The 230,686-nt window shown below is 71.7% G+C and carries 148 protein-coding genes, 1 tRNA gene and 3 pseudogenes (2 of these 152 cut by a window edge); 65 read left to right on the top strand and 87 right to left on the bottom strand.

The features are described from left to right. From WMF42_RS40510 to WMF42_RS40535, 6 genes are all read right to left on the bottom strand, one after another. Positions 1–1,012: the 5' portion of an isocitrate/isopropylmalate dehydrogenase family protein gene (locus WMF42_RS40510; RefSeq protein WP_233562544.1), read on the bottom strand. Its footprint begins 86 nt before the window's first position; the window shows 1,012 of its 1,098 coding nt (coding positions 1–1,012); it begins with the start codon at positions 1,010–1,012; its stop codon lies off the left edge, out of view. Between the two features lie 17 nt (positions 1,013–1,029). Then, complete coding sequence (gene ald, locus WMF42_RS40515) at positions 1,030–2,142, bottom strand: alanine dehydrogenase (RefSeq protein ID WP_061612459.1); 1,113 nt, start codon at positions 2,140–2,142, stop codon at positions 1,030–1,032. 156 nt (positions 2,143–2,298) lie between these two features. After that, positions 2,299–3,909: a DUF4388 domain-containing protein gene (locus WMF42_RS40520; RefSeq protein ID WP_061612458.1), complete on the bottom strand. Its 1,611-nt coding sequence runs from the start codon at positions 3,907–3,909 to the stop codon at positions 2,299–2,301. Positions 3,910–3,939: 30 nt separating this feature from the next. Next, positions 3,940–5,781 carry a diguanylate cyclase domain-containing protein gene (locus tag WMF42_RS40525; protein WP_233562543.1) on the bottom strand — a complete coding sequence of 614 codons (1,842 nt, stop codon included), beginning with the start codon at positions 5,779–5,781 and terminating at the stop codon, positions 3,940–3,942. Positions 5,782–5,822: 41 nt separating this feature from the next. Continuing rightward, positions 5,823–6,620, bottom strand: a complete 798-nt coding sequence (gene dapF / locus WMF42_RS40530; protein WP_061612456.1) for a diaminopimelate epimerase — start codon at positions 6,618–6,620, stop codon at positions 5,823–5,825. Further along, the gene (locus WMF42_RS40535; RefSeq protein WP_233562542.1) at positions 6,617–6,991 is read right to left on the bottom strand and encodes a DUF167 domain-containing protein; all 375 of its coding nucleotides are present in this window, start codon (positions 6,989–6,991) and stop codon (positions 6,617–6,619) included. The genes dapF and WMF42_RS40535 overlap by 4 nt, the downstream gene beginning before the upstream one ends. 217 nt (positions 6,992–7,208) lie before the next feature. On the opposite strand from WMF42_RS40535, the gene WMF42_RS40540 reads away from it, so the two are divergent. Then, positions 7,209–7,970: a hypothetical protein gene (locus WMF42_RS40540; protein ID WP_233562541.1), complete on the top strand. Its 762-nt coding sequence runs from the start codon at positions 7,209–7,211 to the stop codon at positions 7,968–7,970. Positions 7,971–7,999: 29 nt separating this feature from the next. Here the strand turns inward: WMF42_RS40540 and WMF42_RS40545 are convergent, their stop codons facing one another. Then, entirely contained in the window at positions 8,000–8,614 is a 615-nt protein-coding gene (locus WMF42_RS40545) for a hypothetical protein (RefSeq protein ID WP_061612455.1), read from the bottom strand. 173 nt (positions 8,615–8,787) lie between these two features. On the opposite strand from WMF42_RS40545, the gene zapA reads away from it, so the two are divergent. The 3 genes from zapA (at position 8,788) to bioD (ending at position 11,039) form a co-directional block, all read left to right on the top strand. Continuing rightward, the gene (gene zapA / locus WMF42_RS40550; protein ID WP_061612454.1) at positions 8,788–9,117 is read left to right on the top strand and encodes a cell division protein ZapA; all 330 of its coding nucleotides are present in this window, start codon (positions 8,788–8,790) and stop codon (positions 9,115–9,117) included. A 63-nt stretch (positions 9,118–9,180) separates the two neighbouring features. After that, positions 9,181–10,347 carry an aminotransferase class I/II-fold pyridoxal phosphate-dependent enzyme gene (locus WMF42_RS40555; protein ID WP_437688379.1) on the top strand — a complete coding sequence of 389 codons (1,167 nt, stop codon included), beginning with the start codon at positions 9,181–9,183 and terminating at the stop codon, positions 10,345–10,347. 44 nt (positions 10,348–10,391) lie between these two features. Next, the gene (bioD, locus tag WMF42_RS40560) at positions 10,392–11,039 is read left to right on the top strand and encodes an ATP-dependent dethiobiotin synthetase BioD (protein ID WP_437688380.1); all 648 of its coding nucleotides are present in this window, start codon (positions 10,392–10,394) and stop codon (positions 11,037–11,039) included. 1,262 nt (positions 11,040–12,301) lie between these two features. Here bioD and WMF42_RS40565 read toward each other — a convergent pair. Both WMF42_RS40565 and WMF42_RS40570 read right to left on the bottom strand, forming a co-directional pair. Beyond that, the gene (locus WMF42_RS40565) at positions 12,302–12,958 is read right to left on the bottom strand and encodes an ATP-binding cassette domain-containing protein (RefSeq protein WP_437688381.1); all 657 of its coding nucleotides are present in this window, start codon (positions 12,956–12,958) and stop codon (positions 12,302–12,304) included. A gap of 24 nt (positions 12,959–12,982) precedes the next feature. Continuing rightward, positions 12,983–14,368 carry a serine/threonine-protein kinase gene (locus tag WMF42_RS40570; RefSeq protein WP_061612449.1) on the bottom strand — a complete coding sequence of 462 codons (1,386 nt, stop codon included), beginning with the start codon at positions 14,366–14,368 and terminating at the stop codon, positions 12,983–12,985. A gap of 715 nt (positions 14,369–15,083) precedes the next feature. Here WMF42_RS40570 and dnaN point away from each other — a divergent pair. The 4 genes from dnaN to clpB all read left to right on the top strand — a co-directional run bounded on the left by dnaN (position 15,084) and on the right by clpB (position 23,096). Beyond that, on the top strand, positions 15,084–16,214 hold the full coding sequence (gene dnaN / locus WMF42_RS40575) for a DNA polymerase III subunit beta (RefSeq protein ID WP_061612448.1): 1,131 nt from the start codon (positions 15,084–15,086) through the stop codon (positions 16,212–16,214). Then, positions 16,211–17,359, top strand: coding sequence for a DNA replication/repair protein RecF (gene recF / locus WMF42_RS40580; protein WP_437688382.1), 1,149 nt, complete (start codon positions 16,211–16,213; stop codon positions 17,357–17,359). Before dnaN ends, recF begins: the two co-directional genes overlap by 4 nt. Positions 17,360–17,779: 420 nt before the next feature. Further along, a complete protein-coding gene (gyrB, locus tag WMF42_RS40585; protein ID WP_437688383.1) occupies positions 17,780–20,275 on the top strand; it encodes a DNA topoisomerase (ATP-hydrolyzing) subunit B in 2,496 nt (831 codons plus the stop codon). 211 nt (positions 20,276–20,486) lie between these two features. Then, complete coding sequence (clpB, locus tag WMF42_RS40590) at positions 20,487–23,096, top strand: ATP-dependent chaperone ClpB (protein ID WP_437688384.1); 2,610 nt, start codon at positions 20,487–20,489, stop codon at positions 23,094–23,096. A 22-nt stretch (positions 23,097–23,118) separates the two neighbouring features. On the opposite strand, the gene WMF42_RS40595 is transcribed toward clpB, so the two are convergent. The 6 genes from WMF42_RS40595 to WMF42_RS40620 form a co-directional block, all read right to left on the bottom strand. Beyond that, positions 23,119–24,360 carry a CinA family nicotinamide mononucleotide deamidase-related protein gene (locus WMF42_RS40595; RefSeq protein WP_061612445.1) on the bottom strand — a complete coding sequence of 414 codons (1,242 nt, stop codon included), beginning with the start codon at positions 24,358–24,360 and terminating at the stop codon, positions 23,119–23,121. A 99-nt stretch (positions 24,361–24,459) separates the two neighbouring features. Next, complete coding sequence (locus WMF42_RS40600) at positions 24,460–25,344, bottom strand: formylglycine-generating enzyme family protein (RefSeq protein WP_061612462.1); 885 nt, start codon at positions 25,342–25,344, stop codon at positions 24,460–24,462. A 28-nt stretch (positions 25,345–25,372) separates the two neighbouring features. Further along, complete coding sequence (locus WMF42_RS40605) at positions 25,373–27,049, bottom strand: carboxypeptidase-like regulatory domain-containing protein (protein WP_437688385.1); 1,677 nt, start codon at positions 27,047–27,049, stop codon at positions 25,373–25,375. After that, positions 27,046–27,927, bottom strand: coding sequence for a zinc ribbon domain-containing protein (locus WMF42_RS40610; protein ID WP_061613155.1), 882 nt, complete (start codon positions 27,925–27,927; stop codon positions 27,046–27,048). Before WMF42_RS40610 ends, WMF42_RS40605 begins: the two co-directional genes overlap by 4 nt. Then, positions 27,924–28,487 (bottom strand): cytochrome c-type biogenesis protein, encoded by a 564-nt coding sequence (locus WMF42_RS40615; RefSeq protein WP_437688386.1) that lies wholly within the window; start codon positions 28,485–28,487, stop codon positions 27,924–27,926. Before WMF42_RS40615 ends, WMF42_RS40610 begins: the two co-directional genes overlap by 4 nt. After that, the gene (locus WMF42_RS40620; RefSeq protein WP_437688387.1) at positions 28,484–31,015 is read right to left on the bottom strand and encodes a heme lyase CcmF/NrfE family subunit; all 2,532 of its coding nucleotides are present in this window, start codon (positions 31,013–31,015) and stop codon (positions 28,484–28,486) included. The genes WMF42_RS40615 and WMF42_RS40620 overlap by 4 nt, the downstream gene beginning before the upstream one ends. A gap of 316 nt (positions 31,016–31,331) precedes the next feature. On the opposite strand from WMF42_RS40620, the gene WMF42_RS40625 reads away from it, so the two are divergent. Both WMF42_RS40625 and WMF42_RS40630 read left to right on the top strand, forming a co-directional pair. Next, a complete protein-coding gene (locus WMF42_RS40625; protein WP_081427107.1) occupies positions 31,332–32,594 on the top strand; it encodes a LeuA family protein in 1,263 nt (420 codons plus the stop codon). A 91-nt stretch (positions 32,595–32,685) separates the two neighbouring features. Then, a complete protein-coding gene (locus WMF42_RS40630; protein WP_437688388.1) occupies positions 32,686–35,661 on the top strand; it encodes a carboxypeptidase regulatory-like domain-containing protein in 2,976 nt (991 codons plus the stop codon). 63 nt (positions 35,662–35,724) lie between these two features. Here the strand turns inward: WMF42_RS40630 and WMF42_RS40635 are convergent, their stop codons facing one another. Further along, positions 35,725–36,117, bottom strand: a complete 393-nt coding sequence (locus WMF42_RS40635) for a hypothetical protein (RefSeq protein WP_437688390.1) — start codon at positions 36,115–36,117, stop codon at positions 35,725–35,727. Positions 36,118–36,334: 217 nt separating this feature from the next. Here WMF42_RS40635 and WMF42_RS40640 point away from each other — a divergent pair, with 217 nt between their 5' ends. Together WMF42_RS40640 and WMF42_RS40645 are read left to right on the top strand one after the other, a co-directional pair. Beyond that, a complete protein-coding gene (locus WMF42_RS40640) occupies positions 36,335–37,090 on the top strand; it encodes an HAD family hydrolase (RefSeq protein ID WP_061613151.1) in 756 nt (251 codons plus the stop codon). Beyond that, positions 37,087–38,394 (top strand): hypothetical protein, encoded by a 1,308-nt coding sequence (locus WMF42_RS40645; protein WP_437688392.1) that lies wholly within the window; start codon positions 37,087–37,089, stop codon positions 38,392–38,394. Before WMF42_RS40640 ends, WMF42_RS40645 begins: the two co-directional genes overlap by 4 nt. Positions 38,395–38,436: 42 nt before the next feature. Here the strand turns inward: WMF42_RS40645 and WMF42_RS40650 are convergent, their stop codons facing one another. Next, on the bottom strand, positions 38,437–38,880 hold the full coding sequence (locus tag WMF42_RS40650) for an acyl-CoA thioesterase (protein ID WP_061613149.1): 444 nt from the start codon (positions 38,878–38,880) through the stop codon (positions 38,437–38,439). A gap of 152 nt (positions 38,881–39,032) precedes the next feature. Here WMF42_RS40650 and hpt point away from each other — a divergent pair, with 152 nt between their 5' ends. Next, a complete protein-coding gene (gene hpt / locus WMF42_RS40655) occupies positions 39,033–39,554 on the top strand; it encodes a hypoxanthine phosphoribosyltransferase (protein WP_061613148.1) in 522 nt (173 codons plus the stop codon). Further along, positions 39,551–39,874 carry a tetratricopeptide repeat protein gene (locus WMF42_RS40660; RefSeq protein ID WP_437688394.1) on the top strand — a complete coding sequence of 108 codons (324 nt, stop codon included), beginning with the start codon at positions 39,551–39,553 and terminating at the stop codon, positions 39,872–39,874. Before hpt ends, WMF42_RS40660 begins: the two co-directional genes overlap by 4 nt. Before the next feature lie 42 nt (positions 39,875–39,916). On the opposite strand, the gene WMF42_RS40665 is transcribed toward WMF42_RS40660, so the two are convergent. The 3 genes from WMF42_RS40665 to WMF42_RS40675 are packed head-to-tail and all read right to left on the bottom strand — an operon-like array spanning position 39,917 to position 42,572. Continuing rightward, complete coding sequence (locus WMF42_RS40665; RefSeq protein WP_437688396.1) at positions 39,917–41,296, bottom strand: replication-associated recombination protein A; 1,380 nt, start codon at positions 41,294–41,296, stop codon at positions 39,917–39,919. Next, positions 41,293–41,880 (bottom strand): TlpA family protein disulfide reductase, encoded by a 588-nt coding sequence (locus WMF42_RS40670; RefSeq protein WP_061613145.1) that lies wholly within the window; start codon positions 41,878–41,880, stop codon positions 41,293–41,295. The genes WMF42_RS40665 and WMF42_RS40670 overlap by 4 nt, the downstream gene beginning before the upstream one ends. Next, the gene (locus WMF42_RS40675) at positions 41,877–42,572 is read right to left on the bottom strand and encodes a YggS family pyridoxal phosphate-dependent enzyme (protein ID WP_061613144.1); all 696 of its coding nucleotides are present in this window, start codon (positions 42,570–42,572) and stop codon (positions 41,877–41,879) included. Before WMF42_RS40675 ends, WMF42_RS40670 begins: the two co-directional genes overlap by 4 nt. Before the next feature lie 231 nt (positions 42,573–42,803). Here WMF42_RS40675 and WMF42_RS40680 point away from each other — a divergent pair, with 231 nt between their 5' ends. Beyond that, complete coding sequence (locus WMF42_RS40680) at positions 42,804–43,262, top strand: hypothetical protein (RefSeq protein ID WP_437688399.1); 459 nt, start codon at positions 42,804–42,806, stop codon at positions 43,260–43,262. A gap of 157 nt (positions 43,263–43,419) precedes the next feature. Further along, positions 43,420–43,857 (top strand): hypothetical protein, encoded by a 438-nt coding sequence (locus WMF42_RS40685; protein ID WP_437688401.1) that lies wholly within the window; start codon positions 43,420–43,422, stop codon positions 43,855–43,857. A gap of 39 nt (positions 43,858–43,896) precedes the next feature. On the opposite strand, the gene WMF42_RS40690 is transcribed toward WMF42_RS40685, so the two are convergent. Then, positions 43,897–44,400, bottom strand: coding sequence for a cyclic nucleotide-binding domain-containing protein (locus WMF42_RS40690; protein WP_061612664.1), 504 nt, complete (start codon positions 44,398–44,400; stop codon positions 43,897–43,899). Positions 44,401–44,755: 355 nt separating this feature from the next. Further along, a complete protein-coding gene (locus tag WMF42_RS40695) occupies positions 44,756–45,190 on the bottom strand; it encodes a GNAT family N-acetyltransferase (protein ID WP_061612665.1) in 435 nt (144 codons plus the stop codon). Positions 45,191–45,362: 172 nt separating this feature from the next. On the opposite strand from WMF42_RS40695, the gene rpe reads away from it, so the two are divergent. The 3 genes from rpe (at position 45,363) to WMF42_RS40710 (ending at position 47,768) form a co-directional block, all read left to right on the top strand. Next, a complete protein-coding gene (gene rpe, locus WMF42_RS40700) occupies positions 45,363–46,076 on the top strand; it encodes a ribulose-phosphate 3-epimerase (protein WP_437688403.1) in 714 nt (237 codons plus the stop codon). Continuing rightward, positions 46,073–47,527, top strand: a complete 1,455-nt coding sequence (locus tag WMF42_RS40705; protein ID WP_437688405.1) for a hypothetical protein — start codon at positions 46,073–46,075, stop codon at positions 47,525–47,527. The genes rpe and WMF42_RS40705 overlap by 4 nt, the downstream gene beginning before the upstream one ends. Positions 47,528–47,681: 154 nt before the next feature. After that, a tRNA-Ser gene (locus WMF42_RS40710) sits at positions 47,682–47,768 on the top strand. Here the strand turns inward: WMF42_RS40710 and WMF42_RS40715 are convergent. From WMF42_RS40715 to fabD, 3 genes are read right to left on the bottom strand one after another with little or no spacing between them, the layout of a single operon-like run. Beyond that, entirely contained in the window at positions 47,738–48,016 is a 279-nt protein-coding gene (locus WMF42_RS40715; RefSeq protein WP_437688407.1) for a hypothetical protein, read from the bottom strand. The two genes, WMF42_RS40710 and WMF42_RS40715, sit on opposite strands and share 31 nt — an antisense overlap. A 60-nt stretch (positions 48,017–48,076) precedes the next feature. Then, positions 48,077–62,119, bottom strand: a complete 14,043-nt coding sequence (locus WMF42_RS40720; RefSeq protein ID WP_437688409.1) for an SDR family NAD(P)-dependent oxidoreductase — start codon at positions 62,117–62,119, stop codon at positions 48,077–48,079. Positions 62,120–62,126: 7 nt separating this feature from the next. Beyond that, positions 62,127–65,441 (bottom strand): ACP S-malonyltransferase, encoded by a 3,315-nt coding sequence (gene fabD, locus WMF42_RS40725; protein WP_437688410.1) that lies wholly within the window; start codon positions 65,439–65,441, stop codon positions 62,127–62,129. Between the two features lie 469 nt (positions 65,442–65,910). Here fabD and WMF42_RS40730 point away from each other — a divergent pair, with 469 nt between their 5' ends. Continuing rightward, a complete protein-coding gene (locus WMF42_RS40730) occupies positions 65,911–66,483 on the top strand; it encodes a carboxymuconolactone decarboxylase family protein (protein ID WP_437688412.1) in 573 nt (190 codons plus the stop codon). 51 nt (positions 66,484–66,534) lie between these two features. Here WMF42_RS40730 and WMF42_RS40735 read toward each other — a convergent pair whose 3' ends face one another. Then, positions 66,535–66,780, bottom strand: a complete 246-nt coding sequence (locus tag WMF42_RS40735; RefSeq protein WP_437688414.1) for a hypothetical protein — start codon at positions 66,778–66,780, stop codon at positions 66,535–66,537. 324 nt (positions 66,781–67,104) lie between these two features. Between WMF42_RS40735 and WMF42_RS40740 the strand changes: the two genes are divergently transcribed. The 4 genes from WMF42_RS40740 (at position 67,105) to WMF42_RS40755 (ending at position 73,161) form a co-directional block, all read left to right on the top strand. Next, positions 67,105–68,553: a phospholipase D-like domain-containing protein gene (locus WMF42_RS40740; protein WP_437688416.1), complete on the top strand. Its 1,449-nt coding sequence runs from the start codon at positions 67,105–67,107 to the stop codon at positions 68,551–68,553. Between the two features lie 208 nt (positions 68,554–68,761). Continuing rightward, entirely contained in the window at positions 68,762–69,322 is a 561-nt protein-coding gene (locus tag WMF42_RS40745; RefSeq protein ID WP_437688418.1) for an NADPH-dependent FMN reductase, read from the top strand. Positions 69,323–69,491: 169 nt separating this feature from the next. Then, entirely contained in the window at positions 69,492–71,228 is a 1,737-nt protein-coding gene (locus tag WMF42_RS40750; protein WP_437688419.1) for a serine/threonine protein kinase, read from the top strand. Between the two features lie 34 nt (positions 71,229–71,262). Next, positions 71,263–73,161, top strand: a complete 1,899-nt coding sequence (locus WMF42_RS40755; protein ID WP_437688421.1) for a PEGA domain-containing protein — start codon at positions 71,263–71,265, stop codon at positions 73,159–73,161. 3 nt (positions 73,162–73,164) lie between these two features. Here WMF42_RS40755 and WMF42_RS40760 read toward each other — a convergent pair whose 3' ends face one another. Further along, complete coding sequence (locus WMF42_RS40760) at positions 73,165–75,018, bottom strand: OmpA family protein (RefSeq protein ID WP_437688423.1); 1,854 nt, start codon at positions 75,016–75,018, stop codon at positions 73,165–73,167. 93 nt (positions 75,019–75,111) lie between these two features. Then, complete coding sequence (locus WMF42_RS40765; RefSeq protein WP_437688425.1) at positions 75,112–78,618, bottom strand: kelch repeat-containing protein; 3,507 nt, start codon at positions 78,616–78,618, stop codon at positions 75,112–75,114. A 291-nt stretch (positions 78,619–78,909) separates the two neighbouring features. Here WMF42_RS40765 and WMF42_RS40770 point away from each other — a divergent pair, with 291 nt between their 5' ends. Together WMF42_RS40770 and WMF42_RS40775 are read left to right on the top strand one after the other, a co-directional pair. After that, positions 78,910–79,653 (top strand): hypothetical protein, encoded by a 744-nt coding sequence (locus WMF42_RS40770; protein ID WP_437688427.1) that lies wholly within the window; start codon positions 78,910–78,912, stop codon positions 79,651–79,653. Positions 79,654–79,800: 147 nt separating this feature from the next. Beyond that, the gene (locus WMF42_RS40775) at positions 79,801–83,058 is read left to right on the top strand and encodes a thrombospondin type 3 repeat-containing protein (RefSeq protein WP_437688429.1); all 3,258 of its coding nucleotides are present in this window, start codon (positions 79,801–79,803) and stop codon (positions 83,056–83,058) included. Between the two features lie 217 nt (positions 83,059–83,275). On the opposite strand, the gene WMF42_RS40780 is transcribed toward WMF42_RS40775, so the two are convergent. After that, entirely contained in the window at positions 83,276–83,908 is a 633-nt protein-coding gene (locus WMF42_RS40780; protein WP_061607142.1) for a TetR/AcrR family transcriptional regulator, read from the bottom strand. Positions 83,909–84,123: 215 nt separating this feature from the next. Between WMF42_RS40780 and WMF42_RS40785 the strand changes: the two genes are divergently transcribed. Together WMF42_RS40785 and WMF42_RS40790 are read left to right on the top strand one after the other, a co-directional pair. Continuing rightward, positions 84,124–85,221, top strand: a complete 1,098-nt coding sequence (locus tag WMF42_RS40785) for an efflux RND transporter periplasmic adaptor subunit (protein ID WP_437688431.1) — start codon at positions 84,124–84,126, stop codon at positions 85,219–85,221. A gap of 7 nt (positions 85,222–85,228) precedes the next feature. Further along, positions 85,229–88,396 (top strand): efflux RND transporter permease subunit, encoded by a 3,168-nt coding sequence (locus WMF42_RS40790; protein ID WP_437688433.1) that lies wholly within the window; start codon positions 85,229–85,231, stop codon positions 88,394–88,396. A gap of 96 nt (positions 88,397–88,492) precedes the next feature. Here WMF42_RS40790 and WMF42_RS40795 read toward each other — a convergent pair whose 3' ends face one another. The 9 genes and pseudogenes from WMF42_RS40795 to WMF42_RS40835 form a co-directional block, all read right to left on the bottom strand. Beyond that, on the bottom strand, positions 88,493–88,963 hold the full coding sequence (locus tag WMF42_RS40795) for a DoxX family protein (RefSeq protein WP_155798211.1): 471 nt from the start codon (positions 88,961–88,963) through the stop codon (positions 88,493–88,495). Positions 88,964–89,100: 137 nt separating this feature from the next. Then, positions 89,101–90,480, bottom strand: coding sequence for a DUF5050 domain-containing protein (locus WMF42_RS40800; RefSeq protein ID WP_437688435.1), 1,380 nt, complete (start codon positions 90,478–90,480; stop codon positions 89,101–89,103). A gap of 116 nt (positions 90,481–90,596) precedes the next feature. Continuing rightward, positions 90,597–90,713: pseudogene (locus WMF42_RS40805) on the bottom strand (hypothetical protein); the annotation flags it as partial. A gap of 133 nt (positions 90,714–90,846) precedes the next feature. Next, a complete protein-coding gene (locus WMF42_RS40810) occupies positions 90,847–91,338 on the bottom strand; it encodes a UPF0262 family protein (protein ID WP_061607122.1) in 492 nt (163 codons plus the stop codon). Positions 91,339–91,538: 200 nt separating this feature from the next. Continuing rightward, entirely contained in the window at positions 91,539–91,757 is a 219-nt protein-coding gene (locus WMF42_RS40815) for a heavy-metal-associated domain-containing protein (RefSeq protein ID WP_061607123.1), read from the bottom strand. 372 nt (positions 91,758–92,129) lie between these two features. After that, entirely contained in the window at positions 92,130–92,792 is a 663-nt protein-coding gene (locus WMF42_RS40820; RefSeq protein ID WP_437688438.1) for an efflux RND transporter permease subunit, read from the bottom strand. Positions 92,793–92,846: 54 nt separating this feature from the next. Continuing rightward, positions 92,847–93,692 (bottom strand): hypothetical protein, encoded by an 846-nt coding sequence (locus WMF42_RS40825; protein WP_061607127.1) that lies wholly within the window; start codon positions 93,690–93,692, stop codon positions 92,847–92,849. A 260-nt stretch (positions 93,693–93,952) separates the two neighbouring features. Next, positions 93,953–94,789 carry a prolipoprotein diacylglyceryl transferase gene (locus WMF42_RS40830; protein WP_199693585.1) on the bottom strand — a complete coding sequence of 279 codons (837 nt, stop codon included), beginning with the start codon at positions 94,787–94,789 and terminating at the stop codon, positions 93,953–93,955. Between the two features lie 270 nt (positions 94,790–95,059). Further along, on the bottom strand, positions 95,060–95,773 hold the full coding sequence (locus tag WMF42_RS40835; protein WP_233561283.1) for a TetR/AcrR family transcriptional regulator: 714 nt from the start codon (positions 95,771–95,773) through the stop codon (positions 95,060–95,062). 63 nt (positions 95,774–95,836) lie between these two features. On the opposite strand from WMF42_RS40835, the gene WMF42_RS40840 reads away from it, so the two are divergent. Both WMF42_RS40840 and WMF42_RS40845 read left to right on the top strand, forming a co-directional pair. Beyond that, entirely contained in the window at positions 95,837–96,706 is an 870-nt protein-coding gene (locus WMF42_RS40840) for a sterol desaturase family protein (RefSeq protein ID WP_437688441.1), read from the top strand. A 78-nt stretch (positions 96,707–96,784) separates the two neighbouring features. Further along, positions 96,785–96,994 carry a hypothetical protein gene (locus WMF42_RS40845; protein WP_437688443.1) on the top strand — a complete coding sequence of 70 codons (210 nt, stop codon included), beginning with the start codon at positions 96,785–96,787 and terminating at the stop codon, positions 96,992–96,994. On the opposite strand, the gene WMF42_RS40850 is transcribed toward WMF42_RS40845, so the two are convergent. Next, positions 96,927–97,766 carry a class I SAM-dependent methyltransferase gene (locus WMF42_RS40850; RefSeq protein WP_437688445.1) on the bottom strand — a complete coding sequence of 280 codons (840 nt, stop codon included), beginning with the start codon at positions 97,764–97,766 and terminating at the stop codon, positions 96,927–96,929. The two genes, WMF42_RS40845 and WMF42_RS40850, sit on opposite strands and share 68 nt — an antisense overlap. Before the next feature lie 309 nt (positions 97,767–98,075). Here WMF42_RS40850 and WMF42_RS40855 point away from each other — a divergent pair, with 309 nt between their 5' ends. Beyond that, the gene (locus tag WMF42_RS40855; protein WP_437688447.1) at positions 98,076–100,400 is read left to right on the top strand and encodes a heavy metal translocating P-type ATPase; all 2,325 of its coding nucleotides are present in this window, start codon (positions 98,076–98,078) and stop codon (positions 100,398–100,400) included. Between the two features lie 523 nt (positions 100,401–100,923). Continuing rightward, positions 100,924–101,559: a hypothetical protein gene (locus WMF42_RS40860; RefSeq protein WP_437688449.1), complete on the top strand. Its 636-nt coding sequence runs from the start codon at positions 100,924–100,926 to the stop codon at positions 101,557–101,559. Positions 101,560–101,938: 379 nt separating this feature from the next. On the opposite strand, the gene WMF42_RS40865 is transcribed toward WMF42_RS40860, so the two are convergent. The 5 genes from WMF42_RS40865 to WMF42_RS40885 form a co-directional block, all read right to left on the bottom strand. Continuing rightward, on the bottom strand, positions 101,939–102,481 hold the full coding sequence (locus WMF42_RS40865; RefSeq protein ID WP_437688450.1) for a hypothetical protein: 543 nt from the start codon (positions 102,479–102,481) through the stop codon (positions 101,939–101,941). Further along, entirely contained in the window at positions 102,478–103,257 is a 780-nt protein-coding gene (locus WMF42_RS40870; protein WP_437688452.1) for a hypothetical protein, read from the bottom strand. The genes WMF42_RS40865 and WMF42_RS40870 overlap by 4 nt, the downstream gene beginning before the upstream one ends. Next, the gene (locus tag WMF42_RS40875) at positions 103,254–103,598 is read right to left on the bottom strand and encodes a hypothetical protein (protein ID WP_437688454.1); all 345 of its coding nucleotides are present in this window, start codon (positions 103,596–103,598) and stop codon (positions 103,254–103,256) included. The genes WMF42_RS40870 and WMF42_RS40875 overlap by 4 nt, the downstream gene beginning before the upstream one ends. A gap of 281 nt (positions 103,599–103,879) precedes the next feature. Then, positions 103,880–104,221: a hypothetical protein gene (locus WMF42_RS40880; RefSeq protein ID WP_437688456.1), complete on the bottom strand. Its 342-nt coding sequence runs from the start codon at positions 104,219–104,221 to the stop codon at positions 103,880–103,882. Positions 104,222–104,239: 18 nt separating this feature from the next. After that, positions 104,240–105,193 carry a LysR family transcriptional regulator gene (locus WMF42_RS40885; RefSeq protein WP_437688458.1) on the bottom strand — a complete coding sequence of 318 codons (954 nt, stop codon included), beginning with the start codon at positions 105,191–105,193 and terminating at the stop codon, positions 104,240–104,242. Positions 105,194–105,253: 60 nt separating this feature from the next. On the opposite strand from WMF42_RS40885, the gene WMF42_RS40890 reads away from it, so the two are divergent. Further along, a complete protein-coding gene (locus WMF42_RS40890) occupies positions 105,254–105,964 on the top strand; it encodes an SDR family oxidoreductase (protein ID WP_437688460.1) in 711 nt (236 codons plus the stop codon). 180 nt (positions 105,965–106,144) lie between these two features. On the opposite strand, the gene WMF42_RS40895 is transcribed toward WMF42_RS40890, so the two are convergent. Together WMF42_RS40895 and WMF42_RS40900 are read right to left on the bottom strand one after the other, a co-directional pair. Next, entirely contained in the window at positions 106,145–107,836 is a 1,692-nt protein-coding gene (locus WMF42_RS40895) for a right-handed parallel beta-helix repeat-containing protein (RefSeq protein ID WP_437688462.1), read from the bottom strand. Between the two features lie 199 nt (positions 107,837–108,035). Then, positions 108,036–108,794, bottom strand: a complete 759-nt coding sequence (locus tag WMF42_RS40900) for a helix-turn-helix domain-containing protein (protein WP_437688464.1) — start codon at positions 108,792–108,794, stop codon at positions 108,036–108,038. A 109-nt stretch (positions 108,795–108,903) separates the two neighbouring features. Here WMF42_RS40900 and WMF42_RS40905 point away from each other — a divergent pair, with 109 nt between their 5' ends. Continuing rightward, positions 108,904–109,659 carry an SDR family oxidoreductase gene (locus WMF42_RS40905; RefSeq protein ID WP_437688465.1) on the top strand — a complete coding sequence of 252 codons (756 nt, stop codon included), beginning with the start codon at positions 108,904–108,906 and terminating at the stop codon, positions 109,657–109,659. Between the two features lie 61 nt (positions 109,660–109,720). Here WMF42_RS40905 and WMF42_RS40910 read toward each other — a convergent pair whose 3' ends face one another. The 4 genes from WMF42_RS40910 to WMF42_RS40925 form a co-directional block, all read right to left on the bottom strand. Beyond that, entirely contained in the window at positions 109,721–110,998 is a 1,278-nt protein-coding gene (locus WMF42_RS40910; protein ID WP_437688467.1) for an AAA family ATPase, read from the bottom strand. After that, entirely contained in the window at positions 110,995–111,861 is an 867-nt protein-coding gene (locus tag WMF42_RS40915) for a tetratricopeptide repeat protein (protein ID WP_437688469.1), read from the bottom strand. Before WMF42_RS40915 ends, WMF42_RS40910 begins: the two co-directional genes overlap by 4 nt. After that, positions 111,858–112,382, bottom strand: coding sequence for a hypothetical protein (locus tag WMF42_RS40920; RefSeq protein ID WP_437688471.1), 525 nt, complete (start codon positions 112,380–112,382; stop codon positions 111,858–111,860). Before WMF42_RS40920 ends, WMF42_RS40915 begins: the two co-directional genes overlap by 4 nt. Before the next feature lie 181 nt (positions 112,383–112,563). After that, positions 112,564–113,448 carry an NAD(P)-dependent oxidoreductase gene (locus WMF42_RS40925; protein WP_437688473.1) on the bottom strand — a complete coding sequence of 295 codons (885 nt, stop codon included), beginning with the start codon at positions 113,446–113,448 and terminating at the stop codon, positions 112,564–112,566. A 239-nt stretch (positions 113,449–113,687) separates the two neighbouring features. Here WMF42_RS40925 and WMF42_RS40930 point away from each other — a divergent pair, with 239 nt between their 5' ends. Further along, entirely contained in the window at positions 113,688–114,941 is a 1,254-nt protein-coding gene (locus WMF42_RS40930) for a glycoside hydrolase family 5 protein (RefSeq protein ID WP_437688475.1), read from the top strand. A 122-nt stretch (positions 114,942–115,063) separates the two neighbouring features. Here WMF42_RS40930 and WMF42_RS40935 read toward each other — a convergent pair whose 3' ends face one another. Both WMF42_RS40935 and WMF42_RS40940 read right to left on the bottom strand, forming a co-directional pair. Then, the gene (locus WMF42_RS40935) at positions 115,064–117,118 is read right to left on the bottom strand and encodes a sodium-translocating pyrophosphatase (protein WP_437688477.1); all 2,055 of its coding nucleotides are present in this window, start codon (positions 117,116–117,118) and stop codon (positions 115,064–115,066) included. A 333-nt stretch (positions 117,119–117,451) separates the two neighbouring features. Further along, positions 117,452–118,615 (bottom strand): pyridoxal phosphate-dependent aminotransferase, encoded by a 1,164-nt coding sequence (locus WMF42_RS40940; protein WP_061608073.1) that lies wholly within the window; start codon positions 118,613–118,615, stop codon positions 117,452–117,454. A gap of 86 nt (positions 118,616–118,701) precedes the next feature. Here WMF42_RS40940 and WMF42_RS40945 point away from each other — a divergent pair, with 86 nt between their 5' ends. Then, positions 118,702–118,914 (top strand): hypothetical protein, encoded by a 213-nt coding sequence (locus tag WMF42_RS40945; RefSeq protein ID WP_437287249.1) that lies wholly within the window; start codon positions 118,702–118,704, stop codon positions 118,912–118,914. 223 nt (positions 118,915–119,137) lie between these two features. Here WMF42_RS40945 and WMF42_RS40950 read toward each other — a convergent pair whose 3' ends face one another. Beyond that, entirely contained in the window at positions 119,138–124,882 is a 5,745-nt protein-coding gene (locus WMF42_RS40950) for an nSTAND1 domain-containing NTPase (RefSeq protein ID WP_437688479.1), read from the bottom strand. A gap of 1,073 nt (positions 124,883–125,955) precedes the next feature. Here WMF42_RS40950 and WMF42_RS40955 point away from each other — a divergent pair. From WMF42_RS40955 to WMF42_RS40985, 7 genes are all read left to right on the top strand, one after another. Continuing rightward, positions 125,956–127,305 carry a glycoside hydrolase family 30 protein gene (locus WMF42_RS40955; protein WP_437688481.1) on the top strand — a complete coding sequence of 450 codons (1,350 nt, stop codon included), beginning with the start codon at positions 125,956–125,958 and terminating at the stop codon, positions 127,303–127,305. 174 nt (positions 127,306–127,479) lie between these two features. Further along, positions 127,480–128,073: a lipase family alpha/beta hydrolase gene (locus tag WMF42_RS40960; RefSeq protein ID WP_437688483.1), complete on the top strand. Its 594-nt coding sequence runs from the start codon at positions 127,480–127,482 to the stop codon at positions 128,071–128,073. A 795-nt stretch (positions 128,074–128,868) separates the two neighbouring features. Continuing rightward, positions 128,869–130,614 carry an AIPR family protein gene (locus tag WMF42_RS40965; protein WP_437688485.1) on the top strand — a complete coding sequence of 582 codons (1,746 nt, stop codon included), beginning with the start codon at positions 128,869–128,871 and terminating at the stop codon, positions 130,612–130,614. Between the two features lie 247 nt (positions 130,615–130,861). Beyond that, positions 130,862–131,122: an AbrB/MazE/SpoVT family DNA-binding domain-containing protein gene (locus WMF42_RS40970; protein ID WP_061616985.1), complete on the top strand. Its 261-nt coding sequence runs from the start codon at positions 130,862–130,864 to the stop codon at positions 131,120–131,122. Further along, the gene (locus tag WMF42_RS40975) at positions 131,109–131,489 is read left to right on the top strand and encodes a PIN domain-containing protein (RefSeq protein ID WP_061608070.1); all 381 of its coding nucleotides are present in this window, start codon (positions 131,109–131,111) and stop codon (positions 131,487–131,489) included. Before WMF42_RS40970 ends, WMF42_RS40975 begins: the two co-directional genes overlap by 14 nt. Positions 131,490–131,721: 232 nt before the next feature. Further along, positions 131,722–132,006 (top strand): hypothetical protein, encoded by a 285-nt coding sequence (locus WMF42_RS40980; RefSeq protein ID WP_437688488.1) that lies wholly within the window; start codon positions 131,722–131,724, stop codon positions 132,004–132,006. A 276-nt stretch (positions 132,007–132,282) separates the two neighbouring features. After that, positions 132,283–132,831, top strand: a complete 549-nt coding sequence (locus WMF42_RS40985; protein WP_437688490.1) for a GNAT family N-acetyltransferase — start codon at positions 132,283–132,285, stop codon at positions 132,829–132,831. Positions 132,832–132,973: 142 nt separating this feature from the next. On the opposite strand, the gene WMF42_RS40990 is transcribed toward WMF42_RS40985, so the two are convergent. The 3 genes from WMF42_RS40990 to WMF42_RS41000 all read right to left on the bottom strand — a co-directional run bounded on the left by WMF42_RS40990 (position 132,974) and on the right by WMF42_RS41000 (position 134,107). Next, positions 132,974–133,192, bottom strand: a complete 219-nt coding sequence (locus WMF42_RS40990; protein ID WP_061608067.1) for a hypothetical protein — start codon at positions 133,190–133,192, stop codon at positions 132,974–132,976. Between the two features lie 85 nt (positions 133,193–133,277). Beyond that, entirely contained in the window at positions 133,278–133,685 is a 408-nt protein-coding gene (locus WMF42_RS40995; protein ID WP_061608066.1) for a VOC family protein, read from the bottom strand. Next, the gene (locus WMF42_RS41000) at positions 133,682–134,107 is read right to left on the bottom strand and encodes a helix-turn-helix transcriptional regulator (RefSeq protein WP_081426453.1); all 426 of its coding nucleotides are present in this window, start codon (positions 134,105–134,107) and stop codon (positions 133,682–133,684) included. The genes WMF42_RS40995 and WMF42_RS41000 overlap by 4 nt, the downstream gene beginning before the upstream one ends. A 511-nt stretch (positions 134,108–134,618) precedes the next feature. Here WMF42_RS41000 and WMF42_RS41005 point away from each other — a divergent pair. After that, positions 134,619–135,092 (top strand): cupin domain-containing protein, encoded by a 474-nt coding sequence (locus WMF42_RS41005; RefSeq protein WP_437688492.1) that lies wholly within the window; start codon positions 134,619–134,621, stop codon positions 135,090–135,092. Between the two features lie 272 nt (positions 135,093–135,364). On the opposite strand, the gene WMF42_RS41010 is transcribed toward WMF42_RS41005, so the two are convergent. After that, entirely contained in the window at positions 135,365–136,093 is a 729-nt protein-coding gene (locus WMF42_RS41010) for a TetR/AcrR family transcriptional regulator (protein ID WP_437688494.1), read from the bottom strand. Between the two features lie 134 nt (positions 136,094–136,227). On the opposite strand from WMF42_RS41010, the gene WMF42_RS41015 reads away from it, so the two are divergent. Beyond that, entirely contained in the window at positions 136,228–137,097 is an 870-nt protein-coding gene (locus WMF42_RS41015) for an NmrA family NAD(P)-binding protein (RefSeq protein ID WP_437688496.1), read from the top strand. 12 nt (positions 137,098–137,109) lie between these two features. Here WMF42_RS41015 and WMF42_RS41020 read toward each other — a convergent pair whose 3' ends face one another. The 4 genes from WMF42_RS41020 to WMF42_RS41035 all read right to left on the bottom strand — a co-directional run bounded on the left by WMF42_RS41020 (position 137,110) and on the right by WMF42_RS41035 (position 140,527). Further along, positions 137,110–139,011 (bottom strand): hypothetical protein, encoded by a 1,902-nt coding sequence (locus tag WMF42_RS41020; RefSeq protein ID WP_437688498.1) that lies wholly within the window; start codon positions 139,009–139,011, stop codon positions 137,110–137,112. Positions 139,012–139,069: 58 nt separating this feature from the next. Then, a complete protein-coding gene (locus tag WMF42_RS41025) occupies positions 139,070–139,735 on the bottom strand; it encodes a hypothetical protein (protein ID WP_437688500.1) in 666 nt (221 codons plus the stop codon). A gap of 22 nt (positions 139,736–139,757) precedes the next feature. After that, entirely contained in the window at positions 139,758–140,000 is a 243-nt protein-coding gene (locus tag WMF42_RS41030; RefSeq protein ID WP_437688502.1) for a hypothetical protein, read from the bottom strand. A gap of 122 nt (positions 140,001–140,122) precedes the next feature. Beyond that, entirely contained in the window at positions 140,123–140,527 is a 405-nt protein-coding gene (locus tag WMF42_RS41035) for a RidA family protein (RefSeq protein WP_437688504.1), read from the bottom strand. 266 nt (positions 140,528–140,793) lie between these two features. Between WMF42_RS41035 and WMF42_RS41040 the strand changes: the two genes are divergently transcribed. The 3 genes and pseudogenes from WMF42_RS41040 to WMF42_RS41050 form a co-directional block, all read left to right on the top strand. Next, positions 140,794–141,009 carry a hypothetical protein gene (locus WMF42_RS41040; RefSeq protein ID WP_437688506.1) on the top strand — a complete coding sequence of 72 codons (216 nt, stop codon included), beginning with the start codon at positions 140,794–140,796 and terminating at the stop codon, positions 141,007–141,009. A 93-nt stretch (positions 141,010–141,102) separates the two neighbouring features. Then, complete coding sequence (locus WMF42_RS41045; protein ID WP_437688508.1) at positions 141,103–142,365, top strand: cytochrome P450; 1,263 nt, start codon at positions 141,103–141,105, stop codon at positions 142,363–142,365. A gap of 173 nt (positions 142,366–142,538) precedes the next feature. Further along, a pseudogene (locus tag WMF42_RS41050) lies at positions 142,539–143,087 on the top strand (DUF3160 domain-containing protein); the annotation flags it as partial. Positions 143,088–143,278: 191 nt separating this feature from the next. Here WMF42_RS41050 and WMF42_RS41055 read toward each other — a convergent pair. Genes WMF42_RS41055 through WMF42_RS41070 form a run of 4 tightly spaced genes read right to left on the bottom strand, consistent with a single transcriptional unit; the run spans position 143,279 to position 148,342 of the window. After that, positions 143,279–144,439 carry an XdhC family protein gene (locus WMF42_RS41055; RefSeq protein ID WP_437688509.1) on the bottom strand — a complete coding sequence of 387 codons (1,161 nt, stop codon included), beginning with the start codon at positions 144,437–144,439 and terminating at the stop codon, positions 143,279–143,281. A gap of 16 nt (positions 144,440–144,455) precedes the next feature. Beyond that, entirely contained in the window at positions 144,456–146,648 is a 2,193-nt protein-coding gene (locus tag WMF42_RS41060; RefSeq protein ID WP_437688511.1) for a xanthine dehydrogenase family protein molybdopterin-binding subunit, read from the bottom strand. Next, complete coding sequence (locus WMF42_RS41065) at positions 146,645–147,649, bottom strand: FAD binding domain-containing protein (RefSeq protein ID WP_437688512.1); 1,005 nt, start codon at positions 147,647–147,649, stop codon at positions 146,645–146,647. Before WMF42_RS41065 ends, WMF42_RS41060 begins: the two co-directional genes overlap by 4 nt. Positions 147,650–147,652: 3 nt before the next feature. Further along, on the bottom strand, positions 147,653–148,342 hold the full coding sequence (locus WMF42_RS41070; protein WP_437688514.1) for a (2Fe-2S)-binding protein: 690 nt from the start codon (positions 148,340–148,342) through the stop codon (positions 147,653–147,655). Positions 148,343–148,412: 70 nt separating this feature from the next. Between WMF42_RS41070 and WMF42_RS41075 the strand changes: the two genes are divergently transcribed. Next, a complete protein-coding gene (locus WMF42_RS41075) occupies positions 148,413–149,330 on the top strand; it encodes a LysR family transcriptional regulator (RefSeq protein ID WP_061608051.1) in 918 nt (305 codons plus the stop codon). Between the two features lie 4 nt (positions 149,331–149,334). On the opposite strand, the gene WMF42_RS41080 is transcribed toward WMF42_RS41075, so the two are convergent. Then, on the bottom strand, positions 149,335–150,171 hold the full coding sequence (locus WMF42_RS41080; protein ID WP_437688516.1) for a helix-turn-helix transcriptional regulator: 837 nt from the start codon (positions 150,169–150,171) through the stop codon (positions 149,335–149,337). Positions 150,172–150,306: 135 nt separating this feature from the next. Here WMF42_RS41080 and WMF42_RS41085 point away from each other — a divergent pair, with 135 nt between their 5' ends. The 4 genes and pseudogenes from WMF42_RS41085 to WMF42_RS41100 form a co-directional block, all read left to right on the top strand. Then, on the top strand, positions 150,307–151,020 hold the full coding sequence (locus WMF42_RS41085) for an MBL fold metallo-hydrolase (RefSeq protein WP_199693659.1): 714 nt from the start codon (positions 150,307–150,309) through the stop codon (positions 151,018–151,020). Between the two features lie 714 nt (positions 151,021–151,734). Then, a complete protein-coding gene (locus tag WMF42_RS41090; RefSeq protein ID WP_437688518.1) occupies positions 151,735–152,244 on the top strand; it encodes a sigma-70 family RNA polymerase sigma factor in 510 nt (169 codons plus the stop codon). Between the two features lie 245 nt (positions 152,245–152,489). Beyond that, a complete protein-coding gene (locus WMF42_RS41095; protein WP_437688520.1) occupies positions 152,490–153,989 on the top strand; it encodes an ATP-binding protein in 1,500 nt (499 codons plus the stop codon). Positions 153,990–154,447: 458 nt separating this feature from the next. After that, a pseudogene (locus tag WMF42_RS41100) lies at positions 154,448–154,555 on the top strand (transposase); the annotation flags it as partial. 90 nt (positions 154,556–154,645) lie between these two features. Here WMF42_RS41100 and WMF42_RS41105 read toward each other — a convergent pair. Beyond that, on the bottom strand, positions 154,646–154,981 hold the full coding sequence (locus WMF42_RS41105; RefSeq protein WP_437688522.1) for a cupin domain-containing protein: 336 nt from the start codon (positions 154,979–154,981) through the stop codon (positions 154,646–154,648). A gap of 69 nt (positions 154,982–155,050) precedes the next feature. On the opposite strand from WMF42_RS41105, the gene WMF42_RS41110 reads away from it, so the two are divergent. Further along, positions 155,051–155,986: a LysR family transcriptional regulator gene (locus WMF42_RS41110; protein ID WP_437688524.1), complete on the top strand. Its 936-nt coding sequence runs from the start codon at positions 155,051–155,053 to the stop codon at positions 155,984–155,986. Here the strand turns inward: WMF42_RS41110 and WMF42_RS41115 are convergent. The 4 genes from WMF42_RS41115 to WMF42_RS41130 all read right to left on the bottom strand — a co-directional run bounded on the left by WMF42_RS41115 (position 155,946) and on the right by WMF42_RS41130 (position 165,795). After that, entirely contained in the window at positions 155,946–161,969 is a 6,024-nt protein-coding gene (locus tag WMF42_RS41115; protein WP_437688526.1) for an AAA family ATPase, read from the bottom strand. The genes WMF42_RS41110 and WMF42_RS41115 overlap by 41 nt on opposite strands. Positions 161,970–162,046: 77 nt before the next feature. Next, complete coding sequence (locus tag WMF42_RS41120; RefSeq protein ID WP_437688528.1) at positions 162,047–163,021, bottom strand: response regulator; 975 nt, start codon at positions 163,019–163,021, stop codon at positions 162,047–162,049. Between the two features lie 406 nt (positions 163,022–163,427). Next, complete coding sequence (locus WMF42_RS41125) at positions 163,428–164,345, bottom strand: hypothetical protein (RefSeq protein ID WP_437688530.1); 918 nt, start codon at positions 164,343–164,345, stop codon at positions 163,428–163,430. A 523-nt stretch (positions 164,346–164,868) separates the two neighbouring features. Further along, the gene (locus WMF42_RS41130; protein ID WP_437688531.1) at positions 164,869–165,795 is read right to left on the bottom strand and encodes a hypothetical protein; all 927 of its coding nucleotides are present in this window, start codon (positions 165,793–165,795) and stop codon (positions 164,869–164,871) included. 360 nt (positions 165,796–166,155) lie between these two features. Between WMF42_RS41130 and WMF42_RS41135 the strand changes: the two genes are divergently transcribed. The 4 genes from WMF42_RS41135 (at position 166,156) to WMF42_RS41150 (ending at position 168,398) form a co-directional block, all read left to right on the top strand. Beyond that, a complete protein-coding gene (locus WMF42_RS41135; protein ID WP_437688533.1) occupies positions 166,156–167,052 on the top strand; it encodes a hypothetical protein in 897 nt (298 codons plus the stop codon). Positions 167,053–167,218: 166 nt separating this feature from the next. Then, a complete protein-coding gene (locus WMF42_RS41140; protein WP_199693658.1) occupies positions 167,219–167,425 on the top strand; it encodes a hypothetical protein in 207 nt (68 codons plus the stop codon). Further along, entirely contained in the window at positions 167,409–167,915 is a 507-nt protein-coding gene (locus WMF42_RS41145) for an HAD family hydrolase (protein WP_437688534.1), read from the top strand. Before WMF42_RS41140 ends, WMF42_RS41145 begins: the two co-directional genes overlap by 17 nt. Positions 167,916–168,029: 114 nt before the next feature. Further along, complete coding sequence (locus tag WMF42_RS41150) at positions 168,030–168,398, top strand: VOC family protein (RefSeq protein ID WP_437688536.1); 369 nt, start codon at positions 168,030–168,032, stop codon at positions 168,396–168,398. Between the two features lie 37 nt (positions 168,399–168,435). On the opposite strand, the gene WMF42_RS41155 is transcribed toward WMF42_RS41150, so the two are convergent. Further along, positions 168,436–169,668, bottom strand: a complete 1,233-nt coding sequence (locus tag WMF42_RS41155; RefSeq protein ID WP_437688537.1) for a winged helix-turn-helix domain-containing protein — start codon at positions 169,666–169,668, stop codon at positions 168,436–168,438. Between the two features lie 49 nt (positions 169,669–169,717). Beyond that, on the bottom strand, positions 169,718–171,085 hold the full coding sequence (locus WMF42_RS41160; RefSeq protein ID WP_437688538.1) for a glycoside hydrolase family 16 protein: 1,368 nt from the start codon (positions 171,083–171,085) through the stop codon (positions 169,718–169,720). Positions 171,086–171,471: 386 nt separating this feature from the next. Here WMF42_RS41160 and WMF42_RS41165 point away from each other — a divergent pair, with 386 nt between their 5' ends. Both WMF42_RS41165 and WMF42_RS41170 read left to right on the top strand, forming a co-directional pair. Continuing rightward, positions 171,472–171,975, top strand: coding sequence for a hypothetical protein (locus WMF42_RS41165; RefSeq protein ID WP_437688540.1), 504 nt, complete (start codon positions 171,472–171,474; stop codon positions 171,973–171,975). Beyond that, positions 171,972–172,259 (top strand): hypothetical protein, encoded by a 288-nt coding sequence (locus WMF42_RS41170; RefSeq protein ID WP_155798353.1) that lies wholly within the window; start codon positions 171,972–171,974, stop codon positions 172,257–172,259. Before WMF42_RS41165 ends, WMF42_RS41170 begins: the two co-directional genes overlap by 4 nt. A 202-nt stretch (positions 172,260–172,461) precedes the next feature. On the opposite strand, the gene WMF42_RS41175 is transcribed toward WMF42_RS41170, so the two are convergent. Both WMF42_RS41175 and WMF42_RS41180 read right to left on the bottom strand, forming a co-directional pair. Then, positions 172,462–172,932, bottom strand: a complete 471-nt coding sequence (locus WMF42_RS41175; protein ID WP_437688542.1) for an SRPBCC family protein — start codon at positions 172,930–172,932, stop codon at positions 172,462–172,464. After that, a complete protein-coding gene (locus tag WMF42_RS41180) occupies positions 172,929–173,549 on the bottom strand; it encodes a TetR/AcrR family transcriptional regulator (protein WP_061608033.1) in 621 nt (206 codons plus the stop codon). The genes WMF42_RS41175 and WMF42_RS41180 overlap by 4 nt, the downstream gene beginning before the upstream one ends. Positions 173,550–174,573: 1,024 nt before the next feature. Here WMF42_RS41180 and WMF42_RS41185 point away from each other — a divergent pair. From WMF42_RS41185 to WMF42_RS41195, 3 genes are read left to right on the top strand one after another with little or no spacing between them, the layout of a single operon-like run. After that, complete coding sequence (locus WMF42_RS41185) at positions 174,574–175,503, top strand: hypothetical protein (RefSeq protein WP_437688544.1); 930 nt, start codon at positions 174,574–174,576, stop codon at positions 175,501–175,503. After that, positions 175,500–177,725, top strand: coding sequence for an ATP-binding protein (locus tag WMF42_RS41190; protein ID WP_437688546.1), 2,226 nt, complete (start codon positions 175,500–175,502; stop codon positions 177,723–177,725). The genes WMF42_RS41185 and WMF42_RS41190 overlap by 4 nt, the downstream gene beginning before the upstream one ends. Then, positions 177,722–180,259 carry a helicase HerA-like domain-containing protein gene (locus WMF42_RS41195; protein WP_437688548.1) on the top strand — a complete coding sequence of 846 codons (2,538 nt, stop codon included), beginning with the start codon at positions 177,722–177,724 and terminating at the stop codon, positions 180,257–180,259. Before WMF42_RS41190 ends, WMF42_RS41195 begins: the two co-directional genes overlap by 4 nt. A gap of 16 nt (positions 180,260–180,275) precedes the next feature. On the opposite strand, the gene WMF42_RS41200 is transcribed toward WMF42_RS41195, so the two are convergent. The 12 genes from WMF42_RS41200 to WMF42_RS41255 form a co-directional block, all read right to left on the bottom strand. Beyond that, positions 180,276–181,778: an FG-GAP-like repeat-containing protein gene (locus WMF42_RS41200; RefSeq protein ID WP_437688550.1), complete on the bottom strand. Its 1,503-nt coding sequence runs from the start codon at positions 181,776–181,778 to the stop codon at positions 180,276–180,278. Between the two features lie 505 nt (positions 181,779–182,283). Continuing rightward, positions 182,284–183,714, bottom strand: coding sequence for a diaminobutyrate--2-oxoglutarate transaminase (locus WMF42_RS41205; RefSeq protein ID WP_437688551.1), 1,431 nt, complete (start codon positions 183,712–183,714; stop codon positions 182,284–182,286). A 20-nt stretch (positions 183,715–183,734) separates the two neighbouring features. Continuing rightward, complete coding sequence (locus tag WMF42_RS41210) at positions 183,735–187,748, bottom strand: non-ribosomal peptide synthetase (protein ID WP_437688553.1); 4,014 nt, start codon at positions 187,746–187,748, stop codon at positions 183,735–183,737. Continuing rightward, the gene (locus tag WMF42_RS41215) at positions 187,745–196,777 is read right to left on the bottom strand and encodes an amino acid adenylation domain-containing protein (RefSeq protein ID WP_437688555.1); all 9,033 of its coding nucleotides are present in this window, start codon (positions 196,775–196,777) and stop codon (positions 187,745–187,747) included. Before WMF42_RS41215 ends, WMF42_RS41210 begins: the two co-directional genes overlap by 4 nt. A gap of 4 nt (positions 196,778–196,781) precedes the next feature. After that, positions 196,782–203,114, bottom strand: coding sequence for an amino acid adenylation domain-containing protein (locus WMF42_RS41220; RefSeq protein WP_437688557.1), 6,333 nt, complete (start codon positions 203,112–203,114; stop codon positions 196,782–196,784). Positions 203,115–203,117: 3 nt separating this feature from the next. Beyond that, on the bottom strand, positions 203,118–210,962 hold the full coding sequence (locus tag WMF42_RS41225) for an amino acid adenylation domain-containing protein (protein ID WP_437688559.1): 7,845 nt from the start codon (positions 210,960–210,962) through the stop codon (positions 203,118–203,120). Positions 210,963–210,971: 9 nt separating this feature from the next. Further along, on the bottom strand, positions 210,972–212,039 hold the full coding sequence (locus WMF42_RS41230; RefSeq protein WP_437688561.1) for a TauD/TfdA family dioxygenase: 1,068 nt from the start codon (positions 212,037–212,039) through the stop codon (positions 210,972–210,974). After that, entirely contained in the window at positions 212,036–212,257 is a 222-nt protein-coding gene (locus WMF42_RS41235; RefSeq protein WP_437688563.1) for an MbtH family protein, read from the bottom strand. Before WMF42_RS41235 ends, WMF42_RS41230 begins: the two co-directional genes overlap by 4 nt. A gap of 32 nt (positions 212,258–212,289) precedes the next feature. Then, a complete protein-coding gene (locus WMF42_RS41240) occupies positions 212,290–214,713 on the bottom strand; it encodes a penicillin acylase family protein (RefSeq protein ID WP_437688565.1) in 2,424 nt (807 codons plus the stop codon). Beyond that, positions 214,710–216,530 (bottom strand): cyclic peptide export ABC transporter, encoded by a 1,821-nt coding sequence (locus WMF42_RS41245; RefSeq protein ID WP_437688566.1) that lies wholly within the window; start codon positions 216,528–216,530, stop codon positions 214,710–214,712. Before WMF42_RS41245 ends, WMF42_RS41240 begins: the two co-directional genes overlap by 4 nt. Then, complete coding sequence (locus WMF42_RS41250) at positions 216,527–221,308, bottom strand: type I polyketide synthase (RefSeq protein ID WP_437688568.1); 4,782 nt, start codon at positions 221,306–221,308, stop codon at positions 216,527–216,529. Before WMF42_RS41250 ends, WMF42_RS41245 begins: the two co-directional genes overlap by 4 nt. Next, the gene (locus tag WMF42_RS41255; protein ID WP_437688570.1) at positions 221,305–227,559 is read right to left on the bottom strand and encodes an amino acid adenylation domain-containing protein; all 6,255 of its coding nucleotides are present in this window, start codon (positions 227,557–227,559) and stop codon (positions 221,305–221,307) included. Before WMF42_RS41255 ends, WMF42_RS41250 begins: the two co-directional genes overlap by 4 nt. A 365-nt stretch (positions 227,560–227,924) precedes the next feature. Between WMF42_RS41255 and mxcH the strand changes: the two genes are divergently transcribed. Continuing rightward, positions 227,925–230,555: a TonB-dependent siderophore myxochelin receptor MxcH gene (mxcH, locus tag WMF42_RS41260; protein ID WP_437688572.1), complete on the top strand. Its 2,631-nt coding sequence runs from the start codon at positions 227,925–227,927 to the stop codon at positions 230,553–230,555. A 55-nt stretch (positions 230,556–230,610) separates the two neighbouring features. After that, a protein-coding gene (locus WMF42_RS41265) for a hypothetical protein (RefSeq protein ID WP_437688573.1) crosses the window boundary here: on the top strand, positions 230,611–230,686 show its beginning. Its footprint extends 1,196 nt past the window's final position; the window shows 76 of its 1,272 coding nt (coding positions 1–76); it begins with the start codon at positions 230,611–230,613; the stop codon falls past the right edge of the window.

The raw sequence follows: 230,686 nt of genomic DNA on the forward strand, positions 1-230,686 counted from the left end.
CGACCGTGCACATCCCATGATCGAGCGCCTGCGAGACCCAGCGCTCGATGCGCCGCTCTTCCTCGGGCCACCCGAGGTGGGCGAGCAGCAGCCCCGCCGTGAGCATCGCCGCGAACGGGTTCGCCACGTCCTTGCCGGTGAGCGGCGGCGCCGACCCGTGCACCGGCTCGAACAGCGCCACCCGCGCCGGATCGGACGCGTGCACGTTCGCGCTCGCGGCCATGCCGAGGCCGCCCTGCAGCGCCGCCCCGAGGTCGGTCACGATGTCGCCGAACAGGTTGTTCGTCACGATCACCTGGAACTGCGACGGATCCTGGATCACGTACAGGCACAGCGCGTCCACGTAGACGTGGTTCGACTGGATTTCCGGGTACTGCGCCCGCACCTCGTGGAAGACGCGCAGCCACAGCTCGTGCGCGTGCCGCATCGCGTTCGACTTGTCGGCCATCGTGACCCGCGTCCGGCCGTTCGCGCGCGCGTAGTCGAACGCCGCGCGGATGATCCGCTCGACGCCCTTCCTCGTGTTGATGTCCTCGTTGATCGCGACCTCGTCCGCGGTGCCCCGCTTGAACTGCCCGCCGACCCCGACGTAGATGCCCTCGGTGTTCTCCCGGAAGACAACGAAGTCGATGTCCTTCGCCGTCCGGCCCTTGAGCGGGACGAGCCGGTCCGACAGCGCCCGGACCGGCCTCACGTTCGCGTAGAGGTCGTAGCCGAAGCGCATCCCGAACAGGATGTCGCGCGCGTGCTCGAGGTTCGGCACCCGCGGATCGCCCAGCGCGCCGAGGAGCACCGCCGAGCACTCGCGCTGGATCGCCACCTGGATCTGGTTCGGGAACGTCGTCCCGTCGCGCAGGTACCGGTCCGCGCCGAGGTCGAGCTCCCAGAGATCGATCGGCAGCCCCGCTCGAGCCTGATAGAGCTCGAGCAGGAGCTTCGCCTCCGCGGTGACGGACGGACCGATGCCGTCGCCGCCGATGATCGCGATCTTCTTCCTCTTTCCGGCTGCCACGTCGTCGCGCTCCGGGCTCAGCCGAGCGCGCGTTCGACCGGCACGTACTCCAGCCGGTGAGCCGCCGCGACGGGGCCGTAGGTCACGTGCCCGCCGTGGGTGTTGATGCCAAGGGCCACCGCCCGATCGGCCTTCGCCGCGGCGACGATGCCCTGGTTGGCGATCGCCACCGCGTAGCCGATCGTCGTGTTCGTGAGCGCCCACGTGCTCGTGTGCGAGACAGCGCCGGGCATGTTGGCGACGCAGTAGTGCACGACCCCGTGCACCTCGTAGGTCGGGTGGTCATGGGTCGTCGGGCGGCACGTCGCGATGCAGCCCCCCTGGTCCACGGCGACATCGACAACGACCGTCCCCTTCTCCATGTGGCGGATCAGCTCCTCGGTCACGAGCAGCGGCGCCTTGGCGCCCGGCACGAGCACCGCGCCGATCACGAGATCCGCGCGCTCGCACATCGTCTCGATGTTCTCCGCGTTGGAGTAGAGCGTCTCGATCGCGCCCCCGAACACGTCCTCGAGGTAGCTCATCGTCTCGGCGCGGACGTCGAGCACGGTGACCTGCGCGCCCATCCCGACAGCGATGGTCGCCGCGTTGCGCCCGACCACGCCGCCGCCGAGGATCGCCACGCGGCCGCGCCGCGTCCCGGGCACGCCGCCGAGGAGCACGCCCTTGCCGCCGCGCTCCTTCTCGAGGCACGACGCCCCGACCTGGACCGCCATCCTGCCGGCCACCTCGCTCATCGGCCGGAGCAGCGGCAGCGAGCCGTCCTCGTGCTGGATCGTCTCGTACGCGATGCCTGTCACGCCGCGCCTGGCGAGCTCCTTGGTGAGATCGGGCTCGGCGGCCAGGTGCAGGTAGGTATAGAGGAGGAGCCCCTGGCGGAAGTGGCCGTACTCGGAGGGGAGCGGCTCCTTCACCTTCACGACCATGTCGGCGCTCCACGCTTCCGCGGCCGACCTCGCGATGAGGGCGCCCGCGCGCCCGTAGGCCTCGTCGGAGATCCCGCTGCCTTCGCCGGCGCCGGACTCCACGAGGACCTTGTGCCCGTGCCCGACAAGGGCCCGGACGCCCGCCGGCGTCATGCCGACGCGGTACTCACGTGTCTTGATCTCCTTGGGGACTCCGATCAGCACGACGTGCGCTCCTCTCCCCGCCGGACTGCTCGAGGCGTGGCGTGGCGACGATAGCAGAAAGCTGCCGCTGCAACGCTGCAAGCGGCGGTCAAGAACGCCGGTTTTCGTGCGAGAAACCCGGAAAATTCGCTCCAATCTGGCGCAAGCGACAGCGGGTCACACGCCCGCGGCGGCCTCGAGCGCGGCGCGCACCAGCAGCGCGATCTGTCCGGGAGACGCGAGATCGAGCGGACCCATCATCGCCTCCGCGTCGATCAGCAGGAGCTCCAGCGCCTCGCAGTGGGCTGCCAGCGCTTCCTTCCCGGCGTCGCCGAGCCGGACGACAGCGGCCGCGCCGTGCAGGGCGAGCGGCCATGTGGGGGCGAAGCCCTCGTCCGTCGGGAGGCCGACCAGGGCGAGCTCGACGCCGTCGCCGAGCCGGATCACCCCGAGCGGCCTCGGCAGCGGCGCGCGCGGCGGCGGCTCGGCCGGGACGACGGCGTCCGCGATGCGGCGGACCGCGTGGGAGAGCGTCGTCATGCGGCGCGCGCTGGCGGCCACGACGAGGTGGGGCGGCGGCGTGAAGCCCGGCCGGGCCAGGCGGGTCACCAGCGACCGGAGCACCGGGAAGTGCTCCGGCGGCGCGAACGGCGTCGTCAGGTCGGCGAGCGAGATGCGGCGGATCTTCCCGGCCGCCGTGAGCTCCATCAGGACCTCGAGGATCAGGAGATCCGGCGCGGCGATCTCGTCGAGCAGCTCATCGAGGTTGTGCGGCATCTGGAGCAGCGCCGTGATCTTCTCGGCCACGACCGCGCGCTCCGCCGGCTCCCCGAGGGACGCCGGGGGCGACGTCGTCGGGTAGCGCGTCACCTCGAGCATGCTCGCGGCCGGCTCCGCCGCCCGGAGCGTCGGCGGCGGCGGCATCGATCCCCTGGCCGCGCCGGGGGGCAGCAGCGCGGCGGTCACGTCGGGCACCGAGGTCGGGGCGCCGGCATCGTCCGCCGCGGCGAGGTCGCCGGCCGCCGGGCCGGCGCCGAAGGCCTCGTGGCCCTGGAGCGGGGACAGGTCGAGCTCGTCGCTCGACGGCTCGGTCACCAGGTAGGCCTCGCCGGCCGGCGCGAGCTCGCTCCGCCGGCGCTGGACCTCGTCGACCTGGCGGAGCGCCTCCATGAGGAGGCGCGACGTCGGCGCGATGATGCGGCGCACGCTCGTCGGCTCGCCGGGCGAGAACGCGAACTGCCCGTCGCGCTCGCCGAGCAGCCGGTACAGCGCCTTCTCCCCTTCGAGGCGGCGGTAGACGGCGTCGATCACCTCCCCTGCCGAGAGCCGCAGCTCGCCTGCGCCGGCCGGCGTGGTGATCCCGAGGACGCCGCTCCGCCGGTTCATCGCGAGGAGCTGGAGCAGATCGACGAGCGGCACCTGCTCGAGATCGCCGCGGGTCTCCTGGAGCACCGTCGGCTTGGAGCCGCGCGGCGAGGCCTCGGTGATGCGCGAGACGATGTGATCGACGTCCCCGCGCAGGACGTCGTCGGGGCCGAGGTCGCCCTCCGCGCCGTCGACAAGGAACAGGATCGGCGTGTCGGCGAGGTCGGGGACGGCGGCGAACGCGTCCGCGAGCGCGCTGTCCTCGTCGATCGCCCTGGCGGCGAGCACGACGTCCGGTCGCCGCTTGAACGCCTGCTCCACGGCCTCGAAGGCGCCGTTCGCGTTCGCCACCGTGAGGCCGCGCGCCCGCAGCGCCGACGCGAGCGCGCCGAGCGCGTCCACGTCCGAGTCAACCAGCAGCACCCTGCGAGACACTTGGGTTCACGCCTCCGATCAGCCGAAGACCCGCAGCCCGACGGCGCGACCGAGCCGCTCGGCGAGAAAATCCGCCAGCAGCGGATCAGCTGCGTGAATACCCCGCACGAACCCGCCCTGGTTTCGACCGACCAGGGCATACGCGCCGTGCTCTGCCAGGACGCAGAGCGCCTCGATGTCGTCGCAACCTGGCGACGATCGGAGATCGAGGGCGTGCACCACAACGTCCTCGCGCGGCGTGCCGAGGAGCGTCCGCACCTGCGCTCCCAGGCTGAGCCCGTCGTGGTGAGCGACAAGGATGAACACGGCGCCGCCGCGGAGCGCGTTCCTGACCACCGACGTCGCGAGCAGCGCCGCGTCGGACGCCGACAGGTCGAGCGCGCGGGGCGCCGAGATCGCGAACGGCCCCTCGGCGGTCGGGGCTTCGCGCACGAGCAGGCTGAAGATCTCGCCGATGCTGCGCCGGTCCTGCGAGATGCGGTGGACGATCGACGACCTGGTGGCGTCGGCGCGCTGGCGGGCGATGCGGAGGAGCTGCGCGAGGCTCTGGCCGTCGTGCGGGAAGGTGGCGAGGCCGACGAGCAGCCCCTTCGGCAGGTACCCCGCGCGCTTCTCGCTGCCGGCCACGCGGGAGAGCATCCGGCGGTGGCAGGCGTGAGCCTCGAGCCCGGCCGTCTCGGGCATGAGGAGGTGGAACTCGTTCTCGTCGACGCGGGCCAGGATGTCGGTGTCGCGCACGGCGCGGAGCAGGTGCTCGGCGACCTGACCGGGGTTGAGCGTGCTCGGCGGGGGCGGCGGCGTGGTCCTCCAGAACGCGAGATCGCCGGGGCGCTCCTGGGCGGCGGCCGCGTCGGGCTCGATGACGATCGTCGCGATGGTGAACCGACGGCCGTGCCGCCGCGCCTTGTCGATCTCGCGGCCGGCGACGTCGACGTAGTAGGCGAACGAGTAGGCGCTCGTCGCCGGGTCCTTCATCGCGGTGCCGCCGGTGGAGCGCTCGCGCTCGCCGAGCAGGGCGAGCGCCGTCGTCGCCTGCGTGGCGAGCAGCTTGACGAGGCCATCGAGGAGCGGGGCGCGCCGCGACGTCGAGACGCTGCTGTCCGGGCGCCTGACCGACGGGAACGCGGAGCTGCGGCCAGGCTCCTTCTGGAGCAGCAGGTGGCCTGCGGTCATCTTGCGGAGGGCGAGCGGGACGACAACGAGCTGCTCGCGCCGGGCGAAGTCGAGGATGTCGGCCTCGGTCCCGTAGGCGGGCGCGCGATCGAGAGGCCCCGTCATCGCCGCGCGGGTCAGCTCGCTGGACCGCTCCCCCACGGTCAGGTACACGGCCGCCGCCGCCGCGCCGGTCGCCTCGACGAACACCTCGGCGACCTGCTGAGCCGCTGCGTTGCGGTCGCGCGCGTCGGCGAGCTCCGCGACGCGGGCGATCCACCCGGCCGCCCGCGCGCTGCGCGCCGACTCCTGCTCGAGCTGGATCCGGAGCGCCCGCTCCGCGAAGCGCAGGCGCACCGAGCCGACAGCGTTCAGCACCTCGTCGCCGCCGAGCGGCAGCAGGAAGAGCCCGGCACCGCCGAGCGCGACGGCGTGCGCCCCCGCCTCGAGCTCGGCCTTGGTCGCCAGCGCAAACACCGTCGCCTCGGGCGCGAGCGCCTTCAGGTGGTGAACCATGGCGAGCCCGGCCCCGTCCCCGAGCCCGACATCGATGAACGCGACGTCCGGCGCGGCGGCCTCGGCCAGCGCGATCCCCTCTGCGAGGTCGCCGGCGAGCATCAGCTCGTCCGACGTGATGACCCGCGAGAACAGCGTGTGCGTCGGCCCGTCGGCGATGACGGCCAGCACCTTGAGCGAGGGTTCGTGCACCGGCGCTCGGCTTGGACTCCAGACCCCCTCGAGCGAGGTGGTCACGCGATCACCACCTCGCCCGAGAACGCCCGGCGCGCCGGGCCCTGCATGAGCAGCTCCAGCGACCCGGCGGCGACGGTGATGCGCAGCGCGCCGCCGGGCAGCACCACGCGGACGGGCGCTCCGTAAGACGCTCGACCCTGCGCGCACGCCGCCGCGGCCACGGCGCAGGCGCCCGTGCCGCACGCCAGCGTGCGGCCGACCCCGCGCTCCCAGACGGTGACGTCGATGCACGCCGCCTCGCCCTGCTCGGCCGGCCGAACGCGGCAGAACTCGACGTTGATGCCCCCTGCAGGCGTCGTCGCGACGATCGGCCCGAGCTCGTCGATCGCGTCCTCCGTTGTCGGTTCGAACGTCACCGCGTGCGGGTTGCCGACGTCCACGGTTGCGAACCGGTGCTCGGCGCCGAGCGCTGCGACAACGAGCGGCTCGCCCATGCGGGCGCGGCCCATGCCGACGAGCACGTCGAAGCGGTCGCCGGCCCGCGTGACCTCGCAGCGCTTGTCGCCGGCGTCGGTCGCGATGGAGAGCGCCCTCTGGGGGGTCCCCCGGGAGACGAGGTAGGCCGCGACGCAGCGGATGCCGTTGCCGCACATCTCGGGGCGGCTCCCGTCGGCGTTCCATACCTGCATGCGCGGCCGCTCGCGATCGATGACCAGCACGCCGTCGGCGCCGATACCGAACCGCCGATCGCAGAGGCGCCGCGCCGCCTCGGCGGTCATCGGGGCCGCCTCGACGAGGATGAAGTCGTTGCCAAGACCTTCCCACTTCTCGAAACGGACAACGTTTTCCTTCATCGCTTCGCCCCGGCGAGCCGCTCTCGCGCCTCGGTCTCCTTGAGCCCGCGGACGGCGACGACCTTGCTCCTGCCGCTCGCGCCGAGGGCGATCTGGACATCGCTCTGGCGCACGTCGAGCGCGCGCGCGAGCAGCTTGACGAGCTCCGCGTTGGCGGCGCCGTCGACGGGCGGCGCGGCCAGCGCCACGTCGAGCGCGCCCTCGCGCACCCCGACGATGGCCGAGCGCGACGACCTCGGGCGCACCTGGACCGAGATGCGGACCTCTTCGCCCCGCGCGCGGATCGCGAGGCGACTCCAGTCGTGGGGGGCGCCGCTCTCCTCGGGTTTGCTCATCTCGCCGCCGGCATCGTAGCGTATCTGGGAGCTCACGCGTGATTCCGCGAGGCGCGGTGACGCCGCTCGCCGGTCGGACACCCGCGAATTTGCCGCCCGGCGGGCGGACCCGCTACTCTTTTCACCGGGTCGTGGGTTGGCTCGCGCGTCCACGACGGGCGGGGCGACTCGCGCCAGCGGTTTTCAATGTTCGCCGCTGATGCTCATTTCCGCGGTGGAGGCGTTTGCCATGACTGATGATGGAGAAGGGTCCGTGAACGCATCGCCCGGCCTCTTGACGAGGTTGTGTGCGCTCGCGCTGCTCACGGCGTCGGGTGGCCTGCTCGCGTCCGCCTGCGCCGACAACGAGAGCAGCCTGTTCATCCGCCAGCGCCTGGCCATGGAGAGGACGGGGGAATGCACCGTGAGCTGCAGCCCGACCGAGCCGGCCTGGTTCCAGGACGCGATCGACTCCGCCTACGTGGGCAGCCACAGCGCGATGCTCCTCGTCGGCAACCAGATCGTGCAGCGCGGCGACTCGGATGTGCTCCGCACCGAGACCTCGCGCGTCGAGCTCTACGAGGCCGAGGTCCGTCTCTCCGACATGGAGGGGAACCCGGTGAACGACGGCTACGTGGTCCCGATCAACGGCGTGGTCGACCCCGGCACGTCCAGCAACGCCGGCTACAGCTGCACCGAGGTCCTCCTCATCGACGGCGCCACGATGGACGACCTGCGCGTCCAGGCGGCGGAGCTCCGGCGCGACGTCGAGGTGCTGGCGACGATCGTCGTCCGGGGCAGGACGCTGGGCGGCCAGGAGGTCGAGACCGCCGAGTGGTCCTACCCCGTCCGGGTGTGCTTCAACTGCAGCCGGTGTGTCGACACGATCCCCCCGGACTGCTGCGAGGGCGCCTCGATCGAGGAGTGTGAGGACCTCGAGGAGATCGAGGGGACCTGCGGCGGCAGCCGGGGCGTCGAGGACTGCCGCAACCTGGGCCGGACCTGCGCCAATCACATCGCGAGCTTCGGGCTCTGAGACGTCAGGGGGAGCTGGATCGGGCGCCGTCACGGCGCCGCTTCAGCTCGGCGCACCGGGGCCGCTTCGGGTGACGGTCCCTTGATGGCGTTGATCGCATAGACGAACGGGAGGCCCAGCAGCGCGACGTCGAGCTGGGCCGCGAGGACGATCGAGGTCTCCTTCGAGGCGCCGAGCCCGATCCGCATCTGGGCGAGCAGCCCTGTGCTCATCGAGTAGCTGGAGTGGAAGTTGTAGCTGCGTCCGCCCCAGAAGAGCGCGGCGGCGACCCCGGGCTCCGGGCCCTCGGCGTCCTCGCTCCATCGGCCGTACAGCCCGGTCGAGACGACCAGCGGAAACACGTCGAGAATCGGAGCGAGCGCGGAGATGCCGGCGCCGAGCTGGATCTCGTCGAAGGCGTGGGTGAGCAGCTCGACATAGGGCCCCACGCCGAGCTCGTCGTTGGCGGCGCGGCCGAACAGGACGTCTCCTCTCATGCCGGCGTGGAAGAGGGTGGTGTCCCAGAGGTGCCGATCGAGGCCGGCGCCGGCGACTCCCAGGGTGACACCGACGCTCGCCTGGGGTTCGGCGCGGGCTGTGCCGTGCGCGAGGACGATCCCCAGGAGCGCGGCAACCGGGAGTGCTGGGCGAACCGCCGTGGCCATGGTGGTGCGATGCTACAGGGCGCTGCTGGAGAGCGCGCTTCAAACCGCCGTTGAAGCGCGCTGGAGACGAGTTTTCCGGGCCCGCGGTCCAGGTGCATCATGGCGAGTCGCTCCGTTCGTGCGATGCAGCCGCCCTGCGCGCCGGGTGGGGTTCATGGTAGCGTCCGGGGGCCATGGCGCGCCGCACAGTACAACTACGGGTAGGTGGTCAAACCTACCGCGTGGTGACGTCCGCGAGCGATGACGAGCTCCAGCGGCTCGCTGCTGTCGTCGACCAGAAGCTCGCCACCGTCGTGCCCGCCGGCCGCTCTGTCACGCCGCAAGCCATGTTGCTGGCCGCCATCGCGCTCGCGCACGATCTGGAGCAGGAGCGAACCCGGGCGTCCGCTATCGCCGGACGGGCGCGGGACGCGTTTGGACGTATCCTCCAGCGGGTGGACGCGGTGCTAGGCGCCGGCGCCGAGACGCCATCGTCCGGCGAAGCGAACGACAGCACGCCCTGAGCTGGAGTCCCCGCCGCTCCCGGGCGACCGTGCTGACCCGCCTTGCTGCCGACTGGAGATGCCATGCCTGCACCCGTGGACGACGTTGTTCGTATCCCCAGCCCCACCCCCGAGGGCATGAGCGCCCTGCGCCACCTCCAGGACGAGCTCTCGGAGCTGAACCGCGCCGGGCTGCTGCGCACCCCACCCTTGGTCGCGGCTCCCGCCGGGATGCTGGTGCTGTGCTCCAACGATTACCTCGGGTACGCCCGTCTCCCCTGGCTTCCAGCGGACGACGCTGCGAGCGGCGCCGGGGCGTCGCGGCTGGTGAGCGGGACGCATGAGACCCACCTGATCGCCGAGCGCGCGCTGGCCGCCTGGCTCGGGACGGAGGCGGCACTCCTGTTCTCATCAGGGTATGCGGCCAACGTCGGTACCCTGGCCGCGCTGGCCCGGCCCGGGGATGTCATCGTTTCGGACGCGCTGAACCACGCGTCGATCATCGACGGATGCCGTCTGTCGAGGGCGACCGTCGAGGTGGTGCCCCACGGTGATCTGGCGGCGGTCGAGGGCGCCCTCGCCCGCGCCGGGAGCGCTCGCCGCCGATGGGTCGTCACCGAGTCGCTCTTCAGCATGGATGGCGATACGCCTGATCTCCGCGGCCTTCGTGAGCTCTGCGACCGTCACGACGCTGCGCTGATCGTGGACGAGGCGCACGCCCTTGGCGTCTCCGGACCGAGCGGCGCGGGACTGTGCGCCGAGGCGGGTGTGCGCCCGGACGTCCTCGTTGGCACCCTCGGGAAGTCCCTTGGCCTTCACGGCGCGTTCGTGGCGGGCTCCTCGACACTGCGGACCTACCTGTGGAATCGCGCCAGGAGCTTCGTGTTCTCGACCGGCATCAGCCCCATGGTGGCGCTCGCCACCGTCGATCGCGTACGCCGCGCCGCGGCGGACGATGCAGGCCGGGCGCGCCTGGCGAGGGTCACCGATCGGCTCCGCTCTGGCCTGCGGGAGCTGGGAGCCCGGCTGCTCCCGGGGTCCTCGGGTCCCATCCTCCCCTGGGTTCTGGAGTCGCCTGGCGTTGCTGTGGAGATGTCGCAGCGGCTCGCGCGGCAGGGCGTCATGGTCCAGGCGATCCGGCCGCCGACGGTTCCGGCGGGCACGTCGCGCCTCCGCATCACGTCGAGCGCTTCCCTCTCCGAAACGGACGTCGAGCGCGCGCTCGTAGGGTTCCGCGAGGCGATGCGGTGAGGGGTCGTCCTGTTTCACGTGAAACAGGGCAGGTCCGGGTCGCCGTGGTCGGCACCGGGACGGGCGTGGGCAAGACGCATGCGTCTGTCGCCCTGGTCGCGGCGCTGGCAGCGCGCGGTGCCCAGGTCTGCGGCCTGAAGCCCATCGAGTCGGGCGTGGACGGCACATCGACGACCGACGCGGAGCAGCTCGCCCTCGTCAGCTCGATCCGACCGGAAGCCGCGCCCTACCGCTTTGCCGAGCCCGTCTCCCCTCACCTGGCCGCGCGCCTGTGTGGGCTCGCGATCTCGCTGGACGTCGCGACCGCCTGGGTCGCCAGGCAACCGGCTCCCGTGGCGATCGTCGAGAGCGCCGGGGCGCTCGTCTCCCCGCTTGGACCGAACCTCACAAACGCCGATCTCGTGCGCGCGCTTGACCCGGATGCCCTGGTGCTGGTCGGCCTCGACCGGCTCGGCATCCTCCACGAGGTCGCCTGCTGCCTGCTGGCCCTGCGCGCGCTCGCCCCCGGCCTGCCGCCGGCCCTGGTGCTGCTGAATCCGCCGGCGGCGTCCGATGCATCGACCGGCACCAACGCTCGCGAGCTCGAGTCGCTCGGCATCGCGTCGAACGTCGTCGTGATGCCGCGCGCCGCTCCCACGGCACCGGCCTCGCTCGCCTCAGCGCAGCTCGCCCTGGCGCGCCTCGGACTCTGAGAGTTCGTCTCGCGAGGAGAGCGACCGCAGCCACGGCGCGCGATTCTGGATTCCGTTCGCCGGCGCGCCAACGACGGCGGCAGAGAGGCTGACCCTCCCTGTTTCACGTGAAACTATCCAGGCCTCCCCGGTGGGCTCACCGGTTCGTGCGCCGCGACGACGAAGCGGCGCCTCGTGGCATCTGCGGCGGTGTGCGCGGGCCCGGATGCGGCGTGGAGGGTCTTCGGCGCGATGGCGCGCGTGATCCTCCCGGACAACAGAAGGCCATCGTGCCACGCGCCGACGAGCTCGCCCCCGTGCTCGTGCCGGCGTTCCTCGACTACGCGCGGACGCGCGGGCTGTTGGTGGATGCCGCGCGTGTCAGGTCGCCAAAAGACAAGCCGCGTGTCGAGAATCATGTCGCGTACGTGCGAGAGAGCTGGTTCGACGGCGAGTCGTTCATCAGCCTCGACGAGGCGCGCGCGTCCGCTGAGCGGTGGTGTCGCGACGTCGCCGGTGCGCGCGTCCACGGCACGACGCGCGAAGTGCCGCGCGAGGTGTTCGAGGCGCGCGAGAGGAGCGCCATGAAGCCGGCGCCGAAAGCGCCCCGTTCGACATGCCGCGCTGGACTGACGCGATGTGCCGCTCCCTGGAGTCGCAGCGGCTGGTCAATGCGCTCTTGCGGCTGTGCAGCAAGTTCGGCAACGGGCGCGTCGACGCGATCTGCCAGAGCGCGCTCGCGTTCGATGTCGTCGACGTCCAGCGCGTGGCGCGCATGCTCGAGACGGCGAAGGCGCCCGCGTCACCGCCCTCGGATGAACGGTGGTTGCGCTCCCCACGCCGTGGTTCGCGCGCAGCACCGAGCACTTCGCGACGCGCACGCTGGCGGCTGCCGCCACGAAGGAGGAGGCGTGATGAGCTCGAGCGAAGTCGACCCTGCGCTCGTCACGGCGCTCAAGCGCCTGCGCCTCGGCCGCATCGCAGCGACGTTGCGTGAGCGGCTCCTGCTCGCCGAGAAGCAGTCGATGGGGCACGAGGAGATGCTGCTCATGCTGCTCACCGACGAAGTCGCGCGCCGTGACGCGAGCGCGACCGATAACCGCGTACGTGAGGCCGGGCTCGATCCCACCAGCCCCCTGTGGGCGCGCTGGCCGGATCGCCGTCGTGATTGCGGATCTCGACCGACCAGAATGGCGCTCGGCGACGCGACGACCGGCGAGGAGGTGCCCCGCTTTCCTCATCCACCCCTGGAGCCCTACCCGAGTCTCCCCCCAGGCCGGGGTTCAGGAAGCCGCGGCGACGACGCGGCCCCGCTCGAGCATGAGACGGGCAGCGGCTCGACCCCGGAACACTTCCGGCTCATGCGAGACGACAACCACGGCAGCGCCTCGTGCCACCTCCGCGTCGACCACGGCGAGGAGCCGCGTCACCCCGGAGCGGTCCAGACCGGTGGTGGGCTCGTCCAGCAGTACAAGCGACGGATGGTGCACGAGCGCTCGCGCCAGCGCGATGCGCTGTCGCTGGCCCCGCGAGCACGTGCGGAGCGGCCTCGTCGCGAAGCTGCCCAGCTCGAAGCGCTCCTCCGCGTAGCGCCACGCCTCGTGAGCATCGAGACCATGGAAACGGGCCGCCAGCTCCACATTCTGCCGACCGGAGAGATCCGGGTACGCCAGCGATTCGTGCGAGAGCCAGCCGATGCTGCCGCGGGCCAGCCCAGCGTCCTCGCCGAACGGCTCGTAAACGATCGTGCCCGAGGTGGGACGAACCACCGTGCCCAGGATCCCGAGCAGCGTCGACTTGCCAGACCCGTTCGCGCCCTCGATGAGCGTCAACTGCCCCGCCTCGATCGTCGCGTTCACCCCGCGCAGCGCCGCCGTCGTCCCGTACGTCTTCACGATGCCGCGCGCCACGACGCGCTCGACCGTACCCACAGCGCTCACCTCGCTCCTCTGCTCACGCCCGCTTCAGCCCTGGTCGCCGTCCCGCGCGCAACCTTCATCCCAGATGAGCGTGCTCATGTCCTCCGGGAACGGCGTCGGATCAACGAGCGTCGCCTCGGCGTCGTCAGACAGATCGTCGCCCCGCACGAACGGATGCAGCGACGGGATCGTCGGCCGGTCCTCCGCCTCATCCTCCCGGGTCTGGCCGCCCACAAGCTCCGGCGCGGGCTCGCTCCGCCGGCGACCAGGGGCCCCGCCTGTCGCCACCTCGAGAGCTCGCGACGACCACACGCTGTGGCGTAGCTGGATCCCCTTTCCCGCCGACGTCCGGGGTCCGTGCCTCGCCGGCTCCGGCGGCACGCGACCGCTCGCGACGAGGATCTGCCCAGGATCACCCGCGCCGCTGTCGCCCACGACCCGAGCAAACATCATCGTCCCATCGTCGTTCCGATCCTCGACGATGCTCTTCAGGGCGAGGCGTTCCGGCCGGCGCCGCTGCGGCACCGGCACCTGGCTCCTGAACCGCCGCAGCGCCTCCTGGAACTCGCGGGCGCTCTGGAACCGGTCCTCCCGCGCCTTCGCCAGGGCACGATCCACGAGCCTCGACAACGCGGGCGGAATCGACGGGTCGAGCTCCATCACAGGGAGGTGCCAGAGCGTGAGGATCTGGATGAGCAGCGCATTGTAGTTGCGCGCCACGAATGGACGTTGACCGGTCAGCGCCTCGTAGAGGATCACGCCGACAGCCCACAGGTCGAGCCGGTGGTCAAGCTCCACGTCCCCACGAGCCTGCTCGGGCGCCATGTAGTACGGCGTGCCCATCACCATGCCGGTGCGGGTCAGATCCATCGCCGCCCCGTCCACGCCAGAAGCCTGGGATATGCCGAAATCCAGCAGCTTGGCGACCGGCAGCATCCCGGTGCGCTCCGAGAGAAAGATGTTGTCCGGCTTCAGGTCGCGGTGAACGATCCCCCGCTCGTGCGCTGTCACCAGGGCCGAGAGGACCTGAAGCATGATGTCGATGAGCTCGCCCGGCGGCACCACGCCGCAGCGCTCGATCCTCTGCGCCAGCGTCTCCCCGTGCAGGCGCTCCATCACGAGGTAGGGGCTGCCGTCAGGAAGTCGCCCGATGTCGTACACTTCACAGATGTTCGGGTGACCGATGCGCCCCGCGACGCGCGCCTCGTGCTCCAGCCTCGAGATGGCCTCGCGCTGCTGCGTCTCCCGCGCATGCATCACCTTGACAGCGACCAGCCGCCCGATCTGGAGGTGCTCCGCCTCGTAGACGGCGCCCATACCCCCCTCCCCGATGATCGCGGTGACCCCGTACTTGTCGCCGATCACGTGGCCGAGGAGCGAGCGGCCGAGCGACGTCGCGCCCTCGCCGTCGCCCCTGGACCACGCGGCCATCCGCAAGTCCGCCCCGGAGGGGGACGGCGATCGCGAGGCCCCGGCGCCTGGCTCAGGGCGCGTGGCACCGCGGGGCGCCAGGCGGGGGGCCGCGGCGGGAGCGCCCCTCCAGGAGGGAGACGCCGACCTGGCCGACGGCGCGGCGGGTCGCAGCACGGAATCCACAACCGCGGCGCCTGCCCGCCCTCCCCCACGCGACGATGGAGCTCCGCTCGGCTCAACGAGGAGCCCGGTCGCTGGACACACGACCCCCCCCACGTCGTGGTGGTCACCGCAGTGGATGCACCGCACCGAACTCAAGTCCGTACATTCTGCACTACTCCATCCAGGTGCCGGTCGGAACCGCGCAGCGCACGAGGTCGAGGGCGCGATCGCTGTGCTCGCTCTACATTCCCGCATTCGTCGAGGGGGATCTTGGGGATAACCCCTTCGACAACCCTGGGGACAAAGCGGGGGAGACGAGCCGCCCTCCGGCTGTCCCCTTTCCTCCTACCCCTGAGGACGGTCCATTTACCCCAGGGCGTTCGCTTCTAACCCATCGAAATTATTAATCATTCCGAGTTATCCCCGCCCTCCACAGCGCCTACGACGAAGACGTTGTCTTTATCTATCTATTTCATGGAAAGAAGAGGCGTCGCGCAAGGTTATCGGAGCGCTCATTTCCGACCCACGCCCGGACGATAACCCTGCTAAAGGGTGCGCTCCGGAGTCGGCCATGGACCTTGTGATCCCCAAGAAAGATCTGCTTCGCCTCGTCGCGCGCTGCCAAGGCGTGGCGGACAAGAAGAGCGCCATGCCTGCGCTCGCCAACGTCCTGCTCGCCGCGGACGGCAACGCCGTCCGCGTCGCCGCGACCGACCTGTACCTCGGGGTCACTGGCCAGACGCAGGCGGACATCAAGACCGGCGGCTCTGTCGCGATCCCGGCCAGGGACCTGCTCGAGCGCGTGAAAGCGATGCCCGACGGCCCCATCCAGATCACCACCACCGAGGGCGCTCACACGTCGCTCAAGGCGGTCGGATCGCCCCGGCGCTACACGCTCCCCGGGCTCCCCGGCTCGGAGTTCCCGCAGCTCCCCGTCCCGGCCCACGACGCGCCCTCGCTGGAGCTGCCCGTCGAGCAGCTCGCGCTCCTGATCTCCCGGACGCATTTCTCGATCTCCACCGACGAGACGCGCGCCCACGTCAACAGCGCCCTGTTCGAGTGGGCCGGCGATCGCGTCCGGATGGTGACCACCGACGGCCACCGCCTGTCCAAGATGGAGGCGACCGTCTCCGGCAGCTCCGCCACCGCGACGATGCTCATCCCGCTCAAGGCGATCACGGAGCTCCGCCGGCTCGCCGAGGAGGCGCGCGCCGAGAAGGAGACGCCGATGGTCGCCATCACCCAGAGCGGGCCGAACGCCTTCTTCAGCATCGCCGGGATGCAGTTCTCGGTGAAGCTCGTCGACGCGCAGTTCCCGCCCTACCAGCAGGTCATCCCGTCCGTCACCGAGCGCTCCGTCCGCGCGCCGCGCGTCCAGTTCGCCGAGGCGCTCAAGGCCATCGCGCTCGCCGCGAACGACCGCACCGGCGGCGTGAAGCTGTCGATCGCGCCGGGGACGCTCCGCATCACCAGCGAGAGCCCGGACACCGGCGCGGGCTTCGACGAGCTGTCGGTCGACTACAGCGGGCCCGAGGTCACGATCGGCTTCAACGCCAAGTACTTCCTCGACGTGCTCGCGGCCATCGACGACGAGGAGATCATCCTCGGCATCTCCGGCGAGCTCGATCCTGCCGTGCTCCGGCCCGGCAGCGAGTCGAACCAGCAGAGCTACGTCGCCGTCGTCATGCCGATGCGGATTTGAGCGCGCCCGACGAGCTCCTGGGACGTACCCCGAGCCTGCTCCTCGAGCGGCTCCACATCCGCGAGTTCCGCAACCTCGGGCGCGTGGACGTCGAGCCGGCGCCGCGCCTCAACGTGATCGCCGGCAACAACGGGCAGGGCAAGACGAGCCTGCTCGAGGCGATCTACTTCGCCGCCACCTCCAGGAGCTTTCGCACGCACCGGGCCGCGGAGCTCGTGCGCCACGGCGCCTCGGTCGCGAGCGCGCGGGCGCGGTTCGTCGAGCGCCGGGACGCGCTGATGCCGCTCGCGCGCGAGCAGACCGCCGCCGTGGAGAACAAGCGGTGCGTCGTGAAGATCGACGGGAACCGGCCGCCGAGCCTCGCGAGCTTCGCGACGCGATCGCCGGTCGTCGCCTTCCACGCGGAGGAGCTCGCGCTGTCGACAGGGCCCGCGAGCGCGCGGCGCACGCTGCTCGATCGGCTGGCGCTGTTCATGGACCCGCAGAGCGCCGACCACCGGGCCCGCTACGCGCAGGCGCTCCGCGCGCGGCACGAGCTGCTCCACCGCGGCGTCGGCGCGGCGGCGCAGGCGAGCTCGGAGCTCGACGCCTTCGAGGAGCTCTGCGCCGTCCACGGGGCGGCGCTCACCCGCGCCCGCGAGGCCGCCGTCCAGGCGCTCGCGCCGGAGCTCACGCACGCCTTCGCGCGCATCGCGGCGCCGGACCTGAGGCTGGCCGCGCGGTACGCGCCGGGCGGCTCCGGGGACGCCGAGCAGGCGCGCGAGGCGCTGCGCGAGCAGCGGCGCCGCGACGCCCACCGGCCGACCGCCGGGTTCGGTCCGCACCGCGACGACCTGCTGCTCGAGCTCGACGGGCACCCTGCCCGCGTTGTCGCCTCCCAGGGACAGCACAGGGCCCTCACGCTGTCCCTCAAAGCCGCCGAGACCGCCGCGATCGCGTCCGTCCGGGGCGTAGAGCCGATTCTGCTGCTCGACGATGTATCGAGCGAGCTCGACCCCGATCGCACGGCCGCGCTGTTCCTGTTCCTCGGGATGGCGCGCGGCCAGGTGTTTCTGACGACCACGCGGCGCGACCTCATCGTCACGCCGGGCGTCCTTTCCTCGGAGCGCCGTGATTTCCACGTCGAGGGCGGCGCGCTCAGCTAGCGCGCGCGGCGGGCACGCCGGGGGATGCGCCTCGGCGGAGCCCGCCGTGACACGGCCGCCGCGACCCCGCCAGAGGCGTTGATCCACCCCGCTCAGGGCGCGAGTTGGAATGCTCCGGACGCGCCCGCGCGAGGCGCTGAAAATACGATGTTACAAGGCCTCCGGACCCGGCGAAACGCTTGCCCGAGCCCCTGATTTCAGCTACATTTCCGCAGTCTTTACGGGGGCTCGACGAGCGGTCCGCGCATGATCGCTCGGGGCCTCTGACGCGATCCGGCGCCGCGGCCGCGGCCCCGGGGTCCCACCCGACGAGCTGCCATCGAGCCGGCCCCTCCCACTGCAAGAACTCCGGCAATCCGAGCGGCCTCCGCCGCTCTGCGCCCCCCGGTGAGAGGCGGCGGGCGCGCCACCAGGACCGAGATGACGGAACCCACCCTGAGCCAGCCGACCGACCTTACCAAGCCCTCGTACGACGCGCACAGCATCACGGCGCTCGAGGGCCTTGAAGCGGTGCGAAAGCGCCCCGGCATGTACATCGGCGATGTGCACGACGGATCGGGGCTGCATCACCTCGTCTGGGAAGCCGTGGACAACGCCGTCGACGAGCACCTCGCCGGCGCCTGCACGGAGATCAGGATCACCGTCCACTTCGACGGCTCGGTCTCCATCGAGGACAACGGCCGCGGGATCCCGGTCGGGATGCACGCGAAGGGCATGAGCGCCGCGGAGGTCGTCATGACCGTCCTCCACGCCGGCGGCAAGTTCGACAACTCCAGCTACAAGGTCTCTGCGGGCCTGCACGGCGTCGGCGTGAGCGCCGTGAACGCCGTCTCCGAGTGGCTGAAGCTCGAGATCAAGCGCGAGGGGAAGCTCTGGTTCCAGGAGTACGCCCGAGGCGTGCCCAAGGCGCCGCTCAAGGCGATCGGGGTGACGGACAAGACGGGGACGAAGCTCACGTTCAAGCCCGATCCGGTCATCTTCAGCGCGGTCGAGTTCAGCTTCGACATCCTCGCGAGCCGCCTGCGCGAGCTCGCCTTCCTGAACGCCGGGCTCGTCATCCACCTCCACGACCAGCGCCCGGACGGGAGGGCGGAAGCCTACGAGTACAAGGGGGGCATCGCGGAGTTCGTTGCGCTCCTCAACAAGACCAAGGAGCCGATTCACGACGACGTGATCAGCTTCGTCACGCAGCACGAGATCGCCGGCTCGGGCGAGGGCGCGAACGGCCGCGGCAGCGCGGCGCCGCCTGTCGGCGTGGAGGTCGCGCTGCAGTGGAACGGCTCGTACACCGAGGCGATCTTCTGTTACACGAACAACGTCCACAACAGGGACGGCGGCACGCACCTCACCGGGCTCCGCGCCGCGCTCACGAAGACGATCAACAACTACGGGAGCGCGCACAACCTCTTCAAGGAGCTGAAGCAGGGCCTCCAGGGCGAGGACGCGCGCGAGGGCCTGACGTGCGTGCTCAGCATCAAGCACCCGGACCCGTCGTTCGACTCCCAGACGAAATCGAAGCTCGTCTCCAGCGAGGTCAAGGGCATCGTCGAGGCGGTCGTCAGCGACAAGCTCGGGCAGTACTTCGAGGAGAACCCGCAGAGCGCGAAGAAGATCATCGAGAAGGCGGTCGTCGCGGCCAAGGCGCGCGAGGCGGCCCGCAAGGCGCGCGAGGTGATCCGCAAGGGCTCGCTCGACGTGACGTCGCTCTCGGGCAAGCTCGCCGACTGCCAGTCCAAGGACCCGGAGAAGAGCGAGATCTACATCGTCGAGGGCGAGAGCGCCGGCGGCAGCGCCAAGATGGGGCGCGACCGGCACTTCCAGGCGATCCTGCCGCTCAAGGGGAAGATCCTGAACGTCGAGCGGGCCCGGCTCGACAGGATGCTGAGCTCCGCCGAGGTCGGCACGCTGATCACCGCCCTCGGGTGCGGGATCAACGACGCGGGCGGGTTCGAGATCGACAAGCTCCGCTACCACAAGATCATCCTGATGACGGACGCCGACGTCGACGGGTCCCACATCCGGACGCTGCTCCTGACCTTCTTCTTCCGGCAGATGCCGGAGATCATGGAGAAGGGGTATCTGTTCATCGCGCAGCCGCCGCTCTACCGCGTGCGCAAGGGCAAGCGGGACCTGTACCTCAAGGACCAGGCCGCGCTGGACGAGTTCCTCGTGGGCAACGCCGTGGACGGGCTCGAGATCCTCGCCAGCGGCGGGCAGACGGGCATCCTGGGGCAGCCGCTCTACCGGCTCGCGCAGCGGCTGAAGCGCTTCCGCGCGGTGCTGTCCAACATCGACAAGCGCTGTGACGCGCGGATCGTGGCGGCGGTGCTGCGGTCGAGCGGGCTCGGGCGCGACGATCTGCGCGAGACGAAGAAGGTCGCGGCGGCCGCCGACGAGCTCCGGGCGTACCTGAAGCAGCGGTATCCGGACCTGTTCCCGCTGACGCTGGCGACGCCCCGGGACACCGAGCACGGGACGAGCCGCATCGAGGTCGTGCCGCGGCCCGGCGCGAGCGCGCGCAGGAGCGTCATCGACTGGGATCTCGTGAACTCGCCGGAGTACCAGGAGGCCTGGTCGATCGAGCAGGATCTCCGGTCCATCGGCGCGCCGCCGTACCGGGCGCGCTCGTCGAGCGGCGAGGAGACGATCGAGAACGGCGAGGCGCTCGTCGAGTACATCGAAGAGCGGGGCAAGAAGGGTATCGCGATCAGCCGTTACAAGGGCCTCGGCGAGATGAACGCCGACGAGCTCTGGGAAACGACGATGAACCCGGACGCGCGGACCCTCCTCCAGGTCCGCATCGACGATGCGGTGAAGACGGACGAGCTCTTCACGATCCTCATGGGGGATCAGGTCGAGCCGAGGCGGAACTTCATCGAGCAGAACGCGCTCAACGTGAAGAACCTCGATATCTGATCTGCGCTCGCGGCGCGCAGCGCCGCGGTGCATGGCGCGCCGCGCTCGCGGGTCGGTCCGCCGGACCCTCGGGCGCGCGAGGCGCGGTGGGGGGTTGACGCGGCGTCGAGGCTGCATCGATCAGCCGTCGAGCTCGTTTGGCATCTCTGGCAAGTCGCTTGCTTGGTCGGGCCCTTGCTGGCGCGGGCACGCGCCTTAGCTTCGGGGTGCCATGAGAATCGAGCGAATGACGACGAAGGCCCAAGAGGCCCTGCGAGAGGCTGTCGACTTCGGCAGCCGCCGGGGCAACCCCGAACTCTATCCCGAGCACCTCGTGCGGGCGATCGTCGGCCAGGACGGCGGCGTCGGCGCTCCCCTGGTGCAGAAGACGGGCGCCGATCCGGCGGGGTTGGTGCGCCTCCTCGAGGCGAAGATCGACACCTATCCTCGCGTGAGCGGCGGCGCCGAGCCGAACCTGTCGCGGCGCTCGCTCGCGGTCCTGCAAAAGGCCGAAGACGAGGCGAAGTCGCTCAAGGACGACTACATCTCGACAGAGCACGTCCTGCTCGCCGCGACGAAGGTAGACAAGGAGATCCAGTCGATCTTCGAGCGAGCGGGGCTCTCGTACGACAAGCTCCTCGCCTCGCTCGCGGCCGTGCGCGGGAACCAGCGCGTGACCGATCGGGACCCGGAGGGGAAGTTCCAGGCGCTCGAGAAGTACACGCGCGATCTCACGAAGCTCGCTCGACAGGGCAAGATCGATCCGGTGATCGGCCGAGACGAGGAGATCCGGCGCGTGATCCAGGTGCTCTCGCGCCGCACCAAGAACAACCCGGTGCTCATCGGTGAGCCCGGCGTCGGCAAGACAGCCATCGTCGAGGGCATCGCCCACCGGATCGTCGCGGGCGATGTGCCCGAGTCGCTCAAGGACAAGACGATCGCGGCGCTCGACCTCGCCGCCATGGTCGCAGGCTCGAAGTTCCGCGGCGAGTTCGAGGACCGGCTCAAGGCCGTGCTCAAGGAGATCGAGGGCTCGAACGGGCGCATCATCCTGTTCATCGACGAGCTCCACACCCTCGTGGGCGCGGGCGCGGCCGAGGGCGCGATGGACGCGGCCAACATGCTGAAGCCGGCGCTGGCGCGCGGCGAGCTGCGGTGCATCGGCGCGACCACGCTCGACGAGTACCGCAAGCGGATCGAGAAGGACGCGGCGCTGGAGCGGCGGTTCCAGCAGGTGCTCGTGTCGCAGCCGAGCGTCGACGACACCATCGCCATCCTCCGGGGCCTTAAGGAGAAGTACGAGGTCCACCACGGGATCCGCATCCAGGACGCGGCGCTCGTGGCGTCAGCGGTGCTGTCGAACCGGTACATCACCGAGCGGTTCCTGCCCGACAAGGCGATCGATCTCGTCGACGAGGCGGCGTCGAAGATCCGCATGGAGATCGACAGCCTGCCCACGCCGATCGACCAGGTCGAGCGCGACCTGCTCAAGCTGCAGATGGAGGAGCAGGCGCTCAAGCGCGAGAGCGACAAGGCGAGCAAGGCGCGCCTCGACGAGGTGCGGCGCGAGATCGCCGAGCTGCAGGGGAAGCGCGACGCGATGCGGGCGCAGTGGATGCGCGAGAAGGAGCTCATCTCGGAGCTGCGGCAGCTCAAGCCGCAGATCGAGGAGCTCAAGCTCGAGGAAGAGCGCCTGAAGCGCGCCGGCGATCTCGGGCGCGCGGCGGAGATCCATTACGGCAGGATCCCGGAGATCGAGAAGAAGCTCGAGTCGATCCACGCCACCCTCGCGCAGGTGCAGACGAAGCAGAGCTATCTGAAGGAGGAGGTCACCGACGAGGACATCGCGGCGGTCGTGTCGAAGTGGACCGGGATCCCCGTGTCCAAGATGCTCGAGAGCGAGATGCAGAAGCTCCTGCGCCTCGAGGAGGAGCTGCGACGGCGCGTCGTCGGGCAGGAGGACGCGCTCCGCGCGGTGTCGAACGCCATCCGGCGCTCGCGCGCAGGCCTCGGCGACGAGCGGCGGCCGATCGGATCGTTCCTGTTCCTCGGGCCGACCGGCGTCGGCAAGACCGAGCTCGCGCGCGCGCTGGCCGAGATCCTCTTCGACGACGAGCGGGCCATGGTGCGGCTCGATATGAGCGAGTACGGGGAGCGCCACGCGGTGGCCCGCCTGATCGGCGCGCCGCCCGGGTACGTCGGCTACGAGGAGGGCGGCCAGCTCACGGAGCCGGTGCGGCGGCGGCCGTACAGCGTGGTGCTGTTCGATGAGATCGAGAAGGCCCACCCGGACATCTGGAATACGCTGCTCCAGGTGCTCGACGATGGACGCCTGACCGACGGGCAGGGGCACACGGTCGATTTCAAGAACACGATCATCATCCTGACATCGAACCTCGGGACGCCGGCGGCGGCGGCGATCGAGGAGCGCGCCAACCTGCCGGCGGAAGAGAAGGCCGAGCTCGTGAGGAGGGCCGTCGTCGACGAGGTGCGGAAGCACTTCCGACCGGAGTTCTTGAATCGGCTCGACGATCTCATCGTGTTCCGGCGGCTCGGGCGCGAGCAGATGGAGAAGATCGTCGATATCCAGCTCGATCTCCTGCGAAAGCGCCTGGATCGGCGCGGGCTGCTGTTCACCATCTCGCCCGAGGCGAAGGGCTACCTCATCGAGCAGGGGTGGGATCCGCAGTACGGCGCCAGGCCGCTGAAGCGCGCCATCCAGCGGAGCATCGAGGACGAGCTCGCGAAGCGGATCCTCGGCGGCGAGTTCAAGCAGGGAGACACGGTGCGGATCGACCGCGGGGGAGAGGGGCTGACGTTCTCGCGCTCAGCGCCGAACTGACGCGGGTGAGCCCGCGCCCGCGTCAGCGCTCGGGGAGGTTGCCGGCGATGCGGCGGAGGAGGTCCAGGACGGCGTAGGCAGCGCCGAGCTGGACCTCCTCGCGATCCCCCGAGAAGATGCGATCGCGCACGACGAGGCCGCCGGGGTGCGAGACGGCCCAGTAGCAAAGGCCGACCGGCTTGGCCGCCGTGCCGCCCGTCGGGCCGGCGATCCCCGTGACGGAGATGGCGACGTCGACCTCGCAGAGGCGGCGGACCCCTTGAGCCATCTCGGCGGCGACCTCGGCGGACACCGCGCCGTGGCCGCGCAGGGTGTCCTCGGCGACGCCGAGGAGCCGGGTCTTGGCGCTGTTCGCGTAGGTGACCGCGGCGCCGACCAGGTAGTCGCTCGCCGGGTAGCTGGTGAGCAGGTGAGAGATCAACCCCCCCGTGCACGACTCGGATACGGCGAGCCGCCAGCCACGAGCGCGCACGGAGCGCCCGACCATCTCGGGGAAGGCGTCGCCCCCTTCCCCGTACACGGCCGTGCCGAGCCGCTCGCGGACGTCGGCCGTCGCCCTCAAGGCCAGCTCGTGCGCCATCGACTGCGTGGCGGCGCGGGCGTGGACCTTCACGTCGACCTCGGGGTAGTGCACGCGGTACCCGAGCGTGATGCCGGGATAGGCGCCCTCGACGTCCTTCAGGAGCTCGCCCAGCGCAGACTCGGGGAGACCGTAGGTGCGGAGACGCACCTGGAAGGTGTTGTTCGGCGCGGCCGGCCGCACGCGCGGCAGGACCTGATCCGCGAACATGCTCTTCATCTCCCGCGGGACGCCCGGGAGGAAGAAGACCGTGGACTCGCCGAGCTGAACGCCGAAGCCGGGCGCGGTGCCGGACGAGTTCGGAAGGATCTCCGACCCGGCCGGGACCTCGGCCTGCTTCTCGTGGCCCGCGTTCATCGTCTTGCCGCGGCTCTCGACGCGGCGGCGGACGGCGAGGAGCGTGCTCTCGTCCCGCACGAGGTCGGTGCCCATGGCGCGCGCGGCGGCCAGCGCCGTGAGGTCATCCGTCGTGGGGCCAAGGCCGCCGGTGGCGATCACCAGCCGGTGAGCGCTCGCGAGCTGGCGGACCGCGGCGGCGATGCGGTCGACGTCATCGTCGACCGTGACGGACTCGCTGACCGTGAAGCCCGCTGCGGTGAGCTCGGCAGCGAGCCAGGTCGCGTTGGTGTTGATGATCTCGCCGCGGGTGAGCTCGGTCCCGATCGAGAGAAGCGCGACAGTCATTGGGAAGGGCGACTGTAACCCAATCCGGAGCAGACGGAGCGCGTTTCCGGAGTGTTTTGCGGTCAGGTCCGGTCCCCTCCCCCGCCGCGCGCCGCCAGGTCAACGGTCGTAGGCGCACCGGAAGCCGATATCCGGCGCTCGGGTCGACACAGGGAGAAGCCGACGGTTCCAGGTGCGGAGCGCCGCCGCGGCGCCGTCAGCCCACGATCCGCCGTGAGTTCCCGACATCTCCGACCCTGGCCGGTCGGGGGCCGCCCACTCGGCGACGTTGCCCGCCAGGTCGAACAGGCGCCCGGCCGCGTGGACGGCGGCGCCGTCGGGGCGCGCGCCGGCGAGCTCCGGGCCCGTCGCGTTCCATCCGCACGGGCCCGCCCGCAAGCCGAAGGCGACGCGCCGGCAGACCGCGCCTGTGTCTCCCCATGGGTACCGCCGGCCAGAGGGCCCCGCGGCGGCGAAGGAGAGCTGATCCCGCGAGGGGAGCGCCCCGCCCGCGAAGGCGCAGAAACGGGCGGCTTCTTCCACGATGATCCCGGTCACGGGCAGGCCCGGCTCGCCGCGCAGCGGCAGCGGGACGCACGCGCCGGCGTCCACGCAGGTGGCGTAACGCTGCTCGGTGACCTCGAACGCGTCGAGCGAGAACGCCGGGACGAACACCTCGCGCGTGCGCGCGTGCGCGTCGACGATGCCCTGCGCCTCCCAGTCGCTCGGCCCGAGGCGCAGCGTCCCGGCGGCGATGCGCACGCTCGCGCCCGGCGCGACGCACCCGCCGGGAGTGAGCGTGAGGCCGGCGCCGCAGCGGCTCGGCGCGCCGGCGCAGCGGCCGGCCTCGAGGCGCTGGCCGTCGCCGCAACAGCGCGGGCCGAGCGCGACCATCCCCGGAGCGCAGCGCGCCGGCGGACCGCCGCGCTGGAGGGCGAGCACGGCGACGCCGGCGATCATCAGGAGGGCTGCGGCCGCCGGGAGAGCGACGTTCCAGCCAGGCATCGATCCGAGGATCGGCGCTGAGCCCACCTCAGGGGGGCGGCGGCGGGTCGGCGTTCGCCTTGAGCGGCGCGCCGGCTGCCTTGCGCGAGCCAGCGGCCTTCCCGCGCGCCGGCCTCGCCTCGATCATGGCGACGATGCGCGCGAGCGCGTCGAGGAGCGCCCCCCGGACGCGCTCGTAGGTCTTCGGGCCGACGTCGCCCCGCTTCCGGGCGCGCTCGAGCTCGACGAACTCGTCGAGCAGCGCGTCCCGCGCCTCGAGCAGCTCCCGCCGCTCCTCGTCGTCGGCCCCGCGTTCGTCGTCGCGCCGCCGGACCAGGTTCACCGCGGCCCCGCCGATCACGGTGGCGCCGGCCAGGAACAGCGCGATCCACCGGCCCCAGCCCGGCGTCGGCAGCCCGGCGAGCGTGATCTCGACGGTCCTCAACCCGCCTTCGACGCGGGAGCTCTGCTTCTCGGTGATCAGGATCTTCTTGCCGTCCCGGTTCTGGGTGCGCTGCGCCGCCGGGAAGCCAGCGACGTTCAGCGTCATGGACTTCGACGCCTCGGCCATGATCCGGAGCTGGGCCATGCGCGGCGGCAGCTCGATGCGGATCGTCTGGCGCTCCTCCCGGTTGAACGGGACCTGCCAGCGGAACTGCCCTTCGTGCCGGCCAGGGCTCACCGTGCCGCGCAGCGCCACGCCGGTGCCCTTGGCCTCCTCGAGGCGCATGTCGTCCATGGTGTCCGTCTTGCTGAACGCCTTGTAGTCGGGCGGCAGGGCGAACGTCTCGTTGGGCAGCCAGGCGACGCGGCCGAGGTTGTAGACCTGGAATAGCTGCTCGACCGAGATCGAGTCCTGCCGTAGCTGGAGGTAGATGATGCCCTGCGTCCCGACGAGCAGGTTGCTCACGTCCGGCGTGGCCTCGTAGACGTGGAGCACGGCGCGCTTTCCGGCCTCGGCGCCGAGCCCGAAATGCGGCAGCGAGAACGTGGCGCCCTCGCGCGCGACCGAGATGCCGTAGCTCGTGCCGGCGCCGATCGTGAGGTTCTCGAGCCGGACAACGCCCGCGTCGTCCGTCTCCCTCGTGACGCGCTCGCGTGAGTCGCCCTTCGTCACCGAGCTCTGGAGGACGTCGATGTCGACAGGGACGCGAGGGACAGGCTTGCCGTCCGCGTCCTGCACCGCGAGCACAAGGACGCCGGGCGGGAGCCCCGTGTCGTCCTGGACCGCGTCTTCGGGCGCGTCGAACAGGCCTGTGAGCTCCTCCGCGGCGCGCCGCGACGCGGCCCCTCCCGCGGCAGAGCCGCCTACCGGCGGATGGCCGGACGGCAGCTCCTGCGCGACCTCAGGGTGGCCCGGCGGCAGCGCGCCGGCGGCGTCGAGCGCGCCCGCGTCCGCCGGCGTGGCCGCAGCGGGGCTCGCGGCGCCGGCAGCGGCCCCGCCGGCCGGCGGGGTCGCGCTCGGCTTCGCCGCCTTCGTGTCGTGGCCGGCGGCTGCGGGCTGCGCCGGGGCGGCTGTCGCCGCTCGGGGCTGCGCCGGAGCCGCAGCCGCCCTGGGGGCGGCGGGTTGCGCCGGAGCGGCCGTCGCCGCTGCGGGTTGCGCCGGAGCGGCCGTCGCCGCTGCGGGCTGCGCCGGAGCGGCCGGCTGCGCCTTCGCGGCCTGCGTAGCGGTCACGCCCAGCGAGGCGATCGCCGCCAGCGCGGTGCACCTGGTCCAGCGCATCACGGCGCCCTCCTGCTCTCGTTTTCGTTACCGCCGACCGCGGCCTCGTCGGTCGCGGCCTGCTCCGAGAGAGGCGCGTCGAGCGCGCACCTCGTCCCGCACTTCTTGCAAAACACGGCGTCTTCGTCGTTCAGCGTGCCGCAGGCAGCGCACGCGGTCGTGCGCGTCGCCCCGCGGTCGTCCGTCGCCACGGCGTCGTCGCGCTCCGCGTCGAGCGCCGTCTCCTGATCGCGCTCCTGCTGCTCCGGCCGCGTGGCCTTGACGCGCTTCCGCTTCGCCGGCCTCGGCTCGGCGGCGGCGTCCGTCTCGCTCGCGGCGGCGTCCTCGTCCTGCTCCGGCGCCTCGGGCGCGCCGTCGTCGTCCTGGAGCCCGGCGCGCCGGAGGTGCCTCGCGACGAGCGCGGCGACGTGCTCGCGCCGCGGCTGCGCGTCGGCGTCCAGCAGGCGGAGCAGCCGCTTCGCCTCGGCGCGGTACTTCGCGACCAGCTCGGCGTAGTCCTCCTCGCTGATCTTCCCGACGCTGCGCTCGAACTCCAGGTCCTTGAGCGCCCGCAGCACGGCCTGCTTCTGCTCCTCTTCCGTGCGCGGCGCGCCGATCGCGTACGCGTCGGCGCCGCTCAGCGGCGTCTCCCCGAGCAGCACGCGGAGGCTCGCCCAGAAGATGGCGATGACCGCGACGAGGGCGCCGCCCGCGAGCACGAGGATCGCCGCGGGCGGCCCCGCGACGAGCCCCGCGACGCCGGCGCCCACGAGCGCCGCGAGCGGCACCCCGAAGCGGGCGTAGTGCACGATCTGCCGCTCCAGCGGCGAGTCAGAGCCGCGGCTCACGGTCTCGTGGACCGCGGCCGGGGCGGCGCTCTTGGCAAGGTTTTCGGCGCTCATTCGCGGTCGAGGCTCTTGAGCTCGTCGTCGAGCTTGTCGTCGTAATCGTCGCGCGCGCCGGGGCCAGCGCCCTTCGGGGATCGCTGCGCCGCGGCGGCGCCCACCTCGTCGCTGCGCCGCTTCCAGCGGCGGAGCGTCACGATGACGAGGCCGGCGCCGAGCACGATGGCGCCCAGCGGGAAGAGGTAGAGCAGGCGCTGGCTGCCCTTGTTCGGCGGCACCGCCAGCGCCTCCGCGCCGAAGCGCTCGGCGTAGGCGGCCTGGATCTGCTCGAGCGTGCGCCCCGCCGCGAGCTCGACGCGGAGCGCGTCCCGGCGCTCGTGCGCGGTGCCGCAGGTGCACGTCCCGAGGGTCTCGCGCGGGCAGCCGCACGTGCAGATCAGGCTCCAGAAGAGCTGGCGCTCGGTGTCGTTCTGGATGCCGACGGTGCCCGTGCGCACCATCCCCTCGCCGAGCTGCTGGCCGTGGGCGAACTCCGGCGAGCGCAGCATGACGACGAGGGCGATGATGCCCGCGACGAGGAGGGTGACGCCGTGGATGAGTTTTCGGGTGCGGCTCATTCGAAGGCTGGCTGCATCGGCTGGGCAGCGGTCGGGAGGATGGCATCGATCGCGGGCGCCTGCCCGGCATGAACGGTCCCGCCGGCCGCCGGGGCGTGGCCCTCGACGCCGGCGCCACCAGGCGCGACAAGGGTCGGTCGACCGAACCCTTCCTGGATCGGGTGTCCGTAGGCCTGCGACGGACCGCCGGCGAGCAGGAAGGCGAACACGACGGAGGCCGTGACCGACCCTGCCGCTCGTACATAGCCGAACGCCCCGGCCTCCTCGAGCGCGATGTCGGGCCACATCGCGATGAGCGCCCCGAGGACGAGGATCCCGGCGCCGAACCACATGAACGAGATCAGGTTGTTCACGTGCAGCTGGAACGAGGCGACCTTCGTCTGCGGGTTCGCCATCCCGATGATCACGTAGAGGTCGTTCTTGAGCGTGATGTGCCGGGCGACCTCGGTCGACGGCGCCTCCGGGGTCGCCTTGTAGATGTACTTCGCCGGGCTGATCCGGCCGACCGGCGCGCCGTGCCGCTCGACGTCGAGGTCGGCGAAGACCATCCGCTTCTCGCTGTCGACCTCCATGCGCGGGCCGACGTAGACGAGGCGATACTCCTCGATCTCCACGGCCTCGCCCGGGTGGAGGCTGATCTCCTTATCGACGCCCCACGCGCGGCCGGCGAACCCGAGGAACATCACCGCGATGCCGACGTGCACGATGTAGCCGCCGTAGCGGCGCCGCGACCTCGCGACCAGGTTGTAGAACGAGGTGAAGAACGACTCGCTCCCGCGCTTCTGCCGCGCCGCGATGCCGCGGGCGAACTCCTGGACGACCACGGCGACGTTGAAGGCGGCGAACGCCACCGTGATGAACGGGTAGGTCGACGCGAGCTTGGCGAGCGCGTCGCCGAGCTGGCCGGGGTAGATCGGGTCCACGGGGACGAACGGGGCGAAGCCCACCTTCTTCCCGAGCGTGAGGTGGAGCGCCACCGCGATCACGGTGACCAGCACCGGCCAGCGGAAGCTCTTCCGGAAGAGCTCCGGCGACGTCTTCCGCCACCCGAGCAGCGGCGCGACGCCCATGAGCAGGAAGACCACCAGCGCGACCGGCGGGAGCCACATGTTGTAGAACGTCGGTCCGAGCGTCGACTTCTGGTCGAGCAGCCACTCGCTGATGCGCGGCCACACCGTCGCGACAGCGATGAAGATCATGATGCTGAAGAGGCCCCAGTTGTTGAAGAGGAACGCGGCCTCGCGCGACAGCAGCGACTCGAAGTTCCCGTCGCTGCGGAGACCCCTCAGGCGGTAGATGAGGAGCGCCGTCACCGCGACAGCGGCGGGGAGCCCGAGCCACGTGACGAACCACAGCGCGGCCCCGTCCGGGTCCTGGCTCAGGAAGCTCGCCGTGATGTGGACGGCCGGGACCGAGATGATCACCAGGAACACGAGGAAGCTGATGAAGCCCCAGCTGTTGAACGGCGGCTTCGCCTCGCGGGCGAGCGCGGGCTCGAACTGGTCGTCGCCGCGCAGGCGCGGCAGGCGGTAGATGATGAGCGACGCGCACGTCGCGAAGATCACCCCCATGAAGTAGACGAAGAAGATGCCGATGCCCGACCGCGCGAAGGAGTGGACGCTCGCGATGAGGCCGGAGCGCGTGAGGAACGTGCCGAAGATCGTCAGGAAGAACGTCATGCAGATCAGCGAGACGTTCCACACCTTCAGCATGCCGCGCCGCTCCTGGATCATCGTCGAGTGCACGTACGCGCTCGCCGTGAGCCACGGCAGGAACGCCGCGTTCTCGACCGGGTCCCACGCCCACGGACCGCCCCAGCCGAGCTCCTCGTAAGCCCAGAGCATCCCGAGCACGTTGCCGATCGACAGGAACAGCCAGGAGAAGAGCATCCACTTGCGCGTGGCGATGATCCACTCGCTGTCGAGGCGGCCCGTGGCCAGCGCGGCGATCGCGAAGGCGAACGGCACCGCCGAGCTCGTGAACCCGACGTACAGGCTCGGCGGGTGGATGATCATGTAGAAGTTGCGGAGCTGGTAATTCAGCCCGTTGCCGTCGAGGGGCGCGCCGGCGACGCTCGTCTGGAACGGGTTCGTCGAGAACACCATCAGGATCGCGAAGAACATCATGATGCTCATCAGCGTCGCGATGACGTAGGGCTGGAGCTCCAGGTACTTGCGCCGGAGCCAGTAGACGCAGCCTCCCGAGAACAGCGCGGTCAGGAACATCCACCAGAGCAGCGAGCCGTCCTGCCCGCCCCAGAGCGCCGCGATGAGGTACGGCGTGGTCATGGACCTGTCGCTGTACTGGGCCACGTAGGCGATGCGGAAATCGTGGCTGACGAAGGCGTACGCCAGCACGAGCACGGCGAGACCGACGAGCGCGATGGTGCCGTACGCGCCGAGCCGCGCCGCCTGGAGCAGCCGCGGCCGCCCGCGCGCCGACGCGAGCCCCACCGCGAACGTGTACGCCGCGGTGACCAGAATGGCGTAGAGGACGCCGGTCCCGAACTCAGGAAGGGATTGCCACATCGTTGTGGGGCCAAGCTTAGGCTTGCCAGGCGCGCAGGGCCAGCGCACCGCAGCGCGTAGACGAGCGTTCGCCGCGGTCGCGGGCGGCGCGCCGGCGCCCGCGCGTCCCCTCCGTCCTGGCCCCGGCGCATTTTCTGGCTGAGCTGCACGCGCCGCGCCCCGCGCGCCACGCCTGCCTGCGTGGTGACGGAGAGCGCATCACGACGTCGTCGCCGTTACGATTCGCCCTCCTCGCCAGCGCCGTGCGTCATGTCGAGCTTCCCGGAGAGGCTTCGTTTCAGGCTCGGCGTTGCGCGCGGCGCACTATACTCGGAGCATGGCGATCGATCCCGCCGGCACCCGCCCGACCGATCTCATCTACGACTGGAACGAGGTCGGCCGCGTCGGGCGGGTCATTCCGAAGGACATCGGTTTCTTTGACGAGACCCTGCGCGACGGTCTGCAGAACCCGTCCGTCGCCGACCCGAACATCGAGAGCAAGCTCAAGCTGCTCCACCTGATGGCCAAGATCGGTATCCACGTCGCCGACGTCGGCCTGCCCGGCAGCTCGCAGCGGGCGTTCGAGGACGTGCTCCGGATGTGCAAGGAGGTCGCGGACAACAACCTGCCGCTCCGGATCGCCTGCGCAGGCCGTACGGTCGTCTCGGACATCACCCCCATGATCGAGATCTCCCAGCGCGCGGGGATCCCGGTCGAGATCTACGCCTTCATCGGATCCAGCCCGATCCGGCAGCTCGCGGAGGCGTGGGACGTCGACCTCATCGCGCAGCGCAGCGCCGACGCGATCGACGCGGGCGTGAAGGCCGGGCTGCCTGTGGCCTATGTCACGGAAGACACGACGCGATCGCGCCCCGAGGTGCTGGCGACGCTCTTCAAGGTCGCCATCGACCACGGCGCGTCCCGTTTGTGCCTGTGCGACACCGTCGGGCACGCGACGCCCGACGGGGTGCGCAACGTGATCAACTTCACGCGGGCCATCGTCGCGGGCGCAGGGGCGTCGGTCGGCATCGACTGGCACGGGCACAACGACCGCGGGCTCGCGCTCGAGAACGCGATCTGGGCGCTCCAGTTCGGCGCGGACCGGGTGCACGGCACCGCCCTCGGCATCGGCGAGCGGGTCGGCAACGCCGCGATGGAGCTCATCCTGCTCAACATGAAGCTCCTCGGCCTCCTCGAGCACCAGGACCTCACCCACCTGCTCGAGTACTGCACGACCGCCGCGCAGGCGGTCGGCTGGGAGGTGCCCATCAATTATCCCCTGGTCGGACGGGACGCCTTCCGCACGGCGACAGGCGTGCACGCGGCGGCCATCATCAAGGCCGAGTCGAAGGGCGATGCCTGGATGGCCGACCGGATCTACTCGGGCGTCCCCGCCGGGATGTTCGGGCGGAAGCAGGAGATCTGCGTGGGCTACATGTCCGGCGCCTCCAACGTGAACTACTGGCTCAGGCAGCGGAAGATCGAGCCATCGAAGGAGCTCGTCGACGCCATCCTGGCCAGGGCCAAGGCCACGGATCACATCCTCGGCGAGGAGGAGATCCAGGCCGTGATCGAGCAGCACCGCGGCCGCCAGGCCTGAGCCGGCGCGGCCTCTGCCCGGGCCCGGCCCGCCGCGGGAACGGGCCCGGGGCGTTCGGCGTTTTCGCGGATCCGGAGTAGAGATCCAGGCCGTGGCCGAGCAGGACAAGCAACCCGCAGCGGAAGCCGGCCGGCCCGAGCGCCGGTCGCGGCTCGATACCGTCCTGGCCGCGATCGCCGCGCTTGTGTGCTTCTTCGCCGCGACCACGCTGCGCGATCTCGGCCCGCGGTTCCTGCCGCAGGCGCCGATCCCGGCGCCGCCGGTGCCCGCGTCGGTGGAGGGGCGCGCGGCCGAGCTCACCGCGACAGTGCGCGACGAGCAGGGGCGCCCGCTGCAGGACGCCACCGTGCGCGTCTTCGCGATGCGCGAGGACCGCGCCTATTTCGCCGGTGAGCAGAGGACCGACGCGGCGGGCGAGGCGCGCTTCGCCGGGCTGCCGTCGGGCGAGGCGTGGGTCATGGCGTACGGCGCGGAGCGGGCGCGCGCCTCGACGCGCCTCGCGCTCGAGCCGGGCCCGCGCGCCGTGGACCTCGTGCTGCGGCCCGCGAAGGTGCTCGAGGTGCTTGTCGTCGACGACGCGGAGCGCCCGATCGACGGCGCGGAGGTCGCTGTCGCGACCGCCGATCCCCTCCCCTTCGTGGCGACGACCGAGGGCGGCGGCCGCGCCCGGTTCGATCGGCTCGGCGCGACGCCCTACGTCGTGCGCGCGTCGGCCCAGGGGTTCGAGGACACGGTGCGGACCGGCATCGTGCCCGGGCCGGTGCCGCTCCGGCTGCGCATGGACCGGCTCGGCGCCCTCACCGTGCGGGTCGTGGACGCCGAGGGACAGCCCGCCGACGGCGCGACGGTGCTCGCCGCCGGCACCGGCCTCTGGCCGGCGCGCAGCACGACAACGGACGCGACAGGCGCCGCGCGGATCTCCGGGCTCCGCGACGGGGTGTACGACCTCAAGGCGCGGCGCGGCGGCGCCGTGAGCGCGACGGCGCTCGCCGTGCCCGTGCGGCGCGGCGAGGGCAAGGAGGTGAAGCTCGTCCTCGGGCCCGGCCGCCACGTGCGGCTCCTCGTGACCGACGGCGACGGCGAGGGCGCGCCGCCCGTGAAGGGCGCGAACGTCGTGCTCGTCGAGCACGGCCTGTCGGCGTTCCCGCTGCACGGCCGCACGGGCGACGACGGGTCGGTGACGCTCGGGCCGATCGCGCCGGGGTACGCGAGCGCGTCGGCCCTGGCGGCCGGGTTCGTGCCGCGCAACGCCGTGGAGGTCGACGCGGGCGCGACCGAGGCCCGCATCCCGCTGCTCCGCGGCGGCGCGATCGTGGGCGAGGTCGTCGACGACCGCGGCTACCCGGTGCCAGGCGCGACGATCGAGGTCGTCGGCGCGGACGCCGAGGGGATGCCCATCGACGAGACAACCGCGATGTCGGCGTTCAGGGACGAGCAGTTCGAGCGCGCCCTGCCCGGCCCGGCGCCGCTGATCCCCGCGGGCGAGCTCGGGGTCATGCCGGGCCCGATCCCCGACCTGCCGCGGGGGGACGTGTTCATCCCGGCGGCGTCGGTGCGGTCGGGCGACCCGTGGGTGACGCGCGCCGACGGCACCTTCCGGGCCGAGCCGGTCACCCCGGGGCGCGTCCACGCCATCGTGCGGCACCCGGAGTACGTGGAGACGCTCAGCGAGGTCGTGACGCTGCAGCCGGGCGGCGAGGCCCGCGTGCGCGTGGTGATGCGCCAGGGTGGCCTGCTCGAGGGCCGCGTCCTCGAGGAGGACCGCAAGCCTGTCGCGGGCGCGCGCGTCGAGCTGGCCGCGACGACCGGCTCGCTCGAGCGGGTGACGTACTCCGCGGACGACGGCACGTTCGCCTTCGCGGCGGTCCCCGACGAGGTGCTCGTCTCGGTGTCGCGGCCCGGGTCGCCAGGGGACGTCGTGGCGCGCCTCGTCGTCGAGGTCCCGGAGCGCGACCGCAAGGAGATCGAGGTCGTCCTCCCGAAGGTGCGCGAGGCGGTGGCCATCCACGTGACCGACGACCGCGGCTACCCGCTCGACCGCGTGGAGCTGCGCGTCCTCTCGCTCGACGTCGCGGTCCCGCTCCGCAAGACGCTCTTCACGGACGACGGCGGCGACGCGGTGCTGGCCGACGCCGCCGGGCTGCCGCTGCGGATCAGCCTCGTGCGCTCCGGCAGGGCGCCGCGCGTCGAGCAGGTCGACGCGGCGCCGAAGGAGCTGCGGCTGGAGATGAGCGGCGCCCTGAAGGCGACGGGCACCGTGACGGGGCGCGGCGGGCGGGAGCGGCTCGAGGGCGCGCGGATCACGCTGTTCTCGCCGACAGGGCCGCGCCGCGCGACGAGCGACGCGGAGGGCGCCTTCACGCTCGGGGACCTCGCGCCGGGCCAGCTCCGCGTCACGGTGAGCCGCGACGGGTTCGCGCCGGCGACGCTGCGGGTCACGATCGCCGGCGATCCGGATCGCCCGACGGACCTCGGGCGCATCGACCTGCTCGAGGCGGGAGAGGTCGCCGGCGAGGTCGTCGATCAGCGCGGCGATCCGGTCGCGGGGGCCCGCGTGGCGCGCGACAGGGTGCCGACGTACCTGCCGCTCGGCCCGCTGCCGCCGGGCGTCGTGACCACCGACAGGGACGGGCGGTTCCAGCTCGGCGGGCTGCCCGAGGGGACGGCGGTGATCGAGGCGTACAGCGCGGACCTCGGGCGCGCCGAGTCGCAGCCGGTGCAGGTGCGGGCCGGCAGGACGACCGATCGGGTCAGGATCGCGCTGCCGGGAGACGGCGCGCGGCAGGATCCGAAGGGCGCGGGGAGCCTGGCGGTGACGCTCGGCGAGGAGCGCCGGACCGTGACCGTCGTGGCGGTGCCGCCGGGGAGCGAGGCGGAGGAGGCGGGCGTCGAGCCCGGCGATCGGCTGCTGTCGGTGAACGGGGTCGAGGTGCGCTCCATCGAGGAGGCGCGGCGGCGGCTCACGGGGCCGCTCTCGGAGGACGTCGTTGTGCTGCTCGCGCGCGACGGCGAGCGCGGCGAGGCGCGGTGGCTCACGCGGGTGCGGCGGGAGAAGGTGCGGCGGTAGGCGGCCGGGGCGCCCGGCGGCGGCGCTGGCCGTGCGCGGCGCGCGGGCGCGCGCTGGCCGACGTCAGTTCTTCGCCTTGGCCATCACGATCGCGCGGCCGTCGCCGATCTCCCAGCGCAGCGCGTGATCCGTGGCGAAGCGGAACTCCGCCTGGTCGAGCCCGCCCTCGGGCCGGAGGAATGCGACGGTCACCTGATCGCCCTCCGCCTTGGTCACCTTGAAGGTCCCGCTGCGCGGCGTCTCCGCCGGCACGGTCACCGTGACCTTGCTGCCGTTGAACTCGATCGCGGTCCCCTTCACCCACCCGGTCGCCTTCGTGAGCTGCTCCACCGGGGCGTTGTCGATGGACTCGCCATACCAGCGCCCCTGCAGGCGATCGCGAGGGGTCTTCGAGCAGCCCGCCACAGCGGTCAGCGCCATCGCCAGGGCCAGAGCGGTCTTGATGCGGTTCTGCATGGGCCTTCCTTCGGGGCCTCGAGCAGCCCCGGATGTGGAAAATCCTAAGAAGAACGGAACGTTTGGGCCAACAATGTAGGATATTTCGGCACACTTGCCGACCCGCTGGGGTTCGTCGACGGAGATGGCCGCCGCGGCCTTCTGAGGAGGGCGAGTTCGCGCTAGGGTTCCGCCCGAGGAGCGCGCGGCAGGCGCGCTCCTTCACGGCGCGACGACCTTGAGCACGCTGTTCCACGAGAAGCGCCTCGTCCCCCTCGAGCGGACGCGGCTCCTGAACTCCATCGTCGAGCGCGCGGGCGACCGGTCGGAGGGGCCGCCTGTGATCGTCTTCGATCTCGACGGCACCCTCATGGACAACCGGCCGCGGGTTGTCGCGATCCTCCACGAGCTCGCCGAGGAGTGGCGCCGCAAGCACCCGCACGCGGCCGCCCTCCTCGAGCGCGCGGCGCCGGACGGCATCGTGTACGGGTTCCCGGACAACCTGCGCCGGCTCGGCGTCGACGACGAGGCGCTCCACCTGCACGCGTTCGAGTTCTGGAAGGCCCGCTTCTTCAACGATCCGCACATCCGGCACGACGTCGAGGTGCCGGGCGCGAGCCAGTACGCGCGGGCGTGCCACGCGGCGGGGGCGACCCTCGTGTACCTCACCGGGCGCGACCTCCCGAACATGGCGCTGGGATCGTTCGCGAGCCTGCGCGATCTAGGCTTCCCGATCGGGGTCATCGGCACGGAGCTCGTCGTGAAGCCGCGGTTCGAGATGCCTGACACCGAGTTCAAGAGGAGCGTCGCCCCGCAGCTCTCCCGGCTCGGGCGGGTCATCGCGGCGTTCGACAACGAGGCGGCGAACTGCAACCTGATGGTGGAGTGCCACCCCCGCTGCACAGCGGTCTTCCTCGACACCCAGTACGCGCCCGATCCGCCGCCGCTCGATCCGCGGGTGAAGGTGATCCACACCTTCGAGCGGGCGCCGTGATCCGCGCGCGCGTCGCCGCGGCAGGGCTGCTGCTGGCCGCCGGCGCCGGGTGCGAGCCGTCGCGCCACCCGCCGGTCGACCCCGTGGAGGCGGGCGCGAGCCCGAACGCGCGGATCCTCCCCGCGCCGCTCGCGAGCGAGACGCCGGACCTGCTCGACGCGTCGACCGCCGAGGTCAGCGCGAAGCTCGTGTCCGACGACTACGGCCGGCTCGTCATGTCCGAGGCGAGCCAGCATTCGCCGCTCCCGCTGGCGCCGGCGGCGCCGCTGCCGGAGGACACGCTCGCGCCCCGCGAGCTCCCCGGCGTCGCGCTCGAGGCGGCCTTCCGCTGGCGCGACGTGCCGCAGCCGCCCAAGGCGCCCCAGCTGGCGGCCGCCGGGCTCCAGGCGGCGCAGGCGGTCACCGACCTGACGTGGAAGATCGATCTCGCGGAGACGGGCCGCATGCGCGTCCAGTTCACGTCGCGGGCGCTCCCGCTGCCCTCCGGCTCGGAGCTGCGCGCCCGCCACGACGTCCACGGCGAGGTCCTGCTGTGGCCGGGCTTGACCCAGTACCGGGTCCTGCCGCCGGGAGCGCTCCGCACGCTGCTCGGCGAGCGGCGCATCGACGTGACGCCGCTGTCGACGGGCTCGGCGCGCCCGATCGGCGAGGGCAAGCGGCTCGATGTCGACGTCCGCAAGGTCGAGATGCACGCGAGCCTCGGCGCGCTGTACCTGGAGCTCGGCAGGATCCCCGAGGCGGGCGAGGGCGGTCCCCTGCTCTGCCGGGCGCTGCTGGAGATCCTCGGCGTCGATCCGAAGTCGCCCGAGTGCGTGGCCGGCGAGGTGCCGCTCCACGCGAGCTACGCCTGGCAGGGCGGCGGCGGCGTCGGCTTCGAGGTCACGTCGGTCGCCCGGCGCACCGACCTCGTCTCGACCGACATGCTGATGCCACCCCCGAGCGCCGCGTACGCGGCGGCGGGGCTCCCGTCGGCGCAGGGCGGCGTCTTCCTGTCGCGCGACGAGCTCGCGGCGATCCGGACGGAGCCGCTCCCGCTGCCGGCGAGCGTCGACCCCGGCGCGCCCGGCGAGGGCTTCGTCGCGGTGAACCAGACCGACGCGCTGCTCTACCTGCTCGTCGACGGCATCCCCGCTGTCGCGGTGCCCCCGATGAGCGAGCGCTACGTCAGCGGCCCCCAGCGCGGGCTCTACGTCGTCCAGTGGCGCACGTTCCTCGGCGAGAGCATCGAGCCGCCGCAGACGGTCGAGATGCCGGCGCGCCTCGTGCGCAGCGCGGCGGACGGGGACGCGGCGGACGGCGGCTGAGCGGGCGCGGCGGCCGGGGCTCGGGGCGGAGCCCCGAGGGAGCTAGCCGGCGGCCGGGATCTCGGGGCTCCACAGGAGCTGGGCGATGTCGTCCGGGATCCTCGTCAGCGTGAGGCTCGAGCCGAGGCACGCGAGGAGGATGTCGCCGTCGCAGATCACGTCCTCGCCCCGGAGGATGCGGTAGCTGAAGCGCGCGGTGACCCTCTGGATCTCGCGGCAGGTCGTCTCGACAACGAGGGTGTCCCCGAACCGCGCCGGCTGCCGGTACTTGAGCCGCAGCTCCGCGACGGCGAGGTGAAGCTCGCGCCGCACCATCTCCTCGTAGGAGATCCCGCGGCGCTGCAGCCAGTCGATGCGGCCCGCCTCCAGGTACACGACGTAGTTGGAGTGGTGGACGATGCCCATCAGATCCGTCTCGCAGAAGCGGACGGCCAGCGGCATGCGCGAGGTGAGGTGCGGGGGCGCGTCGGGCGGAAGGGGCGGCATCACAGAGGGCGCCGAGACTAGCTCAGTTCCGGCCCGGGCGGGCCCGGGCGGCGACGGAGCGGCCGCGCGACCCGGACGGTCCAGCGGCCGCGGGCGAGGGGTGTCCGCCTCGGCCCTGGCCGCGGGCGCGCCGCGGTGCTAGCGCGGCCGCCATGGCGAACGTCCGGACGCTCCTGTCCGCCGAGCAGATCGGCGCCCGCGTGCGCGAGCTCGGCGCGCAGATCACCAGGGACTACGCGGAGCGGAGGCTCGTGCTCGTCTCCGTGCTCAAGGGGAGCTTCGTGTTCACCGCCGACATCGCGCGGCACATCGACCTCCCGGTGCGCATCGAGTTCCTCGGCGTGCGCAGCTACGGCGAGGGCACCGACTCGACCGGCGTCGTCCAGATCACGCAGGACCTCACCCGCCCGATCGAGGGCGAGGACATCCTCCTCGTCGAGGACATCGTCGATACGGGCCTCACGATCTCGCACCTGCTCCAGCTCTTCCGCACGAGGATGCCGAGCAGCGTGAAGGTCTGCGCGCTCCTGCACAAGCCGGCGCGCGCGCGGGTCGAGGTGCCCGTCGACTACCTGGGCTTCACGATCGAGGACAAGTTCGTCGTGGGCTACGGGCTCGACTGGGCCGAGCGTTACCGGAACCTGCCGTACATCGGCGTTGTGGAGGCGACGTGAGCAAGCGGCTCTTGATGCTCGAGAAGATGACCCAGGGCGGGTCGAAGGATCCGTTCCACTGGTACGCGCTCGCGCTGGAGTACGCGGGGCTGGATCGGCACGACGAGGCGCTCGCGACGTTCAACGCGCTGCGGGCGATGGACGCGAGCTACGTGCCGATGTACCTCATGTGCGGGACGATGCTGGTGAAGGCAGGCCGCGCCGACGAGGGGCGCGCCTGGCTGAGCGACGGCATCGGCGTCGCGCGCAGCAAGGGAGATCAGCACGCGCTGAGCGAGCTCGAGCAGGCGCTCGCCGGCGCGGGCGGCGCCGAGGACTGACGGCGCGAGGGCGCCGCGCGGGGTGAAGCCCGGCGCGGCGCCTCAGCCGCCCTCGCCCTCGCCGCGGATGCGGCGGAGGCGCTCGCCGATGGTCCGCTCGTAGCCGCGGTCGGTCGGCTCGTAGAACCGGCTGCCGGCGAGCGGCTCGGGCAGGTAGGCCTCGCCGACAGCGACGCCGCCCGGCTCGTCGTGCGCGTAGCGGTAGCCCTCGCCGTAGCCCTCGTCGCGCATCAGCCGGGTGACGGCGTTGCGCAGCGTGAGCGGGACCGGGAGCGCGCCGTGCTCGCGCACGGCGGCCTGCGCGGTCTGCCACGCCGCCTTGCACGCGTTCGATTTCGGGGCCGTGGCGAGGTACAGCGCCGCCTGGGTGAGCGGGTAGAGCCCCTCCGGCATCCCCATGCGCCGGAACGCGGCGTCCGCCGCGACGGCGACCTCCAGGGCGCGCGGGTCGGCGTTGCCGATGTCCTCGGAGGCGAAGATCATCATCCGGCGCAGCAAGAAGAGCGGGTCGTCGCCGGCCTCGATCATGCGCATCAGCCAGTAGACGGCGGCGTCGGGATCGGAGCCGCGCATCGACTTGATGAAGGCGCTGATGACGTTGTAGTGCTCCTCGCCGGCCTTGTCGTAGAGCAGCGTCTTGTGCTCGCTCGCGCCGGCGATGAGCTCGCGCGTGATCGTCGAGGCGCCCGCGCGCCCCGCCTCGTCCGCGGCGATCTCGAGCGTTGTGAGCGCCCTGCGCGCGTCGCCCTGCGCGAGCGCGGCGATCGCCGAGAGCGCGTCGTCGTCGGCCGCCACCGCGCCGGCGAGCCCGGCGGGCGACTCGAGCGCGCGGCGCAGGAGCTCGACGAGCTCCGGGGCGTCGAGGCCCTGGAGCCGGAAGACCTTGCACCGGGAGAGCAGCGGCGCGTTCACGGCGAACGACGGGTTCTCGGTCGTCGCGCCGATCAGCGTGATGGTGCCGTCCTCGACGTGCGGGAGGAACGCGTCCTGCTGGGCCTTGTTGAAGCGGTGGATCTCGTCGACGAACAGGATCGTCCGCTTGCCCTCGTACGAGCGCGCGGCGCGCGCCTGGGCGAGGATCTCGCGGAGCTCCGGCACGCCGCCGAGCACGGCGTTGAAGGGGACGAAGCGGGCGTTCGTCGTGTGCGCGACGACGCGCGCGAGCGTTGTCTTCCCGGCGCCCGGGGGGCCCCACAGGATCATGGAGGGGATCCGGTCGGCCGCGATCGCGCGCGCGAGCAGCTTGCCCGCGCCGAGGAGGTGGCCCTGGCCGATCATGTCCGCGAGCGTGCTGGGGCGCATGCGCTCGGCGAGGGGCACCGCGGCCCTGAGCTCGGGATCGCGCTGCCGGGCGGCGTCGAAGAGGGTCGGGTCGTCGCCCGCGGGCCGCCGCCGCGGGCCGCCGCCGCGCGCCGCGCTCATTCGAAGACCGACCGCGCACGCGCGCGCGCGTGCGTGTCAGCGGACCGCTCCGAGAGAAGGACGTCCACGGCGCGGCGCGCGCCCTCCGGATCGCGCCCGACCCAGCGCACGGTGCCCGCGCCGTCGACCACGAACGTCAGGGGGACCTGCGCGACGCCGTAGGTCGCGGTGAGCCGCTGATCGAGGTCCGCGACGATGGGGAACGTCGCGCCGAGCGCGTGGGCGGACGCCTCCGCGGCGGCCTCCGAGTCGTCGACGTTCACGCCGATGACGGCCACGCCGTCCGCCTTGCGGTCGCGCCACAGCCGGTCGAGCGCCGGCATGGTCCGGCCGCACGACGCGCACCACGACGCCCAGAAGTCGATCACGGTGACCCGCGTCCTGCGCGCGCCGGGCACGCCGACCGTGACCGCCGCCGTCGACTCCACGCGGAACTCCGGCGCGGCGCTGCCCACGAGCGGGTGGCGCACGGACGCAGGCATCGCGCCCGGCCCGCAGCCGAGCGCGAGGAGCGCGCACGCCGCGGCCGTCGCGGCGGCGCCGGGGGCGATGACCGAGCCGAGGCGCGGCGCGGCGGACCTCACCCGCGGGCTCCGAAGATGGCCGTGCCGACACGGACGAGGGTCGCGCCCTCGGCGATGGCGGCCTCGAAGTCGTGCGACATGCCCATCGAGAGCTCGGGCAGCGCCTCCTGGCCGCCGTGCGCGTCGCGCAGGGCGCGGAGCTGCGCGAAGAACGGGAGGACGTCGGTCGGGTCGTCGAGGAAGGGGGCGATGGTCATCAGGCCGACCGGGCGGAGGTGCGCGCACCGGGCCACCGCGCCGAGGAGCGGCGCGAGCTCGCCGGGCGCGCAGCCGCCCTTCGAGGCCTCGCCGCCGACGTTCACCTCGAGGAGCACGTCGAGCGTGCGGTTGGTCGCGGCCGCGCGCCGGTCGAGCTCGACGGCGAGCTCGTCGCGGTCGACCGCGTGCACGACCTGCGCGACGCGCGCGACGATCTTCGCCTTGTTGCGCTGGAGCCGGCCGATGGCGTGCCACACGATCCCGTCGAGGTCGGCGAGCGCCTCGGCCTTCTCGACGAGCTCCTGCGCGTAGCTCTCGCCGAAATCGCGCTGCCCGGCGGCGTAGGCGGCGCGGATCGCCTCGGCCGGCTTCTCCTTGGAGACGGCGATGAGCCGGACGTCCTCCGGCCTGCGCCCGGCCCGCGCCGCGGCGGTGGCGATCCGGCGCCGCACCTCTTCGAGCCTCGACGCGATGTTCCCAGGGTCTTCCGACATCACGGTGCACGATACCTCGGGCGGCCGCCGTGGACACGCAAGTGCACCCCGCAGCGGGCCCGGCAGCGCGCTCGCGACCCGAGGCCAGCCCGGGGTGTCGGATCCATCCGCCCGGGCGGCGTGCCAGAGTGTGCCTGAGGGCCCCCTCGGCAGCGGGGGGATCACGCTGCTTCCTGAGATTTTCGTGGGATATTGCGTGGCATGTGGATTGCGAGGTTGCACGCACCTGCCATGCGAAGCCTGCTGTTCCTTACCCTGGTCCTCGCGGTTGGATGCACGTTCAACCCGCAACCCGAACCGCCGTTCCAGGACGACGGGGACAACGAACCGGTGCCGCCCGCGGTGACCGGCACAGGGGCCGGTAGCTCGACGGGCGCGGGCGTCTCAGCCGGCACCGGGGGCGGCGGTGCCGTCGGATCGACCAGCGCCGGTGCCGGGGGCAACGGGGGCAACAGCACCGGGGGCGATGCCACGGGCGGCGGCGGTGGCGGCGAGGCCGGCGCTGGCGGCGAGGGCGGCGCCGGCGGCGAGGGCGGTGCCGGCGGCGAGGGCGGTGCCGGCGGCGCGGGGGGTGCCGGCGGCGCCGGAGGGCAGGGCGGCGCGGGGGGTGCCGGCGGCGCCGGAGGGCAGGGCGGCGGGGACGGCGAGCCGTGCGGCGGCGGAGGCGCCGGCGGCGTGGTCTGCGGCTGACCAGGCACGCCGGGCGACCCTGACGTCGGCGCCGATCGCGGTGCATGGTAAGGGCGAGCCAGGGCCGACCATGATCGCGCTGGACGCCGCCCTCCCGGCGGACGAGAGCGCTGCGCAAGCGGCGGGAAGTGCGCAGGGTGCTATGAGGAGAGGGCTTATGCGTAAGCTTGTCGTCCTGGGGTTCGGGATGGTGCTCGCGGGCTGTGGCTTCAACCCACAGCCCGAGCCTCCGCTCACGGGTATCGGCTGCGTCGACTGCGAGGGGAGCGTCGGCGCGGCCGGGGCAGGCGGGGGAGATACCGCTGGCGGCGCCACTGGAAACGACCCCGGCAGCGAGGCGGGCCCGACCGGCGCCGCGTCCACGGGAGCCGGCAGCACGGGCACCTCCGGCGAGACCAGCCCGGGGGGCACGGGCGGCGCTGGCGGCGCGGGTGACGAGGACGGTGCCGGCGGCGAGGGCGGTGCTGGTGGCGAGGGCGGCGCGGGCGGTGCTGGTGGCGCGGGCGGTGCTGGTGGCGAGGGCGGTGCCGGCGGCGCTGGTGGTGCCGGCGGCGCGGGTGGCGCCGGTGGTGTGATCGGAGAAGGCGGCGCGTGACGCGACGGTTGGGCTGAGCGCCCCGGCGATCGCGCCGGCTCAGATCCCCGGGCGCCGTGGCCGCGCGTACTCGTCGAGCATGTTCGCCACGAGCTCGGCGAGCAGGCTGTCCGCCACACGGAGGCGGCGCGACATCTCGCGCGCGATGTTCAGCACGAGGAGGGTGTACGACCTGAGATCGCGCCGGTAGAGCGCGTCGAGGTCGTGCGCGGTGACGCGCATCAGGCGCGACGGGGCGATGGCTCGGACCGTCGCCGAGCGGGGCATGACGTCGAGGATCGACATCTCGCCGAACCAGTCGCTCGACCCCAGGACCGCGACCCGGGCCTCGACGTCGCGCTTGGAGCGCTTGAGCACCTCCATCTCGCCCGCGAGCAGCACGAACATCTCGCGGCCGCTGTCGCCCTCGCGGAAGGCGACCGCCCCGGGCTGCAGCTCGACCAGCTCCAGCGTGTCGGCGAGGCCCTCGAGGACATGGTCGCCCAGGCCGCCGAAGAGGCCGATCTCGCGGAGCTGCGCGACCAGCTCAGGTCTCCGGCTCACTGGGATGCTCCGAGGGCGCCCGCGGCGACCGTCCTGTCGGCCGATCCCACGCCGCCTGCCCGCAACCCGACGCCGCCCACCAACACCGCACCAACATGCTCGCCTTCTCGCATCGCTCCACCTCGCGGCCTCGAGCCGATGGTTCCCGCCGAGAGCGTACGCCGCGACACGAGGACGTCAACGCTCGCCCTCGCGAGATGCGCGCGATGTCCCGCGCGATGCCCCGCCCGATGTCCGACCGGCGTCGCCCAACCCGACGCGCGCGGCGCGCGCCCCGTGGGATCGGGCGATCGGCGCGCGCGCCGCGACCGCGTCGTGGCCGCTCCGCCGCTGAGCGCGCCGGGCGTGATCACCGCTAGAGATCCTTGGTGAACACGATCCGCGGACGCCCAGGTCCGGCGTAGTCCTCGACCTCGGCCGCCGACCAGCCGACCGCCGCGTGGAAGCGCACCGAGCCCTCGTTGCCCAGGGTCGTGATCGCCTTGAGCTGCCGGCACGCCTCGCGACGACAGTCGTCCTCGAACGCCGCATAGAGCATGCGACCGACCCCGCGACGGCGGTAGTCGGGGTGAATGCCCACGAGGTGCACGTAGCCGACCGCCGCGTCCGGGCACTTGAAGCCGAGGAGGAAGCCGACGAGCAGGCCGTGATCCTCGACGACGCGGGCGAGACGGCCGAGCTCGTAGAAGAAGATGGGGTGCGCGAGGGCGCTGGTCGGGCCCGCCCACCACCGATCGATCTCGCCCACGATCCGGTCGTAGTCGGGCTTCGTCAGCGGCCGTGTCTCCATGCATCACCTCACTCGAGCGGTTCGGAATCGTGCCTCGGATCTGCTGCGGCGGCGCGCAGACACGAGCGCCTCGCGCAGACCATCGCAGCCTAGCAGCCGCGACGGCCTCCCCGTAAGCGCGCTCGTGGATGCCTCGCTAGCCGCCGCGCGTCACGCCTGCTAGCGCTAGCATGTGCGTCACGAAGGAATCATCGTCGCTCCGTCGATCCTGTCCGCTGACTTCGGCCGCCTCGCCGACGAGGTGCGCGCCGCAGAGGCCGCCGGCGCCGACTGGATCCACGTCGACGTGATGGATGGCCGTTTTGTACCGAATATTACGATTGGCCCCCTCGTCGTTCGCGCGGTCCGCGCCGCGACGCGTCTTCCGCTCGACGTCCACCTGATGATCGTGGAGCCAGAGCGCTACGTGGCCGAGTTCGCGGCCGCCGGCGCCGATCGGATCTCGGTCCATGTCGAGGCGTCGCCGCACCTGCACCGGACGCTGCAGCAGATCAGGGACGCGGGCGCGCGGCCCGGCGTCGTGCTGAACCCGCACACCTCGGAGGAGTCGATCCGGCACGTGCTGCCGGATCTCGATCTGGTGCTCGTGATGAGCGTCAACCCGGGGTTCGGCGGGCAGCAGTTCATCCCGGGGTCGCTCGCCAAGCTGCGGAGCCTGCGCCAGGCGATCGATGAGGCGGGCCTGGACATCACGCTCGAGGTCGACGGCGGGATCGCGCCGTCGACGTCCGGGCAGGTGGTCGCCGCCGGCGCGAGGGCGCTCGTCGCCGGCGCGGCGGTGTTCGGCGCGGTGAAGCGGGGGGAGGAGCTGTCGTTCGAGGCGCGCGTGGCGCGGTATGCGGAGGCGATCCGCGCGATCCGCGCGCCCGCCGGGGCGCCCTCGTGAGCGAGCGCGGCGAGGCGAGCGCGCGGGGCGCGGCGGCGGTCGCCGCACTGGTCGGGGGAGCGCTCGTCGGGACGGGCGCGCTGGTCGGCTGCGGGCCCACGAGCGCGCCCGCGGCGCCGGCGCGGGCGCAGGCGCCTGCCGCGGCGCGCCCTGCGGCGCCGGCGGCGCGTCCGCCGGCGGAGGGCGCAGGTCCGGTGGAGGGCGAGATCGACGAGCAAGAGGCTCGCCTGACCAAGGAAGAGGTCGCGCGGGTGCTCGCGCTCGTCGCGAAGGCGCGCGGCCTGCCCGTGCTCCGCGACGTGCGGAGCCGCGTGCTCGCCCGCGGCGAGATCCTCGAGCGGGTCCGCGCGCACGTGGAGCGAGAGATCCCCGAGGGCGTGCTCGACCATCAGCGCGAGGTGCTCGCGGCGCTCGAGCTCATCCCGGCCGACTACGACTTCACCGCCGGGATGTACCGCCTGCTCGAGGGCCGCATCGCGGGCTTCTACGAGCCGGACGACCAGACGATGTACCTGGTCGACGATCTCAGCGAGAGCGAGGCCGAGGAGACGCTGGCGCACGAGCTCGTCCACGCGCTGCAGGACCAGAGCTTCTCGCTGGGGAAGCTGCTCGATTACAAGGCCGGCGACAGCGATCGGCTGGCGGCCACGCACGCGCTCGTCGAGGGCGAGGCGATGAGCGCGATGTTCGACGTGCTGGTCGGCTCGGCGTTCCAGGTGGACGAGTCGATGCTCCGGAAGCTCGTGGCGATGTCGACGGCGCTGTCGTCCGTGGGCGACACGCCGCTCGTGCTGCAGGAGTCGCTGGGCGCGCCGTACACGGACGGCTTCGAGTTCGTCCAGGCGCTGCGCCGAGACGGCGGCTGGGCCTCCGTGGACGCGGTGTGGCGCGCGCTGCCGGAGACCACCGAGCAGCTGCTGCACCCGGACAAGCTCGCGGCGCGCGAGCCCGCCGTGGAGGTGGCGGTCCCGACGGCCGCCGCGCTCGGTCCAGGGTTCCGCGTCGTGTTCGACGACGTGATGGGCGAGCAGGCGCTGCGCATCGCGTTCGCGGCGTATGCGCACCGCGACGCCGCCATCGGCGCGGCGGCGGGGTGGGGCGGGGACCGGTTCGCGGTGGCGCGGCGGGACGACGCGCAGGACCCGACGCGGCGGGAGTTCGCGCTGGCGTGGCGGCTGCGGTTCGACAGCGCGGGCGACGCGGCGGAGGCGGGGAAGCTGATCGAGCGCCGCTTCGGGAAAGCGTGCCAGAGGCGCGCGGGGCTCGGGCCGATCGCGTGGACGGCGCGCGGGAGCGACGTGGCGATCGTCGCGGGGCCGTACGAGCGGCGCGGGGGAGGGGAGGTGAGCGCGGTGGGGACGTGCGCGGGCGCGAAGGCGTGGCTGGCGGAGGTGATGAAGGGCGGGGTGGGGGCGCGGGGCGGGGTGAGCGGGGAGAAGACGCGGAGGTAGGGAGAGAGGCGGGAGGGGACGGGAAGAGGAGAGGGGAGGGGGCACGGGGGTGCGACCGGGGCGGTACGCGCTGCGGCGGGGAGGGCGCGGACGACAGGGCGGCGTTGACAGGCGGCGCCGGAACGGGCAGAAAAGCAAGTCGTTCTGAGTATTTGGAGGAGTGGCCGAGCGGTCGAAGGCAGCGGTTTTGAAAACCGCCGTTGGGGCAACTCAACCAGGGGTTCGAATCCCTTCTCCTCCGCTGAGATGATTGAGGATTTGCGCGACCACGCGGCCGCAGGTGATGGCCTGCCGAACGAAGAGCAGGTCGGTGTCCAGGTTCACGTCGCACCAGCGGAGGCCGCGCACCTCGCCGGCACGTAGGCCGGCGTAGGCTGCGAGCGCGACCGCAGGACGGACGTGCGGGTCCGCCGCGGCCATCACGGCGTCGACCATCTCGGGCGAGGGCGGCTCGTACACCTTCGACTTCACCCGGTTCAGCCGGGGCAAGTCCGGCTTCTTGTCGTGATGGCCGAGCCCGACCGCGTTGCCGATGATAGCGCGCAGAGCTCAGTCTCCCTGCGCCGCGCCTGCTCGCGCGATGATGAGGCTCTGCGGCAGCTCGTGCCGCGGACCGAGCGGAACATCGAGGACCTCGACGTCGCGGAAGCCCGAGGCCTCGAGCGCTCGCGTCCAGGCCTCGAGCCGCAGGACGGGCGAGCCCTCGATCCGGAGCTCGCTGTCCTCGTAATGCCACCATCCAGGCAGCAGGCCGAACGTGAGCGTGTTGAAGTCGAGCCGCTGGGTGAGCTCGTTGAGCACGAGCAGCCCTCCCGGCTTGAGCAAACGGCGGCACTGCCCGAGGCTCGCGGCGATCCGCCGGGTCGCGTGGAGCACGTGGCTCGCGACGACCACATCCACGCTCCACGGCTCGAATCCCTGCGCTTCCGGCGAACTCCCCACGTCGAAGGTCGTGAACTCGGCAAACGGGTAAGCCCCGGCGAGCTGCTTCTTCGCGCTGTTCAGGAACCCTACCCCGACGTCGGTGTAGAGGTACCGCAGCCTCGAGGCGTGCGGCTTCAGCGCTTCCAGCAGGAGCGCGCTCGTCCCGCCGGCCCCGGCGCCCACGTCGAGGATCTGCACCTTGGCGTGCCTGTAGCGCCGGGCGTGTTGCCGCACGTGCTCCTCGACCCGCTCGGCGAGGAGCCGGCCGTGAAGGTCGTCCTGGGGGTTGAGCTTGCTGACCAGGTCGGTCGAGCCGCCGGGGAACAGGACATCGGCGGGATTCCGACGGCCATCCATCACCTCGAGGACGGCCGACTGGCAGGCGGTGAGGAGCTTCAGGCAAGGCTCGATGTCGGGGCACGACGCGCGGAGCGCTTCGGCCGACGCGGCCACCTCGGCCTCATCGCCCAGAAGCGCCGCCTCGGCGAGCCTGGGCCCTGCGGCGAGCCGATCGTCCTCGCGGCGCAGGTAGCCCTCACGAGCGAGCATGTCGATCGAGGCGTCGAGCAGCCGTGTATAGCGCGGGAGGACGTTCAGCCTCCGCCGGAGCTCGTCTCGGTGGAAGGTCTCGCCCGGGGCGGGCAGCGCCCCCGCAGCGCGGAGGCGCCGCGCCAGGAGGTCGTGGCCGAGCCGAGTCGCCCCCTTCAAGCCCTCGTCGAACCGCGCGAACCGATCGGCGTCGACCGGCGGCGGATCCCGGAGGACCTCCTTGATCGCGCGGAGCGCGATCGAGAGCGTCGGCTCCTCGAGCATGTTGAAGTGATCGTTGTCGAGCTCGACCACCCGGAAACCTTTGCGGAAGAGCTCTCGCCACGGCTGGGTGTAGTCGTAGCCCTCGAGCATGTCGACGGACCCCCAGTACATCGCGCTCGACTTGCCGACGAACCCGTCCATCGCCCGGAAGAAGAGCACGTCCGACGCGTCATAGGGCTCCATCCTGCTCTCGTAGAGCTGATAGATCCCCTCCGCGAACTCGGAGCACAGGAGCCCTCCGCGAAGGAACAGGAAGATGTCGTCGGCCGACATCCGCTTGCTCCCGCGCTCCGCGGCCATCTTGGCGAGCTGGGCGAGCTGGAGGCACGCCGGGAGGTGGGCGACGTCCTCCTTCTTGACGAGCAGGTGGGGGTTCTCCTTGACCCTCAGGAAATTGTTCACGAGGTGCAACGGAAGGAAGCCGCCGTCATGCTCCATCTCTCCTTCCCCGCCCCCGAAATGGCGCCGGAACACCTCCTGCGTCGCTGGATAGGTGTCGAGCAGGATGAGGTGGCGGATCCTCTCGCCCTCGGCTTGCAGCCGGCGCGCCGTCTCCAGGGCGATCAGCCCTCCGAAGGAGTATCCGCCGAGCACATAAGGCCCCTTCGGCTGCACGAGCCGGATGCAATGCACGTAGTGCTCGACCATGTCGTCGAGCAGCTGCGGCATGGCGAGGCCGTGGGTCCCGCGCGCCTGGAACGCATACACCGGATAATCCGGCCCGAGGGCGTCCGACAGGCTCTGGATGCCCACGGGGTGCCCCGTGGCGCCGGGCATCCAGAACGAGATCTGCCCGGTGCCCTTGATGTTGATGGGCAAGAGCTCGGGAGGCAGCCTGGGGGCCTGCGCCGGAGCGCGCTCCCGGACGCGGCGCTTGCGCGGCTCACCTGCGGCCTCCTCTCCGGTGAAGAGCTCGGCATGAACGAAGCTCGCGAGGGTACGGAGCGTCGGGTGCTCCACGATGGCGCTGAGCGGCAGCTCGCCCCCAAACGTCTCCTGAACCGTCTGGAGGATCACTGCATTCAGGATCGAGTCGGCGCCGTACTGCCGGAGCTCCGTGTCCTCATCGAGCTCGCCGGCATCGATCTTCAGCTTCTCGGCGAGTATCTCCCTGAGCTCGGCGCGCACGCGGTCCTCGCCCGAGAGCAGCCCGCCCGCGTCGGCCTCCTCCGCCAGCGCAGGACCGTGGGGGCCGGCGACGGGGGCGGCGAGCCGCGGGAGCCAGTGCCGTGTCCTCTCGAAGGGGTAGGTCGGGAGCGAGAGCCGCACCGGCCTGGAAGCGCCGTGGAGACGGGTCCAATCGACCGATGCGCCGCCGGTCCAGAGCGCCGCGAGGCCTCGCAGATCCCGCCGCGCGAGCAGCGCGTCGACCGCGGTCCCCTCGCCCGCCGCCGCCGCAGGGCCGTTCGCTGGGCTCACCGGGCGGCGGAACACGCCCTCGCTGCGCTCCCCGCGCAGCGAGAAGGCGTGGAGCTTCTCGGAGAGCTCGCGCGTGGAGCGAGCCACGACGGCGAGGCGCTCTTCCATCGCCTCGCGGCCCACCTGGAGCGTGTACGCCAGATCCAGGAGCGGCAGCGCTCCGGACGCGGCGGCGCTGCCCCCGGTCTGCGTCGCGATGTCCGGGCGCGCGGCGACGAGCTCGCGGGCCATCTCGGCGAGCGTGCTGGAAGGGGCCCTCGCCAGGGCACCGCGCTCCGCCCCGTAGGCGCCGGTGATGCGCTCCCACAGCTGCTCGCACAGGAACGCGTCGAAGCCGAGGTCTTCCAGCGCCTCGTCGCGCGAGACCTCATCCGCGCGCACGCCGAGCAGCTCGGCCGCCATGGCGATCAGCGCGCCCTCGACCTGCTCTCCCGCGACGCCGCCCCCGTCCGCCCGCGGCGCTGTCGTGCTGGAGTCCAGGAACCGCGCGAGCGACCGCGCGACCTCGCGCAGCCGTTCCTCGGTGCGCGCGGACAGCACGAAGACGTGCTCTCGCCCGTCGTCTGCGGAGGCGCGGGCCGGGGAGAGATGCTCCTCGAGGAGCACATGAGCGTTCACGCCGCCGAACCCGAACGAGCTCACTCCAGCCCTGCGAGGCAGCTCACGGCCCCCCTCGTCCCGGAAGCGCGGCCAGTCCTCGGGCGCGCTCACGATACGAAACGGGCTCCCGGAGAGCTGGATATAAGGATTCAGCTCCCTGAAGTGCAGATTCCCGGGAATACGGCCGTGCTTCATCGCCAGGATCACCTTGAAGATCCCGGCCATTCCGGCGGCGTTCTCGAGGTGGCCGAGGTTCGTCTTGACCGAGCCGACGGCGCACCGGGGCTCCGTCAGCTCGGGCTGCTCGGCGCGGCGCCGGAGCTCGCGGAACGCCCTCTTCAACCCGTTGATCTCGATGGGATCGCCCAGCGCGGTCCCGGTCCCGTGGGCCTCCACGTAGCCGACGGTCGCTGGATCGATGCCGCCCTCCTCGAGCGCGCGCACGATGAGCTCCGATTGCGCGTTCGGGTTGGGCGTGGTCAACGTGTTGACCCGGCCGCCGTGGTTGACCGCGCTGCCGCGGATGACCGCATGGATATGGTCGCCGTCGCGGATGGCCCTCGAGAGCGGCTTGAGGATCAGGGCGCCGACGCCCTCGCCGCGAACATAGCCGTTCGCGTCCTTGTCGAACGTCTTGCACCGCCCATCCGGGCTCAACATGCCGGCGCGCGCGAACGAGATGTAGATCATCGGCGAGATGAGGAGGTTCACGCCGCCCGCGACCGCGACTTCGCAGCTCCCCGCCCACAGCGCCTCGATGGCCGATCGCACCGCCACGAGCGAGCTCGAGCACGCCGTGTCGAGCGCGAAGCTCGGCCCGCTGAAATTCAGCAGATACGAGACGCGGTTCGCCAGGACAGAGTGGAGCATGCCTGTCGTCGTGTAAGCCTCTATCGGGACACCCGCTTCCCGAAGCAGATCGTGGTAATCAAACGACCCGACCCCGACGAAGAGCCCTGTCCTCAGCCGCGCCAGATCCGACGGCCTGTAGCCCGCCTCCTCGACGGCCTTGTACACGGATTGCAGGAACAGCCGCTGCTGCGGATCCATGAGCTCCGCTTCGCGCGGAGAGATCCCGAAGAAGCGGGCGTCGAACTTGTCGACCTCCTCGAGGAAGCCGCCCCATTTGCTGTTCGTCTTGTTGGGCTCACGGAGCGGATCGCCGAAGTACTCCCGCCAGTCCCAGCGATCGGCCGGGATCTCGGTGACAAGGTCACGGCCGTCCTCGAGATGTCGCCAGAACTCCGCGAGATCCTCCGACCGGGGCATCCAGCCGTGCATCCCGATGATGGCGACAGGCTCCCGCGCAGCCGCGCCGGACGGCGCCTGCGTTGACGGCACGGCCGGCGTCTCCGCGGCGCTCGGGACCACGGCGCTCGAGGCCACGGCGCCTGCTTCCGCTGCGCTCGAGGCCACCGGGGCGAGCACGCGTGTCGTGAGCTGCGCGGCATGCGCCCCGAGCAGGTGGTCGGCCAGCGCCGCCAGCGTCGTGTGCTCGAAGAACGTGGCGGGCGTGATGTCGGTCCCCAGCGACTGGTTGACCTGGTTCGAGAGCCGGGTGAACGCGATCGAGTCAAAGCCATAGCTGCCGAGCTCGGCGTTCAACTGCATCCTGCTGGGATCGAGCTTCACGAGCGCCGCGGCCTCCTCGATGAGCCGGCGCTCCAGCGCCGGCCTGAGGGCATCGCGCGTCACGCTCCCCTCCTGAGGCGATGCCTTCGCGCCGCGCTCCGCCGCGCGCCGCGCGTCCGGCTCGTCGCGCCCCGGGGCGCCCCCGGGGGGCGCCCCCGCGGCGCCGAGCTGATCACGCAGCTTCGCCGCATCTCCGGGGATGAACAGCGTGGCCCCGGACGGCATTGCCAGCAGGGCGGAGAACGCGGCCAGCCCGACCTCGGTCTCCAGCGGGGACAACCCGAAGCTCAGCCGCAGCGACTCCTCGGTGGCCGCGTCCGCGCGCATGCCGCCGTCGCGCCAGAGCGGCCAGCCGATCGAGAGCGTCGCGCCCGACCGCAGGCCGGCGCGGCGGAGCCCCTCGCGCCACGTCGCAAACGCGTCCAGAAAGCTGTTCGCGAACGCATAGTCCGCCTGGCCAACGCTGCCGATCACGCCGGCCAGGGAGGAGAAGAGCGCGATGAAGTCGAGCGGCTCCTGCCGGGTCGCCCCGTCGAGGTGGAGCGCGCCCCAGACCTTCGGCGCGATGACCTCGCGCACGTCGCCGTCGTCCTTGTTCACGAGGAACGCGTCGCGCAGGACCCCCGCGGAATGGATGATCCCGTGCACCGCGCCCCACGCGGTCTTCGCCGCGTGGACGAGGGCGCCGGCGTCCTCGGCGCGCCGCACGTCCGCGCGCACGTAGAGCGCCTCGCCGCCGGCGGCGCGGACGTCGCGAACCGCGGACGAGACGCGCGCGTCGGCCGCAGATCGGCCAGCGAGCACGATGCGCGCCCCGACCGCGGACGCGAGGAAACGCGCCACGTGAAGGCCGAGCCCACGCGCGCCGCCGGTCACGATGTACACGCCCCCTCGCCGCAGGGGCGTGGCTCCGCGATCGCGATCGGGCTGAAGCTCAAGCCAGCGCTTCACCGAACGGTGGCCACCGCGCTCTCGCATCTCGAGCCCGCGCTCCCAGACGCCCTGGAGCTCATCGACGAGCGCCGAGGCGGCGCCGTTCGCGCGCCCCTCGGCGAGCGCGTCGAGCTCCGCCTCGGGCAGCTCGACGAGGCGGTGCGCGATCCGCGGGCTCTCGCGGCTGGCCGTCCTCAGGAGCCCGCCGAGCGCCTCGTAACACGGCTGCCCCTCGGAGCTCGAGCCGGGCACCGCGCAGAGCAGGCGCACCCGTGCTTTGTCGCTGGACCGGCCGAGCGCCCGGAGCATGTGCAGCAAGGGAAAGAGGCCGTCGTCGAGCTGCGCCTGCACCCGCTCTTGCCGCGCCGTGAACGCGCCGCGCGGCCAGGCATGGACGATGTCGAGCGCCGCGCCGCTCGGGCCGACCGCGGCGAGGAGCGACTCGAAATCCGCGCCCGAGGCGGGGTTGACCTCGATGTCGAGCCCGCTCACCGCGTGGAACGTGCTCCCCGCCGTCACGACGGCCGTGCGCCGGCGCGCGCGCGGAGCGCGCCGATCGAGCTCGGCAGAGAGGAGCCGCCCCGCCGCTCGGGAGCGCGCGAACAGGATCACCGTCTCCGCCCCGCCCCCGGCGGAGGCCGCCGGACGCGGGGGCGCCTCGACCCACGCCGGGCGAAGGAACACACCTTCGGTCCGCGCCGCCGCGCCGGCGGGCGAGCCGGCTCTCTGCCATGGGCGCAGCCAGAGATCGCGGACCCGGACGACGACGCGGCCTTCCGGGTCGGCGAGCTGCACCTCGAACCTCTTCCCGCCGGGAGTCGACGCCTTCAGCGCGACATGAGCGAAGCACCGTCCCGGGGTACGGCCCGAGATCTCCACGTCTCCGATCGTGAAGGGGATGTGCAGCGCCAGGATCCCCTCGCGCAGGCAGATCAATCCCATCGTCGCCTGGAGCGCCGAGTCCATGATCGACGGGTGGATCACGAACCGCTCGAAGCCGCCTTCCAGGTGACGCGGGAGCCGGATCTCCGAGAGGGCTTCCGCCTCGCCCAACCTGAGCTCCTGGATGCCCTGATAGCTCCGGCCGAGCCGCAGGCCGAGCGCGTGGATGCGCGGGTAAAAGTCCTCCGCGGCGACGCGCTGGTCGCACCGCGCCCTGATCGCCGCGAGGTCCAGCACGTCACCCGACGTTCGCGGCTCGCTTCCGGGCGCGTGGGACTCCACCTTGCCCTGCCCGTGGACCGTCCGTCCCCCGTCGAGGTCGAGGCTGTACACCTCATAGTCCGCGCCCGCAGACGTCGGGGTGAGCTCGATGTGAATGCGACGTGGCGACGCCACGGCGATCGCCGCGGGCCAGACGTTGCTCTTCACCCGGCGGACACCGCGCCCGAGCGCGGCCATCGCCGCGCGCGCCATCTCGATGTAGCCGACCGCAGGGAAGATCTTGTCGTCGTCGACGAAATGGTCGGCGAGGAAGAACTCCTCGCCCGTGAACACGACCGAGAAGCGCGGCACCGCCGCGGAGGTGTCGCCTTCCTGGACAAACGGGTGCTCCGCTGTGCTCGCGCCCCCGGCGCGCGGCCCTTCATCGCGCGGCTCGCCCTGGACCTCCGGGATCCAGTACCGCTCGGCCGCGAAGGGGTAGCCTGGCAGCGAGACGTGCCGCAGGGGGGCGGCGTGGAGCGCCTCCCAGGGGACGTCAGCGCCCACAACCCAACGCGATGCGAGCGACGCGAGATCGCGCCGGCTCGATGCCTCGGCGGCCGCGGCCCCCCCGCCGGCGCGGGCCGCCTCTCGATCGCGCCTGTTCGCGACAACGTTACCCCACCAGGAGCGACCGCCCGGAGCGCCGCCGCCGTACGCATCGAGCTGCTCGATGAGCGCCCCGAGATCGGAGGCGAGGAGCGCCAGGCGCTCCTCCATCGGCTCGCGCCTGACCTGGAGCTGGTACGCGATCTCCGACAGGCGCTCTTCCCCGGCACGCTGCCGGAGGTACGCGGCCATCCTGCGGCAATGCTCGCGGAGCCGCTCCTGGTTCCTCGCGGACAGCACGACGAGATGTTCGCCCCCCTCCTCGCCGCGTCCGAACGGCTCCGGGCCGAGGTGCTCTTCGACGATCACATGAGTGTTCGCGCCCCCCGCGCCGAACGAGCTGATCCCCGCGCGCCGCGGGAGCCCTCGCTCGCGCCCGTCCTCGCGGACGACGAGCCGCGGCCAGTCCGAGAGATCGCGCTGGACACGGAATGGCGAGGCCGTGAAGTCGATGCGCGGGTTCGTCCGCTCGGCGTGCAGCGAGGGCACGAGCCGGCCGTGCCGCATCTGGAGGACCACCTTGGTCAGGCCGGCGAGGCCGGACGCCGACTCGAGGTGACCGATGTTCGATTTGATGGACCCGATGGCGCAGTTGCCGTGGGCCAGCTCGCCGCCGCTCGCCTCGCGGAACGCCCTGGTCAGGCCGGCGATCTCGATCGGATCCCCGAGCGACGTCCCGGTGCCGTGCGCCTCGACGTACCCGACGGTCCGGGGGTCCACGCCTGCGCTCCGCAGCGCCTGCTTGACCAGCTCGGCCTGGGCGTTCGGATTCGGGACCGTGAAGCCGTTCGTGCGCCCGCCGTGGTTGACCGCGGTCCCCTTGATGACGCCGAGGATGCGATCGCCGTCCGAGAGCGCCGACGCGAGCGGCTTGAGCACGAGCGCGCCGACGCCCTCGCCCGGAACGAACCCGTCGGCGAGCTCGCCGAAGGCGTGGCATCGGCCTCTGCGCGAGAGCATCTGCATCTGGCAGAGCCAGTCGTACTTGGAGGGGTGAAGGTACAGGTTCACAGCGCCCACGATCGCCGCCCGACACTCGCCGCGTCCGAGGCTCTCGCACGCGAGGTGAACGGCGGTGAGCGACGACGCGCACGCCGTGTCCACCGGCATGCTGGGCCCGCAGAGATCGAGGTAGTACGAGACGCGGTTGGCGATCGACCAGGGTGTGGAGGTCGGGATGGACTGGCTCCCTCTGCGCCATGCGTCGGGGCCGTGCAGCAGATAGGAGTACGTGGTGACGCCGACGAACACGCCCACGCTGCGGCGGCCCGGGTCGCCGAGCCGGCGCGCGGGGTAGCCCGCGTCCTCCAGCGCGCCCCAGGCTGCCTCGAGGAACAGCCGCTCCTGTGGGTCTATGAGCTCCGCCTCGCGCGGAGAGATGTTGAAGAACAGGGGGTCGAACCGGTCCGGCCCGTCGAGGAAGCCGCCCCATTTGCAGTACATCCCGCCGGCGCGCGCCGCCTCCGGATCCTCGGTGAAGCGAGCGCGGAAATCCCAGCGCTCCAGCGGGATCTCGGAGATGCAGTCCCGCCCCGCCTCGAGGTTCCGCCAGAGCTCGTCCAGATCTCGGGCCATCGGGTAACGGCCGCTCATCCCGATGATCGCGACCCCCTGGAGAGGCGCCTCGCGGTGCGCGTGGCGCGCCGCGCTCGTCGGGGTCGGGCCGACCTCGGAGCCCACGTCCGCGAGCGGCGCCAACGCCGCCTGCGGGACGCGCTGCGCTTCGACGAGGGCAGGCGCGCCCGGCGCCCGGGTCGACGTGACGGCGAGCGCCGCGTCGAGCTCGCGCGCGCGATGCCGGGCGAGGTGCGACGCGACCTCGGCGATCGTCCGGTGCTCGAACAGGAGCGTCTTGGAGACGGCGCCGAGCTCTCTCTCGACATGCACGTTGAACTGGCTGATCAGGATCGAGTCGATGCCGTATTCGTCCAGCCCGACGCTCGGGTCGAACTCGGCCTCGGGCCGATCGAGGAGCTGCGAGAAGACCTTCTTCAGGTAAGCCGTCGCGCGCTCGACGGCCACGCCCGTCGCCTCGGCGCGCTGCGCCGGCGCCGGAAGCGACAGGACGGGCTCTTCGCCCCGGCGGCCGCCGTCGAGCTGCGCGAGCGCGCGGTCGCGATGGCCGTAAATGAGCACGAGCTGACCCGGGGGGCGCTCGAGCGAGGTGAGCGCAGCATCGAGCGCCGCGAGCCCCTCGGCCGCGGGCATGGGCACGATCCCGTGACGGGCGGTGAAGATCGTGTTCCCATCCTCCCGGACCCGCATCCCAGCGCCGTCCCAGCGCGGCCAGTTGATCGCGAGGGTGCGCCCGGAGCGCGCGCCCGCGGCCCTTTGCTGCTCGCGCGTGGCGGCGAGCGCGTCGAGGAAGGCGTTCGCAGCGGCATAGTCTGCCTGGCCGACGTTCCCGGTGACCGACGCGAGAGACGAGAACAGGACGAAGAAGTCAAGCGGCTCGCCGAGCGTCGCTGCGTCCAGGTTCAAGGCGCCGAGCACCTTGGGCGCGAACACCTCGCGAAACTGGCCAAGCGTCTTGCGCAGGAAGAACGCGTCCCGCAGCACGCCGGCGGCGTGGATCACCCCCGACAGCGGCCCGAAGCGCGCTCGTACCGCCTGCACCAAGGCGCGGGCCTCGTGCGGCTGCGACGCGTCGGCCTGGAAGTAAACAGCCCGCGCCGCACCGTCGCGCCCCTCGTCCTGGTAGCGCTGCGCGAGTCTTCGCTCCAGGTCTTCACGGGCCCGCGAGCGCCCGGCGAGCGCGACCTTCGTGCCCGGCGTCGAGAGCAGGTGCTCGACCACGCGGAGGCCGATCCCGCCCGCGCCTCCGACCACCAGGTACACACCGCCGGCTCGGACGCCCCCGCGGGGGTCGCCAGCCGTCGCCGGGGCGCGCGCGCCGAGCTCGGTCACCTCCTCGTAGCGCTTCACCAGCCGGACATCGCCGTCGTACCGGACGACGCTGGCCTGCCGCGCATCGCGCAGCTCGGCCGCCACGCGACGCCCTACCCTGTGCCCGTCAGCGGGGTGGTCCACGGCGAGCGACCGGAGCTTTATCGTCGGATGCTCGCGCTGGAGACACCGGCTCAGCCCCTCGACAGCGGCGGACTCGGGGCGCACGTGCCCGCGCTCCAGCGCGTGGACATGGAGGACCTGAACCGCGCGCTCCGGCCGCTGCTCCATCAGCGACTGGGTGAGGAGGAACAGCCCGTAGACGCCGGTCTCCAGGCGCGCGTCGACGTCATCGGGGGCGCCCGCCGGCGCGAGATCCCACAGGTGAACGATCTGCGATGGCAGCGGCCCCCGGCGCCGGAGGGCCTCGAACAACCGGACGTAATCGTCCTTCTCGGCCGCGCGCACCACGAACGCGCCCTGCACCTCCTCCCCGAAGCGCGCTCCCGGACGGACCCGGTAGATGTCGCGCGCCCCGAGCGACGAGGCGGCGATCTCCGACGCGCCGCCCGCGTCGAACACCAGGATCGGCCCTGGCACCCCGGCCGAGGCTTCCGCCGGCGCGACGGCGTCGTCCCGCCGCCACTCGGGCCGCAGCCACAGGAGCTCGGGGCGCTCCTCGACCACCGTGCGCTCGGCAGGCGGCGTCGCGGCGGAGACGGCAACATCGCCTGTCTGCCCCACCTGCGGGCCGCGCGGATGTGGGCGGAGGACCGGCCCCAGCACCATCTCTACGCTCGAAAAGGGATACGTGGGGAGCGGGACCTTTCGATGGCGACCCTTCTCGAACCACCGCTGCCAGCGGATGTCGGCGCCGCGCAGCCACATCTCCAGGAGCGGCCGCGCGAGGAGGTCGCCCTCGCCGCCCCGCGGGTCGATCGAGACGACATCAGGGCTCGGAGGCCGCCCGCGCGCCGCGCCGATCAAGAGCACCGCTCCGCCGTCCGGCGCCGCGGGAGAGGAGCTCTCAGCGAGCGCGCGCGCGAGCCACCGGCGCACGTCGCCGAGCTCCGCGGGCGCCCTGCAGCGACCCCGGAGGACAGGATAGGGCTTCTTCGTGTCGACGAGGTGAACCCGCTGCTGGGCCTCGCTCGCCGCGACAGCGAAGCGCTCCTCCTCGCCCGTCATGAGCGCGAGGAGATCGTCATACGAGAGGACGCCATCGACGAGCAGGTCGAGCAGCTCCTGTGCTTCGGTGTTGCCCAGGATGCGCTCCGGAGGGAAGCCCCATTTGCGGTTCAGCCGATCGAGCGCGTTCTGGATGGCGAGCGAGAGGACGCGTGTCTTCATCGGTTCCTCGTCGACGCGAGACGGAAGCTCGCTGTCCTTCAGCGCCGCCCAGCCGCCGCGATCGCGCGATCGCAGGGCCTCGTTCCACTCGTCCAGATAGCTGCGGAACGTGTACTGGCTGCTGGCGAGGAGCCGAGCCCTGGTGAACAGCTTCGAGGCCTCGTCGTTCCCCACCTCGATCCCATCGAGCAACGCCCGAAGGTACCGGGCATCGAGCAGAACCCGGTGGATCGTGCGCCCCGTCAGCGGGTCGACGAACGGGAGCTCCGGCCGCCGCAGGGCGACCTCCGCCGGCCCCGCCGCCGCGAGCGCAGCGGCGGCGCTCCAGTCGAGCATGCCCGTCATCGCGAGCGCTGCCCACAAGCCCTCGCCCCTGCTCGAGATCGCGGCCGGACTGAAGCCGAGGCGCGCGAGCGCGCCACGCAGCACATACGCGAAGAGGCACCGCTCCGCCGCGCCTCGCTTGCCGGCCAGGAGCCGCGCGAGGCGGGCCTTTCCTTCGCCGCGCGCGTCCTGCTCCAGCGCCTCCACAGCGCTCGCGAACGGCCGGGTCGCGAGCAGCGCGCGCAGCTCCGCCTTCGGCGGGAGCTCGACATCGCCTGTGCAGAGCAACCACGGCTTGCGGCGGCCGCCGCCCGAGAGATGCGGGGCTGCGTCGAGCAGCGCGCGGACCTCGCCCTCGGTCGAGACCAGCCCTCCGACCCGGAACGGGAAGTGCTCGCGGCCTGTGGCGAGCGTGTGGCAGACGTCCGCGAGCGAGGCCTCGGCGAGCGCGCCGCTGCGGAGGTGGCGCCCCCAGCGCTCGACGAGCGCGCTCAAGCCGTCGCGCGTCCGGGCAGAGAGCATGAAGGGATACGGCCCGCCGCGCTGCGCCGCGCCGCGCCGCGGCGGGCTGCGGCGTGTGTGCGCTTCGACGATCAGATGGGAGTTCACCCCGCCAAAACCGAAGCAGCTTATCCCGGCGCGGAGCGGGGCTCCGCCCTTTGCAGGTCGCCAGTCGACGAGCTCCGTCGCGAGCTTGAATGGGCTGTCCGCGAAATGGATGAGCGGGTTCGGCGTGCGGATGTTCAGCGTCGGCGCGATCTTCCGCGCGCGAAGCATCATCAGCACCTTCACGAGGCCGGCCATCCCCGCCGCCGATTCGAGGTGGCCGATGTTCGTCTTGACCGAGCCGATCCAGCAAAATTGCTTCGCCTGCGTGCGCTCACGGAACGCCTCGATGAGCGCCTCCACCTCGATCGGGTCGCCGAGGGACGTGCCCGTCCCGTGCGCCTCCACGTACGTGATCGTCTCGGGCTCGACGCCCGCCTGCGCGATGGCCGCGCCGATGACCTCCCGCTGCGACTCGACCGTGGGCGCGGTGAGGGTGAGCCGCTGGCCTCCATGGTTCACCGCGACGCCACGGATGACTCCATGGATGGAGTCGCCGTCGCGCTCGGCGTCGTCCAGGCGGCGCAGGAGCACCACGACGACCCCTTCCCCCGGCACGAACCCGTTCGCGTCCTTGTCGAAGGTCTTGCACTGACCGTCGGGGCTCAGCATCCTCGCCCGCGAGAACGAGATATACCGCCACGGGTGGAGGTCGAGGTTGACGGCGCCCGCCAGGACGTAGTCGGCGTCGCCCCGCCGCAGCGCCTCGACGCCCTCGTGGATCGCGACGAGCGACGAGGCGCACGCCGCGTCGATGGTCAGGCTCGCTCCGCGCAGGTTGAACGCCTGGGAGAGCCGGTTCGCGAGGATGCACGCGTAGTTCCCGAGCGCCGTGTGGCTCTCGACGCGGGGCTCTGCACCGGCGCCCCGCTGCAGGTAGTCCCCGGAGATCGCGCCGATATACACCGAGGTGCGGCGGCGCTGGAGATCGCGGAGCGCGACGCCCGCGTCCTCGATGCAATGCCAGGCCTCCTCGAGCAGCAATCGCTGCTGGGGATCCATGAGCCTGGCCTCCCTGGGCGAGATCTTGAAGAACTCGTGATCGAACGCGAACGGCTCATCGATGAGCCCGCACCACTTGCTGATGACCTTGTTCGCCGCGGCGGCGTCGCTCGAGTAGAGCTCGGCAGGGTCCCACCGGTCGGGGGTGATCTCGCGGATGGATCTCACCCCCATCGACAGGTTGCGGAAGAACTCGTGATGGTCCCGCGCGCCTGGCAGGCGGCAGCCTATCCCGATGATCGCCACCCGACCGTCCCGCGGCGCAGGACGCTTCTTCGTGTTCCCGCCCATGGCGCGATCAAGCGATCAGCGCCGCGAAGCGCTGGTTGAGGTGCTCGGCAGTCGAACGCATGAGCTCCTGCGCGATCTCGTCGACATGGCGGTTTCGCCAGCTCGAGAGCGCGGTCCCCTTCACCCACTGGTTGAACGCGCCGAGCGCCGGGCCGCAATGAACCTGGTAGTCGACGCGGCTCCCCTCACCGCCTTCCATCGCCAGGCGCTGGCTGTGGCCGAAGTACCAGCGGAACACCAACGCCATCTTGTGCTTCGGGTCCTGGTCCGCCTTCTCGATCTCCCGGGGGTCCTCGCGCAGGAGGTGCTCGCGGGTCTCACGGTACACCTCGTCGAACGACCTCCGGAAGTACCTCTGCTCGATCTTCGCGCGAACCTCGGGATCGATCTCGTCGAGCGACTCGTGTCGTCGATAGAGCTCGTAGAGCTTCCTCGCGCGCGCGGGGAACAAGACGCCCTTCCTCAAGACCTGGGCCCTCGCGCCCGTCTCGAACATGTCCCCGGCGGGCGCATAATCGGTGTCCTGGATGTCGATCTGCTCGAGCGTGTCCTTGACCGCGGAGCTCACGCCGGACTCGACGGTACACTGATTGATGGATCCGGTGAGGATGAAGTCTGCGCCCAGCACGAATACGGCGGCCGCGGCCTCGGGCGTGCCGATACCGCCCGCGGCGCCCACGCAGATCTTGAATCCACCGCGGTACCTCTCCACGCGCCGATCGCGGAGCCGGAGGATCGTGGGCAGGAGGACGATCGGGTTCCGATGCTCGGTGTGGCCGCCGGCGTCCGCCTCGACGCACAGGTCGTCGGCCATCGGCACCTCGGCCCCGAGCCGCGCCTCCTCCGCGGTGAGCTTGCCGTCCTGCAGGAGCCGCTGGACGATGCGCTCGGGCGCGGGGGCGAGGAACGCTTCCGTGATCTCCGGACGAGACACCTTGGCCAGGATACGGTGCCTCACCTCCACCGCGCCGCCCGCGCCCCGCCTGAGCCCCTTGAGCCGATAACGCACGAGGGCCGGAGTGACCTGCATGAACGCGGCGGCCTCGACGTTGCGGACCCCGTGCTTCAGGAACACGTCGACGGTCTCTTCCTCGTTCGACGGGCGCCTCGGGTTGTGGACGAGGTTCATCCCGTACGGCTCGCCGGCGCGGAGCTCACCCTGGATGCGGGCGATCGCCTGCTCGACCCGCGCCATGTCGAGGCCGCCGGCGCCGAAGAACGAGAGGATGCCCGCGCGCGCCGCGCGGATGACGAGCTGCTCCGAGGCGATGCCCCGGAACATCGCACCGCAGACGTAGGCGTACTTCAGGCCGTAGGCCTTCCTGAACGCGGCGCTCCCCAGCGACTCTGCGCTGAGCCGCGGGCGCGCCGCGTCGGGCGCCCGACGCGCGGCCTCTTGCACCACGGGCGGCGGCGCTTCGACCCGCGCGAGCGCGTGCTGGGCCACCGGGGCCGCGGCGCTGGTCTTCCGGACCTTCGCGAGCAGCTTCGTGAGGACGTTGCCGGGGCCGACCTCCTCGATCTCGACATCGCCTTGCCGGAGCAGGAACTCCAGAGTCCAGTCCCACCGCACCGGCTTCGTGAGCTGCTCCGCGAGCATGCGCGCGATCTGGTCCGGCTCGTAAGGCTCTCCGGTGACGTTGGCGATGACCGGCACGGCGGGCGGGCGGAACTTGAACCCCGCGAGGAACCCCTCGAACTCGCGCCGGGCCGGCTCCATGTACCGGGAGTGGAACGCGCCGCTCACCCGCAGCGGTACATAAGCCAGGGCGCCGGCGCCGAGGAACAACGGCTGCGCCCTCGACACGCTCTCCCGGGGACCGGCGAGGATGAACTGCCGCGCCCCGTTGTAGTTGGCGAGCGCGATCTCATCGAGCCTGTTGTCCGCCAGCACCTTCCCGACCGTGGCCTCGTCGAGCCCGAGCACGGCCGCCATCCCGCCTTCCTTCGCCCGGGCCATCAGCGCGGCTCGTTCCTGGACGAGCCGCAGTCCGGTCTCGAAATCGAACGCGTCGGCGGCGAGGAGCGCGTTGTATTCCCCGAGGCTGTGCCCCGCGACGAAGGCGAGGCGCTCGCCGCTCTTCCTCCTGCGCGCGAGCAGCAGCGCGTTGACGACGAAGAGCGCAGGCTGGGTGAACTGCGTCTGATCGAGCTGCCGCTCCGGATCGTCCCGGCAGAGCCGCGCGATCGAGTAGCCGAGGACCCGATCGGCCGTGGCCGTCAGCTCGGGGAACTCCTCGAAGAGCTCCGCGCCCATCCCTCGCGCCTGCGATCCCTGCCCTGGAAAGAGGTAGACCTTCCTCTTCTCCTCCCGCGAGACCGGCTCGGCGCCGCGCACGGACGAGCGCTTGTCGGAGCCGTCCCGACGATGCGCCTGCTTGAGCCGCCCGAGCCCCTTGGACCCCGGCGAGAAGGGGCTGAGCACCGTGATGGCCTCCGACCGCGACCCCGATTTCAGGTTGTGCTTGGCGAAGCTGGCCAGCGTCCCGGTGGGCCCCAGGTCCACATAGAGGCACCCGTCGTTCTCCGCCTCCTCGAGCGCGCGCACGGCGTCTCGAAAGCGGATCGGCGCGCGCACCATGCGCCAGAAGTGCGCCGGCTCCAGGACATCGACGAGCCCCGCCGTCTCGCACGACATGACCGGTGCCGATGGCTTGCGCACGGTCAGCGACGCGAGGTGACGGCGGTACGGGTCGGCGGCGACATCCATCCAGCGAGAATGAAACGGATAGGCGACGGGGAGCCGCTGGTGCATCACCCGCGCGCTGTCCAGCCACGCGACGATGCGCGACACGTCGTCGGACAGGCCCGACACCACGAAGTGGTTGTCGAAATTGATCGCGGCGAGCTCCGCGTTGTCGCGGAAGACCTGCTCCCGCTCGAACATCCGCGGGTCCCCGAGGACCGCGAGCATGGTGCCTCGAGGGCACAGCGCCTCGATGATCTTCACCTGATGCGCGATGCAGCGAGCGACCTCCTCGGCGCTCAGCACGCCCGCGGCGGCCGCGGCGGTGTACTCACCGAGGCTCGCACCGAGAAGACAATCGGGCTCGATCCCCTCCGCCTTGAGCGCCTCGAAGAGGGCGAGCTCGATCATGAATATCGCTGGGTGGCTGAAGCACAGGCGGTCGAACCAGTCGGCCGCCGTGCGGTCGCCGCGATAGATCTCGGAGAGGACGCTCGGACCACCGAGATCCTGGAACAGCGAGTCCAGGGATTGCAGCGAGGCCCTGAAGACGGGGTGGGTCTCGAAGAGCTCCCGGCCCATGCCGTAGTAATGGGAGCCTTGCCCCGAAAACATGAAGACGGTCTTCCTTGCCACGGAATGCCTCTCTCCTCTGGCCAGCTGCTCTAGGGGCTCTAAACCAATCGAATCGGAGCTCGGGCCAGGGGAAGGCGATACCATCTCGCCCTCCCCCCGAACGACCGCTGTGCCACATCATTACACCAGGCCACGACAATACGCAGATTATGACAGCAGCGAGCAGAATGCGAGATGAAATTTCGTCTACGCAATCCGGATCGGACACCTGGCCTCTGCGCGGCGGGAGCTGGCTCGCGGGCGCTGATCCCGCAGATCGAGAGTGGCATGAGGCGGGGTAGAGCACGCGACGTGTCACGGTTGTCCACCGGGGCGTGCGCGGATCCGAGGGGTCGCACCGCCGATGCCGAGGGCGCCGGTGGCACGTGCCACTCCAGCAGCACGTGGGATCAGGGGCATCGTGCGTCGCGTTTGCGCCTTCGGAGCCGTGCTCTGGAACGGCAACGGGGACGGTGATACTCTGGTAAGTATGGCTCGACTGCCCTATGTGAACCTTGATGAGCTCCCCGAGGAGCTCCGTATACGCCTCACCAGGCTGCCGCCACTGAACCTCTTCGGCATGCTCGCGCACACGCCGAACGCCCTGCAAGTGCTCGGCCTGACCAGCGCGAACATGTGCGAGGCAGAGATCGACCAGCGCCTGCGCGAGCTGGCCATCCTGCGGGTCGCGCATCTCTCCGGCTCACGTTACGAGTGGGTGCAGCATGCCGCGCTCGCCCGGTCTGTCGGGGTGAGCGCGGCACAGGTGGAGGCCGTCCCTCGGGGCGCCGACGCCGACGTGTTCTCCGAGGTAGAGCGACTCGTGCTGCGCTTCACGGATGAGATGACGGAGAACGTCAAGGTCTCGGAGTCCACGTTTCAAGCCCTCGCCGGACACCTGAATGCCCGCTGCTTGATGGAGCTCGCGCTCGCGGTCGGGATGTACGGGATGCTGGCGCGCATCCTGGAGACCTTCGAGGTCGAGCTCGAGCCCACCGCGGGGACCTACACGTTCGACTCGATGCGGCAGGCGGGGACGAGCCTGCTCGAGGGCTCTGGTTGATGGCGCGGCCCACGGGAGCGGAATGCGCGGCCGGAGGGGCCAGGGCCAAGCTCAGACGAACGAGGCTTTCGTGGGGAGGCCCAGGAGCGAACGGCCGTAGGTGATGTCCCGCCGCCCGTGAGGAGCCGGTCGGGCGACGGCGCACAGCTTTCGCGCCGCCGCGACCGAGATCGGGAAACGGAGAGGGCCGACCCCCTCCACCTCGACGTGCAGATCGCCCGAGGCGCATGCGAGCTCGGTCGCGAATTCCCCTTCTGCCTCGATGGCCGCGAGCGCCGCCGTGACCTCGTTCAACACAGCTCACCTCTCAGGTAAATGCCTCTCGCGGCGAGGCGGCCGAGCTTCAACCAGCGCTGGCGATACGCTGTCTGGACTTCGCGCGATTCTGACCGAGCGCGTGAAAGAGAAGCTCTGGCGTGAGAATCGCGAGCGAAACATCGTAATAGGGACTGCTGCGAGCCGCTCGACGGTCCGAGCCGAGGCGCCGCCGCGAGGGGCGATCCTGGCCGCGCGGGCGGCCGGCGCGGACCGCACATCGTGCCCGTCACCGGCTCCCACCCGGGGCACGTCATCGACGCGGTGCGCGACGGGACCCGAAAATTCTGGCACCTAGAACATCCCATGGCCGCCGCTCGCGCCCCCGCACGCATCGCCCCGGCGAACGCACCGCTGCGCCCGCTCGCGCAGCAGACCTTCAGCCGCGTCGCCGGCGCGCCGCTCATCGCCGGGAACGCTGTCGACCTCCTGATCGACGGCCGAGCGAACTTCGACGCCTGGCTCGCCGCGATACGGGCGGCGCGCACCTCGATCCTGTTCGAGAACTACATCTTCGACGACGACGCGCTGGCGCGCGAGTTCCGCGAGGCGCTCAGCGAGCGCGCCGCGGCGGGCGTCCACGTCAGCGTGGTGCGCGACTGGTTCGGGTGCCTGGGCTCATCGACGGACCGCTTCTGGAGCAAGCTGCGCGGGGCGGGCGGAGAGGTCCGCACCTACAATCCGTTCAGCTTCACCAGCCCGTTCGGCTGGGTGACGCGCGATCATCGCAAGCTGCTCGTCGTCGACGCCGAGGTCGGCTTCGTCTCCGGCATCTGCGTCAGCGGCAAATGGCTCGGCAATCCAGCGCGTCGCGTGCCGCCGTGGCGCGACACAGGCATCGCCGTGCGGGGGCCGGCGGTGCACGCGCTCGCCGTCGCCTTCGCCGACAACTGGGCGATCCTCGGCGACGGCCTGCCCGCCGACCTGCCCATCCTCACCGACGTCCCCCCGGCGGCGGGCCGCGTGGACCTGCGCGTCGTGGCGAAGCTGCCGAGCACCACGGGGCTCTACCGGCTCGATCAGATGATCGCGGCGCTCGCGCAGCGATCCCTCTGGTTGACGGATGCCTACTTCGTCGGCATCGCGCCGTACGTCCAGGCGCTCACGGCGGCGGCGCGCGATGGAGTCGACGTGCGCCTGCTCGTCCCGGGCACGAGCGATATTCCGGCCGTCGGTACGCTGTCGCGGGCCGGCTATCGCCCGCTGCTCGAGGCCGGGGTTCGCGTCTACGAGTGGAATGGCTCGATGCTCCACGCGAAGACGGCGGTGGCCGATGGGCGCTGGGCGCGCGTGGGATCGAGCAACCTCAATGTCGCGAGCTGGCTCGAGAACTGCGAGATCGACGTGGCGATCGAGGACGAGGAGTTCGCCGGGCGCATGCAGGCGCAGTTCGAGGAAGATCTCCGCGGCGCGACCGAGATCGTCCTCCGCGCCCGACGCCGCGCCCTCCCCGGCAGAGCGCGCCCCCCGCAGGCAGCCGGGACCGGGCGCTCCGCGGCGGGCGCCCTGCGCCTCGCGAACACCGTGGGCGCGGCGATCACGAACCGCCGCGTCCTCGGCGCGGCCGAGGGCGGGATCCTCCTCGGCGGAGCGCTCTTGCTCCTCGGCAGCGCGGCGATCGCCCTGTACTTTCCGCGTTTGCTCGCGTGGCCGCTCGCCGTGCTCGCGCTCTGGTCGGCGCTCAGCCTGATCATCCGGTATGTGACCCTCGCCCGCAGGGCCAGGGCCACGGCCTCATCGCCTCACGCGCCGTGATGCTGTAGCGCTCGCCGACGTGGCCTGGCGGCCTCTACGCTCGGCCGGCCGCCCACTTGACGCATGGACGGTGCGGGATGTACACGCGCTGGAAACGCAGCTCGTAACAACCTCGAACGGCCCCTCCTGACCACCGGGATGCCATGGGAATGTGCACCCTGCCGCCCGTTCGCCCGATCGAAGAGGGGCCATCGACTGGAGCGCAGACATGCTGAAGGTGGCGATCATTCTGGGGAGCACGCGGCCGGGACGGAACGGTGAAGCCGTCGCGAAGTGGGTCCACGGCGTGGCGACGAAGAAGGGGGGCGCCGAGTACGAGCTCGTCGACATCAAGGACTTCGACCTGCCGCTGCTCGACGAGGCAGCGCCGCCGTCGATGGGACAGTACACAAAGCCTCACACAAAGGCGTGGTCGGCGAAGATCGATTCCTTCGACGCGTTCGTGTTCGTGACGCCGGAGTACAACCACGGCACCTCGGGCGCGCTCAAGAACGCGCTCGATTACCTGTACAAGGAGTGGAACAACAAGGCGGCTAGCTTCGTGAGCTACGGCAGCGCGGGCGGCGCCCGCGCCGTCGAGCAACTCCGGCTCGTGATGGCCGAGCTTCAGATCGCGGACGTGCGCGCGCAGGTCATGCTCTCGCTGTATGACGACTTCGAGAACTTCAGCGTGTTCAAGCCGAACCCCCGCCACGAGAAGTCGGTCGGCAACATGCTCGACCAGCTCATCGCCTGGGCAGGCGCGATGAAGACCCTTCGCGTGAAGTGAGCAACGCGTCGCCCCGGCCAGCCATGGAGGTGGCCGCACTGGAAATCCGGTCGCGCCGGTCGCGCCGGTCGCGCCGGTCGCGCCGGTCGCGTCCATGTCCCGCGACGCATCGCGCCGCGGGTGAGCGTTGCGCTCCCCGGCGGAACCGCCTACAGTCGATCGTAGGCTTGTGATCGGCGCGGTCATCGACGGCAAGTACCGGATAGCCAAGCTCCTCGGGGAGGGAGCGATGGGTTCGGTGTACGAAGCCGAGCACACAGCGACGGGCCGGCGCTGCGCCATCAAGGTGATCAGCTCGCTCGACCTGACCCGCGATCCGAGGATCGTCCAGCGGTTCCAGCGCGAGGCGCGCGCCGCCGGAGCCATCGACACGCAGCACATCACCCAGGTGCTCGACGCCGGGATCGATCGCGAGACCAAGCTGCCGTTCCTCGCGATGGAGTTCCTCGCCGGCGAGGACCTCCAGCACCTCCTGCTCCGCACCGGCCCGCTCGCGCCGCACGTCGCCCTGCGCATCGCTGTGCACTGCTGCCTCGGGCTGCAGAAGGCGCACGACGCGGGCGTCGTCCACCGCGACATCAAGCCGCACAACCTGTTCCTCGCGCGGCGCGACGCCGGCGAGATCATCATCAAGCTGCTCGATTTCGGGATCGCCAAGGTCAAGATGGACCAGGCGAACGACACCGAGGGGGCCGATCTCACCAAGACCGGCAGCCTCGTGGGCTCGCCGCTCTACATGTCGCCGGAGCAGGCCGTCGGGCAGCGCGAGATCGACCACCGCACCGACATCTGGTCGCTCGGCGCCGTCCTCTATCAGGCGCTCTCCGGGCGCACGCCCTTCCACGACATCAAGGCGCTCGGGCAGCTCATCCTCTCGATCTGCTCGGGGCCCGTGCCGCCGCTCCAGGACCACGCGCCCTGGGTCCCGGCCGAGATCGCGGCCGTCGTGCACCGCTGCCTCCAGCAAGACCCGGCGCGCCGGTTCCAGGACGCGCAGGAGATGCTCGCCACGCTCCGGCCCATGTTGCCTTACGGGTGGGCCATCCAGGAGGACATGCTCGTCCCCCTGACCGAGGCCCACCGCCACCACGTGGCCCCGCGCCTCGGCGCGGGCGCCCCGGAGGTGCGGCAGAGCAACCCGCACGCGTCGATACCCCCCGCGAACGCGAGCGGCGGGTACCCGGCCGTCGGCGCCCTGGGGCTGCCGAGCGGCTACCCGGCCGCGCCGAACGCGAACGCGAGCGGCGGGTACCCGGCCTCCGACGGCTCGGCGCTGCGCAGCGGGGCGTACCCCGCCGTGCCGTCAGGCACGGACGGCGGGCTCACGGCGTCGCGCTCGGGCGGCGCACTCGGTCGGTCCGCCAAGGGCGTCGCGCTCGTCGCCGGCGTCGCTGCGCTCGGCGCCGTGGTGGGGCTCGGGGTGATGGCGGCGCGGCGCTTGTCCGCGACCCCCGAGGTCGCCCCGGCGCCGCAGATCACGGCGCCGGAGCCCGTCACGCCGGCCAGCCAGGTCACGCCGCCACCGCCGGTCGCCGTCGTGGAGGCGGCGCCCAGCGCCAAGAGGCCGCCCGACGAGGCCCCGAAGCGGCGCGTGCGCGTCGTGATCTGGCCAGAAGACGCGCTCGTCGAGCTCGAGGGCGAGCGCGCGACCACCACCGACGGCGTGCTCGAGATCAACGGGCGCCTCGGCAGCACGTACAAGGTCCGCGTGTTCAAGGGCCCGACCCAGGTGACCACCGAGATCGCCATCACGGAGGGCGGGGCGTACCCGGCGAAGGTCGAGCTCCCCACCGCGCATGGACGGCCCGCGCCGACGACGAAGGCGACCACCGCGCCGCCGCCGAGCACGACGCGCCCCGCGGTCCCTCCGGGGTTCACGCACGACACCGGCGAATTCAAGCAGTGAGCCTCCTTGAAGCAGGGCGGGACAGACGAACGTGATGGGCGAGCTTGAGCGGTCGTCGGCCGGGCGCAGCGGGCCGACGCAGGGATCCGAGACAGCCGATCTTCGGGGCTCGACGGGCGCGCCCCGCCGGCGCGTGACCGGCCTGACGGCGATGGCGGCGGGGCTCGTGACAGCGCTCGCGCCGCTGCCGGCCGGCGCGCAGCCCGCGCCCTCGCCGGGCCAGGCAGCGCCGGCTCCGGCGGACGCCGGCGAGGCCGCGCCGGCGCAGGACCCGGCCGGGCCCCGCTCGCTGGGAGACGAGGTCCCGGTGTCCGAGGCCGTCCGCCAGGAGGCGCTCCAGCACTTCGAGAAGGGGCTCGGGCTGCTCGGTCAGGGAGCGCTCGGGCCCGCGCTCGCGGAGTTCATGCTCTCGCGCAGGCTGTTCCCGACGCGCGCCGCGACGAGGAACGCGGCGATCGCGCTGCGGGAGCTGAAGCGTTACGACGAGGCGCTCGACATGTTCGAGGCGTTCCTCCGCGATTTCAACGCGTCGGCCGCCGAGCGCACGGCCGTCCAGCGCGACATCGCCGAGCTCAGGGCGCGCGTCGGGACGATCGACATCAGCGGCGCCGAGCCCGGCGCGTCCATCGTCGTGAGCGGCGAGGACCGCGGCCAGTATCCGCCCTTCAAGCCGATCCGCGTGCCCGCGGGGCCGCACGTGATCCGCGTGTTCAAGGAGGGGTTCGAGTCGTTCGAGCGGCGCGTCGACGTCGCCGGCGGCCAGACGGTCCCGGTGCAGGCCAGGCTCCGCAGGCTCACGCGATCCGGCAAGCTGCGCGTCGTCGAGCGCACAGGCAAGACGGTCGACGTGCTCGTCGACAACGTCGTCGTCGGGCGCACGCCCTGGCTCGGCGCGCTGTCGGTCGGCAACCACATGGTCGCGCTGCGCGGGGAGGGGAAGCTCGGCTCCCAGCCGACCGCCGCGCCCGTGCGGCCCCAGGAGCTCACCACGCTGTCGCTGCTCGCCGAGGAGCTCGACGCCTCGCTGCGCGTCAACCCCACGCCGCCGGGCGCGAGCGTGTGGATCAACTCGGTCAACGTGGGCAACGGCGTGTGGCTCGGCCGGCTGAAGGAAGGCCAGCACCGCGTCGAGGTGAAGGCCGACGGGTTCGTCACCGGGTCGCGGACCGTCACGCTCGACCGCGGGGAGCGCGAGGTGCTCACGCTGCAGCTCGAGCGCGACGAGGAGGCGCCGATCTGGCGCAAGCCGCCGAAGATCGCGCTCGACGCGAGCGCCTCGTTCCTCTTCGTGCCGACGCTCGGGGGCGACGTCGCGGGTTGCTCCGGGGGCTGCTCGCGCTCGCTCGGGCTCGGCGGCGCCGCCTTCCTCCATGGCGCCTACGAGCTCGGCTCGGGGCTCGGCTTCGGCGTCGAGGTCGGAGGCCTGATGGCGCTCCAGGGCGTCGAGGGCCGCGACGCCGCGCTCTATCCGGTGGGCGTGGCCGAGCCGGATCGAGGCCACGCGGACGACGATCTGCGGCTGAGCGGCGTGCTCGTCGGCGCGACGATCGGCTACCACGTGGAGCAGCGCTTCCCGCTGCAGTTCCGCCTCGGCGCCGGGGTGTTGCTCGGTCAGGTCCGCGACGAGCGCAGCGGCAATTTCACGGCGCGGGACGGCAGCGTGATCCTCGCCGCGCCCGCCGCTTCCTTCTCGTCGGCCACGTACCTCTTCCTGGATCCCGAGGCGCGGATCGGCGCCCGCTTCGCCGAGCATTTCGAGGTCTCGGCCGGGGTCAAGCTGCTTGTGCTCATCGCGCCCGAGCCGCCCAGGTGGGATCCGACGATCGAGATCCCGGCGTCGACCGACGGGATCGGCACCTACAGGCCCGAGCCCGTGATGGGCGACCTCGTGTTCATGGTCGCGCCCGGCGTGAGCCTCCGTTACGACTTCTGATCGCTAGGGCTGCTGCCCTTTGCGCTTGATGATCATGAACTGGACGCGCCGGTTCTTCTGGCGCCCCGTCTTGACGCGGTTGTCCGCGAGCGGCTGCTCGAACCCGTACCCCTTGGCCACGAGCTTGTCCCGCGGCACGCCGGCGGCCACGAGCCACGAGAGGACGGCGTCGGCGCGGTCCTGGGACAAGGTCATATTGAATTTCTCGGTCCCGTTGTCGTCCGTGTGCCCTTGCACCTCGACGAGCTCGATGTCCGGGTTCTGCAGGATGGCGTCGCGCACCTCGTAGAGGATCTCGTCGGAGATGGGGTCGACCGTCTGCGTGCGCGTCTTGCCATACGGGACGAACTGCACAGGCTTCGAGGTGGTGATCTCGTCGGCGTGCACCCGCACGAACCTCGGGCACCCGTTCTGCTTCGGATCCCGGTCGGGAAGGCCGCGCTCCCTCGGGCAGGCGTCCGCGGCGCCGCGCACGCCGTCGCCGTCCGGATCGTCGGGGCAGCCGTTCTGCTTCGGATCGCGGCTGGCGGGCCCCTTGGCCGCCGGGCAGGCGTCGGCGGCGTCGGCGATGCCGTCGCCGTCCGCGTCGCCGGGGCAGCCGACCTTCTTCGGGTCATCGCTCGCGGCGCCGGCCACGGTCGGGCAGGCGTCGATGCCGTCGTGGAAGCCGTCGTCGTCCTCGTCGTCCGGGCAGCCGCTTTTCGTCGCGTCGGCGCGCCGGGGGCCCGGCGTCGTCGGGCACGCGTCGTCGATGTCGAGCACCGTGTCGCCGTCGCGATCGGCCGGAGGGCAGCCGTCCCTCGCTGGATCGGGCGACGGCTCGCCCTTCACGTCAGGGCAGGCGTCGATGTCGTCGTTGATGCCGTCGTCGTCCTTGTCGCCCGCGGCGGCGGCGGCCGGCGCGCGCTCGGGAGGGGCCGGCTGCGGGAGCGGCGCCCAGCCGATCATGCCGACGGCGCGGACGTTCGGGGTGCCGACAGCGTCGAAGAGGCCCGGCCCGGCCGCCGCGCCGAAGGTGAGGCCGCCGAGGACGCGCAGCTTGGCGCCGAAGAGCAGCTCGGCGTTGACGCCGGCGCCCGTGCGGGCGGGCGGCGTGCTCGAGAGCAGGAGATCCTCTCCGAGCGGCGCCGCGCCGTACAGCTCGGCGCCGAGCTGGAGGAGATCACCGGCGAGGAGGAGCCCCGCGGCGCCGCCGAACGTGAGCAGCGAGGGGCTGGTCGAGCCGCCGCCGACCTCGAGGCCGCCGCTCGCATTCCAGAGGAACGCGAGCGGCGCGCCGACGCGGCCGCCGAGGCTCGCGTGGACGTTGCCGCGCGCGGCTGGATCACCTGTGTACTGCGCCGGCGATCCGGTGGGCAGGAACAGGTAGCTGCCGATCCCGAGCTGGATGGGCCCCGCGTCCTGCCCGAGCACCCGGACCCGGGCGCCGAGGCGGAGATCGCCGAGCACGGGCGCTGTCAGCTCGGTGAACTGCGTGCCGGGGAGGCCCGGATCCTCGCCGCCTTGCGCGACGGCGAGCGGCGCATCCACGGAGAGCAGCAGGCGATCCCAGAGCGCGAGCGAGGCGTCGAGGCGCAGGAACGCCTGCGAGGAGACGACGGCGACCTCGCTCGCGGTGCCGGTGCCCTCGCCGCTGCGGAAGCGGACCGGCCGATGGGAGTAATCGAGCATCACGTGGGCGCGCGGCGTGAGCTCGCCGGGCGCGGCGGGGGAGGGGACGCCGAAGAACACGTCGCCGGCGGGCGCCGGCTCGAACCGGTTGATCGCGAAGCCGCCGGTGGTCTGGCCCCGCGAGGCGCTGGCGAGCGTCAGCAGGACGGCCGCGGACGCGGCCGCTGCGACGGATGAGGACCGCATGGGGCGCCACGATAGCGGGGGCGAGAGGTGAGGGGCAACATGCCACTGTCCGCCGCGCCGCGCTCACGCCATGAGGCGAGCGCCAGGCGCATGTCAGCGACCCGCCGTGGCGCGGCGAGACCGCCGCCGCGCCACGGCGCCGCCGGCCGCGCCGAGGCCGAGGAGCAGGACCCCGAGCGGGGCGCCGCCATTGCGCGGCTCGCCGGCGGTGCGGCAGGAGCAGGACGCCGGATCGGGCAGCTCGAAAGGCTGTACGCATTCGCCAGCGGTGTTGCACACCGAGGGAGCCACGCAGTCGCTGACGGAGGCGCACCTCTCCAGGCACGCGATGCCATCGCACGCGTAGGGGGTGCAATCGATGTCGGCGGCGTCGGGGACGCGCACTGTGTGTTTGCCGTCACAGCGAGGCGCCGTGAGCTCCACGCAAGTTCCCTCCTCGCAGATGAAGTCGAGGAGGCAGTCGTCGTCGCCGTTCGCAGGATCGCAGCTCGTCTTGCACGTACCGGCGTCAGCGCACCGGAAGCCGCCGCACGAGCGCGGGTCCTCGGTCGAGCCGCCGTCGCCGTCGCACAGGCGGTGGAGCTCCTCGGCCGGTCCGATCGCGCAGCCCTCGTCCGGGCAGCTGCACGTCGGAGCGCTCAGCTCGGACGTGGGGCCGGGATAGGTGCACGCGAGCGGGTTGGTGCCGTCGCAGACGCCGGAGCACGCGGTGCCATCACCCCGGCACGGCGAGCGTTCGAAGGTGCCCCCCGTGTTGAGGTGCGGCGGTTCCGGGCTCGCCAGCGAGCCGAGGGTCGTGCAGAAGCCGACGTTGCCCGGCGTATCGCAGGCCTGACACTGCCCCCGGCACGCCTGGTTGCAGCACGTGCCGTCGACGCAGAACCCGGAGAGGCACTGCTCATCGCGCTCGCAGGCGGCGCTGGTCACCCGCTTCGGCTTGCACTGGCCCGCTCCGGCCGGGATCGTCGGGGTGTCGCCGCCCGAGCCGCTCGAGACGCCGCCTGCGCCGCCCGAGCCGCTCGAGACGCCGCTTGTGCCGCCTGCGCCGCCTGCGCCGCCTGTGCCGCCTGCGCCACCGGCGCCTCCTGTGCCACCGACGCCTCCTGTACCATCGACGCCGCCTGTACCGCCTGCGCCGCCGATGCCGCCGGCGCCGCTCGCACCTGCGCCGCCCGCGCCGCCCGCACTCCCCGCGCCGCCCGCGCCGCCCGCACTCCCCGCGCCGCCCGCGCCGCCCGCGCCGCCCGCGCCGCCCGCGCCGCTGGCGTCGCCTGTCGCGGTGAAGTCGCACCAGCCCGTCTCGGAGCACGGTTGCTCTTCATTGCAGTACGGCGAGCAGGCGACGCCGTCCTTATCGCAGGTTCCCGGATTGCAGTCCTTCGTCTCCTCGTCCGGCCTGGCGCGGCCGTTGCCGTCGCATCGGTTGTGCACCTCGATCTCGTCGCCGGGGATGCACCGCTGGGGCAGCGGCGTGCCTTCCCTGGCGAAGCCGCACAACCCATCCCCGCCGGTCCCTTTCCCCTCCGCCGTGCACGAGAAGCACTCCTCGGTGCATGCGACGTTGCAGCAGACGCCCTCGGTGCAGTGGCCCGAGAGGCACTCGCCGCCCATGCTGCAGGGCTCGCCGTTGTCCTTCAGGAGGACCTGCGCTGTGTCGAGCGCCTGGTCGGCGGCGAGCGCGCCGGACGGTCCCCTGCCGCCCACGACGAGGACGGCCCTGCCCGCGTCGACCGAGCGGCCTGCATTGACGAGCAGGGCGGTGTGATCACGCCGCGCCGCCATCGGCTCGGGCACGTCGAGCAAGGTGAACCGCCTCGACGTCGGGTTGTACATCTCCGTGGCGCCGAGCGTGGCCAGCCCGTTGTAGCCGCCGGCGATCACCACCTCTCCCGTGGGCAGCAGCGTCGTCGTGTGGTTCGCGCGCGCCCGGTTCATCGCGGTGTACCTCGGCAGCGCGGCGAAGCCCCGGCGCGACGGGTCGCTCGATCCGTCGACGTAGAGGTCGACCGCGTTCGTGTAGAGGCCGCCGAGCAGCTGGTTCGTGCCGCCGGTGATCAGCACGTCCCCCGAGTCGAGCACGGTCGCGGCGTGGAACCCCCGCAGCGCCGACATCTGGGGCCTCGACGACGGGCCCGCGACCACGGGGCCGAACGAGCGCGCCGCCGCGTTGTAGATCTCGGCCGTCGAGAGGGCAGCGCCGGTGAGCACGAAGCCGCCGCACAGGAGGACATCGCCGGTGCTGAGCCGCGCGGCGGCGTGGGCGTGCCGCGACAGGCCCATCTGGTTCTCGGTCGGCACGAGCGCGGTGTCCCCGAGGTCGGTGAAGGTGTAGACGAGCGCGCTGCTCGTCGGCTGGTTGAGCGGCGGCGCGATGCCGCCGGCGATCAGGACCGTCCGATTGGCGATGAGCGTGGCCGTGTGGTTGAACCGCGGCTGGCTCATCGAGGCCGGATCGGTGGAGAACTCCCCGGTGGCGGGGTCGTAGACCTCCAGGGTGCCGAGCGGCGTCCCGCCCTCGCTGCCGGCGCCGCCCGCGATCAGCACGGGGACGTCGTCGCCGGACGGCGTGATCGCGCCGAGGGCCGTGGCCGTGTGGGCGCCTCGGGCCGCCCGCAGCGAGCCCGTCCTCGCGAAGGTGCGGCTCAGGGGCTCGTAGATCTCGGCCGAGCGAAGCGCCGCGCCGTCCGTCATGAAGCCGCCCGCGATGAGCACCCGGCTCGCCGGCGCGCCGGGCGCCATGTCGACCGCGGTGTGCCGCGCGCGCGCGTCGGTCATGGCGTTGCTCGTCGACATCCAGAGGGGATCGACCAGCGCCGGATACCGCACCGCGGCCGAGTCCCAGCCCACCGTGACCGTGCACGTGGAGGCGCCGGGGGCCGCGGGCGGGCGCCCCCAGGGCGCGCGCGGGCTCGTGTCGACCGCGCACCCTTCCACCGAGAGCGCCGCGTCGTGCCGCGCGCCCTCCGCGTCGACGAGGTACGGCGGCGCGACGCGCAGGCGAGGCGCGCCGCCCGCGTCGAGGAACTCGAGCGTGTTCTCGACCAGCCGCAGCCCCGCCGCCATCGTGACATCGACGCGGTAGCGGAGCGCCCTGCGGGGCGGCTCGCGCTCGAAATAGACGAAGTCCTCGGTCCCGGCTGGATGGACGCGGTGCAGGACATCCGCGGGGGCGCCGCCGGCGACGAGCGCCTGGCGATACAGCGTGACGCCATCGACGGTGGCGGCCGCGACGTCGCGCGCCCCTTGGAGCGAGAAGGTCACGGCCAGGCCGGAGGCCTCGTCGCGAAGGCGCACGCCCGCGGCGGCGTGGCTCGGCAGCGTGACGCTGGCCGTCCGGGGCAAGGCGCTGGTCTCGCCGAGGGGGGACCCGGCCGGCGCCTGGCCGAGGGCCCGCGGAAACATGGCGCGGAGCGCGTGGACGCGCGCGCGCGCTTCGACCGTCGCGGTGCGCGCGGCGGCGCGCGCCGGCGCGGCGCCGTCATCGGAGCAGGCCGGCAACGCGGCCGCGGCGAGCGGGAGGAGCGTCAGGAGCAGCGCAGGACGGGGGCGGCGGAGACGAGCGCAGCGGCTCATCCGGGGGATGAAGGATCGTTCACGCACGCTGTTCTCTCTCCGCATCTAGAGGGCGGCGCGCCGCCGAGCCGCAGCTCGGACGCCGCACGACGTCGCACGATCGACGGTTCGCCCCGTTCGCGCCGCTCGTCGTGAGGCACGATAACAGAAACGGAAAGAAACAGCGCGCCCGGCGGTACCCGGCAGGGCGCGCGTCGCGCCGAGCGCGCTCCGCGCGGCGATTCCCGCAGAGCGCCACACAGGCCTTGCGGCGCGTCGCGGCGGCGGTGTACGTAGAACCATGCCGGAGCGCGCAGCCGCCCCGAGGAGCCGATCGCGATGAAGAGGGTGGGGTTTGCGCTGGCTGGCGTTGTCCTCGCGGCGGGCCTGCTCGGCCCGGCGTGCGGTGCGGAGGACGCAGGCGCATCGGGCGCGTACACGGGCGGCGGTGGCGGCGCGGGCGGCCAGGGTGGCGCCGGTGCGGAGGGCGGGAGCAGCGCCACCAGCGGGGGCGACGCCTCCGGCGGCGGTGGCGCGGGAGGCCAGGGCGGCGCGGGGAGCCAGGGCGGCGCGGGAGGCCAGGGCGGCGCGGGAGGCCAGGGCGGCGCGGGAGGCCAGGGCGGCGCGGGAGGCCAGGGCGGCGCGGGGGGAGAGGAGCCGCGGAAGCGCTATTGCGCGAAGCGCTGTGACGTGGCCGCGGATTGCTGTCCGGTTGGAATGCCGGATTGCGCCGGCGGCGCGTACCCGAAGAACTGGACCTGCGACGACGCCGGAATGTGCGTTGCGCCGCAGTGCAGCAGCAAGGCGGACTGCGCGACAGCGGGGTCGTCACCCGACAACGACTGCCTGCCGGTCGGCGGCCGGATGGCCTGCGTCAGGACCTGCACGGCCGGCGGGGACTGCGGCGCAGCGGGAGCCGAGTGCAGCGGGAGGGCCGCGAACGGGGCCATGTACTGTCAGTTCCCGTTCGTGTGCACGGAACACTCGCAGTGCAACGGCTTCGGGATCTGCATCGACGGCGACTGCGTGTGCGACAGCGACGACGATTGCACGGACGCGTCCGTCGACATGTGCCCGCCGTAGCTCCGCCCGCCGACGGGCGACGTTCCCAAGCGCGAACAACCCGGGCTACAATGACAAGACCGGGTGCTGGCCCGGAAGAACTCAGCGACGAGGGAGAGCACCGGCCGGGGGTTTCCGGAGCGCGCGTGGTCTTCCGGAGGACTTGCCATGCGTCGATCGGCATCGCCCGCACCGCCCCGTCCGCGCCATCCGGCCTCGATGCCGCTCCCGCGCGCCCGCCGGTTCCGCGTCGGGCTCCTGCTCCAGGTGATCTCTGCCATCATGTTCTGCGCGGGGGTCGCCCACGCGCAGGTCAACGACACCGACGGCGACGGGGTCGTCAACGCGCTGGACAACTGCCCCGGTGTCGCGAACTTCGATCAGGAGAACACCGATCGCGACAGGTACGGTAACGCGTGTGACAACTGCCCGGAGGTCAGGAACGACGACCAGAGAAACACCGACGGCGACAGCCTCGGAGACGCCTGCGATCTGGACGATGACAACGACGAGGTGGAAGACACGGTCGATAGCTGTCCGCTGGCCTACAACCCTGATCAGGAGAACAGCGACGACGACACCATCGGCGACGCCTGCGACAACTGTCCGGAAGACACCAACCAGTCCCAGTCGGACACCGACACGGACGGCGTCGGCAACGCGTGTGACAACTGCCAGGGCACCGCGAACCAGAGCCAGGTCGACACGGACGAAGACGGGAATGGCGACGCCTGCGACAGCGACGACGACAACGATGGAGATCCGGACAACCTCGACAACTGCCCGCTCCAGGCGAACAGCGACCAAGCCGACATCGACGGCGATGCCATCGGCGACGTCTGCGACACCGACGACGACAACGACGGCGTGACCGACCCCGACGACAACTGCCCGATCGTCGCCAACTCGGGCCAGGTGGACACCGACGGCGACAGCCTGGGCGACGCCTGCGATCCCGACATCGACAACGACACGCACCCGAACAACGCCGACAACTGCCCTCAGCTCGCGAACGCGAACCAGCTCGACTCGGATCTCGACGGCATCGGGGACGTCTGCGACCCCGACGACGACAACGACGGGCACGCCGACAACCTCGACAACTGCCCGCTGACGTTCAACTTCGACCAGGCGGACACCGACACGGACGGTCCCGACGGGTTCGGGAACGTCTGCGACAACTGCCCCTCGATCTCCAACCCCGATCAGCAGGACGCCGACGGCGACAGGCGGGGAGACCGGTGCGACAACTGCGACCGCACGCCGAACGCCGACCAGGCCGACAACGAGATGGATGGCATCGGCGACGCCTGCGATCCCGACGACGATAACGACACAGTGGCCGATGTTGACGACAACTGCCCCACGGTGTCGAACCGCAGCCAGGCCGACAACGAGATGGATGGGATCGGCGACTCCTGCGACGCGGACGACGACAACGACGGCGTGCTCGATATCGGCGACAACTGCCCGTTCGCCTCGAATGCCGACCAGGCCAACAACGAGGGCGACACGCAGGGCGACGCGTGCGATCCGGACGACGACAACGACGGCATCCTCGATGCGGTCGACAACTGCCCGTTCGCCTCGAACACGATCCAGACAGACACCGACGACGATGCCAGGGGCGATATCTGCGACGATGACGATGACGGCGACGGCATCCTCGATGCGGTCGACAACTGCCCGACGGCGGCCAACGCCGACCAGGCCAACAACGACGGCGACACGCTCGGCGACACGTGCGATCCGGACGACGACAACGACACGGTGCTCGACGTCGCCGACAACTGCCAGTTCACCGCCAACACCGACCAGGCGAACAACGAGCGCGATGAGACCGGCGATGCGTGCGACGACGACGACGACAACGACACGGTGCTCGACGCCGCCGACAACTGCCCGATGGCCGCGAACACCGACCAGGCCAACAACGACGGCGACGCGCTCGGCGACGCGTGTGATCCGGACGACGACAACGACACGGTGCTCGACGTCGCCGACAACTGCCAGTTCACCGCCAACACTGACCAGGCGAACAACGAGCGTGACGAGCTCGGCGACGCGTGCGACGACGACGACGACAACGATATGGTCGCCGACGTGGACGACAACTGTCCGTTCGTCGTCAACACCAACCAGACGAACACCGACAGGAACGGCCCGAACGCGGACGCCCTCGGCGACGTCTGCGACGATGACGACGACGGCGACGGGCTGACGGACCTCCAGGAGACCGCGCTCGAGACCGACACGCGGAGCATCGACCACGACGGGGACACCATCGCGGACTACGCCGAGGTGGCGAACCCGAACGACCCGGAGGATCCGGCGAACGACACGGATGGGGACGGGATCATCGACGCGCGCGACAACGACAGCGATGATGACGGGGTGCTCGACATCGACGAGGCAGGCGACGCCGACATCGGCACGCCGCCCATCGACTCGGACGGCGACGGCCTGCCGAACTACCGCGACCCCGACAGCGACAACGACGGCGTGGGGGACGCCGACGACAACTGCCCGCTCGTCGCGAACGCCGATCAGCAGGACGTCGACGGAGACGGCGACGGGAATGCCTGCGACGGCGACTCCGACGGCGATCTCGTGCTGGATGACGTCGACAACTGCCTGCTGCTCGCCAACCCGTTGCAGGAGGACGCCGACGGCGACGGCCTCGGCGACGTCTGCGACCCGGACGGCGATCCCGACGCCGACGGGGTGCCGAACGCCGAGGACAACTGCTTCCTGGTCGCCAACCCGCTGCAGGAGGACGTCGACGGCGACGGCGACGGCGACGTCTGCGACTCCGACGCGGACAACGACGGCGTGAGCGAAGGCGACAACTGCCCGCTGCACGCCAACGCCGCGCAGGAGGACGCCGACGGCGACGGCGTCGGCGACGCCTGCGACAACTGCGTCGACTGGGCGAACCCCGAGCAGGAAGACGCGAACGACAACGGCATCGGCGACGTCTGCGACCCGACGTTCGATCGCGACCTCGACGGCACCGTCGACCCGGAGGACAACTGCCCCGCCCTGGCGAACGCCGACCAGGCCGACGCGGACGGGGATGGTGTCGGCGACGTCTGCGACAGCTGCCCCGAGGACGCCAACCGGGATCAGGCGGACGAGGATGGCGACGGCATCGGCGACGCCTGCGACGAGACAGGGGCCGGCGGCGCGGGCGGCGAAGGCGGCGCGGGCGGCGACGGTGGCGCGGGCGGCAGCGGCGGCATGGGCGGCGAAGGAGGTCAGGACGTGGCGGTCGACCCGGAGTTCGTGGGCGGCTGCGACTGCCGGATGAGCGACGCCCCGAGCTCCAGGGCCGCCTGGGGGCTCGCCGTCGGCCTCGCGCTGCTCCTGCGGCGCCGCCGCAAGGGCAGCGCCGCGCCCGCCGCGCGGGCCGGCCGCGCGTCCTGAGCCTCCCCGCGCGGCGAGGCCTACCTCGCCGCGCGGCCTGCGCCTCGTCGCGCCCTTCCGCCACCGGGCCTCGTTCCCCACCCCCGCCCGCTTCGTCTTCGCGCTCGCGCTCGGGTCGGCTGTCTCGCTGCCGCTGCTCGCCGCCTGCGTCCCGCCGCTCCGCGCGCTCTCGAGTCGGTCCGAGCCGCCCGCGCGCGCGGACCGGCGCGGCGGCGGCTCAGATCGCGCCCCGCCGCTCCGGGTGCAGCACCCCGAGGAGGATCACGTCGACGACGCGGGCGAGCTTGGCGTCGTCGACGCTCGCGCGATCCGCGATCATCTTGTGCTTGAGGTAGGCGGCGAGCAGCTCGCACGGGAGCATCGGATCGGCGCCCGGCGCGAGCTCGCCGCGCGCGACGGCGGCCTCGATGATCGCCCGCACCCCCGCCTCCTGGACGGCGCGCAGCGAGCGCGCGATCGCCATGAGCTCCGAGTCGGGCCCCTCCGCGAGGAACACGTGGAAGAGGCTCTGCCCCACCGGTGACGTCTGGATCTCGACGATCGCGCGCCCGAACGCCAGGAGATCCCCGCGGAGGGAGCCCGTGTCCGGGGGGACGATCTTCTCGTCCGTGACCGACAGCAGCGCGGCGCGCACCAGCTCCTCCTTCGTCGGCCAGCGCCGGTAGACGGTTGTCTTGTTGACCCCCGCGCGCGTCGCCACGTCCTCGATCCGCAGCGCGCGGTAGCCCGCGCTCGCGAGCTCCTCCAGCGCCGCGGCGAGGATGCCGCGCACGACCGGCTCGCCGCGCACGAGCGCGCGCTTCTTCGCGGAGCCCCGCTTCGCCGTCCGCTTCGCCGTCGTCGCCTGCATCGGCCGTCATTGAAGTGCCGTCACGCGGCACGCGCCAGCGCAATTTCGTGACGGGGGATATCGCACCTATTCGTTGCGATCACCGCAACTGGATGTTGCGGTCACCTTCGGCCGTGTTATACCCGATTGCAACTATCGGTTGCGATGGCCGAGGTGCCCGCGCGCCCCGCGGGCGAGCCCCGCGCGTCCGTGACCGACTCCGCCCCGAGGGATCCTTGAGCACCACCACGACGTCCAGCCGCGCTGGAAGCCTCCTCCTCCTCGTCGCGCTCGCCGCCGCCGCGTCGGGCTGCGCGGCAAAGGCCAGCGCCTCCGACGCCCCCGGCGCGACAGAGGCGGCCGCGCCGCCCGTCCGCGTCGAGACAGCGCCGGCGCGCGAGGCGCCCATGCCGCGCAGCCTCGCGCTCACCGGCACGCTGCGCGGGGATCAGCAGACCGACCTGGCCGCCAACGCGGCCGGCCGCGTGCTCGAGACCTTCGTCGAGCGCGGCGCGGAGGTGAAGAAGGGCGACCTGCTCGCGCGCCTCGACGTCCGCGCCGCGGCGCTCACCGCCGCCGAGGCGCAGGCCAACGCCGCGCTCACCCGCGCGCAGGAGGAGACGGCGAGGCGCGAGTGCGATCGCACAAGGGCGCTGCTCGAGAGCGGCGCTGTCTCCCGGGCCGAGCACGACCGGATCGCCGACCAGTGCCGGAGCGCCCCGCTCTCGGTCGCCGCCGCCGCCGCCCGCGCCCGCGCCGCCTCGCAGAGCGTCGGCGACGGCCAGATCCGCGCGCCGTTCGACGGCACGGTCACCGAGCGCTTCGTCGACGTCGGCGAGTACGTCCGCCACGACTCGCCGGTCGTCGCGCTCGTCTCGAAGGGCGCGCCGCGCCTCTCGTTCAGCGTGCCCGAGGCGAGCCTCGCGGCCGTCAGGCCCGGCGGCGCGCTGACGTTCACGGTCCCGGCGTACCCGGGGCGCTCGTTCGCGGGCACGGTGCGCTGGATCGGCGGGGCGGTCCGCGAGACGACGCGCGACCTCATCGCCGAGGCCGAGGTGCACGACCCCGACGGCGCGCTGCGGCCGGGCATGTTCGCGTCGATCGCGCTCGCGACAGGGGAGGCCCCCAGCCTTGTCGTGCCGAGGTCCGCCGTCGTCCCGCGAGACGGGCGCGCGCACCTGTTCGCCGTCGTCGATCGCCGGCTCGAGGAGCGCGTCGTGCAGCTCGGCCCGGAGAAGGGCGACGCCGTCGCCGTCCTCCGCGGCGTCCGCGCCGGCGAGGCGATCGTGATCCAACCGTCCGAGGCGCTCCAGAACGGCCAAGCCGTGGAGTGAGGTCGTCATGCAGTGGCTCGCTCGCGTCTGCGTCAAGAGGCCGGTCTTCGCGTCGGTCCTCATGCTGATCATCGTGGTCGTGGGCGCCGCCGGGTACACCCGGCTCGGCCTCGACCAGTTCCCCGACATCGACGTCCCGTACGTCGTCGTCACGACGCGCCTCGACGGCGCCGCGCCCGAGGAGGTCGAGGCCGAGATCTCCGACCGGATCGAGGGCGCGGTGAACACCATCAGCGGCATCGAGGAGCTCCGCTCGACGTCGACCCAGGGCGTCAGCCAGGTCATCGTCGGCTTCGAGCTGGAGAAGGACGCCGACGTCGCCGCCCAGGAGGTGCGCGACAAGATCAACGCCGTCCTGCCCAGCCTGCCCAAGGGCATCGACCCGCCGATCGTGAGCCGGATCGACCTCGGCGCGGCCCCTGTCCTGCTCGTGTCCGTGGAGTCGGACATGCCGATCCGCGAGCTCAGCGAGATCGCCGACAAGCAGGTGCGCCGGCAGATCGAGGGCATCTCCGGCGTCGGTCAGGTCACCCTGATCGGCGCGCAGAACCGGCAGCTCAACGTCTGGCTCGACCCGATCGCCCTGCGGGCGCAGGGGATCACCGCGGCCGAGGTCCAGCGCGCCGTCGCGGCGCAGAACCTGATGACCCCGGGCGGCAGCGTCGAGACCGGCCCCGAGGACCTCACGCTGCGCGTGATGGGGCGCGTCGACTCGCCCGAGGCCCTCGGCCGCGTCGTGCTGCGGGAGAAGGACGGGGGCGCCGTGCGCCTCTCGGACGTCGCCCGCGTCGAGGACGATCGCGCGGAGGAGAAGACGTGGGCCCAGCTCGACCGGAGGCGCACCGTCCTCCTCTCGGTGGTCAAACAATCGGGCCAGAACACCGTCGCCGTCGTCGACGAGGTGAGGTCGCGCCTCGCCGAGGTGCAGCGCGCGCTGCCCGAGGGGACGAAGATCGAGGTCGTGCGCGACGGCTCGCGGGTCATCCGCACGGGCATCGCCGCCGTGAAGGAGCACCTCGTGCTCGGCGCCCTCCTCGCCGCCGTGGTGGTGCTCCTCTTCCTCGGCAACGCCCGCAGCACGCTCATCGCCGCGCTCGCGATCCCGATCTCGGTCATCGGGACGTTCGCGGTGATGTGGATCGCCGGCTTCACGCTCAACTTCCTCACGCTCCTCGCGCTCGCGCTCGCCGTCGGCATCGTGATCGACGACGCCATCGTCGTGCTCGAGAACATCGTCCGTTACATCGACGAGAAGGGCATGAAGCCGTTCCCGGCCGCCGTCCTGGCGACCCGGGAGATCGGCATGGCGGTGCTCGCGACGACGCTCTCGCTCATGGCGGTCTTCATCCCTGTCGCGTTCATGCCCGGCATGGTGGGGCGCTTCCTCAAGAGCTTCGGCCTCACGATGGCCTTCGCCATCGGCGTCTCGCTGATCGTCAGCTTCTCGCTCACCCCCTCGCTCGCCGCGCGGTGGCTCTCGGGGCACCGGCGCCACGGCGAGGGCGCGGCGCCCTCGGTCCTGGAGCGCGCCGTCGACGTCTTCTACCGGCCGGTCGAGCGCGCCTACATGGCCGCGCTCGCGTGGGTGATGCGGCGCCGCTGGGTTGTCGTCGTCGCCTCCGCGGCCGCGCTCGGCTCGTGCCTCCCCGTCGCCAGGACGCTGCCCGCCGGCTTCCTCCCGGAGGACGATCAGGCGCAGTTCGAGATCACGATGCGCGCGCCCGAGGGGACGAGCCTCACCTCGACGCGCCTCGTCGCCGAGCGGATCGCCGACGACGTGCGCCGGCTCCCGGGCGTCACAAGCACGCTGATGACGGTGGGGGAGGGGGAGCAGCAGGCAGCGAACGTCGCCAAGATCTACGTGATGCTCGTCGACCCGGAGCAGCGCGAGCTCGGGCAGCTCCAGATCATGCAGAGGGCGCGCGAGGAGGTCCTCGCGAAGCTGCCGCCCGAGCTGCGCGTCACGGCCGGCGAGGTGCAGGCGATCTCGTCCGGCGGCCAGTCGACGGGGCGGATCCAGGTGGCGCTCCAGGGCCCGGATCTCGACCGCCTGGCGGAGTACGCGGCGCGCATCACCGACGCGCTGCGGAAGGTCCCCGGCGCGGTGGACGTCGACAACAGCCTCGTCGTGGGCAAGCCCGAGCTCCGCGCCACCATCGATCGCGATCGCGCCGCGGATCTCGGCGTCCAGGTGGCCGACGTGGCCGGCGCGCTCCAGCTCTTCGTCGGCGGGCTCAAGGTCTCGACGTACTCGGAGGCGGGCGAGCAGTACGACGTCCGCATGCGCGCCGACGCGAGATACCGCGCCGACGCGGAGAGCCTCTCGTTCCTCACCGTGCCGTCGTCCAAGTACGGCGCCGTCCCGCTCCACAGCGTTGTCGCGATGGAGCCCGACAGCGGGCCCTCCTCGATCGGCCGCCTCGGTCGGCGCCGGCAGATCACGATCAGCGCGAACTCCGCCCCCGGCGTCGGCGACACGGCGGTGCAGGCGGCGCTCGACAGGATCATCGCCGAGCAGCGGATGCCGGCGGGCTACTCCACGCAGGCGGTGGGGAGCTCGAAGAACACGGCGAGCACGGCGACGAGCTTCGTCGTCGTCATCGGCCTCGCGTTCGTGTTCATGTACCTGATCCTCGCGGCGCAGTTCGAGTCGTGGCTGCACCCGGTGACCATCCTGCTGTCGCTGCCGCTCACGGTCCCGTTCGCGCTGATCTCGCTGAAGCTCTTCGGCCAGTCGCTGAACCTGTTCTCCGGGCTCGGCCTCCTCGTCCTCTTCGGCGTGGTGAAGAAGAACGCGATCCTCCAGATCGACCACACGAACCACCTGCGGGCGGAGGGGATGCCGCGGCTCCAGGCGATCCTCCAGGCGAACAAGGACCGGCTCCGGCCGATCCTGATGACGACGATCGCGTTCGTCGCCGGCATGATCCCGCTCGTGCTCTCGCACGGCGTCGGCTCGGGCCAGAACCGGACGACGGGGGCGATCGTGCTCGGCGGGCAGTCGCTCTCGCTCGTCCTCACGCTGCTCGCGGTGCCGGTGGCCTACTCGCTCTTCGACGACGCGGCCGAGTGGCTGCGCCGCCGCCGGGGCAAGGCGGCCGAGGACCGGGGCGAGGCCGAGCTGGACGCGCTGCTCGGCCGGCCGGAGGCCACCGCGCCGGCGGGCGGCGAGTGAGGCGCGCTCGGGCGCCGCGGGGCGGGCGCGGGGCGGCGCGCGCCCGCCGGGGGTGACCGGGACAGGGCCGCGCGCGGCTGTGCGGCGCGGCCGGTCCTACCGTGGGGGCCGCGAGGCGCCCCGCCGGGCGAGCCGCGCGTCGAGCGAGAGGGGGCCCGCGCCGACGATCAGCAGGAACAGCGCCCCGAGCAGCATCGCCCAGTCCGTGCGCGACTCGTGCGCCATCGCCCAGAACCCGCGCTTCACGAGGATGGGGACCTTCGTCGACGCGATCGCGACAAGCATGGTGACGAGGAGCGGCACGGCGGCGAGGCGCGTCGCGAGGCCGAGGAGGACGAGCGACCCGCAGGCGATCTCGACGGCGCCGACGAAGGGGGCGAGGATCTCCGGCGAAGGGAGGCCGATCTTCGCGAAGCGGCCGGCGCCGATCTCGGCCGGGAAGAGGAACTTCTGGATCCCCTCGGACAGAAAGACGCTGCCCACGGCGAGGCGGATCAACGCAGCCGCCGCGGGGGCTCGCGTCTCTGTGATCCAGCGGATCAGGCTCTGGCGGGGCGTGGCGCTCATGGCCGCAGGATACATCGGGCGCCGAGGCCTTCATCCCTCCTCGCGCGCCGCCGCGCCGCCGTCACATCCCCGCGAGACCGGCGCGCCCGCTCCCGCGCACGGCGCGGGTCGTGAGGCGCCGGCCGCGTGTGTCGCGCTCAGGGAGCGCGGTAGGCCGCGATCTGGCCTTCGAAGCGGTAATCACCGCCGTTGGTCCAGAACACGTCCTGGCCTTCCGGAGCGACGATGCGCCAGGCGAAGTGCTGGCCGAGCGCGAGCACGACGGTGGTGTCGCTCTCGAGATCGTGCGCGTTGACGCTGCGGTTCCGGCTCGTGTCCGTCGAGAACAGCGTCGAGCCCCGGAGGGCCAGCCCCGCCATCGAGCCCCCCTGATGGATCAGCGTCTTGGCCCCACCGGCGATCGGCGCCTTGAACACGCCTCCGTCGCCGGCGTTGGCCCAGTAGACGAACTCGGCGTCCACCGCGATCCCGGCCGGCTCCGCCTCGTTCTCGGCGATGACCGTCGCCTCCCCGCCCGACTTCGCCACCTTGTAGACCTTGTTGGTCGCCGAGCCGCCGGTCCAGTAGATGTGCTCTGCGTCCTGCGCGAGATGCTCGGGCTTGCCGGCGTCGGACGCGAGGACGACGGGCTCGCCGCCGTCGAGCGCCAGCTTGTAGATGTTGTGTCCATCGCCGTCGCCGAAATAGAGCGACGTTGCGTCGCCGATGAGGCTCAGCAGGTAACCGACCTCGACCAGCGTCGCCACCTCCAGGGTGGATTTGTTGACGCGCTTGATCGCCGACGGGATGACCGGATCGTTGTCGCCGCCGCTCGCCCAGTACACGTCGGTGTCGTTGACCCACAGCGCCGTGGGGTCGGGATCCGGGGGGGTCATCGCCTCGGCCTCGGTGGTGTCCTTCTTGACGCGGTAGATGAAGCCGTCGTTCGAGTCCGCGGGCGCGGTGTCCTCGGTGCCGCCGCTCGCAAAATAGAGGTAGGCGTCGTCGGCGGCGATGGCCTTCGGGTAGTAGTGCTGGCTCGCCATCGCCGTGGGCGGGATCATCCCGGCATAGAAGCTGGAGAGATGCGAAGTCTCCGTGATGACGCCGGCGGAAGAGGCGTCGTGACGCTCCAATGCGGTGAAGTCGTCGGAGCCGGTGGGCGCGGTGAAGCCATGGGCGTCGAGGTAGGTGTTCTCCCCGAGCTCCGCCTCGAGCTCGACGTTGATCGGCAGCGTGAGCGTGATCGGCTTGGCGAACGTCTGCCCCTCCGGGCCGAGGACATACATGGGCCCCACCGCGCCCTCGCGCGTCGCCTCGACGCGCTCGATGGTGAGCTCCGTCGCCGCGCTGACCGCGCCCGGCGGCACCTCGATCGTGAAGCCGTCCTCCGCGGTGAAGACGCCTCCCTGGGCGTCGACAGAGAACTGCGGGCTTGTGCCCGGCGTGGCGTCGTCGCCCGCGTCCGTTCCCCCGCACGACGCGCTGCCCAGCGCAGTTGCCGCGCACGCCAACACAACGATCGAGGATCTTCTCATCGTCTCGCCTCTCCGCGGGCGATCGTCGCCGCCCCGCCCGCACTGGTTGTCCGGGGCGAGCAGTCGCGCCCCGGCTCGCCGGCGGCTCAGGAATCGACGCGACGAGATCGGCGCGACGGAGGCGGCGCGACCGGGATGGGCTCTCCCGTGACCATCGACTCGTCGACAGCGCTGCTCCCCTCGAGGACCTCGCCGTCGACCGGCGCCTTCTCCCCCGGTCGGGCAGTCGCTCTCCCTCGTCCTCACGCGGCTGGCGGTGCCGGCGGCCTGCTCGTTCTTCGATGACGCGGCCGAGCGGCTCCGCCGCCGCAGGCGCAGGGCGGGGGAGGCCGTGGCGAGGCCGAGCTGGGCGCGCTGCTCGGCGGTCTACCGCGCGCGCCTCGATCCGTGCAGATGCGGTGGGAGCGGGCCGAGCCGCGTCGTGTCGACGGTGAGCGAGACGACGAGCGAGAAGAAGCGGCGGCGCGTCTCGAAGCTCGGGCTCAGGTCGGGGAGGAGCGCGCCGATCCGTCTCGCGCCCGCGTCGTGGACGACGCGCTTGGCCATATCGAGGGCCTCGATGTGCGCGGCGTGGAAGTCGCCCCCGGAGAGCTTCTTGATGAGGCCCGCGTACTCGCTCACGAGCGGCGCGATGTCCGCCCGCGCGACGGCGAGGGCGTCATCCGAGCGGGAGCTTCCGGTGAAGACGAAGTGGAGGTGTCTGTCGTCGTAGCCGGCGATCAGGGTGCACGGCTCGCGTGAGGGCCAGGGCGGCTCGCCGGAGACCATGTCGGTCGTGATCGTGCGCCACTCCTGCCTTCGGAGCGGCGACGCGCTCGACCAGAGGCGCTCTTCGATTCGAATCGCGTGAACGGGCATACGGGATGGGCTCATCCTAGCGCTGGCACCTCACGGTGCTAACGGCTCATGGCCGGAAACCGTGGGAGCATCCGGAGGAACGGAGGCCCGGCGGAGCTCCAGGAGTCACGCCTGGTTCTCCTGGGAGCGCGGTCTCCGCCGGGACTCCCGGATGGGCTGGACCGCTCGGCAGATCCCCGGGCCACGAGCCCCGGGCGCTCTCAGGCGGCGCGGGGGCGCACGTCGTAGCCGGCCTCGCGCACGGCCTCGGCGAGCGCGTCCACGGGCGCGCTCGCCGGGTCGTGCCCCACGACGACGGTGCCCTCGCGCAGGCGCACCTCGACCTTGGCGACGCCGTCGAGCGCGCGGAGCGCGCTGTCGATGTGGCGAATGCAGGACGGGCAGGTCATCCCGTCGACGTGGAGGATGGTCTCGTTCATGGTGTCTTCCTTCCGGCGACCCGCTGGCCGCTCACCCCCGAAGACGCAGCCGTCCCGCTTCATTACACCCGGCCGTCGCCGCCGCGCCCGCCCGGCCGCCAGACGCTCGATCTCGCTCGGGGCGCTCGGCGAGCACCGCAGACGCACCGGCGGGCGGTATGGCGCGAACGCATCCGCGATATCGGAGCTCGTAACCGGTTCGCCGGCGACGCGCAGATGAAGGCCTGCGCCGACGCCTGCCGCCACTGCGCCGCCGCGTGCCAGCAGGCCGCGCAGATGCGGCCGGGCGGGGCGGCCGGCGCGGGACACCACAGCGCGCCCTGAGCCAGACGTCGCGCCGCCGGGGGGCCGGAGCGTCCCTGCGCGGCGCCGTCAGCCGTGCGCGGCGGGCTCCGCCGCCGGCCCAGGGGCGACAGCAGGCGGCGCCGCGGGCGCGGCCCGGCGGAGCTGGGGGCTCCTCCACACCACGTACATCGCGGGGATCACCAGCAACGTCAGCAGCGTGAGCGAGACCAGCCCTCCCCACATGGGCGCGGCGATGCGCTTGGCCACGTCGGATCCGACGCCGTCGTCGAGCAGCACGGGGAGCAGGCGGAACACGTTGGTGAGCACCGTCATCAGGAGCGGCCGCACGCGCTTCGCGCCCGCCTCGAGCGAGGCCTGGATGAGGTCGTCGACGCTCGCCAGCGCGCCGGCCTCACGCCCCCTGGTCCAGGCCTCGTCGAGGTACACGATCATGACGCTCGCGGTCTCGGCGGCGACGCCGCGGAGCGCGATCATCCCGACCCACACGGCGATCGAGGTGTTGAAGCCGGCCGCGTAGAGCGTCCAGATCGCGCCCACCGCGGCGAACGGCACCCCGGTCATCACGAGGAGCGTCTGCGCCGCTCCGCCGAAGTTCAGATAGAGAATCACGAACACGATGCCCAGCGTGAGCGGCAGGATGTACGCGAGGCGCTCGCGCCCGCAGCCCGGCCGAGATCGGCCGGGCGCGGCTGAGCGGGAGCCAGATCGACATGCCCCTGCGCGACTCAAGATATAACGTCGATTCCACGCTCGCCGCGCAGGGTCCCATCGCGGAGGAGCTCATCAAGGCTCGCCATACAGCGCCGCCGCCCCTGCCTCGTCGAGTGAGGTCAGCACGTAGTCGCCCGCGTTGGTGCCCTGGCACCGGCTCGCCGCGTTGTAGTGCATCACGGACGCCGGATCATAAGGCGTGAGCGCCCGCCAGGCGGGGCGCTCGGTGCAGGCGCCGTTGCCCTCCGGCCGGACGTGCTCGTGCCGGAAGCCGAGGACGTGCCCGAGCTCGTGCCGGAGGACCCCGGTCAGGGTCTTCGAGCGGGCCCGAGCGATGTTCCCCAGATCGATGAAGACCTGGTGATACCCCCGCGCGACCATGCTCGGAAGGAAAGCTCGCCCGTTGTACGTGGCGCCGCTGGCGGGGACCACTTCGAACAGCACGGGGGGCTCCTCGGAGTCGCAGGCCTCGTCCTCGTCGGGCTGGTAGACGAAGCGCACGGCGGCGGCGCCCGCCCAGGTGGACCCGGCCGACCGCGTCGCGGCGACCACCGCGTCGTAATCGTCGCCGAAGCGCGGAGAGACGCAGTACGTCAGGTTCATCTTCTGCTCGTCGCTCCAGCGGTCATCGCTCCCGTCGTCGCGCCTGTTGACGATGAGCGCCCCCGGTTGCTGGCGCTCGGCGGAGAGCTCCTTCAGGGTCACGTCGTCGTGGACGCCGATGTCGCCGTCGACGAGATAAGCGCCGTCGTTCGGATCGCGCGGGAGGCTGGCCTTCCATTCATCGAAGCTCTGCTGACTATCACCGACGGGCTCGCCCGCATCGGACGACGGGTCGGCGACGCAGCCCGCCGCCGCGAGGGCGGAGGTGGCGGACAACAGGACGAGAAAACCGTGAACAGATGGAGGGATGGACATGGTGAGCTCCTTGCTCGTGGCCAATCCGAGCCAACGAGCCATGACCGCGCAAGCGCCGTGCCAGGGCTTCAAGGCCGCCGGGAGGACGAAGAATTCCCGTTCCTGGTTCGATCGCCCCGGCGGCGGAGCGAAGCGGCCGCCTCGTTGTGACTTGCATGGTCATAGACGATCCTAATGCGGCATCGGTTCTCGTCTATCGAAGCGCGGCGCGGTGCCCCTGAGTTGTGACCGGCGTGGTCACGGCGCGGTGACCGTACGAGTCACCGGGACGGCCGCAGCGCGCGCGCCGGCGAGCGCCGAGGCTGGCCGAGGTCCTCGCGCGGCCGACCGGCTGCGGGCCGGACACGACTGCTGCGGATCAGCAGGATGACGCCTGCCACAAACAGCGCGATCGCGCCGTACTGGCCGGGCGTCAGGCCGGCGTAGCGCACGTCGACGATCCGGAGGAACTCGAGCAGAAACCGGACGGGCGCGTACAGCACGGCCAGGAGCCCCGCAAAGAAGCCCGCCGGCCGCGATCTCTGTCCCAGCGCGGCGATCACCACCGTGACGGGGATCATGTAGAGCGCCTCCTCGAGGCCGAGGTTGTGCCGGATGAACCCATCCGTGTACTGCTGGCCGAGGAAGAAGGTCGTGACCTTGCCGGGATGATCGAAGGCCAGGAAACAGCCGAACCGACCGATGGTCCAGCCGAACGGGAGGGCAAAGGCGATGGCGTCCACGTAGCGCCACGCGCGGCCCTCGAGCCGGGCGCGGTGACGACGGACGAAGAGCGCCGCGCCCACGACCGCGCCGAGGAAGCCGCCGAACGACGACAGCCCCTCCCAGATGCGGAGAAGGCTCCAGGGATCGGCCAGCGTGTCGGACGGGAAGTAGACGAGGCGGTCGACCAGGTGGGCGCCGAGGAAGCCACCGACGAGCACCCAGGCGAGCATCCGGCCGGAGATGTCGAGATCGAGCCCCTCGCGGACCGAGCGGCGCTTGAGGACCTGTACTCCCACGAAGATCCCGAATGCGACCAGCACGCCGAATGAATAGACGCGCAGCGGGCCGAGCTCGAGAGTGGGCTGGGGGATATACGGAATCATGAAATGCATCGCGCGATGCATCAGGGATGCCACGCTCCGGAGGCGCGCAAGACCCTGCTCCTGTCGCTGCCTTTGCTCGAACACCCGGCCGGCGCGGCCGCGGCGCGCAGGGTACCAGGGAGGCGCACGTCAGCAGAAGGAACGCGGAGGCGCGCATCGGGTGACCTCCCGAGAGAGCGCGCCGTGCTCCTCGATCCGGGCGCGATCCTCGATCTCGGCACCTGCGGCACGCCCGGCGGACGCGGCGCCGGCGATGCTCACCCGCGCCTGGTCTCGCTGTCAGCACAGACGGCCGCGGCCAGCGACGACGGCGCCGGTGCCAGTGAAGCGCCGCTCCACGCGACGCTCACAGGTGTCACTCCGGACGCCAGTCGAAGGGGAAGTGCTTGCGTCCGCGAGGACCCGCTGCAGCAGCGCCGTGCTCTCCTCCGCCATCCGCTCCGGTGAGCACGGCATTCCCTTGTGGACCCAGCTCGTCATCAGCCGCACCAGCGCCGCCGCCGCCGCCTCGGAGCGGAGCATGAACAGGGCCCCCTCCTCCGGCGCCATCCGCGGAGCGTACAGGCGGCAGATGCTGCCCTGCAGGATGTCCTCCAGGGAGCGCGTCAGCACCCGCTCGCTCTTCTCCGCGGACAGGAGCTTGCGCGCCAGCTCGTGCATCTCGTCGAGGTGGCGGTAAAACGGCAAGAAGTCGAGCGGACGTCCCGCGTCCCGCAGGACCAGCGCCCGCAGGTGCTCGTGTCCGAACAGCAGCAGCTGCTCCTTGTTCTCGTAGTGCGCGTAGAACGTGGACCGCCCGACGTTGGCTCGATCGATGATGTCCTGGATGGACACCGCGTCATAGCCCTTCTCCAGGATCAGCGAGACCAGGGCGTCCGAGAGCAGCTTCCGGCTCTTCTGCACGCGCCGATCCGCGATCTTGCCGGCGGTCCGCGTCCCGTCGCCGCCCCTGTCCCTGCCCTCGTTCTCGGACTTTTTCGCGCGCTTGTTCATTAACGTCCAATCCGCGGTCCGTGTCGCTGGGTGGAAGAGGCGCCCGACCGTAGCATCCATCCCATGCGAGGAACGCTGATCCGGATGACGAGCCGCCTGCTGTACCCGCTGCTGCTGGCGGTGACCTTGTACATCATCCATGCCGCCGTGACGCAGGGCTGGGACCTGAAGCGCACCCTGTGGGGCTACCTCTTCGGCCTCATCGTCTTGCTCATCACCGTGGAGCGCCTGCTGCCCCTATCGCCGGACTGGGGCATGACGCGCCAGAGCTTCTGGCGCGACCTCAAGTACCTGCTGGCCTCGGGCGCCACCATCGCCGTGGTGCGGACCGGCTTCGGCACCCTGGCCCTGTGGCTCGGCGAGCGGCATCAAGGCCCGCTCGCCAGCGCCCCCTTGCTGCTCAGCGTGGGGATCTTCCTCGTGGTCTTCGAGCTGCTGCAGTACTGGTTCCATCGCCTCAGCCACGAAGGCAACGGAGCCCTGGGGCGCTTCTTGTGGAAGATCCACCTGGCGCATCACCTTCCGGATCGCGTGTACGTGGTGATGCACGGCGTGTTTCACCCCCTCAACGCGCTCATCTCGGCGGTGCTGATCCAGTCGACCCTGCTGTTCCTGGGGCTGTCGCCGGAGGCCGTCTTCGCGGCGATAGTGCTCATCGATCTGCAGACGATGAGTTCGCACTTCAATGTCGACATCCGCGCCGGGTTCCTGAATTACGTGGTCATCGGCACCGAGCTGCACCGCTATCATCACAGCGCTGACGTCGACGAGGCCCGGAACTTCGGGACCGTACTGCCGCTGTGGGATCTGGTCTTCGGGACGTTCCTGTACCGGCCGGACGCGGTTCCGCGCCGCCTGGGCGTCGACAGCTCCGCGGGCTATCCGCCGTCGCAGCAGTTCTGGCGGGTGCTGGCCCTGCCGTTCCGACGCTGACCTGTTCGCGCCATCCGGCGCCGCCTCTCCTGAGGGGCCACTCGCGGCGGGCATCTCACCATTAAGCTCTCGGCGCTCTTGCACCGCGGGGAGCACGTCGCCCGCGCGCAGCAGCACCTCCGCGACTTCATCCGCGACCTGATCGCGGACGGCGCGGAGGCCGGCGCCTTCCGGGACGACATCGCGCCGGACGAGCTCGCGCAGTGCGGAGGCGCGCTCCTCAGCGCTCCGCGCCGCGCCCGGGAGGCCGCCTCGCGATTGCATACAGCGCGTTCGTCTCGGCGGTGAGGGCGTTGCGCGCGCGGAGCGGGGCGAGCGTGTCGCGCTGGACGGCCTCCAGCGCGCCAGGATCGAGCTTGTCGATCGTGCCGCGATAGCCCGATCCGAGGGCGATGACCCACCAGTCGTCCGGCGAGGCGAGGGGCTGACTGGAGCGCTCGATCTCGATGGTGCAGGCCGCAATGCCGGCCTCCGCGAGCAGGGAGCGGAGGGTGTCCGGGGTGTCGATGCGCTCCCACGGCCGGAAGGTCTTGTAGACATCGGGGCGGTGGGCCTGGATCGCGCCCCAGAAGGCGGTGTTGCCGGGCTCGAGCACGTTCTGTCCCCAGGTGGTGATGGCGAGCGCGCCGCCCGGCTTCAGCCATCGCCAGAGCCGGCGCACGGCGGCGGGCATGTCCGGCATGAAGAAGATGCCGAAGACGCAGACGACGGCGTCGAAGCTCCCGGGCGGCAGGTCGAGGGCCTCGACGTCGGCGCAGCGGAGCTCGAGGTTCGACAGCCCCAGGGCGCGGGCCTTGGCGCGGCCGCGGTCGAGCAAGGCATCGGCGAGGTCCACGGCGAGCACCGAGCCGGTGGGCCCGACGGCGCGCGCGGCGGGGATGGCGGACGCGCCGGTGCCGGAGCAGACGTCGAGGACGCGGTGGCCGGGCTCGAGGCGGGCGCGCTCGACGGTGCGCTCCCCGATGCGGGCCCAGAAGGCGAGCGGCGGGTCGTCGAAGTGATCCGCGGCGGCGGAGTACGTGACGGCGGTGCGTGCCTTGTCGGGATCGAGCTGGTTCATGGTGTCCCCTGGGGTCTGGAGCGCCGGAGGGCGCGCGCCGACGCGCGCCTCGACGGCCGGTCCGCGGTCTCCGGAAGCCGGCCCTCGGAGCAGACGCAGCCACCGATCCGGCATTACAGCGGCCGGGCGCGCTGCAGCCGGGCAGCCGCCACGTGCGCTGCAGCCCGGCAGCGGCCGGGCGCGCTGCGGCCCGGGGAGAAACGGCCAGGTGAGCTCCTGGTTTCGCGTGAGTCCGAGGTGGTCTTCAGCGATCTTGCCGTAATCCGCCGGGGGGGCCCTGCGTCTGCACGGGTCGACAGCGAGGTGATCATGTCGACCGCATCCGTCTCCGTTGCAGCCCCCCGGGACACCGACCAGGGCGCCGTCCGCCGTATCGACCTGCCCATCGAGGGCATGACCTGCGCCGCGTGCGTCCGGCGCGTCGAGCGCGCCCTGCTCGCGACCGCCGGCGTCGGCGAGGCGAAGGTCAACCTCGTGACCCGTACGGCCACGGTCACCTTCGACCCGGCCGCCGCGTCCACCGACGCGCTCGTCGCCGCCGTCGAGGGCGCGGGCTACAGCGTCCCCGAGGGCAGCGCCGCGCCGGGAGGCGCCGCTGTCGCTCCCGCCGACCGGTCGGCCGCCGCCGACGAGAGCCTCGACGGCGAGCGGCGCGCCCTCCGGCGGGACTTCGCTATCTCGCTCGCCCTCTCGATCCCGCTGCTCGTCCTCGGCATGTCGCACGGCCGCATCCCGGGCGCGGACGGCACGATCGGCCGCCTCGTCCAGCTCGCCCTCGCGACCGTCGTGGTCTTCGGCCCCGGCCGCCGCTTCTTCCGGCTCGCCTGGGGCGCGCTCCGGCACCGGGCGGCCGACATGAACACGCTCATCGCCCTCGGGACCGGCGCCGCGTGGGTCTACTCCGCGGTCGCCGTTGTCGCGCCGCAGCTCTTCCCCCACGCCGAGCACGGCGCGCGGCCGCACGTCTACTTCGAGGCGGCCGGGGCCATCATCAGCTTCGTCCTGCTCGGCAAGCTCCTCGAGACCCGCGCCCGCAAGCGGCTCACCGACGCCGTGCGCGGGCTCGTCGCGCTCCAGCCCAGGACGGCGCGGCGGCTGCGCGGCGATCTCGAGGAGGAGATCCCGGCCGCGGCGCTGTCGCCCGGCGATCTCGTCCGCGTCCGCCCGGGGGAGCGGATGCCGAGCGACGGCGAGGTCGTCTCCGGCGCCTCGGCGGTCGACGAGTCGATGCTCACGGGCGAGAGCCTCCCCGTCGACAAGGGCGCCGGAGCGGCCGTCTTCGGCGGCACGCTCAACCAGAGCGGGCAGCTCACGGTGCGGATCACGAAGACAGGCGCCGACACAGCGCTCGCCCGCATCGTCGAGGCCGTCGAGCAGGCGCAGGGCTCGAAGGCGCCGATCGCGCGCCTCGCCGACACAGTGAGCGGCGTCTTCGTCCCGGTGGTCCTCGGCATCGCCGCGCTCGCGTTCGTCGCCTGGCTCGCGGTGGATCCGAGCGCCGCAGGGCTCGCCGCCGCTGTCGAGCGGTTCGTCGCCGTCCTGGTGATCGCCTGCCCCTGCGCCCTGGGCCTCGCGACGCCCGCCGCCGTGGCGGTGGGCACCGGCCGCGGCGCCGAGCTCGGCGTGCTCGTGAAGGGCGGCGCGGCGCTCGAGGCCGCGAGCCGCGTCGATACCGTCCTCGTCGACAAGACGGGCACGCTCACGGCGGGCCGCCCGCAGCTCGCGGCGGTGAGGGCGCTCGGGGGCGTCTCGGAGGACGAGCTCCTGCGCCTGGTCGGGTCGGCGGAGCTCGGCAGCGAGCACCCCGTCGCGAAGGCGCTTGTCGAGGGCGCGCGCGCGCGTGCCAGCGGCGTCCCGCTCGCCGCGCCCGAGGACTTCCGCGCCGACGCCGGCCGCGGCGTTGTCGCGCGCGTCGAGGGGCGCGAGGTGCGCATCGGCACGGCCCGGTACCTCGCCGAGGTCGGGATCGACGCCGCGCCGCTCGAGGAGCTCGCCCAGGACCTCGCCAGGCGCGGGAACACCCCGTCGTTCGTCGCCGTGGGCGGCCAGCTCGCCGGCCTCGTCGCGGTGGCCGACCTGCCGACCCCCGAGGCCCGGGAGGCCGTGGCCGCGCTGCACCGGCTCGGCGTGCGCGTCGCGATGGTGACCGGCGACCGCGAGGCGACAGCGCGCGCCGTGGCGCAGCAGCTCGGGATCGACGAGGTGTTCGCCGAGGTGCGCCCCGAGGACAAGGCGCGCATCGTGCGCGAGGAGCGGGAGCGCGGCCGCGTCGTCGCGATGGTCGGCGACGGCATCAACGACGCGCCCGCCCTCGCCGGCGCCCACGTGGGGATCGCTGTCGCGAGCGGCGCCGACATCGCTGTCGCCGCGGCCGACGTGGCGCTGCTCCGCGGCGGCATCGGCGCCCTGCCGACGGCGCTCGGGCTGTCGCGCGCGACGCTGCGGACCATCCGGCAGAACCTGTTCTGGGCGTTCATCTACAACGTGATCGGCATCCCGATCGCCGCGGGGGCGCTCTATCCGGTGACGGGCTGGCTGCTGTCGCCGGTCCTGGCGAGCGCGGCGATGAGCCTGTCGAGCGTGTCGGTGCTGGTCAGCTCGCTGCGGTTGAGGCGGTTCCGGCAGGCGGGGTGAGGGCTGCGCTCGACCGGGATGTGGCGGGGGCCCGAGCCGGAGGCCTGAGGTGGGCGCGGGACCAGGGGTGAACTTGGGCAACGATTTTGTTGCCGCAAGCACCTCGCGCAGGTGCTCAAGCGCCGGTCTCGCTTGCGGTAGCCCCCGTCTTCCTAGCGTCGCAGGTAACAGAAGGTTCCTTCCTCGATCCGCCTCCCTCCTGGAGAAGTGACACCTTCAGCAACATATCCATGCGTCGAAGGGCCGCGTTCGAGCATTCTCCCCACCGGCCTCTCCTCCTCGTGGTGGGGTTGCTCGCAGCGTCCACGTGCGCACGGAGAGGCCGAGCTTCAAACTTCCCGCCCAAGTACTTAGAAGTACTGGCGTTCCCGAGTCAGGATCGGCAATTTAGGTCCATAAGCCGGAACGGCCGCAGGGTCGAGGTGGGTCGGTGAGCTCGCCGGCGCTGACGTCCAGCAGATCATGTTGACGAACAGCCAGCGCTACCGAATAACCTACCGGGTCATCCCAGAGGAAGAAAACCATGGCAGACAGTAAACCCCAGCGGTTCTTTGACTTCTTCAACATCAGGAACAACGGGGAGCTCCTCCCGAATGAAAAGCTGGAATACAAAGTTCCGTCAGGTGACGGAAAAGAAGAGGTCAAGATTCAAACCGTCCGGTGGAGGCATGGGTTCTCCGATGGCTTTGAATTTGGGTGGAGCAAGGATACGACGTACAACTTGTACCGCGCCAGAGTCGAGGAACTACTCCGACTGGCAAGTGAGCAGAACAATAGCGCCGACGCCGTTCAGGCCCTTCTGGCGAGCGCTATTGTGCTCACGGTCTCTGGACTGGAAGCACTCGTCTGTGCTGCGGCCAAGCTAAGGGATAAACCGAGGCAGAGCATCGACGAGTTCATTCGTGTGGCGTCAGGTCTTGAGGGCTACATGGAGATAGATCGAAAAGACCGCATGCCGCTTCAGCGCATGTTTGATGTTCGGCATGCGATAGTGCATTATGGATGGCGAGTAACTGATGATCTGCGGGGCTCGATTGATAGCCGATGTTCGTCCGGGGAAGAACTTTTGTTTGATGTAGATAATGTGCGAAAAGTGATCGAAGCCGCGGATAGGTTTGCGTCCTGTGTGGCTCCATGTTTCCCGTCTTTGGAGCCGTAGCTAAGTGGAGGCAAGCAGCGCTCGCCGGACGGCGCGGCGTACACGGCGCCCGTGCAGACGACGAGGCCGCGCCCCCCGGCCGCTCCCGAGCTGCCGCAGGTTGAGGTGAACGCCGGCGCGCGCGGCCGCGCCCGCGTGGCGAGCACGGCGATCGCGCCGATCTCGCGATCTTCGAGCTCGCCCAGGTCGCCCGCCAGCGACGTGACCGCTTCTACCTGGAGGAGATGATCCCCTGCCGAGGTGCGACCCGCCCGAGTTCATATCCCGGCTCGTACCGCCACGGCCGCGCCGCCGCAGGGGGCGCCGCCGAGCTCGCCTTGAGCTCCTCGCCTTCCAGCCGCTCAACCCGGCGAGGTGGACGGCAGCCGCCGGGGGAGGGCTACACCGGATCAACCCAAGTCCACACCTCCGAGAAGAGGCACATGTAGATCGTCGCCTCGCCCATCAACACCACGTTCATCGCCACATCCGGCACCACCTCATTCCCGATCTCAGCCGGGATCGGCCGGTAGACGGGGTACGTAGCCTCGATCTCCCGGGCGACCTCGCGCGCCACCGGCTCCTCCTCGGGGATGCCGGGGAGGTGGATCCCGTAGTATGGCCCGAGCAGGGACACGTGGAAGCTGAGCGCGATTTCGTCGGTGAGCCAGATGCGGGCCGAGTACGCCGGGTCGGTCCCCCCGGACAACAGGTGGAGCGACTCGTTTTGAAGGCCGTATCGATCCCCCAGCCTGTCGATCATGGCGTTCCACCTTGGGTACTCCGCTCGCCCGCGGTTTGCGGCTTCCACCAGGCGGCGGTGCTCCTCCATGTCCTTGTAGACGGGCTCGCCCGGAGGCACGTAGATGCGATCGGTGTTATGCACGCCTCGCGGATAGAAGCGGTAAACGACGTCGAGCAGTTCCGAGCGAGCTATCGTCATGGATTTGTCACCCTAGCGCCAAGCGCCTTGTACTTGGATTTGAACGTCGCCCGCGTCTGGTCGATGAATTTACTACAGAATATCCCCTTGGGTAGATCGTAGTCCATGCGGTTTGCGACCTCCTCCGTGATCTCCTCGCTGAGGCTGGCTGCGCGGTCTGCATCGATTTGTCCATACATCTCAGTCCGGAGCGGCATCTCGATGGAGAAATTACAGGACCAGCTCTGGACCGTGTGCGGGACAGTGAGTTTCCTGAAATTCAGTTTGACCTTGGCCACCTGCCACCCACCGACTTTACCCGCACCTGGGTCATTGACGGTGGTAACAAACGTGAAGTCCGATGGATCGAAATCTACGTATACCCATGGGGCCATTCCAGGCGGCGGGCACTTCGAGCTACACGCATCGCTACAGCTCAAGAAGGTCGCTCCGTCTCCCGCTATATCGTCGAATTCAGGGCAAGGGTCTTGCGGACTCGTCGGGCTCTCTGTCGGCCTTTCCGAGCTGTCGCTCGGTCTCTCCTCTTCATCTTCGAGCTCCCACTCGTTGCAGGCAATCTTGCGCTCGCTGCCGTCGTGGGGGCCGTCCGGCGGCTCCGCCCCGAAGTCACCGGATGCGGCGGAGGTGTAGACGGGGCGGGGCTCCGAGCCTGGACCGGCACCTGCACCCGAAGTTCTTTCCCCGACAGGGTAGCAGTCTCCGATCGTCCAGTTGCACGCCGCCAGCGTCCAGACCGATATGACCACGACCAATAACAGGACTGTTCTCACGTTCATTTGGCATTCCATCGAAGCACAGGACCAGCAACAACGACGACGGACACGTAGCCCGGGAGCAGCAGACTGCCCCGACCGACCCAATCCACGTTGACGCTCACCGACACCCCCAGCGGTCCGGCAACGTACGCGTTGGTCTGCGCGTGGCCGCCTACGGCCAAGCCACCGACGCGGCCGCACAACGTGATGCCGCACGCCGGCACGACGTAGAACGCGACCGATGGCCCCGCGCTGACATTGCCGTCCTCCCACGCGTACCCGATGTCAACCGAGGTCTGGTTGTAGACCCCGAACCCGTCCTCCTGGGTCGGGGGTAGGCTCGTGCACATATCGTGCACCATGACCAGGATGTCTCGCTGGAGGGGCCACGCTATGCCCGCGTGCGGGCCCACCGCGAGGCGCGGAAACGGTACCGGCCTGGAGCCACCCGAGGCTCACACCGGCGCTCAGCTCGTACGCTTCTACGCGCGCCGGACCAACAAGGAGCGGGAGGACAACCCCTGCCGCCCATGAGATCCGTCGCTGTGACACCCTCACCGTTCCCCCCGGTTGGAAGCCCTTGGCCGCTGCGCGCGATGGGCGCTGAGAGCCGCGGGCCACTTCTCTGAGCGTTTCGTGGGCGTCAAAGGTAAATTTTGAGGTGAACCGGAATGAATGCGGGACGGCCCGTCCTGGGCGTGCGCAGGTGCGCACGCAGTTGCGGCTCGGCGTGCTGGCCGAGCTCGGCGTGCTGGTGAAGGGCGGCGCGGCGCTCGGGGCCGCGAGCCGCGTCGATACGGTCCTTGTCGACAAGACGGGCACGCTCACGGCGGGCCGCCCGCAGCTCGCGGCGGTGAAGGCGCTCGAGCAGGCCTCCCAGGACGAGCTCCTGCGCCTCGTCGGGTCGGCGGAGCTCGGCAGCGAGCACCCCGTCATAAAGGCGCCGCGGCCCCTCCTCCTCGTTCCCGCCCCGCAGCTCGTGCATGGCGGAGGCACCCCCAGATCACCCCACGCCCCGGCGGACCAGGGCCCGCAGGTGCGGCGAGAGCGCGCGGCCCGAGGAGAAGAGGTCCCGGAACCAGCGCTGCGCCGGGTCGTCGTCGTGGCGCTGCGACCACAGGGCCACGACCTGCGCGGCGGGCAGCTCGAAGGGGGGCGCGAAGACCCGCAGCCCGAAGAGCTCGCGGGCGCGCTGGGCGACGCTGCTCGCGATCGTGCAGAGGAGGTCGGAGCTGCGCACGGCGAGGGGCGCGGCCATGAAGTGAGGCAGGCGCAGGGCAACGCGCCTGCTCTTGCCGAGGCGGGCCAGGGCGCGGTCGACGGCGCCGTCGCGGCGGCCCTCGACGCTGACGAGGACGTGGCCGAGCGAGACGTAGGTCTCGAGGTCGAGGCGGCGCTTGATCGCCGGGTGACCCTTGCGGGCCATCACGGCGAAGGGCTCCTCGTAGAGCGGCACGCGGCGGAGGCCAGCGGCGGGCACGGGCTGGGAGGCGCCGATCAGGGCCAGATCGATGTCGCCGACGACGAGCGCGGGGACAACCTCGGGAGAGAACCGCTCGATCTCCAGGCGCACGAAGGGCGCGTGTCTGCCCAGGTGGTCGAGCACGTCAGGGAGGGTCGTGAGCTCGAAGTGGTCGACGGTGGCGATACGGAAGGTGCGCGCCGAGGTGCGCGGATCGAAGGGCTCGGGGGAAGCGAGGGCGCGGCGGAGGTGCTCGAAGGCGGCGGGCAAGGCCGCGCGGAGCTGGAGGGCGCGCGGCGTGGGGGCGAGGCCGCGGCCGAGGGGGGTGAGGAGGGGATCGCCGAAGAGCTCGCGCAGGCGCGCGAGGGAGTGGCTCATCGCCGACTGGCTGACGTGGGCGCGGCGCGCCGCAGCGCTGACGCTGCCCTCGATGAGCAGCGCCTCGAGGGCGGGAAGGAGGTTCAGATTGATGCTGCGGATATCGATCTCGCTCATACCTGATATGAGATACATCCCATTTTCGTCATGGGTCCAGCGACGCATGCTGGGCGGCCTATGAGCGTGAGCGACGTCGAGGTCCTTGTGACGGGGGGTACGGGGTTCATCGGGCGCTGGCTGCTGGCCGAGCTGACCCGGACGAAGGTCGTGGCGGCGCCGGTGCGCCGCGCGCGGCAGCGGGCCGCGGCGCTCGCCGCGTTCGTCGACGCGCACGGCGGCGATTCGCGGCGGCTCCTGGTGGTCGAGGGCGATGTGGAGGAGGCGTCGCTCGGCCTGGCGGACCGCTTCGAGCAGGTGCGCGACGTCTATCACCTGGCTGCGCGCTTCGCCTTCGGGCAGCGAGCGCACCTTCCTGCCGCTGGTGACCGTCGACTACCTGGCGCGCTTCCTGGCGAGCGTGCCCGAGCGCCCCGGGACCGCGGAACAGGACCTCTGCGTCCTCGAGCAAGCGACTCCGCGGCTGCCCGCGCTGGTCCGCGGCATCGCCGCCCACCTGAAGCGCCGCCCCCCGAGAGGTGGGTCCTGCCCCTCGGCCTGGTACGCCTGCTGCCGGAGGCGCTCACCGGCGTGCCGCGAGAGAGCCTGTCGTTCCTCGCCGAGGATGCCCATGACACCCGCGCGGCCGACGCCCACGTCCGCGCGATCGGGCTGGCGATGCCGCCGATCCAGACCAGCGTGGAGCGCTGGTGCGACCACCTGGTAGCGACGCGCTTCGGCGCCGCCCCCGCGGCTGCGCGCCGCCGCGCGCCGGCGTCCTCCGTCGCCTGAGGCGGTCATGCCCCCGCAGGACGGGTCTGCCGATTCCCCTGGACGTCCGGAGGCTTCCAGCGCCGCCGCCGCCGACAGTGCTGTCGCCTTCGGACGCACATGCGGGCAAGAACGCCAGCGCAGCGACGGCTCCACACCACGTGCTTGTCTGGCGTCTCATCTCCATCGTCCTCCTTCGGATCAGAACCTCGATTGCCGGCCGCCATTGCGTCGCGACGTCCTCCGATCGCGGGAGCGCGCGGCGAACGCGGAGGCAAGCGCGACAAACGCGAGCCCGCCGGTACCGGCGGTGGCATCGTCGGAAGTCACGGCGCAAGCGCAGCCCGCCGCGGAGCTGTCGTCTTCCGAGGTCCCTGCGGCTCCGGCGCGGCCCTCCGAGTGACCATCGGTGCCGCCCGTGGCGCCGCCGGTCTCCGGGGAGCCGCCGGTACCCGGAGCGCCACCGGCTGCGCCCATCCCACCGCTGGTGCCGACCGCGCCACCGGACCCGTCGCCACCGCTTCCCTGGGCTGCCGTGCCGCCCATGCCGCCGCCAGCGGTGCCCGAGCCACCGGCGGCGCCACCCGCCCCTGCGGTCGGCCCGGCGCCGAACTCGTGAGCTCCGAGGTCCGGCGCCGATCCGACGAACGGAAGCCCCACGTCCGTGCCTTTGTCGATCAGAGCGCTCCCGGTCTTGAGCTTCATGAACACGCATACGGAGGGGATGCTGCCGTCGGCCTCTCGGGGTCCGGTGCAACCGGCGTCGGACGTGCTCTCGAAGGCCGAGCTCGTCTCCGTGATGTTCAGGTCCCACGTGTTGAACGCGGTGTCGACGCCCCCCATGTTCGAGTTCTTGTTCGGGAAGCCGATGTTGTTCCGCATCTCGTGCGCGAGCGCTCCGGTCAAGATGATCGTCTGGCTGCTATCGTCGGGCGGGCTCGCCAGCATGTTGTACTGGGTTCCATTCTTGTACGCGGTGTTGTTGAGCCAGGTATTGCCGCCCGACGAGTGGTTCGCGTAGAAGCCCGCGGCCTTGTTCTTCCAGGCCACGTTGTTCCGCACGATGTGCCGGATGCCCGTCTTGCTGCTGCCGACCTTGAACCCGTTGCCGTTGCCTTCGCTGCCCCGGCCGTTCGACATGGCGAAGCTGCCCTCGGTGAGGACCGGCACCTCCTGCGAGATGTAGTCGTAGCCATCGTCCGAGTTGTTCCACGCGCGGCACCCCCGGATGATCGTGCCGGGACCCGTCGTCTGGTAATGGACCCCGAAGCCGTCGCCGTTCTGGCCGTCGCCCTGGCTGCCGTTCTGGTCGTAGTTGTCGTGCGAATCGCAGTTGAGGATCAGGTTGCCGCCGTTGCCTCCATCGATGAACAGGCCGGGCCCGAAGGCATGATGGAGGTGGAGCAGCTCGAAGATGTTGTTGCTGGAGCCCTTGGTGCGGAGCAGCGAGTACGAGTGGTCGCCGCTCCTGCCCACCTTGGCGTTGGCGATCTCGAGCCCTCGAAGGTGCATCCAGCTTCCGGTCACCAGGACCACCGGCACGTCGACGGCCCGGTTGCTGGTGGCATACCTCGACGCGTCGAGCACCGGCCTCTCACCTGGGTAGGCCCAGATCTTGGTGCGGTTGGTCTCCGAGGTGCCGCCCCTCGAAAGGACGAGCTGGGTCGTGATTTCGTAGGTGCCGCCGCGCACCCAGATGGTGTCACCGGCGGCGGCGGCGCTGTTCGCCGTGGAGAGGGTGGCGAACGGCTCGTCCATGCTCCCGCGATTGGAGTCGCTGCCGTCCGGCGCCACGTAGTGCTCCGCCGCGCGCGCGTACCCGGTCGCCAGCAGCACGAGAAGGCCCGCGGTCGTCGAGGTCGCCGCCAGAGACTGCTTTCGATTCACGCTCATCAGTGTAGCCTCGCGAGAAAGTGAAGTCGCCGACAAGAAGCGTCCGACCTCCCCTCCCCGTGTACCGGAGCGCTCTCGATCAATCATGGGTCGCTCGACTTCGTCATCGAGGGATCGAGGAGTTCACCTCAGATGGTAAGTTTACGTCGAGAAAGGACGCCGCGGCTCCTCCGCGGTCGTGGGCTCCTGGGGGCTCGCCCTAGGCGCCGCGCGCGTACTGGCCCGGCGTCGTGCCGACGATGCGCCGGAAGTGCCGGTTGAGCTGGCTCTGGTCGTAGAGGCCGACCCGCGGGGCGATGTCGCGCGGCCTCACGCCGGCGACGAGCATCTCCTTCGCGCGCATGATCCGCAGCCGCGTCAGGTACGCGTACGGAGACATGCCGACCTGCGCGCGAAACGCGCGGCACAGGTGGAACTTGTCGAGGCCGGCGTGCGCGGCGAGGTCGTCGAGCGTCACCGGCTCGGCGAGCTGCTCCCGCAGGAGCTCGATCGCGCGGCGCACCGGTCGCGTGTACTCGCACTGCGCGTCGCCGACCGCCGCGAGCGCGTCGATCGCCTCGGCGACCGCCACCTCGAGCTCGAGACGATCGGCGCCGGCGCGCACAGTGTGATGCAGGCGGTGGAACGCCGCGCCCCGCTCGTCACCGGCGGCGAGCTGCGGGTGGACGCAGACCTTGCCGATCACGCGCTCGACCATGGACGCCGAGAACGCGACGCACTGGCCCGTGCCCGGGCCGTCGCGCGAGATGTCGCGGTGCACGTCGCCGGGTCTCAGGATCTGCAACGAGCCAGGGCCGCAGCTCCACACCTTTCCGCGGCACCACCACTCCGAGCGCCCGACCTCGACGCGACCGATCGCGTACATCTCCTTCATGCCGGCGTAGAGCTCGCCGGTCGACCAGCGCGTCACGCGCACGCCGGGCACGGGGACAGCAAGGAGGTCGGCTCGGGTCGCCACGCTCCTATCCTATTACCGGCGTGCCCCCTCGGCTTGGGCATTCTTGGCAGCCCTCTCGACCGCCAAGGATCACCAAGGCAGCGCCCGCGACGGTCGCTATCCAGGGGACATGCAAGACAGACCCGTCGCCCTGGTCACCGGGGCCAACAAAGGTATCGGCCACGCGATCGCGAAGGAGCTCGCGGCGCGCGGCCACACAGTGCTCGTCGGCTCGCGCGACCTCGCGCGCGGAGAGGCCGCGGCCAGGGAGATCACCGGCGATGCGCGCGCCATCGCGCTCGACGTCACGAACGCCGGCTCGATCGCCGCCGCCGCAGCGCGGATCCGCCGCGAGCTCGGCCGGCTCGACGTCCTCGTCAACAACGCTGGCATCGCCAGAGGCCCAGCGCAGAGCGGGGTCACTGTCGACGAGATCGCCGCGAGCGGGAGGCCGAGCGTGGCCTCGCTCGCCGACGTCCGCGACGTGTTCGAGACCAACGTGTTCGGCGTGATCGCCGTGACCCAGGCGATGCTGCCGCTCCTGCGCGAGGCGCCGGCCGGGCGGATCGTCAACGTGTCGAGCCGCCTCGGCTCGATGACATGGCTCAGCGATCCCGCCACGTCGGTCCGCGGCGTCGGCGGCGTCGCGTACAGCCCGTCGAAGAGCGCGCTCAACGCGGTGACGATCGCGTTCGCGCACGAGCTCGCCGGCACCGCCATCAAGGTCAACGCTGTGTGCCCCGGCTACGTCGCCACCGACCTCAACAACCATAGCGGAACGCGCACCGTCGCCGAAGGCGCGCGCGAGCCGGTGCGGCTCGCGCTGCTCGGTCCCGACGGACCGACTGGCACCTTCTCGGACGACGCAGGCCCGATCCCCTGGTGAGGAGTCAGCCTGCGGGGCGCTCGGCCGCCAAGGCCATGGCGCCGGCGGGCGGCGCGGGCGATCAGTCCTTCCAGGCCCTGGCCTCGCGGGACTTCAGGAACAGGGCCACGTCCTTGTACTGCTCGCTCTGGTTGGCGAACTCCACGTAATTCCGGGCGCGCGCCAGCCACTCCAGCGTGGTGGGGCGCTGCGCCTCGAGCGCCGCCTCCACGTGCTTCATCGTGAGCGGCGGCTCCGTGCCGGTGTCGAGCGCCTCCTCGATCACCCGGTCGAACGCCTGCTCCACCAGCGCGCGCAGGTCGGCCCCGCTGAAGAGCGGCGTCAACCGCGCGAGCTTCTTCAGATCGAGCCGCTCCGCAGGCCGGCCCGCGAGGGCGATCTCCAGGACGCTGCGGCGCGCCTCCTCGTCGGGGGGCGGGACGAACACAAGGCGATCGAAGCGCCCGGGCCGCTTGAGCGCGTCGTCGACGTCCCAGGGCGCGTTGGTGGCGCCGAGCACGAGCAGGCCCTTGTTCTCCGAGCCGATGGAGTCGAGCTCCTGGAGGAGCTGATCCACCAGGGGGCGCCCCGCGCCGCCGTGGTGCTTGCGGCGGGCGAAGGCGAGCGCGTCGAGCTCGTCGAGGAACAGCACGCCGGGCGCGTGGGCGCGCGCCTCCTCGAAGGCGTCGTGGAGGTTGCGCTCGCTCACGCCGACGTAGGGGTCGAGGATGTCCTCGATGCGCACGTTGAAGAAGGGCAGATTGCACTCGCCCGCCGTCGCGCGCGCCAGCAGCGTCTTGCCGCAGCCGGGCGGGCCATAAAGGAGGATGCCCCCTCCCGACTTGCGCCCGTATTTCGCGTAGAGCTCGGGGCGCTGCAGCGGGAGGATGATGGCGCGGTGCACCGCCTTCTTCACCTCCTCCAGGCCGCCGATCTCCGCGAAGGTGGCCCGCGCCTCCTCGCCGAGCTTGCGTCGGTCCTGCTGGCGCCCCTCGGCGCCCGCCGCGGCGGCGGCGCGGCCGCTCGACGAATGCACGAGCCGGAGCACGCCCTTCTGGTCGAGCTTCGCGTCGAGCCGCGCCTGCGTCTCGGCGATCCCCTCCACGAGCCCGGCCTTGCGCGCGGCGTCGAGGCATCGCGCCGCGGCCTGCAGGCTGCCGGCCTCGATCGAGAGCCTCGCGGCGTCGAGCAGCGCCTCGCGCGGCAGCTCGCCCGCGTCGAGCAGCGCCTCGTACTGCCGCGCCGCGTCCGCGGGGCGGCCCGCGCCCTGGAGCATCTCGGCGAGCAGGAGCCGGAGCGGGTGGTTGTCGGGAGCGACATCGAGCGCCCTTTCCAGCGCGGTGATCCGGTCCGAGCTCATCGCGATAGACCCATCCAGCGCCGCAGGAGCGGCGGCATGATCCAGCTGTAGAGGCAGTAAGCGAGGTAGGCGAAGCCGAAGAGGCTCGCGGCGGCCCGGTTCCCCGTCGCCCGTAGACCGTAGAAGACAACGATCGCCGCGATCCACACCGGGATGGCCCCGAAGCGCTGCATCGGCCAGAGGGGCCTCATCAGCCGATGCGTGGCGAAGCGGGCCTCACGCGCGGCGTCGGCGAGGTCGTTGTCGCCCGGGTCGAGGCGCGCCGCGGTCCGGAGGTGGCGGCCGGCCTCGTCGACCCGGCCGCCCTCGAGCATCGCCTGGCCGAGGAAGTGGTAGGTGAGCGCGTCGTCGGGATCGGCGGCGAGGCGCGCCTTGCCATGCCGGGCGAGCTCCTCGTCCTTGCCCTGCAGGTAGGCCACGATCATCCGGGCGCGCGCGACGCCGCCCGCCTCGGGATCGATGCGCGCCGCCTCCTCGACGAGCCGCGCCGCCTTGTCCACCTGGCCCGCCTTGGCGACGAGCAAGGCATAGCGGCAGAGCGCGGGGGCGCTCTCCGGCGCGACGCGCAGGCAGCTCAGGATGGCCCGCTCTGCCGCCGCGGCGTCGCCGAGCTGCGCCTCGCAGTCGCAGAGCAGGTAGAGCAGGCGGGGCGACTCCGGCGCGCGCGCGAGGCCCTCGCGCGCGGCGCGCGCGGCCTCGGCGGGCTTGTCGAGCGCGCGGAGCGCGGCGGCGCGCAGCGTCCAGAGCTCGGGGTCCTCGAGATCGGGATCCGCGACCCGCTCGAGCGTCTCGAGCGCGCGCCGCGGCTGGTCGACGTGGAGGTAGTGGCGCGCCAGCGCGACGGCCTGCTCGGCGTCGCTCACGGCTGCGCTCCGGCGGGGAGCGCGGCGAGCCCCGCGAGCACGGCGAACTGGATCGCGAAGCCGGCGAGCATGACGGCGATGCCCGGGATCCAGAGGGAGGCGTGCTGTCCGCCGGCGAACTGGAAGCGCCGGTCGGCGAGCTGCTGAAGGCGGCTGTAGCCGAGGTAAAGCAGCGCGCCGAGGATCTGGTTGGCGAGCCGGATCCCGCGGTAGAAGCCCGGCGCGTCGGCCGACGCCTGGCCGTACGCGGAAAACTGCGCCCAGCTCCAGATGGCCAGGACGGCGGCCAGGGCCGCGAGGCCGAGGAGCAGCATTCGCCGCCGTTGCTCGGCCGGCAGCCGCAGGCGCCCGGCGTTGATCATGCCGAGGAGGAACATGGGCACCACGCCGCCGAGCGCCCCGATCCAGAGCTGGGACCGGAGCCGGAACGGCCGCTTCCCTGGCGCTGCCTGGCCCTCGCCGGCGTCCTGAAGCGTCGGTGTCAGCAGATCATCCGTGGGGCGCTTGTCGGGTCGGTCCACGGACGCAGTCTACCCCACGCGGCCCGGCCTCCGCTGCCCTTGTCGTTGTACCAGGCGACGAAACGCTCGAGCCAGTGGCGTGCCTGCTCGACGGCGCCAAACGGACGGCGTGGGTGCTCGGGCCGGAACTTCAGGGTACGGGAGCGGGCCTCGGCGCAAGGGTCGGACCCTCCACCGCTCGTCAGCCGCGGGTCCGATCCTGGATGGCGTTGAACACGGCGGCCATCTCATCGGCGCCGTGGCCGAGCTGCAATGCCCGCTTGAAATAGGACTGGATGAGCTCCGGGATGCGCCTGTCGACGTTGTTCTCCTGGCTGAGACGGACGATGTGCGCGAGGGCGCCGGCGTGGATGTCCAGCGTGCAGTCGGTCCCCTTGAAATCGCCGGTGGACAGCATGCTCTTGCACATGTCGGCGGTGACCGAGATGAGCGGCATGATCGCCTGAAACCTGGCGAAGTACGCGTCGAGGGGAAACTTCTCCGACGCGCAGATCGCCGCCCCGTGCAGGAACGACAGCGTGGCGCCGTAGAAGCTCTCCAGGAGAGCGCAGTCGAGCGTCGCCGCGGCCCCGATCGGCTCGCCGACGTGGGAGGTGGCCCCGCCGACGACGCGCAGCGTCGCCTCGTGGCGGTCGTAGAGCTCCCTGGGACCCGAGTAGAACACAGGCGTATGCTCACCACCGATGTAACTGGGGTAAGCCAGGATGCACCCGTCCAGGTAGTTGATCCCGACGTCCGCCGCCCACGCCGCCCCGCTGCGAGCATCGTTGGGCGTGCCGCTCGTCAGTTGCACCAGCGTCCGGCCCTTCGCGGCCTCGGCCACGGCGGGCGCGCGGAATACCTGGTCGCTCGCTGCGTAGTCGAGCAGCGAGACGATCGTCATGTCGCTCTCGCTGCATGCCTGCTCGGGCGTCGCCGCCACCTTCGCCTGGCCCTGAAACGGCGCTGCCTTGCCGAGGGTTCGGTTCCACACGGTCACCCGATGACCGGCGTTGATGTAGGCGCGCGCCAGCGCGGCGCCCATCTGACCCAGACCAACGATGGACACGGCCTCTTTGTGCGACATGATCTATCTCCTCTTTGCTGTGATCGCCTCAGGCTGCATTGACTGTCAAGGTGGAATCCCGGCGCGCTGCGGATACCGCCCCACGGCGCCAGGCTCGAAGCGAAGCGGCCTGGACCGCTCCCGGCGGAGATCGATCGCGCTTGGAGCTCCCGGCGGGCTGGGATACCGTCGCCTTCATGCTTTCTCTCCCGGCTTGCCGCTCTGCGGCCACATCATGGTTCAACCTCACGGCACCCTTGTTGGTCCTCGTCGCACTGGGGTGCTCCTCGGAGAGCAACCCGAGCGGGAACGCAGCAAGCAGCGGCGGTGGCTCGACCACCGGTGACGCCTCGACGGGCGGTACGGGCGCCGGGGACGCCTCGACGGGCGGTACGGGCGCCGGTGACGCCTCGACGGGCGGTACGGGCGCGGGGGACGCCTCGACGGGCGGCACGGGCGGAACCGGGGGCTCCGGCGGGACCGGCGGCTCCGCGACGCCGGCGGACGCCGCGGCCATGGTCGCCGACATGGGCATCGGGACCAACATCGGCAACACGCTGGAGAACACCACCGCGTGGGAGACGGGCTGGGGTCAGCCGCTGATCACGCAGGCGTTCATCAACGGCATGGCCAGCCGCGGCATCAAGACGGTGCGCGTGCCCGTCGCCTGGGACACCTACGCGGCCAACGGCACGATCGACGCTGCCAAGATGGCCCGGGTCAAGGAGGTGGTGGGCTGGATCGAGGACGCCGGCATGTACTCGATCGTGAACATCCACTGGGACGGGGGCTGGATCTACAACGAGGGCAACGCCGACGAGTACAGGGCCACCGACGGCGTCAAGGCCAGGTACGCGTCCTACTGGACCCAGATCGCCACGGCCTTCCGCGACTTCGGTCACACGCTGATCCTCGAGGGGATGAACGAGGAGGGGAACTACTGGGTCAACGGCGTTCGCGACGGGGGGACGCCGGACTACGCCGCCCTCAACGAGATGAACCAGATCTTCGTCACCACCGTGCGCGCGCAGGGCGGCTACAACGCGAGCCGCGCCCTGCTCATCTCCGGCTTCGTGACGGACATCGACAGGACCTGCGTGAGCGAGTTCAAGGTGCCGACCGATCCGGCCGGCACGAAGAGCCTGTTCCTCTCGATCCACTACTACACGCCCTACACCTTCTGCGGCCTCGACACGGTGGAGAGCTGGGGCTCGCCCAAGACGACGTGGGGCACGGATCCCGAGAAGGCGGAGCTGAAGAGCCTGTTCGACAGGCTCGGCGCGTTCAGCGCCGAGCGGAGCATCCCGGTCATCCTCGGCGAGTTCGCCGTCACGCCGGGCGAGAGCTACCCCCGTGAGCCGGCGTCGCGGACGCTGTGGATGCGGTCGGTGGTGGAGGCGTCGCTGTCCCGCGGCATCGTCCCCGTGCTGTGGGACACGGGGTCGGAGATCAAGCGCACGGACGGCTCGTTCTCGACGGAGTGGCAGGCCGTCATGGACGCCGCCAACGACTGATCGGCGCCAGGGAAGACCGAACGGCGGGCGGCGCGGCCCCGCCGTCGTCGCGCGCGAGGCCCACAAAACGAGAACGCGGCCCGTGGGGGCCGCGTCCTCGGTCGCCGCGACGACGCGTTCGCTCAGGCGATGAGCGGGGCGATGAGGAGCGACACGACGCCCATCACCTTGATGAGGATCGAGATGCCCGGGCCCGACGTGTCCTTGAAGGGGTCGCCGACTGTGTCGCCGACGACGGCGGCCTTGTGGGCGTCGGAGCCCTTCGCGTGGCCGTCGAGGCCGCCCTTCTCGATGTGCTTCTTGGCGTTGTCCCAGGCGCCGCCGCCGTTCGCCATCATCAGCGAGAGCACCGCGCCGACGACGAGCGCGCCGGCCAGCGTGCCCGCGAGGACCTCGGGGCCGGCCGCGAAGCCGACGACGACCGGCGCGAGCACCGCGATGGCGCCGGGCGCGATCATCTCGCGGATGGCGGCCGACGTGGCGATGTCGACGATGACCTTCGGCTGCGGGTCGACGCCCGGCTTGCCCTCGAGGAGGCCGGGGATCTCGCGGAACTGACGGCGGATCTCCTCGACGATCGCGCCGGCCGCGCGGCCGACGGCGGTCATCGTGAGCGAGCCGACGAGGCAGGGGAGCATCGCGCCGAAGAGGAGCCCCATGAGGACCTTCGCGTCGGTCAGGTAGAGCACGAGCTCCGGGAGGCCCTTCGCGCGGCGGACCGCGTCGACCTCCATGTTGAAGGCCGCGAACAGCGCCACGACGGTGAGCACCGCCGAGCCGATCGCGAAGCCCTTGCCGACGGCCGCGGTGGTGTTGCCGACCGCGTCGAGCTCGTCGGTGATGTCGCGGACCTCCTTGCCGAGGCCGGCCATCTCGGAGATGCCGCCGCCGTTGTCGGCGATCGGGCCGTACGCGTCGACGGTCATGACGATCGCGGTGCCCGCGAGCATGCCGACCGCGGCGAGCGCGATGCCGTAGAGGCCGAGGTAGTGGTTCGAGATCCAGCCCACGGCGCAGAGGGTCATGAGGGGGATCGCGACGCTCTCGAGGCCGACAGCGATGCCGCGGATGACGTTGGTGCCGGGGCCGGTGAGCGAGCTTTGGGCCACCTTGTGGATGGGGCCCATCGACGTGTAGTAGTCGGTCACGAGGCCGACGATGGCGCCGCCCGCCGCGCCGGCAGCGAGGGTGATGACGGCGCCGCCGCTGAAGCCGAGCCCCGGGAGGACGCCGGCCGCCGCGAGGACGACGAGGAACGGCGGGACGATGAGCGCGAGGCGCAGCACCCGGGCCGGCGGCAGGTTCTTGAGCGCGCGCGTGATGAAGATGCCGACGACCGAGACCGCGAGGCCGATCGTCGCGAGCAGCAGCGGCAGCGACACGGCCATCGCGCGGAGCTCCTGCTCGCTCGCCGACGGAGCGAGCGGCTGCAGCCTGGCGATCGGCAGCGTGAGGCCGAGCGCGATCGCGGCGACGACAGCGGCCACGTAGCTCTCGTAGATGTCGGCGCCCATGCCGGCGATGTCGCCGACGTTGTCGCCGACGTTGTCGGCGATGACGCCCGGGTTGCGGGGGTCGTCCTCGGGGATGTTCGCCTCGACCTTGCCGACGATGTCGGCGCCGACGTCGGCGGCCTTCGTGTAGATGCCGCCGCCGATGCGGGCGAAGAGCGCGATCGAGCTCGCCCCGACGGCGAACGAGTGGACGATCGTCGCGAGGTGCTCGTCGTTGCGGAACAGGGCGTAGATGCCGCCCAGGCCGATGAGGCCGAGCCCCGCGACGCAGAGGCCCATGACGGCGCCGCCGTCGAGCGCGGTGACGAGCGCGGTGGCCTTGCCGTGCGCGCGCGCCGCCTCGGCCGTGCGAACGTTGGCGTAGGTCGCGGCCTTCATGCCGAAGAAGCCGGCGACGAGCGACAGGAACGCGCCGGCGGCGAAGGCGCCCGCGGCGAGGAGCCCGAGCGTCGCCGCCAGGAGCGCGAAGACGACGGCGGCGTAGATGGCGAGCACCTTGTACTCGCGCGCGAGGAAGGCCATCGCCCCCTCGCGGACGTAGCGCGCGATGCGCGCCATCGTCTCGTTGCCTTCAGGGGCCTTCTTGACACGCACGTAGAAGGTTCGTGCGACAACGAGCGCGACGGCGCCCGTCAGGAGCGACTGATACGACAATGCATCCACGGGTGATGGTCCTCTCGCCCGCCCCCGGCCGGAGCAAGCGCCGGCTCACTCTTCCGTCCACGACGGCGAATCAAGTGGAAATCGCGATGTTGCGGTTTCCGGGGCCGCCCCGGGCGAAACGGGGCTGGCGTCAGGGGAGCGCGGCGCCCGCAACGTCGGTCCTGCGGGTACCCGCGCCCGCGGGCCGTGACCGTGGCATTGCAAGTTTACAGGCCGGAGGCGCCGCACCCGACGCCACCCGCCGCGCCCGTGGCGTGCCCCGACGCGTTGTCGACATGGGCTCGCGCGTGCGCGCGTGCGCGCGGGAGGCAGCCGGCGGTGACCCCTCGTCGGTCAGCGCGCGCGTTGCCACGCGACGATCCGCGTCACCGCCTCGTCGACCTGCTCGACAGGGGCCGCGAAGGACAGCCGGACGTACCGAGCGCCGCCTGTGCCGTCGAAGTCGGTGCCCGGCGTGAGCGCCACGCCCGTGTCGGCGAGCAGCCGCTCGCACCACGCGACCGAGTCGTCCGTGCCGACGTCGGCGTACAGGTAGAAGGCGCCGTCGGGCGGGGCGACCTCCCAGCCGAGCTCGGGCAGCCGCCGCAGCAGCAGGTCGCGCGCGGCCGCGTAGCCCTCGACCAGCCGGTCCGCCTCGGCGTACGCCTCCGGGGTCAGGGCCGCGAGGGCCGCGTGCTGCGCGAGGGCGGGCGGGCACAGCGCGAGGTTCCCTGCCAGCGCGTCGACAGGCGGGACGAGCTCCGGCGGCAGCACGAGCCACCCCAGGCGCCAGCCCGTCATGGCCCAGTACTTCGAGAAGCTCGAGACGACGATGGCGCCCGCGCCGACGTGGCGCGCGGCCGTCGCCTGGCGCCCGGCCCACGCGCCGTACGTGAGGCCGTGGTAGATCTCGTCGCTCACCAGCCGGACGCCGTGCGCCGCGCACCAGCGCGCGATCGCGTCGAGCTCCGCGGCGTCGATCATGGTGCCCGTCGGGTTCGCCGGGCTGGCCAGGATGAGGCCGTCGAGCTTTCCGCCGTCGTGCGCGGCCATGAGCTGCGACGTTGTCGGCTGGAAGCGGCTCTCCGGGCCGCACGGCAGCTCGACAACCTCGACCCCGAGGGAGCGGAGGATGTTCCGGTACGCCGGGTAGCCCGGGCGAGCGAGCGCCACGCGGTCGCCCGGCTCGAACGCCGCGAGGAACGCGAGCAGGAACCCGCCCGACGACCCGGTGGTGAGGGCGACGCGCGACGGGTCGATGTCCACGCCGTACCAGCGGCCGTAGTGCTCGGCGAGCGCCAGGCGCAGCGCCGGGATGCCGAGCGCCTCGGTGTACCCGAGGTCGCCGCCCGCGAGGAGCGCGGCCGCCCGCTCGCGCACGACGGCGGGCGCCCCTGAGCCCGGCTGGCCCGCGCACAGGCTGATGACCGGCTCCCCCGCCGCGCGCCGCGCGTTGGCGGCGGCGAGCACCTCCATGACAGCGAACGGCGGCACCTGCGAGCGGCGGCTGATCCTCACCGGGCCACCCTGGATCGCGCGAAGCCGTGGTGCAGCGAGCTGCAGCGGGGAGCTATACAGGAGCTGGTCTTCATCAGGTCGAACACATGAGCGTGATTGCGGAGAAGCCCTGGGACTATTGCATCGAATCTCGGGGTGATGAGGTGAAAGCCATCATCCTGAACGGCTCATCGGCCATGTACATCACCGAAGTCTCGCTGTCGGAAGAGGAGATTCGATTGCTGAGGCAGGACAAGAATAACGCGGATCGGATCATCGAGAGGATAAAAAAAGACAGGTCTCGGTCGCCGGCGCGCTGAGCGGGCCCTGCGGCGCCCTCGTCGTCAGACGTCAAGAGCTCGCCCAGCCAGTGCTTGCGCTGGCGCGGGTACGGGCGCCCGTACGGGTCGTGGCCGCAGGCGCCTCGCCGGTGGTCGTCGTCCGGCGAGGGGGCCGAGGTGCCGACCTGTAGCCGCGGCAGGTCGGCCGGTAGCCGGGCGTGGGGTACGCGGGCGACTCGGTGCCATCGACCTGGCTCGCATTCTACTGCGGGGAACGGGAGCCTTTGGAGTCCGGCTGGGGTTCCAGGGCAGCCGCGTGGGCCATCTCGACGCGGCGCAGGCAAGTTTCCCGGTTCGCGCGGGCCATGGCTTCGGGCACCCGAAGGAGCTTGATCCTCCGCTCGACAGGCATGCAGTAGGTGGTTGCGGTCCACAGCTTCGGGTCGTCAACGCCGCGGAGCGGTTCGAGATCGGTCCAAACCCGTACGGATTTGTCGTCGTGCGCGCTGACGATGCGCTTGCCATCGAGGCTGAATGCCACGTCGGTGATCGGGGAGTCGGAGCCGTGAAGGACCAGGGGCTCGCCCGTGCCGTCGGCGTTCCACACCCGTGCGGTCTTGTCATACGACCCGGTGACGATGCGCTTGCCATCGGGGCTGAACGCCGCCCCCAGAACCCATTGCTCGTGGCCACGAAGGACCAGGGGCTCGCCCGCGCCGTCGGCGTTCCACACCCGCGCGGTCTTGTCCCACGACGCAGTGACGATGCGCTTGCCATCGGGGCTGAACGCCGCCGAGAAGACCCGATCCTCGTGACCGCGAAGGACCAGGGGCTCGCCCGTGCCGTCGGCGTTCCACACCCGTGCGGTCTTGTCCAATGACGCAGTGACGATGCGCTTGCCATCGGGGCTGAACGCCGCCGAGTAGACCTCACCCTCGTGACCGCGAAGGACCAGGGGCTCGCCCGTGCCGTCGGCGTTCCACACCCGCGCGGTCTTGTCCAATGACGCAGTGACGATGCGCTTGCCATCGGGGCTGAACGCCGCCGAGTAGACCTCACCCTCGTGACCGCGAAGGACCAGGGGCTCGCCCGTGCCGTCGGCGTTCCACACCCGCGCGGTCTTGTCCCACGACGCAGTGACGATGCGCTTGCCATCGGGGCTGAACACCGCCGAGAAGACCCGATCAGCGTGACCGCGAAGGACCAGGGGCTCGCCCGTGCCGTCGGCGTTCCACACCCATGCGGTCTTGTCATACGACCCGGTGACGATGCGCTTGCCATCAGGGCTGAACGCCGCCGAGAAGATCCGATCCTCGTGACCGCGAAGGACCAGGGGGTCGCCCGTGCCATCGGCGTTCCACACCCGCGCGGTCTTGTCCAATGACGCAGTGACGATGCGCTTGCCATCGGGGCTGAACGCCGCCGAGTCGACCAAATTCTCGTGACCGCGAAGGACCAGGGGGTCGCCCGTGCCGTCGGCGTTCCACACCCGCGCGGTGTTGTCATACGACCCGGTGACGATGCGCTTGCCATCGGGGCTGAACGCCGCCGAGTAGACTCCATCTTTGTGGCCTCGAAGGACCAGGGGCTCGCCCGTGCCGTCGGCGTTCCACACCCGCGCGGTGTTGTCATACGACCCGGTGACGATGCGCTTGCCATCGGGGCTGAACGCCGCCGAGTAGACCCGATCCTCGTGACCGCGAAGGACCAGGGGCTTGCCCGTGCCGTCGGCGTTCCACACCCGCGCGGTCTTGTCCCACGCCGCAGTGACGATGCGCTCGCCATCGGGGCTGAACGCCGCCGAGTAGACCCGATCCTCGTGACCGCGAAGGACCAGGGGCTTGCCCGTGCCGTCGGCGTTCCACTCCCGCGCGGTGTCGTCCCACGACGCAGTGACGATGCGCTTGCCATCGGGGCTGAACGCCGCCGAGATGACCCGCTCCTCATGACCGCGAAGGACCAGGGGCTCGCCCGTGCCGTCGGCGTTCCACACCCGCGCGGTCTTGTCAGACGACCCGGTGACGATACGCTTGCCGTCAGGACTGAACGCCGCCGAGAAGACGAGATCGTCGTGACCGCGAAGGACCAGGGGCTCGCCCGTGCCGTCGGCGTTCCACACCCGTGCGGTCTTGTCCAACGACCCGGTGACAACGCGCTGGCCGTCGGGGCTATAGCTCGCGAACAAGACCGCATCCGGATGGCTGAGCACCGCGCGAGCGACCCCGCCGTACAGCGCCGAGCGGGCGAGGACGTCCCACCCTCGCGGCACGTCGGGCGGCTCGACTTCGCGCAAGATCGCGAGTGCGCTCGTGGGATCGGCCTGCAGCTCACGCGCCGTGACCATGCTGGTGGCGTTGCGCGCTTGCAGTGCCTCCGCCTGCGCACGCCTCGCCCGCTGGTCGGCGCGCGCGGTCAGGTACGACACCATGAGCGCGATCGCCGTGAGCGCAGCGATCGCGCCCGTGACGATGTGCCAGCGAATGCGGCGCGTGCGCTGGGCGAACGCCACGACGGCGAGCACATAGCGCTCTTCGCGTTTGCCGTGGCCGAAGCGCCACTCATCGCCCTGCGTAGCGCGGCGGTGCTTGAGCCACGCCCGGGCGTCCTCGGCGGCGCGATCGCGCCAGAGCAAGCCATCAGCCTGACCGCTTGCCTCCCACTGCTCAGCCGCGGCGCGTAGCCTGGCCAGGAACTGCGCGTCCTGCTCGTTCTCGGCGAACCACTGCTTGAGCTTCGCCCACCTCTCGATCAGGGATTCGTGGACCAGCTCCACAATCGCGCCCTCGCGCTCGACGCCGGTCTCGATGAGCAGGAGCCGCGCGCCGGCCAGGTGCTGGACCACCTGCGCGATCGCATCGCCAGCGCTGCCCGCGCCGTCCGGCGCGATCTCGCGGAGCTCGTCCAGGCTCACCACCGCGCGCGTGCGCTCGGGCGTGACCAGGCGCAGGAGCACCGCCCGGGCCAGCCGCTGCTCGCGCAATGGAAGCGCCGAGAGCACCGCATCCGCGTGAGCGGACAGGGCACCGGCGACGCCGCCGAGCTGCTCGTAGCTGTCTCGGGTCAAAAGCCGGTGCTCGCGATCGCGCGCCTCCCACAGCTTCGTGGCCGTGAACTGCAAAAGCGGCAAGGGGCTGCGGGTCCTCTCGAGTGTGCCCAGCATGTGCTCGATGATCTCCGCGGCCTCGAAGCGATATCCGGCCGCCTCGAGCGGCCGCGTCAAGGCTTCGCGCAGGCCGTCGCGCCCCATGGGCGGCAGGAACCAGAGCCCGCGGATCACGTCGACCATGAACTCGCGATCATCAGCCACACGATCGAGGAAGTCCGAGCGGATGGCGAGCAGGACGCGCAGGGGCGACGAGGCGTCGTCGGCCGCACCTTCCAGGCAGGCGACGAACACCGCCCATTCCTCCGAAGACGCACCCAGCGTGTAGAGCTCCTCGAACTGATCGACGAAGAGCACGATGCGGTGCCTGTTGCCGCCACGGCGGCACCGCGCGCGCAGCCGGGCACCCAGATAGCCTGGCTGGGTGCGCAGGGTGGCGACCAGCCCGTCGTGATCGGGGATCTCGGGCGCGTCCGTCGTTGCCCCAGCTCCCGCCGCCGCCCGGTTCGCGGCCTCCGCCTCGGCGACCTGCACGAGCACATCGACGAGCGCGGACAGGGGGCGGCGGCCCGGGCGCAGGACGAACGCTTCCCAGCGGTCCCCGGATGCCTTCAACGCCGGGATCACGCCCGCGCGCACGATCGATGATTTGCCCGCTCCGGAAGGCCCGGCGACGGCCAGGAGCGGCTGGTTGCGCAGCCGTGCCGCCAGGGCAGCAATGTCGCGATCGCGGCCGAAGAAGAGCGCCGCGTCCGCCTCCTGAAATGGGGACAGTCCGGCGAATGGGCTCTCCTCATCGCCCAACTGGGGCGTCCTTCGGCCAGGCAGGAGCGCTTCGAGCTCGGCGAGCAGCTCCCGGGCCGAGCCGATGCGCTCGTCTTTGCTCTTCCTCAAGCAACGGTCGACGAGCGCGCCAAGCGCCTCCAATTCTGGGCGGCTCTCGCTCAGGCTGGGCATGGGAACATTGAAATCGACGATGGCCGAGAGCCGTGCGAACGAGAATGGGTCCAGCGGGTGCTTCCCTGTGAGCAGCTCGTAGAGCATGATGCCGACGGCCCAGAGGTCGGTGCGATGATCGACGCCACCGCCCAGCAGTTGCTCGGGCGACATGTACCGGGGTGTGCCGAGGGGCGCACTTTTCCGAGGCTGGCCAGCGCCACCGGCGAGCGCTGCCCGCGTGCCCGTGATCGTCGCGACCCTTCTGGCCTCCATCTGCTTGGCGATGCCGAAATCCAGCACCTTGATGCAGCCGGCGTGATCCAGGAGGACGTTTTCCGGCTTCAGATCGCGGTGTACGATCCCGAGCTCATGCGCGCAGACCAGCGCGCGAACGACAGGAATCATGTGCTGGATCACGACGTCGGGCACCGGTGGGCCGGGCGGCGTGTGGGCACCGGGGGACTCGTGCGCGCTCTGGTGCTCGCGCTGGTGCATCCATCTGCGCAGCGTGGGACCCTTGATGTATTCGAGCACGAGGTACGGGTATCCACGAATCTCATCCACATCGTAGATGACCACGATGTTCTCGTGCCGGCAGCGCGCCGTGGCCCGCGCCTCGGCGAGGAATCGCTCGATCCCACGCCCGCTGTACTTGAGGAGGAACTTGATCGCGACCAGGCGACCAAGCCTCGGGTCGCGGGCCAGATACACGACGCTCATGCCGCCCTGGCCCAGCTTGCGGATGATCTCGTAATGCTTGATCGTGCTGCCGGCGGCTGGAAGCAGGGGGTCCACGAGAGGCTCCGCCAGCTTCGCCGCAGCCTCCGGGGGAGCGGGCATGCCTCCCTGCGCTCCCTCGTCGGGAATCGCGCTTCCCGCGTGTTCAGCGAGAGGTGTGTGGGCGAACGCGAGCGTGCGCTCTTCAACGGAAGTGACGGAAGCTCTGGACGAGCTCATGTACGCCGGCGGCCGCGGCGCCGGGCTTGCGGCGTCCCGGTTCCCCTCTTCCCGCGCGCCCCGGCCCTCCTCTCGCCTCATCTCGGCGTCCGTCGGCGCGTCTGGTTTGATGAGGTCCTCCCGGCGGAGCCCATCCACCTGGCAGGCATCGAGCTCGCGCAGGAGGTCGTCGGCCGTGACGGCGCGCGCCGCGACATCTTCGTTCGTCGCGTGCCGCAATATCGCGCCGAGCGGATGCTCGAGCAGCGCGGCAGGGACCCGCGCCGGCTCGCGGTCCTCCCGCAGAACACCCCCTGCCTCCGGCGGGCTGCTGCAGCCCGTACGCCTGCCCGTGAGGCACTCGAGAAACACGAGTCCCCAGGCGTACAGGTCCGAGCGCGCCGTCGGCGGGAAGCCCCGAAGCTGCTCCGGCGCTGCGTAAGACGGAAAGCCCAGGAGCATCTCCCTGCCGTGGGCGAGGGCGTCGGCCTGGCCGGCGCGCGCGCTCGCGGCGAACGCGCCGAAGCCGAAGTCGAGCACCAGCGCGTTCCGCAGTGCCCCCGCGGGCGCTACCATCACGTGGGTCGGCCTGATGTCCCCGTGGACGATGCCGTGCCGGTGCGCGAAGCCCAGCGCATCCAGAACCCGCAGCATCAGGTGCCGCGCTTCCGGCGGCTCGAGTGCGCCCTGCTCGGCCAGCAGTTCGGCCAAACTCTGCCCGTGCACGAACTCGAAGACGGCATACAGCTTCCCGTCGTCCCCTCGCCCGGACGCGATGATCCGGACGATGCTGGGATGCTGGAGACGCGCGCAGACGCGCATTCCCCGTAAAAACCGCACGCCGTAGCGCCGCACCAGGTCCGCTGGGTCTCCGTCCCGGACCAGGCGTACGACCTTGAGGACGACCGGCTGCCCGCTCGCGATCTCCCGCCCTTTGTAGGCATCAGCGATGCTGCCCTCCCGGAGCAACGAGACGATCTCATAGCGGCTCTGGAACACCGTCCCTGGAGCGAGGGTCTCCCGGCTCATTGCAGCTCCTCCGGTCGCTGCCGCATCGCACAGCAGCTTCGGGCGGGCGGCCCGCATCACGGGGGCCATGTGGCGACCCCGACGGTCGAGCCCGTCCAGCGCCTGGCGAGAGAGCTCGACGATGTGGGGCCGGCCCGATGCTCGGGCAGTCAGCCTTGCTGCCCCATCGTTCCTATGGAGCCATCCCCGCCCATCGTCCAACGCCAGCATGCCGCCAGCGGACCGGGCTCGGCGCGTGGCACCGGACGGGCATGGTGGCTCGGCGCTGCGAGCTCAGGTGCCGCCGGACGCCCGCTCACGGACCCGAGCTCGCGAGGCGATCGAGGAGCTCGGTGAGGAGGTACCGCTCGTCCGGGGTGAGGACCGCGGCATCGTCGAGCGAGGTCCGCTGCGCGATCGCCGTCTCCGCGGCGCCGGGACGACCCGTGAGCGGCTGGGCGGAGATTCCTTACACAATCTGGTCCCTGGGAAAAACGAATTACAATAACAGCTTATCCATGCATTGAGGCGGCCGCCTTGAGCGGCCTGCTATCCATGCACCAAAGGGGCCGCCTTCACGCCACAGCCTGCGGGGTCGAGGAATGGGCGAGCATCTCGCCTCCGCTTCTCGAGCGGTCTGAGCGGAAGGTGAAGGTCCGTTGCAATCTTGCGCCCCGAGCGCCATGCCCTCTCTGTCGGAGGCACTTTTCGGGTGCAGAAGCCGCTGCCCGTTCGACGAGACTCCGGTAATGAGAAAGTCCTGAGGCCACGGCGATCCCGCACGCGCCTCGCTGGAGTGGCAGCACGTCGTCATGCGCAAGACAGCACCCCCCGAAGCCGCACGCACCTGCCTGAGCATTCGAGCCCTCGTCGCGTCGCTCGCCGCGCTCGCCGTGGCCGTGTCGTGCTCCCCGAGCGATCCGAGCCCTTCCGTGGATGCCGCGGCAGCGGGGAGCGGCAGCCAGGGGGGAAGCGGCGGCGAGGGGGGAAGCGGAGGCAGCGCGGGAGGCAGCGCGACCACGGGCTCGGGCCGCGGATCGTCGAGCGCCGGCGCGACGGGTGGGAGCGGGGGCTCACCGAGCGAGCCACGCCCCGTGGTGACCGCCGCTCCGGGCACGGAGCTCGTCAGGATCGACACGGACGTGCTCCACCAACCGTTCGAGGGCTGGGGAACGAGCCTGTGCTGGTGGGCCCATCACGTGGGCGGGTGGGCCGAAGCCAGGCGCAATGCCGTGGTCGACGCTGTCGTCGATCCGGTGAGCGGCCTCGGCTACAACATCTTCCGCTACAACATCGGTGGAGGGGAGAACCCGTCGCACGAGCACATGGAGAAGCATCGCGAGATGCCGGGGTTCCAGGGCGCCGACGGGGCCTTCACGTGGGAGAACGACGCCAACCAGCGCGCCGTCCTCCTGCGCATCGCGGCGCGCGGAAAGGATTTGATCTTCGAGGCGTTCTCCAACTCTCCCCCGTACTGGATGACGAACAGCGGCTGCGCCTCGGGCAGCGGGAACGGCGGAGACAACCTCAAGGCCGACCACTACGACGACTTCGCCCACTACCTCACGGAGGTCGTGCGTCACTACAGGGACGAGCACGCGATCACCTTCCGCACGCTGGAGCCGCTGAACGAACCTCAGGCGAACTGGTGGAAATCGAACGGATCCCAGGAAGGTTGCCACTTCGACAGGGCGAGCCAGGAGAAGATCATCCAGGAGGTGGCCAAGCAGCTCGCCAGCAAGGGCCTCGGCGACACGGTTGTCAGCGCGTCGGACGAGAACAGCATGGATGACGCCCTCCGGAACCTCGGCGCATTCGGCGCGGAGACGCTCGCCGCTTTCCAGCAGATCAACGTCCACTCCTACGCGGGCAGCCAGCGCAAGGAGCTCCGGGGGCTCGCGACCGAGCTCGGCAAGCGGCTGTGGCAATCGGAGTCGGGGCCGCTCGGGCAGAGCCTGAGCGACGACACGGACGCGGCGCTGTTCATGGCGGAGCGCATCATCCGGGACCTGCGTGACCTGAAGCCGGAGGCCTGGGTGGACTGGCAGTCGGGCGATCCGTCGCGGAGCTGGGCGAGCTTCACGCTGAACGACAGGGATCAGACGTACACGCCCATCAAGCGTTTTTACATGCACGCCGGCTTCAGCCGGTACATCCGACCCGGTGCCACCTTCGTCGAGGTCGACAGCGAGGACATGGTGGCGGCGGTCAGCGCCGACGGGGGCTCTCTCACGCTCGTGGTCCGCAACGGCGACCGCGACGCGAGCCGCGGCTACACGCTCGATCTCACCCGGCTCCCCACGGTCGGCCTCGCGGCGGAAGCGCACCGCACCTCGCGCACCGAGGACCTCGAGCGGCTCCCCGACATGGCGATCGAGGACTATCGCCTGGTGGTCACTGCGCCGGCCTTTTCCATCACCACGTTCGTCATCCCGATGCCCTGATTCCCCTGGAGCGACACCCACGATCGAGCATCGAGCCAGCCGCTTCATCGGCCTGTGCATCGGCGCGCGGTGCGGGACGCTCGCGGGATGCACCGGGAGCGGCCCCGCGACAGCGGTACGGCGGACCAGGTATCCGCCTTGATGCCGCCCGCCGGCGCCTTATGCTTCGACACCATGCGCAAGCCGCCCATCCTGCTGGTGCACGGTATCTGGGATTCGGCCGCGCGCATCGACTGCCTGCGCGCCGGGCTTGCAGCCCGCGGCGTCGGCCGCGCCCGCGCCTTCGATCTCGTCCCCAATGACGGCCGTGTGTCCATCGAGCGACTCGCCGGCCAGCTCGACGCCGCCGTGGAGGCCGCGCTCGCCGGGGCGCCCGGCGGCCCGGTGGACGTGGTCGGCTTCAGCATGGGCGCCCTGGTGACGCGCTATTACATCCAGCGCGGCCGCGGCCGCGCGCGCGTCCGGCGCTTCGTCTCCATCTCGGGCCCGCACCGCGGCACGCTCAACGCCCTGTGGCTTCCCCACGAGGGCGTGCGGCAGATGCGCCCGGACAGCCCCCTCCTGCGCGACCTCGCCGCGGATCCGGACCCCTGGGGTCCGGTCGAGGTGCACGTGCTCTACACGCCCTTCGACGTGATGATCGTCCCCGCCCGCTCCAGCGAGCTCCCCGGCGCCCGCACCACGCGCGCCGTGCCGGTCGCGCTGCACCGCTGGATGCTCTCGGACCGGCGGGTGCTCGACGCGGTGGCGGAGCTCCTGGAGCGCTGAGCGCCCGGCCCGCCGCTGCTTCCCGGCGCAGCGTCGACAGATGCCGGTCGCGTCGAGGAAGCAGGGGGGCGCACGGCGTCGAGCTCGCGGGGGGCGCCTGGATCGGGCTCAATCCACCGGGTGGAACACGCCGGCCGCGTCGAGGGTCCACATCGGAGGGGCGGGGCATCGAGGGCCCGTTCGCGCGCTCTCCGGCGTGGAGCCCGCATGCTCCCGCATCGGTCTCCTTGACAAGGCGAGGTGACCGTCAGGTACGCTATCTTTCCACGATGATGAATGGGGGCGGCACGACGGGGTGGGGTTGGAAGCTCAAGGCGTCCACGCTGAGGCGGAGGTCAGCGATCAAGGGGGCTGGTGACGCCGAGAGGGTCGCGGTCGATGCTGTGGGCGCATATCGTTGTGGCACGCACGTCTTTGTGGCTGAGCAGTGTCTGAATCGTCCGGATGCAGCGGCGGCCTATCTCCGGAGATGTGCAGATAGGCCGCGGAAGGTCGCGGCCTATCTGAGGGATCACGGCGATATGCCATGGCGGGCGACGACTTGTCCCCGGGAATGTGGAGATAGAGGGCAACGGTTCGCGGCCTACCTGCGAAGCTGCGTAGATATGTCGTGCATCACAGCCAATTGCGACGTTGGGCGGGCGGAGCGCCGCAGGCTGATGTGGGAGGACGTGGGACGCCGCTGTTCGTCGTGCCTGTCGGAGAGACAATGCGGCAGGCGTGCGTGGCTTTACGCGCGCCCCGGCATGTGCTGTAGATGACTTTGATCCGAACTGCCACAGGGAGGCCCGCTGCATGCATCAGCAGATCACCGCAGAAATAGCAGATAATACGTTCTACCGAGATAACTTCGCCAACGATGGCCAGCGATTTGTCGCTTGGTACCTCCACCGTGTCTTGCAGCTCGACGTCCATGCGACGAAGGCTGCGATCACGGACGGGCAGCACGACAAGCAGATCGACGCGATCGTCGTGGAGGACGGGGAGGACCGACGCATCCGCGTGATCCAAGGCAAGTTCGTCAAGCCCGAGCCCATCGACGCCACTCCTCTCCGCGAAGTGACCATGGCCTGGACGCGGCTCAAGAACCTCCCGAAGTTGCAGCTCGAGTGCTCGGGGAGGTTGGCGGAACGGCTGGAGGCCATGCGCGTAGCACTAGAGGATGATTACGAAGTCCACTTCGAGTTGCTGACGACTGGGAGCTTGACGCCGGCCGCAGCAACCGACTTCGACGCCTGCAAGGCTGCGATGAACGACGACGCGGATTTCAGTGCCTCGCTCACCCTCGTCGACAGTGCGTTATTGGAAACGCGACTTTCCGAGGCCGAGCAGCGCGATTTGCCTGAGCTCTCCTGCGAGATTGAGCTTGATCCCGAACGTTTTTTGATGAGTACCGAAACGAACGTGCGCGTCATCCTCGCGATGCTCCCGATCGAGCGGTGCCTCAAGCTGCCTGGGATCGCGGACGGTAAGCTGTTCCGACGGAACGTTCGCCAGAGCCTTGGCCTCAGCAATAAGGTCAACAAGGAACTGCGCAACACGCTCGCCAGTTCTGAGAAGGCGCCATACTTCTTCTTCTTTCACAACGGCATCACCGCGCTGTGCAAGCGCTTCACGTTGTCGAGCGACAGGCGGCACCTCAAGGTCGATGCGCTCTCGGTGGTCAATGGGTGCCAGTCCCTGTCCACGATCTATGCCACGTCGGGTAAGGTCGCGCAAAAAGGTGGCCCTCAAGGCTCGGTTCTTTTTCGTTTCTACGAAATTCCACAGCACGATCTCGGAGACGCGATCAGCATCAATACAAACTCGCAGAGCGCGGTGAAGCCGCGCGACCTGCGGAGCAATGATAAGTACATGCGCAGCATCAAGCGGCGCTACGAGTCTGGCGTTTCGGGCGGTTATTTCTTAACAAAGCGCGGCGAGGAGCGGCCCCCTGACAAAGATCCGGCGAAGTGCGTCGACGCGACCGAGTATGCGCGTATGGTCGTCTCATGGCAGTGCCAGCGACCGAATCTCGCGTCGAACGAGAAGCGCTTATTCGATGAGCACTACAAGACGCTGTTTCACTCCGATCTCGATCCGCAGTCCATTCTCGCGCTGCGCTTATGGCTGGGTGAGATTGATAAGAACTGGGCGCAGCTCGACATCAATGAGGCAGTGAAGGCCGTTCGCGGCGCGGCGCGATTTCACCTGCTGTTCGTCGTGTCTCAACTCGTCGCGCATGCCAGCAAGCAGGCCGACAAGGTGCCGCTGCCTGCCTCCACGATGGGCGCGTTGCAGTTTGCTCCTATGGTCCTCGCGCAGGCCAAAGAGTGCATCAACCAGGCGCTTCAACAGGCGGTCACGCAAGCTGCTACTGCAAATAAGGTTTTTAGCCCGCAGAACTGGCTCAAAGGCAAGAGCGCTGTGAGCGACGAGCAACTCGTTGCCGGTACGATCGTCAACGTGCTGCGCGGCGTCGGCGGGCCCGCCCTCGCCCCAGTCCTTGCGAGTCTTACCGTTCCTGCGGATAAATTTTCGTTCCGGTGGTCCGCCGAGTAGCCTCGATTGGCTCCAACGTGTGCTGGGCGAACCGATCCCATGCCTGAGGACGCCGCCCAACACGGGCTTCTACCGCGCGTGTTGGGTCGACGGAGGCCCTGGGGCGGTACGATCGGGGTATCCTGGGAGAAGCATACCGTCCGCGATGTTCTGTGGGGCGGATGTGGGTCGTCGCCCCCGGTCGGGCTCATCGGCGGGCCGAGCGACCGTCCTTGCCCGGGACCCATTACCATGGTACTTTGCCAGCATGAAGCTCGCGCAGTCCAGGGTCACGGCTCAGGGGCAGATCTCGGTTCCCGCCGAGGTGCGCAAGCGCCTCGAACTGGTGCCGGGATCCATCTTGGAATGGGATGCCGAAGGTGATCGAATCACCGTGCGGCGCGTTGGTCGGCACAGCTTCGAGGACCTTCACCGGGCACTGTTCTCGCGGGAACCCCAGCCGCGAAGCCTTGAGGATCTCAAGGAAGGCATCAGGCAGCGCATGAGGGCCCGCCATGCGCGCCGTTGACACGAATGTCCTCGTTCGCTTGCTGGCACGCGACGACGCAAAGCAACTCGCTGCCGCCGAGGCCTTCGTGCAAACAGGTGCATGGATCTCCCATCTCGTGCTCATGGAAGCCGTTTGGGTCCTGGACTCCGTGTACGGCGTCGAACCGGAGCAGATCGGGAACGGAGTAGAGATGCTGTTGGACCACAACTGTATGGTGGTCCAGGACGCCGATGTGGTAAGGGCGGCTGTCGCGCAGTTCCGCGAGCACCCTGGCCTGGGCTTCTCTGATTGTTTGATCCTCGAAGTCGCACGCGCAGCGGGCCACGTTCCACTTGGAACCTTCGATCGCGGACTCGGAAAGCTGCACGGTGCTCAAAAGCTATGAGCACGTCATCCATCCGCGAGCACGGGGGTGGGCCCAACAAGCGGCTGCTGCCGACAGCGCTGCGCGCCGCGGCAGACCGGCAGATCCCTGGGCGGGCAGCGACTCATCGATGTGCGTTCTCCGTGTAAGCGGGTCGAGGTTCGACCCCCAGGGCTATCTTCGGACGTCGAAGCTCCGGCCTTCGAGCGTATTCCTGGCGGGCACGCCTCGCCTCATGGCGAAACCGGACGGGATGAAGCTCACGCGCTCCGGCTTCACCGTGACGGTGAGCGACGCGGCGTGGACGCTGCGGGACCAAGCGCAGGACGCATGCTCATTCCTGGCTGTACACGAGGCGGAGCTCGCGACGCTGAGCTCCTTGCCCGAGGTCGAGGACGTGAGGCTCGACTTTCCGATCGAGAAGCGCGATGTCTTGACGCAGTCCGAGTATTTCCCTTCCGAGCTCGTTCGTGCGGCCGGATGCGCTGGGATCGGGCTCGAAATCACGATATATCTATGCGCGGGGGATGAAACGTGATCGAGACGCCGCCACGCCTGCGCGCCTGCGCCCCCTGCGACGAATGCGGCAGCACCTACTTCGCCGATTCGTCGCAGATGGCCGGCCTTTGCGCCGAGTGTGCTCACCACCTGTACGGGTACCCGCAGTGCGCTCACGCGTTCGTCGAGCGCCGCTGTTCACGCTGCGGATGGGACGGCTCGCGCTCCGCGTACCTCCGGGGCCGTCTCGGTGAGGAACGGTGAGACCCGCCGACCGCTCGGCAGGCTTGCGCCGTCACCACATGTCGAGGAAGAGATGAACATCTCCATCGTTGACGCATGGCGCACGCGGGAAGCGCGTGAGTTCTTCCGCAACGTCTGGCCGATGTATGTCCACGAGCTGTCCGGCTTCGATTCGAACTTCTACGTTCTGGACGAGGCCGGTCGATGGCAGCCGGACATCGTCGACGATTGGGTCTCAGGCGTGACGCCGCCCGGCAACCTGCGAGCTCCGCGGTCGGAGCAGGACCCGATGCAGCCGTTCCAGCGAACGCACGTCATTGCAAAGGATACCCGACCTGTCGGGTTCGTGTGTGTTGGCCTGCGACCGTTCAGGTACATGCCGGACGACGTCGACTTCAGCATCGCGGAGTTCTTCTTGATCCACGGCAGCCGTGGCACCGGCGCGGGCCGTCAAGCGCTCCAGCTGCTGCTCCACCGGTATCCAGGGCGGTGGCACCTCAGCGCCATCCATGACAACGCTCGGGCAATCCGATTCTGGACCAGGACGCTGCCGCTCCTTGGCGTGCGAGAGCTCGAAACACGGCACGAGAGCGGTGATGTGACCTGGCAGTTCGTGGTATAGATTTGACGTGCGCTGGGCTGCCGGATAGACAGTTGGGCCTGAAACGAAGGAGTCCTGGTCGTCCGTCAGGCCCGTGCGGGGAGTCGGCCTCGCCGTTCGTGCGTGGGCGACGCGGCCTTGGGTCGAGCGGCCAGCCGTCCGTTCACTCGGTGTGTCGCCCGCTGCGGCGGTTCGTGGCATACGGCAGCACGAACAGGTACAGGCCGCTGAACAGGAGTATGATGAGCGGGAGCAGCGCCAGGAAGCCCACCCAGACGGGAGCCTTCTCCTGCCCCATGGCGGCGATGTTGACGATGACGGCCACGGTGAAGACAATCGACAACCAGCGGTGGGTCTGCCGGACCCATTTGTTCCAGTTCAAGGGGATCTCCTCTGAAGACGAGCCCTGAGTGAGCGAGGAAGTGATCTGTTGCGGAAGCGAGCTGCGCGCGTAGCCCCCGCCTGCCTCAGCGGCGCGCTTCGATCATCTTCCACCCGTTGCCCGAAGGATCCCGGAAGCCGGCGTCCACGGTGCCGAAGCGATCCACGGGCTCCTGTGTGAACTCCACGCCCCGGGCGCGCATGCGGTCGTAGGCAGCGCGGCAGTCGTCGACCATCAGCACGAGCGGCGGCATCGCGCCCTTCGCCACGAGCTCGCGCAGCGCCTGCGCGGTCCCGGCGTCGAGCGTCGGCGGCCCCGGCGTGAACAGGCCGAGCTGGAAGGACGGCTGATCCGGGTGCTGCACGGTGAGCCAGCGGTAGTCGCCGGCCCGCGCGTCGGTGTGGACGCGGAATCCGAGCTTCTCGACGTAGAAAGCGAGCGCTTCATCCTGATCTCGAACGTACAGACCGACCACCTCGACACCCTGGCTCATGGAACCTCCGTTTCGTCTGACCCGTTCGTACCATCCGCCTCCTGCCGTCGCTTCTCCGAAACTGCGATCGTGAGGTCCGGCCGGTGGGCGGCGCGCAGGAAGCAGGCGGGCACGCTCTCCAGGTCGTGCGGAGCGGCCCTCTCGCGGGCCCGGATCACGCCCGGGCTCTCCCCGGTGACGTCGCGGAAGGTGCGCCCGAACGTGCCAAGGCTCTTCCACCCCGTCTGGAACGCGATCTCCGTGACGGACAGGTCGGTCTCGCGGAGCAGCGCCGTGGCCCGCTCGATCCGCCGCGTGAGCAGGTACCGATGCGGCGGGACGCCGAAGGCCTCCTTGAAGGACCGCGCGAAGTGGGCCTCGGAGACGCCGCTCACGCGCGCCAGCCGCGCGACGGGCCACTCCTCGTGCGAGGCGGCGTCCATCCGGTCCTTCGCGCGCAGCAGGCGCCGCAGCAGCTCGGGGTCCTGGCTCACGCGTCCTCCCTGTCCCTCACGCGATCTCCACGCCCTTCCGAGGCGCCGGCGAGCGCGCGCGGGAGCTCGGAGGCCGCTTGACGAGCTCGGTCACCAGGAGCGAGAAGCTGGGCACGTCCCGAAGTCTACGACAACGGCCGCGGGGTCGTCGCCTGGGACGCAGCGCGGCAGCAGCGCAGCCAGCCCCGCGGGCCTCCGACGCGGTCCCGGTCGTCGGGCGCGGAGCGCGGAGGTGGGCTTGAGCGGCCGCTCCAGCAGACCGGGTTCCGATCCCGCCCGCGACGTGGCACAATGGCGCGGCCACCGACAGGACCTCGCACATGAGCGGGCCAGAGAGCAAGCCGAAGGTGCCTGCCATCTCCAGGCCTGGCGAGGACGACGTCGGGGCCCATCGATCCTCACCCCTGGGCGCAGCCGCCGACGAGGCCGCCGAGGCTCTCAAGAACGAAGGAGAAGGCACGTGACCAAGCCAGGTCCAGTGATCGCCTCGGAAGTCCCTCCCCGCGCCAGACCATCGAACTACCCGGAGCCGTTCGCCGAGCGCGTCGCCGGCCGGCAGAAGCAGGCCCTGGGTGATATATTCGGGCTCAGGAACCTCGGCGTAAACCGCACGACGTTGAAGCCCGGCGCCATGTCCGCTCTTCGTCACTGGCATTCGGTCCAGGACGAGCTCATCTACATTCTCTCGGGCCATCCCACCCTCATCACCGATGCCGGAGAGACAACGCTCCACCCCGGCATGTGCATGGGGTTCAAGGGGGGAGATCCCGACGGGCATCACCTGGTGAACCGGTCGACGGAGGATGTCGTGTACCTGGAGGTCGGAGATCGTCTGCCGGGCGACTCCGGGTCGTACCCGGACGACGATCTGAAGGCGGTCATGGGGCCTGACGGCAAGTGGCAGTTCCAGCACAAGGATGGGGCGGCCTATTGAGGGTCAGCGCGCCTGACAGGCGGCTGGGGCCGACGAGCGCCGGCCGGCGCGCGCGGCTCACCCGCTGTCGTTGGGCATCACAACTCCCCGTTGTGCGGCGTCGAGGGCCAGGGATGGTTCCTGTCGTTCCATGTCATGACCCGCTACGTCAAGGTGACAGCGCAGCAAGGAAGCGCGCTGGATCGACGTCCACGAGGGCGACAAGCTCGACGAGGCGCAGATGGCGAGGTGGGTGAAGCAGGCCGCCGCGTTGCCGGGCTGGGTCCCGTAGCTCACGCGCCCGAGCGCGCGAGGCGATCGAGGAGCTCGGTGAGGAGGTGTCGCTCGCCCGGGGTGAGGGCCGCGGCGTCGTCGAGCGAGGCCCGCAGCGCGATCGCCGCCTCCGCGGCGCCGGGACGGCCCGTGATCGGCTCGGCGGACGTGATCGCCGCGATCACGCTCTCGCGCGCGGCGGCCGAGAGGCCGAGATCGCGGCGGTCCTCCGGCATGCCGAGCAGGACAAGGACGGTCCCCACCCCGGAGGCGCGCACCAGGTTCACGGCGCGCTCCTCGGGGACCCGCAGGCGCCCGGCCTGGGCCAGCCGCTGGATCCGCCGCTCGAGGATCGCGAGGCCGGAGGCGACGACCGGCGAGCGCTGACCCGGGCGCGGGTCGCCGTTGATGATCGCGAAGATCGCGGGGTGCGCGAGGCCGAACGCGACGTTGAAGTCCCAGCCCGCGCGCAGATCCTCGAGCGGATCGGCGAGCGGCACATGCGCCTTCTTCTGCGCGATGTACCTCGCGAGGCCGTGCTCGGCCACGGCCTCGAGGAGGCCCCCCTTGTCGCCGAAGAGCCGGTAGATCGTGGGCGCCTGCACGCCCGCGGCGGCGGCGACGGCGCGCGTCGTCAGCGCGTCGCGGCCGCCCTCGGCGAGGAGCTCGGCGCCCGCCGCGATGATCCGCGCGCGCACGACGTCGTGGCCGCCGACGTCGTCGGCGACGGGGGGCAGCGGCCGACCCATGTCCCTGCTTACCGCGACGTTGTTAGCGGCGATAGCAGATTCTTGTTAGCTGTAGGAACCGGTGCTAACGTGATCGATGTATCATCGATAACAGGGCCGCGATGCGGGCGGTCCGCGACCAGGGAAGAGGTCTCATGATCATCGTCACCGGAGCGACGGGCCAGCTCGGCCAGGGCATCGTGGAGCGGCTGCTCGAGCGCGTCGGCGCGGGCCGGATCGGGGTCAGCGTGCGCGATCCGAGGAAGGCCGAGGACCTCGCCTCGCGCGGGGTGCGCGTCCGGCGCGGCGACTTCGACGACGCCGCGAGCCTTCGTGACGCGTTCGAGGGCGCGTCGCAGGTGCTGATCGTGTCGTCGAACGCCCGCGCGTCGGGCGGCGACCCGATCGCCCAGCACAGCGCGGCCCTCGCGGCCGCGCGCGAGGCCGGCGCGCGGCGGGTCCTCTACACGAGCCACATGGGCGCGAGCGCGACGTCGGCGTTCCCGCCGATGCACGACCACGCGGCGACCGAGCCCTTGCTCGAGGCCGCGGGGATGCCGTTCACGTCGCTTCGCCACGGCTTCTACGCCGCGACAGCGGTCGAGCTCGTGCGCCGCGCGCTCGCGAGCGGAGAGCTCGTCGCGCCCGAGGACGGCAAGGTCTCGTGGACGGCGCGCGAGGACCTCGCGGAGGCCGACGCGATCGTCCTCGCCGCGGAGGCGACCCGCTTCGAGGGGCCGACCCCGGCCCTCACCGGCCCGGAGGCGCTCGATCTCGCCGACCTGGCCGCGATCGCATCCGACATCGCGGGCCGCGCCATGAAGCGCGTCACCGTGCCCGACGACGCGTACCGCGCGAGCCTCGCCGCGCGGGGCGTGCCGGAGCGCATCCAGGACCTGACCCTCGGCATGTTCGTCGCCGGCCGCCGGGGGGAGTTCGCGCGCGTCGATCCCACGCTGGAGCAGCTCCTGGGGCGTCCTCCGCGCCGGCTGCGCGAGCTCCTGGCCCGCGCGCTCTCGCGCTGACCCTCGCTATCGCTAGCGTGTATACCAGCGGCCGATGCGTGTGTACGTGATGCTCGGACCTACGAACCAGCCATACGCGCGATCGTCCCCGAATCGCAGCGAGATCCCGAGCAGATCGTCGCCGGCGATGTCGCGATCGAACCAGTGAGTCCGGAACGTCGCGTAGGGGACCGCTACTTCCCAGCCGGCGTAGCCCCCTGCGTCTGGATCGAAGAGCACGAGCGCCGATACCTCCCGGCCGACATCGAATTTGAATGTCGTGCGCTCGGTGAACTGCACCTCGATCGGGGGGAGAACACCGAGGGGGAGTAGACTGGACGCACGGGTCCCCCGCTCGGCGAAATGGGCCAAGCACGCGCTGAACGATCCGCAGCCACGCACGAGCGCGTACAGCGGCCAGAGCGGTACATCCGCAGGAAAGAGCACATAAGGTAATCGGACTTTCACTCCCACCCCGAGACGCGAGCCGCTGCCGCGCATCTGGGAGGCCCCGACGAGACCACCGAACAGCGCGCTGTCTCGGTGGCCGCTCGTCACACCGTCGGTCGCGAAGCCCATGCCGAGGGTCATGGTGGTCTCGGCGAGGAAGCGGGCCGACGTGACCCCAGGCTCGACGCGGTGCAGCGGTGCGCCGACCGTGACGGCGGCGCTTGCCAGCATGAAGACGCCGTTCTCGCCGACGAACATGGGCGGAGGCGGCTCCCGCAGCGCGGGGACCGGTGTATGGATCAGGACCTCGTGGACGAGGGGCGCTTCCGCGAAGCGAGACACGCCAGCCGGCACGATGTTCTCCGAAGCGCAGCTGTTGATCTGGCGGAGGCCGACGGCGTTGAGCGCCGCGAGCTCGTCGGCGCACAGCCCTGCCCTGTTCTCTGCGGCGCCCGAGCAGCGGCCCACCGCCCCGGCCGCCCTGGCGAGCTGCCGCAGGCTCTCGCGGACAGCCGTCGCCGTGTGCACGTAGTCATCCTCGGTCGCGAAGCCGTCTCCGAATCCGGGGTAGGTGCGGCCCGTCCAGGTCGTCATCGGAAAACCGTGCCCAGAGTAGTAGTCGTGCGTCCCGAGGCGAAGTCCATCGGGCTCGTTCGACGCGGACGCGCCGACGATGTGCCCCGCTGCGAACGCGTCCTGAAGGAAGTGGAGCGCGTACGCTTCGTTGAGCACGGCGGACCACGCGAGATCGCCCGCCATCTGGGCGCCCGCTGCCGCGGCGGCGGAGCGGAGCGCACGCTGGTGATAGATGACGTAGAGCGCGGCGCTGTTGATCTGGTTCCCGGCCTCCAGCGCCTGCGCCAGATAGGTGCCAAGCGTCGTCACGTTCGCCCTCCGCGACAGCTGGAAGTGGGAGCGGTTGTCCTTCGCGCGTGACACGTATTGATCGTCGACGGCCAAGAGGTAAAGATCCTGATCGCGGCGTGCGTTGGCGATCTCGGCCTTCCTCTCGGCGTCGCCGACGTCGGATATCTCGATGTCGCGGACCTTCATGTCGAACTGCTGAGCCACGCCCAGCACCTGCTGCGGCCAGTTGTCCTTCGCTGCGATCATCTTCCCCAGATCGCTCGCAGAGCATGTGTGATCCGCGGCGAACGCGGGCAGTGAAGCGAAGCTGATGCAGGTAGGCGGGTGCCCATCGCTGAGCTCGTCCTTGTCGATGGTTGCGCAGAGTCGCTTCGAACGAAGAGGATCGGCCCTGCGCGCAGCATCCCAGAGCGAGGCGAGCGCTCGCCGCGCCGACGTGTCGAGGGGCGGCACGTGCAATTGCTCGGGGAAAGCATGCGAGGCTATCCTGGTCTCGTCCCGGAGCGCCATCGCGGTCATGCGCGTGTGCTCGTTGTGCGTCCACGCCGAGGCCATCCGAGAGAAGAGCAAGATGCTCATGGATACCGTTCCGGCGTGAATGCTGGGCATGTTGCGCATTGTTGTCGATCCTATATTCTGCGTCAGCGCGCGACGCGGGGCCGCGCACGCGCGAGGTCTACGCGGCGACGTATCGCCGCTGCAACACGCGGCGCTCCTCCTCCGTCGACGCCGCGATGAGCGCGATATAGGGCTTGAAGGCGAGGGGCACGGGGAGATCGAAGAGCAGGTGCTTCTCGGGATCGACGCTCTCGCCCGCGCCATGGCAGAGGAACAGGCGCTCCTGGAGGAGCGGGAAGACGGCGAGGGAGGTGAGCTCGTGCCCCTCGATCGTCTCGATGTCGGCGATCGACGGCTCGAGGATCTCGTCGAAAACGCCGCTCGGATGCTTGAACGGACCTCCGGCGTGACGGTTCACGTCCTTGCGCACGAGCGCCCCGCCGCGACCGATCGTGATGAACGAGCGCTCGTGGGGGGTGCCCTCCCACACAGTCACCCGCCGGCTCGTCGCGTCGGGGTGGATCCACACGGTCGGGAGGTCGACGTTCAACGGCGCCACGCCCTTGACCCGACCGATCGTGCTCGATTTGAGGAGCTGCCGGGTCACGGCCGTGCAGAACAGGATGTCCGTCGGGGCGAGCCGTGTCCCCTGCCAGTCGCGATCCCGGCGGAAGTGACGGAAGAAGAGGAGGTAGGGAGACCTGCACATCTGCGCGAGGACGAAGAGTCCCCTGCGGGTCTCGACGTCGATCACGTTGCCTGCGCCCCAGGTGACGCGCCCCATCGCGACCGCGACTCTACCCCGTTCACGCGCGCTCCGGCGAGGCGATCGTCTCCTCGATCGCCGGCGGCTCGTGACGCGGCGGCGGCTCGACGGGCTCGCGAACCCCCCGGCGAGCGCGCGGCGAGGTCGGCGCCCCCGGGGTCGGCAGCGGCGGCGCGAGCGTGGGCGGGATCCAGGTCGGGATCGAGCCCAGGCTTGCGGTGAGCCCCTTCGTTGGGTGGCTCTCGCGCAGGGAGGGGGACTTTCGGCTCGAAGCCCACGACATGCTCAACATCGTTCCAGGGGCAGGCGTAGGGGTCTACGATCGAACGGCCGTCACTCTTCGTCTCGCCTCGGCACCTGCACGACGTCGACGCCCGGCAGCCGGCCGGTCCGGGCGCCGCTGGATCAACCGGGGAGGGCGGCGGTCAGGTCCAGCTCGACGAGCTGGCCGGTGAAGCCGAGCGAGGCGACCCCGAGCAGGGTGCTGGCCGTGCTGAAGGCCGGGCCGAGCGCCGAGTCGTTCAGCCGCCGCCACACAGCGCCCAGCACCTCGTTGTCATCGCTGACCACGTAGATCACCGAGCGCACCACGTCGGCGGGCTGCGCCCCGACCGCCGCCAGGACGGTCACGGCGTTCGCCGCCACCTGGTCGGCCTGCGCGAGGTGGTCGCCCACGCCGACCAGGTTGCCCTCGAGGTCGAGCGGGCACTGGCCGGCGAGGAAGGCCAGTCGGCCCGCCTCGACGATCGTGACGTGGTGATAGCCGGGAGTCTGATGGACGCCGGATGGATTGATCTTATCAACGCGCATTGAAATTCCGCCCTCCACAGTCCTTGGCTCGAGTGTAGCCAGGAACCTACCCCGGTAGCGAGACCTCTGTCTCCGGGCCCCATCGCTTCCTCGGCTCCCGCACTCTCCTACCACCGTCCCTCCACGGTAGCTCCTCCCGCTGCTGGAATCGCCCCGCGCCGCCTCCCGTTATTCTGAGCGCGCCTCATCGGACCTCCGCCGCCCGCGGAGCCACGTCGTCATCGCGGGTCCGGTCCGATGAGGCGCATGCTCCCGAGGAGGCGCCCATGAAGGTGAGGATCATCGTGAGTTACGTCCCCCGCTACCGCAGGGGGCACCGCTTCCACTTCGTCCCGCCGGTCACCGGGATCCACCTCGCGGCGATCACCCCGCCGGAGCACGAGGTCGAGCTCTTCCACGAGCAGGTGCGCCCCGTCCCCGTCGACGCCGCGCCGGACAACGGTGGCCATTGCTTCCACGCCGGCGCCGGCGCCAACTCCTGAGCCTGGTTGACCACGTGGTGAGGTGATTCCGCGGGGCTGTCGGCGCCCGCAGCGGAGCGACAGCGGGGCGTGGCGTGATACCATGGCCCTCCCATGAGCACCAATCCTGAAGGGGCGCGCGTCGGCGACTCCTACAACCCGTTCGTCTCGCCCCACAAGGACGACCCCTATCCCTTCTATGCCCGGGCTCGCCGGAGCGAGCCGGTCTTCTACAGCCCGGTCCTCGATCTCTGGGTGGTCACCCGCTTCGAAGACGTGCAGCGCATCGCGCGGAACACGGCCGACTTCTCGTCACACGGCGCGCTCCGCGGCCTCGAGCTCTGTCCCGCGGCCGCGCTCGTCGCCGCCGAGGGGTATCCGATCGAAGGCCGGATCATCAATGACGACCCGCCGGTGCACACCCGCCTGCGCGCCTTCGTGAACCAGGTCCTCGATCTGCGGCGCACAGCGGCCCACGAGCCGCGCATCCGCGCGATTGCGGGCGAGCTCGTGGACGGCTTCGCCGGCGATGGGAGCGCGGATCTCGTGAGCCGGTTCGCCAAGCCGATGCCGCTCCTGGTCCTCTCTCCCATCCTCGGCCTGCCTCTCGACGATCTGCCGCAGATCCGGCGCTGGATCGACGACGCTGTCGCGCTCGTCACCCGGCCCATGCCCGAGGAGGAGCAGGTCGCCTGCGCGCGGTCCCGCGCCGCGTATCAGCATCACATCATCGAACTCGTGCGGGCGCGGCGGCGTGAGCGCCGCAACGACCTGGTGAGCGCGCTGATCGACGTGCAGATCCAGGGCGAGCCGCCGCTCAGCGACGTCGAGATCATGAACCTCGTGATCAGCCTCATCGACGCGGCCGGCGAGACGACGGCCCACCTCCTCGGCACGGCGGTATGGCTCCTGCTCCGCGACGGCGAGGCGTGGCGCTCGATCCTGCGCGATCCTGCCGGCATCCCGGCCGCCGTCGAGGAGGCCCTGCGGGTGGAGCCCCCGGTGAACGGCTTGCCGCGGGTCTGCAAGCGCGACGTCGAGGTAGGGGGCGTGCGGATCCCGGCGGGGGCGCGGGTATACCTGGTCTATGCGTCGGCGAACCACGACGAGGAGCGCTTCGAAGCGCCGGAGCAGTTCTGTCTGGCGCGCAAGGCGGGCGAGCGACACATGAGCTTCGGGTCGGGTATCCACCATTGCCCGGGGGCCGCGCTGGCGCGAGCGCAGGCGCGGATCGCCATCGAGGTGCTGCGCGAGCGCCTCCCCGACATGCGCCTCGCGGGCGAGGGGCCGCCGAGCTTCTTGCCGGCGTTCCTCGTGCGCGGGCTCACCCGGCTCGACGTCGCCTGGGGTCCGCCCCCGCGCCGCCCCGACGCCTGATCCCCCGGCTCGGCCCGCGCGCCGCGGCGCAAGAGCCGCCTTGCCTCGAGCGGGCGTCAGGAGAGGAAACCCGGCAGGGGTCCGCATCTCGGCTCGATGCCGATCCCTGTCGCGGCGCGTGTTCTCGAACGTTGTTTACGAACCGGGTGAAGGGCGGCGCGGTCAACCGCATGATGCCGAGCCCGCTCGACGTGGGCTTCGCCGCGCTCGGCAACGAGCAGGCGGGCCAGATGCTCGCGCCGGAGCTCGGGCAGTTCGACTACGCGTCCGATCTCCACATGATGCGCGTGCTCGTCGACGCGCACCCCGAGGACTTCTGGGGAAAGAACCTCTATAGCCGCTGGCTCGGCGCGCTGCGGGAGCTCTCACCGGCGCGGGCGCTCGGCGACGGAGGGGAGCTGCCCGGCGTGACGAAGACCGAGGCGTGGGGCCGGCGCCTGCTGAATACCCAGCTCGGCTCCTGGGCCGAGCTCCGCCACGGCACCCTGCTGTACGCCAAGCAGTCGTACACGCGCGGGGCCACGTGCGAGTTCCCGGACGCGTACGTCGACCCGTACCCGGCGTTCTTCGCGCGCATCGCCGAGCTGGCCGAGCACGGCGGCAAGATCGTCAGCACGCTCGATCTGTTGAACGAGGTGCCGCTCGAGCCGCTGCTCGAGCAGCGGCTGCCGGCGTACTTCTCGCAGCTCCGCGATGTAGCGCGGACGCTCGGCGAGATGGCCGCGAACCAGCGCGCTGGCCTGCCCCTCACGCCGGAACACCTCGATTTCATCAACCAGGCCGTCAAGGTCCAGCGGGGTTGCGGCGCTCCCGTACCAGCACAACGGCATCGCGCCCGACGGGTGGGTTCAGCGGGCCGATGGCCGCGCAGGTCGTCGTGCGCTGCGCGGCCCCTCTGCCCGCCGGCCCGGTGTCATCGGCCGGCCCCCGCCGCCAGCAGCTCGCCGGCGCGCTCGGAGGGCTGGTGGATCGATGCGCCGGGACGGTCACGCAGGCTGCGGCCCTCGCGGCGACACAGGCACGCTTGCGCCTCCGCCAGGATGGCGAGCGCGATCTCCTCCGGCGTGTCGCCCCCGAGGTCGAGGCCGATGGGGCTGTGCAGGCCGCCTGCGCACGCGAACGTTGGATTGCCGCTCTCGGCCAGCAGGCGTTGCGTGCGGCGGCGCGGCCCCAGCACGCCGAGGTAGGCGACAGGCACCGTGGAGAGCGCCCGCAGGATCGCCCGGTCCTGCTCCACGCTGTGGGTCATGACGACGCAGGCCGCTCCGGGCGGGATGGCGAGGCTGGCGAGCGGGGACGCGCGGTCCGTCACCACGACCTCGTCGGCGGTGGGGAAGCGGTCCCGGCGGGCGCGGTCGGCCCGAGCGTCCGCCACGGTCACGTGCCACCCGAGCTCCCCGGCGAGCCGCACGAGCGGGACCGCATCGTGGCCGCCGCCGAACACGACGAGCGAGCGCGGCGGGCGTATCACCTCGAGGAACACGTCGACCCGCGCGTGGGCGCCCCCGAACGCCACCTGCTCGGAGGCGCCGCGCTGCAGGGTGCTCGCGGCGCGCGCGGCGATGCTCCGCGCCAGCGCGGCGTCCGGCAGCCGGCCGCCGGTGAGGCCGTCCGCGTCGAGGGTCACGCGGTCCCCGACGCGGGCCCGGGAGGGATCGACCGAGCCGATCACTGTCGCGAGCACGCCCGCGCGCCGCTGCGTCACGCACGACGCCAGGAAGCGGATCGGCTCGGCCGGCTCCTCCTCGTGGCGCAATCGCTCGAGCAGCACGTGAACGACCCCCTCGCAGCCCAGGTCATACGGGCGCTCGCCGTCGTCCTCCTCGCGCGTGCTGTACCGGACGAGGGCGGGGCTCCCGGTGCGGGTCAACCACCACGCCTTGCGCGCCACCTCGCCTTCCAGGCAGCCGCCGCTCACCGAGCCCACGCGGCGCCCGTCCTCGACGAGCAGCATGCGCGCGCCGGGGCGCCGGTACGCCGAGCCCTCCACGCTCACCACCGTCGCCAGCACCGCCTCCTTGCTGTCGCGGGCGGCCTCGGACCACAGCGAGATCACCGCTCGTGCTTCGTTCACGGGTTCCCTCCGCGCGTCACAGCACGTCCTCGATGCGGACGGGCAAATGGCGGATGCGGCGCCCTGTCGCGTGATGGATGGCATTCACGATCGCGGGCGCCACGCCGACCATCACCACCTCGCCGAGACCCTTGACGCCCAGGCTGTTGATGACCGGATCCGGCTCGTCGATGAGCTCCGCCTCGATCGACCCGATGTCCGCGTTGACAGGTATCACGTACTCCGCGAGATCGGCGTTCAGGAACCCGCCGTACCGGGGATCGACCTCGCTCACCTCGCGCAGCGCCGCGCCGATCCCCCAGACAACGCCGCCGAGGACCTGGCTGCGCGCCGTGCGGGGGCTGATGACCCGGCCGCAGTCCACCACGCTCACCACGCGCGGCACGCGGATCCGCCGGGTGCGCGGCTCGATATGCACCTCGACGAACTGGGCGCAGTAGCTCAGCGAGACGAACTCGGGGTAGGCCGGGCCGACGGCCGAGACGTGCCCCAGGGCGACACGGTCGAAGATCGCCTCGGGCTGGCCGGGCGCGCGGTGACGCGCCTCGACGTCGACGTGCGGTTTGCCGGCGTCACGCAGGATCTGCTGGAACGTGCGGTCGGCCGGCCCGCTCCCCGCGAGCCGCCGGAGCTCCTCCAGCAGGTTCAAGGCCGCCTGGCGCACAGCGGGCAGGGTCGTGGCGGCGCCCCAGGAGCCCGCGGTGAGGTGCTGGGGCACGACACCCGTGTTCCCGACAAGCACGTTGACCGCCTCGGCCGGGACGCCGAGCTCCATCGCCACCGTGGCCGCGATGGCCGTGCGGATGCCCTGGCCCATCTCGTGTCCGCCGACGCTCACGAAGATCTCGCCCGCGTCGGTCAGGCGCAGCATCGCGACGGCGGGCGCTGTCGCCGCCTTGTACGCTCCGATCGCGACGCCCCACCCGACGAGCGTGCCGTCGTCCAGGCGCATCGAGCCCGGCTCCGGCGTTCGCCGCTCCCAGCCGAACCTCTCGGCGCCCCGCTCCAGGCACGCCACGACGTGCCGGGACGAGAAGGGCCGCCCTGTCAGCGGGTCCGCCGAAGCATCGTTGGCGACGCGGAGCGCGACAGGGTCGCGCCCGAGCGCATACGCCAGCTCGTCGACAGCGGTCTCGAAGGCGCACGCGGCGATGTGCTCGAAGGGGGCGCGCGCGAAGCCCGGCGTCTGGATGTCGTTGCGGACGAGGCGCTCGCGGCCGCGGAAGTTCGGGATGCCGTACAGGCGCGCGGTCAGATCCGCGTAGATCGCCGGGAAGAGGTCGTGGCGCGAGGTCTGGTGATCGACCTCGTGCACGGCGGCCACCATGAGCCCCGAGGCGTCGGCCCCCAGCCGCACCGTATGGCGGCTGGCAGGGCGGAAGCTGGCGCCATTGAAGACCTGCGCCCTGGGCACGACCAGCTTGACCGGGCGCCCGAGCTCGCGCGCGGCCAGCGCGACGAGCGCTGTATGTACCTGCAACGAGTTCTTCTGACCGAAGCCCCCGCCCGCCGTGGGGGAGAGCACCCTGACCCTGGCCGGCGACAGACCGAACACCTGGGCCAATCCGTGCCTGACCGCCTCGGCGTTCTGCGTCGATTCGCGGACAGTGAGCGTCCCCCCGGACCACTCCGCCACGGTGGCCAGGAGCTCCATCGGGTTCTGGTGCTGGGGAGGGCCGTCGAACGTCGTGTCCACGCGCACAGCGGCCGCCGACAGCGCCCCTTCCGCGTCGCCGGCGACCCGATCGGCGAAGGCCGGCTTCGGCAGCGGGGAGTCCTCTTGCGCGACGATCTCCGCGCCTTCCGCGTCGAGCCGCACGCTGGGGGCCTCCTGCTCGTACGTGGCGCGGACGAGCGCCGCGCCCTCCCTGGCCGCTTCGAGCGAGTCGGCCACCACGATCGCGATCGGCTGGCCGCGGTAGGCGATCGCGGACTCGAGCATCGGCAGCAGGCTCTGGACGCCGTAGCCGCCGCCGAGCACGTACCCGGGCGACTTCATGCCTGCCGTGTCGGCGTGGGTCAGGATCAGCCGGACGCCGGAGACGGCGCGGGCCGCGTGCACATCGATGCTCACGAGGCGACCGCGGCCGATCGTCGCCACCGCGAGCGTCGCGTGGGCGAGCCCGGGGAGGACATGGTCGGCGGCATACTGGGTCGCGCCGCGGACCTTCTCGCGCGCGTCGACCCTGGGGATATCCGGGTTGCTCATGGCTCTCCTGCCCTCTCTCGTGCGATCATCAGGGCGTCCGTGACAGTCCGCGCCCCCAGCTCGACCTTGAACGCGTTGTGGGTGCCTGGCCTCGCGGCTGCGAACGCCGCCTGGCCAGCGCGCGCTGCGACCTCCTCGGTGAGGGGCTGGCCGAGCAACGCGCCCTCGGCCTCCGGCGACCGCCAGGGCCGGGTCGCGACGCCGCCGAGGGCGACCCGCGCTTCCGCGATGACGCCGCCGCTGAGCCGGACGGCGACGGCCGCCGACGCGAGCGCGAACGCGTAGGACTCGCGGTCGCGTATCTTGTGGTACGTCGACGCCCGGCCCGCCTGGGACCTCGGGACGCGGATGCGGACGATCAGCTCGTCAGCGGCCAGGTTCGTCTCGACGTCCGGCGTCGGCCCCGGCTCCCGGTGCAGATCCAGGAGGGGAATCGAGCGCTCGCCCCGCGGGCTCAGCGTGTCCACCACCGCGTCGAACGCCGCCAGGGCCACGCCCCAGTCCCCCGGATACACAGCGGCGCACGCGTCGCTCGCGCCGAGGAGCGCGTTGCCGCGATCCACGCCGTCCCGCGCCGCGCATCCGCTGCCGGGCGCCCGCTTGTTGCAGGGGAACGCCTCGCCGCCGCGGAAATAGGCGCAGCGGGTGCGCTGCAACAGGTTGGCGCCCAGCCGCGCCATGTTGCGGAGCTGCTGCGAGGCGGCCTTCCACAGCGCCTCCGACAGCGCGGGGTAGTCCTCCCGCAGCCGGCGGTCTGCGGCGACATCGCTCATCCGCGCCATCGCCCCGAAGACAAGCTCGTCCGGACCGGAGGTGTCGAATTGCGCGAGCGCGTCGAGGTGGGTGACGTCGATGATCCGGAGGGGGGCCTCCACGCCGAGCTTCATGAGATCGTAGAGCGTGGTCCCTCCCGCCAGGAACCGGGCTCCGGGGCCGAAGTCGGCCATGGCCTCGACGGCCTCGGCCGGCGTCGCAGGGCGCGTGTACGTGAAGCTTCGCATGGCTCAGGTCCCCTCGATCTCGGGCGCCGCCTGCTGGATCGCGGCGACGATGGCCGTGTAGGCGCCGCACCGGCACAGGTTGCCGCTCATGTACTCGCGTATCTGCTCCGCGGACCCGGCGTTGCCCTCGCGGACGCAGGCCACCGCCGCCATGATCTGGCCGGGCGTGCAATACCCGCACTGCAATGCATCGTGATCGATGAAGGCCTGCTGCATGGGGTGCAGCCGCCCGTCGCTCGCCGACAGCCCCTCGATGGTCGTTATTTCCCGGCCGTCGGCCTGCACGGCGGCGGTGAGGCAGGACGCGACGCGACGGCCGTCGAGGTGCACGGTGCACGCGCCGCACTGGCCGTGGTCGCAGCCCTTCTTGGCGCCGGTCAACTGGAGCTGCTCGCGGAGCACATCCAGGAGAGACGATCGCAGGTCGATGCCGAGCTCGACCCGCGCGCCGTTGACGATGAACCCCAGGGTCGCGTCCGCGTTCGTCACCGGGCTGTCGGCGGGGCCGCAGCCGATCCCGGGCAGCGACAGCCCGCTGGCCGCGGCCGTCGTCGCCGCGATCGAGCCCGCGGTGAACTGACGTCGCGTGAGGAGGGCGGCCGCCAGCAGCCTCGCGCCGGTGCTCGGCGCATCGGCTGTCTCCTTGGCGCGCGCCGCGGGATCAGGCACGGAGGGAGTTGTCTTTTCGCGCATGGTGATCTCCTCGCGAGCCACCATGTCCCGGTGCGCCCCACCCCACCAAGGAATAGGGTACATACGTCACATGAACGCCGGTTATGGGAGAGACCTCGACCTCAACCTGCTGCGCGTGTTCGTGGTGGTCGCCGACACGGGCAGCGTCACCGCGGCGGCCAGCCGGCTGTACCTGACCCAGCCGGCGGTCAGCGCGGCGCTGCGCCGGCTGACGACCACCCTCGGCGCTCCGCTGTTCGTGCGGCGGGGGCGCGGCCTCACGCTCACCGGGCGGGGCGCGCGGCTGCACGCGGCGCTCTTGCCCCACCTCCAGGCGATCGTCGACGCCGCGCTCAGCGAGCCGCACTGGAGCCCGGCGACCAGCGAGCGCACGCTGCGCCTCGGCCTGTCCGACACCTGCGAGCTCTGGCTCCTGCCCGCGCTGCTCCGCGTCCTCGCGCGCGAGGCGCCGCGGATGCGGGTGATCGCCGCGCCTGTGCAGTTCCGCACGGTCGCGGCGGCGCTCGCGGGCGGCCTCGACGCCGCCGTCACCGTCGCCGATGAGCTCCCCGCGACGGTGCGCCGACAGCCGCTGTTCTGTAGTGGCTTCGTGTGCCTTTTCGATCCGCGCCACGCGCGCCTCCGGCGCAAGCTGACAGCGGACGACTACTTCGCGCTCGAACACGTGATCGTCAGTTACAACGGCGACCTGCGCGGCATCGTCGAGGACGTGGTGCAGCGCCCGCGCAACGTCCGCTGCTCTGTCTCGTCGTTCGCGATGCTCGGCGCGCTGCTCGACGGCAGCGCCCTTGTCGCCACCGTCCCCGCCATCGTCGCGGCGAACATCCGCGAGACCCGGAGCCACCTCGCCACGCGCCCGCTGCCGTTCGAGATCGAGGGCACGCCGACAGAGCTCCTGTGGCCGTCGGGCACCGACGACGACGAGGCGTGCCGGTTCGTGCGCGGCAAGATCCTCGAGCTCGCGCGGTCCGCCGTGCCGAAGCTCTAGAGGATCAATCGATAGATGGACCGTCGAGCGCGGCGCGCCTGTAGGCCGCGGGCGTCGTGGCGAAGTGGCTCCGGAACAGGCGCGTGAAGTGGCTCGTGTCGCGGAAACCCCAGCGCGCGGCGATCTCGAACACAGCGTCGTCCGGGCGGGTCGAGAGCTCGCTCGCCGCCCGCTCGAGGCGACGTCGCCGGATGTGCGCGGCCAGCGAGCTGCCGAGCTGCTCTGCCATCACGCCGTCGAGGTAGCGGCGGCTCACGCCTTGCGCCCGCGCGATGTCCGCCGGCTGGAGCGCCGGGTCGCCGAGGCGCAGCTCGATGTCGGCCAGGGCCCGCTCGACCCGGGCCTGCGGAAGCTCGGGCGCGCGGCCGCACATTCCGATCGCCTCGAGCACCACGCCGACGGCTGCCACGCAGTCTCGCTCCGACAGCGACGAGCTCTCGCGCAGGATCTGGCGCAAGAGCCCGGCCACGACCCGCTCGCCAGCGTGCTCTTCGCCGCGCCCGACGGCCGTCCGGAGGTCGACCCCCGGGTGCCGCTGCTGCACCACCGAGAGCGGCAGCCGCAGCAGCAGCCGCCGCCCCCGGCTCATCGAGAGCTCGAAGGGGGCGTCCGACTGGACCCAGGCGAACGTCCCTTCGCGCAGGATGGCCCGGCGGCCCCCTTGCGCGATGACCCCCTCGCCCTCGGCCACGGCGACGATCTTGAGCAGCCCCGTGGCCTGCAGGGGCTCGCAGCGGACCTCGAACGGCGCGGCGCCGAGCCAGAGCAGCTCGCCCGGGCCGGCCCGCACCGCGCGCTCGAGCATCGAGTCCGGAGGCGCCGCCACGCGGGTCAGTTCCATCGTGGACCATCCGCCGCGTCGAAACGGGCCAGGCGCTGCCCGCCGCGGCGCCCCACGCTGGGGCCAGGCGTTCGGCCCCGGAGGAACATGATGTCTGCCGTCCAGATCATTCGCGTGCCCATTTTACCCTTTCGCATGCTCAATGCCCACCTGCTCGTCGGCGCCGCGGGGTGCGTGCTGATCGACGCCGGCGTCCCGGGCGTGGCGCCCAGGGTGGGTGAGGCGCTGACCCGCGCGGGTCGCGGCTGGTCCGACCTGAAGTTGATCGTTGTCACTCACGCCCACGTCGACCACGCCGGGGGCGCCGCCGAGCTGCGCGAGCGGTCCGGAGCGCTCGTCGTCGCGCACGAGGCCGAGGTCGAGCACCTCAACGGGCGTGCCCCGATGACCTTCTGCCCGACCGGGTGGTTCGGCCGCGTGTTCGTCCGGGCCCCTCTCGTGCACGAGCGCTACCCCTCCGTCGCGCCCGACCTCGTGCTGTCCGGCAACGAGACGCTCGACCTGGCGCCCTACGGGGTCGCGGGTCGCGTGCGCCACACGCCGGGGCACACCCGGGGGTCGCTCTCGGTCGTCCTCGAGTCGCGCGAGGCGCTGGTCGGCGATCTGGTCGCCTCGGGGCTGATGCTGGGCGGGCTGGCGCGCTTGGGCCACGCGATCCGGCCCCCCTTCGAGCTGGACCCGCGCGCCGTCGGCGTCGCGCTGGAGCGGCTTGTCGACGAGGGGGTGCAGACCTTCTACCTGGGCCACGGAGGGCCGCTCGGCGCCGACGAGGTGCGGCGGCACGCCCGCGTGCTGGCCGGCTCCGTCGCCGGCGTGCCCCACCTGCAGCGGGTACCACGGCCGCGGTGAGCGCGGCCCCGCGGCGCGGGGCAGGGGGCAGGGCAGGAAACGCAGAACGATGCGAGGAGCTCGAGGGCGAATCGCCGCGCTCACCTCAGGTGATAGAAGGTCGTTTGCGCGATCGAGCGGCTGCAGGCGTTCACGGCCATCGACATCGTGGCCAGACTTCTGGCTGTCCGTGGCCAGACGTCTGGTGGTGGCTGGTTTTGACTGAGAGTGGCCGGATTCGGCCAGACTGACGATCTCGTGCGCTAGTTTCGGCACAAGCAAGTGCCGCCCGCGGTGTTGGTAGCACCCAGGCGGCGTGGCCGAACCCCGCGTCAACGAGGTCCGACATGTCCGTCGTACACTTACGCCCGAATCCGGGCAAAGGGAGCGGCGCGCCCAGAGGGCGGCACGGCTCTGTGTGCCTCACCCAAGAGGAGAGCGCCGCCCAGCGCGCGGTGCTCCAGAACCTGAACCGCACGCGCACGTGGGCGGAGATCGCCCGCGAGATCGGCGTCTGCACCAACACCGTCCGGCACGCCGGAACGGACCGGTCGCCTGGGTCTGCCGGGCTGGCCCTGCGCGTCGCGCGGCTCGCAGGACTCGGCCTTGACCGTATCCTGAGCCCGGGACCCGTCAGCTCGACCGCGTGCCCGGCCTGCGGGAGAACCGGGTGAAGCCGCGGCGGAAGGGGGCCGGACGCCCGCCTGCCGCACGACACCCCAGGAGCGCCCGACGATGGATGCGATCCTTGCCGAGCGCGGCATCGTCCTGGCGATGCTTGCCGGCATCCCCAAGCGCGACCGCCGCGACGTGGAGGCCGAGGTGTTGCTCAACGCCTGGAACGCCATCCGCCGTGGGATGTACCGCCCGGACCCTCGGGACAAGCCCCGCGACGCGCTCCGGAAGTGGCTCCACGGCATCGCCTGGCGCCTCGCCTCGCACTTCGTCCACAGCGCGTACGTGCGCCACGTCGTCCCCCATCCGAGCCCGCTCGGGCTGCTCCGTGAGCCCGTTGGCGTCGATCTCCACGCCCAGATCGAGGCGCGTGAGGTGCTCGACGCCATGGCCAGCCTGCCGCCCTGGCAGGTCGACGCGCTCCTCTCCGTAGGACGACCCCGAGAGCGTCTCGGCCTACGCGCGACGGCACCGGATGAGCCCGCACACGGCGCTCAGCCGGCTCCGCATCGCTCGGGAGGCGCTGGCGCTGAAGCTGCGACGGTGGCGACGCTGAAGCCGGCGTTTTGAACAGTGACGCTGTAAATTCAGTGCAGTTAGGCCGGCCCTGTGGAGCGGAACGCGGACGCGTACGCGCAGAAAACTAAAGGATTTCCACGATTCCTGATACTGTACATCTGTGCCAGCACCACAGTGATGCCATCCAACCAAGAGCTCGCTCGCCAGGTTGACGTTACTGCCTCCGGTGGGGACACTGCGGCCGAGTGCAGGCCAGACCCCCTCCGAACGCCCACTACCAAGCCAAAGTCTGACTAGTGACTACATCTCGCGCGCCAGATTACTTCGCCGGCCTTGTTCGCGAGCTCTGCAAGCTCCCCAATGAGACCGAGTGGGTTGAGTTCAAGGCGAATAACGCGAACCCAATAGAGATAGGCGAATACATCTCCGCGCTATCCAACACTGCGGCGTTGGTTGGAAAGGTCAATGCCTATATCGTCTGGGGCGTTGACGATCGCAGCCATGACATTATCGGCACGACGTTCACGCCCAAACGCGAGAAGCGGGGCAATGAGGAACTCGAGAGCTGGCTGCTTCATGGGCTCACGCCGAAGATCAACTTCCGCTTCATTGATGTTTTGCTCGATGGCAAGCGTGTCGTCCTGCTAGAGATCGCGCGCGCCTTCCGGCATCCAGTGAAGTTTCAGAACGAGTGCTATGTCCGCGTCGGATCCTACAAGAAGAAACTTAGGGACTTCCCGGAAAAGGAACGCGAGCTCTGGCGCATACTCGACCAAACGCCATTTGAGAGAGGCGTCGCCGCAGAGCGCTTGTCCGCCGATGAGGCTCTGCGCTTGCTCGACTACGCTGCATACTTCGACCTACTTGAGCGGCCTCTGCCTGACAATAAGAATGGAGTGCTCGCCGCCCTCGAACAAGACGACCTGCTCCAGCGCTCCGATGCCGGCGGATGGAATGTCACGAACTTAGGCGCAATATTGTTCGCGAAGAAACTAGATGAATTTCACGGAATCCGACGGAAGGCGATGCGCGTCATCGTCTACAAGGGCAAAAGTCGCATCGAGACGGTTAAAGAGCAGATTGGTACCAAGGGATACGCTAGCGGCTTTGAAGGGCTAATCGGCTTCGTCAATGGCCTTGTTCCTGCAAACGAGGTCATTGGGAAGGCGCTGCGGAAGACCGTTCCGATGTACCCAGAGCTCGCCGTCCGCGAATTGGTCGCGAACGCCCTCATCCATCAGGACCTCTTCATTGCCGGCGCCGGACCAATGGTAGAGATCTTTGAGGATCGCTTGGAGATCTCGAACCCGGGGGAGCCTCTCATTGACACGGCGCGCTTCCTCGACACGCCGCCGAAGTCCAGGAACGAGGCGCTCGCCTCCCTGATGCGTAGATTCCGCATCTGCGAGGAGCGTGGAAGCGGTGTAGATAAGGTCGTGTTTCAGACGGAACTGTATCAACTTCCTGCCCCGTTGTTCGAGGCGCCAGAAGACTTCACTCGGGCCGTGCTCTTCGCATCCCGCCCCTTGGCCGAGATGGATAAGGTTGACAAGGTACGAGCGTGCTACCTGCACGCGTGCCTGAAATACGTAAACCGGGATTATCTGACAAATTCTTCGCTCCGCGAGCGCTTTGGCATTGACGAGAAGAACCGCGCGATCGCGTCGCGCTTAATTCGTGATGCTGTTGCCGAGCGCGCTATCGTGCCACACGACCATGACGCCGCCCCGAAGCACATGAAGTATGTGCCATGGTGGGCCTCCACGTTCAGCGGTGCGGATGCGGCGCTTCCGTGATGGCTGATCGTTTACAGTTCTATTGTCTGGGCATATTCACCCCTCGCCTCAACCGGAGCCGCGAGCGCCCGCCCGCCGTACTTGACGGGTACTTGACGGGTACTTGATCGAAGCGGGGCGACCGGGCTCGTGCGAGCGCTTAAGTGATTGATTTTGTTGGACAAATTTAGCCGGGCGCAGTTGACGGTCACTTGATCGGACCGCACGGGGCCGCCGTGGTCAGACCACGACGAGTTGGGCCGGTCATAGCTATGACATTCCCCGTCCTTCGGCCCCTGTTTCGTGGGGTTTTTTGCGGTTTTCGCCGGAAAAATCGTTACAATCGGAGGATCTCAGAGGAAAACGCCCTGCGCCCGGCTGGTCCCCGGAGACAGGGCTGCGAAACGCCAGGCAGTGTCCTACCTCGCGCCCATCGCATCGCGAAAAGTACGGCCGTGCCTGGGGGAGGCAAGGGTCCCGTGGCGAACGTGCTCCCCGCGGAGAAGCGCCTGCGTGTGCTCGCGGCTCTCCTGTACGGCAACAGCGGGCGCGCGGTCGAGCGCATGACCGAGGTCAACAGGGAGACCTGGCCAGACGTCTGGCTGTCCGTGGCCAGACGTCTGGCTGTCCGTGGCCAGACGTCTGGCTGTGCGTGGCCAGGCACCCGGCTCTCTCTCTCAGCGCGCGTCGGTGACGTCGAGGCCGCCCGGGAGGACGACGAAGAACACGCTCTCCTCCTCGGCGTACCCGTCGTGGCCCTCGCCCGGCGCGGTCCAGAGGTAGTCGCCCGGCGAGAGCACGCGCTCGCCGACCCGGAGCTTCCCCGAAACGAGGTACGTCTCTTCTCCGCCAGGGTGGTTGTGGCGCCGCGCGCGGGCGCCCTTCTCCATACGAACGAGCACCGTCATCCCGCCGCCGCCGCCGCCGTGGCGGCGCAGGAAGCTGAACTGGACGCCGGGCGCGACGGTCTCGAACGGCTGATCTTGCAGGGGGCGAAAGGTCGTCGTGTTCATGAAGCCACTATGAACGTCGTCTCCGCATGTGAGAAACTCATGTTGCACATGACTTCATGAGGCCAGCTCATGTCCCAGATGCTCGAGATCCGCCACCTCCGCCTCGTCCGCGCGATCGCCGAAGAGGGCGGCCCCACGCGCGCCGCGGCGCGCCTTCACCTCACGCAGTCGGCCGTGAGCCATCAGCTCGCCGAGCTCGAAGGCCGCCTCGGCGTCGTCCTCTTCACGCGCGTCCGGCGCCAGCTCAAGCTCACCCCGGCCGGCGCGCGGCTGCTCGACGCCGCGCGCGCGATGCTCGCCGACCTGGCGCGTATCGAGCGGGACCTGCAGCACGCCGGGTCACGCAGGCGCGAGACCTTCCGCATCGCCGTCGAGTGCTTCACCACCTACCACTGGCTCCCGCCGGTGCTCTCGGCGCTCGCGAAGGACCACCCCGACGTCGACGTCCGCATCGCGCTCGAGGCGCGGCGCGAGCCGGTCGCCGCGCTCCTCCGCGGCGAGATCGAGCTCGCCGTCGTGAGCTCGCCGGTGCGCGATCGCGCGCTCGTCGTCGAGCCGCTCTTCGACGACGAGTGGACGGTCATCGTCCCGCCGTCGCACCCGCTCGCCGCGCGCCCGTACGTCACCGTGGTCGAGCTCGGCCGCGAGAAGCTCCTCGCCCACGACGCCCCGCGGAGCGACGTCGAGCGCCTCCGCGAGCTCATCGCCAGCGAGCGCGCGCCGATGCCGCTCGCCGCGACCGTGCCGCTCACCGACGCGCTCGTGGAGCTGGTCAAGGCCGGCCTCGGCGTCGGGCTCGTCTCCCGCTGGGCCGTCGCGCCGAGCGTCGCGCGCGGCGAGGTCGTCGCGCGCCGCTTCACCCGCGACGGCCTCCCCGAGCGGTGGACGGCCGCCTACCGGGCCGACGCGGCCGCGCGCTTTCCGCTCGCGCGCTTCGCCGAGCTCCTTCGCGCGCCGTCGTCCCTCATGGCCCCTCCACGCGCTCGCCAGCGACGGCCCCGCTGACGACGAGCGGCCGGACGAACTCCCGCAGCTTCCGCGTCTGGTAGCCGCGCGCGAGCGTCACGAGCTGGTCGACCCAGGGGCCGAGCCGCGGGTCGAGCTGCCGTATCCGCTCCGCCTCCTCCAGGACCTTGCGGATAAGCCCCCTGTCCGCGAGCTCCGACAGGACGGCCAGCTCCTCGGCCGGAGGCCGCACGAGCTGCCCGGCGTCCGCGGGCCCCTCCGCCGGCGCGCCCCGATCGGGCGCCTCCTCGCGGCGGAGCCACTCGACGCCGAGCAGGCGCGCTATCCTGTCCAGGAGCGCGCCCGCCTTGATGGGCTTGGGCAGGAAGTCATCGCAGCCGGAAAGGGCGCTCTCCCGCTGATCGGCCTCGGAGGCGCTCGCCGACGAGGCCAGGATGACGACCCGCCCGAGCTCGGGCATCTGCCGGAGACGGCGCGTCGCCTCGTGGCCATCCATGCCCGGCATGGCCAGGTCCATCAGGATGAGCGCCGGCGCCTGCTGGGCGGCCATGCGCAGCGCCGCCTCACCGCCGTCCGCCTCGCAGACATCGAAGCCGAGGGGGACCAGCAGCTCGCGCACAACGGCGCGGTTGTCGGCGTTGTCGTCCACGACGAGGATCGCGCGGCGCTCGCCTCGATAGCCGACGATCGCCTCCCACCCCTCGCCGTCGATCGGGCGCGCCGACGATCGCGCCTCGGCGAGCGGGAGCGTCACGGTGAAGACGCTGCCCACGCCGATCTGGCTCTGCACCTCGATCGCTCCGCCCATCTGCTCCACGAGCTTCCTCGTGATGGCGAGCCCGAGCCCCGTGCCCTCGGCCTTCGCGCTGTGGTCTCCCACCTGCTCGAACGGCTCGAAGATCCGCGACAGGTGCTCCGGCGCGATCCCGGGCCCGGTGTCCTCGACGCGGAAGCGCACCATCCGGCCCGCAGGGACGCGCGCCTCCAGCGCCTCGACGCTGAGGGAGACGCCGCCCCGGTCGGTGAACTTGATGGCGTTGCCGAGGAGGTTCAAGAGCACCTGCGTCAGCCGCTTCTCGTCGGCGCGGACGGCCTGGAGCGCGGGGCCGCACAGCGCGTGGGTGAGCGCGATCCCCTTCTCCTGGGCGCGCACCCGGCACAGGTCGACAACCGTCTTCACGAAGGGAAAGAGCTGGAAGTCCCTCAGGACCGCGTCGATCTTGCCCGCCTCGATCTTGGCCAGGTCGAGCACGTCATTGATGAGCGAGAGCAGGTGATCGCTCGATTTCTGGATGAGGTGCAGCACTTCCCGCCCCCGCGGCGGGATCTCGGGCGATCGCACGAGGATCTGCGAATACCCCATGATCCCGTTGAGCGGCGTCCGCAGCTCGTGGCTCATGCTGGAGAGGAACTCGCTCTTGGCCTGGTTGGCGCGCTCGGCCGCCTCCTTGGCGATGTGGAGCTCGGCGGTGCGCTCCTTGATCTTGGCCTCCAGATCTCGGTACAGGAGGGCGTTCTCCACGGCGATCGCGGCCTGCGAGGCGAGCACCGACAGGAGCTCCACCCGCTTCTCGTGGAACGCGCCGGGCGCCTCGCGGTGCTCGAGGTAGAGCACGCCGAGCACGCGCCCTCGGTGCGAGAGGGGGATCGCCAGGGCCGAGAGGACGCCGTGCGAGACAAGGTACGGATCGGCCGCGAAGCGCGCGTCGGCCCTCGCGTCGGCCACCACGACAGGCTCGCCCGTGCGCTCCACGTAGTGCGCGACCGTCCTCGCCACCTCGCCGCTCTGCGACAGCGGCTCGGACAGGCCTGTCTCGATCCGGCCTCCCTCGACCGAGAGCCGCGCCACGACAGAGAGCTCTTCTCCCTCGACCAGCAGCAGGACGCCGCGCTGCGCCCCCGCGCTCTCCAGCACGAGCTCCATCAGCCGGCCGACGACCCGCTCCGGGTCGAGCTCGCTCGACAGCGCCCGCGCCGCGCGCACAGCGGTGTCCACGTCGAGCTGCGCGCTGCCGGTCGTGTTCGTGGTGGTGAGCGTCGTGACGCTCGTCGCGGAACGGCGCTCCGCCGCCGCGGGCGCCGCGGGCTGGGCAGGCGCGCCGAGCAGGGCGGGCCACCGCGCCTCCAGGTGGGCCACGACGGCGTGCGCGTCCCAGCGGGCATAGGCGTCCCTGGCGTCGCGCAGGTACAGCGCCGCGATGCGGCTCCTGCCCGCCTCGAGGTGGAACTCGGCGCAGAGCTGCGCCGCGAGGGCCTCGATGTGCAGGAAGCGCTGCCCGCGCGCCAGCGAGATGGCCTCATCGTACCTGGCCATCGCCTCGTCGGTCTTGCCCTGCACGCGGGCGACCTCGGCCTCGAGGAGGCGCAGCTTGTGCAGGAAGTTCTCCGGGCACCCGTCGGCGAAGTACGCGAGGCGCGCGAGGCCGTGCTCCATGTGCTCGCGCAGCCTGGCCTGCTCCTCCGCGTCCGCGGCCTGTCGCCAGCACCTCGCCGCCGCGAGCGCGAGCCAGAGCGGCACGTCGGTCACCGGGGGAAAGCCGAAGATCGAGACGCGGAACTGCTCGGCCTCCCGGGCCCGCGAGAGCGCCATCGGGTACGCGCCGGCGACGAGGAACAGGTGCGCTTCCAGGATGCGCGCCAGCTCGGCCGCCATCTCGTCTCCGTCGGCCAAGAGCGAGCGCGACCCGCGCGCGAACGGCTCGTCGGGCAGGACCATCTCCGCTTCGCCCGTCGCCATCAGGCGGCCGCACCACGAGGCGATCGCCTCGAAGAAGTGGTGTCCGAGGGCGGTCCCCGCGCGCTGCATCAGCCCCCAGCGGGCCGCCCGGTGCGCCTCGAGCTGCCCGAGCGGCTGGCCGCGCCACACCCGGTGATAGAACAGGTCGCCCTCCAGCCCCCAGCTCGTCCCCTGGAACGAGCCGATCTTCAGGCCGGTCGCGCAGGTCCGCTCGAAGATGGGCCCCATCTCGTCCGCGGGGCGGGAATAGACGGTGTACTGCCCCAGGAAGGACAGGCACTCTGCCAGGAACGGTGACGCCACGCGCTCGGCCGCGCGCACGCCGGGGCCGACCCAGCCCGCCGACCGGCGGTACATCCCCGTCGTCAACGACCACACGTTGGCGAAGCAGGCGATGACGAAGGGGGAAACGGGCGTGATCACGCCGTGTCGCCGCACCCGCTGGACGGCGCGGGTGATCACGAGCGTGCACAGCAGCGGCTGGCCGCCGATCGCCGCGCACACCATCAGGTGCATCATCAGCGCGTCGACGAGCACGTGCTCCACGGAGGGATCGGGGGGCATCCGGTCGAACGCGCCCGGGTCGTCCTCGAACCATCGATCCAGCGCGGCGGACTCCTCGAGGAGCGCGGCGCTGCGCGCCTCGTCCGCGGCCGGAAACACGATGTCGTGCTCCGCGAGCACAGCGAGCCCGAGCTCCACCCCGCGCGCGAACTGGCCCGCTGCCTGGCAGCTCCGGACGCGGATCTCCTGCGCCGAGAGCCGGGCGAGCGCCGGCAGGGGCGTCGCGAGCAGCCGCGCCGACAGCGCCTCGACGTCGTCGAACTCGCGCAGCAGGAAGGCCGCCTCGAGCCGCTCCAGCGCGAGCTGCGCGGCCAGCTCCGGGTCCCCGCGCCGCGCGCCGTCGCCCGCGCCCGCATGCTGGTCCAGCAGCGCCTGCGCCGTCTCCGCGAGGCTCGCCATGAGCCGGTGGGAGCTCGCCGCCTTCGCGGCGCGCGCTGCCTCGAGGTTCAGCCGCGCCAGCGCCTCCCGCTCCTCCGCGGCGTCGATCCGCGCCGAGCCCAGGTTCAGGTGCCGCACGAGCTCCAGGAGCTGCTGCGGTGTGCCGCCCTGGGTCCGGCGCTGGGCCCAGAGGCGCCGGCCGATCTCCAGGTGCGCGAGGGCGCGCTGCTCCGGCGCGATCCGCTCGTAGCTCGCCTGCTGCACGCGGTCGTGCAAGAAGCGGTATTCCGCGTCCAGCGCGCCTTCCACGGTCCCGCCGCCGGCCTGCCCCAGCGCCTGCGCCGACCGGTAGGCTCCGTCGGTCGGCACCACCAGCTCTTCCTGCATGGCGGGCCACAGCGCCCCGGTCACCCGGGCGCGATCCCATCCGCTGAGCCGCTCCAGGTCGTGGAGGTGGAACGTGTGCCCCGCGCACGCGGCGAGCCCCAGGAGCTGCTGGGTCGCCTCGGGCATCTCGAGCACCTTGTCCGTCAGGAGGGCAACGACGTTGTCGGTGACCTGCGCCTGCTCCAGCTCCTTCTGGTCCCAGCGCCACGCGCCGCTGTCCGGGTCCCTGACCACCTTGCCCTGCCGGTGCCAGGAGAGCAGGAGCTGCTCCAGGAAGAACGGGTTTCCACGCGTCTTCTGCCACAGCGCCCGCGACAGCGGCTCCGCCCGCGCCGCCTCGCTGCTCAGCGCGCGCCCGACCCACGCTTGCACGTGCTCTTCCGACAAGGGCCCCACCGACATCCTCGTCACCTTCGCCCCGCTCTCGCCCACCGACGCCACGAGCTTCCACAGCGGGTGCTCGGGGGGCGCCTCGTTGTCGCGGTACGCCGCGATCAGCAGGAGATCTCTCCGCTCCGCGTCCGTGAGCAGCGTCCTCAGGATCTCCAGCGTGGCGCTGTCCGCCCACTGCATGTCGTCGAGGAACATCACGAGCGGCGCGTTCGGCGTCGTGACCGCCCGCGCGAAGTTCAGCCAGGTGAGGCGCTGGCGGGCGAGCACCTGATCGCCCTGCACCGGCGGCACCGGCGCGAGCTTGCCCATGACCCGATCGAGCTCCGGCACAACGTCGGCGATGAGCCGCGCGTTGTCCCCGACCTCGGTCCTGATCCGCTCCTGCCACGCCCGGAGCACCGGCTTCGGGCTGGCCAGCCACTGCTGCATGAGCGCCCCGAACGCCTGCGCCATGGCCGCGTAGGGCGTCGACCGCGCGAGCTGGTCGTGCTTGCCCGAGATCAGGAGCCCGCGCCCGGCCTGCGCGATGTCGCCGTAGACGGTGCGCACGAGCGCCGTCTTGCCGATGCCGGACGGGCCGCCGATCAGCACGAGCTCCACCGCGCCCTGGGCGGCGCGGGCGAAGGCGGCGCCCAGCTGCTCGCGCTCGTGCTCTCGCCCGACGAGGACGTCCGGCAGCCGGAGCCTGCGCGAGAAATCCTTGTTCCCGAGCGGGAAGCGCTCGACCGTGCCGCGCTCGCGCCACGCGCGGAGCGCTCGCTCCAGGTCCTCCGCCGTCCCGCGGGCCGTCTGGTAGCGCCGGTCGACGTTCTTCGCCAGGAGCCGGGCGGTGATCGCCGAGACGCCAGGGGGCACGTCCGGTGCGACCTCGTCGAGGGCAGGCGGCTCCTTGGCCAGGTGCGCGTGCACAAGGGCGAGCGGGTCGCGCTCGGTGAACGGCAGCCGCCCGGACAGCGCCTCGAAGAGCGTCACGCCGAGCGAGTACAGGTCGGTGCGCGCGTCGATCGCGCGCGCGGTGCGGCCCGTCTGCTCCGGCGACACGTACGCCAGCGTCCCCTCGATGCCCTCGGGAACGCTCGCCGCCGTCGCCTCCAGCGGCAGCGACGAGGCGATGCCGAAGTCGAGCAGCTTGACCTGCGTGTACGCCGCGTCCACGAGCACATTTTGCGGCTTGATGTCCTTGTGCGTGACGCCCGCCGCGTGCACCGCCTCGAGCGCCCGCGCGAGGAGCGCCCCCACCCTCAGCCCCGCCTCGATCGGCAGGCGCCCCCGCTCGGCCAGCACGCGATCCAGCGACTGGAGCCCCGGGTCCTCGAGGACCAGCCCGACGGTGCCGCCCTGCTGCAGGAGCTCCCGCGCGCGCGCGATCCCCGACACCGCCCCGAGCTGCGTCAGGATGCGGTGCTCGTGGATCATGCGCCCCGCCACGCGGGAGCTCGGCGCGGCCGCCGCCGGGAGCTTGAGCACCACCCTGTCGCCCGAGGGGCGATGCACAGCGCGGCACACCCGGGTCTCGCTCCCTTCGTGCATCACCTCCCCCACCGCGTAGTCTCTCAGCTCCATCCTGCGTCGTCCCCCTCTCTCGGTCCCTGCGGAGATGGCGGGCGAGCTGCGGCTCCGCCCGCGCCTCAAAGCTCGCTTCAGCCCTGCCTGCGGCCGCGCGTCCGCAGCGCGTGCTCCACGCCCGACTGCAGGGTGCCCTTCGTCACGATGCCATCGAGGTGCAGGTCGAGCCCCACGAGCGCCTGCGCCACCTCGGGGCGGATGCCGGTGACGATCGCCCGGGTGCCGAGCAGCGAGAGCCCCCTCGCCGCGCGCAGCAGCATGCACGCGACGGTCGCGTCGACCGCCTTGACCCCGGTGATGTCGATGATGAGGTGATCCGCCCCGCGCCTGGCCGCCTCGGACAGCGCTGTCTCGATCGCCTGCCTGGCGCGCTCGGCGTCCACCGTGCCGACGAGCGGCATCACGAGGACACCGTCGACGATCGGGATGAGCGGCGCGGACAGCTCGAGGAGCCGCTCCCGCTGCACCGCGATGATCTGCTCCTGCAGGGCCTGCCTGGCCGCCTCGGCGCGCTCGCGCTCCAGGAGCTCCTCCGAGAGCTGCGCGTTCGCGTCGCGCAGCTGATGCACGGCCTCGGCCAGCGCCTCCTCGGCCCTGCCGCGCTCCCGGATCTCCTCCGAGAGCCGGCTATTCCTTTCCTCGAGGGCCTGCGTCGCGCGCCGGAGCGAGATCTGGGTGTGAACCCGCGCGAGGAGCTCGGTCTCCTCGAACGGCTTGGTGACGTAGTCCACGGCGCCGACGCGGAAGCCCCGGATCCTGAACTTCGCTTCAGCGAGCGCTGTCATGAAGATGACAGGGATGCTCTGCGTCGCCGGATTGGCCTTGATCTGCCGGCACGCCTCGAACCCGCTGAGGCCAGGCATCAGCGCGTCGAGCAAGATGAGGTCGGGCTGGACCCGGCTGGCCAGCTCGACGGCCTCCTCGCCGTCGCACGCGACAGCGACCTCCAGCCCGTCGCAGATGAGCGCGCTCGAGAGCACTTCCAGGTTGTCGGAGCTGTCATCTGCGATGAGGACAAGCCCAGGATGCAGAGTTTCTCGCTCTTGCATGGATGTTCGCGGCCCCGGCACCTCCGGCGACCGTCCCCCGGCGGATGGCATACCCGACCTACGTGGAGCGCGCAGGCGCGCACACGGTGAGAGGACGGCGCTGTGGGAGAAGACATTCCCCCCTCGCTCCTTGCTCCTGGTATCACAGAACCTGCGGAAATTAACAGCGATTTGTGGCCGGCAGGGGAGGGTGAGCCGAGCCATCGAGGCCATCCTTGCCCGGCGTATCCGCGCGCCGAGGAGGCTCGACTCCTACGTTCCGATCGTGTCGGGAATCATCATCTGAACACCAGACGATGATCCATCCCAGGGGAGCGGTGCGCCGAGCAGCGTGGCGGCGAGGTTCAGGAGCACCCGCACCCTGGGGATGACGTGCCGCGGGCTTTGATGTCGCCGTCGGTCCGCCTCACAGGATCGGATCGATCCGGTAGACCCGGCTCGACAGCAGATCGACGAGGTAGATCTTGCCGTCCGGCCCGAAGGTGAACCCGGCGAGCGAGCCCGCGGGCAGCCCTGTGTCCAGGGTGCGGACGGGCTGCCCCTCCAGGTCGAAGGCGTGGAACCGGCTTGTCGCGTGATCCGTGACGTAGACGATGCCCTCGTGGACCTCGATCCCGCTCGGCGTCTCGAGCGTCCCCGGGGGGACGAGCTCGGTCAGCTTGGCCCCGTCGACGTGGTGGCGCGCCACGACCGGCTCGCTCCCGTCGAAGCCGCTCCCGGGCCTCCCGCTCGCGGTATGGAGCTTGAGCAGCCGCTTGTGACCTGTATCGGCGATGTAGAGGTGGCGGTCCTCGGCGCGGTAGAAGATATGGCTCGGCGCCTCGTCGATGCCGAGCACCTCGCCCGGCACATAGCGGTAGATCTCGCCGTCGGCGTGATCGTCGTTCCCGGGGCCGTGGTCGACGGCGAAGTTGTACCTGTCGATCGAGAGGTCGTGACCGTTGAAGACCCAGTACACGTTGTCGCGCTCATGCGCGAGGCCCTTGCAGAAGGGGCTCGAGTGGAGCATGTCGAGGTGCGACCCGAGGCCGTCGGGCGTCTCCTCCGCGAAGATATCGAGGTCCGAGGAGAAGAGCGTCGGACCCATGAAGTAGTTGCCGCCGTTGTCGCTGTCCCCGCAGACGCCGAACGTGCCCGCGTGACCGAACTCGATCGCCGGCGGCCGGTCCATGAAGTGCGAGGCGGCGGGGTCGCGGAGGCGGATCGCCTGGCTGTCCGGCGCGCCCGGCTTCGAGATGATGGTCACGCTGTCGTCCTTGCGGTTCACCACCCAGAGCTCGTCCGGCCGCTCCGGGTTGAAGTCGAGATCCGTCGGCTCACGCATTCTGTCGGGTTCGAACACCGGCACGAGGACGACCGAGGACGGGCTGCCGTCCTTCACGCCGATGGGGTGTCCGGCCGGGAGCGCGACGCATTCGCCCGTCGCCTGGTCGCACAGCGGCGTCTCGGGCGCAGCCGCGCATTCCGTTGAGGCCTGACAGGTCAGCGCCGGAGGGGCCGCTGGATTCTCTGACGCTGCCCCCGAGCAGGCCGACACGAGTCCCACGCTGGACAAGACGAGCACCCTCTGAAGCTTCACGTCTGCCTCCTGTGATGGGAACATTGTGACCCGGCCGGTCGCGGTGGCCATCCCTTTATGGTGCGGAGTCGCTCCGTTGGCGGCCCAATCATGCAGCCCTGGCGAAGGCCGGACGGCGCCTCAGGGGCCATGAGCTCCGCGGTGGAGGTGCCTCCAGCAAGGCGCGGCATCATCCCGGTAGGTGGCCGGATGCGCGGCAGCAGACCCGCGGCTGCGCGTCCGTTGCGGGAGCGTGCGAGGCGGGCAGCCCTTTGCTGGCCGGCGTGGCTCAGCTCAGGCCGTCGAGCACCTCGGCGAGCGACGCGGCGACGACGGCTCGTTCATGCCACCGTTCCAGCGTCTCCGGATCCTCCTCGGCCAGAATGCGCTCGCGCGCGGCGTCCGGCACGGCGATGCCGCGGACCCGGAGCGCGGTCAGCACGGCACGCGCCGCCTCCTCGGCACGGCCTTCCCTGCGGCCTTCCGTTCGCGCCTCGGCCCGAAGGTTCTTCTCGTACTCCTCGACCCACGCCCGGATCTCTGCGCTCACGTCGTCCTCCTTGTCGGTCGTCGGCTCGTCGGCTCCGAGCCGGAAGTGTACCAGCAGCGGCCTGGCGATGCCCTTCTCCCAGGCGTCGTCGGGCAGCGCCGCCAGATCGGCCAGCGCCTCGCGCAGGACGCGGCCGGAGCCGAGCAGGCGCAAGAGCAGCGTGCCGCGCGTCCGGGGCAGCTCGGTGAGCACGATGACGCGCATCACGAGGCCCGGCACGGCGTGGTAGACGCCGGGTTGCACCGGCTCGCAGCGGTAGGCGTCGAGCACCGTCTCGGGGCGCCCCCGGCCGATGACGACAAGCGCGGGGAAGTCGACAGCCGGCTGCGTCGGCGCGTCGGCGTCCTCGTCCAGCGCGGCGGCGCCGGCGGCAGCGCGGGCGCGGCGCTCGAGCTCGTGGTGCCATGTGAGCTGCTTGCGCAGGCACCGGCGCACCTGGCGGAGGCTCGGCGTGCCGTGGAACGGCTCGAACAGGCTGGGCTCGGCCGCGAGCTCGCCGAGCAGGCCCATCCTGGCGCGCTCGGCCTCGCGGGCCGGGTCAGGCACGCTGAAGACATCGATCTTCTGGGTCGCCGCCAGGACCTCGACCTCGGTCTGCGCCGCCGTGACGAGGCTCAGCCCGTCGCGCAGCAAGCTCTTCGCAAACTGGTCAGAGCGGTTGTGCATCGGAGTGAAACGCTAATCCATTCTGGTAGCCTGTCCACTCTGGAGTGATGCAGAAAGACGAGCTGAATGATCCGCGAAAAATCGTCATGAACAACGAGGCAGGTCCGTAAAAGTTCCTGGAGCAACAAGCACTTACCGGCAGGCGGAGCAAGTCGTGTGGGAATCGTTGTCGGTCGCGTGATGCTCCGGCGATCCCGGGGGAATGAGCGCCGTGCCAGACCGCCGTGCAGGACGAGCAGGCGCGAGGTCGCCCCGGATGCCGAGCCCCATGTCGCCCTGCGCGTCCTCCTCGGGCGTGGGCACGTCGACGAGCGCGGCGACGGGGGCTGCCGGCCGTATCGCCATGGCGCGAGGCCGGTCATGGATCCGAAGCTCGCCGAGGACACGTTCGTGAACGGCACGAACGTGGTCCCGGGGAACTCGAAGGTCGTCCATCACGTGGTGGTCTTCACCGACCCGCACGCGGAGAGCGATGCCCTGGCCGACGCCGACGGCGGCTACGAGTGTTTTGGCAGCTCCGGCGTCCAGGACACCCAGGTCCTCGGCGTGTGGGTGCCGGGCGGGCGACCGACCGAGTTCCCTCCCAACGCCGGCTTCCTCGTCCCCGCGGGGTCGAGGCTGGTGATGCAGGTCCATTACCACCCGGCGGGCGCGATGGCCGAGCCTGACGCGACAAAGATCCAGCTCCGGCTGCTCCCGGAGCCGCCGGAGTACAGGGTCGTCTTCGTGGCGTTCGGCAACTTCCCATCGCAATGGCCGAGCGGCGACGGGCTCCAGCCGGGTCCCAACGACAGGGAAGGGGTCGAGTTCTTCGTCCCGGCAGGGGTCAAGGACCACACCGAGGTCATGAAGGTCACGCTCCCCGAGGAGTTCATGGGGGAGTCGCTGGTGGACGGGATCCGGCTCTACAGCGCGATGACCCACATGCACTATGTCGGGACCGACATGAAGGTCGACGTCGAGCGCCCGAGCCCGCAGGGCGCCGATCCGGCCGAGGAGTGCGTGGTCCAGACGCCGAAGTGGGACTTCAACTGGCAGCAGACGTACACCATCGACGCGCCGATCGAGGAGCTCCCTGTCCTGAAGTCCGGCGATGTCATGACCCTGCGTTGCCGCTACGACAACACGATGGACAACCCGTTCGTGAAGAGGGCGCTCCTCGAGGAGAACCTCAACGCGGCGAGGGATATCGTCCTCGGCGAGAGCTCGCTCGACGAGATGTGCATCGGGCTCTTCAACGGGCTCGTCAAGAACTGACGGGCGCTCCTCCGGGCGGCTGACGCCGACTGGAGGGCATCCGCGCCGGTGAAAGGGCCGCCGTTTCCGATGAGGCCCGCTCGCGACGCCGTCCGGCGCCGAGCCCGACGCTCCCGCGCTGGTCGTCTTGACAGGACGGGGTGGCCGCCAGGTACGCTACCCGCCCGTGGCCGAGCAGCGTCTGGATCGCCTGGATGTCGGTGGCCGTCTCGAGCGGGTGGGCCCCGACGCGCCGCCGCGCCACGGCGTCGAGCCGGGCGTGCAGCTCGCCGCGTTCTCGAGCGGGGAGCAAGGCCGGCCCTTCGGAAGACGGCCGGCTGCGCCGCCGGATGGTGAACGTCAGGACGTCAGCCCGCATGGAACGACTTTCTGACGTCCGCGCTGTTTGCTTCGATTGGGGCGGCACGCTCATGTCGGAGGATGGCCCCGACGACCTGCCGATGGGCTTGTGGCCGACCGTGCAAGCGATCCCTGGTGCAGCGGAGTGCTTGACTTCGCTGGAGGGGCATGTGCCCTTGTGCATCGCCACCAACGCGAGCGTCTCTCGCAAGCCGATGATCGAGGTCGCGCTCGGGCGCGTCGGATTTGCGAGGTTCTTCCGCGAGATCTTTTGCTACACGGAGCTGGGATACAAGAAGAATCAGCCAGAGTTCTGGCAGGCGGTCGCGGCTCAGCTCGGGTTTCCGTTGCACGGTATCGCCATGATCGGCGACTCTCTCGAGCACGACTGTGTGGCGCCTCGATCGTTCGGCGTTCAAGCGGTCTGGTTCAACGAGGATGGCAAGCGTCGCGCTCCAGACGTCGCGGTCCCTGTCGTCACTCGCCTCGAGCAGTTCGCGAGCAGGGTCAAGAATGCGGCCTGACCCCTCTATCGCGCTGACGTCTCTTCCAGGTTATCATCTGAAATATTCTGCGACGCGGATCCGGTGGCCTGGCTGGGGGGTACCCTGCCGGTCCGCGACGCGCTGGAGGTCTGCATGCTGAAGAAAGTGGCGTTCACGATGTTTCCGGTGAAGGACACGCAGCGCGCTCGCGCATTTTACGAAGGCACGCTCGGCCTGCGCGTGGGCAGCCACTCGGACAACGGCGTGTGGACCGAATATGACCTGCCGGGCGGCGGCTGCCTGGCGCTGTTCAATCATCCCGATCCGAAGTCGGCCGCCGAGCCGGGCGGCGCGAGCATCGCGTTCGAGGTCGAAGACCTGGACGCGCTCGTCGCGCGGCTCAAGGGCGAAGGCGTGACGTTCATGGCCGACGACGTCCAGTCGCCTGTGTGCCGCATGGCGGTCATGCAAGACACCGAAGGCAACACCATCATCTTGCACAAGCTCAGGAAGAGCACGTGAAGCCGGCGCCCAGCGTCGAAGGCCGAGGTCCACGTCGTCAGGGAGCGCCGTCGTCGGATGAGCGGACCTGGGGAAGGGCGCCTGCAAGGCGCGCCGCCAGGTCTCCCTTCGGCGCAACCCGCACCGTCTCCAGGCCGAGCCAGCCCGCCATCCGCTGGAGCTCCGCCGCCAGCCGCGCCGGCGTCTCGTCGTCCGCCCAGGGTTCGGCGTGGCTGGCCTGGACGACAAGCACGCCGGCCTTGCGGTCGGCCTTCAGGTCGACGCGGGCGGTGATCGCCTCGCCCTGCAGAAAGGGCAGGACGTAGTAGCCGTGGGTGCGCTTCGGCGCCGGGGTGTAGATCTCCAGCCGCACCCGCACGCCGAACATCCGCTCCGTCCGCTCGCGGAACCAGATCACGTTGTCGAACGGCGAGAGCAGGGCGTCGCCCTCGACCCGGCGCGGCCGGCGCGCGGCGGGATCGAGGAACGCGGCCTCGCGCCACCCCTTCACGCTCACCGGCAGCAGCTCCCCGGCTTCCACCAGCTCGCTCACCCGGGCCCTGGTCTCGGCCACGCCCATGCGGAAGTAGTCGCGCAGGTCGCGCTCGGTGGCGATCCCCATCGCCCGGGCGGCGATGCGGAGCAGCTCGCGCTGGGCCTCCTCGCGCGCCGGCGTCGGCGCCTGGAGGACGTCGCTGGGCAGCACCTTCTCCGGCAGGCCGTAGACCCGCTCGAAGGCGCCGCGCCGGGTGGCGGTTGTCAGCTCGCCGATCCAGAACAGGCACTCGGCAGCGCGCTTCGCGTCGCTCCAGCCCCACCAGCCGCCCTCGCCCTTCTTGCTGATCTCCAGCTCGGAGGCGGTGAGGGGACCCCGCTCGCGGATCTGCTCCAGGGCGCGGTCGACCACCGGCCGGTGCTCGCGCAGGAAGCGGGCGACGCCCTTCCACACGCCGACCCCGTCGCGGGCGTCGGCCATCCGCCAGCGCAGCAGCGGCTGCGCGCTGAGCGGCAGCAGCGAGGCCTCGTGGGCCCAGTACTCGAACAGCGGCCGCTTCCGGGCCCAGGCCAGATCCTCGAGCATCGCGCGCGGATAGGCGCCCAGCCGCGAGAAGGCCGGCAGGTAGTGGGTCCGCGAGACCACGTTCACGGAGTCGATCTGCACGACCCCGAGCCGCTCGATCAGCCCCGTCAGCTGGCGCCTCGTCGTGTCGGGTCCCGGCCGCTGTCCGCCGAAGCCTTGCGCCGCCAGCGCGATGCGCCGCGCCGCGGCGGCGGTGAGGGTGTCCTTCATCGGGCCCGAACTCTAGCTCGTGCCGCGCGGCGGGGCAGCCGCTGGGCGCTCAGAGGCGGATCAGCTCGATGCTGTCCATGTGGATGTAGCTCGCCGGGTTGCCGGAGGTGGCCTTCGTGTGGAAGCCGAACTCCAGGGTGCCGCCCGTGACACGGATGGCCGGCGTCTCGATCTGCGTCCAGCTCCCATGGGTCCCGATCGTCGTGTAGGTGGGCGAGCACGCGCCGCACGTCTTGGCCTGGAGCCGGCTGAAATCGTGGCTGCCGCCCTTCTTCACCCACGCTCGGACCTTGTAGTCGCCCGCCGCGAGCCCCGAGCGCGTCTGGTACGTCCACACCTCGAACGGAGCGCCGTTGGTCCAGTGGGTGAGGTGGTACGAGCCGGACTGTGCGCCGTTGTACGTCTCGCTGAAGGCCGCTGCCCCGGTGCCGTTCGGGCTCCAGTTGGTCCAACCGGTCAACCCGGACTCGAAGCTCGGGTTGGTGAGCGAGACGCCGCTCGAGCCGCCGCCCTGCTGGTACCAGCGCACCCACTCGACTTCCATTGACTTCGTGGTGCCCGACGGCAGATCGATGCTCGCGGGGCTCGGGTTGCCGTACCAGTTGCCTCCGATGGCGAGGTTCAAGAGGATGTAGTGGTTCTGCTGGAACTCCGTCTCGCCGTGGTGGTACGTGTTGTTCGCCACGATGTCGCCGTCGAGCCTGAAGATCATGCTGCTCGACGACCACTCGACCTCGTAGACGTGGAAGGTGTCGGCGAGGCTCGAGCCGCGGCTCGCCCCGGTCCCCCAGTGCGCCTCTCCGCCGTTCCACCAGTGGGCCGCGGACTGCATCCAGGTGGGCTCGGTCGATCTCCATTCGAGGATGTCGATCTCGCCCGAGCGAGGCCACGCGTTGGCGCCGGAGTCGATGTTGGCGCCCAGGGTCCAGAACGCCGGCCACATCCCGTAACCGGAAGGCACCTTGATGCTCGCGGCGATCTTGCCGTACCGTCGCTCGACCTTGCCCTTCGTGTGGATGCGCCCGGAATAGAAGGAGCGCCCGCCGTACCCGGTACACTGGGGCGCGGCCGGGTTGTCGCTCGTGCGCTGCGCGGAGATGATCAGCTTGCCATCGCGGACGGCGACGTTCGAGGCGCGCGGATACTCGAGCTCTCCGGTGCCGAAGTTGCAGTTGTTGGTGACCGGATCGTGGTTGCTCGTGAGCACGTTCCAGTTGGCCGTGTTCAGGCTCGATCCGTCGAACTCGTCCGACCACACGAGGTTCCACCCCGCGCCGGGGCCGTAGGACACCTCGGCGTACCCCTGGCTCGCCGTGTCCACCGCGCCTTCCGGCCCGTCGGCCGCGGTGATGCACCCCGCGACAGCGCCGAGGCAAGCCACGGTCAGCAGCACGTTGCGACTGTCTCTCCGATCCATGCGTCCTCCTCTGGTTTCCACGGCGATCTGCAGGCTTCGCGCGTGTCGCTGCGACTAGCAGCGTCCGTGCCCGTCCGTGAGGGTGGACAATTCCACGCGCGACCAGGGCCGAGGTCGAATCAGGGCGGGAGCGGGGGCGGCCGAGCGCGCTCGGGCGATCGGGCAGATCACCCCCGGGCGATCCGGGGGATCGCCGAGGGGTACGGTCGAGCTCCGGCGCGCAGCATCGACGCGAGGCGCGGCGGTCGACACGTCATTCTCCTCAGCTCAGGTGGTCGTCACGGCCACGGATGTCCTCGTGGGGCCAGCGAGTTCGTGCGGGCTGCTGGCCTGAAACACGCCGGGGCCTTGCGGTGGCCCCCACGCGGGGACGACAATCGGCGGCAATGGTGACCTCCTCCTCCTCGGTGAAGGTCGAGCTTCTGGAGCGGACGGACGTATACGTGGTGGCGACCTGGCGCCGGCTCATGCTGCTCGTCTGGCGCGGGCAGGCCAGCGTCGCCGGCGTCGAGCGTTCCCGGGCGCTCTTCCAGCCCTGGGCGACGCGCCAGGTGGGAGGAGCAGCGTTCCTGATCGTGGTCCCCCGCGAGCGCACCGGGCCGCCCGACGAGGAGACCCGGGCGGCGATGCGGCGGGTGGCGACCGCTCCCGGGGGGTACCTCAAGGGCATGGCCACGCTCATCGAGGCCGAGGGGTTCATCGCCGCCTCGGTCCGCGCCCTCATGATGCGGCTGCAGGCCCGCGGGACGCAGGGGCCCGCGCCGAACATCTTCCAGACGCCGGCCGAGGTCGCCGCCTGGGCGGCGGCGGTGCTGCAGGACCAGGAGGTCACGCCGGAGAAGCTGGAGGAGGCGATCCGCGTGGCGCGCGAGGCGGCGAGCGGCGGATGAGAATGGGTGAGGGAGCGCGCGAAGAGGCGGCGGGCGAGGCGGAGCCGCGTGGCCACCGTCGGCCTCGGGAGCGCCAGCGCGGCCGCGATCTCGGCATCGTCAGGCCGGTGGCGGCGGGTGACGCCGACCTGAGCGCGATGCGAGAGCCGTGGATCGCTGCTCGCAAGAAGATTGTTGTGTTGGCTGATGTAGATATCGAGGAGATGCTCGTGATCAAGGCATCCGGAGGTAAACCCGGAGAGATCATTCGAAGAAGGAGCGCGGAGCCTCGAATGTCGCTGTGAGAGCTCGCGCCGTACGTCGAGATGGTCGAGGCCTGGCGAGGTCCCTTCGAAAGCCTCCCGCCGAGCCCGAAGCCGTCCCGGCGCCCCCGTTCCGCAAGGAGACTGGCAGGGGCAGCTCGCGAAGACACTCGTGCACCACGACAGCGAGGAGAGGCTCACCGCGAGGCCGCTGCGCCGAGGTGCGCTCGAACGTCGGCACCATTCACGACGGCTCGCGCTCCAGGGTCTCGCGCAGCTTACGCAGTCCGTCGCGCGCTCGGCCGCGCATCACGCGGCGCAGGAGTGGGACCACAAGCCAGCGAAACCACCACCGCTGATTGCGGCTGACCATGCGCCACGCGACGCGCGTCGAGTCGTCGGAGAGCGCCGCGAAGTCCACACTCATGCGGGGCAAGAGGAAGCCCTCTCCTTCGGTCAGCAGTCGCTCTCCGACGCGCGCCTCCTTCACCTCGATGTCGATCGTGCCGGTGCGCCCGAAGGGCATGCGCACGGTCTCCCGGTAGCGCTTGCCGACCTGCCCGTGCTCCAGCGTGTCGAGCTCGCGCATGGTCGCGACGCCCGGGAACCAGATCGGGAAGTTCTCCATGTTGGACACGTACGCGAACGTTTCGTCCAGGGGCCGGCGGATCTCCACCGAGCCCTGCGCCAAGAGCTCCGGCTGCGCGCCGCTCACGAGCGCCTCCTCGGTGCCGTCTTGATCTCCATCGGCCTGAGCAGGCTCTGCTCCACGCTCCGACGCATCGCGCGGACGTAGCGCGCCCGGGACCAGCGCCGCTCCTCGATGAGCTCCTGCCAGTTCCCGATCGACAGGAGGGTGGCCAGGAAGTCCGCCGCATCCGACGCCGACCATTCGTCGGCCAGCGCGCCTTCGGCCTGAAGCCGCGCCACGAAGCCCGCGCAGACGCCCGTGAAACCGCGCATGCGGTCGCGCCACGCGAGCTCCGCGTCCTCGTCCGTGGCCCGTGCCGTCCGCATGGCCCGCGCCACATCGGTGATGTGGGCGACGTAGTCCGCCCACGCACCGATGAACTCGTAAAGGATCGCGCGCGCGTCGGGGACGCGTTCGCACTTTCGGATCAGGTCGGCGAACCCATGCACCTCGTCGACGTGACGCACCAGCGCGACCAGCAGCTGGGTCCTGGTCTCGAAGTGCAGATAGACCGCTTGGCGCGACACCCCGGCCGCCGACGCGATCTCCGCCATCGAGACGCCGCGACGCCCCGGCTCGGTCACCAGCCGGCGCGCGGCCTCGAGAATCACGGCGCGGGTTTCCCCGTCCTTGCTTGACATGGTGTCAAGCGTGGGGCATAGTTTACACTGTGTCAAGCGAGGACGGGCGCGCCGGGGTCACGGTGCGCGCGGTCGACCGCGATGGGCTCGGGGCACTCTGACGCTAGAGCGCACAACAGGTTGAGCCGTCATTGATTCTCGGCGCTTGTGCGGCCTCCGCTCTCCAGGCGGCGGTGGGCTCGGCGAACGTGTCGCCGTCCGATCCGCCGCAGCCCGCGACGAAGATGAAAGGAGCCCCCACGAGAACCAGCGAACGAAAGCAGTTCCTCATGACGGCGGTGGGAAGCAAAAGCTCGTACCTCCCCGATCCATGCGGATTTTTTGCCCAGGTCGTGGCGCGAGACGCGACGCGTGAACGGGGGGCCACACCTCGGCCGCTTACGTCGGTTGTCCTGCGTCTGCGGCGATGGGCAGCGTCTCGCGGAGGAGAGTCGCCGCCGCCGTTCGTCCAGGTCTGCCAGGGCATGCCGCACGAATGTGCTCTCCTGCATCGGTGCTCATCCTGTGCTCCTCTTCGAGATCGAAGCTGGCGAGATAAGACGGTCGAGGGCTGCGCGGCCGAGCTGGGGCAAGGGGAGCCACTGTGGGACGCGCTGCGGAGGAACGGTCGCGCCTCGGCCGAGCGACGGGAGCCCTGCATTGCTTGAAAGGCGTGACGGTTCTACGGACGAGCCCGCTTCGGTCGCGGAGTGCGCCAGGGGCTTACACCCGATCTGATCGTCCGGAGCCAGTCGCACGCGAGCCCCTCGACCTTCGCGGCGGGACGATGGACGGAGCCTCTTCCCATGACTGGACGCCCGGGTAATCTCGGGCGCTCGGGAGGTGGGTCACGAACAAGAACGCCGCATCGAGCCCGCGCGCGCGGGCGACGACCACGAAGACCACGAAGACCACGGCAGCCAGGAAGAGCAGCGCCGCAGAGCCGAAGAAGGCTTCCGCGCCCCGCAAGCCCGCCGCGCCGAAGGAGAAGCCTTCCGCGAGGCAGAAGCCTGCGCCGCGAAAGAAGGAGCCGCCGCCCTCGCCGGTGCCGAGGCTCCTCGGCGTCCTCGAGTCGCAGAAGCAGCTCGGCGGCGCGTCGTACCCGCCGACGCTCGAGCGGCTCGCGGAGCTGACCGGTGAAACGCCTGCGGTGACCCTCAAGGCGCTCAACACCAGGGAGGCGAAGGCCAGCGTGCTCCTCTCCCGCGCCGCCGGCGGCAAGAAGAAGCCAGCGCCCGGCACCACGCTCGTGCTGCTCGCAGACGACCTCCAGGCGGTCGCGCAGTCCGATCGGCTCCTGGAGCTGCAGCTCCAGTCGGCGCGCAAGCCCGACGCTCCCGCCGTCGATCTGGCGCAGCTCCCCAAGGGCCTCCTGCCTGCGCTGGGCCGCGCGTTCAAGGCGGCGCTCGAGCAGCGCATCGCCGACCGCCGGCTTCCCCGGACCCTCGGCGCCCTGACCGGAAAGAAACCGCTGTTCTTCTTCCTCGCCGACGCCGTCCTCCCGCCCGCCGGCGCGCCAGCGCTCCCCGCCGCGCCCATGTCCGCGCCCCCGACCGACGCCGCGCCCCGCCTCACGGCCGCCAACGGCGCCCGCCCCCCGGCCTCCGCCGGCGCCGGCAAGGCGCCCTCCGACGCCCTCCGCGACGCCCCCTCCAACGGCGCCCCCGCCCCCGCTGCCAGCGCCGCCGTCGCCCCCGCCGCCCCCTTCGCCGCCCGGTTCGACGCCGCCTTCTCCGCCCTCGACCGCGACGCCGGCGGCAACAACTACGTCACCCTCCGCGCCCTCCGCGCCGCGCTCCCCGACGTCCCGCGCGCCGTCTTCGACGCCGAGCTCGCCGCCCTCCGGCGCCAGCGCCGCTACTCGCTCGACCCCTCCGACGGCCGCCACCACCAGATGGCCGACGCCGAGCGCGAGGCCGGCATCCTCGAGGCCGGCAACCTGCTCGTCTACGTGGCGCGGAGGCACGACGCATGAGCAGCGAGGAGCCGACCTTCGAGCGCTTCCTCGCGGCCGTCCGGGGCACCAACCCGTTCCGCAGCCACCGCATCACCGACGTCGGGAGCGGCGAGGCCACGGTCGCGTCGATCCACAAGAACGCCTTCACCAAGCTCACGCGCGTCGTGCAGGACGCCGCGAAGGAGCCGAACAGCATCGGCGCGCTGCTCATCGGCGCGCCCGGCGTCGGCAAGAGCCACCTGCTCGCGCGGCTGTTCCAGTGGGCAGGGGAAGACAAGGCCACCGTCGTCTACCTGCACAACATCCTCGCCTCGCCCGAGCGGATGCTCCGGTACGTGCTCAACGCGACCGTCAGCGACCTCGCGGGGCACCGCGGGAGCGAAACCACGCAGTCGCGCCTCTACACCATCCTCAACCGAGCCCTCATCAGGTCGGGCGCGCTCAAGGGCCGCAAGATGATGATGGGGCCCAAGGAGATCGAGGCGCGCAAGGAGGCGCTGGCCCGGCTCGGCGCCAGGATCGACCCGCAGAACGCCGTCATCCCCGTGCTCAACGCGTTCCTCACCGGGACGTCGCACGGCAGCCTCGGCGACGCCGCCGCCGAGCGGCGCGCGCACGCGGCGGTGCTCTGGCTCTCCGGCGAGACGCTCGGGCCCGACGAGGCGCGCCTGCTCGACTGCGCGCGCCTGCTCGACCAGGCCGCCGGCGCCGCAGAGGACGGCCTCGCCCTCCCGGACGACGCCGCGGTGGAGCGCGTCCTCCACGTCCTCGCGCACCTGTGCGCGCTCGCCGAGCTCCCCCTCGTGCTCTGCCTCGACCAGGTCGACAACCTCGATCCGGACGCCGTGCGCGCCCTCATGTCGTACGCGCACGCGCTGCTCGACAGGGCGAAGCACCTCGTCGTGATCGTCTCCGGCGTGAAGCAGTCCATGCTCTCCCTGCGCACAGGCGAGGTGATCCCGGCCGCCGCGTGGGACCGGATCGCCGAGCGGATCCTCGAGCTGCACATGATCTCGCCCGAGGAGGCCCGCGCCATCCTCGAGGGGCGGCTCGACGCCGCGCTCTCCGGCTTCGAGGAGAAGGAGATCGAGGAGGTCATCGCCGCGCGCAAGCGCGATCGGCTGTTCCCGCTCGGCAGCGCGTGGCTCGAGCAGCGCCTCGACGGCGTCGAGGAGCTAAGGCCGCGCGACGCGATCCTCTGGGCGCGCGACCGCTGGGAGGCGCAGCAGGACCGGCTCGCCGCCGTCGGCGGCAAGCGCTGGCTCAAGGAGTGGCCCGGCCCCGTCGATGGCGCCGGAACGAAGCCCCCGGAACCGAAGCTCCAGGACGTCATCGACGCCGAGGTGAAGAAGAAGATCGAGGAAGGCAAGATGCGCCGCCGGCTGCAGCAGGCGTCGCTGCCGCCCGACGAGGACAACCTCGCGAGCCTCACGCACCACCTGCTCGCGCGGTGCGCCGGCCAGGCCAGCTCGACGCTCGTGAGCATCGAGCACCTCACCGCGAAGAAGCAGCGCAGGGCCCCGGCGTATCACCTCCTGGCCAAGGAGAAGCGCGCGGACGGCGTGACAGTGACCACGGGCGTGACGTTCCTCTGCGCGCCGAGCGGGCACGGCGCGCGGATGCCGCTCCAGCGCATGGCCGACGACACGAAGCACACGGACAAGCGCATCCTCGTCACCGACGAGGAGCGCCGGCCGCTGCGGCTCGGCGGCGCCGGCAAGGCCGCGTACGACGCGCTCGGCAAGCTGGGCCGGCAGCGCTTCCTCCACCTCCACCTCGACTTCGCCGGGCACGCGGAGCTCGACTCGCTGGTGGGCCTGCTCGGCGCCGCGAGGAGCCAGGACCTCGAGATCGAGTACCCGCGCGGGCAGTACCGCAAGGTGACCGAGGCCGAGGTGATGGCGTCCTTCCAGCGCCAGAGCCTGCTGCTCGCGCACCCGCTGCTGCGCGAGCTGCTCACCGAGGAGATCGTCAAGGGCGGCACGGACACGACGCCGCCCCCGGCGTGGGATCCGCAGCAGACGCGGGAGCACATCATGGCCGAGCTGTCGTGGCGCCTCGGCCTGATGGCGAAGGAGCTCGCGCAGATCTTCGCGGCCCGGAAGAAGCTCTCGGACAGGCGCTTCGCCGAGGCGTGGGCGCACATCAAGAAGACGGCGCAGGCGCTCCACGACGAGGGGCACGTGCACGCGACGGCGACGGACGACGACCTCTTCGTCCAGCTCCGGGGCAAGAAATGAGGCTCGTCCACGTCAACGTGACCCAGCTCCGCGTCGCGGCGACGTGCCCGAGGCTCCACTGGTTCGACACGCGCGCCACGGCCGAGCGGCAGGACGGGCGGAAGGTCGTGAGCCGCATCTGGCGCAAGGGCGGGGAGGCGCCCGGCTGCGGCGCGCTGTTCCACACAGCGGTGGAGCGCTTCAACGCCGCCGCGCGGAGCTCGGACGAGGTGCTCGGCGCGCTCGAGGGCGCCCGCGACGCCGGGGGCCTCCAGCAGGCGCTGATGCGCTGGTTCAACGGCGCGTGCCTCGACCTCGACGCGCTCGCGGCGCGCCCCGTGCCGCTGCGGCTGGGCTTCATTTCTGCAGTGCAGCTTTACATGGAGGAGCTCGCGCGCCTCGCTGTGCACGCCAGGGCGGCCGGCCTGCCCGCCGCGGAGCTCAGGAGCCAGCTCTTCGCTGACTCGCGCAAGCGGGTCGACGTGACGTTCCACGTCGGGGACGACGTCCACGTCCACGTGACCGGGGCGATCGACTACGTGTACTTCGATCCGCGGCTCGGGAAGCACCGCATCGTGGACTACAAGCTCACGCCGGCGACCTCCCCCAACAGCGATCTGTTCCAGGTCTTCACCTACGCGCTGATGCACCACCACCAGCACGGCACGAGGCCGGACGTGGCGGTGTTCTATCTCCACCCGACGCGCAGCGTGCGGGAGGCGCGCTGGGAGGAGGTCGAGGCGCAGCGCGGCAAGGTCCACGAGCTCATCGCCAGCATGGTGGCCTGGTCCGACAACGCGCTGGGCGCCGGGGGGCTGCCGCCGCCGGGCGACCGCGCTTACTGCGACGGCTGCAAGCACGAGCGCTCCGGGGCGTGCGTGGCGCAGCTCGGCCACAAGGACAGGGGCTCGTGGGACCGGCGCTGGACGGCGCTCGAGGCCACCCGCGGCGACGCGGCGGAGGCGCGCGCGCGCGCCGCGGACGACGCGCCGTCGGCCAGCGAGACGGCGGCCGACGAGCCGATGGTGGACGACGATCCCGAGCTGGAGGAGGCGCTGGCGGTCGTGAAGCCGGCCGGGCGCCCGGAGCCGGCGCCGGCCCCGGGCCGCGGGAAAAAGGCGCCCGCGGAGCCGCCGCCGGGCCGCGGGCCCGAGGCGCCGCCGGGCCGCGGGCCCGAGGCGCCGCCGGGCCGCGGGCCCGAGGCGCCGCCGGGCGCGCGGCCGCCGGAGGCCCGGACCGCGGGTGCCACCGGCATGCTCCTCGGGTTCGACGACGGCGGCGCGCCGGTCTGCCTGGATCCCGCGGTGCTGCGGACGCACGTCTCGGTCGTCGGGGCCGCGGGCAGCGGCAAGACGTGGATGGCCAAGATCATCGCCGAGGAGGCGCTGCGCGCCGGCGTCCCCGTGCTGGCGATCGATCCCCAGGGCGATCTCGTCCAGATGATGCAGGCGCGCCCGCGCGCCGACGTGCCGCCGGCGCTGCACAGCGCGTGGGAGGAGCTCCAGGAGCGCATGGAGCCGCGCATCCTCACGCCCGGGTCCTCGCACGGCCTGCGGCTCTGCCTCGACCCGCTGCGGCTGCCGAGCGCGAGCGAGCTCTCGCATATAGCGAACCCCGCGCTGCGCGCCGAGGAGGAGGAGGGCCTGCTCGTGGCCGTGGCGGCGAACCTCGTCAGCCTGTGCGCGTGCGGCGGCGAGGAGGAGTCGCAGCGCACGTTCCTCTACCAGGTGCTGCGGCACCTGCCGCGCGCGGCGCCGGTGCGGCTGCGGGACATCGTGGCCGCGGTCAGCGCCCCGGAGGACCTCGGCCTCGACGAGGTGGACAGCCTGATCCGCAAGTCCGAGCGCGAGAAGCTCGCGCGCCGGCTCAACACGTTCGTGCAGGGCCCGTCGGCGCGGCTGTTCACCGGGGGGACGCGCCTCGACTTCACCGAGCTGCTCCGGCCGTCGAGGCCCGGGCGCGTCCCGCTCAACATCGTTTACCTGAACGCGCTCAGCAACGACGACGAGAAGCACTTCTTCCTCGCGGCGCTCGCGACGGAGCTCTACCGCTGGATGATCACGACGGTCGACGCGAGCACCGGCGGCGGGGTGAACCTGCTCTTCTACATCGACGAGGCGCGCGACTGGATCCCCGCCGGCGGCGGCAAGCCGCCCGCGAAGCAGCCGCTGATACGGCTCTTCACGCAGGGCAGGAAGTACGGCGTGGGCTGCCTGCTCTGCACACAGAGCCCCCGCTCGGTGGACTACAACGTCTTCGGCAACACGAGCACGAAGCTCATCGGGCGCCTCGAGGCGGCCCAGGACGTGGACCGCGTGATCGACTGGTTCACGATCGAGGGCGGGGCGCCCTCGTGGGTCGCGGCGCGCAAGGGGGCAGAGAGGGGGAGCTTCGTGGCGCGCTGGCCCGACATGCCGGCCGAGCTCGCGGGGCGCGCGTTCAAGGGGCGGACGCTGTTCACGCGGCACGCGGGCGCGTGGTCGCCCGACCGGGTGGAGCGGGCCGTCACCGAGGCGGGGCTCCGCGGGGCGGGCGCGGGCGGCGAGGGCGGGTGAGGCGCCGTTGCCTCGGTCAGCGTATATGCTCCGAAGGACCCAACCAGGCCTTCATGATATCTGCCTTGCCGTCGCCGTTGAAGTCGCCGAAGAACAGCCGGTCCTTGTCATGCTCCGAGTACATGAGGCGCGTCCACGCTTGCGTACCGGAGTACGAGACCAACCATTCGGACCCGGTGGTGCGGAGCACGTCGATGCGCCCGTCGCCGTTGAAGTCCGCGAACGCGAGATCCGACAGCGTGAACCCGGTGGTGTTGATCGTCGTCCAGCCACCGCTCCCGGAGTAGGAGACCTTCCAGTGCGAGCCGTCCGCGCGGAACACGTCGGTGCGCCCGTCGCCGTTGAAGTCCGCGAACGCTAGATCGGACAGCGTGAGCTCGGAGGTGTTGAGCGTCGTCCAGCCGCCGGTCCCGGAGTAGGAGACGTGCCACTGCGAGCCGGTGGCGCGGAACACGTCGGCCCGCCCATCGCCGTTGAAATCGCCGATCTTTAGGCTCGAAATGCCGACAGACGAGCTGTTGATCTGCGTCCATCCCCCGGTGCCCGAGTAGGAGACATACCAGTGCGAGCCGGTGGCGCGGAAGACATCGTCGCGCCCGTCGCCGTTGAAGTCTCCGAACCTGAGGTCCGACGAGGTGTAATCGGATTCGTTGACCCGCGTCCAGCCCTCGGTGCCCGAGTAGGAGATATCCCAGTGCGTGCCGGTGCCGCGGAAGACATCCGCACGGCCATCGCCATTGAAATCGGCGATGCGCAGGCCGCTGTTGACCTCCGACATGTTGAGGACCGTCCACGCCTGGGTTCCGCCCCACGACACGCTCCAGCCGCCGTAGTACTTCATCGCGCCCCGGATATCGGTCGCGCTCAGCACGCCTCCGTTGTACCAGGTCGGGTTGCACTCATTCATGATCGAGCTGAGATCCCACGAGCCGACGGTGTGCGTGCCGTATGGGCCATTCGATGCCTCATCACACGAGACCGGCGTGTCGATGCGGTTCTGCTCGTGGGAGAAGCCGAGGGCGTGACCGAACTCATGGGCCGCGATGGCCCGGATGCAGCTCTCGCGCTTGCTCTTGCACTCCGGTTTCCAGTTGTTGAACGTGAAGTTGAGGACCATCCCACCCGGTGCTCCGTCGATGCTCATGCCCAGATCGACGGTGTGCGCCGGCGCAGCGACGTCAGCGACAGTGATCCGGATGCCGGAGGCATTCCAGGCGCACTGGCCCCAGCCCGTGAACCTCACCGCCGACGCGGCCTCCCACGTGTCGCGCACCGCGTCACGGACCCACCCGCGCTCCGTCGTGGAGGCCATCGCGTTGTCCCAGCACACGGGAATGGAGAGCGTGTCCCACACCTCCAACCCATAGACGTAGAGCGCCGAATCCGCGGCGCCGGTGTCTTCCGTCGTCGCCACGCTGCCTGCGCCGCCCTCCACGGAGGAGGTGCAGCCGAGCAGGAGCGCCGCCATCGAGATCGGGGCGACGACGTTGATATGCCTCTTCATGAGCCAGACGTGCATGACCACAGACTCCAAGGAATGGTTCGTTGGGTTCATGTATAAATACAGCGGTACTGTCGACGGACTGCGGGGCACGCTCGCGGCGAGCGGCGCCACGGGCGGGCAGGCCTCCGGTGCGCAGCGAACGAGACATCAGGTCGCGATTCGATTCGCGGTTTGCGATTCTCGTCGTGCGATTCGTGACGCAGGAAGTGCAACGGGCGTGCCGGCCGTGTCACGCGGCGCGGGCAGCGGGCCAGCGCAGCGAAGCCGGTAGGAACAACGCTCCTCCGCTGCGCGCGACGCTCGGCGAGAATCGGGCGACCGGCTGGCACGATGGCACGCTGGCACGATGGCACGCCGGCACAAGCACGCTCTTCCTCGCGCGAGCGGCTGCGCCCGGCCCAGCGGCTGCGCCCGGCCCAGCGGCTGCGTTGATGTAGGTGCTGTCGGAGCCGGCGACGCTCATGCGCTCATCGCAGGCCGGTGGCACCAGCACGAACTGCTTCCTCCCGCGGCCCCTCGGCTACGCGGAGGCCGCGGCGAGCGCTTGACCGAAGATCCTCGCCACCTCGTCGATCTGCGCCGCCGTGATGGTGAGCGGCGGCAGGAACCGCACCACGCAGCCGTGGCGCCCGCCGAGCTCCACGATGAGCCCCCGGCGCAGGCACTCGCGCTGCACGCGCGCGGCGAGCGCGGGGTGGGCCGGGCGCGCCCCGACCGCGTCGGGCACGGCCGCGGCGTCCACGAGCTCGACGCCGAGCATCAGGCCGCGACCGCGCACCTCGCCGATGCTCGCGAACCGCTCCGCGTACGCGGCGAGCTGCTGCTGGAGCCGCGCGCCGAGCTCCGCGGCCGCCACGTCGAGGCGCTCGGCGCGGAGGACCGCCAGCGTGGCCGAGCCCGCCGCCATCGCGAGCTGGTTGCCGCGGAACGTGCCCGCGTGCGCGCCAGGACGCCATGTGTCGAACCGCTCGTGATACACGACCAGCGACATCGGCAGCCCGCCGCCCACCGCCTTCGACAGCACCACAACGTCCGGCTCGATGCCGGCGTGCTCGAAAGCGAACATGCGCCCCGTGCGGCAAAAGCCCGTCTGCACCTCGTCGAGGATCAGCGGGACCTCGTGGCGCGTCGCCAGCCCGCGCAGCCCCTGGAGCCACGCCACCGGCGCCGGGATCATCCCCCCCTCGCCCTGCACCGGCTCGACGATGATGGCAGCGGGCCTCGGCACGCCGCTCTCCGGGTCGGACAGCAGGTTATCCATGTACGCGAGCGAGGCCGCGACGCCCGCGTCGCCGCCGAGCCCGAACGGGCAGCGGTACCGGTACGGGTACGGCAGGAACTGGACTCCGCTCAGACTGCCGCCGAGCGCCGCCTTCGGCCCGAGGTTGCCCATCAGCGTGAGCGCGCCCTGCGTCATGCCGTGATAGGCACCCTGGAAGGCGAGCACGGTGCTGCGCCCCGTCGCGAGCCTGACCAGCTTCAGCGCAGCTTCCACGGCGTCGGCGCCTGTCGGGCCGCAGAACTGGACGCGCGCGTGGCGGGCGAAGGTCGCCGGCAGCGTGCCGAGCACGTCCTGCATGAAGCGGTCCTTCACCGGCGTGGTGATATCGAGCGTGTGCAGCGGCAGGCCGGAGTGCAGCGTCCGCATCATGGCCTCGGTGACCGCCGGGTGGTTGTGCCCGAGCGCCAGCGTGCCGGCGCCGGCCAGGCAGTCGAGGAACACGCGCCCCTCGACGTCCTCCACATAGACGCCCTGCGCCCGGGACAGCGCCAGCGGCAGGCGACGCGGATACGAGCGGGCGTTCGACTCGCGCTGCCGCTGCCGCTCGAGCAGGGGGTGATCGCCCAGCTCGTACAGCGCGCGCTGCCGGTGACGCTCGGCCAGCTCGGCGGCGAGCCCTGCGTGCGGCGGCGACTTGAAGGCCGCGGGTACGTGATCCGAAACAGGCATACTGGAAGCTGCTGAGAGGTTCATGGGGACTCCCTGGTGAGGGTTGTTCGCTCCGCGCGCTCCCGGGCGCGCTCCGCGGGGTCGAGGACCTCCAGGGTCTCGCGTACGCGCGCATGCGCGTCGGCCCCTTGCACTGCATCGATGTGATCGCCCGGAAGAATCGCTGTGTGCGCCGCGCCCGCCGTGTACTGCTGCCACTCGACGGGCGGGCCGCCGTTGCGCGCTATCGTGTCGGCGCTCCACCACACGTGAATCGGCGCCGCGACGCACCGAGGCGGCAGATCCTTCGTGAGCAAGGCCGCGCCTCGGAGCAGCGCGTACCGGTGGTGATAGGCGGCGGGCGGGATGTCGCTCGACGCGAAGCCGCGGGCCTGGGCCCAGCGCACCGCCTCCGCCACGCGATCGCCGTCGCCCAGCCCCTTCAGCCGCTCCCGCAGCGCGTCGAGCTCCGCCGGCGGGAGCGCGAGCAGCGCCGCGCAGCGGTCCTGATCGACGTACGCCGCCAGCTCCTCGACGACATCCGGCTCGCCCGCCGCGTAGAGCCGCGTGCGCGGCTGCGCGTCCAGCATGCCGAGGAAGGCGACCCGCTCGCCCTGCTCCTCCAGCGCCCGGGCGATCGCGAGCGCCAGCACGCCGCCGACGGACCACCCGAGGAGGTGGTACGGCCCGCGCGCTTGCCGCTCCCGGATCTCGCGCGAGAGCTGCTCGACGATCCGAGGGAGCGAGAGCGCCCCGGCGTCGCGCGCGAGCGACGGGCCCAGATCGAGCCCGAGCACCGGCTGCTCCTCGCTCATGGCCGCGGCGAGGCCCTGGTAGGCCCTGACGTGCAGGCCCGAGGAGTCCACGCAGAAGAGCGGCGGGCGCGCGCCGCCCGGCCGGAGCACGACGACGCTCGACGCCGGGCGCTCGGCAGCGAGCAGCCGGGCGAGCCCCGCGATCGTCGGCGCGTCGAAGATCGCCATCAGCGACAGGGAGCCGCCGAGCGCCTGCTGGATCCGGTGCATCAGCGGGATCGCCATCAGCGAGTGCCCGCCGAGCTCGAAGAAGTCGTCCTCGACGCCCACCTGCGGGCGCCCCAGCACGTCGGCCCAGATCGCCGCGAGCGCCTCCTCGACCGGCGTCCGCGGCGCGACGTACTCGCGCCGCCGCCGCGCCGCAGGGCTGGGCAGCGCCCCTCGATCCACCTTGCCGTTCGCTGTCAGCGGCAGCGCGCGCAGCAGCACGAGGTCGCTCGGGTGCATGTACTCGGGGAGCCGGTCCTTGAGGAACGCGCGCAGCGAGGCCTCGTCGATCGCCCCCTCCCGGGGGACGACGTACGCGACGAGGGTCGGCCCGAGCGCGCCGTCCTGGCGCGCGGCGAGGACGACCGCCTGCCCGACCCCGGGGTGCTCCCGGACCCGCGCCTCGATCTCGCCGAGCTCCACGCGGTAGCCGCGGATCTTCACCTGGTGATCGCGCCGGCCCATGAACTCGATGGCGCCGTCGGGCCGGTACCGCGCCCGATCGCCCGTGCGGTAGAGGCGCGCGCCCTCGCCGAAGGGGTGCGGCACGAACCGCTCCGCTGTCAGATCCGGCTGCCCGAGGTACCCGCGCGCCAGGCCGGCGCCGCCCAGGTACAGCTCGCCCACCGTGCCCGCCGGCGCCGGCTCCAGGCGCTCGTCGAGCACGTACGCCTCCGCGCTGGCCAGCGGGCGGCCGATCGGCACCGAGGCGCACCCGCGGCGATCGCGCAGCGCGCGCAGCGGCTGCACAAGCGCGCCGACGGTCGTCTCGGTCGGCCCGTAGTGGTTCGCCACCGCGCAGCCGCTCGAGAGCGCCGCGATCCGCTCGACGAGGGCGAGCGGCAGCGCCTCTCCGCCCAGCACCAGGAGCCGCCGCGGCAGCACCGCCGCCCCCTCGCCCGTGTCGAGCAGCGCGCTCAGGTGCGACGGCACGATCTTCAGCACGTCGATCGGCCAGCGCCGGTAGTACTCCGAGAAGAGCCGGCCGTCGGTCGCCGTCTCGTAGCCGATCACGTGGAGGCAACCGCCCGTGGCGAGCGCGCCGAAGATGCTCGTGTTGCCGAGATCGGCGCTCAGCGTCGAGACGGTCGCGAAGTGCAGCCCGGGCTCGATCCCGAGCGCCTCGCACACCGACCGGGTGTAGCCGGCGATGCCCCGGTGCGTCACGCCGACGCCCTTGGGCTCGCCTGTCGAGCCCGAGGTGAAGACGACGGACGCGATGTCGTCGGGCAGCACCGGCACGGCAGGATCGCCGGCGGGCTCGCCGTCGAGGAGCGCCGCGTCGTCCAGGCAGAGGACGGCGCACTCGGTGTCCGACAGGTCCGGCAGCCGGGCGCGGACGGCCGCGCCCGTGAGCAGGACGGAGAGGCCCGCGCGCCGGATCTGCTGGGCGAGCCGCTGCACGGGGGCGTGCGGGTCGAGCGGCACGTAGGCGCCTCCGGCCTTCAGGATGCCGAGGAGACCCGCGATCACGTCCACGGATCGCTCGCCGCAGAGGCCGACAGGGCTGCCGCCGCCGACGCCGCGCCGGCGGAGGTGGTGGGCGAGCCGGTTGGCCTGCCGGTTCAGCTCGCCGTAGGTCAGCCGCCGATCGCCCGCGACGACGGCCAGCGCGTCGGGCTGCCGCGCCGCGTGCTCCTCGAACGCGGCGTGGAGGTACGGCGGGGGCGCGGCGTCGTTCGCCACCCCGCCCGCCCCGCGGCCCTCCGAGAGCCGCCGCGCCCGCTCCGCGGGGCCGAGCAGGCCGAGGCGCGCGGCGGGCGCCGACCAGGCGTCGGCCGCGCTGCCGAGCAGCGCCCTGTACTGCTCGGCCATCCCCTGCACGCCCTCCGCCCCGAACCGGCGCGCGTCGTGCCAGAACGACAGGCGCAAGCCGCCCGGGCCGCGCTGGGCCGAGAGCGCGAGCTTGAGCCCGCCCGCGCCCGTGCACCGGCGCTCGACGCGCCACGCGAGGCCCCCCGCCACCCTGGGCTCCTGGAGCGAGGAGAGCTCGAAGCCGACGGTGCCACAGGTCCCCCCGCCGTCCGCCGGCAGGTCGGGGTTCCAGCGCTCCTCCTCCTCGGTCGCCTCCTCGACGCCGGCCTGCGCCCGGAGCACCAGCTCCGCGAACCGCGCCGCGTCGTCCACGCGGCACGGCACCGGGAACCACTTGGCCACCGGACCCATGACCTCCTGGACGTCCTCGATCCTCCTCCCGGCCGAGGCCACGGCGACGACGAGCTCCCGCGACCCGGTGAGGCGCGCGAGGTGCACCTGGAAGGCCGCGAGCAGGACCGACGAGAGCGAGGCGCCCTCGCCGCGCGCCAGCGACTCCAGCCGGCCGAGCAGCGCCGCGTCGACCTCGATCTCGACGACCTCCCCGCGAGCGCCGCCCTCGCCGGCGGCGCCCTCGAACGGCAGCACGACGGGCACCCCCGCGGGCGGCGGGGCGCTCTCCGCCGAGCCGACGAGCTCGTTCTGCCACTCGGAGAACTGGGCGTACTGCAGCGGCTCCTCCGCGGGCTCCCGTCGATCGCCGGCGCCGGCGCCGGCGCCGGCGTAGGCCTCGGCCAGCTCGCCGAACAGGAGGTCCAGCGTCGCGGCGTCCGCGCACAGCGCGGGCGCGGCGACGAGCAGGTCGTGCAGCCGATCGGCGCGGCGCACCAGCCACACGTGGAGCAGCGGCCCGCGCTCGAGGTCGACCTCGAGCCGCGCTGCCTCGCGCCAGAGCGCCTCGACGTGCGCCTGCTGCTCGCCCGCCGCGCGCCCGCCCAGATCCACCCGGCGCCACGCGGGAGGCGCCCCGCAGGCGGCCTGCAGCGGGAACCTGAGGCGCGGATCCCGGCGGAACGCCGTCCTCAGGATCTCGTGGCGCGCGACGACCTCGCCGAGGGCGCCGGCCAGCCGCGCGGGATCGAGCGCTCCCTCCAGCCGGATCAGCCCGCGCGTGAGCACCGCCGTCCCGCTCCGGTGGAGCGCCCACAGGCGCCGCTGCTCCGGCGACAGGCGCACGCCCTGCACGCTCGTCCCGGGCTCGGTGACCTGCGTCGTCATGACGCCACCGCGCCATCCGACGCCCGCGCCGCCTGCGCCGCCCGCTCGGCCGTCATCATCTCGCCCATGGCCACCACGATCTTCCGCGGACCCGAGAACGGATCGCGGCCGTGGGCCACGAGCATGTTGTCGAGCAGGATGATGTCGCCCTCCTGCCACGGGAACCGCACGGCGCAGCGCTCGTAGGCCTCGCCGAGCGCGCGGGTCGTCTCGACCTCGATCGGCGCGCCGTCGCCGTAGGTGACGTTGCGGGGCAGCCACTCCTCGCCGACCATGGCCAGGAGCGACTCGCGCACCGGCGCCTCCAGGTACGCCGGGTGGTGGAGCTGGATCTGGTTGAAGAACACAGGCTCCCCCGTCTTCGGGTGCGCGAGCACGGCCGGCCCGCGCTGGCTGATCCGCAGCCGGCCGCCCGCGAGCCACGCGCACCGCATGCCGCCCGCGCGGCAGCGCTCCTCCACGACGGCGGGATCCGTTGTGTGGAAGAAATCCTGCCAGCCCACGTCGAAGCCCGGCGTGAAGTTCCGCACGTAGAGAAGCCCCGACCGCCGGAAGCGCTCGCGGACGTCGGGCGCGAGCGCGTCGTACAGCCGCCGGCAGTCAACGATCGGCGTCGCGCCGCCCTCCGGCGCGGCCTGCACGCAGAAGAACCACTGCTTGAGCGGCCAGCGCGGCAGGTGCGAGCTCTCGTTGTGGAACAGGATGGCCTTGTCGGCCGGGTAGGGCGTCGAGCTGTAGATGTGCTGCCCCGTCTTCTCCCGCGGGAGATCGCCGTACTCGCCGAACAGCTCGCCGCACACGGCCTGCGCTACCTGCTCGAACTCCTGGACCTTCCGGATCGGGAAGCCGCGGAACAGGACGGCCCCGTGCCGCAGGAGCTGCGCCTCGACGAACGCCCGCTCCTCGCGGGCCCAGGCCGCGAGGTCCACGTCGTCGACCGCCGGCCTCACGACCAGCGGCAGCGGCCCGTCGCCCAGCGTGCCTGTCGCGACCAGCGCGCTCGGGCCCACGTCCACCTTGCGGGGGGTGATGCGCTTGAGGCTCCGGAGCCGGCCCTCGTCGCGCGCGCGTCCTTCCATGGTGCGTTCCTTCCTCTCCGCTGCCGCGAGCGCCGTCACGCGGCGGTCGGGGTCGTCCACGATGGCCCGCAGCACGGCCATGAAGTGGGCCGCCATCGCCGCGATCGTCGGCGGCTCGAACAGATCGGCGCGGTACTTCCACGCGCACGTGAGCCCCTCGTCGCCCTCGTCGACGAACACGCCGAGGTCGAACCGCGACACCTCCCTGTCGAGCTCCACGGCGCTGAAGCGCACCCCGGGCAGCGAGATCTCGGACGCCGGCACGTTCTGCAGCACGAACAGCGCCTGCACGAGGGGGTGGCGGCCGGGCTCGCGGGCCGGCTTCACGGCGTCGACGACCTGCTCGAACGGCAGATCCTGGTGCGCGTACGCGTCGAGCGTGACCTCCCGGACCCGCCGGAGGAGCTCCCGGAACGTGGGCAGGCCGCCGAGATCGGTGCGCAGGACCAGCAGGTTGACGAAGAACCCGATGAGCCCCTCGGTCTCCGCGCGGCTCCTGCCCGCGACGTCGGTCCCGACGAGGATGTCGGTCTGGCCGGAGCGCCCGAGGAGCACGATCTGGAACGCGGCGAGCAGCGTCATGAACAGGGTGGCGCCCTCGCGCCGGCCGAGCGCGCGCAGCGCCTCGGAGAGCGCGCGGTCCACCGCGATCGTGTGGCGCCCGCCGCTGTAGCTCGACGCGCCGGACCGGGGGTGATCCGGGCGCAGATCGAGCGCCGGCGGGGGCCCGGCGAGCCGCTCGCGCCAGGCGCCGAGCAGCGCCTCGCGGGTCGCGCCCTGGATCCACCGCCGCTGCCAGACAGCGAAGTCCGCGTACTGGACGGGCAGCGGCCGCAGCGCCGGCGGCCGCCCGGCCCGCGCCGCCGCGTACAGCTCGGCCAGCTCCGCGACGAGCACGTTCATGGTCCAGCCGTCCGCCACGATGTGGTGGACGACGACGACGAGCACGAGCTCGTCGTCGCGCAGCCGGATCGCTGTCACCCGCAGGAGCGGGCCGCGACCGAGGTCGAACGGCCTCTCCGCGCGGTCCGCGGCCAGGCGCTGGATCGCCGCGCCGCGCTCCCCGGCGGGCGTCGCCGACAGGTCCACCTCCTCGAACTCCGGCGCGGCGTCGGGGGCGATCACCTGCACCGGCTCGCCGGCGGCCACGCCGAACGTCGTCCGCAGCGACTCGTGGCGCCGGACGAGCGCGACGAGGCTCTCCCGGAGCAGCGCGACGTCGAGCTCCCCCTCGACGCGCACGGCCGCTGTCATGTTGTACCCCGCGCTGTCGGGCTCGAGCTGCGCCAGGAACCACAGGCGCTGCTGCGCGAACGAGAGCGGCAGCGGCCCCCCTCGCGGCACCGGGACGAGCGGCGGCGGCCCGGCCGCGGGCGCGCCGCCGGCCGGACCGCGGCGCCGGTCGACGTCGCGGGCGAGCTCCGCGACCGTGGGGTGGTCGAACAGGCTGCGGAGCGGCAGCTCGACGCCGAGCGCCTTGCGCACGCGCGACACCACCTGCGTGGCCAGCAGCGAGTGCCCGCCCAGCTCGAAGAAGCCCGCGTGGACGGGGACCTGCTCGAGCCCCAGCACCTCCGCCCAGATGCCCGCGAGGGCCTCCTCTGTCGGCGTCGTCGGGGCGCCGCCCGCCGCGCCGCCCGCGTCGACAGCGGGCGCCTCCGGCGCCGGCAGCGCCTTGCGGTCCACCTTGCCGTTCGGGGTGAGCGGCAGCGCGGGCAGGGCGACGAAGACGGGCGGCACCATGTAGTCGGGCAGCGTCTCCTTCAGGAACTCGCGCAGCCGCTCGGGCGCCGGGGCCGCGCCGTCCTCGCCGACGACGTAGGCCACGAGCCGCTTGCCCGAGGCGCGCTCCTCCCGGACCGCGACAACGGCCTCGCGGACCTCCGGGTGCTGCGCGAGGCGCGCCTCGATCTCCCCGAGCTCGATGCGGAAGCCGCGGATCTTCACCTGGTGATCGCGCCGCCCCGAGAACTCGAGGGTGCCGTCCGCGAGGCGCCGGCCGAGATCGCCGGTGCGGTACATGCGCGCGCCGGGCGCGCCGCCGAAGGGATCGGGCACGAAGGCCTCGGCGGTCCGGGCGGGGTCGTTCAGGTAGCCGCGCCCCACGCCGACGCCCGCGACGCAGATCTCGCCGGTCACGCCCACGGGCGCGAGGTCGTCGCCCGTCACGACGTGGAGCCGCACGTTGGGCACGGGCCGGCCGATGGGCACGTGGACGACCTCGGGCCCCGGGGCCTCCGTGATCGCGTGCAGCGCCACGTCGTCGGCGCACTCGGCGGGCCCGTAGGCGTTCATCAGCGGGACGCGGGGGTACCGCGCGAACCACCGGCGGCAGAGGTCGGGCGTCAGCGCCTCGCCCGTGGGCAGCATCCACCGCAGGCGCGAGAGGCGCGGCGCGTCCGCGTCCGCCGAGACGAGCTCCCCGAGGAGCGACGGGACCAGCTCGAGGACCGTGATCCCCTGCGCCTCGGCCTCCTCCACGAGGCGCCGCGGGTCGCCCACGATCTCCTCGGGGACGATGTGGACGCGGCCGCCGCAGAGCAGCGCCGTGAGGAGCTGCCACACCGAGATGTCGAAGCACTGGGACGCTGTCTGGCCGATCACGTCCGAGGGGCCGAGCTCCAGTGCGGGGATCTTCCCCCACACGTTGTTGAGCATCCCCGCGTGCTCGACCATCGCGCCCTTCGGCACGCCGGTCGATCCGCTCGTGGTGATCACGTAGGCGAGGTGGCCGGGGCCCGCGCGCCGCGGGGGGTCGTCGACGGGCGCGGGCCCGCGCTGCGCGGCGAGCCGCTCGCGCGTCACGAACCGCGGCCGCGCCGGCTCGGGCAGGTGCGCGAGCGCCCTCGCGAGCCGCGGCACCCACGCCTCCGACGTCACCACGACGGGCGCGCGGCTCGCCTCGACGACGCCGGCGATGCGCTGCTCGGGCTGGTGCGGATCGAGCGGGAGGTACGCGCCGCCGGCCTTGAGCACGCCGAGCACCGCGACGACCAGCTCGATGTCGCGCGACTCCAGCACCGCGACGATCGTGTCCGGACCGACCCCCTGGGCCCGCAGCGCGTGGGCCACGTGGTTCGCGGCGCGGTTCAGCGCGGCGTAGGTGAGCCGGCGCTCGCGGCACGTCACGGCGACAGCGTCCGGCGTCTTGCGCGCCTGGGCCTCGAAGAGCGCCACGTAGCCCGGCGCGGCGGGCTCGGCGCCCTTCGTGTCGTTCCACTCCAGGAGCAGCTGCCGGCGCTCGCGCTCGCCCAGGGGCGAGAGGTCGCCCAGCCGGGCCTCCGGACGGCGGGCCATCTCCGAGAGCAGCTCGACCAGGTGGCCCAGCATCCGCTCGACCGCGTCGTGATCGAACAGGCGCCTGTCGTACGAGAGCCGGATCCCGAGCCCCGCGCTCGGGTAGGCCACGACCGTCATCGGGTAGTTCGTGTGGACCCTGTCCTGCTCGTAGGAGAGGTGGACGTCGCCCACCTGCTCCCCGAGGCGGGGGTCCTTCGGCGCGTTCTCGAAGACGACGAGGCTGCCGAACAGCGCCTGTCCCCTGGGGAGCTCGCTCCACCGCTGGATCTCGACGAGCGGCGGATACTCGACCTCGCGGATACGGTAGTTGTGGGCCAGGAGCCCCTTGAGCCACGGCACGAGCGGCTGCTCGGGCGACACGCGGACCCGCAGCGGCAGGCTGTTGATGAAGAGGCCGACGATCGTCTCCACGCCGGGCAGATCGGTCGGGCGGCCCGCCACGGTCACGCCGAACACGACGTCGCGCCGGCCGCTGTAGCGGCTCAGGAGGAGCGCCCAGGCCCCTTGCACGAAGGTGTTGGGCGTCAGGCCGTGCTGGTGCGCGAGGCCGAGCAGCGCCTCGGTCAACGCCGGGGGCAGCTCGACGAACGCGTCGCTCACCCCGGCCCCCGCGGGCGGCGCCGCGCCGTCGGGGAGGATCCGGTCCACGCCGAGGGGCGTCGGCTCCGTGAAGCCGCGGAGCTCCTCGCGCCAGAACCGCTCGGCCGCCGGGAGGTCCTGGCGCGCGAGCCACGCGATGTAGTCCCTGTACGGCCGCGGCTCGGGCAGCTCCAGCGGGCGGCCCTCGCGGAGCGCCGCGTAGTACGACAGGCACTCCATCATCAGCACGGAGAAGCACCAGTCGTCCGTGAGGATGTGGTGGAAGCTCCGGACGATGCGGTAGGCGTCGTCCCGCACGCGGATCAGCCGGATCCGCAGGAGCGGCGGCCGGGTCATGTCGAGCCCCTCGGCGAGCTCGGACTCCAGCACCTCGGCGAGGCGCCGCTCCTGCTCGGCCTCGGTCCTGTCGCGCCAGTCGAGGAACCGGATGACGTCGGAGAGGTCGACCTCCCGGTGGACGATCTGGAGCGGTCGCTCGAGATCCTTCCAGACGAAGGACGTCCTCAGGATCGGGTGCCGCGCCGCCACCCGCCGCCAGGCCTCGACGACGAGGTCGGGGTCGAGCGCGCCGTGCCACACGTAGTGCTGCTGCATCAGGTAGATGCCCGAGCCGGGGTTCAGCAGGGTGTGGAAGAGCATCCCCTCCTGCATCGGCGAGAGCGGGTAGACGTCATCGAGCCCTGACGGATCCGGCAGGTGGCGCGCGATCTCGTCGTCGGTCAGGCCGCTCAGCGAGAACCGGGGCGGCGTCGCCCCGGGCCGATCTGCTTGCGGCGCTCCGGCCTGGTCCGGGGCTGCGCCCGGGGCGACGGGAGCAGCGCCCGCGGTCGAGGCCGGCGCGGAGGAGACAGCGACCGCCGCGGCGGCGGCCACGGTGGGATGGTCGAACAGGTCCTTCGGGCTCAGCTTGACGCCGCGCTGGTTCGCGCGCGCGATGACCTGGAGGCTCCGGATGGAGTCGCCGCCGAGGGCGAAGAAGTTGTCGTGGATGCCGACCCGCTCCACGCGCAGGATGTCGGCCCAGATCCGGGCGAGCGTGGCCTCGACCTCGTTCCGCGGCGCGACGAAGCCGCCGGCCTCCGGCGCGCCCGCCCGCCCGGGCTCCGGCAGCGCCGCGCGGTCGATCTTGCCGTTCCCGGTGAGCGGCAGCGCCGGCAGCGGCACGATCACGGCGGGCACCATGGTTTCGGGCAGCTGCTGCGCGAGCCGGCCGCGGAGCGCCGCCGCGTCGAGCGCCGCCGCCTCGCGCGCCACCACGTAGGCCACGAGGCGCAAGGCCCCGCCGCCGTCCCGCGCCGCCACGACCGCCTCGCGCACCTCGGGCTGCTCGCGCAGCCGCGCCTCGATCTCGCCCAGCTCGACGCGATGGCCGCGCAGCTTGATCTGGTGGTCGGTGCGCCCGAGGAACTCGATCGCGCCGCTCGCAAGGACGCGCGCCCGATCCCCGGTGCGGTACAGCCGACCCCCGGGAACCCCGCCGAACGGATCCGGGACGAACCGCTCCGCCGTCAGCTCGGGGCGCGCGTGGTAGCCGCGCGCCACGCCGGCCCCGCCCAGGTAGAGCTCGCCAGGCACGCCCACCGGCAACGGTTCGAAATTTACACCAAGGACATACGCCTGGGTGTTGGGGAGCGGCCGCCCGATGGGCACTGTCGCTCCGGAGCGGCCTGCCGCTGGATCGACCTGCCATGTGAGCGAGCCAACGGTCGTCTCGGTGGGCCCGTAGTGGTTCACCACGGTGCAGCCCGGCGCGAGCTTCCGGATCCGCTCGATGAGCGCCCAGCTCGAGGCCTCTCCGCCGAGCACGAGGCAGCGCGTCGGCAGGACGTTCTCGGGCTGCGCCGCTTCGAGGAGCGCGCCGAGGTGGCTGGGGACGATCTTGAGCGCGTCGACCCGGTGGCGGCTCATGTACTCGGCTGTCGCGTCGGGATCGAAGATCCGCGCCTCGGACAGGACGTGCAGCGCGCGGCCCGAGCAGAGCGCGCCGAAGAGCGACGTGTGCCCGAGGTCCGCGGCCACTGTCGAGACGAGCGCCATGCCGCCGCCCTCGGCGAGGGGCAGCCGCGCGAGCACGCCGCGCACGTAGCTCGCGAGGTGGCGGTGCTCGACGGCGACGCCCTTCGGGCGCCCCGTCGAGCCCGAGGTGTAGATGAGGTAGGCGAGGTTGTCGGTCCGGGCCGTTTGTCCAAGCAGCGGCGCGTCGGGTTCGGCCGCGAGGGCGCCCGCGTCGCGGTCGAGCAAGAGCAGCGCCGGCCCCGGCCCGTCGAACGCGCCGGCCCACCGCTCCTGCGTGATCACGGCGCGCGCGCCGCTGTCCTCGACCACCGCGCGGAGCCGCTCGCGCGGGAACTTCGGATCGACGGGCACGTACGCGGCGCCGGCCTTGAGCGCGCCGAGCAGCGCGACGACCATCTCCGCCGAGCGCTCGATGCACACGACGACCCTGTCCTCGGGCCTCACGCCGAGCGCCCGCAGTCGCCGCGCGAGCTGGTTCGTCCGCCGGTCGAGCTCCCCGTAGGTCAGCGCCGTCTCCTCGCAGACGACCGCGAGCGCGTCGGGCCGCGCGGCGGCGTGCGCCTCGAAGAGCTCGTGGACGCAGGCCGACGGCGCGGAGGCCGTGGCCGTCGCGTTCATGTCGGTGAGCAGGCGCCGCCGCTCGGCCGCGCCCACGAGGGGCAGCTCGGCCAGGCGGGCGCGCGGCCGCGCCGCCATGGCCTCGAGCAGCGCGCGGCACTGGCCGAGCAGGCTGGCCGCTGCCTCGTGCGTGAGCCGGCGGCGCTCGTACGAGAGGATGAGCCCGAGCTCGCTCGACGGCTCGACGATGAGCGACACCGGGTAGTTGTTGCGCCCGTCGGTGAGCAGGGCGTCGCCGACGCGCCCGCCGCCGGGCCGGGGCAGGGCGCGGACGCGCACGTCGCGAACGTCGGATTGCGCGTCGGGCACCTCCTCCTCGGGGTAGCTGTCGAACACCACCAGGCTGTCGAAGAGCGACCTCCCGCCCGGCACGTCGCTCCAGCGCTGGACGAGCGAGAGGGGGGCCCACTCGTGCTGGCGCAGCTCGCTGTTGCGGTCCTGCAGCCGCGAGAGCCACGCGGCGAGCGGCTCGTGCTCGTCCACGCGGACCCGCACCGGCAAGGTGTTGATCAGCACGCCGACGATCGCCTCGGAGCCGGGGAGCTCCGGGGGGCGGCCCGAGACCGTGGCGCCGAAGACAACGTCGGGCTCTCCGCTGTGCCGGGAGAGCAGGAGGGCCCACGCGCCCTGCACGAGGGTGTTCAGCGTGACGCGCAGGCGGCGCGCGCAGGCCGCGAGCGCCTCCGTCTCGGCCCGCGAGAAGCGCAGCGCCTGCTCGGCGCAGGGGAACGCGTCGCCGCCTGCCGCGCCCGCCGCCGGGCCGGCCTCCATCGGGAGCGGCGTGGGCGCCCGGAACCCGGCCAGCGCGCCGCGGAAGAACCGCTCGGCCGCGCCTTCGTCCTGGGCCTGCACCCAGCTCAGGTACTCCCTGTACGGGCGCGGCCGCGGCAGCTCGGGCGTCGTGCCCCGCGCGAGCGCCCGATAGACGAGCAGCGCCTCTCTCAGCAGCAGCGCGAAGCTCCACCCGTCGAGCAGGAGGTGGTGATGGCTGTTGATGAAATAGAAGGCATCGTCCTCGGCCTGGACCACCGTGAGCCGCATGAGGGGGGCTTTCAGCAGGTCGAAGCCGGCGCGCCGGTCCGCGGCCATGAGCGCGGAGAGGGCTTCCTCGCGCTCGCCGGCCGCGAGCCCGCGGAGGTCGTGGCGCGCCACCGGGATCGTCACCCGCGGCCGGACGACCTGCACGGGCTTCGCGACGCCCTCCCAGACGAAGGCGGTGCGCAGGATGGGGTGCCGCTCCGCGAGCGCCTGCCAGGCGCGCTCGAAGGCGTCCAGATCGAGCCGCCCCTCCAGCAGGAAGGCCACCTGGACGAAGTACGGGTCGGCGGACCGGTCCGAGACCGCATGAAAGAGCAATCCCTGCTGGAGCGGGGAGAGGTAATGAATCGACTCAACGTCTTTTTTCTTGTTCGTCATGGCCTCAGTCCAAGGCTTCCAGGATGGAGTCCAGCTCGTCCGGCGCGAGCGCGACGTCGGTGAAGTCCGACGGCGTGTAGCCGCCGGCCTCGGGGGACAGGCAGTGCGCGATCAGCTCTCTCAGCGCGTCGCGCCACAGCGCGCTGACCGCCGCGACAGTCTCCTGCCGGTACCGCGCGGCGCTGTAACGGAAGGTCGCCTCGAGCCGACCGTCGTACACGGCCGCGTCGATCTCGATCTCGTAGGGGAGCGGGCTGCGCGGGTCGTGCTCGGCGCCGGGCGACTCCGCGGCCAGGGAGAACCGCGCGCCCGCGCCGACCACCTGATCCCACTGGCCCAGGTAGTTGAACGCGATGGCCGGCGTCGGCAGGCGGCGCAGCCGGTCGGCGATCGCCCCCGTTCCCAGCTCCCGCACCGCGCCGTAGGGGAGCCCGCGCCGCGGGACGCGGCGGAGCTGCTCCTTCACCGCCTTGAGCACGTCGCCCGGCGCCGCGTCCTTCGCTACATCGAGCAGCACCGGGTAGGCGCTCGTGAACCAGCCGACGGTGCGCGACAGGTCCAGGTCCTCGCCGTCGAGCGCCTCGCGCCCGTGGCCCTCGACCTCGATCGCCGCCACGCGCTGCCCGGTCCACCGCGCGAGCGCGAGGGCCAGCCCGGCCAGCAAGACCTCGTCGACGCGCGTCCGGTACGCGTCCGCCACGTCCTCGAGCAGCGACCGCGTCTCGGCCCCGCTCAGGCCCGCCTTGACCGTGGCCATGGCCGTCTCCGCGCGATCTCCCGCCGGCGTGTCGACCGGCAGCGGCGCCGCCCGATCCCAGGGGAGCCCGAGCCAGAAGGCCGCTTCTTCCTGGAGGACCGCGCCCTGCGCCGCGGCCTCGAGGCGCTCCGCCCACCGCTTGAACGAGGTGGTCCTGTCGGGCAGCTGCACCGGTGCCCCGCGGCGGGCCTGATCGTAGGCGGCCTGGAGATCGTCGAGGAGGATCCGCCACGACACGCCGTCGACGACGAGGTGGTGCGCGGCCAGCAAGAGCCGCCCCGGCCGGCCGGCGCCGAGGTCGAAGCCGACCACGCGGAGCACCGGCCCCGCCGTCAGGTCGAGGCTCGCCTGCCACCGGGACGCGTGCGCCTCGATCGCCCGCGGCAGGTCGGCCTCGGGCACCCTGGAGAGGTCTGCCCGGTGCGCGACGGCCTCGGGCTCGCCGGGCGCGTGCGTCTGGCGAAAGCCGCCGCCCTCCGGCACGTAGCGCAGCCGCAGGGCGTCGTGGTGGCCGAGGAGCGCCTCCGCCGCCGCCTGCAGGGCCGGCCAGTCGAGGGGCTCGGCGACCGTGAGCAGGAGCGCCTGGTTCCAGTGATGGGGGTTCGGCAGATCGCGCGCGAAGAACCGCCGCTGGATCGGGATCAGGGGGACATCGCCCGTCGCCGGCTCCTCCCCGGCCGACGCCGCGGCCGAGGCGACGCTCGCGGCGGCCGCGAGCTCCGCGAGGGTCTGGTGCTGGAACATCTGGCGCGCCGTCAGGCGGAGGCCCGCCTGCTTCGCGCGGGACACGACCTGGAGGCTCAGGATCGAGTCGCCCCCCAGCTCGAAGAAGTTGTCGTCGCGGCCGACGCGCTCGCGGCCCAGCACCGCGGCCCAGATCTGCGCGAGCTCCGCCTCGACGTCCGCGCCCGGGGCGGCGTCGTGCGCCGCGCCCCTGGGCGCTCCTCCGGCGCCGATCGGCGGCGCCGCAGCGATGGCCGCGTCGGCCGGCGGCGCTGCCTCGGGCGGCTCGGGCAGCGGCAGCTCGCCGAGCCGCGCTGTCGGCCGCGCCACGACCGCCTCCAGCAGCGCGCGGAGGTCGTCCGCCATGCGGCGGATCGTGCGCTCCTCGAAGAGCTCCGTGCTGTACTCGAACGAGCCGCTCAGCCCCTCCGGCCCGGTCGCCATATGGAGCGAGAGGTCGAACTGGGCGCTGCCCGGATCCACCTCGACGGGCCGGAGCTCGAGGTCGGCGAGCGGGAGCGCGCGCCGCGAGGCCTCCTGGAGCGAGAACATCACCTGGAACAGCGGGGTGCTCCCGAGATCCCGCGCCGGCCGGAGCGCCTTCACGAGCTGCTCGAACGGCAGGTCCTGGTGCGCCTGCGCGGCCAGCACCTCTTCCCGCGTCCGCGAGAGCAGATCCGTGAAGCGCGGGTCCCCCGCGAGGTCGGCCCGCAGCACGAGCGTGTTGACGAAGAGCCCGATGAGCCCCTCGACCTCGACGCGCGTGCGGCCCGCGATCGGCGTCCCGATGCACAGGTCCGTCTGCCCGCTCCGCCGCGCGACGAGCGCCTGGAACGCGGTGAGGAGCAGCATGTACGTGGTGACGCCCTGGCCGCGGGCGAGCGCGCCGAGCGCGGCGGAGAGCTCGCGCGGGAGCTCGAAGTTGTGGCGGGCGCCCCGGTACGACCGCGCGGCGGGGCGCGGCTTGTCGGTGGGCAGCCGCAGGACCGGCGGCTCCGCGGAGAGCCGCTGCCGGAAGTGCGCGAGCTGCCTGTCGAGCGCCGCCCCCGTGAGCCACGCGCGCTGCCAGCTGGCGTAGTCGCCGTACTGGATCGGGAGCGACGGGAGCGCCGCGGCGCGCCCCTCCGCGTCGGCGGCGTAGAGCTCCGCCACCTCGCGGACGAGGACGTTCATCGACCACCCGTCCGACACGATGTGGTGGAGGACGACGAGCAGGAGGTGCTCGCGCTCGCCGAGCCGCACGAGCGAGATACGGAGCAGCGGCCCGCGGCGGAGGTCGAAGGGCCGGCTGGCCTGCTCCTCGAGCAGCCGTAGCGCCTCGGCCTCGCGCGTGCCCTCGGGCGCGGCGCGGAGGTCCCCGGTGGAGAGCGTCACCGGCTGCTCGGCGTGGATGATCGCCACCGCCCGGCCGTCGCGCTCGTCGAACGTGGCGCGCAGGGACTCGTGGCGGCGGATCAGCGCGGCGAAGCTGCGCTCGAGGCGGGCCGCGTCGAGCGGCCCGAGCAGGCGCACGGCCGCCGGGATGTTGTACGACGCCGCGGTCTCCTCGAGCTGCGCGAGGAACCACAGGCGCTCCTGCGCGAACGACAGCGGCGGCGGGCCGCTCCGCGGCCCGGCGAGGAGCGGCGGCGCCGGCGGGGCCAGCGGGCCGCGCCGCGCCTCCAGGGCGGCGCGCGCCTGGGCAGCCACCGTCGGCGTCTCGAAGAGCGCGCGGAGCGGGAGCTCGACGTCGAGCACGCGGCGCACGCGCGAGAGGACCTGCGTGAGCAGCAGCGAGTGGCCGCCGAGATCGAAGAACGAGTCCTCGACGGAGACCCGCTCCACGCCGAGCACCTCGGCCCAGATCCCGGCGAGCAGCTCCTCGGTCGCGGTGCGCGGCGCGACGTGGCTGCGCGCGTCGCCGCCCTCGGGGGCGGGCAGCTCGCGCCGGTCCACCTTGCCGTTCGGCGTGCGGGGCAGCGCCGGCAGGAACACGAAGGCCGGCGGCACCATGTACTCGGGCACGCGCTCCGCGAGCCACGCGCGCAGCGCCTCCGCTGCGGGCGCCGGCTCCGGGGCGGCTGCGTAGGCGACGAGCCGCCGCACCCCCGGCCGGTCCTCCCGGACGAGCACCGCGGCCTCCCGCACGGCGGGGTGCTCGGCGAGCCGCGCCTCGATCTCGCCGAGCTCGATGCGGTAGCCCCGCAGCTTGACCTGGTGGTCCCGCCGGCCGACGAACTCGATCGTGCCGTCGTCGCGGTAGCGACCGAGATCCCCGGTCCGGTAGAGCCGGCGCCCCGGCGCCTGGCTGAAGGGGTCGGGGAGGAACGCGGCGGCGGTCCGGCCCGGCTCGCCCAGGTAGCCGCGCCCGACGCCGATGCCGCCCACGTAGAGCTCGCCGGTCACGCCGACAGGCGACGGGACGAGCAGGTGATCGAGCACGTAGAGCCTGAAGCCGTCCACCGGCCGCCCGATCGGGACCTGCGCCTCGTGCGCCGCGGGCGGGGCGGTGATCGCGTGCAGCGCCACGTCGTCCGAGCACTCCGCGGGCCCGTAGGCGTTCATGAGGGGCACCGCCGGGTAGCGGTCGAGCCACGCCCGGGCGAGCGCCGCGGGGAGCGCCTCGCCGGTCGGCAGGATCCAGCGCAGCCGCGCGAGCGTGGGCGCCGGCGGCGCGGGGTGCTCCAGGGCCGCGTCCAGCATGCCCTGGAGCACGGCGGGGACGAGCTCGGCGACCGCGATCCCCCGGCGCTCGATGTGCTCGAGCAGGCGGGCCGGATCGCGCGTGATCTCGTCGGGCACGATGTCGACCGTGCCGCCGAAGAGCAGGGCGGTGAGGAACTGCCAGACCGAGATGTCGAAGCACGGCGACGCCGTCTGCGCGATGACGTCGCCCGCCGCGAGGCCGAGCCGCGGGATCTTGCTCAGCATGTTGTTGAGCATTCCGCGCCGCTCGACCATCGCGCCCTTGGGCACCCCGGTGGAGCCGCTCGTGTAGATGACGTAGGCGAGGTGCCCCGGCCCGCCGCGCTCCTCCGGGTCCTCGTCGGACGAGGCCTCGTCGAGGGCGCCCTCGATGGTCGCGATCGCCGGCCGGCGCGCCTCGGGCAGCGAAGAAACGACCCTTTCCAAAGTCGCGCGGTGCCGGTCGCGCGTCAGCACGACGCGCGGCTCGCTCGACGCGAGGATCTGCGCCACGCGCTCGGCCGGGTAGGCGGGATCGATCGGCACGTACGCCCCGCCGGCCTTGAGCACGGCGAGGATCATGGTGAGCAGCGGGATGCCCCGGTCGTCGAGCAGCGCCACCCGCTCCTCGGGGCCGACGCCGCGCGCGAGCAGCGCGTGCGCCGCGCGGTTGGCGTCGCGGTTCAGCGCGGCGTACGTCAGCCGCCGATCCGCAGAGGACACGGCGACGGCGTCGGGCGTCCGCGCGACCTGGGCGTGGAAGCGCGCGGCGTAGGACGAGAGATCCTCCGGGGCCGCGGGCGTCGTGTTCCACGCGACGAGCGCCTGCTCTCGCTCGGCCGGCGTGAGGAGCGGCAGCTCGCCGAGGCGCGCGCCGGGCCGCGCGGCCATGCCCTCGAGGAGGGCGCGCAGGTGGCCGAGCAGCCGCGCGGCGAGCTCGGGCCGGACGCGCGACCTGTCGTAGGAGAGCTTGAGGGGCTGCTCGGCCTCGGGCCACGACATGAGCGTGAGCGGGTAGTTCGTGTGGACGCGGTCGCGGACGTCCCCGATCCGGAAGACGATCCGCCCCTCGCGGAGCGCGGGATCGACAGGCGCGTTCTCGAACACGAAGAGGCTATGGAACAGCGGCTGTCCGCGCTCGATCCCGCTCCAGCGCTGGATGTCCACGAGCGGCGTGTGCTCGTGCTGCCGCATCTGCAGGTTCTGATCGAGGATCGCGGCGAGCCACGGCAAGAGCGGCTTGTCCGCGGGGACCGGGACGCGCAGCGGCAGCGTGTTGATGAAGAGGCCCAGGATGGACTCGACCCCTGGCAGCTCCGGGGGACGCCCGGCGACGGTGACGCCGAAGAGCACCTCGGGCTCGCCGCTGTAATGGCTGAGGAGCAGGGCCCAGGCGCCCTGCACGATCGTGTTGAGCGTGAGGCGATGGCGCTGGGCGAGCACGCGCAGCGCGGCCGTGGGCCCCGCGCCGAGCCGGACCGTGATGTCGTCGATCTCGGCATGATCAGCGGCCGTCGCGCCTTCGGAGCGCTCCTCGAACCCGAGCGGCGTCGGGGCCCCGAAGCCCTCGAGGGCGCCCCGCCAGAACGCCTCTGCGGCCTGGGCGTCTCGCCGCCCTATCCAGTCGATGTAATCGCGGTAGGGGCGCGCGGGCGGGGGGCGGGGCGCGTCGCCCCGGACGAGCGCCTCGTAGTGAGCGAGGAAGTCCATCATCAGGAGCGACGTGCACCACTCGTCGAGGAGGATGTGATGGAAGCTGTGGATGAGCTCGTGAGTCCGGTCGCCCAGCCGGACGAGGCGCAGGCGCATCACCGGCGCCTTGCCGAAGTCGAGCCCTCGGTCGAGCTCGTCGCGGAGCTCCCTGCAGATGCGCGCCTCCTGGGCCTCTCCGGCGAGGCCCCGGTAGTCGAGCAGCTCGAACGGCAGCTCCACCGCCTTGTGGACGACCTGGAGCGGGCGCTTCTGGCTCCTCCAGACGAAGGAGGTGCGCAGGATCGCGTGCCGCGCCACCACCTCTCGCCAGCCCCGCTCGAACGCGTCGATCTGCAGATCGCCCTCGATGCGATAGCGGTTCTGCATGAGGTAGACGCCCGAGGACGGGCGGAGGAGCGTGTGGAACAGCATCCCCTCCTGCATGGGCGAGAGTGGATAGACGCTTTCGATGTTGGCAGAGGGATCAGGCTTGGTAGACACGGTTCACCTTTGAAGCTCGTCCAGGAGATCGCTCCACTCTTCCGCGGAGAGGCCGGCATCGGGGGCCTCGGGGGCGGGCGGCGGGGCGGGTGGCGCCTCGATCGGCTCGGCCGCCACGGTCAGCTGCGCCGCGGCCTCGGCCACGGTCGGGTGCTCGAAGAGCTGCTTGGGCGACAGGCGCAGCCCCCGCTGGGCGGCGCGCGCGATGACCTGCAAGGTGACGATCGAGTCGCCGCCCAGCTCGAAGAAGTTGTCCTCGACGCCGACCTGCGGGCGGTGCAGCACCTCCGCCCAGACCTCCGCGAGGATCCGCTCCGCCTCGGTCCGGGGCGCTACGTAGGGACGATGGCCGAGCGCCGCCGCCTCGGGCGCGGGCAGGGCGCGGCGGTCGACCTTGCCGTTCGGGGAGAGCGGCAGTCGCTCCAGGACGACGATCGGCGCAGGCACCATGTAGGCCGGGAGCGCCTCGCCGACCCACCCGCGCAGCGCCTCCGGCTCGGGCGCCGACCCGTCGCGTCCTGCCACGTAGGCGACGAGGCGCTTTCCGCCGTGGGCCTCGTCGCGCGCGACGACGACGGCCTCCTGGACCTCCGGGTGCTGGAGCAGGCGCGCCTCGATCTCGCCGAGCTCGACGCGCAGGCCGCGGATCTTGACCTGGTGGTCGAGGCGGCCGAGGAACTCGATGGCGCCGTCGGGCCTGTGGCGCGCCAGATCGCCGGTCCTGTAGAGCCGCCCGCCGGGCGCGGAGCCGAACGGATCGGGCACGAAGCGCTCCGCGGTGAGGTCGGGCCGCCGGTGATAGCCGCGGGCGAGGCCGACGCCGCCGATGTGGAGCTCTCCGGCGACGCCGACCGGCACGGGCTGTCCGTGGCGATCGAGCAGGTAGATCTGCGTGTTGGCGATGGGGTGTCCGATGGGCACCGAGGCGGAGGCGTCGCCTCGCGAGCAGGCCCAGGAGGTCACGTCGATCGAGGCCTCGGTGGGCCCGTAGAGGTTGTGGAGCTCGGCGTGCTCCAGCCGCTCGAAGCACCGCCGCGCGAGCTCCGCCGGAAGCGCCTCACCGCTGCAGACGATCCGGCGCAGCGACCGGCAGGACGACGCGCCGGGGGTCTCCAGGAAGGCCTGGAGCATGGGCGGGACGAAGTGCAGCGTGGTGACGTTGTGGCGGGTGATCAGCTCGACGAGCCGCTCGCCGTCGCGGTGGTCGCCGGGCCTGGCGACGACGAGGCCAGCGCCGGTCATCAGCGGCCAGAAGAACTCCCAGACGGAGACATCGAAGCTGAACGGGGTCTTCTGGAGCACCCGGTCTTCCGCGGTGAGCCCGTAGCGCTCCTGCATCCATTGCAGGCGGTTGAGCAGGCCACGGTGGCTGTTGCCGGCGCCCTTCGGTCGCCCTGTCGAGCCGGAGGTGTAGATGGTGTAAGCGAGGTTGTCCGGCGACAGCGGGGTCGCGAGGTTGCCAGTCGGCTCCCTGTCGATCTCGGCGCGATCGGCGTCCAGGCACAGCACCTCGGCGCCGTGCGCCGGCAGGCGCGACGCCACGGGCCACTGGCTGAGCAGGACGGGCGCGGCCGCGTCCTCGAGCATGAAGGCGATCCGGTCCGCGGGATACTCCGGGTCGATGGGCACGTAGGCGCCGCCGGCCTTGAGGACGCCGAGCAGCCCGACGACCATCTCGATCGATCGTTCGGCCGCGATGGCCACGAGCACGTCCGGCCCCACGCCGCGCCGCCTCAGCGCGTGCGCCACCTGGTTGGCGCGCGCGTTGAGCTCTCGATAGCTCAGCCGCTTCTCGTCGAAGATCACCGCCACGGCGTCCGGCGTCTGCGCCGCCTGCGCCTCGAAGAGCTCGTGGACGCGCCGCCCGTCCGGATACGCGCGCTCGGTCGCGTTCCACGCCGTCACGACGCGCCGGGACTCCAGCTCTCCCGGGAGCGACAGCTCGCCGACGGGCGCCTCGGGGCGGCCGGTGAGCTGCCGGAGCGCCCCTTCCACGAGGCCGAGAAGGCGGGAAGCGGCCTCGTCGTCGAAGCGCCGCCGGTCATGGGACAGGCGGAGCTGGAGCCGGGCTCCCGGGAGGACGGCCAGCGTGAGCGGGTAGTTGGTCTGGTCCGCGAACGCGACGTCGCGGACGCCGAGCCCGGGCAACCCCTGCTGGGTCCGAGGATCGGTGGGGTAGTTCTCGAAGACGAGCAAGCTCTCGAACAGCGGCTGTCCCGCCGGGATCGCGCTGTACGTCCGCGTCTGCGCGAGCGGCGTGTGCTCGTGGGCGCCGAGCTCGGTGATCGACTCCTGGAGATCGCGCAGCCAGCGCGCGACCGTGGCGGCCTGCGGCACGGCCACGCGCAGCGGCAGCGTGTTGATGAAGAGCCCCACCATGGCCTCGATCCCGGCCAGCGGCGCCGATCGCCCGGCCACCGTGATCCCGAAGAGCACGTCGTCGCTCCGGGCGGCCCGGCTGAGCAAGAGCGCCCAGGCGGCCTGGACGAGGGTGCTCGTCGTCACCCGGTGCTGCTGCGCGAAGCGCTGGAGCCGCGCCGTGGCCGACTCCGACAGCGCCACGATCTTCGCCCCGTACCCGCGCGCCCCGTCGGCCGACGCCTCGCGCGTCGCGCTGTCGAGGGGCAGCGGCGTCGCCGCGCTGAAGCCCGAGAGCGCGCCTCGCCAGAACGGCGCCTCGGCGCTCCCGTCCCGCTCGCGCAGCCACGCGACGTACTCGCGGTAGCGCCGGCGAGCCGACAGCGCGGCCGGGCGTCCGCTGCGCAGGGCGTCGTACGCGGTGAAGGCGTCTCGCAGCACGAGGGACGCCGCCCACCCGTCGAGGAGCAGGTGATGGTGGCTCCAGAGCACGTGGTACGCCTCCTCCCCGAGGCGCAGGAGCGAGACGCGCATCAGCGGGCCCCGCGCCAGATCGAAGCCCCTCGCGCGATCCGCGTCGGTGCGGGCGGCCATCCGCGCCTGCTGCTCCTCGGCGCCGGCGCCGCGGAGGTCCTCGAGCTCGATCTCCACCGCCTCGACCGCGCCCCCGCGACGCACGACCTGGAGCGGCTCGTCGGCGCCTTCCCACACGAAGGTCGACCGCAGGACGCCGTGGTGCTGGACCACGGCCTCCCAGGCCCTGCGGAACGCGTCGACGTCGAGCGCCCCCTCCAGCCTGCACGTCACCTGCTCGACGTAGACGCCGGAGCCGGGCTCCCACAGGCTGTGGAAGAGCAGCCCCTGCTGCAGCGGGCTCAGGGGATAGACGTCCTCGACGTCGCGGCCGGCGCCCAGCAGGCGGTCCAGCCTGGCCTGGTCGAGCCGCGCCAGGGGGAAGTCCGAGGGCGTGGTTCCGCCGCTGTCCGGAGCGAGGCAGTGCGCGACGAGGTCGCGCAGGCGCGCCGTGAAGTCCTCGCCGAGCCGCGCCATCGTCTCGGGCCGGTACCGGGCGCCGCTGTAGCTCCACATCACCCGGAGGCGCCCGCCGACGATGGCCGCGTCGACCTCCAGCTCATAGGCCCGCGGCGTGCGCGGATCGTGGGCGCGCCCGACGTCGCCCTCGGCGTGCGCGAACAGCGGGCTCGACGCGAAGAGGTCGTCCCACTGCCCGAGGTAGTTGAAGCTCACCTGCGGCGCGGCGTGCTCCCGGAGCCGCGCCGCGCGCTCGTCCTCGCCAAGGTACCGGAGCACCCCGTACGTGGCGCCGCCCCGCGGGACGGCGCGGAGCTGCTCCTTGATCGCCTTGAGCACGCCGTCGGGCGCCGCGCCGGCCGGGACCTCCAGCCGGACGGGGTAGATGCTCGTGAACCACCCGACAGTCCGCGAGAGATCCACGTCGTCGAGCGCGTCGCGCCCGTGCCCCTCCAGGTCGATGCGCACGGCCGGATCGCCCGTCCACCGCGCGAGCGCCCCGGCGAAGGCCGCGAGCAGGATCTCGTCCACGCGCATCCGGTACGCGGGCGTCGCCTGCAGCAGCGCGCGCGTGTCCTCGGCGCCGAGGAAATGGGTCAGGTAGACGGTCTCCGCTTCGAGCGACCCGCCGGCCGGATCGTCCGCGGGCAGCGCCGTCGTGGGGCGGCTCGCGGCGATCCACGCCTCGGCCTGCAGCGCCGCCTCCTCGGATCGGGCGTGCGCGCCCAGGCGCCGGGCCCACGCGCCGAAGGAGAGGGTCTCGTCCGGGAGCCGGATCGCCTCGCCGCCCTCGTGCTGCCGGTAGGCGGTCTGGAGATCCTCGATCAGGATCCGCCAGGACACGGCGTCGACAACGAGGTGGTGCGCGATCAGGAAGAGGCGGCCCGGGCGATCCGGGCCCAGATCGAAAAGCACCGCGCGGAGGAGCGGCCCTTCGGTCAGGTGGAGCTGCGCCTGGTGCTCGCCGGCTGCCCTGGCCAGCGCCGCTGCCTGCGCCTCGGCGGGGACGCCCGACAGGTCGACCCGCGCGACAGCCGCGGCGGCCGCGCCCGCGTAGCGCTGGCGCCAGCCGTCCGCCTCGCGCGCGAACCGCAGCCGCAGCGCGCCGTGGTGGTCGGCCGCGGCCTGGACCGCGGCCGTGAGCGCCTCGACGGAGATCCGCTGCCGCAGCTCGAGCAGCACGGTCTGGTTCCAGTGGTGCGGGTTCGGCCCGCCCAGCTCGAAGAACCAGCGCTGGATCGGCGTGAGCGGCGCGTCGCCGGCGAGCGGCGCCGCCGCGATCGACGCCGGCGCCAGCGCCGCCGCCGCTGCCGCGGCCAGATCGGCGATCGTCTGGTGCTGGAAGATCTGCCGGGGCGTGAGCGAGAGGCCCGCGGCCCGCGCGCGGGAGACGACCTGGAGCGCGAGGATCGAGTCGCCGCCGAGCTCGAAGAAGTTCTCCTGGACCCCGACCGCCTGCCGCCCCAGGAGCTCCGCCCAGATCCCCGCGAGCGCCGCCTCGGCCTCCGTGCGCGGCGCGGCGGCCTCGCCGCTCGGCGCTGCCGGCGCCGGCAGCGCGCGCCTGTCGATCTTGCCGTACGGCGTGTGGGGCAGCTCCTCCAGCACCACGAACGCCGAGGGCACCATGTAGTCCGGCACCTGCTCCTTGAGCGCGCGCCGGAGCGCTTCCGGCGAAACGTCCGCGCTGGCCGCGACGTACGCCACGAGGCGCTGCTCCTCGGGCCGGTCCTGCCGCACGATCACGACCGCCTCGCGCACGCCGGGCTGCTCGCCGAGCCGCGCCTCGATCTCGCCGGGCTCGATCCGGAAGCCGCGCAGCTTCACCTGGTGATCCACGCGGCCGGCGAACTCGAGCTGCCCGTCCGCACGCCACCGCGCCCGGTCACCCGTCCGGTAGAGCCGCTCTCCCGGCCTGTCCGCGAACGGATCGGGGACGAAGCGCTCCGCTGTCAGCTCCGGGCGCGCCCAGTACCCGCGCGCGAGCCCCTGGCCGCCGAGGTACAGCTCTCCGACAACGCCGGCCGGCACGGGCTGACCGGCGGGATCGAGCACGTACGCGCGCGTGTTCGCGAGCGGCCGGCCGACGGGGACCGCCCACGCGTCGCGCGGGTCCGCGGCGGCCGACAGGTTGCTGACCGTCGCGGTCACCGTGGTCTCGGTCGGGCCGTAGGCGTTCAGCAGGCGGACGCGCGCGGCCTCGGGCGACGCGCGCCAGGCGCTCACCCGCTCGGGCAGGGCCGCCTCGCCGGTGATCACGATCTGCCGCAGGCACGGCGGGAGGGCCGCGCCCTCGCCGAGCCCCGCGACGATGCGGTGCCAGTACATCGTCGGCAGCACCGCCGCGGTCACGCCCCACGCGCCGCACGCCGCGAGGAATGCGTCGACCGACTCGAGCATCGCCTCGGTGCGCAGCACGAGCGTCGCGCCCCGCGCGAGGCACGGGAAGATCTCCTCCGCGCTCGCGTCGAAGCTCAGCGACGCGAACTGCAGCACCCGGTCTCTCGAGGAGATCTCGTAGACCCCGGCCGCGACGTCGACGAAGCTCGCGATCGCCCGGTGGGGGACCACGACGCCCTTGGGCGTCCCGGTCGAGCCGGAGGTGTAGAGGATGTAGGCCGCCTGCTCGGGCGCCGGCTCGGCCTCGATCTCGCGCGGCGGCGGCGCGGACGAGACCTCGCGGCGCACGCACGCCCGCTGCGCGTCGAGCTGGATCACCGCCACGCCGGGGGGCTTGTCGGCGGCCGCGCCCTCCTCGGCGATCACCACGCGGATCCCGGCGCCGTCGATCATCGCGGCGAGCCGCTCCCGGGGGAGGTCGGGATCGAGCGGGACGTAGGCGCCGCCCGCCTTCAGCACGCCGAGCACGGCGGCGATCATCCCGATCGAGCGCGGAAGGCAGAGGCCCACGCGGACCTCCGGCCCGACCCCTCGCCGCCGGAGGAGCTGCGCGAGCTGGTCGGCCCTCCGATCGAGCTCGCCGTACGTGATCTGCCGCTCCTCGTGGACGACGGCCGTCGCCCCGGGCGCGCGCGCTGCCTGCTCCTCGAACATCCGGTGGACGGCGCGCGGGGCCTGGCGGAGCGCCCCTGCCGTCCTCCACCCGAGCACCTGCCGCTGCTCCTCGGCCGCGAGCATCGGCAGCTCCGACAGGCGCGCTCCGGGGCGCGCCGCCGCGCCCGCGAGCAGGCGCAGGAGGTGGTCGGCCATCCGCGCGACAGTGGCTTCGTCGAGCAGGTCGGTGTCGTACTCGAGGGCGGCCGAGAGCCCGTCCTCGTCGGGCGCGACGTCGAGCGACAGATCGAACTGGGCGCCGCCCACGTCCAGATCGAGCAGCCGCACCCCGAGCCCCGGCACCTGGAGCTGCTGCCGGAGCACCGGCTGGAGCGCGAACATCACCTGGCAGAGCGGCGCGTGGCTCAGGTCCCGGACCGGGCTCACGGCCTCCACGACCTGATCGAACGGCGCGTCCTGGTGCGCCTGCGCCTCGCGCACCGCCGCCGTGACCTGCGCGAGGAGCCGCGCGAACGGCGGATCCCCGGACAGATCGGCGCGGATCACGACGGTGTTGGCGAAGCACCCGACGACCCCTTCGAGCTCGGCGCGGCTCCGGTTCGTCACCGGCGTGCCCACGCTGATATCGAACGTCCCCGCGTGGCGCGCGAGGAGGGCCTGAAACGCCGCCATCAGCACGGAGAACAGGGTCGTCCCCTCGCGCCGCGCGAGGGCAGAGAGCGCCTCGGCGAGCGCGCCGGGCACGCGGAAGAAGCGCCGCGCGCCCCGGTACCGCTGGGTCGCCGGCCGCGGGCGATCCGTGGGCAGCTCCAGCACCCCCGGCTGTCCCGAGAGCCGCCCTTTCCAGTAGGCGAGCTGGGCCTCGAGCAGCCCGCCCTCGAGGCGCTGGCGCTGCCAGTGCGCGAAGTCCGCGTACTGGAGCGCCGGATCGGCGAGCGGGGAGGGCCGGCCCGCGGCGAACGCCGTGTACAGCGCGGCGAACTCGCCGAGGACAAGGCTCGTGGACCACCCGTCGAAGGCGATGTGGTGAACCACCCAGAGGAGGACGTGTTCTTCCGATCCGAGCCGCAGGAGCGTGAGCCGGAGCAGCGGGCCGTTCGCCAGATCGAAAGGCCGCCGCGCCTCGCGGTCGATCAGGCGCCGGACCTCGGCGTCTCGCTGGGCGGGCGGCAGGGCGCCGAGGTCCCGCCGCTCGATCTGCAGCGCCCCTTCCGGCTGGACGACCTGGGACGGCTGGCCGTCGACGACGGCGAACGTCGTGCGCAGGATCTCGTGCCGGCGCACGATCTCGGAGAGGCACCGCTCCGCCACGGCGACGTCGAGCGACCCGGTGAGCCGCACGGCCGTGGCCAGGTTGTACGAAGCGCTCTCCGGCTCGAGCTGGGCGAGAAACCACAGCCGCTCCTGGGCGGAGCTCATCGGAAAAACGAAGACATCCTCACGCATGAAAGAACCTCAGGAGGCCTTGGCCCTGTACGGCTCGGCCATGGCGACAAGCACCTTGCGCGGGCCGCGGAAGGGCGCGCGCCCGTGGGCGACCAGCATGTTGTCCGCGAGGAGCACGTCGCCCTCTTGCCAGGCGAACTCCATGGCGAGCTGCCCGTACACCTCGCGGATCTCGTCGAGCGCGGCGCCCTCGATGGGCGATCCGTCTCCGTAGAGGGCGTTGCGGGGCAGGTCTTCCTCGGCGAAGATCGAGAGGAGCGCCTCCCGTGCGGCAGGCTCCAGGTTGGAGACGTGGAACAGGTGGGCCTGGTTGAACCACACCTGCTCTCCGGTGCGCGGGTGGGTGGCCACGGCCTGGCACACCTGGCGTGTGCGCAGCTCGCCGTCGGGCTTCCACACGCACTCGATGCCTGCCGCCCGGCAGAAGCGCTCGACCTCGGCCCTGTCGCTCGTGCCGAAGACCTTCTGCCACGGCAGGTCCAGGCCGTTGCCGTAGTTGCGGACGTACATCACCTTCTTCGCCGCGAAGCGCTCCCGCAGGCGCGCCGGGATGCGCCGGAAGACCTCGCGGCTGTCCGCGATCGGGGTGCTGCCGCCCTCGGGCGCGGCCTGCGCGCAGTGGAACCAGATCTTGAGCGGCCAATCGAGCGTGTACGACTGCTCGTTGTGAAGGGGGATGTGCTGGTGAGCGGGGTACTCCGTCGACGTGTAGATGCGGTCCTGCACGTGGGAGCGCGGCGTCGACCCGAACGTGTAGTCGAGGAGCTCCGGCGTCACGAGCCGGACGAACGCGTGGAAGTCGGCGAGCGATCGGACAGGGAAGCCGCGGAACAGGACGGCTCCGTGCCGGAACAGGTCCTCTTCCGCGCACGCCCGGATGGCCGCGGCGAGCGCGGGGACGCGGGAGACGTCGGAGACGTCCCCGCGCTCGATCGGGCTGACGACGAGCGGCAGCGGGCCGCCGGGGAAGCAGGAGCGCAAGAGGCCTGCCGCCCCGCCCCGCGCGGCGTCATCCGGCGACTCCCGCGTTGTCTCCCGCGACGCCTCCCGCGTTGCCTGAGCGCTCGAGTCGTTCACGACCGCTCTCCCTCCTCCATCCGCTTTCGCAGGCTGAGCGGCCGCATGTCGGTCCAGACCTCCTTGATGTGCTCGAGGCACTCGGCCTTCGTCCCGCTCTTGCCCGCGTCGCGCCAGCCGAGGGGGTTCTCCCGGTACTCGGGCCATATCGAGTACTGCTCCTCGTGGTTCACGACGACTTTGTAAATGGTGTTGTCTTCATGCTCTTCGCTGGCCATGGACTCCTCCGTTCGAGATGTGGTGATCGATGTCATCGGCGCTCGGGAACGAGCGTGTCGGGAACGAGCGTGTCGGGAACGAGCGTGTCGGGAACGAGCGTGAGCGTGTGCGCGGCAGGCCCCGAGAGGAGCGGCAGCGGGCGCCCGTCGACCCAGGCGCGCTGCTGATCGCGGTAGTGGGGCGACGTCGGATCGCCCGACTGCCCGCCCGGCATGTGCAGGATCCCGTCCGCCTCGCGCCCCGGCGAGACGACGAGCCGCTCGCTCGCGCCGAAGGTGCGGCTCGCCAGGCGCACGCAGGTGACGCACCCCGGGAGCGGCTCGTCAGGCATGTTGAGGCGCGCGGCGAGCTCCGGGCTCGCGCCGAGCGGGTGCGCGATCCGCACCCGGCTCACCGCGCCCCACTCGAGCTGGTCGAGGGGCCGCGCGCCGTGCTGCTGCCTGAGCGACGCCATGGCCCTCTCCAGCGCCGCGAGGACGAAGGCGTCCCAGCCGCCCTCGCGCGCCGGCACGAGATCGGGCGACCGCTCGCCGAGCGCGCGCTGCAGGGGCGTGTCGATGTCGGGCAGATCGAGCTCCAGGGTCGGCTCCGCGGCGCGGCTCGGGGCGAGCCACGCGGCGAACACCTCGTCGGCCAGGGCGCGCCGGAACCGCACGAGCAGCGGCAGCCCGACGCTCGACACGTCCGCCTGGCCGTCCCACGCCGCCAGCGCGCGCCGCGCCTCGGCGAGCGCCGGCCGGCCCGACGTGGCCTCGTCGCCGAGCGCGCGCAGCGCGAGCTCGCGGTAGAACCCGAAGAACTCGGCCCGCGTATCGAGCTGCACCGAAAGGAGGTCCGCCTCGGCGACAGGGCGCGCCTCGCGCAGGCGCTCGGTGATGCGGTAGGCGCGGTAGCCGTTCGCGTAGTCGCGGCCGAGCGCCGGGGCGCCCTCGGGCAGCGGCATGCGGTGGTTGGCGTTGACGATGAACCCCGACGGCGGATCCACGACGCGCGGCAGCGCGGCGGGGGGCAGGTACCCGTCCCAGCCCGCGCGCCCGTCCGCCCACGAGACGGCGACCGAGCCGTCGAGCCCGCGGCGCCGCGGCACGCGCCCGGTGACCGTCCACGCGACGCGGCCGCGCCGGTCGCCGAGCAGCACGTTGCACCCGGGCCCGCCGGCGGCGTTCATCACGTCGGCGGCCTCGTCGACGCTCCGGGCCCGATCCATCTCGAGGAGCCCGAGGTCGACCGCCTCGGGATCGAGCGCTGCCCAGCGGATCGCGACAGGCGCTCCGAGGAGCGGCCGCGGCGCGACGGGCCCCCAGAGGGTCCTGCGGACCGTGACGGCGGCGTCGGGCTCGCCGCGGACCTTGATCGTCTGCTGCGCGACCTCGAACCGCGCCCAGCCCGAGGGCGTCCGGTACATGTCGGCGCGCTCGGGGTGGGCCTCGATCTGGACGAGGTCCATCGCGTCGCCCATGAGGTTGGTCATCCCCCACGCGACGTGGCCGTTCGTCCCCGCGATGACGACGGGCACGCCGGGCAGCACGACGCCCGCGAGCTCGCTGTCGCCGTACCGGAGCTCGGCGCGGTACCAGATGTTGGGCACGCCGAGCTCGAGGTGCATGTCGTTCGCGACGATGGCGCGGCCGTCTCGCGTCCTCGCGCCGGCCACCGCCCAGCCGTTCGAGCCGACCGGCGCCTCGCCGGCGCCCTCGCCGAGCACGCCGGCGCTCGGCGCGCGCTCCTTCCGGTGCTGCGCCACCAGCGCCCGCAGCCCCTCGACCGGCAGCGGCGGGGGCGCGGGCGCCTGCGCGCCGAGCAGCGCCCTCGTGTAGGGGTCGGCGTCGTCGAGCAGGAAGGACGTCACGCCCTTCGGGAGGCTGCGCGCCAGGACCGTGTGCATCCGCTCCGCGTCCTCGGTGGCGCTGAGGGCCCTGAACATCTCCAGCACGACGAGGACGCTGTCCTCGGGGCGCCACGGCTCGGGCCGATAGCCGAGCTGGCCGAACTCGACGGGCAGCGCCGCCGCGCTGCGGAGGTAGGCGTTGACGCCCTCGGCGTAGGCGTCGAGCGCGGCGCGCTGGCTCGCGGGCAGGCGCGCCAGGATCGCCGCTGCGGCCTCCGGGACGCCGTAGAGCCGCTGCCGGGTGTCGGCCTCCAGCAGATCGCGCCCGAGGACCTCGGCGAGCCGTCCTCCGCTGCTCCGCCGGAGCAGGTCGAGCTGGAACAGCCGGTCGCGCGCCGTGACGAAGCCGAGGGCCCGGAGGGCGTCGTCCCTCGAGGCAGCGCGGATCGCGGGGATCCCCAGGTGATCGGAGGCGACGGTCACCGCGCCGTCGAGGCCGGACACTGTCACCGCGCTGCCGGCGCGCTGCGCCGGGGCGCGGGTGGCGCTCTTCGGGGCCTCCGCGCAGCCGGCGGCCGCCAGCGAGATCAGCGCCGAGAGCAGGAAGGAGCGGTTGTCTCGCCTCATGTCTCTTGCTCCGTCGCCGCCACGGCCTCGCGGCCGCGGGCGCCGGTCTCCTGCGCGGCCCGCTGTTCGATCTGGAGGCGGCGAGCGTGCGCGGATCGGGCCCGGCCGCCCTCGTCGGCGCGGGCGCTCGCGGCGCGCTCTTCCCGCGCCGCGCGCGGCGCCTCGTCGCCCTCGTCGGCGGCCGCGGGCAGCTCGGTCAGGCGGCCGAAATCGAGCCGCAGGCAGCGGTCGGCGAGCGCGAAGTACTGGTCGTCGTGCGTGATGACGAGGGCGGTCTTGCCCCGCGCCCGCAGCTCGGGGAGGAGCTCCGTGTAGAAGACCTTCCGGAAGTGCGGGTCCTGGTCGGACGCCCACTCGTCGAAGACGTAGAATGGCCGGTCCTCGAGGTAGGCGGTGAGCAGGGCGAGGCGCTTGCGCTGCCCCTGCGACAGCCCTGTCACGCGCAGGGCGCCGTCCTCGACGCGCACCCGGTGATCGAGCTGCAGCCGCTCAAGGTAGCGGCGGGCGCGCTCGTCGAGGTCGGGGCCGCTCAGGCCGAGCAGGCGCTCGAAGAGGTGGTATTCCGCGAAGACGACCGAGAAGAGCTGCCGGTACCGCTCGCGGTTCCGGTCGTCGATGGGCACGCCGTCGAGCCGTATCTCGCCGGACTCCGGCGCGTAGAGCCCGAGGAGCAGGAGGGACAGCGTCGTCTTGCCGCTGCCGTTGCCGCCCACGAGGTACACGATCTCGCCGGGCTGGAAGGTCAGATCGATGGGCCCGAGCTGGAAGCTCCCGTCCTCCTTCTCCCGGTAATAACGGTGCGTGACGCCGGTCAGCTCGAGCCGCTCGAACGCCGCGGGCGGGCCCTCCGCGCCGCCCTGGCGCGGCGGCTCTCTCGCCTCGATCTCCGGCTCCGGCGCCAGCGCGAGGCCGAGATTGCTCACCTTCGAGAGCGCGACGCTGGCCCGCCCGACCGCCGGCAGGAACTCGACCGTCTGCGCGAACGGCGTCAGCAGGAACAGCATGGCCAGCACCACGCCGGACATCGCCGGCTGCGTCAGCCCTGCCCAGGTCGGCAGGGCGAACAGGGTGAGCCCGAGGACGGCGTAGAAGAGCAGCGTGCCCCAGCCGATCGCGACGGCGAACTCGGTCGTGCCCGCGACGTAGTCCCGCTGGTACGACGTGAGGCTCTCGCCGAGGGCGCCTTGCAGGAACGCCCGCCCGCGCCCGCCGTGCATCTTGAGCTCCTTGATCCCGCTCGTCAGCCCGCGGAAGTGCTGGAACAGGGCGTCGCTCGTCTCGCGGGCGCGGGCGAAGGCGCGGACAGCGCGCCCGTCGTGCGCCCGGAAGAGCACGGCGCCGAGCCCCATGGCGCCGAGCACGATCGCCAGCGCCGACCACGAGATCAGCCCGATGTAGGCCAGGCAGCCGAGGACGGTGGCCACGTTGACGCAGAGCAGGGGCAGGAAGACGTACGCCTGCGTGATGACGGCCGGATCGTCGTTGAGCGCGGCCATCAGCCGGTGGGGGCCGAGCTGCTCGATGCGGCGCAGCGGCGCGTCGAGGATGCGCCGGCCGAGCTGCATGCGCAGCTCCGCGATCATGGCCTGTCCCAGCCGGGTCAGGAGCACCTGGGAGACGGCCTTGCTCGCCACGCCGAGGACGGCGAGCCCCGCGAACGCCCACGCGAGCTGCGCGGCGGGGCGGCCTTGCGCGGAGAGCGCCTCCTGGACGAGCGCGATGATGCCGGCGCCCGCGAGCCCGCTGATCACGCCGGCGGCGATGGCGAGGAGGAGGGGCCGCAAGGCGCGGCGCACGAGGAAGCCGAGCACGCTCATCGCCCGCTCTCCTTCGATCCCTTCGAGGGGACCGGCTGGCCGTCCGGCTGGCCGTCCGGCCGCGCCGGCGCCTGCGCGCTCCCGGCGCCGGGGAGCCGCCGCGAGGTGCGGGGCAGCGCGACGAGGGCCGGCTCGGCGCTCGTGGGCGCTTGCCCTCGCGCCTGCTGAACGCGCTCCGCGAGCGCGGCCACGGTCGGCCGCTCGAAGAACTCGCGGAGCGGCACCTCCACCTGGAACGTCTCGCGGACGCGGTTGAGGATCTGCAGGGCGAGGAGCGACTCGCCGCCGAGCGCGAAGAAGTCTTTCCCGGGGTCGATGGGGTCGACGCCGAACGCCCGCGCCCAGATCGCTGTCACCTGCGCCGTCACGGCCTCGGGCGACAGGCGCTCGGCCGCTGCCTCGGCGCGCTGCGCCGGCGCGCCGCTGCCCGTGGCCACGGCGGCGCCGCCGGCGCCGAGCCGCCGCGCCAGGGCGGCGCCCTCGTCGTCCCTGGGCAGGCCGTGGAGCGGGCGGACCGAGACGATCACCTGCGGCCGCGCCGCCTGGCTCAGGACGCGGTGGAAGACCTGCTGGCCTTGTTCCGGGCTCATCCCGTCGAGGATCACGTCGTCGATCCCGAGGGCCAGGAGGCGCGCCTCGGCGCGGGCCGCCATGCCGACGTTGCGCCAGCGATCGAGGTTGATGGAGACCGTGTACGGGCCTGCCCTGCGCGCGCATGCCTGCGCGTACGCGTCGAGGAACGCGTTGGCGGCCGCGTAGCCTGCGCGCGCGAGGCCGCCGCTCAGCGCGGTGATCGAGGAGCAGAGCAGGACGAAGTCCGGCTGGAGGGAGCGGGCGATCTCCTCGATCGACAGCGCCCCGAGCGCCTTGGGGCCGAGCTCTGCGTCCAGCGCGTCCGCCGTGAGGCGGTCGATGAGCCCGCCGCCGGTGACCCCGGCCGCGTGGATCACGCCGTGCACGGCGCCGAACCGGTCGAGCGCTTCGCGCGCGGCGGCGCGCATCTGCGAGGCGTCGGCGGCGTCGGCGCGCAGCGCGAGGACCTCGGCGCCGGCCTTCTCGAGCGCGAGGAGCCGCGCGCGTTGCTCGTCGGTCGGAGCGGAGCGACCCGTGAGGATGAGCCGCGCGCGCACGGTGCGGGCGAGGTAGTCCGCGAGCCAGAGGCCGATGCCTCCCAGCCCGCCGGTGATGAGGTAGACGCCGCCTTCTCGCAGCAAGGGGGGCGCCCCTTGCGCGGGCCTCAGCGGGAGCGGCTCGACGGTGGGCACCCAGCGGTGGTGGCCGCGGTAGGCGACCACTGTGTCGCCGGCGTCGGAGCGCGCCTCCGCGAGGATCCGCTCGACGAGGCGATCGGCCTCGGCGGCGTCCGGCTCGGCGGTCTCGAGATCGAGCGCGCGGCAGCGCACGTGCGGGTACTCCAGCGGGATGCTCCTGCAGATGCCGAGCAGCGGGGCGTGCTCGGGGCGCAGGGTTTCCCGGCCGGTCAGGTCGTGCAGGCCGCTGGCGAGCGCGACGAGGTGGGTGTCTCCGGGCTGCTGGCTCAGCGCCCGTGCCAGCCAGAGCAGGCTGGCCGAGCCCCGGCGCTGTGCAGCGCGGAACGCGTCCTGGCCGAGCTGCGTCTCCGGGGCGGCGTCGTGGCGGGCGCGCGGGTCGCCGAGGCTGAAGGCGTGCACGATGCGCGTGGGCCTGCCCGCTGTCGGGTCGAGCTCGCGGAGCAGCGCGGCGTGGTCCTCTGGCTGGTCCGGGCGGAGCGTGAACGCGCGTTCCGCGAGGCGCTCGAAGCGCTCGCCGCTCCGGACGCGGGTGACCCGCCGGCCGGCGCGCTCGAGCCGCTCCACGAGCCGGAGGCCGATCGCCTCGTCGTCCGCGAGGACGAGCCAGTGCGCCTCGTCGGCTCCAGCCGCGAGCGCCGGCGGCTCCAGGGGGGCGCGCTTCCACGAGGGGACGTAGAAAATTCCATCCAGATCGGAAGACCCGACCGAGGTTGAGGTGGAAGACCCGACCGAGGTTGAGGTCGCCCCGACCGAGGTTGAGGTCGCTCTGACCGAGGTTGAGGTCGCCCCGACCGAGGTTGAGGTCGCCCCGACCGAGGTTGAGGTCGCCCCCCTCGCGCCGGGGCGCTCCAGCCAGCATCGCTTTCGCTCGAACGGGGTCGCCGGCAGCGCGACGCGCCGCCGGTGTTTCCCCGCCTGCAGGCCTGCCCAGTCCACCGCAGCGCCGGCCACCCAGACCTGCCCGACCGCGTCGAGCAGCGCTGCGCCCGCTGCGCCCGACGCCGCTGTCTCCCCGCCCGCCGGCATGGAAGCGACCGCCACCGACCCCGCGGCGCCCTGCCGGCTCAGCGCCGTGAGCGTCTGCCCCGGCCCGACCTCCAGCAAGATCCGCTCCCCCTGCTCCCGCAGCGCCTTCACGCCCTCCGCGAAGCGGACCGTGCCGCGGAGGTGCCGGACCCAGTAGTCGGGGTCCTGCGCCTCGGCTGCGGTGATCCAGGTCCCGGTGACGTTCGAGACCCACGGGATCCGCGGTGCGCGCAGCGCCACCCTGCCCACCGCCTCACGGAACCCGGCGACGGCGCCGTCCATCAGGCGCGAGTGGAACGCGCGCGCCGTGCGCAGCCGGCGCGCCTCGATCCCGCGGCCGGCGAGCTCCTGCTCGATCCGCTCGATCGCCGCCGCGCCGCCGGACAGCACGCACCGCCGCGGCCCGTTCACGGCGGCCAGGGCGACCTCCTCGCCGAGCCACCCCGCGATCTCCGCCTCGGAAGCGGACACCGCGAGCATCGCGCCGTCCGGCGTCGCCTCCATCAGCCGCCCGCGCGCCGCCACGAGCGACAGGGCGTCGTCGAGCGACAGGCACCCCGCGAGGCACGCGGCCACGTATTCGCCCACGCTGTGCCCGAGCATCGCGTCGGGCGTCACGCCCCAGGCCATCCACAGCCGGGCGAGCGCGTACTCCACGACGAAGAGGGCCGGCTGCGTCATCGACGTCCGATCGAGGCGCTTCGCGGCTTCCTCGGCGTCCGCGGGCGCGGGGAACAGCAGCGCCCGGATGTCCGTGCCCAGGTGGCGCTCGAGCCGCTGCGCGCAGCCGTCGACCTCGGCCCGGAACACGGGCTCGCTCTCGTACAGATCGCGGCCCATGCCGGGGCGCTGGGCGCCCTGCCCGGGGAACAGGAACGCGACCGGCCGCGGCCCGGCCACGGGCCCGCCGGTGCGCGCTGCGCCGCCGCGATCGCGGAGCGCGCGCGCGGCCTCCTCCCGCGAGCGGCACACAACGGCGCGGCGGTGGCCGAACGCCCGGCGGCCGAGCTGCAGCGTGCGCGCCACGTCGCCGAGCTCGAGGTCTGCCCGGGCCTCCAGGTGCTCCGCGAGCGCGTCGGTCAGGCGCTCGAGCGACGCGCTCGACCGGGCCGACAGCACGAGCAGCTCGCACGGGCGGGGCGGGTCCACGTCCGGCGGCGGCGGCGCCTCCTCGAGCACGACGTGCGCGTTGGTGCCGCCCAGGCCGAAGGAGCTCACGCCCGCGCGGCGCGGCGTGCCGGCGGGCGACCACGCCGTGAGCTCGGCGGCCACGTGGAACGGGCTGTTCTCGAGGTCGAGCGCTGGGTTCGGCGCGCGGAAGTGCAGGCTGGGCGGGATGCGCCCGTGGCCCACGGCGAGCGCCGCCTTGATCAGGCCGGTGACGCCCGCGGCCGCGTCCAGGTGCCCGACGTTGGTCTTCGCCGATCCGATCGCGCAGAAGCCCTTCCTGTCGGTCGAGGCGCGGAACGCCTGGGTCAGCGCGGCGACCTCGATCGGATCGCCGAGCGGCGTGCCGGTGCCGTGCGCCTCCACGTACGTGATGGAGTCCGCGTCCACGCCCGCGGCCGCGTGGGCGGCGCGGATCACGCGCGCCTGCCCCTCGACGCGCGGCGCTGTGTAGCCGATCTTGACCCGGCCGTCGTTGTTGACGGCGGACCCCTTGATGACGGCGACGATCGCGTCCCGATCGGCGATGGCGTCGTCGAGCCGCTTGAGGAGGACCACCCCGACGCCGCTGCCCCCGACGGTGCCGCGGGCGCCGGCGTCGAAGGCGCGGCAGTGGCCGTCGGGCGACGCGATCGCGCCTTCCTGGTAGAGGTACCCGCTCTTCTGCGGGACGCTGACGGAGACGCCGCCCGCCAGCGCCATGTCGCACTCGCCGGTGAGCAGCGCCTGGCAGGCCAGGTGCACGGCGACGAGCGACGTGGAGCACGCCGTCTGCACGGCGATGCTCGGCCCCTCCAGGTTCAGCTTGTACGACACGCGGGTCGCGAGGAAGTCCTTGTCGAGCGCGAGGAGCGCCGCGACGTCGGCCGCCGATTGCAGGCGCGGCCCGTCGGGGAAGAGGTGGGCCAGGTACCCGCTCAGGCTCGATCCGGCGTAGACGCCGACCGGGCCGCCCGCGCGCTCCGGGTCGATCCCGGCGTTCTCGAACGCCTCCCACGCGCACTCCAGGAACAGCCGGTGCTGCGGATCCAGCGCCGCGGCCTCGCGCGGCGTGAACCCGAACAGCTCCGCGTCGAACATGTCGATGTCGTCGAGCACCGCCCGCGCCCGCACGTACTCGGGCCGCGCGATCAGCGCGGGATCCACGCCCGCGCCGAGGAGCTCCTCCTCGGTGAGGATCGAGACGGACTCGACGCCCGCGCAGAGGTTTCGCCAGAACGCCGCCACGTCCCGCGCGCCCGGGAAGCGCCCGGCCATGCCGATGATCGCGATGTCCAGGCCCGGGCGGGGCTCGCCGCTGCTCGCCGTGGTCATTTCTTTGTCTCCAGTCCGCCGCGCCGCCGCGCGAAGATCTCCCCGCGCCGCTGCTGCGCGGCTCTCGTCCGCTCGCCGTCCCGCTCGCCGGCCTGAGGCGCCGGCGAGGCGCTCGGGTCCTGGCTCAAGGCCTCTGCGAGCGAGGCGATGGTGGGGTGCTGGAACAGGACCAGCATCGGGAGCTCACCGCGCGCCATCCCGCGCAGGCGGCCATGGATCCTGGGCAGCAAGAGCGAATGTCCGCCCAGATCGAAGAAGTTGTCATGAACGCCGACCTGCGGGACCGACAGGACGTCTTGCCAGACCTCCGCGATGGCGCGCTCGAGGTCGGTTCGCGGCGCCACGAGCGCGCGGCCCGCGGCGCTTCGCGTGCTCCTGGGCGCGGGGAGCGCCTTGCGATCCACCTTGCCGTTGGGCGAGAGCGGCAGCTCCTCGAGCAGCACGAAGGCCGCCGGGATCATGTGCTCCGCGAGCTTCGTCGCCGCGAATCCGCGGATGTCGCTCACGAGCCGACCGGGGCTCGCCCACGTCCGCTCGGCGTCGCGCAGAGCGCCCTTCCTGGCCGTGGCGGGCTCGTGTTCGGAGGGGCGCCGCGCATAGACGTCGTACAGGCCTGTGTGGGCCAGCATCCGGCTCTGCTCCACGGCCACCTCGTAGCCATGCGCGCGCAGCAGCGCCGTGATCTGCTGCAGCCTGCCGTCGATGTCGTGGACCTCGAGGACGATCTGCTCGATCTTGCGCCAGTCGTCGGGGTCGACGCCGCCGATGATGTCGAGCTCGCTCTTCTCCGCGTCGATCTTCAGCAGATCGATGCGCTCGACGCCGTGCTCGCGGATCACGTCGGACAGCCGCCGCAGAGGGCAGACGAAGCGCTGCGTCGCGAGGCGCTCGGAGAGCAGCACGTCGAGCACCTCCTCCGAGAGCGTCTCCTTCCCTGAGATCGCTTGCTGGTTGAGCACGTACGTCTTGACGACCTCGCGGTCGTCCGCGGCGTCCGCGAAGCGGCCGGAGATGGCTGTGTTGTGGGGGTAGTAGGTGAACTCCGCCTGCTGCTCCACGCTCGCGAGCCCGCACGCGAAGAGCGCTGCGTCGACGCCGTGGATGCGCGCGTTGAGGCGCAGCACCTCGAAGAGCGGCGGTATCGGCTCGAACGCGTAGATCCTGGCGCCGCGGCACGCGCGGCTCACGTAGAGCGCGAACATGCCGATGTTGGCGCCGATGTCGAAGACGCAGCAGCCGTCACGCAGCGTGATCCCGTGCCTGGTATAGGCCTCGTCCTCGAAGATCTCGCCGTAGAGGAAGTCCGTCTCCCCCTTGTTCTGGTGGATGATCGCCATCCCGTTCGGCAGCTCGTGGCGGGGCCGATCCGCGAGATGGCCTTCGCGCTCGAGGCGAAGCAGCTCGCGCACGGGCCGCGCCCGCTCGGCGTCGGGGACGAGGTAGGCCACGAGGCGCTTGTCGCCGGGGGTGTCCTCTCGCAGCGCCACCAGGCTCTCGCGCGCCGCGGGGTGCGACGTCAGGACGGCCTCGATCTCGCCCGGCTCGACGCGGAAGCCGCGGAGCTTGACCTGGTGGTCGAGGCGGCCGAGGAACTCGATGGCTCCGTCCGGCCGATAGCGGGCCAGATCGCCTGTCCGGTACAGCCGCCCGCCGGGCGTCGGGCCGAACGGATCGGGCACGAAGCGCTCGGCCGTCAGATCCGGCCGGCGGTTGTATCCGCGCGCGAGCCCGACGCCGCCGATGTGGAGCTCTCCCGCGACGCCCGCCGGCACCGGCTGGCCGTGGCGGTCGAGCAGGTAGATCTGCGTGTTGGCGATCGGGGTCCCGATGGGCACCGAGCCCGACGTGTCCTGTCGCTGGCAGGCCCAGGAGGTCACGTCGATGGACGCCTCGGTGGGCCCGTAGAGGTTGTGGAGCTCGGCGCGCTCGAGCCGCTCGAAGCACCGCCGCGCGAGCTCCGCCGGCAGCGCCTCGCCGCTGCAGATGACCCGGCGCAGCGATCGACACGACGACGCGCCCGGCGTCTCCAGGAAGGCCTGGAGCATGGGCGGGACGAAGTGGAGCGTGGTGACGCCGTGGCGCGTGATCAGCTCGACGAGCCGCTCGCCGTCGCGGTGGTCGCCGGGCCGCGCGACGACGAGGCAGGCGCCGGTCATGAGCGGCCAGAAGAACTCCCAGACCGAGACATCGAAGCTGAAGGGCGTCTTCTGGAGCACCCGGTCATCCGGGGTGAGCCCGTAGCGCTCCTGCATCCATTGCAGGCGGTTGAGCAGGCCACGGTGGCTGTTGCCGGCGCCCTTGGGACGCCCTGTCGAGCCCGACGTGTAGATGGTGTAAGCGAGGTTGTCGGGCGAGACCGCCACAGCGGGGTTGGTCGTCGGCTCGCTGTCGATCTCGGCGCGCTCGCTGTCGAGGCAAAGCACCTCTGCGCCGTGCGCGGGCAGGCGCGAGGCCACCGGCCGCTGGCTGAGCAGGACGGGCGCAGCCGCGTCGTCGAGCATGAAGGCGATGCGGTCCGCCGGGTACTCCGGGTCGATCGGCACGTAGGCTCCGCCGGCCTTGAGGACGCCGAGCAGCCCGACGACCAGCTCGACGGAGCGCTCGGCGGCGATGGCCACGAGCACGTCCGGCCCCACGCCGCGCTTCCTGAGCGCGTGCGCCACCTGGTTGGCGCGCTCGTTCAGCGCTCGATAGCTCAGCCGCTCCTCATCGAAGATCACCGCCACGGCGTCCGGCGTCCGCTCGGCCTGCGCCTCGAAGCGCTCGTGGACGCGCCGCTCCTCCGGATACGCGCGCCCCGTTGCGTTCCAGCCGACGAGGACCTGCCGCCGCTCGGCCGCATCCATCACCGGCAGCTCGGCCAGCCGGCTCTCGGGACGGGTGACGAAGCCCTCGAGGATGGCGAGGAGGTGCCGTGTCATCCGCGCGACCGTCGCGGCGTCGAGGAGATCGGTGTTGTATTCCCAGGCGCCCCGCGCTCCCTGGCCGTCCAGGGCGAGGTTGAGCACCAGATCGAACTGCGCTGTCCCTGTGTCCACCCGCTGCGCGTCGATCGACAGACCGGGGATCTCCGGCGCCGGCTCGGGCGTCGGATCCATGGCCAGCATCACGTTGAACAGCGGCGTGCGGCTGAGGCTCCGCTCGATGGACAGCGCCTGCAGCACCTGCTCGAACGGCGCCTCCTGGTGCGCTTGCCCCTCCGTGACCGCCGCGCGGACGCGGGCGAGGAGCTCCGCGACGCTCGGATTCCCCGCGAGGTCGACGCGCAGCGCCAGCGTGTTAAGGAAGCACCCGACGACGCCCTGGAGGGCCGCCCGCGACCGCGTGGCGACAGGCGTGCCGACGCAGACATCGCTCTGGCCCGTGTACCGGTGCAGCAGCGCAAACAGCCCCGCCGCCACGGTCGTGAACAGGGTCGTGCCCGCCCGCCGTCCGAGGGCGCCGAGCCGTGCCACGAGCTCCGGCGGCAGCGCGAGCCCCTCGCGCGCGCCCGCGTAGGTCTGGACCGAGGGCCGCGGCCTGTCGGTGGGCAGATCGAGGGGCGGCACCGGCCCCTTCAGCCGCTCGCGCCAGTAGGCGAGCTCCCGCTCGCGCGTCGCCGTTTGTTCGTTGCGGCGCTGCCACAGCGCATGATCCGCTGGCTGGAGCGAGAGCGGCGCGAGCGCCGGCGAGCGCCCCGCCGCGAGCGCGCCGTACAGCGCCGACAGCTCGCGCTGGAGCACGTTCATCGACCAGCCGTCCACGATCAGGTGATGGCAGGTGAGCGCCAGCGCGTGCTCCCGCTCGCTCACGCGGACGAGCGTCCAGCGCACGGGCGGCGCCTCGGCGAGGTCGAACGCGCGCCGCGCCTCCTCGCGGAGGAGCGCTTGCAGCGCTGGCTCCCTGTCCTCCTCGGCGAGGGCGCTCAGGTCCTTGATCGGCAGCGCGACAGGGCCGGGCTGCGCGATCTTCTGGGCGGGCTGCCCCGCGACGGTCGGAAAGCTCGTGCGCAGCGCCTCGTGGCGGGCCACGAGCGCCGTCACCGCCTGCTCCAGGGCGCTCGTATCGAGCGCTCCGTGGAGCCGCAGGGCCGCCGCGATGTGATAGACGGGCGCCCCGGCGACGAGCTGTTCGAGGAACCAGAGGCGCTCTTGCACGGGGGACAGCGGCGGTCGATCCGGCCGCGTCATCGGCGTCATCGACGCGGCCCCGCCCGCCGCCCCGCCCGCGGGCGCGCCGGCCTGCCTCGCCTCGATCCAGGCCGCGAGCGCCGCGACCGTCGTCGACTCGAAGAGCTGCGCCGGCCCCACGTCGACGCCGAGGGCTTCGCTCACCCGTCCGCTCACCTGCATCGCCCGCAGCGAGTCGCCTCCCAGGCTCAGGAACTCCTCGTCCCGGCCGACCCGCGCGCGCCCCAGCACCTCGGCCCAGATGCCTGCCAGCGTGCTCTCCAGCGCTGACCGCGGCGGCTCCGCGATCTCGGCCCCGGCGCCCGCGCGCGCGCCCATCGTCGACTGCCACACAGCGCCCAGCGACCCGTCCAGGAACCGGCCGCGGCACGCCCTCCGCTGCACCTTGCCGCTCGTTGTCCGCGGCAGGCTGCCCGGCTTGATGAGCACGACCGCGTGGACCGCGACCTCGTGCCGGTCGGCGACGGCGCGCTCGATCGCCGCGCCGAGCTCCGCCGGATCCGTCGACGCCGGCGCGCGCCGGCCGAGCTCCTGGACGACGACGACGCGCTCCTCGCCGTCGACGTCCACCGAGAACGCCGCGCCGCCGCCGGCGCGGAGGCCCGGGTGGCTCTCCTCCGCGGTGAGCTCGATGTCCTGCGGGTAGATGTTGCGCCCGCGGACGATGATCAGGTCCTTGAGCCGGCCCGTCACATACAGCTCGCCGCGCGAGAAGAACCCGAGATCGCCGGTCCGCAGGAACGGCCCCTCTCCCGTCGACAGCCGCGCATCGAACGTCGCTGCCGTGTCCTCCGGCCGCTCCCAGTAGCCCTGGGCCACGCTCGCGCCGGCCACCCAGATCTCCCCGACGCGCTCGTCCTCGCAGGCCCGGAACGTCTCGGGATCGACGATCCGCACCTCGTCGCCGGCCGGCGATCCCCCGCAGCCCACGAGGGGGACGCCGGCCTCCGGATCGCGCGGATCGAACGCGGCGCGCCCCTCTGCCAGCGCGGCGCGGTCGGCGGCGCGCACGATCGGCGGCGCGCCGGCCGCTCCGCCGGTCACGAGCAGCGTCGCCTCGGCCAGCCCGTAGCAGGGATAGAACGCGTCGCGCCGGAACCCCGCCGGCGCGAACGCCTCGGCGAAGCGGTCGAGCGTCGCCGCCCGGATCGGCTCGGCCCCGTTGAACGCCACCTGCCATGAGCCGAGGTCGAGCCCTCCCCGCTGCTCCGGGGGGATCTTGCGGATGCACAGCTCGTAGGCGAAGTTCGGCCCGCCGCTCGTCGTCGCCCTGTAGCGCGAGATCGCCTCCAGCCAGCGCCGCGGCTTCATGAGGAACTGGTCGGGCGAGAGCTGGACGCACGGCACGCCCACGTAGAGCGGCTGAAGGATGTTGCCGATGAGCCCCATGTCGTGGTGCGGCGGCAGCCACCCGACGATCACGCTCTCCTCGGTGTGCGCGAACGCGCGCTGGATCATGAGCTCGTTGCGCAGCAGGTTGCCGTGCGTGAGCACCACGCCCTTGGGCGTCCCGGTGGAGCCCGAGGTGTACTGGAGGAACGCCAGGGTCTCGGCCGTCACGCGCGGCGCTCGCCACGCGTCACCCTGGCCGTCCTGGACCGCGTCGACGGTCATGAAGCGCAGGTGGCTCAGCTCGGTGAGGCTCGGATCGTCGCGGAGCATCGCCACAGCGCCCAGGAGCGCCTCGGTGGTGAGCACGACGCTCGGCCGGCAGTCGCGCACGATCGCCAGCACGCGGAGCAGCCCGCTCTTGCGCTGCGGCAGCGGGACGGGCACCGCGACGAGCCCCGCGTAGAGGCAGCCGAAGAAGGCGGCGATGAAGTCGAGCCCTGGCGGCACCAGCAGGAGCGCGCGCTCACCCGCCCGCGCGCCGGCCTGGAGCTCCGCGGCGAGCGCGCGCGCCCGGAGATCCAGCTCGCCGTAGGTCATCGAGCGCGCGTCCGACTCGCCGTCGAGCAGGAAGGTGTAGGCGTGCGCAGACGGGCGCTGCTCCGCGCGGCGCCGCAGCAGCGCGACGAGCGTCGCGGGCTCGGCCGCGCCGCGGTCGCTGATCGCGCGCGCATCTGATCGGTTCGACTCCATCGCCACCTCAGCCTCGGATCGGGAAAGCACGACGACGGGCGCGGCCCCGCTCACCGGGGCCCGCCCGAGCTCATGACGCGTTGCGTCCAAGCGCGAGGCGCCTGGCGCTCGGTGCGCCCGCCGTTTCCGCTGACATCTACTTGTTGAAAATGAAAATGATGATCAAGTTCGCCGCAGCGGTTGTATGGATCACGCCAGAGGGGCGTCAAGAAGAAAAAACTGTCCTGAACGTCAGTTCCGGGGTGTGAAGATGAAATTGATTTGGGTTTTCAGGTCGGGTACCGGAGTCTTCCGGACATGGATCCCCGCCCGCTTCTCCCGCCTCTTCACGCGCCGAGGCGCGCTCCAGGCCGAGGGTTGATGCAGTGACGCCACGTCCTCTCGCGCTCCGGGGCCTGCTTGCGGGCGCGCTGGCGCTCCTGCTGCCCGGCGTGCCCGCGACGGCGCACGCTCAGGACGGCAGCGCGCCGGGCGGCGAGCGCGCTCCGTCCGGGGCGGGGGAGGCGCGCGTCGAGCCGCCGCAGCTCGTCGAGGGCGTGGAGGCCGAGTATCCGCCGGAGGCTCGAGCGGCACGACAGGAGGGCAGGGTCGTGCTGAAGCTCCTGATCGACGCGTCGGGGCGCGTGACCGAGGCCGATGTCGCGACCCCCGCGGGCCACGGCTTCGACGAGGCGGCGCGCGCGGCGGCGCTCCGGTTCCGCTTCACGCCGGCGCGCCGGGGCGGCACGCCGGTCGCCTCGCGCATCCTCTACGGCTACGATTTCCGGCTGCCCGAGGGGCCGTCGGCGCCTGCCTCGACGGCGCGCGATCGCGAGCAGGACGGGGGCTCCGCCGCGCGCGAGTCAGCGCCGGCGGCAGAGCCCGCGCAGGTGGCAGAGCCCGCGCGCGTGTCAGCGCCCGCGCCGCAGCCCGTCCAGGCGCCCGGCCCCGCGGCGGGCGCAGCGCCGATCGCGGTGACCGTGCGCGGCGCCGAGGCCGAGCGCCTGCGGCAGTCCGCGCAGGCGATCACGGTCATCGAGACCGAGGAGGCGCAGCGGCGGACGGCCGACATGGGCGAGGTGCTCGCCCGCACCCAGGGCGTCGGCGTGCGAAAGAGCGCGGGGCTCGGGTCGTGGGCGCGGTTCTCGCTGAACGGCCTCACCGACGAACAGATTCGCTTCTTCATCGACGGCGTGCCGCTCGATCTCGCGGGGTACCCGTTCGGCGTCACGAACGTGCCGGTGAACCTGGTCGAGCGCGTCGAGATCTACCGCGGCGTGGTCCCGGTGCGCTTCGGCGCCGACGCGCTCGGCGGGGCCGTCAACCTTGTCACGGATCGGGACGTCCGCGGCACCCATGGCGCGGCGTCGTACGAGGTCGGCTCCTACGACACCCACCGGCTCACGCTCTCGGCGCGGCACCTGCACGAGCCGAGCGGCTTCTTCGCCCGCGCGAGCGGCTTCTTCGACCACGCGAAGAACGACTATCCGGTGGACGTCCATCTGGTCGACTTCAAGACAGGGCGCGAGGAGTCCGAGCTCACCCGCGTCCGCCGCTTCCACGACGCGTACCGGGCGGCGGGCGGGAGCGCCGAGCTCGGCTTCGTGAATCGGCCCTGGGCGCGGCGGCTGCTCCTGCGCGCCTTCGTCACCGACTACGACAAGGAGCATCAGCACAAGTTCGGCGTCATGAAGCTGCCCTATGGAGAGGTCACGAACGGCGAGACGGTGCCGGGCGCGACGCTCCAGTACGAGCAGGGGCTCGGCCGAGGCGTCGCCCTCGAAGCGCTCCTCGGGTACACGTACGGGCGCGCCACCTTCCTCGACGTCAGCGAGTGCGTCTACGACTGGCTCGGCCGCTGCCGCGCCAGGCGCCCCGAGCCAGGTGAGGACGAGTCGCCCCCCCGGGATCGGGTGTTCCGTGAGCACAGCGGCCTCGGCCGCCTGAACCTCCGCTACCGGCCCCACCCGGAGCACGCGCTGCAGCTCTCCGTGTCTCCGACGTTCATCGCGCGCACGGCAGAGGAGCGCAGCCCGCACAACGCTGCCGCCCGCGAGAAGCTCAGGGGCGGGCACAGCCTGTTCACCTGGGTGCACGGCGTCGAGCACCAGCTCAACCTGCTCGACGATCGCCTGGAGAACCGCTTCTTCGTGAAGGACTACGTGCAGATGCTCCGCATGAAGGGGCGCCTGCCGGGGCTCCACGGGCGCTTCGACCAGCGGGAGCGCGACACCCATCGCCTCGGCGTCGGCGACGGCCTTCGCTATCGCTTCTCCGAGTGGCTCTACGCCAAGGCGTCGTACGAGTGGGCGACGCGGCTCCCGCGGCCCGTCGAGGTGTTCGGCGACGGGGCGATGATCGTCGCCAACCTCGAGCTCGAGCCCGAGACGAGCCACAACGGAAACCTCGGCTTCACGATCGACGCGCGCGACACCGCGTCGGGCGCGTGGCGGCTCGACGCGAACGGCTTTGTCCGCGCTGTCGAGCGGCTCATCGTGCTGAACAACCGCACGGAATCGATCCAGTACATCCACGTCTCGGGGGCACGGTCGCTCGGCGTCGAGGCCGCCGCCGGCTGGACGTCGCCGGGAGAGCACCTCGCCCTCGACGGCAACATCACCTACGACGATTTTCGCAAGACGTCGGACGAAGGGAACTTCGCGCGCTCCGAGGGCGAGCGGATGCCGAACCGGCCGTGGCTCTTCGCCAACGGCTCGGCGCGCGTGCAGCTGAAGGAGGTCGCCGCGCCGCGCGACACGCTCTCGTTCACCTGGGACACGCGCTACGTGCACGAGTTCTACCTCGGCTTCGCGAACTGGGGGAAGGTCGAGTCCAAGCCCAAGGTGGCCTCGCAGCTCCTGCACTCGCTCGCGATCACCTACGTCACGCGCGACGAGCCGCGCACGGTGAGCTTCACCATCGAGGCGCACAACCTCACCGACGAGCGGGCCTCTGATTTCTACGGTATCCAGCGGCCCGGGCGGACGTTGTTCTCGAAGGCGACGCTGGAGATGTGATGACGACGATATCGATCGTGAGCCCTCTCGCTAGCACGACAGAATGGAGACACAGATGAGTGTGGTTCAGCGGAAGCAGCGATCCTCGAGCCGGGCGAGCGCGACGGCCTTCGCGTTCGTGCTCCTGACCG

The sequence above is a fragment of the Sorangium sp. So ce176 genome (assembly GCF_051519835.1).
Classification (GTDB): Bacteria; Myxococcota_A; Polyangia; order Polyangiales; family Polyangiaceae; genus Sorangium; species Sorangium cellulosum_G.

Bases quoted from the DNA above. Each gene is read 5' to 3' on its own strand.
- WMF42_RS40695 (WP_061612665.1), bottom strand. From the start codon at position 45,190: ATGGAGACACGGCCGCTGACGAAGCCCGACTACGACCGGATCGTGGGC.
- WMF42_RS40835 (WP_233561283.1), bottom strand. From the start codon at position 95,773: ATGAACAAGCGCGCGAAAAAGTCCGAGAACGAGGGCAGGGACAGGGGC.
- WMF42_RS41040 (WP_437688506.1), top strand. From the start codon at position 140,794: ATGAAGGTGAGGATCATCGTGAGTTACGTCCCCCGCTACCGCAGGGGG.
- WMF42_RS40770 (WP_437688427.1), top strand. From the start codon at position 78,910: ATGAAGAGGGTGGGGTTTGCGCTGGCTGGCGTTGTCCTCGCGGCGGGC.
- WMF42_RS41250 (WP_437688568.1), bottom strand. From the start codon at position 221,308: ATGACCACGGCGAGCAGCGGCGAGCCCCGCCCGGGCCTGGACATCGCG.
- WMF42_RS41240 (WP_437688565.1), bottom strand. From the start codon at position 214,713: ATGAGGCGAGACAACCGCTCCTTCCTGCTCTCGGCGCTGATCTCGCTG.
- WMF42_RS41205 (WP_437688551.1), bottom strand. From the start codon at position 183,714: ATGCCTGTTTCGGATCACGTACCCGCGGCCTTCAAGTCGCCGCCGCAC.
- WMF42_RS40895 (WP_437688462.1), bottom strand. From the start codon at position 107,836: ATGAGCGTGAATCGAAAGCAGTCTCTGGCGGCGACCTCGACGACCGCG.
- WMF42_RS41015 (WP_437688496.1), top strand. From the start codon at position 136,228: ATGATCATCGTCACCGGAGCGACGGGCCAGCTCGGCCAGGGCATCGTG.
- WMF42_RS41065 (WP_437688512.1), bottom strand. From the start codon at position 147,649: ATGCGAAGCTTCACGTACACGCGCCCTGCGACGCCGGCCGAGGCCGTC.
- WMF42_RS41165 (WP_437688540.1), top strand. From the start codon at position 171,472: ATGGTGACCTCCTCCTCCTCGGTGAAGGTCGAGCTTCTGGAGCGGACG.
- WMF42_RS40685 (WP_437688401.1), top strand. From the start codon at position 43,420: ATGCGTAAGCTTGTCGTCCTGGGGTTCGGGATGGTGCTCGCGGGCTGT.
- WMF42_RS40885 (WP_437688458.1), bottom strand. From the start codon at position 105,193: ATGAGCGAGATCGATATCCGCAGCATCAATCTGAACCTCCTTCCCGCC.
- WMF42_RS40905 (WP_437688465.1), top strand. From the start codon at position 108,904: ATGCAAGACAGACCCGTCGCCCTGGTCACCGGGGCCAACAAAGGTATC.
- WMF42_RS40815 (WP_061607123.1), bottom strand. From the start codon at position 91,757: ATGAACGAGACCATCCTCCACGTCGACGGGATGACCTGCCCGTCCTGC.
- WMF42_RS41255 (WP_437688570.1), bottom strand. From the start codon at position 227,559: ATGGAGTCGAACCGATCAGATGCGCGCGCGATCAGCGACCGCGGCGCG.
- WMF42_RS41020 (WP_437688498.1), bottom strand. From the start codon at position 139,011: ATGCGCAACATGCCCAGCATTCACGCCGGAACGGTATCCATGAGCATC.
- WMF42_RS41150 (WP_437688536.1), top strand. From the start codon at position 168,030: ATGCTGAAGAAAGTGGCGTTCACGATGTTTCCGGTGAAGGACACGCAG.
- WMF42_RS40755 (WP_437688421.1), top strand. From the start codon at position 71,263: ATGGGCGAGCTTGAGCGGTCGTCGGCCGGGCGCAGCGGGCCGACGCAG.
- WMF42_RS40745 (WP_437688418.1), top strand. From the start codon at position 68,762: ATGCTGAAGGTGGCGATCATTCTGGGGAGCACGCGGCCGGGACGGAAC.
- WMF42_RS40980 (WP_437688488.1), top strand. From the start codon at position 131,722: ATGAAGCTCACGCGCTCCGGCTTCACCGTGACGGTGAGCGACGCGGCG.
- WMF42_RS41000 (WP_081426453.1), bottom strand. From the start codon at position 134,107: ATGGACGCCGCCTCGCACGAGGAGTGGCCCGTCGCGCGGCTGGCGCGC.
- hpt (WP_061613148.1), top strand. From the start codon at position 39,033: ATGGCGAACGTCCGGACGCTCCTGTCCGCCGAGCAGATCGGCGCCCGC.
- WMF42_RS40665 (WP_437688396.1), bottom strand. From the start codon at position 41,296: ATGAGCGCGGCGCGCGGCGGCGGCCCGCGGCGGCGGCCCGCGGGCGAC.
- WMF42_RS40830 (WP_199693585.1), bottom strand. From the start codon at position 94,789: ATGCATTTCATGATTCCGTATATCCCCCAGCCCACTCTCGAGCTCGGC.
- WMF42_RS40780 (WP_061607142.1), bottom strand. From the start codon at position 83,908: ATGCAGGCGACGACGGCGAAGCGGACGGCGAAGCGGGGCTCCGCGAAG.
- zapA (WP_061612454.1), top strand. From the start codon at position 8,788: ATGGCGCGCCGCACAGTACAACTACGGGTAGGTGGTCAAACCTACCGC.
- gyrB (WP_437688383.1), top strand. From the start codon at position 17,780: ATGACGGAACCCACCCTGAGCCAGCCGACCGACCTTACCAAGCCCTCG.
- WMF42_RS40975 (WP_061608070.1), top strand. From the start codon at position 131,109: ATGCGCGCCGTTGACACGAATGTCCTCGTTCGCTTGCTGGCACGCGAC.
- WMF42_RS41105 (WP_437688522.1), bottom strand. From the start codon at position 154,981: ATGAACACGACGACCTTTCGCCCCCTGCAAGATCAGCCGTTCGAGACC.
- WMF42_RS41155 (WP_437688537.1), bottom strand. From the start codon at position 169,668: ATGAAGGACACCCTCACCGCCGCCGCGGCGCGGCGCATCGCGCTGGCG.
- WMF42_RS40600 (WP_061612462.1), bottom strand. From the start codon at position 25,344: ATGCCTGGCTGGAACGTCGCTCTCCCGGCGGCCGCAGCCCTCCTGATG.
- WMF42_RS40775 (WP_437688429.1), top strand. From the start codon at position 79,801: ATGCGTCGATCGGCATCGCCCGCACCGCCCCGTCCGCGCCATCCGGCC.
- WMF42_RS41120 (WP_437688528.1), bottom strand. From the start codon at position 163,021: ATGCAAGAGCGAGAAACTCTGCATCCTGGGCTTGTCCTCATCGCAGAT.
- WMF42_RS40850 (WP_437688445.1), bottom strand. From the start codon at position 97,766: ATGAACCAGCTCGATCCCGACAAGGCACGCACCGCCGTCACGTACTCC.
- WMF42_RS40570 (WP_061612449.1), bottom strand. From the start codon at position 14,368: ATGGCCGCGTGGTCCAGGGGCGACGGCGAGGGCGCGACGTCGCTCGGC.
- WMF42_RS40675 (WP_061613144.1), bottom strand. From the start codon at position 42,572: ATGTCGGAAGACCCTGGGAACATCGCGTCGAGGCTCGAAGAGGTGCGG.
- WMF42_RS41245 (WP_437688566.1), bottom strand. From the start codon at position 216,530: ATGAGCGTGCTCGGCTTCCTCGTGCGCCGCGCCTTGCGGCCCCTCCTC.
- WMF42_RS40995 (WP_061608066.1), bottom strand. From the start codon at position 133,685: ATGAGCCAGGGTGTCGAGGTGGTCGGTCTGTACGTTCGAGATCAGGAT.
- WMF42_RS41035 (WP_437688504.1), bottom strand. From the start codon at position 140,527: ATGCGCGTTGATAAGATCAATCCATCCGGCGTCCATCAGACTCCCGGC.
- WMF42_RS41115 (WP_437688526.1), bottom strand. From the start codon at position 161,969: ATGGAGCTGAGAGACTACGCGGTGGGGGAGGTGATGCACGAAGGGAGC.
- WMF42_RS40810 (WP_061607122.1), bottom strand. From the start codon at position 91,338: ATGCCCGTTCACGCGATTCGAATCGAAGAGCGCCTCTGGTCGAGCGCG.
- dapF (WP_061612456.1), bottom strand. From the start codon at position 6,620: ATGAAGGAAAACGTTGTCCGTTTCGAGAAGTGGGAAGGTCTTGGCAAC.
- WMF42_RS40890 (WP_437688460.1), top strand. From the start codon at position 105,254: ATGAGCGTGAGCGACGTCGAGGTCCTTGTGACGGGGGGTACGGGGTTC.
- WMF42_RS41090 (WP_437688518.1), top strand. From the start codon at position 151,735: ATGGATGCGATCCTTGCCGAGCGCGGCATCGTCCTGGCGATGCTTGCC.
- WMF42_RS41200 (WP_437688550.1), bottom strand. From the start codon at position 181,778: ATGCACGTCTGGCTCATGAAGAGGCATATCAACGTCGTCGCCCCGATC.
- WMF42_RS40925 (WP_437688473.1), bottom strand. From the start codon at position 113,448: ATGTCGCACAAAGAGGCCGTGTCCATCGTTGGTCTGGGTCAGATGGGC.
- WMF42_RS41160 (WP_437688538.1), bottom strand. From the start codon at position 171,085: ATGGATCGGAGAGACAGTCGCAACGTGCTGCTGACCGTGGCTTGCCTC.
- WMF42_RS40730 (WP_437688412.1), top strand. From the start codon at position 65,911: ATGGCTCGACTGCCCTATGTGAACCTTGATGAGCTCCCCGAGGAGCTC.
- WMF42_RS40740 (WP_437688416.1), top strand. From the start codon at position 67,105: ATGGCCGCCGCTCGCGCCCCCGCACGCATCGCCCCGGCGAACGCACCG.
- WMF42_RS41070 (WP_437688514.1), bottom strand. From the start codon at position 148,342: ATGCGCGAAAAGACAACTCCCTCCGTGCCTGATCCCGCGGCGCGCGCC.
- WMF42_RS40595 (WP_061612445.1), bottom strand. From the start codon at position 24,360: ATGACTGTCGCGCTTCTCTCGATCGGGACCGAGCTCACCCGCGGCGAG.
- WMF42_RS40960 (WP_437688483.1), top strand. From the start codon at position 127,480: ATGCGCAAGCCGCCCATCCTGCTGGTGCACGGTATCTGGGATTCGGCC.
- WMF42_RS40840 (WP_437688441.1), top strand. From the start codon at position 95,837: ATGCGAGGAACGCTGATCCGGATGACGAGCCGCCTGCTGTACCCGCTG.
- WMF42_RS41135 (WP_437688533.1), top strand. From the start codon at position 166,156: ATGGATCCGAAGCTCGCCGAGGACACGTTCGTGAACGGCACGAACGTG.
- WMF42_RS41235 (WP_437688563.1), bottom strand. From the start codon at position 212,257: ATGGCCAGCGAAGAGCATGAAGACAACACCATTTACAAAGTCGTCGTG.
- WMF42_RS41145 (WP_437688534.1), top strand. From the start codon at position 167,409: ATGGAACGACTTTCTGACGTCCGCGCTGTTTGCTTCGATTGGGGCGGC.
- WMF42_RS40860 (WP_437688449.1), top strand. From the start codon at position 100,924: ATGGCAGACAGTAAACCCCAGCGGTTCTTTGACTTCTTCAACATCAGG.
- WMF42_RS41210 (WP_437688553.1), bottom strand. From the start codon at position 187,748: ATGACGACGCAGGTCACCGAGCCCGGGACGAGCGTGCAGGGCGTGCGC.
- dnaN (WP_061612448.1), top strand. From the start codon at position 15,084: ATGGACCTTGTGATCCCCAAGAAAGATCTGCTTCGCCTCGTCGCGCGC.
- WMF42_RS40865 (WP_437688450.1), bottom strand. From the start codon at position 102,481: ATGACGATAGCTCGCTCGGAACTGCTCGACGTCGTTTACCGCTTCTAT.
- WMF42_RS41010 (WP_437688494.1), bottom strand. From the start codon at position 136,093: ATGGGTCGGCCGCTGCCCCCCGTCGCCGACGACGTCGGCGGCCACGAC.
- WMF42_RS41060 (WP_437688511.1), bottom strand. From the start codon at position 146,648: ATGAGCAACCCGGATATCCCCAGGGTCGACGCGCGCGAGAAGGTCCGC.
- WMF42_RS40620 (WP_437688387.1), bottom strand. From the start codon at position 31,015: ATGTGGCAATCCCTTCCTGAGTTCGGGACCGGCGTCCTCTACGCCATT.
- WMF42_RS40635 (WP_437688390.1), bottom strand. From the start codon at position 36,117: ATGCAGAACCGCATCAAGACCGCTCTGGCCCTGGCGATGGCGCTGACC.
- WMF42_RS40615 (WP_437688386.1), bottom strand. From the start codon at position 28,487: ATGAGCCGCACCCGAAAACTCATCCACGGCGTCACCCTCCTCGTCGCG.
- WMF42_RS41130 (WP_437688531.1), bottom strand. From the start codon at position 165,795: ATGCACAACCGCTCTGACCAGTTTGCGAAGAGCTTGCTGCGCGACGGG.
- WMF42_RS40795 (WP_155798211.1), bottom strand. From the start codon at position 88,963: ATGAGCGCCACGCCCCGCCAGAGCCTGATCCGCTGGATCACAGAGACG.
- WMF42_RS40790 (WP_437688433.1), top strand. From the start codon at position 85,229: ATGCAGTGGCTCGCTCGCGTCTGCGTCAAGAGGCCGGTCTTCGCGTCG.
- WMF42_RS40965 (WP_437688485.1), top strand. From the start codon at position 128,869: ATGCATCAGCAGATCACCGCAGAAATAGCAGATAATACGTTCTACCGA.
- WMF42_RS40880 (WP_437688456.1), bottom strand. From the start codon at position 104,221: ATGCACGAGCTGCGGGGCGGGAACGAGGAGGAGGGGCCGCGGCGCCTT.
- WMF42_RS41215 (WP_437688555.1), bottom strand. From the start codon at position 196,777: ATGACGAACAAGAAAAAAGACGTTGAGTCGATTCATTACCTCTCCCCG.
- WMF42_RS41025 (WP_437688500.1), bottom strand. From the start codon at position 139,735: ATGGGGCGCGTCACCTGGGGCGCAGGCAACGTGATCGACGTCGAGACC.
- WMF42_RS41195 (WP_437688548.1), top strand. From the start codon at position 177,722: ATGAGGCTCGTCCACGTCAACGTGACCCAGCTCCGCGTCGCGGCGACG.
- WMF42_RS41085 (WP_199693659.1), top strand. From the start codon at position 150,307: ATGCTCAATGCCCACCTGCTCGTCGGCGCCGCGGGGTGCGTGCTGATC.
- WMF42_RS40625 (WP_081427107.1), top strand. From the start codon at position 31,332: ATGGCGATCGATCCCGCCGGCACCCGCCCGACCGATCTCATCTACGAC.
- WMF42_RS41125 (WP_437688530.1), bottom strand. From the start codon at position 164,345: ATGCGTGAGCCGACGGATCTCGACTTCAACCCGGAGCGGCCGGACGAG.
- WMF42_RS40760 (WP_437688423.1), bottom strand. From the start codon at position 75,018: ATGCGGTCCTCATCCGTCGCAGCGGCCGCGTCCGCGGCCGTCCTGCTG.
- WMF42_RS40650 (WP_061613149.1), bottom strand. From the start codon at position 38,880: ATGCCGCCCCTTCCGCCCGACGCGCCCCCGCACCTCACCTCGCGCATG.
- WMF42_RS40720 (WP_437688409.1), bottom strand. From the start codon at position 62,119: ATGGGCGGGAACACGAAGAAGCGTCCTGCGCCGCGGGACGGTCGGGTG.
- WMF42_RS41075 (WP_061608051.1), top strand. From the start codon at position 148,413: ATGAACGCCGGTTATGGGAGAGACCTCGACCTCAACCTGCTGCGCGTG.
- WMF42_RS40680 (WP_437688399.1), top strand. From the start codon at position 42,804: ATGCGAAGCCTGCTGTTCCTTACCCTGGTCCTCGCGGTTGGATGCACG.
- WMF42_RS40985 (WP_437688490.1), top strand. From the start codon at position 132,283: ATGAACATCTCCATCGTTGACGCATGGCGCACGCGGGAAGCGCGTGAG.
- WMF42_RS40870 (WP_437688452.1), bottom strand. From the start codon at position 103,257: ATGAACGTGAGAACAGTCCTGTTATTGGTCGTGGTCATATCGGTCTGG.
- WMF42_RS40910 (WP_437688467.1), bottom strand. From the start codon at position 110,998: ATGAGCTCGGACCGGATCACCGCGCTGGAAAGGGCGCTCGATGTCGCT.
- WMF42_RS41170 (WP_155798353.1), top strand. From the start codon at position 171,972: ATGAGAATGGGTGAGGGAGCGCGCGAAGAGGCGGCGGGCGAGGCGGAG.
- clpB (WP_437688384.1), top strand. From the start codon at position 20,487: ATGAGAATCGAGCGAATGACGACGAAGGCCCAAGAGGCCCTGCGAGAG.
- WMF42_RS40950 (WP_437688479.1), bottom strand. From the start codon at position 124,882: ATGAGCCGGGAGACCCTCGCTCCAGGGACGGTGTTCCAGAGCCGCTAT.
- WMF42_RS41180 (WP_061608033.1), bottom strand. From the start codon at position 173,549: ATGTCAAGCAAGGACGGGGAAACCCGCGCCGTGATTCTCGAGGCCGCG.
- WMF42_RS41110 (WP_437688524.1), top strand. From the start codon at position 155,051: ATGTCCCAGATGCTCGAGATCCGCCACCTCCGCCTCGTCCGCGCGATC.
- WMF42_RS40855 (WP_437688447.1), top strand. From the start codon at position 98,076: ATGTCGACCGCATCCGTCTCCGTTGCAGCCCCCCGGGACACCGACCAG.
- WMF42_RS40970 (WP_061616985.1), top strand. From the start codon at position 130,862: ATGAAGCTCGCGCAGTCCAGGGTCACGGCTCAGGGGCAGATCTCGGTT.
- WMF42_RS40825 (WP_061607127.1), bottom strand. From the start codon at position 93,692: ATGTCCATCCCTCCATCTGTTCACGGTTTTCTCGTCCTGTTGTCCGCC.
- WMF42_RS41080 (WP_437688516.1), bottom strand. From the start codon at position 150,171: ATGGAACTGACCCGCGTGGCGGCGCCTCCGGACTCGATGCTCGAGCGC.
- WMF42_RS41225 (WP_437688559.1), bottom strand. From the start codon at position 210,962: ATGCGTGAGGATGTCTTCGTTTTTCCGATGAGCTCCGCCCAGGAGCGG.
- WMF42_RS40610 (WP_061613155.1), bottom strand. From the start codon at position 27,927: ATGAGCGCCGAAAACCTTGCCAAGAGCGCCGCCCCGGCCGCGGTCCAC.
- WMF42_RS40945 (WP_437287249.1), top strand. From the start codon at position 118,702: ATGAGCGTGATTGCGGAGAAGCCCTGGGACTATTGCATCGAATCTCGG.
- WMF42_RS41045 (WP_437688508.1), top strand. From the start codon at position 141,103: ATGAGCACCAATCCTGAAGGGGCGCGCGTCGGCGACTCCTACAACCCG.
- WMF42_RS40800 (WP_437688435.1), bottom strand. From the start codon at position 90,480: ATGAGAAGATCCTCGATCGTTGTGTTGGCGTGCGCGGCAACTGCGCTG.
- WMF42_RS41030 (WP_437688502.1), bottom strand. From the start codon at position 140,000: ATGTCGTGGGCTTCGAGCCGAAAGTCCCCCTCCCTGCGCGAGAGCCAC.
- WMF42_RS40875 (WP_437688454.1), bottom strand. From the start codon at position 103,598: ATGGTGCACGATATGTGCACGAGCCTACCCCCGACCCAGGAGGACGGG.
- WMF42_RS40545 (WP_061612455.1), bottom strand. From the start codon at position 8,614: ATGGCCACGGCGGTTCGCCCAGCACTCCCGGTTGCCGCGCTCCTGGGG.
- WMF42_RS41190 (WP_437688546.1), top strand. From the start codon at position 175,500: ATGAGCAGCGAGGAGCCGACCTTCGAGCGCTTCCTCGCGGCCGTCCGG.
- WMF42_RS40555 (WP_437688379.1), top strand. From the start codon at position 9,181: ATGCCTGCACCCGTGGACGACGTTGTTCGTATCCCCAGCCCCACCCCC.